The sequence below is a fragment of the Marinococcus sp. PL1-022 genome (assembly GCF_033845285.1).
Taxonomy (GTDB): domain Bacteria; phylum Bacillota; class Bacilli; order Bacillales; family Marinococcaceae; genus Marinococcus.
Window position 1 is genome coordinate 228,916 of the sequence record NZ_JAWXCX010000001.1, and the last position, 230,686, is coordinate 459,601.

General features: G+C 50.0%; 232 protein-coding genes, 1 tRNA gene, 1 other RNA gene, 1 pseudogene and 3 riboswitches (2 of these 238 running past the window's edge). Of the genes and pseudogenes, 184 read left to right on the forward strand and 51 right to left on the reverse strand.

The window, feature by feature from the left end; all coding sequences use genetic code 11:
* Window positions 1-766, reverse strand: the 5' portion of a protein-coding gene (locus SIC45_RS01240) for an ABC transporter permease (RefSeq protein ID WP_298784848.1). 59 nt of this gene lie to the left of the window's left edge; the window shows 766 of its 825 coding nt (coding positions 1-766); the start codon lies at window positions 764-766; its stop codon lies beyond the left edge, outside the window.
* Between the two features lie 17 nt (window positions 767-783).
* On the reverse strand, window positions 784-1,716 hold the full coding sequence (locus tag SIC45_RS01245) for an ATP-binding cassette domain-containing protein (RefSeq protein WP_298784851.1): 933 nt from the start codon (window positions 1,714-1,716) through the stop codon (window positions 784-786).
* 155 nt (window positions 1,717-1,871) lie between these two features.
* On the opposite strand from SIC45_RS01245, the gene SIC45_RS01250 reads away from it, so the two are divergent.
* Window positions 1,872-2,810 carry an alpha/beta hydrolase gene (locus SIC45_RS01250; RefSeq protein WP_319630778.1) on the forward strand — a complete coding sequence of 313 codons (939 nt, stop codon included), beginning with the start codon at window positions 1,872-1,874 and terminating at the stop codon, window positions 2,808-2,810.
* 51 nt (window positions 2,811-2,861) lie between these two features.
* Here the strand turns inward: SIC45_RS01250 and SIC45_RS01255 are convergent, their stop codons facing one another.
* The 3 genes from SIC45_RS01255 to SIC45_RS01265 all read right to left on the reverse strand — a co-directional run bounded on the left by SIC45_RS01255 (window position 2,862) and on the right by SIC45_RS01265 (window position 5,544).
* Complete coding sequence (locus SIC45_RS01255; RefSeq protein WP_319630779.1) at window positions 2,862-3,929, reverse strand: SDR family oxidoreductase; 1,068 nt, start codon at window positions 3,927-3,929, stop codon at window positions 2,862-2,864.
* 113 nt (window positions 3,930-4,042) lie between these two features.
* Window positions 4,043-4,585: a M15 family metallopeptidase gene (locus SIC45_RS01260; protein WP_319630780.1), complete on the reverse strand. Its 543-nt coding sequence runs from the start codon at window positions 4,583-4,585 to the stop codon at window positions 4,043-4,045.
* A 77-nt stretch (window positions 4,586-4,662) separates the two neighbouring features.
* A complete protein-coding gene (locus SIC45_RS01265) occupies window positions 4,663-5,544 on the reverse strand; it encodes an ROK family protein (protein WP_319630781.1) in 882 nt (293 codons plus the stop codon).
* Window positions 5,545-5,706: 162 nt separating this feature from the next.
* Between SIC45_RS01265 and SIC45_RS01270 the strand changes: the two genes are divergently transcribed.
* The 5 genes from SIC45_RS01270 to SIC45_RS01290 all read left to right on the forward strand — a co-directional run bounded on the left by SIC45_RS01270 (window position 5,707) and on the right by SIC45_RS01290 (window position 11,262).
* On the forward strand, window positions 5,707-6,390 hold the full coding sequence (locus SIC45_RS01270) for a spermine/spermidine synthase (RefSeq protein ID WP_319630782.1): 684 nt from the start codon (window positions 5,707-5,709) through the stop codon (window positions 6,388-6,390).
* Window positions 6,391-6,493: 103 nt separating this feature from the next.
* Entirely contained in the window at window positions 6,494-7,429 is a 936-nt protein-coding gene (locus SIC45_RS01275; RefSeq protein WP_319630783.1) for a glycosyltransferase family 2 protein, read from the forward strand.
* Complete coding sequence (locus SIC45_RS01280) at window positions 7,426-7,800, forward strand: GtrA family protein (RefSeq protein WP_298784865.1); 375 nt, start codon at window positions 7,426-7,428, stop codon at window positions 7,798-7,800. Before SIC45_RS01275 ends, SIC45_RS01280 begins: the two co-directional genes overlap by 4 nt.
* Window positions 7,801-7,815: 15 nt before the next feature.
* Window positions 7,816-10,410, forward strand: a complete 2,595-nt coding sequence (locus SIC45_RS01285) for a YfhO family protein (protein WP_319630784.1) — start codon at window positions 7,816-7,818, stop codon at window positions 10,408-10,410.
* Between the two features lie 96 nt (window positions 10,411-10,506).
* Window positions 10,507-11,262, forward strand: coding sequence for a hypothetical protein (locus tag SIC45_RS01290; protein WP_319630785.1), 756 nt, complete (start codon window positions 10,507-10,509; stop codon window positions 11,260-11,262).
* Between the two features lie 54 nt (window positions 11,263-11,316).
* Here the strand turns inward: SIC45_RS01290 and SIC45_RS01295 are convergent, their stop codons facing one another.
* A complete protein-coding gene (locus SIC45_RS01295; protein ID WP_298784871.1) occupies window positions 11,317-11,607 on the reverse strand; it encodes a hypothetical protein in 291 nt (96 codons plus the stop codon).
* Between the two features lie 172 nt (window positions 11,608-11,779).
* Here SIC45_RS01295 and SIC45_RS01300 point away from each other — a divergent pair, with 172 nt between their 5' ends.
* Window positions 11,780-12,466, forward strand: coding sequence for a DUF2071 domain-containing protein (locus tag SIC45_RS01300; protein WP_319630786.1), 687 nt, complete (start codon window positions 11,780-11,782; stop codon window positions 12,464-12,466).
* A 47-nt stretch (window positions 12,467-12,513) separates the two neighbouring features.
* Here SIC45_RS01300 and SIC45_RS01305 read toward each other — a convergent pair whose 3' ends face one another.
* Together SIC45_RS01305 and SIC45_RS01310 are read right to left on the reverse strand one after the other, a co-directional pair.
* Window positions 12,514-13,254, reverse strand: coding sequence for an SDR family oxidoreductase (locus SIC45_RS01305; RefSeq protein ID WP_022793291.1), 741 nt, complete (start codon window positions 13,252-13,254; stop codon window positions 12,514-12,516).
* Window positions 13,255-13,494: 240 nt separating this feature from the next.
* Window positions 13,495-13,878: a hypothetical protein gene (locus tag SIC45_RS01310; RefSeq protein ID WP_319630787.1), complete on the reverse strand. Its 384-nt coding sequence runs from the start codon at window positions 13,876-13,878 to the stop codon at window positions 13,495-13,497.
* A gap of 115 nt (window positions 13,879-13,993) precedes the next feature.
* Between SIC45_RS01310 and SIC45_RS01315 the strand changes: the two genes are divergently transcribed.
* Window positions 13,994-14,323 carry a tRNA-binding protein gene (locus SIC45_RS01315; RefSeq protein WP_319630788.1) on the forward strand — a complete coding sequence of 110 codons (330 nt, stop codon included), beginning with the start codon at window positions 13,994-13,996 and terminating at the stop codon, window positions 14,321-14,323.
* Between the two features lie 12 nt (window positions 14,324-14,335).
* Window positions 14,336-15,190, forward strand: a complete 855-nt coding sequence (locus tag SIC45_RS01320) for an NmrA family NAD(P)-binding protein (RefSeq protein ID WP_319630789.1) — start codon at window positions 14,336-14,338, stop codon at window positions 15,188-15,190.
* A gap of 39 nt (window positions 15,191-15,229) precedes the next feature.
* Here SIC45_RS01320 and SIC45_RS01325 read toward each other — a convergent pair whose 3' ends face one another.
* Window positions 15,230-16,039: an alpha/beta hydrolase gene (locus SIC45_RS01325; RefSeq protein ID WP_319630790.1), complete on the reverse strand. Its 810-nt coding sequence runs from the start codon at window positions 16,037-16,039 to the stop codon at window positions 15,230-15,232.
* 193 nt (window positions 16,040-16,232) lie between these two features.
* Between SIC45_RS01325 and SIC45_RS01330 the strand changes: the two genes are divergently transcribed.
* The 4 genes from SIC45_RS01330 to SIC45_RS01345 all read left to right on the forward strand — a co-directional run bounded on the left by SIC45_RS01330 (window position 16,233) and on the right by SIC45_RS01345 (window position 20,396).
* The gene (locus SIC45_RS01330) at window positions 16,233-16,973 is read left to right on the forward strand and encodes an alpha/beta hydrolase (RefSeq protein ID WP_319630791.1); all 741 of its coding nucleotides are present in this window, start codon (window positions 16,233-16,235) and stop codon (window positions 16,971-16,973) included.
* 320 nt (window positions 16,974-17,293) lie between these two features.
* On the forward strand, window positions 17,294-17,614 hold the full coding sequence (locus SIC45_RS01335) for a YrhK family protein (RefSeq protein ID WP_298784887.1): 321 nt from the start codon (window positions 17,294-17,296) through the stop codon (window positions 17,612-17,614).
* Between the two features lie 69 nt (window positions 17,615-17,683).
* Window positions 17,684-19,666: a penicillin-binding transpeptidase domain-containing protein gene (locus SIC45_RS01340; RefSeq protein ID WP_413645493.1), complete on the forward strand. Its 1,983-nt coding sequence runs from the start codon at window positions 17,684-17,686 to the stop codon at window positions 19,664-19,666.
* A gap of 121 nt (window positions 19,667-19,787) precedes the next feature.
* The gene (locus tag SIC45_RS01345; RefSeq protein ID WP_298784891.1) at window positions 19,788-20,396 is read left to right on the forward strand and encodes a VanZ family protein; all 609 of its coding nucleotides are present in this window, start codon (window positions 19,788-19,790) and stop codon (window positions 20,394-20,396) included.
* Between the two features lie 50 nt (window positions 20,397-20,446).
* Here the strand turns inward: SIC45_RS01345 and SIC45_RS01350 are convergent, their stop codons facing one another.
* Together SIC45_RS01350 and SIC45_RS01355 are read right to left on the reverse strand one after the other, a co-directional pair.
* Window positions 20,447-20,809 carry a hypothetical protein gene (locus SIC45_RS01350; RefSeq protein WP_319630792.1) on the reverse strand — a complete coding sequence of 121 codons (363 nt, stop codon included), beginning with the start codon at window positions 20,807-20,809 and terminating at the stop codon, window positions 20,447-20,449.
* A 23-nt stretch (window positions 20,810-20,832) separates the two neighbouring features.
* The gene (locus SIC45_RS01355; RefSeq protein ID WP_298784895.1) at window positions 20,833-21,114 is read right to left on the reverse strand and encodes a hypothetical protein; all 282 of its coding nucleotides are present in this window, start codon (window positions 21,112-21,114) and stop codon (window positions 20,833-20,835) included.
* An 80-nt stretch (window positions 21,115-21,194) separates the two neighbouring features.
* Window positions 21,195-21,259, forward strand: a riboswitch (Fluoride riboswitch).
* Window positions 21,260-21,310: 51 nt separating this feature from the next.
* Here SIC45_RS01355 and crcB point away from each other — a divergent pair.
* Together crcB and SIC45_RS01365 are read left to right on the forward strand one after the other, a co-directional pair.
* Entirely contained in the window at window positions 21,311-21,685 is a 375-nt protein-coding gene (gene crcB / locus SIC45_RS01360; protein ID WP_319630793.1) for a fluoride efflux transporter CrcB, read from the forward strand.
* Window positions 21,685-22,035: a fluoride efflux transporter FluC gene (locus SIC45_RS01365; RefSeq protein ID WP_298784899.1), complete on the forward strand. Its 351-nt coding sequence runs from the start codon at window positions 21,685-21,687 to the stop codon at window positions 22,033-22,035. The genes crcB and SIC45_RS01365 overlap by 1 nt, the downstream gene beginning before the upstream one ends.
* 39 nt (window positions 22,036-22,074) lie before the next feature.
* On the opposite strand, the gene SIC45_RS01370 is transcribed toward SIC45_RS01365, so the two are convergent.
* Window positions 22,075-23,262, reverse strand: coding sequence for an MFS transporter (locus SIC45_RS01370; RefSeq protein WP_319630794.1), 1,188 nt, complete (start codon window positions 23,260-23,262; stop codon window positions 22,075-22,077).
* Between the two features lie 255 nt (window positions 23,263-23,517).
* Here SIC45_RS01370 and SIC45_RS01375 point away from each other — a divergent pair, with 255 nt between their 5' ends.
* From SIC45_RS01375 to SIC45_RS01460, 18 genes are all read left to right on the forward strand, one after another.
* A complete protein-coding gene (locus SIC45_RS01375; RefSeq protein WP_319630795.1) occupies window positions 23,518-24,414 on the forward strand; it encodes an ABC transporter ATP-binding protein in 897 nt (298 codons plus the stop codon).
* Window positions 24,407-25,633: an ABC transporter permease gene (locus SIC45_RS01380; RefSeq protein ID WP_319632907.1), complete on the forward strand. Its 1,227-nt coding sequence runs from the start codon at window positions 24,407-24,409 to the stop codon at window positions 25,631-25,633. The genes SIC45_RS01375 and SIC45_RS01380 overlap by 8 nt, the downstream gene beginning before the upstream one ends.
* 59 nt (window positions 25,634-25,692) lie before the next feature.
* A complete protein-coding gene (locus SIC45_RS01385; protein WP_319630796.1) occupies window positions 25,693-26,067 on the forward strand; it encodes a PH domain-containing protein in 375 nt (124 codons plus the stop codon).
* A gap of 131 nt (window positions 26,068-26,198) precedes the next feature.
* Window positions 26,199-27,020: an AraC family transcriptional regulator gene (locus SIC45_RS01390; RefSeq protein ID WP_319630797.1), complete on the forward strand. Its 822-nt coding sequence runs from the start codon at window positions 26,199-26,201 to the stop codon at window positions 27,018-27,020.
* A 109-nt stretch (window positions 27,021-27,129) separates the two neighbouring features.
* A complete protein-coding gene (locus SIC45_RS01395) occupies window positions 27,130-28,281 on the forward strand; it encodes a Gfo/Idh/MocA family oxidoreductase (protein ID WP_319630798.1) in 1,152 nt (383 codons plus the stop codon).
* Window positions 28,282-28,294: 13 nt separating this feature from the next.
* Entirely contained in the window at window positions 28,295-29,479 is a 1,185-nt protein-coding gene (locus SIC45_RS01400) for a dihydrodipicolinate synthase family protein (RefSeq protein WP_319630799.1), read from the forward strand.
* Window positions 29,479-30,297 carry a sugar phosphate isomerase/epimerase family protein gene (locus SIC45_RS01405; RefSeq protein WP_319630800.1) on the forward strand — a complete coding sequence of 273 codons (819 nt, stop codon included), beginning with the start codon at window positions 29,479-29,481 and terminating at the stop codon, window positions 30,295-30,297. Before SIC45_RS01400 ends, SIC45_RS01405 begins: the two co-directional genes overlap by 1 nt.
* A 71-nt stretch (window positions 30,298-30,368) precedes the next feature.
* Window positions 30,369-31,448: a Gfo/Idh/MocA family oxidoreductase gene (locus SIC45_RS01410; RefSeq protein ID WP_319630801.1), complete on the forward strand. Its 1,080-nt coding sequence runs from the start codon at window positions 30,369-30,371 to the stop codon at window positions 31,446-31,448.
* A gap of 16 nt (window positions 31,449-31,464) precedes the next feature.
* Entirely contained in the window at window positions 31,465-32,655 is a 1,191-nt protein-coding gene (locus tag SIC45_RS01415; protein WP_319630802.1) for a Gfo/Idh/MocA family oxidoreductase, read from the forward strand.
* Window positions 32,656-32,683: 28 nt separating this feature from the next.
* Window positions 32,684-33,715 (forward strand): aldose epimerase family protein, encoded by a 1,032-nt coding sequence (locus SIC45_RS01420; protein WP_319630803.1) that lies wholly within the window; start codon window positions 32,684-32,686, stop codon window positions 33,713-33,715.
* Between the two features lie 177 nt (window positions 33,716-33,892).
* Window positions 33,893-34,933: a TRAP transporter substrate-binding protein gene (locus SIC45_RS01425; RefSeq protein ID WP_298784925.1), complete on the forward strand. Its 1,041-nt coding sequence runs from the start codon at window positions 33,893-33,895 to the stop codon at window positions 34,931-34,933.
* Between the two features lie 24 nt (window positions 34,934-34,957).
* Complete coding sequence (locus SIC45_RS01430) at window positions 34,958-35,464, forward strand: TRAP transporter small permease (RefSeq protein WP_319630804.1); 507 nt, start codon at window positions 34,958-34,960, stop codon at window positions 35,462-35,464.
* Window positions 35,455-36,762, forward strand: a complete 1,308-nt coding sequence (locus SIC45_RS01435; protein ID WP_319630805.1) for a TRAP transporter large permease — start codon at window positions 35,455-35,457, stop codon at window positions 36,760-36,762. Before SIC45_RS01430 ends, SIC45_RS01435 begins: the two co-directional genes overlap by 10 nt.
* 186 nt (window positions 36,763-36,948) lie before the next feature.
* A complete protein-coding gene (locus SIC45_RS01440) occupies window positions 36,949-39,036 on the forward strand; it encodes a bifunctional aldolase/short-chain dehydrogenase (RefSeq protein ID WP_319630806.1) in 2,088 nt (695 codons plus the stop codon).
* A gap of 119 nt (window positions 39,037-39,155) precedes the next feature.
* Window positions 39,156-40,376 (forward strand): L-rhamnose isomerase, encoded by a 1,221-nt coding sequence (gene rhaI, locus SIC45_RS01445; RefSeq protein WP_319630807.1) that lies wholly within the window; start codon window positions 39,156-39,158, stop codon window positions 40,374-40,376.
* Entirely contained in the window at window positions 40,373-41,863 is a 1,491-nt protein-coding gene (locus SIC45_RS01450) for a rhamnulokinase family protein (protein ID WP_319630808.1), read from the forward strand. The genes rhaI and SIC45_RS01450 overlap by 4 nt, the downstream gene beginning before the upstream one ends.
* 99 nt (window positions 41,864-41,962) lie before the next feature.
* Window positions 41,963-42,712, forward strand: coding sequence for a sugar phosphate isomerase/epimerase (locus SIC45_RS01455; protein ID WP_319630809.1), 750 nt, complete (start codon window positions 41,963-41,965; stop codon window positions 42,710-42,712).
* Between the two features lie 45 nt (window positions 42,713-42,757).
* Window positions 42,758-43,330 carry a thioredoxin family protein gene (locus SIC45_RS01460; protein ID WP_298784939.1) on the forward strand — a complete coding sequence of 191 codons (573 nt, stop codon included), beginning with the start codon at window positions 42,758-42,760 and terminating at the stop codon, window positions 43,328-43,330.
* A gap of 28 nt (window positions 43,331-43,358) precedes the next feature.
* Here SIC45_RS01460 and SIC45_RS01465 read toward each other — a convergent pair whose 3' ends face one another.
* Window positions 43,359-43,820: an OsmC family protein gene (locus SIC45_RS01465; RefSeq protein WP_319630810.1), complete on the reverse strand. Its 462-nt coding sequence runs from the start codon at window positions 43,818-43,820 to the stop codon at window positions 43,359-43,361.
* 140 nt (window positions 43,821-43,960) lie between these two features.
* Here SIC45_RS01465 and SIC45_RS01470 point away from each other — a divergent pair, with 140 nt between their 5' ends.
* The 8 genes from SIC45_RS01470 to SIC45_RS01505 all read left to right on the forward strand — a co-directional run bounded on the left by SIC45_RS01470 (window position 43,961) and on the right by SIC45_RS01505 (window position 50,842).
* Complete coding sequence (locus SIC45_RS01470; protein ID WP_319630811.1) at window positions 43,961-44,734, forward strand: NAD(P)-dependent oxidoreductase; 774 nt, start codon at window positions 43,961-43,963, stop codon at window positions 44,732-44,734.
* Window positions 44,735-44,739: 5 nt separating this feature from the next.
* Window positions 44,740-45,252 carry a GNAT family N-acetyltransferase gene (locus tag SIC45_RS01475; protein WP_319632908.1) on the forward strand — a complete coding sequence of 171 codons (513 nt, stop codon included), beginning with the start codon at window positions 44,740-44,742 and terminating at the stop codon, window positions 45,250-45,252.
* Between the two features lie 65 nt (window positions 45,253-45,317).
* Window positions 45,318-46,409 (forward strand): NAD(P)-dependent alcohol dehydrogenase, encoded by a 1,092-nt coding sequence (locus tag SIC45_RS01480; RefSeq protein ID WP_319630812.1) that lies wholly within the window; start codon window positions 45,318-45,320, stop codon window positions 46,407-46,409.
* 59 nt (window positions 46,410-46,468) lie between these two features.
* Window positions 46,469-46,993, forward strand: coding sequence for a 5' nucleotidase, NT5C type (locus SIC45_RS01485; protein WP_319630813.1), 525 nt, complete (start codon window positions 46,469-46,471; stop codon window positions 46,991-46,993).
* Between the two features lie 125 nt (window positions 46,994-47,118).
* A complete protein-coding gene (locus tag SIC45_RS01490) occupies window positions 47,119-48,351 on the forward strand; it encodes an MFS transporter (RefSeq protein WP_319630814.1) in 1,233 nt (410 codons plus the stop codon).
* Window positions 48,352-48,461: 110 nt separating this feature from the next.
* Entirely contained in the window at window positions 48,462-49,106 is a 645-nt protein-coding gene (locus SIC45_RS01495) for a DUF4396 domain-containing protein (RefSeq protein WP_319630815.1), read from the forward strand.
* Between the two features lie 122 nt (window positions 49,107-49,228).
* A complete protein-coding gene (locus SIC45_RS01500) occupies window positions 49,229-50,149 on the forward strand; it encodes a DMT family transporter (protein WP_319630816.1) in 921 nt (306 codons plus the stop codon).
* A 36-nt stretch (window positions 50,150-50,185) separates the two neighbouring features.
* Window positions 50,186-50,842 carry an MOSC domain-containing protein gene (locus tag SIC45_RS01505; RefSeq protein WP_319630817.1) on the forward strand — a complete coding sequence of 219 codons (657 nt, stop codon included), beginning with the start codon at window positions 50,186-50,188 and terminating at the stop codon, window positions 50,840-50,842.
* A 17-nt stretch (window positions 50,843-50,859) separates the two neighbouring features.
* Here SIC45_RS01505 and fdhD read toward each other — a convergent pair whose 3' ends face one another.
* The 3 genes from fdhD to SIC45_RS01520 all read right to left on the reverse strand — a co-directional run bounded on the left by fdhD (window position 50,860) and on the right by SIC45_RS01520 (window position 53,881).
* Window positions 50,860-51,672, reverse strand: a complete 813-nt coding sequence (gene fdhD / locus SIC45_RS01510; protein WP_319630818.1) for a formate dehydrogenase accessory sulfurtransferase FdhD — start codon at window positions 51,670-51,672, stop codon at window positions 50,860-50,862.
* Window positions 51,673-51,819: 147 nt separating this feature from the next.
* Window positions 51,820-53,259 (reverse strand): alanine/glycine:cation symporter family protein, encoded by a 1,440-nt coding sequence (locus tag SIC45_RS01515; protein WP_319630819.1) that lies wholly within the window; start codon window positions 53,257-53,259, stop codon window positions 51,820-51,822.
* A 112-nt stretch (window positions 53,260-53,371) separates the two neighbouring features.
* Complete coding sequence (locus SIC45_RS01520) at window positions 53,372-53,881, reverse strand: sigma factor-like helix-turn-helix DNA-binding protein (protein ID WP_319630820.1); 510 nt, start codon at window positions 53,879-53,881, stop codon at window positions 53,372-53,374.
* Between the two features lie 155 nt (window positions 53,882-54,036).
* Between SIC45_RS01520 and SIC45_RS01525 the strand changes: the two genes are divergently transcribed.
* The 5 genes from SIC45_RS01525 to SIC45_RS01545 all read left to right on the forward strand — a co-directional run bounded on the left by SIC45_RS01525 (window position 54,037) and on the right by SIC45_RS01545 (window position 59,914).
* Window positions 54,037-55,155: a glycerol dehydrogenase gene (locus SIC45_RS01525; protein WP_319630821.1), complete on the forward strand. Its 1,119-nt coding sequence runs from the start codon at window positions 54,037-54,039 to the stop codon at window positions 55,153-55,155.
* A 142-nt stretch (window positions 55,156-55,297) separates the two neighbouring features.
* Window positions 55,298-56,134: a PRD domain-containing protein gene (locus SIC45_RS01530; protein WP_319630822.1), complete on the forward strand. Its 837-nt coding sequence runs from the start codon at window positions 55,298-55,300 to the stop codon at window positions 56,132-56,134.
* 208 nt (window positions 56,135-56,342) lie between these two features.
* Window positions 56,343-57,782, forward strand: a complete 1,440-nt coding sequence (locus tag SIC45_RS01535; RefSeq protein ID WP_319630823.1) for a sucrose-specific PTS transporter subunit IIBC — start codon at window positions 56,343-56,345, stop codon at window positions 57,780-57,782.
* 10 nt (window positions 57,783-57,792) lie between these two features.
* Entirely contained in the window at window positions 57,793-59,232 is a 1,440-nt protein-coding gene (locus tag SIC45_RS01540) for a sucrose-6-phosphate hydrolase (RefSeq protein ID WP_319630824.1), read from the forward strand.
* Window positions 59,233-59,314: 82 nt separating this feature from the next.
* Complete coding sequence (locus SIC45_RS01545; RefSeq protein WP_319630825.1) at window positions 59,315-59,914, forward strand: short chain dehydrogenase; 600 nt, start codon at window positions 59,315-59,317, stop codon at window positions 59,912-59,914.
* Window positions 59,915-59,959: 45 nt separating this feature from the next.
* Here the strand turns inward: SIC45_RS01545 and SIC45_RS01550 are convergent, their stop codons facing one another.
* Window positions 59,960-60,586, reverse strand: coding sequence for a uracil-DNA glycosylase (locus SIC45_RS01550; protein WP_319630826.1), 627 nt, complete (start codon window positions 60,584-60,586; stop codon window positions 59,960-59,962).
* Window positions 60,587-60,688: 102 nt separating this feature from the next.
* Between SIC45_RS01550 and SIC45_RS01555 the strand changes: the two genes are divergently transcribed.
* The 6 genes from SIC45_RS01555 (at window position 60,689) to SIC45_RS01580 (ending at window position 67,697) form a co-directional block, all read left to right on the forward strand.
* Entirely contained in the window at window positions 60,689-61,201 is a 513-nt protein-coding gene (locus SIC45_RS01555) for a DUF2817 domain-containing protein (protein ID WP_319630827.1), read from the forward strand.
* Window positions 61,140-61,823 carry a DUF2817 domain-containing protein gene (locus tag SIC45_RS01560; protein ID WP_319630828.1) on the forward strand — a complete coding sequence of 228 codons (684 nt, stop codon included), beginning with the start codon at window positions 61,140-61,142 and terminating at the stop codon, window positions 61,821-61,823. The genes SIC45_RS01555 and SIC45_RS01560 overlap by 62 nt, the downstream gene beginning before the upstream one ends.
* 236 nt (window positions 61,824-62,059) lie before the next feature.
* The gene (gene licT / locus SIC45_RS01565; protein ID WP_319630829.1) at window positions 62,060-62,926 is read left to right on the forward strand and encodes a BglG family transcription antiterminator LicT; all 867 of its coding nucleotides are present in this window, start codon (window positions 62,060-62,062) and stop codon (window positions 62,924-62,926) included.
* A gap of 129 nt (window positions 62,927-63,055) precedes the next feature.
* On the forward strand, window positions 63,056-64,957 hold the full coding sequence (locus SIC45_RS01570; protein ID WP_319630830.1) for a beta-glucoside-specific PTS transporter subunit IIABC: 1,902 nt from the start codon (window positions 63,056-63,058) through the stop codon (window positions 64,955-64,957).
* 17 nt (window positions 64,958-64,974) lie between these two features.
* On the forward strand, window positions 64,975-66,441 hold the full coding sequence (locus SIC45_RS01575) for a glycoside hydrolase family 1 protein (RefSeq protein WP_413645915.1): 1,467 nt from the start codon (window positions 64,975-64,977) through the stop codon (window positions 66,439-66,441).
* A 146-nt stretch (window positions 66,442-66,587) separates the two neighbouring features.
* Window positions 66,588-67,697, forward strand: coding sequence for a pyridoxal-phosphate dependent enzyme (locus tag SIC45_RS01580; protein WP_319630832.1), 1,110 nt, complete (start codon window positions 66,588-66,590; stop codon window positions 67,695-67,697).
* A gap of 164 nt (window positions 67,698-67,861) precedes the next feature.
* Here SIC45_RS01580 and SIC45_RS01585 read toward each other — a convergent pair whose 3' ends face one another.
* The 5 genes from SIC45_RS01585 to SIC45_RS01605 all read right to left on the reverse strand — a co-directional run bounded on the left by SIC45_RS01585 (window position 67,862) and on the right by SIC45_RS01605 (window position 73,233).
* The gene (locus SIC45_RS01585; protein ID WP_319632909.1) at window positions 67,862-68,509 is read right to left on the reverse strand and encodes an acetamidase/formamidase family protein; all 648 of its coding nucleotides are present in this window, start codon (window positions 68,507-68,509) and stop codon (window positions 67,862-67,864) included.
* Window positions 68,493-69,245 carry an acetamidase/formamidase family protein gene (locus SIC45_RS01590; protein ID WP_319630833.1) on the reverse strand — a complete coding sequence of 251 codons (753 nt, stop codon included), beginning with the start codon at window positions 69,243-69,245 and terminating at the stop codon, window positions 68,493-68,495. Before SIC45_RS01590 ends, SIC45_RS01585 begins: the two co-directional genes overlap by 17 nt.
* Window positions 69,246-69,441: 196 nt before the next feature.
* Window positions 69,442-70,686, reverse strand: a complete 1,245-nt coding sequence (locus SIC45_RS01595; RefSeq protein WP_319630834.1) for an amidohydrolase family protein — start codon at window positions 70,684-70,686, stop codon at window positions 69,442-69,444.
* Between the two features lie 18 nt (window positions 70,687-70,704).
* Window positions 70,705-71,871 carry a hypothetical protein gene (locus tag SIC45_RS01600; protein ID WP_319630835.1) on the reverse strand — a complete coding sequence of 389 codons (1,167 nt, stop codon included), beginning with the start codon at window positions 71,869-71,871 and terminating at the stop codon, window positions 70,705-70,707.
* A 237-nt stretch (window positions 71,872-72,108) separates the two neighbouring features.
* A complete protein-coding gene (locus tag SIC45_RS01605; RefSeq protein ID WP_319630836.1) occupies window positions 72,109-73,233 on the reverse strand; it encodes an NADH-dependent flavin oxidoreductase in 1,125 nt (374 codons plus the stop codon).
* Window positions 73,234-73,428: 195 nt separating this feature from the next.
* Here SIC45_RS01605 and SIC45_RS01610 point away from each other — a divergent pair, with 195 nt between their 5' ends.
* From SIC45_RS01610 to SIC45_RS01640, 7 genes are all read left to right on the forward strand, one after another.
* Complete coding sequence (locus tag SIC45_RS01610) at window positions 73,429-73,944, forward strand: DoxX family protein (RefSeq protein ID WP_319630837.1); 516 nt, start codon at window positions 73,429-73,431, stop codon at window positions 73,942-73,944.
* A gap of 183 nt (window positions 73,945-74,127) precedes the next feature.
* The gene (locus tag SIC45_RS01615) at window positions 74,128-74,274 is read left to right on the forward strand and encodes a hypothetical protein (RefSeq protein ID WP_298784986.1); all 147 of its coding nucleotides are present in this window, start codon (window positions 74,128-74,130) and stop codon (window positions 74,272-74,274) included.
* A gap of 298 nt (window positions 74,275-74,572) precedes the next feature.
* Window positions 74,573-74,679: riboswitch (guanidine-I (ykkC/yxkD leader) on the forward strand.
* 63 nt (window positions 74,680-74,742) lie between these two features.
* Window positions 74,743-75,447, forward strand: coding sequence for an urea amidolyase associated protein UAAP1 (locus SIC45_RS01620; RefSeq protein WP_319630838.1), 705 nt, complete (start codon window positions 74,743-74,745; stop codon window positions 75,445-75,447).
* A gap of 19 nt (window positions 75,448-75,466) precedes the next feature.
* Window positions 75,467-76,111, forward strand: coding sequence for an urea amidolyase associated protein UAAP2 (locus SIC45_RS01625; RefSeq protein WP_413645917.1), 645 nt, complete (start codon window positions 75,467-75,469; stop codon window positions 76,109-76,111).
* Between the two features lie 27 nt (window positions 76,112-76,138).
* On the forward strand, window positions 76,139-79,771 hold the full coding sequence (gene uca / locus SIC45_RS01630) for an urea carboxylase (RefSeq protein WP_319630840.1): 3,633 nt from the start codon (window positions 76,139-76,141) through the stop codon (window positions 79,769-79,771).
* Window positions 79,768-81,507, forward strand: a complete 1,740-nt coding sequence (atzF, locus tag SIC45_RS01635) for an allophanate hydrolase (RefSeq protein WP_319630841.1) — start codon at window positions 79,768-79,770, stop codon at window positions 81,505-81,507. Before uca ends, atzF begins: the two co-directional genes overlap by 4 nt.
* Before the next feature lie 42 nt (window positions 81,508-81,549).
* Window positions 81,550-83,016, forward strand: a complete 1,467-nt coding sequence (locus tag SIC45_RS01640; RefSeq protein ID WP_319630842.1) for a YjiH family protein — start codon at window positions 81,550-81,552, stop codon at window positions 83,014-83,016.
* Window positions 83,017-83,062: 46 nt separating this feature from the next.
* On the opposite strand, the gene SIC45_RS01645 is transcribed toward SIC45_RS01640, so the two are convergent.
* Both SIC45_RS01645 and SIC45_RS01650 read right to left on the reverse strand, forming a co-directional pair.
* Window positions 83,063-83,812 (reverse strand): GNAT family N-acetyltransferase, encoded by a 750-nt coding sequence (locus tag SIC45_RS01645; protein WP_319630843.1) that lies wholly within the window; start codon window positions 83,810-83,812, stop codon window positions 83,063-83,065.
* Window positions 83,813-83,850: 38 nt separating this feature from the next.
* Window positions 83,851-84,558 (reverse strand): Na-translocating system protein MpsC family protein, encoded by a 708-nt coding sequence (locus tag SIC45_RS01650; protein ID WP_319630844.1) that lies wholly within the window; start codon window positions 84,556-84,558, stop codon window positions 83,851-83,853.
* Between the two features lie 279 nt (window positions 84,559-84,837).
* On the opposite strand from SIC45_RS01650, the gene SIC45_RS01655 reads away from it, so the two are divergent.
* Window positions 84,838-85,083 carry a hypothetical protein gene (locus SIC45_RS01655; protein ID WP_319630845.1) on the forward strand — a complete coding sequence of 82 codons (246 nt, stop codon included), beginning with the start codon at window positions 84,838-84,840 and terminating at the stop codon, window positions 85,081-85,083.
* 58 nt (window positions 85,084-85,141) lie between these two features.
* Here the strand turns inward: SIC45_RS01655 and SIC45_RS01660 are convergent, their stop codons facing one another.
* Complete coding sequence (locus tag SIC45_RS01660) at window positions 85,142-85,765, reverse strand: uracil-DNA glycosylase (RefSeq protein ID WP_319630846.1); 624 nt, start codon at window positions 85,763-85,765, stop codon at window positions 85,142-85,144.
* A gap of 92 nt (window positions 85,766-85,857) precedes the next feature.
* Between SIC45_RS01660 and SIC45_RS01665 the strand changes: the two genes are divergently transcribed.
* The 3 genes from SIC45_RS01665 (at window position 85,858) to SIC45_RS01675 (ending at window position 88,506) form a co-directional block, all read left to right on the forward strand.
* Window positions 85,858-86,586: a VC0807 family protein gene (locus SIC45_RS01665; RefSeq protein ID WP_319630847.1), complete on the forward strand. Its 729-nt coding sequence runs from the start codon at window positions 85,858-85,860 to the stop codon at window positions 86,584-86,586.
* A 137-nt stretch (window positions 86,587-86,723) separates the two neighbouring features.
* Complete coding sequence (locus SIC45_RS01670) at window positions 86,724-87,488, forward strand: sulfite exporter TauE/SafE family protein (protein WP_298784999.1); 765 nt, start codon at window positions 86,724-86,726, stop codon at window positions 87,486-87,488.
* A 382-nt stretch (window positions 87,489-87,870) separates the two neighbouring features.
* A complete protein-coding gene (locus SIC45_RS01675) occupies window positions 87,871-88,506 on the forward strand; it encodes an NAD(P)-dependent oxidoreductase (RefSeq protein WP_319630848.1) in 636 nt (211 codons plus the stop codon).
* Between the two features lie 54 nt (window positions 88,507-88,560).
* Here SIC45_RS01675 and SIC45_RS01680 read toward each other — a convergent pair whose 3' ends face one another.
* The 4 genes from SIC45_RS01680 to trhA form a co-directional block, all read right to left on the reverse strand.
* Window positions 88,561-89,679 (reverse strand): 5-methyltetrahydropteroyltriglutamate--homocysteine S-methyltransferase, encoded by a 1,119-nt coding sequence (locus tag SIC45_RS01680; protein ID WP_298785003.1) that lies wholly within the window; start codon window positions 89,677-89,679, stop codon window positions 88,561-88,563.
* Between the two features lie 73 nt (window positions 89,680-89,752).
* Complete coding sequence (locus tag SIC45_RS01685) at window positions 89,753-90,049, reverse strand: hypothetical protein (protein ID WP_319630849.1); 297 nt, start codon at window positions 90,047-90,049, stop codon at window positions 89,753-89,755.
* Between the two features lie 178 nt (window positions 90,050-90,227).
* Window positions 90,228-91,232, reverse strand: coding sequence for an aldo/keto reductase (locus tag SIC45_RS01690; RefSeq protein WP_319630850.1), 1,005 nt, complete (start codon window positions 91,230-91,232; stop codon window positions 90,228-90,230).
* A gap of 143 nt (window positions 91,233-91,375) precedes the next feature.
* Window positions 91,376-92,023 (reverse strand): PAQR family membrane homeostasis protein TrhA, encoded by a 648-nt coding sequence (gene trhA, locus SIC45_RS01695; protein ID WP_298785009.1) that lies wholly within the window; start codon window positions 92,021-92,023, stop codon window positions 91,376-91,378.
* Between the two features lie 155 nt (window positions 92,024-92,178).
* Between trhA and SIC45_RS01700 the strand changes: the two genes are divergently transcribed.
* Window positions 92,179-93,195, forward strand: coding sequence for a zinc-binding alcohol dehydrogenase family protein (locus tag SIC45_RS01700; protein ID WP_319630851.1), 1,017 nt, complete (start codon window positions 92,179-92,181; stop codon window positions 93,193-93,195).
* A gap of 49 nt (window positions 93,196-93,244) precedes the next feature.
* Here the strand turns inward: SIC45_RS01700 and SIC45_RS01705 are convergent, their stop codons facing one another.
* Window positions 93,245-94,831: a solute:sodium symporter family transporter gene (locus tag SIC45_RS01705; RefSeq protein WP_319630852.1), complete on the reverse strand. Its 1,587-nt coding sequence runs from the start codon at window positions 94,829-94,831 to the stop codon at window positions 93,245-93,247.
* A gap of 342 nt (window positions 94,832-95,173) precedes the next feature.
* Between SIC45_RS01705 and SIC45_RS01710 the strand changes: the two genes are divergently transcribed.
* Window positions 95,174-96,391 carry an MFS transporter gene (locus tag SIC45_RS01710; protein WP_298785013.1) on the forward strand — a complete coding sequence of 406 codons (1,218 nt, stop codon included), beginning with the start codon at window positions 95,174-95,176 and terminating at the stop codon, window positions 96,389-96,391.
* Between the two features lie 50 nt (window positions 96,392-96,441).
* Here SIC45_RS01710 and SIC45_RS01715 read toward each other — a convergent pair whose 3' ends face one another.
* Complete coding sequence (locus SIC45_RS01715; protein WP_319630853.1) at window positions 96,442-97,440, reverse strand: LLM class flavin-dependent oxidoreductase; 999 nt, start codon at window positions 97,438-97,440, stop codon at window positions 96,442-96,444.
* A 94-nt stretch (window positions 97,441-97,534) separates the two neighbouring features.
* Between SIC45_RS01715 and SIC45_RS01720 the strand changes: the two genes are divergently transcribed.
* Window positions 97,535-98,434, forward strand: a complete 900-nt coding sequence (locus SIC45_RS01720; protein ID WP_319630854.1) for a hypothetical protein — start codon at window positions 97,535-97,537, stop codon at window positions 98,432-98,434.
* Between the two features lie 8 nt (window positions 98,435-98,442).
* Here the strand turns inward: SIC45_RS01720 and SIC45_RS01725 are convergent, their stop codons facing one another.
* A complete protein-coding gene (locus SIC45_RS01725) occupies window positions 98,443-98,985 on the reverse strand; it encodes a GbsR/MarR family transcriptional regulator (protein WP_319630855.1) in 543 nt (180 codons plus the stop codon).
* A gap of 257 nt (window positions 98,986-99,242) precedes the next feature.
* Between SIC45_RS01725 and SIC45_RS01730 the strand changes: the two genes are divergently transcribed.
* Genes SIC45_RS01730 through SIC45_RS01740 form a run of 3 tightly spaced genes read left to right on the forward strand, consistent with a single transcriptional unit; the run spans window position 99,243 to window position 102,278 of the window.
* Window positions 99,243-100,439, forward strand: a complete 1,197-nt coding sequence (locus SIC45_RS01730) for a glycine betaine/L-proline ABC transporter ATP-binding protein (RefSeq protein ID WP_319630856.1) — start codon at window positions 99,243-99,245, stop codon at window positions 100,437-100,439.
* Entirely contained in the window at window positions 100,432-101,271 is an 840-nt protein-coding gene (locus SIC45_RS01735; protein WP_319630857.1) for a proline/glycine betaine ABC transporter permease, read from the forward strand. Before SIC45_RS01730 ends, SIC45_RS01735 begins: the two co-directional genes overlap by 8 nt.
* Before the next feature lie 59 nt (window positions 101,272-101,330).
* Window positions 101,331-102,278 carry a glycine betaine ABC transporter substrate-binding protein gene (locus SIC45_RS01740; RefSeq protein ID WP_319630858.1) on the forward strand — a complete coding sequence of 316 codons (948 nt, stop codon included), beginning with the start codon at window positions 101,331-101,333 and terminating at the stop codon, window positions 102,276-102,278.
* Between the two features lie 256 nt (window positions 102,279-102,534).
* Here the strand turns inward: SIC45_RS01740 and SIC45_RS01745 are convergent, their stop codons facing one another.
* Window positions 102,535-102,774 (reverse strand): DUF362 domain-containing protein, encoded by a 240-nt coding sequence (locus SIC45_RS01745; RefSeq protein WP_079475396.1) that lies wholly within the window; start codon window positions 102,772-102,774, stop codon window positions 102,535-102,537.
* A 227-nt stretch (window positions 102,775-103,001) separates the two neighbouring features.
* Here SIC45_RS01745 and SIC45_RS01750 point away from each other — a divergent pair, with 227 nt between their 5' ends.
* Complete coding sequence (locus SIC45_RS01750) at window positions 103,002-104,780, forward strand: SLC13 family permease (protein ID WP_319630859.1); 1,779 nt, start codon at window positions 103,002-103,004, stop codon at window positions 104,778-104,780.
* Window positions 104,781-104,842: 62 nt separating this feature from the next.
* Entirely contained in the window at window positions 104,843-105,358 is a 516-nt protein-coding gene (locus SIC45_RS01755) for a VanZ family protein (protein ID WP_319630860.1), read from the forward strand.
* An 82-nt stretch (window positions 105,359-105,440) separates the two neighbouring features.
* Here the strand turns inward: SIC45_RS01755 and SIC45_RS01760 are convergent, their stop codons facing one another.
* A complete protein-coding gene (locus SIC45_RS01760; protein WP_319630861.1) occupies window positions 105,441-105,827 on the reverse strand; it encodes a single-stranded DNA-binding protein in 387 nt (128 codons plus the stop codon).
* 18 nt (window positions 105,828-105,845) lie between these two features.
* Complete coding sequence (locus SIC45_RS01765; RefSeq protein ID WP_319630862.1) at window positions 105,846-106,412, reverse strand: transposase; 567 nt, start codon at window positions 106,410-106,412, stop codon at window positions 105,846-105,848.
* Between the two features lie 347 nt (window positions 106,413-106,759).
* On the opposite strand from SIC45_RS01765, the gene galU reads away from it, so the two are divergent.
* Window positions 106,760-107,647, forward strand: a complete 888-nt coding sequence (gene galU / locus SIC45_RS01770; RefSeq protein ID WP_298785041.1) for a UTP--glucose-1-phosphate uridylyltransferase GalU — start codon at window positions 106,760-106,762, stop codon at window positions 107,645-107,647.
* 81 nt (window positions 107,648-107,728) lie between these two features.
* Here galU and SIC45_RS01775 read toward each other — a convergent pair whose 3' ends face one another.
* Complete coding sequence (locus tag SIC45_RS01775; protein WP_319630863.1) at window positions 107,729-108,664, reverse strand: accessory Sec system S-layer assembly protein; 936 nt, start codon at window positions 108,662-108,664, stop codon at window positions 107,729-107,731.
* A gap of 220 nt (window positions 108,665-108,884) precedes the next feature.
* On the opposite strand from SIC45_RS01775, the gene SIC45_RS01780 reads away from it, so the two are divergent.
* The 3 genes from SIC45_RS01780 (at window position 108,885) to SIC45_RS01790 (ending at window position 112,325) form a co-directional block, all read left to right on the forward strand.
* Entirely contained in the window at window positions 108,885-110,000 is a 1,116-nt protein-coding gene (locus SIC45_RS01780; RefSeq protein WP_319630864.1) for a CAP-associated domain-containing protein, read from the forward strand.
* A gap of 7 nt (window positions 110,001-110,007) precedes the next feature.
* Entirely contained in the window at window positions 110,008-110,886 is an 879-nt protein-coding gene (rbsK, locus tag SIC45_RS01785) for a ribokinase (protein ID WP_319630865.1), read from the forward strand.
* Between the two features lie 137 nt (window positions 110,887-111,023).
* On the forward strand, window positions 111,024-112,325 hold the full coding sequence (locus SIC45_RS01790; RefSeq protein ID WP_298785049.1) for a UDP-glucose dehydrogenase family protein: 1,302 nt from the start codon (window positions 111,024-111,026) through the stop codon (window positions 112,323-112,325).
* 65 nt (window positions 112,326-112,390) lie between these two features.
* Here the strand turns inward: SIC45_RS01790 and SIC45_RS01795 are convergent, their stop codons facing one another.
* Window positions 112,391-113,710, reverse strand: coding sequence for an LCP family protein (locus tag SIC45_RS01795; RefSeq protein ID WP_319630866.1), 1,320 nt, complete (start codon window positions 113,708-113,710; stop codon window positions 112,391-112,393).
* 243 nt (window positions 113,711-113,953) lie between these two features.
* A complete protein-coding gene (locus SIC45_RS01800; RefSeq protein WP_319630867.1) occupies window positions 113,954-114,592 on the reverse strand; it encodes a YigZ family protein in 639 nt (212 codons plus the stop codon).
* A 230-nt stretch (window positions 114,593-114,822) separates the two neighbouring features.
* On the opposite strand from SIC45_RS01800, the gene SIC45_RS01805 reads away from it, so the two are divergent.
* The 14 genes from SIC45_RS01805 to SIC45_RS01870 all read left to right on the forward strand — a co-directional run bounded on the left by SIC45_RS01805 (window position 114,823) and on the right by SIC45_RS01870 (window position 125,875).
* Window positions 114,823-115,956 (forward strand): sensor histidine kinase, encoded by a 1,134-nt coding sequence (locus SIC45_RS01805; protein WP_413645494.1) that lies wholly within the window; start codon window positions 114,823-114,825, stop codon window positions 115,954-115,956.
* 59 nt (window positions 115,957-116,015) lie between these two features.
* A complete protein-coding gene (locus SIC45_RS01810) occupies window positions 116,016-116,732 on the forward strand; it encodes a response regulator (RefSeq protein WP_298785057.1) in 717 nt (238 codons plus the stop codon).
* A 135-nt stretch (window positions 116,733-116,867) separates the two neighbouring features.
* Complete coding sequence (locus tag SIC45_RS01815) at window positions 116,868-117,725, forward strand: DegV family protein (RefSeq protein WP_319630868.1); 858 nt, start codon at window positions 116,868-116,870, stop codon at window positions 117,723-117,725.
* 61 nt (window positions 117,726-117,786) lie between these two features.
* Window positions 117,787-119,244, forward strand: coding sequence for a DEAD/DEAH box helicase (locus SIC45_RS01820; RefSeq protein ID WP_319630869.1), 1,458 nt, complete (start codon window positions 117,787-117,789; stop codon window positions 119,242-119,244).
* Window positions 119,237-119,950 (forward strand): ComF family protein, encoded by a 714-nt coding sequence (locus SIC45_RS01825; RefSeq protein ID WP_319630870.1) that lies wholly within the window; start codon window positions 119,237-119,239, stop codon window positions 119,948-119,950. Before SIC45_RS01820 ends, SIC45_RS01825 begins: the two co-directional genes overlap by 8 nt.
* A gap of 59 nt (window positions 119,951-120,009) precedes the next feature.
* Window positions 120,010-120,414, forward strand: a complete 405-nt coding sequence (locus SIC45_RS01830) for a TIGR03826 family flagellar region protein (protein ID WP_319630871.1) — start codon at window positions 120,010-120,012, stop codon at window positions 120,412-120,414.
* A 133-nt stretch (window positions 120,415-120,547) separates the two neighbouring features.
* Window positions 120,548-120,814 (forward strand): flagellar biosynthesis anti-sigma factor FlgM, encoded by a 267-nt coding sequence (flgM, locus tag SIC45_RS01835; RefSeq protein WP_319630872.1) that lies wholly within the window; start codon window positions 120,548-120,550, stop codon window positions 120,812-120,814.
* A gap of 48 nt (window positions 120,815-120,862) precedes the next feature.
* Complete coding sequence (locus SIC45_RS01840) at window positions 120,863-121,348, forward strand: flagellar protein FlgN (RefSeq protein ID WP_319630873.1); 486 nt, start codon at window positions 120,863-120,865, stop codon at window positions 121,346-121,348.
* Window positions 121,349-121,381: 33 nt separating this feature from the next.
* Window positions 121,382-122,983: a flagellar hook-associated protein FlgK gene (gene flgK / locus SIC45_RS01845; RefSeq protein ID WP_298785071.1), complete on the forward strand. Its 1,602-nt coding sequence runs from the start codon at window positions 121,382-121,384 to the stop codon at window positions 122,981-122,983.
* Between the two features lie 18 nt (window positions 122,984-123,001).
* Entirely contained in the window at window positions 123,002-123,901 is a 900-nt protein-coding gene (flgL, locus tag SIC45_RS01850) for a flagellar hook-associated protein FlgL (protein WP_319630874.1), read from the forward strand.
* A 114-nt stretch (window positions 123,902-124,015) separates the two neighbouring features.
* Entirely contained in the window at window positions 124,016-124,468 is a 453-nt protein-coding gene (gene fliW, locus SIC45_RS01855; protein ID WP_319630875.1) for a flagellar assembly protein FliW, read from the forward strand.
* Complete coding sequence (gene csrA, locus SIC45_RS01860; protein ID WP_022793397.1) at window positions 124,462-124,689, forward strand: carbon storage regulator CsrA; 228 nt, start codon at window positions 124,462-124,464, stop codon at window positions 124,687-124,689. Before fliW ends, csrA begins: the two co-directional genes overlap by 7 nt.
* Before the next feature lie 350 nt (window positions 124,690-125,039).
* Window positions 125,040-125,744 carry a response regulator transcription factor gene (locus tag SIC45_RS01865; protein WP_319630876.1) on the forward strand — a complete coding sequence of 235 codons (705 nt, stop codon included), beginning with the start codon at window positions 125,040-125,042 and terminating at the stop codon, window positions 125,742-125,744.
* The gene (locus SIC45_RS01870; protein WP_319630877.1) at window positions 125,741-125,875 is read left to right on the forward strand and encodes a hypothetical protein; all 135 of its coding nucleotides are present in this window, start codon (window positions 125,741-125,743) and stop codon (window positions 125,873-125,875) included. Before SIC45_RS01865 ends, SIC45_RS01870 begins: the two co-directional genes overlap by 4 nt.
* 391 nt (window positions 125,876-126,266) lie before the next feature.
* Here SIC45_RS01870 and SIC45_RS01875 read toward each other — a convergent pair whose 3' ends face one another.
* Window positions 126,267-126,734, reverse strand: coding sequence for a competence protein ComK (locus tag SIC45_RS01875; RefSeq protein WP_319630878.1), 468 nt, complete (start codon window positions 126,732-126,734; stop codon window positions 126,267-126,269).
* Between the two features lie 280 nt (window positions 126,735-127,014).
* On the opposite strand from SIC45_RS01875, the gene SIC45_RS01880 reads away from it, so the two are divergent.
* The 4 genes from SIC45_RS01880 (at window position 127,015) to SIC45_RS01895 (ending at window position 130,222) form a co-directional block, all read left to right on the forward strand.
* Window positions 127,015-128,394, forward strand: coding sequence for a flagellin (locus tag SIC45_RS01880; protein ID WP_319630879.1), 1,380 nt, complete (start codon window positions 127,015-127,017; stop codon window positions 128,392-128,394).
* Between the two features lie 355 nt (window positions 128,395-128,749).
* Window positions 128,750-128,926: a putative motility protein gene (locus SIC45_RS01885; RefSeq protein WP_319632910.1), complete on the forward strand. Its 177-nt coding sequence runs from the start codon at window positions 128,750-128,752 to the stop codon at window positions 128,924-128,926.
* Between the two features lie 29 nt (window positions 128,927-128,955).
* The gene (locus SIC45_RS01890; RefSeq protein WP_319630880.1) at window positions 128,956-129,309 is read left to right on the forward strand and encodes a flagellar protein FlaG; all 354 of its coding nucleotides are present in this window, start codon (window positions 128,956-128,958) and stop codon (window positions 129,307-129,309) included.
* A 142-nt stretch (window positions 129,310-129,451) separates the two neighbouring features.
* Window positions 129,452-130,222: an acetoin reductase gene (locus SIC45_RS01895; protein ID WP_319630881.1), complete on the forward strand. Its 771-nt coding sequence runs from the start codon at window positions 129,452-129,454 to the stop codon at window positions 130,220-130,222.
* Window positions 130,223-130,425: 203 nt separating this feature from the next.
* Here the strand turns inward: SIC45_RS01895 and SIC45_RS01900 are convergent, their stop codons facing one another.
* The gene (locus SIC45_RS01900) at window positions 130,426-130,641 is read right to left on the reverse strand and encodes a hypothetical protein (protein WP_319630882.1); all 216 of its coding nucleotides are present in this window, start codon (window positions 130,639-130,641) and stop codon (window positions 130,426-130,428) included.
* A 102-nt stretch (window positions 130,642-130,743) separates the two neighbouring features.
* On the opposite strand from SIC45_RS01900, the gene SIC45_RS01905 reads away from it, so the two are divergent.
* The 4 genes from SIC45_RS01905 (at window position 130,744) to dgoD (ending at window position 134,357) form a co-directional block, all read left to right on the forward strand.
* Window positions 130,744-131,502 (forward strand): IclR family transcriptional regulator, encoded by a 759-nt coding sequence (locus tag SIC45_RS01905; RefSeq protein ID WP_319630883.1) that lies wholly within the window; start codon window positions 130,744-130,746, stop codon window positions 131,500-131,502.
* Between the two features lie 127 nt (window positions 131,503-131,629).
* Window positions 131,630-132,268, forward strand: a complete 639-nt coding sequence (locus SIC45_RS01910) for a bifunctional 4-hydroxy-2-oxoglutarate aldolase/2-dehydro-3-deoxy-phosphogluconate aldolase (RefSeq protein WP_319630884.1) — start codon at window positions 131,630-131,632, stop codon at window positions 132,266-132,268.
* On the forward strand, window positions 132,265-133,212 hold the full coding sequence (locus tag SIC45_RS01915) for a 2-dehydro-3-deoxygalactonokinase (protein WP_319630885.1): 948 nt from the start codon (window positions 132,265-132,267) through the stop codon (window positions 133,210-133,212). Before SIC45_RS01910 ends, SIC45_RS01915 begins: the two co-directional genes overlap by 4 nt.
* Complete coding sequence (gene dgoD / locus SIC45_RS01920; protein WP_319630886.1) at window positions 133,209-134,357, forward strand: galactonate dehydratase; 1,149 nt, start codon at window positions 133,209-133,211, stop codon at window positions 134,355-134,357. The genes SIC45_RS01915 and dgoD overlap by 4 nt, the downstream gene beginning before the upstream one ends.
* A gap of 37 nt (window positions 134,358-134,394) precedes the next feature.
* Here the strand turns inward: dgoD and SIC45_RS01925 are convergent, their stop codons facing one another.
* Genes SIC45_RS01925 through SIC45_RS01935 form a run of 3 tightly spaced genes read right to left on the reverse strand, consistent with a single transcriptional unit; the run spans window position 134,395 to window position 136,234 of the window.
* On the reverse strand, window positions 134,395-135,219 hold the full coding sequence (locus SIC45_RS01925; protein WP_319630887.1) for an alpha/beta hydrolase: 825 nt from the start codon (window positions 135,217-135,219) through the stop codon (window positions 134,395-134,397).
* A gap of 6 nt (window positions 135,220-135,225) precedes the next feature.
* Complete coding sequence (locus tag SIC45_RS01930; RefSeq protein WP_319630888.1) at window positions 135,226-135,522, reverse strand: hypothetical protein; 297 nt, start codon at window positions 135,520-135,522, stop codon at window positions 135,226-135,228.
* 19 nt (window positions 135,523-135,541) lie between these two features.
* Window positions 135,542-136,234, reverse strand: a complete 693-nt coding sequence (locus SIC45_RS01935) for an aspartate/glutamate racemase family protein (protein ID WP_319630889.1) — start codon at window positions 136,232-136,234, stop codon at window positions 135,542-135,544.
* A 556-nt stretch (window positions 136,235-136,790) separates the two neighbouring features.
* On the opposite strand from SIC45_RS01935, the gene SIC45_RS01940 reads away from it, so the two are divergent.
* The 9 genes from SIC45_RS01940 (at window position 136,791) to SIC45_RS01980 (ending at window position 144,946) form a co-directional block, all read left to right on the forward strand.
* Window positions 136,791-137,054 carry a hypothetical protein gene (locus SIC45_RS01940; protein WP_319630890.1) on the forward strand — a complete coding sequence of 88 codons (264 nt, stop codon included), beginning with the start codon at window positions 136,791-136,793 and terminating at the stop codon, window positions 137,052-137,054.
* A gap of 169 nt (window positions 137,055-137,223) precedes the next feature.
* On the forward strand, window positions 137,224-138,276 hold the full coding sequence (locus SIC45_RS01945) for an ABC transporter substrate-binding protein (protein ID WP_319630891.1): 1,053 nt from the start codon (window positions 137,224-137,226) through the stop codon (window positions 138,274-138,276).
* Window positions 138,269-139,306, forward strand: a complete 1,038-nt coding sequence (locus tag SIC45_RS01950; protein WP_319630892.1) for an iron ABC transporter permease — start codon at window positions 138,269-138,271, stop codon at window positions 139,304-139,306. The genes SIC45_RS01945 and SIC45_RS01950 overlap by 8 nt, the downstream gene beginning before the upstream one ends.
* Complete coding sequence (locus SIC45_RS01955) at window positions 139,303-140,331, forward strand: FecCD family ABC transporter permease (RefSeq protein ID WP_319630893.1); 1,029 nt, start codon at window positions 139,303-139,305, stop codon at window positions 140,329-140,331. The genes SIC45_RS01950 and SIC45_RS01955 overlap by 4 nt, the downstream gene beginning before the upstream one ends.
* Window positions 140,331-141,140 (forward strand): ABC transporter ATP-binding protein, encoded by an 810-nt coding sequence (locus SIC45_RS01960; RefSeq protein WP_319630894.1) that lies wholly within the window; start codon window positions 140,331-140,333, stop codon window positions 141,138-141,140. The genes SIC45_RS01955 and SIC45_RS01960 overlap by 1 nt, the downstream gene beginning before the upstream one ends.
* Window positions 141,141-141,558: 418 nt before the next feature.
* On the forward strand, window positions 141,559-142,656 hold the full coding sequence (locus tag SIC45_RS01965; RefSeq protein WP_319630895.1) for a diguanylate cyclase domain-containing protein: 1,098 nt from the start codon (window positions 141,559-141,561) through the stop codon (window positions 142,654-142,656).
* Window positions 142,657-142,689: 33 nt separating this feature from the next.
* Window positions 142,690-142,938 (forward strand): hypothetical protein, encoded by a 249-nt coding sequence (locus SIC45_RS01970; protein ID WP_319630896.1) that lies wholly within the window; start codon window positions 142,690-142,692, stop codon window positions 142,936-142,938.
* Between the two features lie 24 nt (window positions 142,939-142,962).
* Window positions 142,963-143,811, forward strand: a complete 849-nt coding sequence (locus SIC45_RS01975) for a GNAT family N-acetyltransferase (RefSeq protein WP_319630897.1) — start codon at window positions 142,963-142,965, stop codon at window positions 143,809-143,811.
* Window positions 143,812-144,286: 475 nt separating this feature from the next.
* Window positions 144,287-144,946 (forward strand): SOS response-associated peptidase, encoded by a 660-nt coding sequence (locus tag SIC45_RS01980; RefSeq protein WP_319630898.1) that lies wholly within the window; start codon window positions 144,287-144,289, stop codon window positions 144,944-144,946.
* A 498-nt stretch (window positions 144,947-145,444) separates the two neighbouring features.
* Here SIC45_RS01980 and SIC45_RS01985 read toward each other — a convergent pair whose 3' ends face one another.
* The gene (locus tag SIC45_RS01985; protein ID WP_319630899.1) at window positions 145,445-146,299 is read right to left on the reverse strand and encodes a MurR/RpiR family transcriptional regulator; all 855 of its coding nucleotides are present in this window, start codon (window positions 146,297-146,299) and stop codon (window positions 145,445-145,447) included.
* Between the two features lie 186 nt (window positions 146,300-146,485).
* On the opposite strand from SIC45_RS01985, the gene SIC45_RS01990 reads away from it, so the two are divergent.
* The 7 genes and pseudogenes from SIC45_RS01990 to SIC45_RS02020 all read left to right on the forward strand — a co-directional run bounded on the left by SIC45_RS01990 (window position 146,486) and on the right by SIC45_RS02020 (window position 153,869).
* Window positions 146,486-148,063, forward strand: coding sequence for a gluconokinase (locus tag SIC45_RS01990; protein ID WP_319630900.1), 1,578 nt, complete (start codon window positions 146,486-146,488; stop codon window positions 148,061-148,063).
* Entirely contained in the window at window positions 148,060-149,412 is a 1,353-nt protein-coding gene (locus SIC45_RS01995; RefSeq protein WP_298785127.1) for a GntP family permease, read from the forward strand. The genes SIC45_RS01990 and SIC45_RS01995 overlap by 4 nt, the downstream gene beginning before the upstream one ends.
* Before the next feature lie 22 nt (window positions 149,413-149,434).
* Complete coding sequence (gnd, locus tag SIC45_RS02000) at window positions 149,435-150,334, forward strand: phosphogluconate dehydrogenase (NAD(+)-dependent, decarboxylating) (protein WP_319630901.1); 900 nt, start codon at window positions 149,435-149,437, stop codon at window positions 150,332-150,334.
* A gap of 136 nt (window positions 150,335-150,470) precedes the next feature.
* The gene (gene fliD, locus SIC45_RS02005) at window positions 150,471-152,486 is read left to right on the forward strand and encodes a flagellar filament capping protein FliD (RefSeq protein ID WP_319630902.1); all 2,016 of its coding nucleotides are present in this window, start codon (window positions 150,471-150,473) and stop codon (window positions 152,484-152,486) included.
* A gap of 172 nt (window positions 152,487-152,658) precedes the next feature.
* Window positions 152,659-153,033 (forward strand): annotated as a pseudogene (gene fliS / locus SIC45_RS02010) (flagellar export chaperone FliS); the annotation flags it as partial.
* On the forward strand, window positions 153,033-153,389 hold the full coding sequence (locus tag SIC45_RS02015; RefSeq protein WP_319630903.1) for a hypothetical protein: 357 nt from the start codon (window positions 153,033-153,035) through the stop codon (window positions 153,387-153,389). The pseudogene fliS and the gene SIC45_RS02015, both read left to right, overlap by 1 nt.
* Window positions 153,390-153,488: 99 nt before the next feature.
* Window positions 153,489-153,869 carry a hypothetical protein gene (locus SIC45_RS02020; protein ID WP_319630904.1) on the forward strand — a complete coding sequence of 127 codons (381 nt, stop codon included), beginning with the start codon at window positions 153,489-153,491 and terminating at the stop codon, window positions 153,867-153,869.
* Window positions 153,870-153,899: 30 nt separating this feature from the next.
* Here SIC45_RS02020 and SIC45_RS02025 read toward each other — a convergent pair whose 3' ends face one another.
* Window positions 153,900-154,922 carry a DUF6612 family protein gene (locus tag SIC45_RS02025; protein WP_319630905.1) on the reverse strand — a complete coding sequence of 341 codons (1,023 nt, stop codon included), beginning with the start codon at window positions 154,920-154,922 and terminating at the stop codon, window positions 153,900-153,902.
* A gap of 524 nt (window positions 154,923-155,446) precedes the next feature.
* Here SIC45_RS02025 and SIC45_RS02030 point away from each other — a divergent pair.
* From SIC45_RS02030 to SIC45_RS02180, 31 genes are all read left to right on the forward strand, one after another.
* Window positions 155,447-156,874 carry an NAD-dependent succinate-semialdehyde dehydrogenase gene (locus SIC45_RS02030; protein ID WP_319630906.1) on the forward strand — a complete coding sequence of 476 codons (1,428 nt, stop codon included), beginning with the start codon at window positions 155,447-155,449 and terminating at the stop codon, window positions 156,872-156,874.
* 226 nt (window positions 156,875-157,100) lie between these two features.
* Entirely contained in the window at window positions 157,101-157,697 is a 597-nt protein-coding gene (hpf, locus tag SIC45_RS02035; RefSeq protein ID WP_298785142.1) for a ribosome hibernation-promoting factor, HPF/YfiA family, read from the forward strand.
* 254 nt (window positions 157,698-157,951) lie between these two features.
* Entirely contained in the window at window positions 157,952-160,444 is a 2,493-nt protein-coding gene (secA, locus tag SIC45_RS02040) for a preprotein translocase subunit SecA (protein ID WP_298785144.1), read from the forward strand.
* Between the two features lie 90 nt (window positions 160,445-160,534).
* A protein-coding gene (gene prfB, locus SIC45_RS02045) for a peptide chain release factor 2 (RefSeq protein ID WP_298785146.1) occupies window positions 160,535-161,639 on the forward strand; the annotation gives its coding sequence in 2 pieces (ribosomal slippage) (window positions 160,535-160,606 and window positions 160,608-161,639; 1,104 coding nt in all).
* Between the two features lie 69 nt (window positions 161,640-161,708).
* A complete protein-coding gene (locus SIC45_RS02050; protein WP_319630907.1) occupies window positions 161,709-162,587 on the forward strand; it encodes a YitT family protein in 879 nt (292 codons plus the stop codon).
* Window positions 162,588-162,966: 379 nt separating this feature from the next.
* Window positions 162,967-164,427: a S41 family peptidase gene (locus tag SIC45_RS02055; protein ID WP_319630908.1), complete on the forward strand. Its 1,461-nt coding sequence runs from the start codon at window positions 162,967-162,969 to the stop codon at window positions 164,425-164,427.
* A 64-nt stretch (window positions 164,428-164,491) separates the two neighbouring features.
* Window positions 164,492-165,685, forward strand: a complete 1,194-nt coding sequence (locus SIC45_RS02060) for a PDZ domain-containing protein (RefSeq protein WP_319630909.1) — start codon at window positions 164,492-164,494, stop codon at window positions 165,683-165,685.
* A gap of 192 nt (window positions 165,686-165,877) precedes the next feature.
* Window positions 165,878-167,854 (forward strand): excinuclease ABC subunit UvrB, encoded by a 1,977-nt coding sequence (uvrB, locus tag SIC45_RS02065; protein ID WP_298785154.1) that lies wholly within the window; start codon window positions 165,878-165,880, stop codon window positions 167,852-167,854.
* Between the two features lie 7 nt (window positions 167,855-167,861).
* Window positions 167,862-170,747: an excinuclease ABC subunit UvrA gene (uvrA, locus tag SIC45_RS02070; RefSeq protein WP_319630910.1), complete on the forward strand. Its 2,886-nt coding sequence runs from the start codon at window positions 167,862-167,864 to the stop codon at window positions 170,745-170,747.
* Between the two features lie 105 nt (window positions 170,748-170,852).
* On the forward strand, window positions 170,853-171,983 hold the full coding sequence (locus SIC45_RS02075; protein ID WP_319630911.1) for a DUF4097 family beta strand repeat-containing protein: 1,131 nt from the start codon (window positions 170,853-170,855) through the stop codon (window positions 171,981-171,983).
* Between the two features lie 21 nt (window positions 171,984-172,004).
* Window positions 172,005-172,211, forward strand: a complete 207-nt coding sequence (locus SIC45_RS02080; RefSeq protein WP_022793861.1) for a PspC domain-containing protein — start codon at window positions 172,005-172,007, stop codon at window positions 172,209-172,211.
* Entirely contained in the window at window positions 172,211-172,573 is a 363-nt protein-coding gene (locus tag SIC45_RS02085; protein ID WP_298785165.1) for a phage holin family protein, read from the forward strand. The genes SIC45_RS02080 and SIC45_RS02085 overlap by 1 nt, the downstream gene beginning before the upstream one ends.
* Window positions 172,574-172,775: 202 nt before the next feature.
* A complete protein-coding gene (gene hprK / locus SIC45_RS02090; protein WP_091613440.1) occupies window positions 172,776-173,711 on the forward strand; it encodes an HPr(Ser) kinase/phosphatase in 936 nt (311 codons plus the stop codon).
* A gap of 36 nt (window positions 173,712-173,747) precedes the next feature.
* Window positions 173,748-174,578, forward strand: coding sequence for a prolipoprotein diacylglyceryl transferase (lgt, locus tag SIC45_RS02095; RefSeq protein ID WP_413645495.1), 831 nt, complete (start codon window positions 173,748-173,750; stop codon window positions 174,576-174,578).
* 25 nt (window positions 174,579-174,603) lie between these two features.
* A complete protein-coding gene (gene ppaX, locus SIC45_RS02100; RefSeq protein WP_319630912.1) occupies window positions 174,604-175,260 on the forward strand; it encodes a pyrophosphatase PpaX in 657 nt (218 codons plus the stop codon).
* The gene (locus SIC45_RS02105; RefSeq protein WP_298785173.1) at window positions 175,257-175,736 is read left to right on the forward strand and encodes an acyltransferase; all 480 of its coding nucleotides are present in this window, start codon (window positions 175,257-175,259) and stop codon (window positions 175,734-175,736) included. Before ppaX ends, SIC45_RS02105 begins: the two co-directional genes overlap by 4 nt.
* A gap of 198 nt (window positions 175,737-175,934) precedes the next feature.
* Entirely contained in the window at window positions 175,935-177,122 is a 1,188-nt protein-coding gene (locus SIC45_RS02110; RefSeq protein ID WP_319630913.1) for an ATP phosphoribosyltransferase regulatory subunit, read from the forward strand.
* Complete coding sequence (gene hisG / locus SIC45_RS02115; RefSeq protein WP_298785177.1) at window positions 177,115-177,756, forward strand: ATP phosphoribosyltransferase; 642 nt, start codon at window positions 177,115-177,117, stop codon at window positions 177,754-177,756. The genes SIC45_RS02110 and hisG overlap by 8 nt, the downstream gene beginning before the upstream one ends.
* Window positions 177,756-179,027: a histidinol dehydrogenase gene (gene hisD, locus SIC45_RS02120; RefSeq protein WP_319632912.1), complete on the forward strand. Its 1,272-nt coding sequence runs from the start codon at window positions 177,756-177,758 to the stop codon at window positions 179,025-179,027. The genes hisG and hisD overlap by 1 nt, the downstream gene beginning before the upstream one ends.
* A gap of 1 nt (window position 179,028) precedes the next feature.
* Window positions 179,029-179,619, forward strand: coding sequence for an imidazoleglycerol-phosphate dehydratase HisB (gene hisB / locus SIC45_RS02125; RefSeq protein ID WP_298785179.1), 591 nt, complete (start codon window positions 179,029-179,031; stop codon window positions 179,617-179,619).
* Window positions 179,620-179,639: 20 nt separating this feature from the next.
* A complete protein-coding gene (hisH, locus tag SIC45_RS02130) occupies window positions 179,640-180,284 on the forward strand; it encodes an imidazole glycerol phosphate synthase subunit HisH (RefSeq protein WP_319630914.1) in 645 nt (214 codons plus the stop codon).
* Window positions 180,277-181,008, forward strand: coding sequence for a 1-(5-phosphoribosyl)-5-[(5-phosphoribosylamino)methylideneamino]imidazole-4-carboxamide isomerase (gene hisA, locus SIC45_RS02135; protein ID WP_319630915.1), 732 nt, complete (start codon window positions 180,277-180,279; stop codon window positions 181,006-181,008). Before hisH ends, hisA begins: the two co-directional genes overlap by 8 nt.
* Entirely contained in the window at window positions 181,008-181,766 is a 759-nt protein-coding gene (gene hisF, locus SIC45_RS02140; RefSeq protein ID WP_298785182.1) for an imidazole glycerol phosphate synthase subunit HisF, read from the forward strand. Before hisA ends, hisF begins: the two co-directional genes overlap by 1 nt.
* Window positions 181,763-182,392, forward strand: coding sequence for a bifunctional phosphoribosyl-AMP cyclohydrolase/phosphoribosyl-ATP diphosphatase HisIE (gene hisIE, locus SIC45_RS02145; RefSeq protein ID WP_298785183.1), 630 nt, complete (start codon window positions 181,763-181,765; stop codon window positions 182,390-182,392). Before hisF ends, hisIE begins: the two co-directional genes overlap by 4 nt.
* 193 nt (window positions 182,393-182,585) lie before the next feature.
* Window positions 182,586-183,617 (forward strand): tetratricopeptide repeat protein, encoded by a 1,032-nt coding sequence (locus SIC45_RS02150; protein WP_319630916.1) that lies wholly within the window; start codon window positions 182,586-182,588, stop codon window positions 183,615-183,617.
* A gap of 89 nt (window positions 183,618-183,706) precedes the next feature.
* A complete protein-coding gene (trxB, locus tag SIC45_RS02155) occupies window positions 183,707-184,651 on the forward strand; it encodes a thioredoxin-disulfide reductase (protein WP_319630917.1) in 945 nt (314 codons plus the stop codon).
* 157 nt (window positions 184,652-184,808) lie between these two features.
* The gene (locus tag SIC45_RS02160) at window positions 184,809-185,282 is read left to right on the forward strand and encodes an NUDIX hydrolase (protein WP_298785186.1); all 474 of its coding nucleotides are present in this window, start codon (window positions 184,809-184,811) and stop codon (window positions 185,280-185,282) included.
* A 16-nt stretch (window positions 185,283-185,298) separates the two neighbouring features.
* Complete coding sequence (rapZ, locus tag SIC45_RS02165; protein WP_319630918.1) at window positions 185,299-186,183, forward strand: RNase adapter RapZ; 885 nt, start codon at window positions 185,299-185,301, stop codon at window positions 186,181-186,183.
* A gap of 2 nt (window positions 186,184-186,185) precedes the next feature.
* A complete protein-coding gene (locus SIC45_RS02170; RefSeq protein WP_298785188.1) occupies window positions 186,186-187,130 on the forward strand; it encodes a gluconeogenesis factor YvcK family protein in 945 nt (314 codons plus the stop codon).
* 20 nt (window positions 187,131-187,150) lie between these two features.
* Window positions 187,151-188,113, forward strand: a complete 963-nt coding sequence (whiA, locus tag SIC45_RS02175) for a DNA-binding protein WhiA (protein WP_022793880.1) — start codon at window positions 187,151-187,153, stop codon at window positions 188,111-188,113.
* Between the two features lie 171 nt (window positions 188,114-188,284).
* The gene (locus SIC45_RS02180) at window positions 188,285-188,542 is read left to right on the forward strand and encodes an HPr family phosphocarrier protein (protein ID WP_298785191.1); all 258 of its coding nucleotides are present in this window, start codon (window positions 188,285-188,287) and stop codon (window positions 188,540-188,542) included.
* A gap of 49 nt (window positions 188,543-188,591) precedes the next feature.
* On the opposite strand, the gene clpP is transcribed toward SIC45_RS02180, so the two are convergent.
* Window positions 188,592-189,170: an ATP-dependent Clp endopeptidase proteolytic subunit ClpP gene (clpP, locus tag SIC45_RS02185; protein ID WP_298785192.1), complete on the reverse strand. Its 579-nt coding sequence runs from the start codon at window positions 189,168-189,170 to the stop codon at window positions 188,592-188,594.
* Window positions 189,171-189,502: 332 nt separating this feature from the next.
* On the opposite strand from clpP, the gene rpoN reads away from it, so the two are divergent.
* From rpoN to SIC45_RS02320, 27 genes are all read left to right on the forward strand, one after another.
* Complete coding sequence (gene rpoN, locus SIC45_RS02190) at window positions 189,503-190,873, forward strand: RNA polymerase factor sigma-54 (protein WP_319630919.1); 1,371 nt, start codon at window positions 189,503-189,505, stop codon at window positions 190,871-190,873.
* 287 nt (window positions 190,874-191,160) lie between these two features.
* Entirely contained in the window at window positions 191,161-192,207 is a 1,047-nt protein-coding gene (locus SIC45_RS02195; RefSeq protein ID WP_319630920.1) for a sugar-binding transcriptional regulator, read from the forward strand.
* A gap of 73 nt (window positions 192,208-192,280) precedes the next feature.
* The gene (gap, locus tag SIC45_RS02200; RefSeq protein WP_319630921.1) at window positions 192,281-193,288 is read left to right on the forward strand and encodes a type I glyceraldehyde-3-phosphate dehydrogenase; all 1,008 of its coding nucleotides are present in this window, start codon (window positions 192,281-192,283) and stop codon (window positions 193,286-193,288) included.
* Between the two features lie 223 nt (window positions 193,289-193,511).
* Entirely contained in the window at window positions 193,512-194,702 is a 1,191-nt protein-coding gene (locus tag SIC45_RS02205) for a phosphoglycerate kinase (RefSeq protein WP_319630922.1), read from the forward strand.
* Window positions 194,703-194,746: 44 nt separating this feature from the next.
* Complete coding sequence (tpiA, locus tag SIC45_RS02210; RefSeq protein ID WP_319630923.1) at window positions 194,747-195,505, forward strand: triose-phosphate isomerase; 759 nt, start codon at window positions 194,747-194,749, stop codon at window positions 195,503-195,505.
* Window positions 195,502-197,034: a 2,3-bisphosphoglycerate-independent phosphoglycerate mutase gene (gene gpmI, locus SIC45_RS02215; protein ID WP_319630924.1), complete on the forward strand. Its 1,533-nt coding sequence runs from the start codon at window positions 195,502-195,504 to the stop codon at window positions 197,032-197,034. The genes tpiA and gpmI overlap by 4 nt, the downstream gene beginning before the upstream one ends.
* Before the next feature lie 23 nt (window positions 197,035-197,057).
* Complete coding sequence (gene eno / locus SIC45_RS02220) at window positions 197,058-198,341, forward strand: phosphopyruvate hydratase (protein WP_319630925.1); 1,284 nt, start codon at window positions 197,058-197,060, stop codon at window positions 198,339-198,341.
* A gap of 163 nt (window positions 198,342-198,504) precedes the next feature.
* Window positions 198,505-198,735 carry a preprotein translocase subunit SecG gene (secG, locus tag SIC45_RS02225; RefSeq protein ID WP_319632913.1) on the forward strand — a complete coding sequence of 77 codons (231 nt, stop codon included), beginning with the start codon at window positions 198,505-198,507 and terminating at the stop codon, window positions 198,733-198,735.
* Between the two features lie 169 nt (window positions 198,736-198,904).
* A complete protein-coding gene (locus SIC45_RS02230) occupies window positions 198,905-199,651 on the forward strand; it encodes an alpha/beta hydrolase (protein ID WP_319630926.1) in 747 nt (248 codons plus the stop codon).
* A gap of 30 nt (window positions 199,652-199,681) precedes the next feature.
* Entirely contained in the window at window positions 199,682-200,434 is a 753-nt protein-coding gene (locus tag SIC45_RS02235; RefSeq protein ID WP_319632914.1) for an alpha/beta hydrolase, read from the forward strand.
* Between the two features lie 46 nt (window positions 200,435-200,480).
* The gene (gene rnr / locus SIC45_RS02240) at window positions 200,481-202,811 is read left to right on the forward strand and encodes a ribonuclease R (RefSeq protein ID WP_319630927.1); all 2,331 of its coding nucleotides are present in this window, start codon (window positions 200,481-200,483) and stop codon (window positions 202,809-202,811) included.
* An 80-nt stretch (window positions 202,812-202,891) separates the two neighbouring features.
* Window positions 202,892-203,371 (forward strand): SsrA-binding protein SmpB, encoded by a 480-nt coding sequence (smpB, locus tag SIC45_RS02245; protein ID WP_091616658.1) that lies wholly within the window; start codon window positions 202,892-202,894, stop codon window positions 203,369-203,371.
* Window positions 203,372-203,448: 77 nt separating this feature from the next.
* Window positions 203,449-203,811: a transfer-messenger RNA gene (ssrA, locus tag SIC45_RS02250) on the forward strand.
* Between the two features lie 191 nt (window positions 203,812-204,002).
* Window positions 204,003-204,812, forward strand: coding sequence for a zinc transporter ZupT (gene zupT / locus SIC45_RS02255; RefSeq protein WP_298785202.1), 810 nt, complete (start codon window positions 204,003-204,005; stop codon window positions 204,810-204,812).
* Window positions 204,813-204,902: 90 nt separating this feature from the next.
* Window positions 204,903-204,978, forward strand: a tRNA-Thr gene (locus SIC45_RS02260).
* Between the two features lie 170 nt (window positions 204,979-205,148).
* Window positions 205,149-205,358 carry a hypothetical protein gene (locus tag SIC45_RS02265; protein ID WP_298785203.1) on the forward strand — a complete coding sequence of 70 codons (210 nt, stop codon included), beginning with the start codon at window positions 205,149-205,151 and terminating at the stop codon, window positions 205,356-205,358.
* Window positions 205,355-205,546: a hypothetical protein gene (locus SIC45_RS02270; protein WP_298785204.1), complete on the forward strand. Its 192-nt coding sequence runs from the start codon at window positions 205,355-205,357 to the stop codon at window positions 205,544-205,546. Before SIC45_RS02265 ends, SIC45_RS02270 begins: the two co-directional genes overlap by 4 nt.
* A gap of 34 nt (window positions 205,547-205,580) precedes the next feature.
* Window positions 205,581-206,078: a DUF1648 domain-containing protein gene (locus SIC45_RS02275; RefSeq protein ID WP_319630928.1), complete on the forward strand. Its 498-nt coding sequence runs from the start codon at window positions 205,581-205,583 to the stop codon at window positions 206,076-206,078.
* 36 nt (window positions 206,079-206,114) lie between these two features.
* Window positions 206,115-206,819: a response regulator transcription factor gene (locus SIC45_RS02280; RefSeq protein WP_319630929.1), complete on the forward strand. Its 705-nt coding sequence runs from the start codon at window positions 206,115-206,117 to the stop codon at window positions 206,817-206,819.
* Window positions 206,816-208,165: a HAMP domain-containing sensor histidine kinase gene (locus SIC45_RS02285; RefSeq protein WP_319630930.1), complete on the forward strand. Its 1,350-nt coding sequence runs from the start codon at window positions 206,816-206,818 to the stop codon at window positions 208,163-208,165. Before SIC45_RS02280 ends, SIC45_RS02285 begins: the two co-directional genes overlap by 4 nt.
* A 68-nt stretch (window positions 208,166-208,233) precedes the next feature.
* On the forward strand, window positions 208,234-208,923 hold the full coding sequence (locus tag SIC45_RS02290) for a PepSY domain-containing protein (RefSeq protein ID WP_319630931.1): 690 nt from the start codon (window positions 208,234-208,236) through the stop codon (window positions 208,921-208,923).
* Window positions 208,924-209,086: 163 nt separating this feature from the next.
* Complete coding sequence (locus tag SIC45_RS02295; protein WP_319630932.1) at window positions 209,087-209,704, forward strand: PepSY domain-containing protein; 618 nt, start codon at window positions 209,087-209,089, stop codon at window positions 209,702-209,704.
* Window positions 209,705-209,751: 47 nt separating this feature from the next.
* Window positions 209,752-210,369, forward strand: coding sequence for a redoxin domain-containing protein (locus SIC45_RS02300; RefSeq protein ID WP_319630933.1), 618 nt, complete (start codon window positions 209,752-209,754; stop codon window positions 210,367-210,369).
* 439 nt (window positions 210,370-210,808) lie between these two features.
* Window positions 210,809-211,204 carry a class Ib ribonucleoside-diphosphate reductase assembly flavoprotein NrdI gene (gene nrdI / locus SIC45_RS02305; protein WP_079475518.1) on the forward strand — a complete coding sequence of 132 codons (396 nt, stop codon included), beginning with the start codon at window positions 210,809-210,811 and terminating at the stop codon, window positions 211,202-211,204.
* Between the two features lie 4 nt (window positions 211,205-211,208).
* The gene (gene nrdE / locus SIC45_RS02310) at window positions 211,209-213,263 is read left to right on the forward strand and encodes a class 1b ribonucleoside-diphosphate reductase subunit alpha (protein WP_298785392.1); all 2,055 of its coding nucleotides are present in this window, start codon (window positions 211,209-211,211) and stop codon (window positions 213,261-213,263) included.
* 18 nt (window positions 213,264-213,281) lie between these two features.
* Window positions 213,282-214,253, forward strand: coding sequence for a class 1b ribonucleoside-diphosphate reductase subunit beta (nrdF, locus tag SIC45_RS02315; protein ID WP_022793907.1), 972 nt, complete (start codon window positions 213,282-213,284; stop codon window positions 214,251-214,253).
* A 96-nt stretch (window positions 214,254-214,349) separates the two neighbouring features.
* Window positions 214,350-214,973 (forward strand): hypothetical protein, encoded by a 624-nt coding sequence (locus tag SIC45_RS02320; protein ID WP_298785212.1) that lies wholly within the window; start codon window positions 214,350-214,352, stop codon window positions 214,971-214,973.
* A gap of 48 nt (window positions 214,974-215,021) precedes the next feature.
* On the opposite strand, the gene SIC45_RS02325 is transcribed toward SIC45_RS02320, so the two are convergent.
* The gene (locus SIC45_RS02325; RefSeq protein ID WP_298785214.1) at window positions 215,022-215,348 is read right to left on the reverse strand and encodes a thioredoxin family protein; all 327 of its coding nucleotides are present in this window, start codon (window positions 215,346-215,348) and stop codon (window positions 215,022-215,024) included.
* A gap of 161 nt (window positions 215,349-215,509) precedes the next feature.
* On the opposite strand from SIC45_RS02325, the gene SIC45_RS02330 reads away from it, so the two are divergent.
* The 5 genes from SIC45_RS02330 (at window position 215,510) to SIC45_RS02350 (ending at window position 219,884) form a co-directional block, all read left to right on the forward strand.
* Window positions 215,510-215,920, forward strand: a complete 411-nt coding sequence (locus SIC45_RS02330) for a hypothetical protein (RefSeq protein WP_298785215.1) — start codon at window positions 215,510-215,512, stop codon at window positions 215,918-215,920.
* A gap of 194 nt (window positions 215,921-216,114) precedes the next feature.
* A complete protein-coding gene (locus SIC45_RS02335) occupies window positions 216,115-217,068 on the forward strand; it encodes an ABC transporter permease (protein ID WP_319630934.1) in 954 nt (317 codons plus the stop codon).
* Window positions 217,058-218,014, forward strand: a complete 957-nt coding sequence (locus SIC45_RS02340) for an iron chelate uptake ABC transporter family permease subunit (RefSeq protein ID WP_319630935.1) — start codon at window positions 217,058-217,060, stop codon at window positions 218,012-218,014. Before SIC45_RS02335 ends, SIC45_RS02340 begins: the two co-directional genes overlap by 11 nt.
* The gene (locus tag SIC45_RS02345) at window positions 218,002-218,760 is read left to right on the forward strand and encodes an ABC transporter ATP-binding protein (protein WP_319630936.1); all 759 of its coding nucleotides are present in this window, start codon (window positions 218,002-218,004) and stop codon (window positions 218,758-218,760) included. Before SIC45_RS02340 ends, SIC45_RS02345 begins: the two co-directional genes overlap by 13 nt.
* Window positions 218,761-218,864: 104 nt before the next feature.
* Window positions 218,865-219,884, forward strand: a complete 1,020-nt coding sequence (locus tag SIC45_RS02350; RefSeq protein WP_319630937.1) for a siderophore ABC transporter substrate-binding protein — start codon at window positions 218,865-218,867, stop codon at window positions 219,882-219,884.
* A 32-nt stretch (window positions 219,885-219,916) separates the two neighbouring features.
* On the opposite strand, the gene SIC45_RS02355 is transcribed toward SIC45_RS02350, so the two are convergent.
* The 3 genes from SIC45_RS02355 to ilvD form a co-directional block, all read right to left on the reverse strand.
* Window positions 219,917-220,321 carry a disulfide oxidoreductase gene (locus tag SIC45_RS02355; RefSeq protein ID WP_319630938.1) on the reverse strand — a complete coding sequence of 135 codons (405 nt, stop codon included), beginning with the start codon at window positions 220,319-220,321 and terminating at the stop codon, window positions 219,917-219,919.
* A 5-nt stretch (window positions 220,322-220,326) separates the two neighbouring features.
* Window positions 220,327-221,013, reverse strand: a complete 687-nt coding sequence (locus SIC45_RS02360) for a DsbA family protein (protein ID WP_319630939.1) — start codon at window positions 221,011-221,013, stop codon at window positions 220,327-220,329.
* A 150-nt stretch (window positions 221,014-221,163) separates the two neighbouring features.
* Window positions 221,164-222,858 carry a dihydroxy-acid dehydratase gene (ilvD, locus tag SIC45_RS02365; protein ID WP_319630940.1) on the reverse strand — a complete coding sequence of 565 codons (1,695 nt, stop codon included), beginning with the start codon at window positions 222,856-222,858 and terminating at the stop codon, window positions 221,164-221,166.
* 302 nt (window positions 222,859-223,160) lie between these two features.
* Between ilvD and SIC45_RS02370 the strand changes: the two genes are divergently transcribed.
* Complete coding sequence (locus SIC45_RS02370) at window positions 223,161-223,361, forward strand: hypothetical protein (RefSeq protein ID WP_022793919.1); 201 nt, start codon at window positions 223,161-223,163, stop codon at window positions 223,359-223,361.
* A gap of 66 nt (window positions 223,362-223,427) precedes the next feature.
* Here SIC45_RS02370 and thpD read toward each other — a convergent pair whose 3' ends face one another.
* Window positions 223,428-224,366, reverse strand: coding sequence for an ectoine hydroxylase (thpD, locus tag SIC45_RS02375; protein WP_319630941.1), 939 nt, complete (start codon window positions 224,364-224,366; stop codon window positions 223,428-223,430).
* 460 nt (window positions 224,367-224,826) lie between these two features.
* On the opposite strand from thpD, the gene SIC45_RS02380 reads away from it, so the two are divergent.
* The 7 genes from SIC45_RS02380 to sufD all read left to right on the forward strand — a co-directional run.
* Window positions 224,827-225,186: an arsenate reductase family protein gene (locus tag SIC45_RS02380; RefSeq protein WP_319630942.1), complete on the forward strand. Its 360-nt coding sequence runs from the start codon at window positions 224,827-224,829 to the stop codon at window positions 225,184-225,186.
* 30 nt (window positions 225,187-225,216) lie between these two features.
* Window positions 225,217-225,600, forward strand: a complete 384-nt coding sequence (gcvH, locus tag SIC45_RS02385) for a glycine cleavage system protein GcvH (protein ID WP_298785225.1) — start codon at window positions 225,217-225,219, stop codon at window positions 225,598-225,600.
* 166 nt (window positions 225,601-225,766) lie between these two features.
* Window positions 225,767-225,874, forward strand: a riboswitch (SAM riboswitch).
* Between the two features lie 158 nt (window positions 225,875-226,032).
* On the forward strand, window positions 226,033-227,052 hold the full coding sequence (locus tag SIC45_RS02390) for a methionine ABC transporter ATP-binding protein (RefSeq protein WP_319630943.1): 1,020 nt from the start codon (window positions 226,033-226,035) through the stop codon (window positions 227,050-227,052).
* Window positions 227,045-227,713 carry a methionine ABC transporter permease gene (locus SIC45_RS02395; protein WP_319630944.1) on the forward strand — a complete coding sequence of 223 codons (669 nt, stop codon included), beginning with the start codon at window positions 227,045-227,047 and terminating at the stop codon, window positions 227,711-227,713. Before SIC45_RS02390 ends, SIC45_RS02395 begins: the two co-directional genes overlap by 8 nt.
* Window positions 227,714-227,738: 25 nt before the next feature.
* Window positions 227,739-228,575 carry a MetQ/NlpA family ABC transporter substrate-binding protein gene (locus SIC45_RS02400; RefSeq protein WP_319630945.1) on the forward strand — a complete coding sequence of 279 codons (837 nt, stop codon included), beginning with the start codon at window positions 227,739-227,741 and terminating at the stop codon, window positions 228,573-228,575.
* A gap of 400 nt (window positions 228,576-228,975) precedes the next feature.
* Window positions 228,976-229,764: a Fe-S cluster assembly ATPase SufC gene (gene sufC / locus SIC45_RS02405; protein WP_298785228.1), complete on the forward strand. Its 789-nt coding sequence runs from the start codon at window positions 228,976-228,978 to the stop codon at window positions 229,762-229,764.
* Between the two features lie 25 nt (window positions 229,765-229,789).
* Window positions 229,790-230,686, forward strand: partial view of a Fe-S cluster assembly protein SufD gene (gene sufD, locus SIC45_RS02410; protein WP_319630946.1) — the 5' portion only. It continues 414 nt past the right edge of the window; the window shows 897 of its 1,311 coding nt (coding positions 1-897); it begins with the start codon at window positions 229,790-229,792; the stop codon falls past the right edge of the window.

Consider the following 230,686-nt stretch of genomic DNA (forward strand, 5'->3'; position numbering starts at 1 on the left):
CAATTAAAAAGAGGAGCTCCTCAGCGATTGTCACTGTACGTCCGAACAGCTGCAGGTTCAGCCCGAGTGCGTCCTGGGCAGCAACCGGAAGATCTCCGGCGCCGGTCATCACCTTCTTCATAGCGTCTACGCCGTAGGTAACAGGATTGACTTTAACAAGAATATCCATCCAGGCCGGCATGTTCGTTACCGGAAACAACGCTCCGGAAAGAAAAACCATTGGAAATACAAGCACTTGGACAATCAGCTGGAATCCCTGCGTTGATCGAAGCAGGCTTGCTATCAGCAGGCCGAGGGAAGCGAGTGTACAGGAAAGCAGAAACATAATTGGCAGTACAGCCAGGACATTGCTCCAATCGTAGGTTACGCCGAGAACGGGGATCAAAATAAACATCAGCACTCCCTGCATAAAAGCAACCGTAGAGGCCCCGAGCATTTTGCCGATGGCAATGTTCACCCGGGAAACCGGGGAGACGAGAATTTCTTTCATATAACCAAATTCTTTATCCTGGATAACTGATAAAGAAGAGAAAATCGAAGTCATTAAAAGGGTCATGGCGACAATTCCCGGAAAAATGAACGTAAGGTAATTAAAATCTTCGATTTCAGAGGTTTGATTCATCACTAAATTTTCCATTGTTCCGCTGAAGCCGCCGCCAAATATAATTAAAAATAAAATAGGCATCGCAAAAGAGCCGAGCAGACGGGGACGGTCCCGGACGAATTTCATTAAATCCCGCTGCCAGATGGCAAAAATACCTTCCATATGTTTGATCTCCTTTCTTAGGCGGGGCCGGCTTTAATATCGCGTCCAGTATAGGACAAAAACACGTCGTTGAGCGTGGGCCGGCGTATGTTCAGGCTCGTAATAGGAACGTGAATCTGCTGCAGAAAAGTAGAAATAAACTGGTCACTGCTGGGCACCTGGATACGCAGAATGCCTGCTTCCTGTTTTATTTCTGCTTCCGGCATCGCTGACTGCAGCTGAGCGGCAACGGTGTCATTATCCTCGGTTCCGAGTTCAATGACGTCCCCGCCAACCTGCTGTTTTAAGCGCTCAGGTGTATCGAGAGCGATGATAGTGCCTTTGTCCATAATAGCGATGCGGTGGCTGATTTCTGCCTCATCGAGGTAGTGGGTGGTAAGAAATATCGTGATATTTTCTTTTTCCTTCAGGCGGAGAATGTACTCCCAAATATGGGCCCGCGTCTGAGGATCCAGGCCCACCGTCGGTTCATCCAAAAAGAGGACCTTCGGGTAGTGAAGCAGGCCACGGGCAATTTCAAGCCTTCGTTTCATCCCGCCGGAGAACTCCTCCACTTTTTTCTTTTGATTGTCGATCAGGTCTACAATTTCAAGTACTTCCTGAATACGTTCTGCCCGTTTATGTTTAGGGACACGGTAAAACCGGCAGTGAAGCTTTAAGTTTTCGAGGGCGCTTAATTTTTCATCGAGCGTATTTTCCTGAAAAATGATGCCGATGCTTTCGCGGACTTTTGCTTTCTGCTTAAAAGCGTCGTACCCATTAATGGTAACGCTTCCTGAAGTGGGAGCGAGCATCGTGCAGATCATGTTGATGGTCGTGCTTTTTCCTGCACCGTTAGGGCCCAGAAAGCCAAATATCTCTCCCTGTGCAACGTCGAAATGAATACCTTTGACCGCTTCCATATCTTTGAATGATTTTCGCAGTTCGTGCACTTGAATGATAGGTTCCATACATTACCCCTACTTTAGCCATAGTCATTATGTTAGCGTAACTATATAACTTCAGGCAGCCATCGTCAATGGATACGAAAACAAAGACGCGGTTTGATGGGTAGGCAGACGAAATTCAGGGTATGGGCTATTATAGAAAGAAGGGGGCGGAAATAATGGAACTTCGAGACCATGTAAAGCAGTATCTGAACCAAAACAGTTCCTTCGAAGTGGAAACAGTGGAGGAAGTAGTCGATGAACGCAGGCGAAGAAATGAAATGACACCCGCAACGTCGGAACGACCAGCCGTGGCTGAAGTGTGGGATAAAGATATTGGTTCAGAGGGACGGACCTTAACCGTGCGCAGATACAAGCCGGTTTCTGAAGAGCCGCTTCCTGTAGTGATTTTTTTCCACGGCGGCGGATTTGCTGTGGGGAGCCTTGAAACTCATGATACCTTTTGCCGGGTGCTGGCCAATGAACTGGGGGCGTATGTCGTAGCAGTGGATTACCGGCTCGCACCGAAGTACCCATTTCCGTCAGGAGTATACGACTGCCTGGACGCTGTACGCTGGGTGCTTTCGGAGTACCGGGACTGGTCGAACACGGAGGACCGGTTTTATCTTTGTGGTGACAGCGCTGGGGCAAATATTGTATACGCAGCGTCTACGCTGCTCCGAAAAGAAGAAACATACCTTGAAGGACAGATGCTTCTGTATCCTGTCGCTGATTTTTACAACCGGGAGGAAGAGCCTGCTTATGTATCATATCACCGTTTCAGTGAAGGCTACGGCCTGACGGCTAAAAATATGGGCGACTTTTGGGCGCATTACCTATCAGCCTGGGATGAACGCAGGGATCCGCTGGCTGTACCAATGCGGGATGAAGAAAAACGCGGGAATCCTCCTACACTTATCATAACAGCAGAGTATGATGTGCTTCGGGATGAGGGTGAAGAATTGGCCCGTCAGCTGAAAGAGGCAAACGCAGATGTGCATCATCACCGGGTGGACGGGACGATTCACGGATTTATCAGCCATTTTCCGCTTGAGGAGGACGGACAGGAAGCGATGAACTATATGCGGGCGTTTGTACAAAAGCATATCGGGAAATGATGAAACACCCATCCGGAAGCAGGCGGATGGGTGTTTCAGGCGTATCAGAGTTCAGTCTGAAAAGTCCGGGATCAGCCGCTGCTCCTGAAATTCACGAAGCAGATGCCGGAACATATCATCGCTGTTCACTACTTCAGTAAACCCAAACTGTTTCACCTTATTAGTATCAGACATCACATCGTATTCTACATTGAAAATGAAATCACCGAACGGCCAGGCGGCCAGTTTATCAAACGGAATATTCTGCAGGCTGTATTTTTCCTGCATATCCTCCCACAGCTCCTGCTGCAGCGGCATAAAATCAGAGAGTGTAATTGTTTGCACAGGCCCGGTGTTCATTTGAAACTCTTCGGCAATAACCGGCCACATGTGTTCCCAGCGGAAGAAGTCTCCGTTGGTGATATTAAATGTCTCAAATGCACACGGCTCGTGCAGTGCAGCCCAGACGGAGCAGCGGGCGAGCAGGCCGGCATCGGTAACCTGGGCGAGTGACCGGTAGGTAACATCTTTTCCCGGAAAACGAAGGGGAAGGCCAAGCTCTTTAGAAATAGAGGCGTACACAGCAATAACCATGCTTAAATTCATGGGAGTTCCTACCGAATAGCCGCATACGACGTCGGGACGCAAAATTGTCCATGACCAGCTTTTCCCACTCTGGTGGTGCCGCAGGTAGTCCTCCTGGTTGTAATAAAAGTTCGGCGGCATATGACGCGGATCGCTTTCCCGTGCCGGTGTTTTAAAGGCGCTGAGATGGGCACCGTACACTTTGGCTCCCTGCATCAATACGACACGCTGAAGCTGAGTGGACGTCGTTTCCACGGCCTGAACGGCACTTCGGAGCATATCGGTATTAACTGTGATCTGTTCTTTGGAGAGAGGATCATAGTCCTGGTAGGCTGCGTAAAAAATATGGGTGACAGCAGGCACGTCCTGAAGTGCCTGTGTGATTTCTTCTTCTTTTAAGAGATCGGCCTCCACGTAATAATCGGCACCGTGAGTATCCTCCGGCTGATGACGGGAAATACCCACAGCGGTCCAGTCTTCGAGCGATGAAATATGTTTTAGGATACTGCTGCCTATTATGCCGGTGGCTCCTACGACCAGGGCGGTTTTAGTCATTGAAGAGGACTCCTTTCAGAATATAGGGTAATACAGCTGTATACCACAAATCGGCAGAGGCCTAACCTGGACAACGGGAAAAAACGCCCGGGCGCCTGGCCGGGCGATGATAATTACGTATTCTGCTGTTCAGCGGCACGAAGCTCCTCGAGACTCAGGCCGAAGGTCATCTCGAGGTGGGGATAGTCTTTAAATCCGGGCCAGTCCCCGCCCCAGCTGAAGCCGAGTTCCTTAGCGATCTCCACGGCCTCCGTCCAGTCTGCTTCTCCGTTGCCGTTATCATCTCGTTCCATATCCCAGACAAGCTCTCCGTCTGGTGTACGTAACGCAAAATCCACGGCGAGCCCGTAATTATGGTATGATTCTCCGCCCCGGGCCCGCGTAACAATTTCTCCCTGTGTCGTCCGGCCCTGGGCGTATAGGGCATCCTGTTCTTCCACCGAACGGTATTCATCCGTTACTACAACGTCGATCCCCTGCTGCTCTGCACGCTGAATCCATTCATTTTTTCGTTCCTCCACGACAGGGTGAAGGCTGTTCTGTTCAACGACTTCGCTTGCTTCCACCTCGGGAAGAGGATTCTGCCTGCTGTTCCACCCGAGTACGACCAGAATGAGAAGCAGCCCGGTTATAAGTAGCAAGACATGTCTTTTCACTCAGCTGATTTCCTTTCTTTTTTCAACCTGCGTACAGGAAGTATAAACGAGTATTTGGGTTCCGGAGCCGTCTGCCTTTAGCCGTGAGTGTCTTCGAGGGCCTGGGCAGCAAGCGCAAATCCACCGGTGATGCCCGCATCATCGTGGAGGTCCGGGGTAACAATATATTGATCGATATTGTGAGTGATCATTGGATCCTGAACGTATCCCTGCAGAAGCTGCTGCGTTTTTTCGTGTACTTTTGCAAGCAGGGACGGCTGTTTGCTTACGCCGCCGCCGATAATAATCCGCTCGGGGGTAAGAATCAGAATGTAATTCATCATTGCCTGGGCGATATAATAAGATTCAAGGTCCCATACCTCCGGGCGGGAGGTCAGTTCGCTGCCTTTTTCTCCCCATCGCTGTTCCACCGCAGGTCCTGAAGCGAGCCCTTCAAGGCAGTCGCTGTGGTAGGGACACGTGCCGGTGAATTGGTCCCCGGGATGCCGGCGGACCATGATGTGCCCGGCTTCCGGATGGTTCAGGCCTTCAAGAATATTGTTGTTAATTACAGCACCAACACCGATACCGGTGCCGATTGTCATATACAGGCAGCTTGTTTTTCCGGCACCGGCGCCGTGCTTCCATTCTCCGAGCGCCGCTGCATTGACATCGGTGGTGAAGCCTGCCGGGACAGCAAGGTGTTTTTGTACGTCTCCGAGAATGTTAAAGTTTTGCCATGCTGTTTTTGGTGTTGTAGTGATATAGCCGTATGTATCATTTTTTGTATTAATATCAATCGGACCAAAAGAACCAATGCCAACAGCTTCGATAGAAAAAGCACGGAAAAAATCGTACACCTGCTGCATAGTTTCATCAGGCGTCGTAGTTGGAATAGAAATACGTTCTTTTATGTCACGGCCGTCTTCACTGACCGCGCAGACAAATTTAGTCCCTCCTGCTTCAATGGCGCCGAGCATATAAACAACCTCCTGGTCTTTTTCTAAAATAATAAAAAAGATCATTCAAAATAAATGAAAATTCCATATGGATAAAATTCTGTATACCTTTTAATCGTACCTTTTTTTTCTTGTTTTGCAAATATGAAATATACTTGCCGGGCGGGAAAGGAGTAAGCTTGAATGAGCAGTAACAGAGAAATAATAGCAAATGTTCAGGGGCAAAGCGGAGAATTGCAGCTGCAGCGCCGGGACTCTCACTATGAAGTCATCAGCAACGGCACATTTTTGATGGCTACCCACAACGGAGAGTCGGAGCGGCGCATGGTGCAGGAAGCGCTGAATCATGCTTTTTCAGCAGAATCGGTGCTGATCGGAGGCCTGGGCGTTGGTTTTTCGCTCGACGAGGCAGTGCGGCATGCAGATACAGTTTATGTAACCGTCGTGGAATTGGAAAAGCACATAATTGAGTGGAACCATTCCTATTTTCAGGAATGGAACAAAAGGGCACCAGAAAACAGCAAAACGAAAATCGTAGAGGGTGATCTCCAGGTGTTTCTGGAAAAAGAAACAAACGCCTGTTGGGACGTTATATGTATGGATACAGATAACGGCCCTGACTGGCTTGTCCGGGAAGGCAACCACTATATGTATGAACCTGGCGGTCTACAGACGATTTTCGGCGTCCTCCGGGGAGGAGGAGTGGCAGCGTTTTGGAGCGCTTCTTATTCCAGTGCCTTTGAAAACAGTCTGGAAGCATTGTTTGATAATGTATGGGTAGAGGAGGTGGAGGCCGGACGCGGCGGTCCGGATGTTATTTTTTACGCCAGGAAAGCAGAACATATCCATCCATCACACAATTTTTGAGATTTTTTTAGCCCTCTACAGTGATACAAAAGATACAGAGAAGGGTACGATATGAAAGTACTGTGAAAACAGTGGGAGATGAAGGGGCCAGGGAGGAAATGGAATGAAAAAGATATCAATCGTAATTCCTTCGTTTAATGAAGAGGACAACATTGTGTCTGTATATGAATCACTGCAGAACCATTTAGGGCATCTGCCCTATGAAATAGAGGCACTGTATATCGATGACGGAAGCTCGGACCGGACGCTGACGAAGATGAGAGAGCTTGCCGGGCTGCATGAAAATGTAAGCTACGTTTCGTTTACCCGCAACTTTGGAAAAGAAGCAGCGTTAATTGCCGGGCTGCATCATGCGGATGGGGATGCGGTAGTAATCATTGACGCTGACCTGCAGCATCCGTCCGAGGTGATTTTAGAACTGATTGAAGGCTACGAAGAAGGCTATGATCAGGTAATCGCAAAACGGAACCGGGAAGGAGATTCAAAATTCCGTTCCGGCATGGCTGCAATGTATTATAAATTTATTAACAGAATGGTGGATGTGAAGCTTGAAGACGGTGTCGGTGATTTCCGTCTGTTAAGCCGCCGGGCGCTGGACGCTCTGCTGTCCCTGAGTGAAGCCAATCGTTTTTCGAAGGGGCTTTTTTCATGGATCGGCTTTCCAGCCAAAACGGTTTATTATGAAAATGTCCAGCGCCAGGAAGGCGAAACCAAATGGTCGTTTTCAAGCCTCCTGAATTACGGCGTGGACGGCATGATTTCCTTTAATAACCGTCCGCTGCGTCTCTGTTTGTATACCGGGCTGATCGTGATGCTGCTTGCGCTGGTTTATATCGGTATCACGTTTGTCCAGATTGTGCGGATGGGAATTGAAGTGCCGGGTTATTTTACGACAATTTCCGCTATACTGTTTTTAGGGGGCGTGCAGCTGTTAAGTCTTGGCGTGCTCGGGGAGTATATCGGACGCATTTACTACGAAACGAAAAGACGCCCGCATTATTTAGTGCAGGAATCTAATACGAAAAGGCGAGATGCATGAAACAGTTGGATAATGAGTTTACCAGATTTGTTTTAGTGGGCGGTATGAATACATTAAACTACTACGCCGCCTACTTACTGCTTCACGTGGTGCTTTCGGTGCCATATATGATCGCCCATATTACCGGGTTTTTTATCAGCTTTGTCATTTCTTTCTTTTTAAATACATACTTTACTTACAAGGTCCGGCCGACATGGAAAAAGTTTTTTCAGTTTCCGCTGACCCAGGTAGTAAACGTAGGGGCTTCATCCGTTTTTGCTTATATATTCGTGGAATGGCTGAGTATTAACAGTACTATCGCGCCGCTCGGAGCGGTGATTTTTACTATACCGGTCACGTTCATTGTCACAGGGAAAATACTAAAAAGATAGCGTGGGGAGAGAATGTTGAAACACAAGCATATATGGGGGATTGCAGCAGCAGTCATTCTGACAGTCATCGCAGCGCACGCATTTTTCTTATATCAATGGACCAATGATACGTATATGGCCGGTCCTAATGACGGGTTGAATCAGATGGGGCCGTTTAAGCAGCTGCTGTATGATCATTACACGAGCGGTGAATTTTTTTATTCCTTTCAGCTTGGGCTTGGCGGCAGTATGTTTACCCAGCTCGGGTACTATTATTCGACGAACCTGTTCTTTTATTTCCAGATAGCAGCAGTGTATACGCTGGAGCTTTTGGGGCTGATCCGTGAGCCGGACGCAGCTTTTTGGACCGAGGCTGTCATTTTTATCAGCATGGTCCGGATGACACTCGTTTCCTTTTTAACGTACGCCTGCTTTCGCTATATGAAGCTAGGCCGCGTGCCTGCCCTGACAGGGGCCCTGTTGTACGCCACATGTGTAATGTATTTCCGCCACGCGGCGTTTTGGGAGTTTTTTGCGGATGCCTTCATTTGGCTCCCGCTGCTCGTACACGGGGTGGAAAAAATAATTCGGGAGAAAAAACCGCTGCTGTTTATTTTTGCACTCGCAGCAACCGTCTTTTCGAATTTCTACTTTTCCTATATCGTTCTTATTTTTATCGGTATTTATATTTTAGCCAGGTGGCTGATCCGTCTTGGGCCTGGAGAAACAAAGATTGGAAAGCAGATACTTTATTTCGGGGGCAGCTCTCTGCTCGGATTCGGCATCGGACTGACCGGCTTTTTCGCCGGCGTGTACGGGTACTTTAACAATTACCGGCCGGATTTTGAACAGGAGATCGTATTGTTTGATAACACAAGCAACATTCTGCTCGACAGCCGTTTTCTTATTGTGCCGACTATCTTTTTAGTGTTTGCAGCCTGGAAACAGCTGTATAAGGATCCACGCTTTGTGTTGTTTACCATCCTAGCGCTGTTATTTATCGTATTTCATTACAGTCCACTGATGGGAAGCGTGTTTAACGGCTTATCCGCGCCGCGGAACCGGTTCGAGTATATCGCTGCGTTTTTACTTGCCGGCGCAGTGGCAGCAGGCGTCCAGCATATCCGGAAGCTCGACTGGCGGGAGCTGGTGCCTTCGCTTATTTTTGCGACAGGCATGTACGTTCTGTTTTATCTATGGGATGACGATTTTTCCATCGACCATTGGAGCGGGTGGCTGACACCCGGAATGATCATCATTTCGCTCGCGGCATTTATTGTGACAACCCTTACGGACGTGCGCGGCAAAAGGATCATCACTGCCGTTTTTGCCATTATGACGAGCGTGGTGGTCGCCAATCAGTACCAGTATGAAAAGCTGTTTGAACGTGGGAGTATGAACGAAACGACGCAGGAATTTCTAATGAGCGAGGATTACATGGATGCAGATCAGATCGAATTGCTTGATGAAGCCGCGCAGGAGGATCCGGACGCGCTGTCCCGCACTACTTGGATCAAAGACCCTCAGCGTACGAATACGCCACTGTATTTGGATTTTTACGGGGCAGGGGCATACTCAAGTATTTTGAATGAAGAAATACTCATGTTTTATTACAATGACCTTCAGATCGATCTCGGAAGGGAGAGTATCAGCCGGTATTCCGATTTCGGGCGAAGGGCAAACATTTACAGCCTGCTGCGCGGGGAATACGCCATGTTTGAAAAAGACGGGGATGAAAACGTGCCGTACGGATTTACTCCATTTGTTGAAAATGATGATTATATTATTTATCAGAATGAAAATGTACTTCCATTTGTACGGACGACGGATCAGGTATATGCCTATGAAGATGCAAAAGAAGCGGCACCGCTTGCGAAGGAGCATGCTATGCTAAACGGCGTGATTCTCGAGAACCCGGACGCAGCGGCCGACTTCCCCCAGGAAGAGTCGGTTATCACCCGTGAAAATGTCGAGGCGGTAAATGGCACTTACGAGAATGAAATGCTTACGGTTACCGGGGAAGAGGGCGGACTTAATATTACAGTGCCGGAGAGTGAAGACGTGGAGGAGTATTACGTGGACTTCCTCCTCCGCCAGGAGCCCGGCGTTGGCTTTTTCCGGATGAATGTCAACGAATTTGAGACTTCCCGTAAGGCGAGGGATTCGCTGTACCGTACCGATGAAAATGATTTAACGATCCGCGTGGAGAATCCGGAGGATAACGTGATAGAGGTACGGATGCCTGAAGGAGAATATCATCTTGAAGATCTGGCTGTGTACGAAGAAACGTATGAACAATTAAATGAAGCCAGTGCGCAGGCAGAGGATATCACCCGGAACGTAGAAGTGGATGGCAATGAAGTTGATACTGTCATTGAAAATGACGGAGGAGACGCATACGCTGTAATGCCGATTCCATATGAAAAGGGGTGGAGAGCCAAGTTGAACGGTGAACGTGTACCAGTCGAAAAAGCAAATGGGGCGTTTACCGCTGTACCGCTTGAGGAAGGGAAAAACAATCTTTCTCTTACGTACTATCCTCCTTACTTCTGGTGGATGACTGCAGTGTCGGTTGTTTCTTTGATATTGGCAGTATTATGGGGAGTGAAAAGAAGAAGAAAACAATACTGAAGTAAAGCCTGTTCCGCCTGGCGGGGCGGGCTTTTTTATGTGTATTGACAGTGAATACAGGTTGGTGGAAAAATAAGGATATGAAAAGGAGGGCTTATGTCTTTATCCAAACAAGCTGAAGAGTATTTTCGGGAGGTCGGGGATTATCTTTATTTATACGGAAGAAAAACGGAGGACATAGAACTTTCCATTCAGCCGGACAAAGAAGCGGTCGAGGTGCAGGAAGAAGCTGGAGGTTCCATGTATGAAATAGTGTCGAAGGAACCGAGAGTCTACAGTCAGGCAATTAAAAAGCAGGTATCTCCTTCCACAGGCGAACATATCTCATTTTTAATACTGGTTGCATGGATTCTTTTTTCAGCTTTATGGTCGTGGGATCTGCTGCGGGGCATGACAGTTTTTTCTATCTGGTATTTTGGTATTTTAGGTCCAGGGGCCTTAATAATCAGTTTTTTAATGATTTACGGCAGGTCCATTCAGGCATTTCATTCAAATCGGATGAAACAGGTCTTAAATTATCTTCCTCAGGCGGCAATGCTTGTACTGGTGATTCCCGTGCGTGACCTTATAACAAATGTACCTGAGGGTGGTCTAGTTCTTCCAGCAGCATTTAAATGGTGGTTCGTGCCAGCTGCAATCATGGCTACTGCCCTGGCGGTCCGGATTCTCCAGAAGAGCTTTCTGCCAGTGTACGCCGTAATTATGGCCTCACTGATTATGGTATGGCTCGTGATCTCTGCGGTAGATCTTTTACCATTTCCTCATAATCTAATTACCTATATTGTACTTGTCGGAGCTGCATTTGCTTATGGTGTCATTATGAATTTAAAGCCGGAGCGTGAGAAAAGTTAGTTTCACGCATATTTCCCGGGAAATAAAAAAAGGCCGTCCGCGCGGCCTTTTTTATTATGAAAATTCTACCGCCGGCCCGGTTAAAATACCGCTGAACAAGTTGATCAACAGAAGCACCGTTAAAATAAAAAAGATAAGAAAGCTTATCCGGCTCTGGGCTTTAAAATGAGCCGCCAGGCCAACGCCCCACAGAGCGGTAATAACAAGGCCGGCGTATACGTATAACGAAATGCCTCCGCCTACCACAATGGCAGTAACAATTAGAAGAATGTCGGTGGTGATGACGAGTAACAGAGAGATGGCTAAAAGCATGCTGCTGAACATTTTCATTCTGGCGTCTTCCATATATATGAGCTCCTTTGCGAAGAATAAACTTCCTTCAATGTATCACAAACCCTATTGGAGAGGAAAATAAGAAGCAGGAAAAAAATAGTATAGCTGAAGCCATTTAAGTTTAAAGCAGCGGCAAACCGTAGTATATTGGGTAAAATAAAACGAAAAGGAAGAGGGAGCACAGATGAAAGAGGCGCAGCTGATACGTATGAAATGGAGAGACGCATTATTTGCACATTGGGAAAAAGATCCCGTCGAAGTGGCCCGCAGCCTGCCGGATCATATGGATGTAGATACGTTTCAGGGAAAAGCGTATGTAGGCGTGGTTTCGTTTTCAATGCATGATATCCGTCCTTTTTTTCTCCCGGGAGGGACAGGGCTGAACTTCCCGGAATTGAATCTGCGCACGTATGTACGTGTGGACGGGGTGCCGGGCATTTACTTTTATAATTTGGATGCTTCTTCTCCGCTTGGCGTCTGGATCGCGCGACGGAATTTTTCTATTCCGTATTACCAGGCACGCTTTTCGATCCGCCGTCATCAAAGCTGGACGTACTGGAATCACCACCGGAGATCCGGGAACGTACGCTTTCGCGCAAAATACCGGGCGACTGGAGAACAGCTGCCGGCTGCTGCCGGCTCGCTCGAGAACTGGCTTGCTGAAAGATACCGTTTTTATACAGCGAAAGACGGACAGATTTGGTACGGGGACGTCGTACACGAGCCGTGGGAGCTGTACCGCGGTGAGTATAAAGAGGAAGAAAACGGGCTCCTCACAGCCGGCGGATTCAGGCAGTCAGACGGCCGTCCCGATCATGTTATGGTCAGCCCCGGCGTGAGTGTGGGTGCTGCGAGACTGCGAAAAAAATAAGCCTCTGCTGCCGAATACGGAGCAGAGGCTTAAATACGTTCATGATTTTACGGCTGGTCCACCGGACGAACAACAATTTCATTGACGTCCACGTGAGCTGGCTGGGTGAGGGCATAGTATACTGCTTCTGCAATATCCTCTGAATTCAGCTGCTGCACGTTCAGTACCGAATCGAACTGTTCCATTACTTCTTTATCCGTAATGGTTTCAGTAAGCTCTGTATTAACCACTCCTGGAGAGATGGCAGTCGTACGGATGTTAGTCTGGGCTACTTCCTGTTCTAAGCCCATCATAATTGCCTTCACGGCAAACTTCGTACCACTGTATACGGAGCTGCCAGGGAAGATTTGGTGGGCAGCCACAGAGGATGTGGAAATAATATGGCCGTCGTTGTTTTCAATCATGTGTGGAAGGATGGCGTTAATGCCGTAAAGAACACCTTTGATGTTTACATCGACCATCTGGTCCCACTCATCGACCTTCTGGTTTTTCAATAAAGACAGCGGCATTAAGCCGGCGTTGTTAAAGAGGCCGTATACTTTGCCGAAGTGATTTACTGCTTCGCGTCCGAGTTCTTCCATCTGTTCACGGGAAGTAACGTCGGTTTCCTTGACGATGATTTCACCAGGCTGATCGGAAAGCTCTTCTTTAATTTCGTTCAGGCGCTCGAGGCGGCGGGCAGCAAGTGCTACATTGGCGCCGTTTTCGACGAGTTTTTTAGCAGTTGCTCTACCGATGCCGCTGCTTGCTCCTGTAATAATAAATGTTTTACCTTGAAGTTCTGTCATGACGTGTATCGCTCCTTTTTCTTATAAGCTGTTTCTGCCATAACGTAGTTACTTTAAAATGATAAGTGGCATCGGAATATATGATACCCGCTGTGAGTTGATTCAATCATCCAATTTTTTCTAATGAGGAAAAAATAAAATGAAAGGCGTATGTGACGGGGGACTTCAGGGGATCTGCGAGGCAAATTTTTTTGTTTTTCTGTTTGAAGGCTAAAAAACTCCCGGCTCTTCGCCGGAAGCTCAAGACTTCACATGTGGGGGTCTTTTCTTTGGAGTGAAAATAATTTGTACCAAAAGACAGAGGGAAGCGGCCATGATGACCCCTATTTCTATGTAATACCAAAACAGTTCACCACTGTTCAGCTGAAACATAGTGACTACACCGATTATCAGCAGGCCGATGCCGACACGGTTCATCCATCTCCAGCGCACAGCAAAAGCGGCAAACCATTGAATGAATGGAAGGTTAAATACAAGCCAAAGGACAACCGATGCCCCAATGCCGATCAGCCAGTACCCCTGCCCGATAAACAACTCAGCAGAAAAACGGGCAATGCTGATAATAGGTATATTCATGGCGGCACCTAAAATAATTCCGAGCAAAAATGTTAGAAAACGCCGCACGTCGATTCACCTCGAATGAGTTTCCCGGCCGGAAATATGCCAGGATATTACAAATAATATAACCGCTTATGATACGATGATACATAATCAAAGTGAAGAAAGGAAGGGTATTTCGATGGCTTCTATTGAAAATTTTCATGACCTGGATATCAGAGTAGGAAGAATTTTACAAATAAAAGAATTTCCAGAAGCGAAAAAGCCGGCGTATAAGGCGTGGGTCGACTTTGGAGAAGGGGTGGGAGTAAAGCAGTCCAGTGCTCAAATTACAGATCTATATGAAATAAATGAACTCGAAGGGAAAACAGTGATTGGTATTGTGAATCTTCCACCAATGAAAATTGCTTCATTTACTTCAGAGTGCTTAATTTTGGGCGTCTATACGGATGAAGGCGTAACTCTTCTGCAAACAGACCATGAAACGAAGATCGGGGAAAAAATCGGCTGAGAGGGTGAAGATATGAAGTATGTTATTACGGGAGCCACAGGTCATCTCGGGGAAAAAGTAACGGAAGAGCTGCTTGAACTTGTCCCAAAGGAACAGGTGGTCCTGGGCGTGCGCGATCCTGAAAAAGCAGCGGTGTTCAGAGAGCAGAACGTGAGCACGGCAAAAATGGATTATTATTCGTTTGATGAGCAGGTGAGCACCTTTCAGGGAGCAGACGTTGTGCTTTACATCCCGAGCATTACGCATCCGTCCGAACAGCGGATCAAAGAATTTCAGACTTCTGTTGAAGCAGCGGAGCAGGCTGGGGTAAAGCAGTTTATGTTTATCGGATTCACGGCGGACCATTGGAACAATCCCTTTCATATGAGTCCGTTTTTCGGCTATGCAGTGCGTCGTATTGCGATGAGCCCGATGGCTGGAACCATTATCCGCAACGGAGTGTATGCGGATCCGCTGATTTCTTATACGGAGGAGCTGGTCCGCACCAAAAGGCTCCCTTATCCGGCAGGGAGAGGGGCTATTTCCTTTATTTCTAGAAGAGATCTGGCCAGGGCAATAGCTGCCGCAGCCGCAGCGCCCGAAAGACACGGGGGTGTTTACACGCTGACCGGGATACAGGCGTATACGATGGATGAATTGTGTGAACTGCTTTCCAACATTACGGGAGAACGCATTCGTTATGAACCAATGGGGGTGCAGGAATTTGCCCGCACATATGATGACGGATCCGGCTTTGGCAGCGTGAATGCTTCGCTTTATGAAGCGGCCTCCATGGGGCTGATGGGAGAGGTTACTTCGGATGTGGAGAGACTTACCGGAAAGCCGCCGGAAATGCTGCGGTCATATCTCGAGCGGCATTTATTATAGAAAAAGGACACGCAGGCAGCGTGTCCTTTGATCGTTATGCTACTCTTTTAGAAAGCGGAGAAGCTCCTGATTGAACTTTTCTTTTTCATCGACAAATAGTCCGTGACCGCTGTTTTCGAAAGGAACGACCTTCAGGTCATTGATTCCCTTTTGAAGCTCTCCGGAAAATTCAAACGGGCAGATCTGGTCGTTTTTCCCGTGAAAGCTTTCGGCCGGAACTGTGATAGAGGAAAGGTCTTCAAAGGAATCTTCATCCCGCAATGCTTTTGCTGAATGGATTGTTGAATAGCTTCCGGCTTCCATGCCAAGACCATGGAACCATGTTTTAAATACATCAGAAATGTTTTCGCTGCCAAAGAACATGCCGCCGAAATCCTCAAGCATTTTCGGACGGTCAGTGTTCAGGTTATCGATAATGCCGTCGACGTCTTTTTTCTCCATGCCGTACGGGAAGTTTTCGCGCTGCGTGAAGCTTGGAGCCGCCGGCGCGAGCAGAAGTAATTTAGAAACTCCCTGCTGTTTATGGCGGGCCATGTAACGAAGAGCAATCGGGCCTCCCATGGAAAAGCCGGCGAGGACGAAATTCTCCAGTTCCATGGCATCAACGACTCCTTTAACGTCGTCTGCCATTTGATTGTAATCATATCCGCTCCATGGCTTGTCGGACTGTCCGTAGCCGCGGAGGTCGATGCCGATAAACCGGTATCCGTGCTTTGGCAGCTCATTGATCTGATATTCGTACATTTTGTGATTAACCGGCCAGCCGTGGATAAAAACGACCGGCTGCCCTTCACCGATATCCTCAACATAGATATGCACATCTTCTTCTACAGCGACATAATGTCCCATTTAAGCAAATCCTCCTTCACTGGTAAAAAGATAATAATCAAGATAACTTAAAATACCCTTGTTTCCCGTGTGATAAACTTTGGGCGCTTCATTTGACAATGATAATCTTTTTCAATTAATCTGTTGCTAATAAGACAAAAGGTGCTAATAAAGAAGAACTAATTGGAGGATTGGCTCAAAAAGGGGGCAGGTCATGAGAGGAACAGTCATTTACCATCAGATTATGGACCGCGATGTATATGTATACCTGCCTCCGGATTACAGCAGGAACAAACAGAAGCGTTATCCTGTTATTTATGTCCAGGACGGGGCCTATTTATTCCGGGATTCGGGCAGTGTGTGGGAAGCGCTGATGGAATCCGGATATATGCAGCCGGTAGTAATGGTCGGGGTGGAGCCGAAAAGCCGTATTCATGAGTATACGCCGTGGCCGGCAAAAGCGCTTTCTTTGCACCTTCCGGATTTCAAGGGGCTGGGTACAGAGTACGCATATATCCTGACTAACGGGATCCGCCCGTATATTAACGAAAAATACCGGGTAAAAACAGAAGCTGCCCATACCGGGTTGATTGGTGCTTCACTTGGAGGACTTGTTTCAATTTATATTGCCGATTTGTATCCTCACGTATTTCATAAGATTGGACTGCTCTCTGCTTCTTTGTGGTATGAAGGGATGGGAGCTTTTATTAATGAGAGACTCTCTCTTACCCTGCGCCATTACGTATATCTGTATGTGGGGGAATGGGAAGGGAGCGGGCAGCCCCTCATTGAGCCCTACATGGTGCCGAGAACGCAGATGATGTATGCACTGCTCCGAAAGCAGCTTGAAAACCAGGTGGCGCTCCATATAAAACCGAAAGCAATGCACGAAAGAAAGTATTTTATTTCCCAGTTTCCTGCAGCCTGCACATGGTTGTTTCCGCCTATGCATTAGCGGTATAGTAAGAGAAACGGCACATGTGGAGGAGCTGGAAATGGTAGCAGAGTTTTTCTTTCGATCCATACTTATGCCGGCGGTTGTTATTTTCTGTCTGATCTTTTACTTGACGCTTTTCTGGGTGCATCGAAGAGGAAGGCTCAGCCGGAGTAAAAATAAAAACGCCCGGCAGGCAAAAATTATTCGGAACGGGTTTGTGCTGACAGGTTTTCTTGCTTTTATATGGTTTCTTTCGTTCTATATTTAATCACCTGCGCTGCTGCGGGTGATTTTTATGTTATGTCAGCAGACAAAATGAAGCAAAGGGGAGAAAAACATTGGGAAAAAATATTGATCTCGTATTTGGCGGCTACGAACTGCGTATCACAAAAGTATATCAACTGATTTACCATATCAATGACCTGATGCTTGCTCTTGTTTTTTTAGTTGGGAGCTTTTTATTTTTCTCAGAGACGACCACCTTTTACGGTACCTGGCTGTTTGTGCTCGGAAGCCTGCAGATGTTTATCCGTCCGGTAATAGCTTTGGCTCACCAGGTCCATGTGAACAAAGTAAGAAAACAGAGAAAAGAGTATGCCGGGCAGCAGGGCACGCGGGCTGTCCGTGTCCGGAAAGGGAGCCGGACCTATAAGCTGTAGCCAGAGAGGGCGTCTGGAACTGACTTATGTTAAAATATGGCTGTAGAAATGGAGAACGGAGGGGAAAACATGAAAAAAACGGCTGCAGCTGCGGGCGCCATAATGCTCATTGGAGGGCTGAGTGCCTGCAGTAACCGCGAGAGTGCGGAAGACAAAATGCAGGAATTTACGGACGCATGGAACAATCAAAATTTCGAAGAAATGTACGGGTATTTAAGCTCAGATGCGCGCGAACAGATCAATAAGGAAACGTTTATTAACCGGCATGAAACGATTTATGAGGATACAAACGCTGAAGAACTGAATGTTCAAACCAGTGAGACCGACGAGGAAGCTGAAGGAGAAGAAACAGCGCTTCCTTTCTCTGTGAGCATGACAACGAGCGCGGGGGATGTTTCCTTTGAGCAGGAAGCCTCCTGGGTACTTGAAGAGACAGAAGACGGGGAGGAGTGGCAGCTGGACTGGTCGCCTTCGTACATATTTGAAGAATTGGGATGGGAAGAGACGGTAAATGTCGAACGGACGGAGCCGGTACGCGGGGAAATTCTGGCGGAAGGCGGTGATCCGCTTGCGACAAACGTGGAAACGACCAGAGTCAGTCTGGTGCCCGGCAGCATGGGGGAAGAGCAGGATGAGACAATTTCCGCGCTCGCAGACGACCTGGATATGTCAGAAGAAGATATTAGCGGAGCACTCGATCAGGACTGGGTGACAGATGAAAGCGCGGTTCCGGTGAAGACGCTTTCTCCTGACAATCAGGAAGCAGCATCAGACGTGGAGGATCTGCCTGGAGTGCAGCTTTCTGACGTTGGAAGCCAGCGGTATTATCCGGAACAGGAAGCCGCAGCTCATTTAACAGGATACATCGGAAGCATTTCCGGAGAAGAGCTTGAAGAACGGGGCGGGACGTATACACAGTCATCCCAAATCGGCAAAGCCGGACTTGAATACGTTTATGAAGAGCGCCTTCGAGGGGAGCCCGGTATGCTTATCTCTACTTCGGAAGACGATGTGATCGCAGAGGAAGAAACGGTCGCCGGAGAGGACGTGCAGACGACCATCGATACCTCCCTGCAGGAGCGTGCTTATGAGCAGATAGAGGAAGATGTAGGAGCCACAGTAGCGCTGGATCCCCGGAACGGCGATACGCGGGCGCTGGTCAGCGCCCCTTCCTACAACCCGAACAACTATATTTACGGCTGGCCGGAGGACGAATTGGAGGAGTTTAATGACAGCGAAAATCGTCCGCGTGCTGCTAAATTTAACAGCACCTATGCGCCAGGTTCAACAGTGAAGCCTATCACTGCTTCGGTCGGCCTGAGCAACGAAGCGATTACGCCGGATGAGGAAATGACGATCGAAGGCCTTGAGTGGCAGCCGGACAGCTCCTGGGGCGGTTATTCGGTGACCCGGGTGGATGATGAACTTAGCGAAGTGAACCTGCGCGAGGCATTAATTACGTCAGATAATATTTATTTTGCCCGCACAGCGCTTAATACCGGAGCAGAAGATTTCACTGCCGGTCTGGAAGGCTTCGGCTTTAATCAGGAGATTCCATATGATTTTCCAATAGGAGAGTCGACGATTGCTTCTGAGGGTCTTGATTCTGAAGTGCTGCTTGCTGATACCGGCTATGGCCAGGGACAGATGCAGATGTCTCCAGTTCATCTGGCTTCAGCTTTTACGGCGTTCGTAAATGAGGGAGATATGCTGGCTCCGCAGCTTCTCGCTTCTTCTGACCGAAAAGTGTGGGAGGAAAACGTGGTGCCTGAAAGCGGCATTTCGACGATTCAGGAGGGCCTTGAAGGAGTCGTAGAGGATGACCGCGGCTCTGCCTATGAGCCTGTAAATGAAAGCATTTCAGTTTCAGGCAAGACCGGCACGGCGGAACTGAAGCAGGCCGGAGAAGAAGAGGGGACGGAAAACGGCTGGTTTGTGGCGTATGATAATGAAGAAGAAGATTTATTGATTGCGTCGATGATCAAGAACGTCGAAGACCGGGGCGGAAGCAGCTACGTAGTGGAGCAGACCAAGCCATTGTTTGAAGAATAACCCTTTCACTAAATTGTCATTGAGGTACAAAGAAAAAATTTAGTTGTTTTCTCATACATCAGACGAATTACGGGTATGGGGAGAAAAGGAATCTTTGTATGTCAGACGAGGGGGTGAAAGAATGACAGGACTGTTTATTGATCCGTTTTTATGGATCACCATTGGCTTGATTTTGATTGTAATAACGTTTTTGTTTTTCTGGTTCCGTCGCAGCTATGACCCAATAGGGCGAAAAATTCTGGCTGCAGTATTTATGATTTACCTGGCGACAATCGTACGTTTTACGCTGATCCCGGCACCGTATGAAGGGTCGCTCGGGCCAGGCCTTCAGCTGGGGGAATATTATCAGTTTCTACCGTTCTATACGATTGTAGAGTCGTTTCAGGAAGGTACATGGCTAGGTGTAATAGGAGGGCAGATTTTACTGTACCTGCTGCTGCCGATATTTTTTGGCATACTGATCAGTGATGACATTCACTTCATCTGGGCCTTTGCTATTGGTACACTTTTATCCTTCTCCATACAGCTGATGGAGTTTGGCATTAACTTAATTATTGGCTATCCGACGAGAGTGGCCGACATTGATTCAATTATTTTGAATACGCTCGGCGCGATGATCGGCTATGCGATCTTTAAGTATTACCGGCGGTCACGGCGCAAGCAGAACAAACCGGTACTGCCGGATGCTATTGCTCCGCGGGACCGTTCAGCAACAGCAGCAAAATTGTAAATGAAAAGCCGCTATCTTCTTGTGGGAGACGGCGGCTTTTTCTGTATGTCTCAGCGTTTATCTCTGCTGCATTCAAGCGCCCATTGGATGAGCGGCAGCTGCAAAGGGAGGCGCAACCAGTATAAAAGCGGGTAGGACCTGCCGTTTGGACGTAAAGGAATCCTTTTAACAGCCATATATACGTTGGCCGGGAAAATAAGTATAAAAAAGACGGCAGCCGGCTTGCCGGCGTATTTACTCCATTTCTGCATCGTAAAAGCAGTGCCTAAAACCAGCTCTGCTGCTCCGGATACGTATACCGCAGCTCTTCTCCCGTGGATCTTTAGCGGCAGAATACGCTCGAATTTTTCAGGTGAAGTGAAATGCAGAATGCCGGCAGGAAAAAGGATTGCTGCGAGAAGCCATCGTTTCATGATAAGTGACTGTCCTTTCTGTATTAAAATAAAATAAGATATATACACGCCGCACAAAGAATAGCGAGTAGAAGAAAAACGAGGCGGCGAAGGATATTCTGCCATAGAGGAGACAGAGTGCCTGTCCACTGGTGCACCTGTTTTTCAAGCTTGTGAAAGACAAACATGATGCCGGAGGTGTCTTCTGCTGCCTGCTGCCTGGTAAAGGTTAGCGTATGAACGTCTTCCTTCAGACCGATCATTAATGCTACAAACAAAAGCAGCAGAAAAGGAAAAACTAAAATGAGCTGAAAAACAATAAACATAGCCACCACGCTCCTCGTTCCTGTTTTCCCTGTTCATAAAAAAATCAATCCTGAGTGTGAGATTATGGTATACTGGGCAAAGAATAGCTGGCGATGGAGTTCGCCGGAACCGCTCTAAAATAGAGCTGATGACTCCTGTCTGTTCACGGGATACGTGTGCAGACAGGATTTTTGCGTTTAATAAGGAGGAAACGAAATGAGACTGTATGTATGGATGGCTGCCGGCGGAGCTCTTGGCAGTCTGCTGCGTTATCTTGTAGACCGGTTGTTTGCGGCGGCTCCCGGCGTATTTCCATGGGGAACAATGGCGGCAAACATTGCCGGATGTTTTTTACTTGGATGGTTTACCTCGAGGATTATACAGCGAAAAGCGTGGCCGTCTATGTGGGAGGCTGTAGTAGGCACGGGAGTTATTGGGGCGTTCACGACCTTTTCGACATTCAGTGTGGAAACAATTCAATTAATTGAAAACGGGGCTCTGGTTGCGGCCGGGGTATACGTTTTAGTCAGTGCTGCCGGAGGGCTTATAACTGCGGGTATTGGTTACCGTGCAGGAAGGAGAAAAAGCTGATGACATGGCTGCTTGTCGCTCTTGGAGGAGCTGTTGGGGCTGCTGCCCGCGCAGCGTTGGTATCATGGTCCAAAGAAAACGGATGGCACCGGGTGCTGCCGTTTGGCACGATGTTTGTAAATGTATCGGGATCGTTTTTTCTCGGACTGGTCGTGGCGCGGGAAGCCGGTATTACAGAAACAGCGGGCATTGGCATCGGTTTTTTAGGTGCGTTCACGACCTTTTCGACCTTTAATATGGAAATCATTCAAAAAATTGAAGCTGGTGAAGGGAGAAGTGCTTTGCTGTACGGAGTCGCAAGCTATGCCCTGGGGCTTTTGGCGGCGGCAGCCGGATATTTCTTTGGATGACAAAAGCCGTTTCCCCAGACAAAGGAAACGGCTTTTCATTCATTTCGGGGAATTCTCCCCGGCTGTCTGAACATGAAAACGGATAAGCCAGGTAATCAAAATTCCGGCGAGTGCAAGCAGTGCGCCGAAATAAAAGACGCTGGAAAGGGAAAGCTGCTCTGCGACAGATCCGGCGACGACCGGGCCAAGCAGAATCCCTGCGGCGTAAAACGACTGGTAAAAGCCCATTGCACTCGCCTTCAGCGGCCCTGGGCTCACCTGGACAACCATTCCCAAAAGCAGCGGCAGCACAATTCCCAGGGCGAGCCCGAGCACCACCTGGTTCAGGCTCAGCTCCCATAAAGAAGCAGTTGACGGCATCCACGCAAGCGCTGCCGCCCCGGTAAGAAAGGAACCGTAAAGAAGTGGTTTGTGCAGCCGGAGCGGTATGGTATAAAACGATAAAAACAAGGATGCCAAAAGGTGCGGAATAAAAAAGGCAATGAAAATAACGACTAATGTCCGCTCCGTAGCCCCTATCGAAGACGCGTACAGCGGGGTGAAGCCGAAAATCGTCATGAAAATAATAGAATGACCGATAAAGCTCGCGCACGTAAGCCAGCGCAGGTCATGCAGCCGGAGAGTCCGGCTGATTAAAGAACGAATTTTCAACGGCTCTGTCCTGGTCTGAACCGGTATTTCTTTTGTGAAAAGCGTAAATCCAATGCCGATCAGTGAAAAGGCCGCGGCAATCCAGAACAGCGCTGTAAACCCGAACAGATCAGCCAGATAGCCACTGAACATCATGCTGATAAACTGGGTGAAAACTGTTAAGAGCTGCAGAATGCCCATCGCTCTTGAGGACTGATCGGCAGAAAAGTACCGGGAGTACATAATCGTCGCCATCACCCACATGGAGGCGGTCACCCCGGCAAGCAGCCGGGCGGTAAAAACCGCCGCAAAGGAATCAGATAAGACGAGCAGCACGCCGCTGATGAATCCACTGACAAATCCCACAATCAGCAGTTTTTTCAACAGCCCCTTCAAAGCATCGGAAAGAATGCCGAGCGGATAGCGCAACAGTACCTGCGTCGCCCCGTACGCACCGAGAATAACGCCGATTGCGGTGTAGGTGAAGCTGCTGTTTTCCAAATACAGACTAAATACCGGGACATACACATAGGTTGCGAACCAAAAGCAAAAAACAGCGGTTAAAAACAGGGCGTGATCACGTTTTGTAATAGTCATGGCTATCATCCTTATGTAAAAAATCAATCATTTGCGTAAAAAGCAGCTGCTCCCATCATAAACCAATTAAGTCTGAAAGATAAGCGCTTACCTTTAATTTCAATAAATAAGGAGAAAGGGAACAAGCTATTGCTTGTCGAACATTTTAAGGTCAGGGTCTGTTTTCGAAAGAATTACTCTGTAATTTATGGTATAAAATGGATGCTATATTGTTTATTATAGAAGGGAAGTTTTCATCCCTGGAGGAGGGCGTATATGCTTGAAGTAAGTCGTTTATCGAAGCGTTTTTTAGAAAAGCAGGCTGTCGATGAGCTTTCTTTTTCAATTCAGCCGGGAGAAAGTCTCGGTTTGATTGGCCAGAACGGAGCTGGAAAAACAACTACGTTTCGCATGCTTCTCGGTCTGATGGAGCGTACAGACGGAGCAATAGAATGGCAGGGCAAAAAAGTGCATCACCTGCCGCTTGAGCAGGTCGGCTATCTGCCGGAAGAACGGGGGCTGTTTGCGGAAGAACAGGTGGAGCAGCAGCTGCTGTTTCTGGCTGGCCTGAAAAACATGAACAAGAAAGAAGCAAAAACTTCAATGGCCTACTGGCTCGAAGTGTTCGGGCTTGAGAAGGAAAAGAAGCAGAAATTAAACACGCTCTCCAAGGGCAATCAGCAAAAAATTCAATTGATCGCTGCCCTTGTCCACCGCCCTGATTTTCTTATTCTTGATGAACCGTTCAGCGGACTTGATCCAGTGAACACGGATATTTTGAAGGAAGCCATTCAAAACCTGCGCCGGGACGGCGTGACTATCATTTTTTCAAGCCACCGCATGGAGCACGTGGAAGAAATCTGTGACAAGCTCGTTATGCTTAAAAGCGGAAGGGATATTTTGAGCGGGCGCCTCGGGGAGATCAAGGAGCGCATGGATCGCAACCGGATTGTCGCTGAAGCTCCCTGCCCGCTGGAAGATGTAAGGACGTGGGAAGGGGTACAGGAGGTACGTGGATCCGGAGAAAAAATGCACATCTATACAGATACAAAATCAAGATCCCAGGACATTCTGCAGCAGCTTTTTACATATGGAGACGTCCGTGTCTTCCGGATGGAGCCCCCGTCGCTGGAGGAGATTTTTAAAGAGAAAATAGGTGAAAACGATGCGTAATATGTGGAGAATTTTTGCTCATACGTTTCGGGTACGGGCAGGTGCAAAATCATTTATTGTGTCGACGGCGGTTATGCTTGTGGTCGTGCTTATCGCTCTGAGCCTGCCCAGAATTATCGACTTTTTCGGGGACGGGGAAGCAGAGATCAGCAGCCTGGCTGTTGTCAATGAAAGTGACTCCCTTCAGCTTCCCGGAGAAGCTGCCGGTATAGAGCTTGTGCCGTACGGGCAGGAAGCACAGGCAGAAAACGCCTGGGAGAACGGAGAAACAGACGGCTACCTGCTCTTTGAAAGCAGCGAAAACGGATATGATGGAAATTTATATACCGATGAAGATACGGGGGACGCGGCTCGCGCCCTTTCCGCCGGCATCCAGCAGGCACATGTCTCGCAATACGCACAAGAGCTCGGTATTACGGGTGAAGAGGTCCAGAATATTACCTCACCTGTGCAGATTGCAGAAAGTACAAAGGGCAGTGGAGGGAGCGGAGGCTCCTCCTCCGAAGAGGGGTTTAATCTTCTTTCCTACGCGGTTGTCTTTATAATTTACATTTATTCACTGATGTGCGGAATCATGATTGCCATGCAGATTGCCAAGGATAAGGAGCAGCGGGTGATGGAAATTCTTATTTCAAGTGCCTCCCCTGTTCAGCACTTGTTCGGCCGGGCATTCGGAGTATCGGCCATCTGGCTTTTCCAAATGGCCCTGGTGGCGGTAACGGCAGTGATATACGTAAACGCCGCCGGTCTCGATGACATCACCTCGCTTATCAGCTCGGCAGGAGGAGCCGCAGTTTCCACCTGGATATATGCCGTGGTGTTCCTGCTTCTTGGGATTGTTCTTTATGGAACGCTGTACGCCATGGTCGGATCGATGGCAGCCAAAACGGAAGAGGTCCAGAACTTCAGCCAGCCGCTGACATTTCTGCTCGTGGGTGCATTTGTCCTGTCGAACTTCGGGCTCGCGGCTCCGGGGAATATTTTCGTGACTGCAAGCTCCTTCATTCCTTTTTTCACCCCGTTTACAATGTTTGTGAGAACGAATGCATTAGACGTTCCGTGGTGGCAGATGGGTCTTAGCATCGGACTCAGCCTTGCTCTGGTGGCAGCGGCAGCCTGGTTCAGCGTCCGTCTGTACCGGGGCAGCGTCCTCGTTTACAGCAGTGATTCATTTAGCAGAAGGGTCAAGCAGGCACGGGAACTTGCCCGCAAAAAGTGATACACTAAAGCTGTACCCTCTATTCTCTTATGCTCACAGGAAAAAGGAGATGATCGTATATGGGATTGTTTGATGCCCTGATGGGAAATGCCTCTGACGCGGATTCGAAAAAAGTGGAAGAAGAGCTGCGGGAGTGGTTAACGGCAGGCGAGCAGGTCGAAAGTGCTTTTAAACTGTACCGGGATTTAATGGTATTTACAAACAAGCGCCTGATTATGATCGACAAGCAGGGAGTCACTGGTAAAAAGGTGGAATACCACACTATTCCGTACCGGAGCATTTCCCACTACAGAGTAGAAACCGCCGGCACATTTGATTTGGACAGCGAATTGAAAATATGGGTAGGCAGTAGTGCGGAGCCTATATCCAAGACCTTCCGAAATGATGATAATATTTTTGACGTCCAGCGTGCGCTGAGTAAGTACGTGCTGTAATAGAATTTTCCGGGTGCCCTTCAGGCATCCGGATTCTTTTTAAGGCAGGAAAGTACATATGATATGATGAACAAAAGAGAATCCACATGAATCAAACGATATCAAAATTTTCACAAAGATGGAGGAGCATCATGCAGAACAAGGAACAGTCGGCAGTTATCTCGTTGTATGAAAGCAAGCATAAAGAAAAAGACACAGTAGCTACGCACACGCATGACACCCATCAGCTGCTGTATGTTCTTGATGGGGACGGAGCCTGCGAGCTGGATGAACACGTGTATGATATTACGGCGGATTCTTTTCTTATTGTGCCTCCCAAAACGAGGCATTCAATCCGTGCGGATTCACATATGACAGTGTTGGTGCTGGAATTGGACGCCGGGAAGCTCAGCCGGGATGTGCGTACACAGCTGATTCCAAACGTTTTTGGCACGGCCCGTGTACAGTCCTTCAGCGCTATTGACAGCAGTGAGCTCCGGCAGATTATGCGGAAAATGCTTTATGAGCAGTCCCACGGCGACCAGCTCTGGCAGATGGCGCTTAAAATTCATATTGCTGAGCTCCTTTGCACACTTGCCCGCTCCAATCAGGACGCCGGACCGGGAGATACGAATAAACTGCGGGTGGAACGCCTCCGGCAGTACATTGATACGCGTTATTATGATATTGAAAGCGCAGAGGATATCGCCGGCCGGATGGGGATGAGTAAGCGGTATATGCAGACTATTTTTAAAGAATACTACGAACGGACGCCGATGCAGTATCTGACTGAGGTCCGTCTCGGACTCGTCAAGCAGCTGCTTTTGGAAAGCGATAAAGATATTGTATCCATATGCTTTGAGGTAGGGTTCGAATCGTTATCCACGTTCTATCGTTTATTTAAAAAACACGTCGGAGTTCCACCGAACATGTACCGGACGACCCAGAGAAGCAGGGAAGGGAAGCAGGACTGAGCGTTAAATCATTTCCGAATCTGAGAATAAACGTCTGCAACTAATAAGACAGCGCATACATTTCTCTCTAGACTGAGAAGTAATCAGTTTAGAGAGGAGCAGGATTAAAATGGCCGAACATACTATTGGCATTATTATGAACGGAGTAACAGGGAGAATGGGGACGAGACAGCACCTGATCCGCTCGATTGCAGCTATCCGCGAGCAGGGAGGCGTCGAGATTGATAAGGGTGAATACATCATGCCGGATCCTGTTTTAGTAGGCAGAAACGAAGAAAAATTGAAAGCGCTTGCCAAGGAGCATGATATTGCACGCTGGACGACCAGCCTGGACGAAGCCCTCGCAGATGAACATAATGTGGTTTATTTTGATTCCCAGACGACATCAAGACGTGCTGAAGGCATTAAACGGGCAATTGAAGCCGGTAAACACATTTACTGTGAAAAGCCGACAGCCACCTCGATGGAAGGAGCGCTTGAATTAGCCCGTCTGGCTAAAGAGGCTGGAGTTAAAAACGGAGTCGTGCAGGACAAGCTGTTTCTGCCTGGTGTATTGAAGCTGAAAAGGCTGATCGATGCCGGATTTTTCGGGGAAATACTGTCGGTCCGCATGGAGTTCGGCTACTGGGTATTTGAAGGCGGGTGGCAGGAATCCCAGCGCCCGTCCTGGAACTACAAAAAAGAAGAAGACGGCGGTATTGTGGTGGACATGTTCCCGCACTGGCGCTATGTGCTTGATGAATTATTCGGCTCGGTCCAATCGGTCTCCGCTTCGGTGAAAACGCATATTCCGGAGCGTGTGGACGAGGCGGGAAATACGTATAAAGCAACGGCGGATGACGCCGCCTACGCCACGATGGAGCTTGAAGGCGGTATTACGGCGCAGATTAACTCCTCCTGGGTGGTACGGGTGGACCGCGATGACCTGCTGACGATTCAGGTGGACGGAACCGAAGGCAGTGCTGTAGCCGGTCTTAGAAACTGCAAGACCCAGCACCGGGTGAATACGCCAAAGCCTGTGTGGAACCCAGACCTCGAAAACACGATTGACTTTCAGAACCAGTGGGAGGAAGTGCCGGACAATCAGCTGTTTGAAAATGCATTCAAAATCCAGTGGGAAATGTTTTTAAAGCACGTGCATCAGGATGAAGCTTTTCCGTGGGATCTGCTCGAAGGGGCAAAAGGCATGCAGCTGGCTGATCTTGGGCTGCAGTCATCTAAAGAACGCCGCTGGCTCGACGTGCCGGAACTGAATATATAAGGAGGGGCAGCTGATGACAAACTATATTTATTTGCCGAAGGCAGACGGAAGCACGTACCGGTATGAATTGACGCAGACAGAACCTCTGCCGGCTCCTTCGAAAAGCGAGTTCACCTCGAGGACAGCATATTCTGCCGTTCATGTGACAGCAGACCCGTTTGGCAGCAGTGACCCGGTCCGCCGTCCGGCTATTGACTGGGACAAAACGATGGAGTACCGCCATTACCTGTGGTCTCTCGGCCTGTCGGTGGCAGAGGCGATGGATACTGCCCAGAGAGGCATGGGGCTGGTCTGGGAGGATGCGAAGGAGCTGATCACCCGCTCAGTGCGGGAAGCAAAGAGCGTGGGCGGCAATATTGCCAGCGGCGCCGGTACGGATCATCTGGTGCCCGGGCCGGACGTGACCATTGACGACGTGGTGCAGGCGTACGAAGAGCAGTGCTCCTTCGTGGAGCAGGCCGGAAGTAAAATCATTATGATGGCAAGCCGGGCCCTTGCCAAAGCGGCCTCATCTGCGGAGGATTACGAATACGTATACGGTAAAATTCTAAACCAGGTGAAGGAGCCGGTCATTCTGCACTGGCTTGGAGATATGTTTGATCCGAACCTTGCCGGCTACTGGGGCTCAGACGACGTCGATGAGGCGATGGAGGTCTGTCTGCGCGTGCTTCATACGCATGCAGATAAAATTGAAGGCATCAAAATTTCGCTTCTGGATGATCAGAAAGAAATCGACATGCGGCGGAGACTGCCGGAAAGCGTTAGAATGTATACTGGTGATGACTTTAATTATCCGAGTCTGATTGAAGGAGATGAGCAGGGGTACAGCCACGCGCTGCTTGGCATTTTTGATGCGATCGCCCCGGCAGCTGCCGCTGGCTTAAAAGAACTGGATGCGGGTAATATGCAGAAATACCATGAGATTATGGATCCGACCGTTCCGCTCGCCCGTCATATTTTTCAGCAGCCGACGTTTGCGTATAAAACCGGTGTGGTGTTTTTAGCTTATTTGAACGGCCATCAGCCGCATTTCCGTATGGTTGCCGGGGCAGAAAGCGCCCGGTCCGTGCTGCATTTCAGCGAATTATTCCGGCTGGCCGACGAAGCCAGCGTGTTCCGGGATCCGGAGCTTGCTGCAGCGCGCATGAAGCCGATGCTTGAGCTTGCCGGTCTGCAGGCAAAGGAGGTTTATAAATAATGGGTTCTCCTGATATGAATCGTCTGAGCCTGAATCAGATCACTACGGAAAACTTGTCTCTGAAGGAGGCTGCCGAAGGGTGCGCGGAACAGCAGATCCCCTGGATATCTGTATGGCGGCACAAAATAGAGGAAATCGGTTTAAAGGAAAGTAAAAAAATCATCGACGCCAACGGGCTGAAGGTCTCAAGCGTGTGCCGGGGCGGGATGTTCCCGGCCGCCGATAAAGAAGAACGCCTCCGGCGCATCGATGACAATAAACGAGCGGTGGAAGAGGCTGCAGAGCTGGGCACGGACGTGCTGGTGCTCGTATGCGGCCCGTCGCCTGATAAGGATCTTATCCGGAGCAGGGAATGGGTGCGCGAAGGCATTGAAGCAGTACTCCCCTTTGCGGAGCAGTACGGGGTGAAGCTTGGTATTGAACCGCTCCATCCTATGTATGCGGCAGACCGTTCGGTGATCACCACCCTTGGAGAAGCTAATCAGCTGCAGCAGCAGGTGGGCAGCAGCCATCTTGGCGTCGTCGTGGATGTGTTCCACGTCTGGTGGGATCCATTTTTGTACAGGGAAATTGAACACGCCGGAGACACCATTCTGGGCTTTCACGTATCGGACTGGAGTGTGCCGCTGCCGGACATATTTAAAGGCCGCAGCATGATGGGAGAAGGCGTGATTGATATTCCGCGTATCCGCGGTGCGGTCGAGAAGCAGGGCTACCATGGTCCGATTGAGGTCGAGATTATCAATCAGGCCATCTGGGACCAGCCTGGGGAGCAGACCTTAAAGCAGATGAAAGACGCTTATCATATACACGTTTAAACAGATAATAGCGGGGCCTGAAGGCTTGCCGCTATTGTCGTATGTTACAAAGCAAAAGGAGAGATGTTTTAATGCCGAAGCCGTCCGAACATACAAATTTTGAACCGGTGCACCACGAAGAGTCTGCCGTAGAAGAAGGGACACTCACAATGGCAGCCGCAGGCCTTGAGCATGGCCATATTTACGGCATGTGCCACGGAATGAAAAGCGCCGGAGCGACAGTCAAATGGGTCTGGGACAAAGATCCGGAAAAAGTACGAGCGTTTCAGCAGAGCTTTCCGGAAGCCAAAGAGGCAGAATCACTTTCGCAGGTTCTGCAGGACAAAGGGGTACAGCTGGTGGCAAGCGCTGCTATTCCTGCGGAAAGAGGCCCGCTTGGCCTCAAAGTGATGGACCACGGCAAACACTACTTTTCCGCTAAGGCACCGTTTACCACTCTCGAACAGCTGCAGCAGGCGGAAGAGAAAACAAAAGCCACCGGGCTGAACTGGGCCGTTTTTTACAGTGAACGGCTGCAGGTGGAATGCGCAGGCTTTGCCGAGCAGCTGATCAACGAGGGAGCGATTGGAGAAGTCATTCAGGTGCTTGGTACCGGACCGCACCGGTTGAATATAGCGTCGCGTCCGGAATGGTTTTTCCAAAAAGAGCCCACCGGGGGTATTGTATGCGACATCGGAAGCCACCAGATTGAACAGTTCCTCTGGTTCAGCGGCGCCCGGGATGCCGAGGTGCTCAGCAGTACAGCAGCGAATATGGCGCACCCGGAGCATCCCGAATTTGAGGATTACGGTGACGCCCACCTCCGGGGAGATAACGGAGCGGTACACTATTTTCGCGTGGACTGGTTTACGCCGGACGGCCTGAGCAATTGGGGGGATGGCCGGACAATAATTCTGGGCACGGAAGGGTATATAGAACTCAGAAAATACGTGGATCTTACAGACAGTGCACGTGGCGAGCGGCTGTATCTGGTTAACCAGGGCGGCGAAAGAAAATATGATGTAGAAGGGAAAGTAGGATTCCCTTATTTTTTCCGCCTGGCAAAGGACGTGGTGCACGGCACAGTGACAGCCATGCCGCAGGAGCATGCGTTTAAAGCGGCAGAGCTCAGCCTGAAGGCACAAAAGCAGGCAATAAAGATTAAACGGTAGCAGGAGGTTAAAAGAAATGGAACAGTCATGCCGGATCGTCCTGGCGGGCACAGCAGGATACGGGGAATTATATTTGCAGACATTAATAGAACAAAACCGCCTTTCCTGGGTGGTGGGCGTGGTCGACATTTTCCCGGAAAACAGCTCTTTTTATCAGGATATTCAGGCGGCAGGCATTCCGGTATACGAATCACTGGAGACTTTTTACGCCGAAAAGGAAGCGGAATTGGCAGTGATCGCGACACCTATTCATCTTCATGCCGCTCAGGCAGTTACAGCGATGAGGGCGGGGAGCCACGTACTCTGCGAAAAGCCAGCGTCGGCCTCGTGGGAGGAAGCAGAAGAAATGCGCCGGGTGCGTGATGAAACCGGAAAATTTTTAGCGGTCGGCTTTAACTGGTCGTTTAGTAATGCCGTACTCGAGTTCAAGGAAGACATTCAGGCAGGTAAATTTGGAAGGCCGCTTCACGGCAGTGCCCTGGTGCTCTGGCCGCGCAATGAAGCGTATTACGGGCGCTCCAGCTGGGCAGGCAAAAAGCTTGGCGCAGGCGGTGCCCCGATTTTTGACAGTGTGGCAAATAACGCGACAGCCCACTTTATGCATAATTTGTTTTATGTGCTCGGAGACACCAAAAACGAAAGCACAAAAATAAATACTCTGGAGATGGAAGTGTACCGTGCCAACCCGATTGAGACATTTGATACATGTGCACTCCGGGCGGTAACTGATAAAGATGTGGATCTGACATTTTTTGCTTCACATGCGGTTGAAAAAGAAGTGAATCCTTCCTTTTATATGGAGTTTGAAGATGCGGTAGTTTCCTACGAATGGGGGAGCCCGGTGAAAGCGTTGTGGCACAGCGGGGCAGAAAAAAGCTATAATGATCCTGAGAGTGAACATATGCATAAACTAGATGTATGTATCGATGCGGTGCTCGGGCATTCCCAGGATATCCGCTGCGGTCTGGAGGCGTCTTACTCTCATCTGCTGACCATTGAAAGCGTGCATCAGGCATTTCCCGAAAGCTATGCCTTTGCGGAGGAGGTGAAACAGGTGGACGCCTCCCTCGGTTTGACGTATATTCCGGGACTCGCAGAGGTGCTTGAAGCCTGTTACACAGAGCGAAAGCTTCCGGGGGAAACTACAGCAGCCTGGGCACGGGAAAAGAAAATGCTAAGCATTAACGGCGCCCGCTATCCGTATTGAATATGCATTATCTAAGGGGGACAAAAGCATGCTTCAGGAAGAAAAGCTAAAGCACCAGACAATGCGAAAATGGATAATCCAAAAAGGAAAAAGCCCCCGGGTGGAACTGTTAAACCTTGGGGCAAGAGTTCAGCGGATATGGGCGAAGGACCGAAATGGAGTTGAAGAAAATATTTTGCTCAGCTACGCAGGGCTGGAGCAGTACGAGCGGGACAACATCTTTCTCGGCGCAGTCGTCGGCCCGGTGGCTGGTCGTATTCCCGAGGGACGGATGACAGCAGCCGACGTAGAGCATCCCTTAACTACAAATGAAGGCAGGCATCATTTGCATGGAGGAGACGGCGGCTTTGGCAATGTCTACTGGGAAGCCGACGCCGGTGAAGATGACCAGCAGGCATGGGTACGTTTTTCGATTCACAGAACGGACGGCACTGACGGCTATCCTGGGAATGTGAAGGCATCTGTTACTTACATTGTGGAGGCCGGCGGCGATTTTACCGTCGAATATGATGGAGAGTCAGATACTGATACCTGGTTCAGCCCGACCCAGCATATGTACATAAACCTGAGCGGAAATAACAAGCGCCCGGTCACAGAACAGCATGCTGAGATTCAAGCCTCGGAGGTCCTGGAGCTTGATAGAGAGCTGATTCCTACAGGAAAGCTTCTTTCAACAGCGGGAACGCCCTTTGAACTAAACGGAGATAAACCGCTCGGCGAACATATTAACAGCTCCCATGAGCAGGTGCGTGACGTGGCTGGCGGCATCGATCATTTTTTTATCCTCGAAGAAGGGAAAGAACCACAGGCAAGTGTATGGGATGAGTCTTCAGGACGGCAGCTTGATATTATCACAAGCGCTCCGGGGGCTGTGGTGTATACATCAAACAATGGGCCTGAACAGGATTTTGAAGCGGGACCCAGAGAAAAGCACCGCGGTATCTGCATTGAAACCCAGCAGCTGCCGGTGGATTTTGCTCATTTAGGAAAGCCAACTGCATATCTGAGTGCAAAAAACCATTTCCAGAGTTCTACGACCCTTCGAATGAACACAAGATAACCAAGAAAAAACAACTCTTCCGGAGTTGTTTTTTTATAGAATTCTTCTGTTTTCTTCTGAAATTGAGAGTGAAATTCTTAATTTAATAAGACGTAGTTTTTGAAAGCGCTTAAAATAATAACAAAGCAGTAGAGAACAGATATTTCCTTGCTGAAAAAATAGAAAGGGGTTTCTTATATGAAAAAGTGGAAATGGGCGCGGGCCGGAACGATAGCATTAACTTCTTCGGCACTGCTGACACTGGCCGGCTGTGGAGGGAGCGGAAGTGCTTCATCAGAATCAGCAGAGGCGAATGCAGAAGAAACACAGACGTTAACACTTGCACATATTCACAACGATGCAAGTCCTGTGTATCAAAGTCTTGAAGACTTTGCTGATAAAGTGGAAGAAAAAACTGATGGAAGCGTACAGGTGGATATTTACGCAGAGGGGGTACTCGGTGGAGAAACGAAGGTAATGGAGCTGGTGCAGAACGGGGTGATTGATTTTGCCAAGGTAAACGGCGGAGTCGTGGAAAGCTTCGATGAGCAGTTCTCTGTCTTCAGTCTGCCGTATATATTTTCGAGTAACGAACAATTCCGCTCATTTATGGAAACGGATACAATTGATGAAATGTACAACGATTTATCAGAGGCCCAGCTTCGCGGCATTACTTATTACGATGCAGGGGCCCGGAGTTTCTATACACAGGATACAAAAATAGAAAGCCCGGAGGATCTCCAGGGGCTCAAAATTCGGACAATGACCAATGTTACTTCAATCGAAACGATGGAAATGCTCGGTGCTTCGCCAACGCCGCTTTCAGCAACCGAAGTTTATACATCATTGCAGCAGGGGGTCATTGACGGAGCGGAGAGCAGCCCAATTGCCTTGACGGATGCCAACCACGGTGAAGTGGCAAAGCAGTTTTCCTTTGACGAGCATACGCGCATACCGGATTTTCTTATTATGAGTGATGAGACGTGGCAGGATTTAAGTGAAAAAGAGCAGGCTGCGGTTCAGGAGGCCGGAGAGGAAACAACAGAAACGCACAACGAACGCTGGGACGAGATGATTGAAGAAAGCATGCAGCAGGCAGAAGAGGAAATGGGTGTTGAATTCTCTTATCCTGATCAGGAACCATTCCGGAAAAAGGTGGAGCCTCTCATTGAAGAACGGCGGGCGGAAAATCCGGATGTAGATAACGTAATCAGCGAGATTGAAGCAATGGAAGAATAAGTGGACAGGTAAGGGGTGAGGAACATGCAGGCAGTAAAAAAGAGTATTGACCTGGTGCTTTTAGTTATTACGAGTGCTCTGGTTATATTTCTGACAGTAGCAGCAATATGGCAGGTATTTACGAGATTTGTGCTTGGAGATCCGAGTATTATTACAGAAGAAGTACTTCGTTTTTCATTAATCTGGATTGCTTTTTTAGGCGGCGCGTACGCGTTTGGCCAGGACGAGCATTTAGCCATTTCCTTTTTAAGGGACAAGATTACCGGAAAAGCCCATCTGGGGCTTCGCTGGCTGATTGACCTGATTGTCATTGGTTTTGCACTGTTTGTTCTGGTGATTGGCGGCTATACGATTGCAAGTGCAACGATGGCAGAGCTTTCACCTATTTTAAGAATTCCAATGGGATGGATTTACGGCATTCTTCCGGTCAGTGGGGTCATCGTTATTTTCTATCAGGTTTACAACATGATGAACCGGCAGGAAGTGGAAGTGCCCCGTCCTGAAGAAAAGGGGGATCATAAATGGATGTAGCTGTTTGGACCGGCATTATACTATTTGGATTGTTTTTCCTATTCTTATTTATTGGTGTGCCAATCGCGGTAAGCATTGCAGCAGCAACATTTGCCGCTGCGCTGCTGATTTTATCCGTGGATGCATCGCTTCTGGCGGTGTCCCAGCAGCTAATTACCGGGGTGGACAGCACCGTGCTTCTCGCTCTTGTATTCTTTATGCTTGCGGGAAGCATTATGAACAACGGTGGGATTGCTCTTCGGCTGATTAACCTGGCAAAGCTGATTGGCGGGCGGATGGCCGGCTCGCTTGCTCATACAAACATTATCGGTAACACCCTGTTTGGCGCCATTTCCGGATCGGCGATTGCCGCTGCGGCTTCAATGGGAAGAATCATGCATCCCCAGCAGGAAAAAGAAGGCTATTCTTCTTCCTATTCTGCGGCCGTTAATATTGCTTCAGCACCGACCGGGCTGATCATCCCGCCAAGCGGTATGCCTATTATCTATTCACTGTTAACTGGCGGAACTTCGATTGGCGCTTTGTTTATAGCCGGATATCTGCCGGGACTTCTAATGGTCGGACTTTTAATAATCGTTGCGTATATTCTTGCCAAGCGGGCGAAGTATCCTGTGGCTGATAAGACAGGAGGCGGGGAAGCGGTAAAAATTATCTGGCAGGCCGTACCAAGCTTATTTTTGATTGTAATTGTCATCGGCGGTATAGCCGGCGGAATATTTACAGCAACCGAAGGGGCTGCAGTGGCAGTATTTTATGCACTTCTGCTTTGCTTAATTTACCGCAGTCTTTCACTTTCTGATTTCCCAAAGATTTTGAAGGAGACTGTTTCCTATTCGGGCATTATCCTGCTTTTAATCGGCGCATCGACAGCGATGAGCTGGGTGCTTGCGTATGCGGAAATCCCGCAGTCAATTACTAATGCGATGCTCTCAGCTACCGATAATACTATAATTTTATTACTTATAATGCTTTTGATTTTGTTAGTCGTCGGCACGTTTATGGACGTAGCACCGGCCCTGCTGATTTTCACACCAATTATGTTCCCGGTGGCCACAGAGATGGGCCTGCATCCGGTACACTTTGGAATGATCATGGCAATGGCACTTGCAATCGGGGTTACGACGCCTCCAATCGGAACTGTGCTGTTTATCGGCAGCAGTGTCAGTAAAGTACCAATCGAAAAAATTATACCAAAGCTGATGATGTTTTATGTGCCGCTTGTCGCAGCGCTTGTCTTAGTGGCATTCATTCCAGAAATCAGCTTGTTCCTGCCTAGGCTGTTCGGCCTGGTGGAATAACAGCGTGCAAAGCAGTTCTGCGTAAAGCAGGGCTGCTTTGGTAATAAAATAAGCATTAAAAATGATAACAACAAAAATGTATAGTTAATTTTATTTGTTTTATTTGGTTTTATGTTTGTTTTTGATGTGGTTTATGATAGGATAAATGTATGAAAACGCTTAAAGAAGATTGATGGAGGGTGAAGAATGATTACAAACGTTAAAAAGGTAAAAAACCTCTGGAATGAGAACGAAGCATCCAGATTTAAGACCGGCGTAGAGCAGCTTCGCTATCGTTCCAACCTGCTGGGGCAGGACCGTTCGGTATGCAACTGGGGCGGTGGGAACACGTCACTGAAAACCACGGAAAAAGACTTTCGCGGCAGAGATATCGAAGTAATGTGGGTGAAGGGGAGTGGCTCGGACCTTGCGACCATGGAAGAAAAACACTTTACTGCTTTGAGCATGGAGGATATCCGCCCGTTAATGGAGCGCGAAGAAATGCCGGACGAGGAAATGGTAGCGTACCTGCGTCACTGCATGATCGACCCGGGTCATCCTCGTTCATCCATCGAAACGCTTCTCCACGCTTTTCTGCCTTTTAAACACGTGGATCATACGCATCCGGATGCCATTATTAGTATTTGCTGCGCAGACAACGGCAAGGATATTGCCCGGGAAATATTCGGGGACCGTTTTGTCTGGGTGCCATACGTACGTCCGGGATTCACGCTGTCCAAAATGATCGCCGAAGGCGTGCAGAACAATCCGAATGCAGAAATGGTGCTGATGGAAAAGCACGGCCTGGTGACATGGGGAGAAACCTCGAAGGAAAGCTATGACCAGACGATCGAAGTGATTCAGGAAGCAGAAGACTACATTGTAAAAACGCAGGAAAGTCAACAGACTGTGTTTGGAGGCGAACATACGAAGGCGCTGCCGGAGGAAGAACGAAAAGCACTGCTTGCCGGAGTCATGCCGGTTATTCGAGGAGCAGTAAGTGACCATAAAAAAATGATTCTTTCGTACTCGGATGACGAAGCGGTGCTTGAATTTGTGAACAGTAAAGATGCACCTGAGCTTTCTCAGGTGGGGGCAGCCTGCCCGGACCACCTTGTGCACACGAAACGAACACCCCTGTTTGTTGACTGGAAGCCATCAGAGGGCCAGGACGCTCTGGCTGAAAAAGTAAAAGCAGGAATCGAGACATACAAGCAGGAATACACCAAGTACTTTGAAAGAAATAAAAATGAAGGCGACACAATGTTTGAGCCGGCACCGCGCGTCATTTTAATTCCAGGCGTGGGCATGGTCAATACCGGCAAGGACAAACGGATGGCCAACGTTAGCGGAGCACTCTATCACCGGGCGATTGCTGTCATGAAAGGAAGCACGGCTCTCGGATCGTTCGTTTCCCTGTCGGAAAATGAATCCTATAACGTGGAGTACTGGCCGCTCGAGCTGTATAAGCTTTCACTTGCTCCGCCGGAAGCAGAGTTCTCGAGACAGGTGGCATTTATTACTGGAGGAGCCGGGGGAATCGGATCGGCAGCCTGCCGGGAATTGCTTGGAGACGGTGCTCATGTGGTGATTGCCGACTTGAACGCTGACGGAGCTAAGGAAAAAGCCGACGAATATACGCGGGCCTACGGAGAAGAACGAGCATATGATGTGGCAATGGATGTCACCTCTGAAGAAGCTGTCGCGACTGCTTTCAAGGAAGCGGCTCTGCAGTACGGAGGAGTTGATATCATCGTCAACAATGCGGGCCTTGCTTCTTCCAGCCCGCTTGATGAAACAACACTGAAGCAGTGGCAGCTGAATATGGACGTGCTCGGCACCGGCTACTTTTTGGTGGCCCGTGAAGCGTTCACTCAGATGAAGGCCCAGGGGACTGGAGGAAACATGGTATTTGTCGGATCTAAAAACTCAGTATACGCCGGGAAAAACGTGGCAGCCTACAGCTCGGCCAAAGCGCTCGAAGCCCATCTTGCCCGCTGCATCGCAGCCGAAGGCGGGGAGTACGGTATCCGTGTGAACTCTGTTCTGCCGGACGCCGTGCTGCAGGGATCGAAAATCTGGTCCTCTTCATGGAAGGAAGAACGGGCGGCGGCCTACGGTATTGATCCAGACGAGCTGGATGAACACTACCGTAAACGCACAACGCTTCTCGTTAATATTTATCCGGAGGATATTGCAGAAGCGATTGCTTTCTTTGCTTCAACGAAATCAGAAAAAACGACCGGGTGCATGCTGACCGTAGACGGCGGTGTGCCGGCGGCCTTTACACGCTAAACAAAGCAGGGAGCTGCCTTCCGGAGAACCCGGTGGCTTGCCCCTTTTGAAAAAAGAAGAGAGACAGCGGAACGGCACTGGTGCGGTCCGCTTTTGAAATAGAGATAGGAGGATAACACATGAGTGATCGTCATTATACATTATTTGAAGAACAGCAGCAGGCAAGGGGCATTGATCTCGAAGCGGTGAAAAAGAAGCTGCAGAAGCTGCAGGTTGAAACCCCTTCCTGGGGTTTTGGAGATTCCGGGACCCGTTTTAAAGTATTCCAGCAGGAAGGCATACCCCGCGATCCTTTTGAAAAATTAGAGGACGCCGCCCAGGTGCACAAGCACACCGGTTCAAGCCCTTCAGTGGCGATTCATATTCCGTGGGATAAAGTAGATAATTACAAAGACTTGAAAACGCATGCAGAAAGTCTTGGTGTAAGTATTGGAGCAGTGAACCCGAACCTGTTTCAGGATGACGATTATAAATTCGGGAGCCTGACCAATACGGATCCGTCGATCCGCCGGAAGGCGCTCGATCATCTGCTTGAATGCATTGACATCGCCCGGAAAGTAGACTCTAATGTGTTAAGCCTCTGGTTTGCCGACGGCACCAATTATCCGGGACAGGCGGACTTTCGTAAGCGGAAAAACTGGATGCTTGAAGGGCTGAAAAGCATGTATAGCGAACTGGATGATTCGATGCGCATGCTGATTGAATACAAGTTTTTCGAACCAGGATTTTATCATACTGATTTTGCAGATTGGGGTATGGCATTTAACGCAGCCAACAAACTTGGCAGCAAAGCGGAAGTGCTGGTGGATACCGGACACCATCCGCAGGCGACTAATATTGAGCACATTGTGGCATACCTTCTCGATGAGCAGAAGCTGGGCGGTTTTCACTTTAACAGCCGCAAATATGCAGATGACGACCTTATTGTCGGTGCCCATGATCCGTATGAAGTATTTTTGATTCTTCAGCAGATTGTGCAGGCTGAGGAGGATCCGGATCCGGCAGTTCGTCAAAACGCCGAAAGCATCGCGTATATGCTTGACCAGTGCCACAACCTGGAGCCGAAAATCCCGGCCATGATCCGTTCAATTGAAAACGTTCAGACAATGTATGCCAAGGCGTGCCTGGTGAATTTGGAGGAGCTGAGAAACGCTCAGGAAAAACAGGACGTTCTCGGTGCCGAACGCGCGATCCGGTCTGCCTTTGAAGCCGACGTTACACCGCTGCTCGAAGCTTTTCGCGAAGAAGCAGGAGCTTCGGTGAAGCCGATGGACGCTTATCACGCCAGCGGCTATGGGGAAAAAATTCTCTCCCGCGGCAAGGGTGGTGCCAGCTGGTGAGTGTACTCGCGTTCGATTTAGGGGCAGGCAGCGGAAGAGCCGTGCTTGGCTGGATCGAAGCCGGGCGGCTTGAAACCATGGATGTGCACCGCTTTAAAAATGAACCGGTACGGGTAAACGGTCGGTTTCACTGGGATATCTACCGCATTTTTCATGAATTAAAAGAAGGCATTCGTGCAGCTTACGAAGAGCGGCAGGACATTGAAAGCATCGCCATCGACAGCTGGGCGGTCGACTTCGGCTGTGTAGGGCAGGACGGAGAGCTTTTGCGCCACCCTTATCATTACCGGGATGCTCATACAGATGGAGTGATGGAGCAGGTAACGGAGCGTATCGGTAAAAAATTTATTTTTGAACGCACCGGCATTCAGTTTCTGCCGTTCAATACCATTTACCAGCTCGAAGCGATGGTAAAGGCTGATTCCCCGGCTTTGAAGGAAACACGGACGCTCTTAATGATTCCTGATCTCCTGCGCTATTTTTTAACGGGAGAAATGAAAAGCGAATTTACTAATGCGACCACTACTCAGCTGTTTAACCCCCGGACGATGGACTGGGACGAAGATCTGTTAAAGGCCATCGGCGTGCCCAGGGAATGGATGGCTGAGGTGGTGATGCCGGGCACACGGGTGGGAGAGCTGCGTGAAGATCTGCAGCAGGAGCTGCAGGTACCGGCAATTCCTGTGTATACAAGTGCCGAACATGATACTGGAGCGGCAGTAGCCGGAGTTCCGGCGGCATCTTCTTCGTTTGCCTATTTGAGCTGCGGCACCTGGTCGCTGATGGGCACAGAGATTGAAGAACCAAATACAACTCCGGAAGCGTTTGAATGGAATTTCACGAACGAAGGCGGTGTGGAACGGACCTTCCGTCTGCTGAAAAATATTATGGGGCTGTGGATTTTTGAGGAGTGCCGCCGTGCCTGGCGCGGCGATGATGCTTCCCATGAAGCGCTGCTTGCACAGATGGAGGAAGCGCCGGCCTTTCAGTCTTATATTGATCCGGATGACCTTCAGTTTCTGCACCCGGCAGACATGCCTGCCCAAATTCAGGAGTACTGCCGGGAGAGCGGCCAAAAAGTACCTGAAACCAAAGGGGAAATTGTGCGGTGCATTATGGAGAGCCTGGCCATGAAATACCGGCACGTGCTCGAGCGCACGGAGCAGCTTTCCGGCCAGTCTTTTTCAGGACTGTACATGGTGGGTGGCGGCATTAAAAATACCTATCTATCCCAGTTTACGGCAAATGCACTAGGGCGTAACGTGTGGGCCGGGCCGAAGGAAGCAAGTGCCCTCGGTAATATTACGGTGCAGCTGACCGCTGCCGGGAAAATCAAAGACCGGCACGAAGCGCGCAGCTATATTCGCAAAGCAGTAGAAGTAAACGCCTTTTCCCCGAAAGAGCACACTGCGTGGAATACGGAATACGAGTTGTTCTGTGAAAGGACAGGACTTGGAAACGGTTTGTCCAAAGCAAAAAGAGCGTAATGAGGAAGGTCTCCGGAGTTCTGGTCCGGGGGCTTTTTTGTACAGAACAGGAAAACCGTATATACTATATGTAAACGATTACCAAAAGGAGATGAAGCTATGAATATTGCGCTGCAGCTTTACACGCTTCGAAATGAGCTTGAAGAGGATTTTATTGGCACACTCCAGCAGGTGAGATCCATGGGATACAAAGCGGTGGAGCTGGCCGGCCAGAACGGCGGCTTTGGTACGGAAGAGCTTGCGGGGACGATGAAGAATATTGGCCTGCAAATAGTATCGAGCCATGTGCCGTTGGAGGAGCTTCAGGATGACCTGGATGGGGTAATAGAAAAGCATCTGGCGCTTGGATGCCGCCACATTGTCTGTCCCTACCTCGATGAAGAAAAACGTTTGAGTCTGAAGGCCTATAAGCAGACGGCGAAGGAACTAAACAGAATCGGAAAAGCGTGCCGGAAGGAAGGCATCACATTTTCGTATCATAACCATGATTTTGAACTGCTCCCGCTCGAAGGACAGCTGCCATTTGAAGTCATGCTTGAGGAAATGAAGCCGGAGCACGTGCAGGTGGAGCTTGATACATACTGGGTACAGAAGGCGGGGGAAGACCCTTTTGCCTGGATGGACCGGCTCAGGGACCGGCTTTCACTTGTGCATATTAAAGATATGACTGAAGACAGAGAGGAATTTTTTGCGGAGCTCGGCGAAGGGAAAATGGATATTGAGGCGATTATGAAAAAAGCAGAGGAGGCCGGGGCTTCCTGGCAGATCGTGGAGCAGGACGCCTCGCGGCGGAAGCCCCTGGAAAGCGTGCGTATAAGCATGGATTATATTCAGAAAACGTTTGTTTAAAGAAAAGGCAGCTGAGGAAGAGAACTATCAAGGAGGACGATAATTATGCCATCCGCTTTTGATATTTCAGATAAAACAGGCCAGGGTCTGGCCGTAGATGATTTTGTTGAACGCATGCGCCCAACGTACCGGGAAAAAATGGAGCCGTGGCAGGCCGCTTTCTCCTGGAATCATCACCCGGAGGACAAGCTGCTCGCCCTGCAGTCCAGGGATGATCTGCACTGCTCTATCCTTGCATCAGACTGGTGCGGGGACGTGCACCGGAACTTCCCGGTTATCGTAGAAGTAATGCGAAAAGCCGGTATCCCGGTGGAAGTGTTTATTCAGGAGGACCATCCGGATTTTATCGATCAATTCCGTACCCTTGGTGGCACCTCGGTGCCAAAAGTGATTGTTTCTGATGAACATGGAAAGGTTTATTTCAGCTGGGGGCCGAGACCCGCTTTTGTGCAGGAGCCAATGAAGTATTTTAAAAGCCTGGGGCTCACAGAAAATGATGAATCGTATGCAGATGAACGCTCGGCAGCATATGAAAGCATTTTTTCGAGATACGGAGACGATGCAGACTATCAGCGGCTGGTTGTTTATGAACTGACCAACCTGCTGGAGCAGAGCTGACGACCCTCATAAAAAAGCCCGTGCCTTTTCAGGTACGGGCTTTCTCTGTGCGGCGGAGTGTTGGTTCCAGCGTGAGCTCCACGTTTCCCTGGATGGCCCGGGAAATCATGCATGCCGTTTCCGCTTTTTCAATCAGCTTCTGTGCTTTTTCCATCTGCTTGTTGGAAGCTTCGGCATCAAGGGTGATCACTGGGCGGTGGATAATTTCTTTATACGTAAACACGCCGTTGGTGACATCCACGCGGCCTTCGCTCGTATGCGCCATGGAGGCAATCGGAAGCTCCGCGCGCTCAAGCATGGCACCGAGCGTGATGATATAGCATGTGGCTGCGGCGCCCAGGAGCATTTCATCAGGATTTGTGCCAATGCCCGGGCCGTCCATTTCTTCAGGAATGGAGATATCCGTTTTCAGCTGTCCGGCATCAATAGAGCCGACGGCGTTACGGCCGCCGGGCCAGTCTGCCGTTAAATGAAAGTGTTCAATTGCCATAACTTATCCCTTCTTTACATAAAGTCTTTCCTTGAGGATAAAAAATAAAAAAAGGAAAAGCAAAAAAAGTGCCTGCAACAGGTTTCAAATAACAGGAAAAGGTTTATGGAAGAGTATGCTGAAAAACGGGAGGCTTATACATGCAGAAGGTATTACTTACAGGAGCAGCAGGTACAATCGGTACCGTACTCAGAAGCTATCTATCGAAGCGTTTTGACCTATTACTGACAGATGCGAAAGCTCCGGAGGATTTAACAAGCGAAGAAACATTCATGGAGGCGGATATCACCGACAAATCGGAGGTCCGTGAGCTGATGCAAGGGGTGGATGCAGTTATTCATCTGGGAGGTATCCCGGTTGAGGTGGACTTTGAATCAATTGAGCAGGTGAACATAAAAGGAACGTTTCACGTGATGGAGGCAGCAGCCGAGGCAGGCGTGGAACGATTGATTTTTGCCAGCAGTATCCATGCGGTCGGCTTTTATCCGGCGGACGAATGGGTGGACGAAGCCTCACCAGTGCGACCCGACACGCTGTATGGCGTCAGTAAGGCATACGGGGAGGCACTCGGACGTTATTATCACGAGAAATTTGGGTTGAAGGGCATTGGGGTGCGTATCTGTAATTTTCAGGACCGGCCGGCATCCGGATACGATTTGGAAAACTGGTTCAGCCCCCGCGATGCTGAGCGCTTATTTGAAGCGGCACTCACATGCGCATTGCCGGAGTATCTGATTGTTTACGGCATTTCAAACAACACCCGGGCGAAATTTAAAAATACCCGGGCAAAAGAAATAGGCTACGAGCCACAGGAGAATGCCGAAGACTACGCCGGTGAAGTGGAGGCAGGGAGCCATCCGAAAAAGGGAGGAGACTTTACGGCGAAGGACTTCGGAAAAGAGAATGGACGGTGAGACGGATGCAGGAAGCAGAGCTGAAGATTTTAGGGGTCGAAGACGCTGAAGCCTACGCAGAGCTTAGAATGCAGGCCCTGGAGGAGAATCCGGAGGCCTTTGCTTCCACCCTCGAGGAGGAAAGACAGCATCCGGATCTGGTCCGGAAATATAAAGAAAGGCTAAAGGGAAGTCAGTCTTTTACATGGGGCATCAAAGCCGGAAACGAGCTTGCGGGTGTCATCACCCTGCTCCCGATGCAGATGAAGAAGCTTCAGCACAAAGCGACGATTCTGGCTATGTATGTAAAGCCTGCATTCAGGGGGTGCGGGTTTGGAGGCAGACTCGTAGAAGCTGCATTGAAGCAGGCAGATAAAGACGGGGTCGAACAGGTGCAGTTAACCGTCGTGAGTGGAAATGAGCATGCGCTTCGCCTGTACGAAGCCTGCGGCTTCTCTGTTTTTTCGACAGAAAAAGAAGCGATGAAAACAGCAGACGGCTACGAGGATGAGCACTGGATGGTCTGTTTTTTAAAATAGCTCAAGCCGCCAGGCTTTGTTTCTATTTTCGCAATCATGGGAAGAACGAAGCAGGAGGGATTACAATGAAAATTCAGGCAGCTGTCGTCAGTGAAGAAGCTGGCGCCATTCAGCATAAAGAAGCAGAACTCGATGAACCGAAAACAGGAGAAGTGAGAGTGAAAATTGCTGCAGCCGGTATTTGTCATACCGATCTCGGCGTGCAGCAGCAGGAGATTCCGACACCGCTTCCGATTGCTTTAGGGCATGAAGGAGCGGGCGTGGTGGAAAAGGTCGGTGACGGAGTCCAGGACGTAGCACCCGGCGACCACGTGGTTATCACATTTTCACACTGCGGCACGTGCCGTAACTGCCGGGAAGGACATCCCGGGGCATGTGAAAATTTTAATGCCTTAAACTTCGGCGGCACCATGAACGACGGCACCCGCCGTCTTCACAGTGGAGACAGTGAAGTGTCTTCTTTGTTCGGGCAGGGATCGCTTGCCACCTACGCTGTGACACCCGTCAATAATGTGGTAAAAGTCAGCCGTGACGTAGATATCCGTCTGCTTGGACCCTTAGCCTGCGGTGTCCAGACTGGTGCAGGCACGGTGCTCAGCCGCCTGAACGTAGGCGTTGGCGATACGATAGTCATTTTTGGCTGCGGAGGAGTCGGTATGAGTGCCGTTATGGCCGCACATCTCGCCGGTGCTCTGCAGGTCATTGCCGTAGACGTCAATGAAGAACGTCTGGAGATGGCGAAAGAGCTCGGAGCAACGCACACCATCAATGGGAAAAACGAAGACGTCGTTGAAAAAGTGAAGGAGTGGACCAATGGCGGGGCAGATTATGCGCTTGAATCCACCGGAGTGGCTGCCCTGGCAAAACAGGCGATGGATGTGCTCCGCTATAAAGGGGAGTCGGCCGTCGTCGGAGCTGGCGCAGACACTGAATTTCATGTGCACCAGAACTTCATCGTGCCAAACGCCACCATGTCAGGTGTCGTAGAGGGAGATGTCGTGCCGAAGCTGTTCATTCCGATGCTTGTCGAATATTATAAACAGGGTAAATTTCCTTTCGATAAATTGATCACCATGTACCCATTTGAAGAGCTCGAGCAGGCCCTTGAAGATATGAAAGCAGGTAAAACGATCAAGCCAGTAATCACATTTGAATAGCAGATGGAAGCTGCGCAGATATGCGCGGCTTCTTCTTAATGTAAAAAAGGAGGTTTCACATGGAACGGATAGCGATTGATATGGATGAAGTAACGGTAAATACGCTGCCAACGCTGCTACATAGGTTTAATAAGGATTACGGGCACAGTGTTACTGTTGAAGACCTCAAAGGCATGAAGCTTGAAGCGCTGCATCCGGAGCTTCATGATGAGATAAAAGCTTATTTCTACGAGCCGTCTTTTTTTCGTCATCTGCAGGTCATGGACGGGGCCCCGGACGTAATCGAACAGCTTGCCAGACAATATGAAGTGTTTATTACGACAGCAGCGATGGAATTTCCACCATCATTTGCGGCAAAATATGAGTGGCTGAAACATAATCTTTCTTTTTTGGGAGACATGAATTTTGTATTCTGCGGCGACAAAAGCATCATTCATGCAGATTATTTAATAGATGATAATGCCAGACACTTCGAACGTTTTGCCGGCAAAGGGATTTTGTACACTGCTCCGCATAATGTTTATGACACGGCTTATACAAGAGTAGATCACTGGGAAGACATTCGGCGCTATTTTTTAACATAAAGGCCCTGATGTTCCGAAATTGAGAACTCAGGCACTGGCAGGAAGAAAAGCAGAGAAAGGTTGTTGTACAATAAAAAAAGATGTAGAGTAAACCAGTATGAAAAGCGTTCGTAGGAGAGAGAAGCATGCAGAATAAACAAACAGGAGAAAGACTGCGGCAGCGGGGACAGCATTTATCAACAGCACAGCTTGTCCTGCTGTTTGCCGGAATCATTATGCTCGCGGTCAATCTCCGGCCGGCGTTAACAGGCGTCGGACCGTTAATCCCGTTAATCCGGGAGGATATTTCCCTGACAAGAGGAACAGCTGGTTTGATTACGACCCTGTCGCTTCTGACATTTGCGGCAGTCTCGCCGATGGCCCCAAAAATCGGATCAAAAATTGGGCACCAGCGGGCTTTGATGGTTGGTGTTCTCGTACTTATTGCGGGTATTGTCATGCGCTACGTGCCCGAAGCTGTTTTTTTATTTGCCGGGAGTCTGCTTGTAGGAGCGGGCATTGCAATGCTCAATGTGCTCCTTCCCGGTGTCATTAAGGAGTCATTTCCACATAATGTCGGTGTAATGACCAGTATTTATACGACTACGATGGTGTTAATGGCCGCCGTCGGATCAGGAGTGTCGGTGCCGCTTGCGTCCAGCGCCGGGCTGGGGTGGCAGTGGTCGCTTCTGTTCTGGGTCGTCCCTGCGGCAGCAGCGGTGCTGTGCTGGGGAATGGTGCTGAAGAACAGGCAGCTTCAGATGCCGGGCCGAGTGAGAGTCGTAGAGCGAAGCAATTCTGAAGGATCAATTTGGAAGTCTCCGCTTGCCTGGCAGGTGACATTGTTTATGGGCCTGCAGTCCATCGGCTTTTATGTGACCATCACCTGGCTTCCGGATATTTTAAATAATCTTGGAAACATGCCTCTTGCAGCTGCGGGCTGGCTTGTGGCCCTCATGCAGATCGCAAGTCTTCCAGCTACATTTTTAACGCCGATTCTTGCCGGAAGATTCCGTAATCAGCAGGGCATTATTGCCGTGATCGGTGTGATTGCGGTGCTCGGCCTGGTGCTGCTTATGACAAACACATCACCGTTCATGCTCACGATCGCGGTGCTGTTTATCGGCCTCGCGCAGGGCGGAAGCATCAGCCTGGCGCTTGCTTTGTTGAGCATCCGCGCTTCGACGCCGCAGCGGGCTGCAGATTTATCCGGAATGGCCCAGTCGGTAGGTTATTTTATGGCTGCGCTCGGGCCGATCCTCGTAGGAGCTTCCTTTGATGCCTGGGAAACCTGGATGCCCGCCCTGCTTATTTTAATGGTTGTTTCGGTTCTGCAGATAGGCGCCGGCATGGGCGCCGGCCGCAACAAAGAAGTATAAACAGCCAAGGCTTTCCGGCAAGGAAAGTCTTTTTTATGTATCACAGATGTGTAAAATATACGGTTACGGGGTATCGCTATCAATGGAATAAAAAGAAAGGGGGAAACACGATGGACACGATTTCCATTATTGCGGTCGTTTCACTGGCGGCTGCCTTCATTTCTACTGTGATTGTCATTGCAGATCTCCGGAAAAACCCGCAGCCGATGATGGTGATGAATATTGTCTGGCCGCTCACCGTCCTGTATTCCGGGCCGCTCGGCCTGTTCTTCTATTACTATATCGGCCGGAAGGGCCACGGCGACAAGCCGATGTGGCAGTCCACGGTAGCCTCCACCAGCCACTGCGGTGCCGGTTGTGCACTCGGGGACATCGTCGGCATTCCGATTGTCGTCGCCCTGGGCTGGACCATCGCAGGCACCCGGCTCTTTGCCGACTATATCGTGGAATTTATCCTCGCCTATACGTTCGGGATTTTCTTTCAGCTGGCGTCTATTCTGCCGATGCATGACAACATGAGCAAAAGCCATGGCATCAAACAGGCTGCCAAGGCGGACACGCTGTCGCTTGTCGCGTACCAGATCGGCATGTTTGGTTTTATGGCGCTCGTTCATTTTGTGTTCTTTGCCACCCCGCCGAGCCCGGCCGGCCCGACCTTCTGGTTTATGATGCAGATCGCGATGGTGATCGGATTTTTAACCAGCTATCCGGTGAACTGGTGGCTCGTCGACAAAGGCATCAAGCACGCGATGTAAACAAAGGCAGAAGGCCGCATGGTCTTCTGTTTTTTTATGCAGATTTTGTCAGACTGGTCTGGGGATATGATAAGCTTATTTCATATAAGTAATGCAGTGAAGCATATAAAGGAGAGAGGATCATGCCGGCACGGTTAGCTTATCTGCTCGTCCTGGCTGGGGCGGCATTGTGGGGAACAACGGGGCTGTTTGTGCAAAACCTGTATACATATGGATTCACGCCGTGGGAGGTCGTAGGCATCCGCCTGATTTTTTCAGCGGTTATTATTACCCTGTTTTTAAGTGTTGTGGAGAGAAGCCTGCTGCGCATCCGCTGGCAGGATCTGCCGCTGTTTGTCGGCACGGGGATTATCAGCATTGCTTTTTTTAACTTTTTCTTTTTCTCCGTGATGGAGGTGTCCGGCATCTCTCTTGCAGTGGTGATGCTGTACACGGGACCATTGTTCGTGGCCGTTATTGCCAAGTTCGTTTTTAAGGAAGCGCTGACAGCCGGAAAAATAGCGTCGCTTGTGATAATGATTACCGGGTGCATGTACGCCGTGGGGCTGATCCCACTTGGCTCGGACAGCATCGCCGCAGCTGCTGTTCTGTTCGGAATTGCTTCTGGCTTCTTTTACGCCCTTTACAGCATTTTTGGGAAATTTTTAAGCGCCCGGTATCATCCGCTTACAATCACGACCTATTCCATGATCCTTGGCGGCCTGTTTTTACTTCCTGCAAGCCGTTTGTGGGAAAAGGCGGAAGTTTTTACGGAGCCCGGGGTATGGTGGAACGGCATCGGGCTTGCGGTGGCGGCAACAACGGTCGCTTATGTGGCATACACAGCCGGTCTTACTCACGTGGAATCTTCACGGGCCTCCATTCTTTCCATTATTGAGCCGGTAGTAGCGATTATAATTGGCGTAGCTGTTTTTGGGGATTCCTTTACGCTCTGGCAGACCATTGGCATTGTGCTCGTTTTTGTGGCGATTATTGCTACGGTTTATGGTGATACGCTGCTTGGAAAAATGCTGGGGAAAGCTTCTTTAAACCGGGAGTCTTAAATAAAAAATTTGCACTGCACGAGGAGGAGGCAGCATATGAACATACGCGTAATGGAATGGTTTACGGGAAAACCGGAAAACATCTCAGCCGAAGAAGAAAAGCCGGTATTCTCGGCTATTAATAAAATAAAGCGTTCCGAAGAGTCCCTGTATTTATCGGAGACTGGTCTGGAGGGAGACGAACAGGCAGATAAAAAGAGCCATGGCGGCCCGGAGAAAGCAGTTTGTGTATATCCATGGGAGCATTACGCCTACTGGAGCAGAACGCTCGAGGATGCACTGCCGCACGGAGGATTTGGGGAAAATATTACGGTACAGAACGGAGTAGAGGAGGATGTGATGATCGGCGATGTTTTCCGTTGGGGAGAAGCAGTCGTGGAAATCAGCCAGCCCCGGGAGCCCTGCTATAAAATTGCGAAGCGCCACGGCATTAAAAAACTGCCCCTTTACGTTCGGGAAACAAGCTATTCCGGCTATTATCTGCGGGTGCGCCAGGCGGGCACCGTAGAAAAACATCAGCCGCTGCGTCTGGAAACGAGAACGACCTCGTTAAGCGTCGCTGGCGTGAACCGGATCACCTATCATTCAGAAGATCCTGCAGAGGTTGAAGAAGCACTGGAATGTGCTTCTCTTTCAGAGGAATGGAAAAAGTCCCTGCACAAAAAGCTGAATAAGCTAAAAAATAAGCACTGACCCATAAGGGCCGGTGCTTATTTTGTCGCAGAAGGGACGTCGGCGCTGATTCGTTCGGCATGCGCATAAACATTAAAGGTAGAGCCCCGGATAAATCCGACGGCTGTAATGTTCAAATCATCTGCAAGACGGATCGCAAGGTTCGTCGGGGCAGATTTGGATAAAATAATACCCATGCCCATTTTGGCCGCCTTTGTCAGCACCTCGGAGCTTAAACGCCCGCTGAAAACAAGTATCTTATCGCGTACCTGAATGCCGTTCATCAAGCAGTGCCCGTACAGCTTATCGAGGGCATTATGCCGGCCGATGTCGGAACGGTCGACAATGATACCGTCTGTATCGCAGATGGCAGCGTTATGGACGCCGCCGGTATTTTTAAACACGACGCTGTTGTCCTGCATTTCCTTCATAAATCCGAGACACTGCTCCGGTGTCAGTGTACGTTTGGTCACAGCTGTTTTTGCGGTCTGGACATCGCTTTGAAAATAAAACTGGCGGCTTTTTCCGCAGCAGGAACCAATCACGCGCTTGGAGTAAAAGGAGGCTTCCTTAACCCGGTTGGAGTTGATGGAGACGTAGGCAAAGCCCAGGTCATCGTCGACAGAAATCGATTCAATCTCCCGGTAGAATAAGACGACTCCTTCGGATGCGAGAAATCCGACGATGAGCTCCTCCACGTGGGTGGGAGTGCATACAAGCGTTGCGAACTCTTCGTCATTTACGACAATTGTCATCGGCTTTTCCAGAGCGACCTGGTCTTCTGCTGCGTAAAGCCCCTCTTCCGGCGAGTAGGAGACGATAGGCTGGATGGCGGTGGAGCGGTCTGGCATAGGCGTACTCCTTTCAAAACCCGTGCCCGGCACGGAGGATAATTGTGTGATTATATTTTCATCGTACCATGAGAGACAAATTATACAGAAAAAAATGCACAAAAAGCCTGCATCCTATTGAAAGGAGGCAGGCTGAATGATGCAGAATTATCGTTTTTTGCCCCAGGCTTTTAAATTTTTCAGCCATGGGATGCTGTCATTGTAAAAGACCGGATCGATTCCCTGTTTGCGCTGGTCTGTGTAGTTTTTGAGTGCAGCAGCAACGATATGGCCGAGCAGTGCAATGGCTATAAGGTTAACGACTGCCATTAAGCCCATAAACAGATCTGCCATCGCCCATACAAGCTCGAGGCCGCTTGCTGCGCCTAAAAGAACGAACAGAAGGAAGCAGACACGGAAGATTTGAACGTATCTGCGTTTTGGAGAAATAAATTCCACGTTCACTTCCCCGTAGTAATAGTTCCCGAGCAGGGAGCTGAAGGCAAAGAAGAAAATCGCAAGAGAAACGAATGTCTGTGCCCAGCCTCCCAGGTGGAAGGCGAGTGCCTGCTGGGTCAGCTGAATGCCTTCAATATTTGCCCCGGCATCTGCGTACGTGCCGGAAAGCAGAATGATGAACGCTGTCGCGCTGCATATAATGAGCGTGTCCGTCAGAACACCAAGAGACTGAACGAGTCCCTGCTTGACCGGGTGACTGACATAGGCCGTGGCTGCTGCGTTCGGCGCACTACCCATACCGGCCTCATTGGAAAAGAGACCACGCTGGATGCCGAGCATAAGAGCGCCCCCGACTGTCCCGCCGGCAACCTCGCGAATCCCGAAGGCCTGGCCGAAAATCAGACCGAATACCTGAGGCACATCGGCAATGTTAAGAATCATAATAATGATAGCTACAATAACGTAAAGCGAAGCGAAGATTGGAACAATAATTTCAGCTACTACAGCGATGCGCCGGATACCGCCGTAAATAATGACGCCAATCAAAAGCATAATAGCAAGCCCAACGTAAACTGGTGGGATGTTATAAGCCCCGTTGAACGCCTGGGCGATCGTGTTGGTCTGCACGCCGTTGAAAATAAAGCCGAAACAAAGCGTAATCAAGACAGCAAAGATAATTCCGAGCCAGCGGGCGTTCAGCGCCTGCTCCATGTAATAGGCTGGTCCCCCGCGGAAGCCGTCCTTATCCTTTACTTTATACATTTGTGCAAGGGTACTTTCCACAAACCCGGTAGCGGCACCGATAATAGCGATGACCCACATCCAGAAAATGGCGCCAGGTCCGCCGGCGCTGATGGCAAGGGCCACCCCGGCAAGGTTCCCGGTGCCGACACGGGCAGCGGTACTGATCGCAAATGCCTGGAAGGCGCTCGTGCCTTTTCTGTCTTTAAACCCGGAACGGTCGGTCCCTTCCTTGAATAACAGAACAAACATCTCTTTGAGCATCCGGAACTGCACGAAGCCGGTACGGATGGTGAAATAAACGCCTAAGATAAGTAAAAGTGCGATTAACAAGTAGCTCCAGATCACGTCACTGAGAGATCCTACAAGGTTATAAAACCAAGTATCAGCTGTTAACCAATTTCCCATATGTATCCTCCTTCAATTAAGGTTGCACCTATTATACATTTTTCAAAGGCTCTCCGACACTGTTTTCAAGGAATTCCTGTAAATGATGACAGGAAAAAACTTAAATTACTTATCAATGACAGTTTTCCAAATGAGTTTTTAAGATGCGAAGGGATTTTTGCTTCATTTTAGATACGGCCTGCGGGGAAACGTTCATTGCCCGGGCTGTCTCCGTCATGGTCGATCCTTCAACAAACAGGGCGTACAGTACAGCTTGTTCCTTTTCCGGCTGCTGCTGAATAATACCGTAAAGCTCCGGATTTTCAATATGTCCGGCGAGTTCACGGGAAAAATTCCGGATCTGTTCTGTAAAAGCAGCGGCCGGAAGAAGCTTCTCAGACGTCTCCTCCTCAGTATCGACAGCAAGTGGAAAGCGGTCCCGGTGCTTTCTCTCCCGCTTATCATAGTGAACCGCTGCCCAGTAAATTGTCTTCTGCATGAACACCCGCTTTTTCACATCGAGGAAAAAGGCACGAAAGGCCTCGTCGAGCTTATCTGTATATCCATGCTCCAAAAAGTATTGGTGGTCTGAGGATTCAAAGAAGTGTTGAATGAGCTTTTGCTGATGAAAAAATGTGGTCAATATGGATTCCTCCTTTTTGGTTGTATGTATAAAAGACATCTTCTGTAAAAAATGACAACCTTTATACGAACATTTGTTCTTATTATTTGTTGAATAAAAATTAAACAGTGGGGAATAGGAACAAAGGATATAAAATTGAAGCGGGAGGAATGGAAATGGGAAACAAAGTATTTATCAGTCCGAGTAAATATGTGCAGGGTGTTGACGTGGTGGATGAAGTAGGTTCCTACGTTAAAGAGATGGGCAGTAAAGCAATTGTGATTGCAGACGAATTTGTATGGAATCTGGCCGGTAACAGAGTGGTCGACAGCCTCAAGCAGCAGAGCATCGATGCTGTGAACATTACTTTTAATGGTGAAGCCTCCACGGGGGAAATTAACCGGATTATCGAAGAAGCCAAATCGGCCGGCGCAGAAATGATTGTTGCTGTAGGCGGCGGCAAGACGCTTGATACAGCAAAAGGGGTACGTGATCAGATTCCGGATGCCTACTGCGTCATCGTTCCGACGACGGCGTCCACAGATGCTCCGACGAGCGCTCTTTCCGTCATTTATTCAGATGAAGGGGTGTTCGAATCGTACCGGTTCTATTCGAAAAACCCGGATTTGATCGTGATGGATTCCAAAATTATCGCCGGCGCCCCGCCTCGTTTTCTCGCTTCCGGCATTGCGGATGCGATGGCCACATGGGTGGAAGCGCGCATGGCCATTCAGGCGAACGCCAACGCCATGTCCGGAGGGCTTTCCACGATAGCCGGAGCTGCGATCGCGGAAAAATGTGAAGAAACGCTGTTTCAGTATGGCCTCCTCGCCTATGAGTCCAACAAAAGACAGATTGTCACTCATGCCCTTGAGCAGATTGTCGAAGCCAACACGCTTTTGAGCGGTCTTGGGTTTGAAAGCGGCGGTCTTGCGCTTGCACATGCGATTCACAACGGATTTACTGTTCTCGACGGAGAGGTGCACCACATGACGCACGGGGAAAAAGTAGCCTTTGGCACCCTGAGTCAGCTGACGCTTGAGAACCGTTCGAAAGAGGAATTTGAAAAATATGTGGATCTGTATTACCGCCTGGAGCTGCCGATTACGCTTGAGGACCTTCATCTTGGAGACGCGTCGGAGGATGAATTAATGAAAGTGGCGGAAGCGGCCTTAACCGAAGGAGAAAGCAGCCACAATATGCCGTTTGAACTGACGCCTTATGACGTGGTAAGCGCCATGCAGGCAGCCGATCAGTACGCGAAAGCGTACAAAAAAGAGCACGGCCTGAAATAGCATTCAACTGTTCGTTCACGAAAGCCGCCAGGTTATACGCCCGGCGGCTTTTTGTGTTATCTTTTCCAGGAAAGACGAATATAATTCCGCGTGAATTATCGGCTGGAGGGTGATATAGTATCGAAGGAAAGGAGGCCGGTGCATGAAGATCCTGCGTGTACTGAACAACAATGCGGTAGTCGTCCATCACAGTGACCGGGAAAAGATCATTTTCGGTCCGGGAATCGGGTTTCAAAAAGGCAAAAATGATCCCGTTAATCAAAAGAAGATAGAAAAGATTTTCAGCATGGAGGAAGAGACGCCAAAATTTGAACAGCTTTTGAAGACTCTTCCAATTGAAGTTATTGAAGTTGGGGAAGAAATTATCAGCTACGCGGAAGGGGAAATGCATCTGCCGCTCAGCGATCACATTCATATTTCCATCATCGATCACCTGGCGTTTGCACTCGAACGTATTCAGCAGGGGTTTACCATAGAAAATAAGCTGCTTCATGAAATTAAGGCTCTTTATCAGGAGGAGTACAGCATCGGCGTCTGGGCCATTCAAAAGATAAAAAAAGATCTGGGGGTCGAGCTGCCGGAGGATGAAGCAGGGCATATTGCGCTGCATCTGCATACGGCAAAGCTGCAGACCGGATCAATGGAGGAAACGATGCACAGAACCTCACTGATCCAGGAGCTGATTCAAATTGTAGAAGATCGTGCCGGTCTCGAGCTTGCGGACCGAGGTATGTCGTATCACCGGCTCGTCGTTCATTTAAACTTTGCACTTTCAAGAGCAGAGGACGGAAAAGTGTTTGATGACATGGACACCGAGATGCTCGAACTGATCCAGACGAAATATGAAAAGGCCTATGCTGTTGCATACGAGCTGGCTGATTATGTTAAACAGGAGGCGGGACTGCCGTTTCCTCTGCCGGAAATCGGCTATATTGCGCTTCATATTCAGCGCATTTTATCGAACCAGTCGATTTCATAGAAATGAAAAGAAAGCGTTGACATGAATCTTTTCTTTTTGTATACTTTTCGTACATTACACATATCGGGAGTTGTTACTGCTTTGAGCAGGCAAGACCCAAAATGAGGACAGGACACGTGTATCCTAGGCACACGTTTACTCTTCTCGTTTTGGGTCTTTTTTATGTCTAAAAACAGCTTCCGTTAGTTTAGGGGGAGGGAGTTTCCTGATGGATCATAAACAAATAGCAAAAGAACTGGTGCCGCTCCTTGGCGGCAAAGATAACATTATCAGCGCCAGCCACTGCGCCACAAGGCTCCGGCTGGTTATTGACGATGAGAGCCAAATCGATAAGCAGGAAATTGAAGACTTGGAAGGAGTAAAAGGAGCTTTTTCAAGCTCCGGCCAGTTTCAGATTATTTTTGGTACCGGCACGGTTAATAAAGTGTTTCAGCCGTTTGCCGAGGAAATTGGTCTCGATGACGAGTCCGCAGAGCATAAACAAAAGCAGATGGATCATAACGAAGCAATAAAAAAGAAAATGAATCCGGTATCACGGTTTGCGAAAGTGCTTTCCAATATTTTCGTGCCAATTATTCCGGCCATTGTCGCCGCCGGTATGCTGATGGGGCTGCTGAATTTATTAAACCGTTTTGGATTGGCGAATAGTGAAAGCTCGCTGTACATTCTGTTGGATATGTTCTCCTCGGCCGCCTTCATTATTCTCCCGATTTTGATTGGCTACAGCGCAGCTCGTGAGTTTGGCGGGAATACTTACTTAGGGGCTGTGGTCGGCGGGATTATGACCCACCCGACTCTTTTGAATCCGTGGGGCCTTCAGGAGGGCGGCGTCGAGCCGGAGATGCTCAATTTTGCCGGCATGAATATTGAGCTGCTCGGCTATCAGGGCACGGTTATACCAGTACTGCTGACGGTGTATGTCATGTGCTGGCTTGAAAAGCTGTTCCGTAAAGTTGTTCCGAATATGGTGGACCTTCTTGTGACACCATTTTTAACGATCATGACCACCGGCTTTGTAGCACTGATGGTTGTAGGTCCGCTTGGCCGTCTGCTCGGTGAAGGTGTAACCACATCGCTGTCGTTTTTGTATGATTCCGGTGCCGGTTTTGCCGGTCTCGTTTTTGGCGGTTTGTATTCGCTGATCGTTCTAACCGGTGTACACCACAGCTTTCACGCGATTGAGGCAGAAATTCTCGGCCAGATCGGCTTTAACTACCTGCTCCCTATTTGGGCGATGGCCAACGTAGCCCAGGGCGGCGCCGGGCTCGCGGTCTGGGTAAAAACGAAAAGTAAAAAAATGAAAGAAATCGCTGGTCCTTCAGCCTTCGCTGCTTTTCTCGGCATTACAGAGCCAGTCATTTTCGGGGTGAACCTCCGCTGCCGCCGTCCGTTCATCGGTGCTGCTATTGGCGGAGCTCTCGGCGGGGCGTACGTAACAATTACCAATGTTACAGCGAACGGTATCGGGGTGACCGGGCTCCCGATGTTTGCAATTGCCAATGACCCGATTAATTATGCCATTGGTATACTGGTCGCTGTGGGCGGCGCGTTTACGGCAGCGTGGCTGCTGGGCTGGCAGGAAGAAGAACAGCAGCCGAAGAAAGAAGAAACAAAAACAGAAAATGACAGCGAAGAAAAAGCTGTATAAGGAGGAAGCGATGAAAGAGGAGCAGGCTCTTCGAAAAGAAGCAGAAAAAATAGTACAAACAGTCGAAGCGGCAGGCCCCTTTCGACAGCAGTTTCATTTGATGCCTCCTTCAGGGTTGATGAATGATCCGAACGGGCTTGTGCAGTGGCAGGGAATGAATCATGTGTTTTACCAGTGGATGCCGTTTCATACCGGTCACGGCAGCAAATGGTGGGGACATGCGGCAACCCGGGACTGGGTCCAGTGGGAGCTTCTGCCCCCGGCAATCGCACCGGTGCATAATTTTGAGAAAAACGGCTGCTACTCCGGCAGCGCAGTAGCACATGAGGGCCAATTGTATTTGTTTTATACCGGCAACGTTAAGGATGAAGACGGGAACCGGACAAGCTATCAGTGCCTTGCGGTTTCAAACGACGGAGTAAAGTTTGAAAAGCACGGCCCGGTGATTTATCAACCGGAAGGCTATACCGCTCACGTCCGCGATCCAAAAGTATGGTTTGAAGCCGGGTTGTGGTGGCTCGTGATTGGTGCCCAGCGCCGTGATCTGGAAGGACAGGTGCTCTTGTACCGCTCGCCGGATCTATGGGAATGGGAGTTTCTCGGACCACTCGCCGGGAAGGACGTTACGCTTAGCGCTTCCTTTGGCTACATGTGGGAATGCCCGGACTTTTTCGAGCTGGGCGGATCACGGGTGCTGCTCGTGTCTCCACAGGGACTTGAAGCAGAAGCGTACCGGTATCAGAACCAATATCAGACCGGCATTTTTACCGGCGAATTCTCCCCGGAAACGGGCACATTTTCCCACGGAGAGTTTCGTGAAATTGACCTGGGCTTTGAATTTTACGCCCCGCAAACGTTTCTGGATGAGCAGGGCCGGCGTCTGCTGATTGGCTGGATGGGAGTCCCGGACCAGCAGGAACAGGCGCAACCGACGATTGCCAATGGCTGGGTTCATTGTCTGACGGTCCCCCGGGAGCTGACGATGCAAAACGGACATCTGCATCAGCAGCCGATTGAAGAGTACCGGCAGCTTCGCGGGGAGCACGCCTCGGCGGTTTTTGCTGTAAATGATGAGGCGTTGGTATGGCAGTCGTGGGACGCCTCATTGGCAGAAATTTATCTGGAGGTGGAGAAAGATAAAAGCTGGACCGTCTCCTGGCGCCGTTATTTTCATATTTCCTATGACGCCGGCGGTCAGACGCTTACCTTTGAACGGCCGGATCTGGTCACCGGCGAGCCGGTGCGCCGAACCAGCCGGATAGACGGTGTGCGTTCGCTTCGATGCCTGTTTGACTGTTCTTCTGCAGAGGTTTTCGTTAACGACGGGGAATACGTCTCAACCTCCCGCCTGTTTCCGGAGCAGGAAGAAGGAGAGCTCCAATTTTCAGCAGAGCAGCCAGTCGTTTTTCATGTCGACGCGTGGGAGCTCCGTCCTCTGCAGTGGGTATGATGGAACGTGCTGGTGTTTGTAAGGCGGAAAAAAGTGGAATAATACAGCGTAGAGAATTTTGGAGAAAGAAAGGAAGATTTTCATGCGCATATTGTTAGTCGGGGCTTCAGGCACGATCGGAAGTGCAGTATACGAACGCTTAAAGGATAACCACGACATTCTTTGTGCCGGACGTAACGGCCGGGACGTGCAGGTGGACATTACGGATGAAGACAGTATCCGTCAGATGTATGAATCCACCGGCCGTGTGGATGCAGTTATTACAGCCTCCGGGAGTGCCGGCTTTGCTCCGCTCACCGAGCTGACTCCGGAAAAGAACCAGACGGCCATCAACAGTAAAATGAAGGGCCAGATCAACCTGGTGCTGCTCGGTATTCCGTACGTAAATGACGGTGGCAGCTTCACGCTTACATCCGGCGTCATGATGGATGATCCGATTCCCCAGGGCACATCCGCTGCAATGGCAAATGGCGCCGTGAAAGGCTTCGTCACCTCCGCGGCCATTGAACTGCCAAGAGGGATCCGGATTAATAACATCAGTCCGAATCTGCTGGTCGAATCGGCAGAAAAGCTTGGCGGCTTTTTCCGCGGCTTTGACCCTGTGTCGGGAGATAAAGTTGCCCTTGCATACCAAAAGAGCGTCGAAGGCCAGCAGACCGGCCAGACGTACGAAGTTTACTAATACAAAGCTCCGGAACGCAGATGAAAGTCTGTGTTCCGGAGTTTTTTAGGTATGAAGCGCGTGAGCGGCAAGTGTACTCAGGTAGTCCTTCATCGTCTGTTCGAGGCTCCGATTATATAAAATAGCGGCCGGATGATAGATCGGAAAAATATTGTAATTTTCCTTCGTCCAGATGTACGAATTAGCTTCTTCCTCCCACTGCTGTACCGGAGATGTCTGAATCCTGCCGGTCACATCTCCGAGTCTGGGGTTTTTCCCGAGCAGCCGCTGATAGGCGATTTTCCCCATCGGCACGAGCCACTGCGGCTGTACATGTGAGATTTCGTAATCAAGCACGGGTGCATGAGCCTGAATTTCTTTCTGATTCGGCGTGCGGTTGTATTTCCGGCGCACCCCGGCTCTGGTCTGGCCCCATTTGAACGGCCGGCTGCGCACGGCGCTTGTAACATAAATATCATCCCGCTTAATGTTCAAGTCGTCGAGGTACGAGTCAAAAATGACTCCTGCCCTGCCGCTGAAGGGGATGCCGTTATGAATTTCCGTTTCGCCCGGAGCTTCCCCGACAAACATGATCGTGGCTTCCTCCGGGCCGGCGCCTGGCAGAAATCCTTCACAATCAAATGGTTCAATACGTTCGTTGGCGAGTTGTACTAAAGTATCAGGCAGCTGCATAGTTATCATCCTTTTTGTAGTTTCTTTGTCCCTAATAGGTTTGTACCCGAAATGGCGAGGAATAATGAGTGTAAGACCAATTTTGAGCAGGGAGGCAGCAGCATGAAACCGTCCGATCAATATTTTTTCCCGACGTATGAAGAAGCAAGAAGAGCTTTCCGAAAGAGAAGCACCGACGTGGCGGTGGTCTGGCCGGAGACTTCGCTGACCCAGTATGCTGCCGGAAAGCCGGAAAATAATAACACGACCGATATTATTGCAGCGGACGCCAAATACCACTCAAGCACGCTGATTGTAGTCACCACCGGTGTACACGGAATTGAAGGATATGCCGGATCGGCGCTTCTGCAGCTGTTTATCGATGAGTATATAACGCAGCTGAATCCGAACACCACCGGGATACGCCTTGTGCATGCCGTCAATCCATGGGGGATGAAAAACCGGCGGCGGGTGAGTGAAAACAACGTGGACCTGAACCGTAACTTTATTAAAGACTGGAGCAGCGTGCCCGCTTCACTGAACGAGCGTTTCGAAAAAGAAAAGAAGCGGGCCAATGAAAAGCTGGAAAAAACAGCGCAGCGACCTGCTGGGCGCTCTCGGGGCAAAGGTGTTTAAGCGCGGTGTCTCCGGGCTGGAAAAAGCGGCAACGACGGGGCAGTACCAGTACCCCACCGGTATTTTTTACGGCGGCGCAGCTTATGAAGAGCCGGTGGAAAAGCTGTTGTCACGCATGGATGAATGGGTAAAGGAGTATGAAACGGTCGTCCATATTGATATTCATACCGGGCTCGGTCCTGCGGAACAGCTGTGGCTGCAGGTGCCGCATTCAGACCCGCGTAAGGAAAAAGAGCTTCAAAAACAGTTCGCGCACCCTGAGGTAAACGATGTGCAAAAAACGAACGTGCGGGAAATCAAAGGTGAGGATGCGGAATATGTGAAGGACGTCTACAGCCGGAGGTATCCGGATAAGTATATCTTCTCCTGCCTGCTGGAGTTTGGCACGATCGGCAACCGGCTGCCTGACCAGATGAGAGCGCTCGATATTGTCGTGCATGAAAACCAGTACTACTGGTACGGAGCGAAAAAAGAAGCAGACGCCCGTGAACTGCAGAAGGAATTTCATCAGCTGTTCGACCCGCCGAAGGAAAGCTGGAGACAGGCCGTGCTGAAGAAGGGCAAAGCAGGCTTTGATCTCGTGCTTGAAAAGGAAGCTGGGGTGCAGCTTGTTAAAAAATAGCCAAGAGCTGCGACGAAAATCTAAAGTCCTGGTTAGTTTTTAGGAAATAAGTATTGACCCTGTCTCCGGCCTGTGGTAAAAATAGATATATAGAAAGCGTTTACAAAAGAATATTCCCTTAAATTAGGATTGTTACTGAGAAAGCAGGCAAAACCTAAACTTCGCGCCGTTCGTGGTAGAATGGTGTGTGAGTTTAGGTTTTTTTATTGGACTATTCAGGCAAAGGGCGAGGAGATATGCAAATAAAAAAAGTCTTTAACAACAACGTAGTATTGACGGAAAACCGCCACGGAAAAGAAATGGTAGTGATGGGAAAAGGACTTGCCTTTCAGCGGAAGGCAGGAGAAGCGGTTGATCAGGAGCAGGTAGAGAAAACGTTCGTGCTTGAAAACGAAAATGTTTCCGATCAGCTGGCGGAGCTGCTCGCAGACGTGCCCGAAACCTACCTGGCAATTGCAGAGCAGATTATTTCGCTGGCTAAAGAGGAGCTTGGCGTGAAGCTTGATGATTACTTATATGTTGCATTGACTGATCATTTAAGCTTTGCCATCCGCCGCTATGAACAGGGTATGTCACTGCAGAATACGCTGGCCTGGGAAATCAAAAAGTATTACCGTAAAGAATTTGCTGTCGCCTTAAAAGCACTGAACATCATTGAAGCAGAAACCGGACACCGACTTGATGAGCATGAAGCAGCTTCGATTACGCTGCATCTTGTGAACAGTCAAATGTCCGGGGAAGGCCTGGAAGAGGTTGTAGAAACCGTAGGCATCGTAAACGATATGCTAAACATCGTGAAATACCATTTTCAGATGGAGCTTGATGAAGATACGCTGAACTATGAACGCTTTTTAACGCATCTGCGCTTTTTTGCCTGGCGCCTGGTCCGGAAGGAACGGCTGCAGTATGATGCCGATGACGATTTTTTATATCAGCAGGTGAAAAAGCAGTATAAAGAAGCATTTCTATGCAGCGAAAAAATTAAAAAATACGTTGAAAATAAGTATGAGTGGAATGTTTCCAACGACGAACTGATTTACTTAACGGTTCATATTCACCGGGTAGCGTCCCGGCATCAACTGAATAAAAATCACTCAGATTAGGATTGTTACTGATGAATCAGGCAAAACCTAAGCTGAGCAGAGTGTGGAAGGGATTTTTTGCCTTTCTGTCATCTGTTCAGTTTAGGTTTTTTCTTTGCCTAAAATATTAATGAAAGAAGGGGTGTAGACATGAAAAAAGATTATCAGGAGCTTGGAAGAAGCGTTGTGGCCGGGGTCGGCGGTGAAGAAAACGTACAATCACTCGTTCACTGTGCCACCCGGCTTCGATTCCGGTTAAAAGACCGCAGCCAGGCGGACAAGGAGAAGGTAGAGGCGCTTGAAGGAGTTATTCAGGTGGTGGAAAGCGGAGGACAGTTTCAGGTCGTAATCGGCAATGAAGTGTCAGACGTCTACAAAGCAATCGCGAAGGATACAAAGCTTGGCGATGATGATGCAAATGCGAACGCTTCAGAAAACAAAGGAAACGAGGGCAGTTTGTTTAACCGGGCAATCGATATTATTTCCGCTATTTTCACTCCAATATTGGGAGCGCTTGCAGGAGCTGGTATTTTAAAAGGACTGGTAGCGGTGCTGCTGGCCACAGGCGTATTAACAGAAACAAGCGGAACATACCAGGTACTAAATGCAGCGTCAGACAGTTTATTCTACTTCCTGCCGGTGTTGCTTGCCATCACGTCTGCCCGTAAATTTGGCGCGGATCCGTATGTAGCTGTGCTTATCGCCGGTGCTCTTTTGTATCCGGATTTAATCGCGTTTGGGGAAGAGCAGGGCGGAAGCTTTGGCTTTCTCGGCATTCCGGTGTTGATGGGCAACTACGCGTCTTCGGTTATTCCAATCATCTTAGCGGTATATGTGATGTCGAAGCTGCAGGCGCTGCTGAACGGCTGGCTGCATGCAAGCATCCGGATGTTTTTCACGCCGCTTCTTATTCTAGTCATTATGGTTCCTTTAACATTGATTGTTTTCGGTCCTGTCGGCACGGTAATCAGTGGCTGGCTGGCTGACGGCTACACCTCGATTTATGACGCAAGCCCAATGATTGCCGGCGCATTCATGGGTGTGTTCTGGCAGGTATTTGTTATTTTCGGTCTTCACTGGGGATTTGTGCCGATTGGTATCAACAACTTAAGCGTGTACGGGGAAGACACGTTTTCTGCGCTGCTTGCGCCAGCTGTATTTGCACAGGCCGGAGCAGCACTTGGTGTTTATTTAAAATCGCGCCAGCGTAAAGTAAAAGCGATCGCTGGCCCAGCTGCGATTTCCGGTTTGTTTGGCATTACCGAACCAGCGATTTACGGGGTGACGCTTCGTTATAAACGCCCGTTTATTTTAGGGGCAGCTGCCGGTGGTGTCGGTGGTGCAATTGCAGGTATTGCGAACGCATCTGCGCTTGCGGTGGCGCTGCCAAGTCTGGCAGCCCTTCCGGTATACTTTGGGGAAGGCTTTGGCTTGTTCGTGGTATCCATTATTGTTGCGTTTTCCCTTGGGGCTATTCTGACCTATTTGTTTGGCTACAAGGATGAGCTTGAAGAAAAAGCACCGGATCAGCCGGAGGAAACGAACAAAGATACTCAGGCAGCAAGGGAAGTGGCGGCGACATCAACTGTTTCCAAAGAAAACCAGGCGATTGCCAGTCCGCTTAAGGGAGCCGTGATTCCACTTGAAGAAGTAAATGATGCTGCATTTTCGTCCGGAGCCATGGGCAAAGGTATTGCGGTTATTCCAGTGGAAGGAAAGCTGTATGCCCCGGCAGACGGGGAAATGACTACCGTATTTCCGAGCAGACATGCTTTTGGTCTTAAGATGGATTCAGGTGCAGAGCTGCTTATGCATATCGGGCTTGATACGGTACAATTGGATGGGAAACACTTCCAATCGCATGTGCAGCAGGGCGATAAGGTGACTAGGGGACAGCTGCTCGCAGAATTTGATATTAAAGCGATCCGCGAAGCAGGATATGATTTATCCACGCCGATTATTGTTACTAACACAGGTGATTATTTAGATGTGATTGGAGATAATGACGGAAACGTAGAACCAGGCGATACAATGCTTTCGATCATTCAGTAAATAGAGAAGGAGTGGACATAATGACATTTAAACCATCATTTCCAGAAGGATTCCTGTGGGGCGGGGCTATCTCCGCCAACCAGGCTGAAGGGGCTTACAACCGAGGAGGAAAAGGACTTTCCACCGCAGACATTATCGAGCTGATTGAGCCCGAGGACCGGACATCAATGAAGCTCCCGTTTCCAGGAAGACAGGAAATTGAGCACGTTCTGGACACCGAAGAGGGGCGGACATTTCCGAAACGGTTCGGTATCGATTTCTATGACACTTACAGGGAAGACATTGCGCTTTTAAAGGAGCTCGGCTTTAAAACGTTCCGCATCTCGATTGGCTGGGCACGCATTTTCCCGACCGGTACAGAAACGGAGCCGAACGAAGAGGGACTGGCATTTTATGATAATGTGTTTGATGAAATGCACAAGCACGGCATCGAACCGCTTGTCACCCTGTCCCACTATGAAATTCCGCTTCACTTAGCGACGGAATACGGCGGCTTTTATGAAAGAGAAACGGTGGATCATTTTGCCCGTTATGCTGAAACCGTGTTTGAACGCTACAAAGGAAAGGTGAAATACTGGATTACATTTAACGAAATCAATTCGTTAACGATGGCCCCTTACGTTGGCGGCGGGCTGATCCCGGACGTTGTACCGGAAGGCCGGATGCTTGAAGCAACGTACCAGACCGCCCACCATCAGCTCGTGGCAAACGCAAAAGCGATTGAAGCTTGCCGGAGAATCAGTCCGGACGCCCGTATCGGCTGCATGGTGATCGGCATGATCAACTATCCGAACAGCCCGCATCCCGAGGACGTGCTCGCGGCTCATCAGGACATGCGTAATACGCTTTTCTTTACCGACGTCTTTACGAAGGGCGGCTACCCGAGCTACATGAACCGGGTGTTTGCAGAAAACGACATTCAGTTGAAAACGGAGCCCGGGGATGAAGAGCTGCTGCGAAACAATACAATCGATTTTCTGCCGTTCAGCTATTACATGTCTGCGGTATCCGCGCGTGAAGAGACTACAGGGGAGAAAGCGGGAGGCAATCTGCTGACGAACTTGAAGAACCCGTATCTTGAAGCATCGGACTGGGGCTGGCAAATTGATCCGGTCGGCCTCCGGACGCTGCTGAATCAGCTGTATGAGCGCTACGATACGCCAATGTTCATTGTGGAAAACGGTCTCGGAGCCTATGATAAGATGGAAAAGGACGGCTCCGTGCATGATCCGTACCGTATTGATTATTTAAAAAGCCACATCGAACAGATGAAGGAGGCCATTGGAGACGGCGTGGAGCTGATCGGCTACACCACCTGGGGGCCGATTGACCTTGTGAGCTTCTCTACGTCCGAAATGTCCAAGCGATACGGCTTTGTATATGTGGATCGGGACGATTACGGCCAGGGCTCCAACAAGCGCAGCAAAAAAGACAGCTTCTACTGGTACCAGAACGTGATTCAGACGAACGGGGAGGAGCTTTAAAAATAAGATATCATTCATTTGGCTAAAGCCGGGGCGGGCGCTCCGGCTTTAGTTTTTGCTGCTGGCATTGGCATTTTCGTTTAAGTGTGGGAAAGTAATGAAAAGTGGTTTGAAGCACCATTAAAACGTTCGGAAGGAGTGGAAAAGTGAAGACCCAATATATTTGCAGCGAGTGCGGAACGATTCACCCGATCACCCTGACTATTTGGAAATGTCCCTCATGCGGAGGCGTGCTGGATCTTTTAAAAGAAACGCCCTCCGTGAATCCGGAGGTGTGGAAGGGCTATCCGTTTTCCATCTGGCGGTATGCGGAATCGATGGCTTTTCCGGCGGAGACACGGCCATGGGAGGCCGTGTCCATGGGAGAAGGCCAAACTCCGTTGGTTCCGTTATTTCCGGGGAGTTCTGAGGTCTACGTTAAAGTGGATTACATGATGCCGACGTTATCGTTTAAAGACCGCGGCGCGGCGGCATTGATAACAAAAGCAAACGAGCTGGGCGCAGAGAAAGTAATCGCGGACAGCAGCGGCAACGCCGGCACCGCTATAGCCGCCTTTGCCGCCCGGGCAAATATCGAATGCGACGTATACGTCAGCGCGAAGACGTCACCGAAAAAGGTAGATCAAATTCAGGCCCACGGAGCCGGAATTCAAAAAATCCTTGGGACCCGGGAAGAGGTAGCTGCAGCCGCCCAGCGCGCAGTCGAACAGGAGCAGGTGTTTTATGCAAGTCATGTGTATAACCCGTATTTTTTTGAAGGTACCAAATCATATGCGTATGAAATATATGAACAGCTCGGGCGTGCGCCTGAAACCGTGATTGTCCCAGTAGGAAACGGTACACTTCTGCTAGGAGTTTACTACGGTTTTCAGGAGCTGCTCGTTAATAATCTGATCAGCCATATGCCGAAAATCGCAGCAGTGCAGGCTGCCAACTGTGCCCCGCTCGCCCAGGCATATGAAATGGGAGCTGAAATAGCAGAAGCAGCGCCTGCGGAACCAACACTTGCAGAAGGAAGCGCGATCGCCGCTCCGGCGCGCTCAGCCCAAATTCTAAAGGCTGTTCGTCAAACCAACGGCACGTTTATCCGGATTGCGGAAGAAGAAATATTGAGCGCGAGGGAGGCCCTGGCCGGCAGAGGATTTTATGTAGAAATTACTTCAGCCATTAACTACGCAGGCTGGCTGCAATACCACCGCAAAGAAAACGAAACCGTGGTTATTCCTCTCTGCGGAGCAGGGATTAAATCTTCGTAGCAGGATTCAGAGTTTATGCTGAATATTTCTGTAGACAGAAAACTTCATGGAAGATAAACAAACGAGTGTTACCCAATGGGGAGTCTGGGGTTATCTACTTCAGAATATAAAGCATCGAGAACCTAAAGAACCAGCAGAAGATTAATTTCTGCTGGTTCTTGTCTTTAAATAGATCGTTTCTTTTGGAATAGCCATAAACCACTTCCAAAGGCAAGTAACGTTCCTAAAAATATATATAGAATAGTATTTGTGGAAGTATCAGGAAGTTCACCTCCACCTTCTTCTTCCGATTCAGTATGTTCTTTTTCTTCTGCCGGCATTTCATCCTGATTTATTTTTTCATCAAAGTGGGCTTTTTGGATAAGCGCATGAATGCCTTTTGTCTTGTCTACTACTTGAGAAACTTCATAATCTGTTGCAGCACTTAAATAAGCGTAAGCCTTTGCTCTATCCATTCCAAGTTCTTCAGATAGAAAATCGATAGACTCTCTTGTGGATTCTTTCATGGCTTCATCCAAATCTTCATCCAGTCCAATAGGAATCCAATAATCATCTGTTTCTCCAAATGGTTGGTCAAATGCGTCATTTTCTCCAGGAATGCTCTCTTCGCCATCTTCTAACACAGTTAATCGAAAGGTGCCTCTAAGGGACCCTTCAAGCGCAGTTAAAGCTACTTCTCCGTCTCCTTGGGCAAAGTGAGGGTCTCCAGTATAAAACATAGCTCCCGCCACTTCTACAGGGAGATAAAGGGTGGAGCCGACCCCGAGTTCATTGATATCGATATTACCACCCGTTTCACTTGGGGGGAACAGAGTTTACATACTCATCGGTATCTGAAGCAACTCCCATTAAGCCCATAAATGGGTCGATAGGAAAATATACGTCTTCGCCTGGACTCTCTGCCATCCACTCGCCATTTCTTTGTTCTATTGGGGTGAATGTTGATACGTTATTATACAGTTCAGGGTTTTCCGCGCTGGCTCCTTCCTGTGGGCCTTCATTCTCCGGAAACTCGTCTGGGAACGCTCCTTTATAATGACGATTGGAAATGACTCCGTAAGGCACTCTAGGTGTTAATGACATAACTTCTACTTTTAATACGTCGCCCGGTTGGGCTCCTTCTACTTCGACTGGTCCGGTCACCACGTGAGGTACATGATCTTCAAAGTCGTGTTCGATATTTGAACCGGTTATCTCCTTGGCTTCTTCGAGCACCTGATCTTCCTCAATACCATGCTGGCTGAAATATTCTACTGGGTCTCTTCCCTGGTCTTCGAGCAGCCCTTCATGAGAAACAGTATCAAAAGTGACAGTTTCGCCTGATTGAATACTTTCGACTGCCTGGCTTTCACGGTTAGGCAAATCTCCCCATTGAATATTGTCTACTGAAGAAGGCACATAATATTCACCTTCTGCTTCTTCAGCGTCAATTTCATTTAATGGGAAGTCTGGTGTCTCCTCAGCATGTGCAGTTGTTCCAAAGGCAGGCATGGCAGCTAAAATTCCTGTGGTAGTCAAAACCCCTAGTTTTCTTTTTACATTCCCCAACTAATTTCCCCCCCTAAAGCAATATAGCCATTACTTTATAAAAAAATAATAGTGAAGGGATTTTTTGTAAGATAATGTACGCAAGATTTTACGTATTTGGTAACTTATTATGTAGAATATTATTAAAAAATTGAGTATTAACATTGCTTTGAATCTAAATAAAAAGGCGCCCACAGTGGTGGACGCTATTAACAAATTATAAGTTTGATTTATAAACGTTTCCTTCTTTCATAACGAATATAATATTTTTTTCGTTTTCTAATGAGCGAATGTCTTCCAAAGGATTTTTATCAACAATTACGAGGTCAGCCCATTTCCCTTCTTCCACTGTGCCGGTATATGCTCCCCAGCCAAGACACTCAGCGGCGGTTTTTGTTGTAGCAATAATGGCATCCATAGGAGACATGCCAATATCACACATTAATCCTAATTCGCGCAAATTCGTCCCGTGCTTCATAACGCCTGCATCTGTGCCCATGGCTATGGTTACTCCAGCTTCATAAGCTCTTTTAATACTTTCTCTGTGATGTTCAATAACTTCTCGTGATTTTTCCATCGCATATTCACTCATATTACCTTCATTTTCCCCATCCTCTAAAACAGCTACCGGTGCCAGCAGTGTCGGGACCAGGTAGGTGCCATTCTTAATCATTAGTTCGATGGCTTCGTCATCTAAGAAAATTCCATGCTCTATGGAATGAATACCTGCTCTAATAGCATTTTTAATTCCCTCACTTCCTTGCGCATGAGCCATAACCTTTTTACCTTTACGGAATCCGGCTTCTTCCACCATTACTTCCAGTTCTTCCTGGGTGAATTGAGTGAATTCCGGGTGATCAGTAGGACTGGTTACACCCCCGGTAGCATGTACTTTAATAATGTCTGCTCCAGTCCGCAGCATTTTCCGTACCGTTTTTCTTACTTCTTCTTTTCCGTCACAAATACCATTTGGCATGCCTGGATGATCAACTCCGGTGAGATAGGCATCCACCCCTGATCTCATCCAATGATCGCCGTGGCCGCCGGTAATCGTAAGTGGATTAATGCTAATTTGCATTCTTGGCCCCTTAACGAGTTCATCGTTAACAGCCTGCTTTAATCCTGCGTCTGCAAAACCCGCATCCCTTACCGAGGTGATGCCTGTTTGAATGGTTCTCTCTAAATAATGTACACTTTCATAAAAGCGATATGAGAAAGGGGTGGTGAGCGTTTTTTGCATGCTTTTCATTTCAAGCATCATATGTACGTGAGTGTCTATAAACCCGGGCAGTACATACTTTCCTTCTGCATCAATTATTGAAGCATTATCCGCTGCTTTTAATTCTGCGTCTGGACCAATAGCACGAATTTTGTCATCCTGTATTAACACTGAGGTATTTGTACTCGGCTCATTACTTTTTCCATCAATTAATGTGCCATTTTTGATTAACGTATTTTCCATTTTCATTCATCCTTTCGATTAATTGAGTGTTCCTACTAAAATGCTTGCGATAATAATAGAGCCAATGCTGACTGAGGTGAAACCGCCTATCAGCATAGGAGCCACAAGCTCATCCATGATTCTTTTTCGTTCATTTTCCGTGCGTCCAACACTCCTGCTTACTTCTTCTACGATCAAGTAGTCTCCAGGAAATCCATACATTGCAGTTAGTGCTACTGGAATTGATTTAGTTGGATGCCATCCGAGCCACTTACCGCCAAGCCAACCCCCTAATGTAAGTCCCGCTGTACCTAGGATCATAATTACTAATGCAGGGACCAAAGATGCGATAATTTGTTCAAAAGTAATACCTACTAAGCTTCCAATAACGACAAATATTAATGCGATCATAGTAATACCTGAACTATTAGCTTTATCCAGGGCATGATCCGGATAAATTCGGAGGGCCGCTCCAGCAATACCAATCAAAAGACCCCAAATGCTACTATTGATGAACCCTGTGATACTGCCAAGAAAAGTGGCGAGAGAACCACCGATTAGTAAAAGAAATAATAGAAAAAAACTGCTTTGCATTAATCTGTCGGGGAAGAGTAATGACGATGCGGTTTGTTCTTCGTGCTGAACGGTAGCTGCTGTTTCCGTATCTGTTGGGTTTTCACCTCGAATCAATAAAGCATATTTTCTTAATAAGATAGCCGTCAAAGGCATGCCTACAAGGTTTTGGAGGGCAAAAATAACGACAGGTATAGCTGCTAAAGAGGTCAGTCCTGCCTCAGAAAGCCCGTCGCGAGTAATAATATAAGCAAAAATACCTCCAGAAATCGGTCCAGCGCCTGCTACTGCACTATTATAGTCAAATAGGAAAGAGACGATCAGCAAAATGATACTGACTGAAATAGCCACTCCTACTAAAGCAGTCAATACCGCTTTATACTGCTTAAACAGGACTTTTAGAGGGATCATTGTGCCTAAATGCACTAAAAGTACTGGAACCAGCATGCTTCCAAAAGCAGTGAAAACGGAAGATTCCACTAAGCTCTCAGGAATAATACCAGTTTGAAATAATACGAGCATACCGAAGACCACGACCAAAAGCGTTGGAACTTTTGCTCTAGTGGAAATCGAGCACAACTCTCCCAATGCTATGATAGCAACGATGATAAGTGCGGCGTAAATTGGTTCCACTCATTTCCCTCCTTATTTCAGCCCAACAAAATTTTCTCAGTATTTTTAGAGAATTGAAACTAGAATAGCAAAAAATTCATATTAAAAGAAGGAAAAAGCAAAATATTCAAATATCTTTATTGGTAAAAAGGGTTTTAGGAAATAGAAACTCACCTCCGGCTAGAACGCTATAACTTCGCACAGGAGGTGAGTTTTCTTATCCTTTATCTAATTCTCATTGCAAGCCGGATAAATATATCAGCCGTCATTCCTTGGGAGCGGATAAAATCCGTTGTAGAGCTGCTGCCATAGCGGCTCTGGAACGTGGTATTTCGTCGGCTCGTTTGGATCAAAGGTGGCATTGATCTCGTGCTCGCGCCCCTCCTGGATTTTTCGCACAAATTGATAATCGAGCAGCAATTCCCGTCCGAGGCAGACCAATTCCGTGCCCGTCTCCAGAGCACTCAGGGCATCATCTGCCGTAAAAATGGAGCCGATACCGACTAATGGAGCACGACCGTCAATCCAGTCATGGATCAGTTGGATCCGTTTCTTCCCATAATATGGGCCTTCCCGGGTTTCGGAATGAATGTCCATCAGGGACACATGGAAATAATCCAGCGGCTGATCGGCCAGCTGATCAATCAATTCTTTCGTTAATTCCATCGTAATTCCCGGAGATTCGGCTTCTTCCGGGGAGAAGCGGTATCCTACAATAAAATTGTCGCCGCCGTGTTCTCTGGCTGAGGCGGTTACCTCGTCCACAACGGCTAGTGGAAACTTGAATGGATCGGCCCATTCGTCGTCCCGGCGATTATAATACGGGGAGACAAACTGCTGAATGAGATAGTGGTTGGCACCGTGGATTTCCACGCCGTCAAAGCCTGCCTGGGCTGCACGTCTCGTCGCTTCGCCGAACGCCTGAATCGTTTCTTCGATCTCTTCTTTTGTGATTGGGCGGGCCTGATGCTTTTGAGGCTCGCCAAAGCTTGCCAGCTCAATTGTACTTGGCGCCGCCACATCGCCGTCGGGAGTCAATTTAGGCAGAGACTGGGCCCCGCCGTGATGAATCTGGGCGACGGCTTTTGCACCGTTCTTTTTCATGACAGCAGCTTGCTGGCGCAGGCCTTCGATATCCGAGTCTCTGGCGATCGACGGCTGTCCGGGGAATGCTTTCCCTAAAGCTGTTACATTGCTTGCTGCTGTAATAGCAAGGCCGACATCCTCCGACCGTTTTTCAATATAAGGAAGCTCGCGGTCGGAAATGGTGCCATCCTCGTTGGAGGACACGTGGGTTAACGGCGCTAATACAAAGCGGTTTCTTAGTGTAATTCCATTCGGTAATGTTAATGGTTGAAATAATGGGGTATATTTTTCGTTCATTGCTTAAGCCCTCCTTCTGCCAAAATACTATAGCACGAGCCAAAAGAAGTTCGCGAAAAAGTTGCTTATCATGTTCATCATCTTTCACATATGAACACTTTGTGTCCATTCATGTGAATATATTCACAAAAGCAATAAATGTGATATATTAAAGATAAGAAATATGTGAATACATTCACAAGAGGAGGGTTCACAATGATTATTCGTTTTTTGAAGGAATCGACGATTGCGACGGTACTGTTTCTGATGGCTCGCCTGTACTTAGGCTGGACGTGGCTCACTTCGGGGTTTGGTAAAATAACAGAGGGCTTTAATCCAGGCGGGTTCCTGCAGGGGGCGGTTGCTGAACCGGTCATGCAGGGCGGAGGAACAATGCCAGCTTACCCCTGGTACATTGCCTTCCTGGAAAATGTCGCTATTCCGAACGCCGGACTGTTTGGCTTTCTCGTCATGTGGGGTGAAGTACTGGTAGGTGCCGGCTTAATCGTTGGCTTGTTTACAACCACTGCCGCCTTCTTCGGCGGTACGATGAACATGGCATTTCTGCTGGCGGGTACAGTGTCGACTAACCCGGTCATGCTTATTCTTGCCATCCTTATCCTGGTTGGAAAAGGTAATGCCGGTAAAATCGGTCTCGACCGCTTTGCTCCAGCTTTGAAAGAAAAAATTGGACGCAGGCCCAAAGAGCAACAAACGCCAAAAGCCGCATAGCAGTAAATAAAAAGCCCCTGCCGGGGGGCTTTTTTTCCTGTGCGAATATGTAATAATATCGAAATAATACGGAGAAACGTTTATGAAACAGCAGCAGTGGAATGATAGGTGTTAGCAGTGTTAAAGCAAAAATTATTTAATGATGTTTGATAGATAGCTGTGTTTGGAAGGGAGGCTGCATTCATGGAATTTATTATAGGTATTCTGCTGCTCGTCGTATTCGTTTTCCTGGCTATTCGTATGGCGGGATGTTTCTTTAAGTTTATCCTGCCGGTGGCCATTGTACTTTTGATCGCTTACTTTATTTACAACGCCATACAGGGCGGATGACATTAAGTAAACGAAAATCCCGCTTTTCAGTACCTACTGAAAAGCGGGATTTTTTTATGCTTCGTTTTCGTCTTTGTTCACTTGGCCACTCAGATAATTGTTAATAGCGTGGACAGGTCACAAGAGAGAAAAAAGAAACCAAAAGGTCTGGGCAAAACAGGTGAAAAACAGAATTAAAAAATAAATCAGAAAATTATTGTGTTAGATAAGCTTACATAAAAGTTGTTTTCTGCCCGAATGTTGCTTAGACTACAAATCAACAGCAAAAACAGTATATAGGTTTCCGCCAGCTGGAAACGCCAATGCTTTCTAGGGTTCCGCTTCTTGAAAAAGAAGGGCAGGTCCGAGAGAAAGCGGTACAGGCATTATTGTCTGTATACACGGAGGGACAAAAGCCCGGGAGAGTGAAAACTCTTCCGGGCTTTTTATTTATTTTCAGGTGCTTATATTACTAAGGGAGGCTTCATGATGGAAAAGATAATTGAAGCAGGAAGCAAATGGTCGAATGTGGTGGCAAAGGGAAAAGCAGTCCGGTTTACCGCGCTCGAGGATGGGGCCAATATTTCACTTCTGCTGTACAACGCTAAAAATACGACAGACCGTTATAATATGCCCGATTCATTAAAAGCGCAGCACACATCGAAATTTACGAAGGGAAACATTCTGATGACCGACAATGGCCGTGCCATGGCAAGCATCATTGAAGACAGCTTAGGATGGCATGATCCTATCGGCGGCTATTCGACCAGAGCAGGAACCGACAGCCGGTACGGTGAAACAACATTTCAAAAGCTGTTGAACGAGTACTACCGGAGCGGTGAAGAAAACTTCGTCAAGGAGCTGATGCGCCACGGCTTAACGAAAAGAGACCTGGTGCCAAACATCAATTTGTTTTCAAAGATCTATGCCGATGAAGCCGGCAGCATGCATTTTGACCCGGAGCATGCCAAAGCGGGAGACACGGTGACGCTCCGTCTGGAAATGGACAGCTTAATGATCCTCTCCAATACGCCAAATCCACAGGATCCGGCAGCAGACTTTCCATCAGTGCCGGTGAAAATGGAAGTATTTGATGTAAAGGAAGCAGACGAGAACGACTATTGTGTTAACTATCATCCGGAAAACAGACGGGCGTTCGAAAATACATGGGAATATCATTCATTATTAGTATGAAGGGGAGTTTAACATGAATATGCTCGCAAAGGTACAAAGTGAAAGAACCGCGGAAACGGCCGTATATGAACAGCTGATTCCGGCAGGTGAAGGATGGATCAGGGAGCTGCAGCCCGGCCAGGTGTTCCGGATTGAAGATGTGGAGGGAAACGAAGCAGCTGACACGCTCTTTTTTGATACGGAGCACCCGGAGGATCATTACAGTGCGATTAACACCATCAACGCACAGAACAATATTTATTTAACTACTGGTTCAGTGCTGAAAGCCGAATCCGGAAAGGATCTGCTTGAAATCACGGCCGATACGGTCGGGCGGCACGACACGCTCGGAGGAGCCTGCTCATCTCAAAGCAATACGGTCCGCTACGCCCATGACCGGGAGCCGATGCACAATTGCCGTGACACATTTATGTATCAGCTGGCCAAATATGGTCATGATTACAGCAAGCGTGACATTGCGCCGAATATTAACTTTTTCATGAATGTGCCGGTCACGCCGGAGGGCGGCCTGGATTTTGATGACGGAATTTCGGGACCCGGTTATTACGTGGAAATGACCGCCAAATGTGCAGTCACCGCGCTCATAAGCAACTGCCCGCAGCTGAATAATCCGTGCAGCGGTTTTAATCCAACGCCGCTTCGTGTACTCATCTGGGATAAATAAATAGACCATTAAAAGGAGAGAGACTGAATGTTTCAAAAGGTACTCATTGCAAACCGTGGAGCGATTGCTGTCAGAATTGAAAGAACATTAAAAAAATTAAATATTCCGTCTGTAGCTGTGTACACGAAGGCGGATCGCGACAGTCTGCACGTGGCACACGCCGATGAAGCAGTAAACATCGGTGAAGGGGCTCCGCAGGAAAGCTACCTGAATGAAAAAAAGATTCTGGAAACAGCGATTGAAACAGGAGCGGACGCGATTCATCCCGGGTACGGCTTTCTGAGTGAAAATGCTGATTTTGCACGCGAATGTGCGAAGCAGAACATTACGTTTATCGGACCGGAGCCGGAGCAGATGGAGCTGTTCGGGCTGAAGCACACAGCCCGTGCCGCTGCGAAAGAAGCGGGTGTTCCTCTGCTTCCGGGCACAGATCTTTTGGATAGCCGGGAAGAAGCGGCGGCGCAGGCAGCGGACATCGGCTATCCGGTCATTTTAAAAAGTACGGCTGGCGGAGGCGGCATCGGCATGCGGATCTGTGAAAATGAAGCGTCGCTGCTCGATTCGTATGAAGGCGTCAAGCACCTGGCGGAGGCAAACTTTAACGATGGCGGCATGTTTCTGGAAAAATACATTCCAAGCGCCCGTCACATTGAAGTTCAGATCTTTGGCAATCAAAGCGGGGAAGTTGTCGCTTTAGGGGAGCGGGACTGCTCGCTGCAGCGGAGAAATCAAAAAGTGGTGGAAGAAACCCCTGCACCGAATATTACAGAAGAAACAAGAAAAGCGATGTGGCAGGCCGCCGAGCGTCTGGCGGAAACGTCAGGGTACAGAAGCGCCGGCACGGTCGAATTCTTATACGATCCAGACGAACGCGAATTTTACTTTTTGGAAGTGAACACGCGGCTTCAGGTAGAGCACGGAGTGACAGAGGAAGTGCTCGGCATTGACCTGGTGGAATGGATGGTAAAAGAAGCAGCCGGCAGCTGGGATAATCTTGCGGCGAAGGTGCCTGCATCATCAGGGCACAGTATTCAGGCCCGGGTGTACGCCGAGGACTGCGGCCGTGATTTCCGCCCGAGCGCAGGCCATATCGACCACGTGCTGCTGTCGGAGCAGGCGAGAAATGAAACGTGGATCCAAAACGGTGTAGAGACAACGACGCTGTACGACCCGATGCTGGCCAAGATCATCGTTCATGCCGAAAGCCGGGAGACTGCGCTTGATAAGCTGTATGAGGCGCTTGAAGAAACCCGTTTTTACGGAGTCACCACAAACCGTCAGTACGTCCGCGGGCTCCTGCAGGAGCCCCGTGTACGGGAAGGGCGAGTGTTCACCCGCCTGCTGAATGATTTCGACCCGGCGGAAAAAGCACTGGAGGTGCTGGACGGGGGGGTTCAGACGACTGTGCAGGACGTTCCGGGAAGAACCGGTCACTGGGATGTCGGCGTTCCGCCCTGCGGACCAATGGACCCTTTCGCTTTCAGGCTTGGCAATGCACTGTTGAATAATTCGGAAGACGCGAGCGGCCTGGAGCTGACCCTGCAGGGAGGGTCCTATGTTTTCCGGGATGATCTCACGTTCTGTGTTACCGGCGGTGACATGGGCGCCACTCTTGAAGGTGAAGCCGTTGCCTTATATGAAACGGTGGAGGCGAAAAAAGGCCAGACACTGACGTTTGGAAAAACAACCGAAGGCATGAGAACCTACCTGCTGGTTGAAGGGGGATTTGATAAACCGAAGGTGCTTGGAAGTTCCTCTACGTTCACCCTTGGGGAGTTTGGCGGACATGCTGGACGAGCCCTGCGCCCGGGAGATGTCCTTGGCGTCCGGGGCAGTACGGACAGCCAGAAGCAGCAGTCGCTTGCTGCGGACGCGCGTCCGGAATTAAAAAGGGAGTGGACGATCGGTATGATCCCCGGCCCGCACTGCACGCAGGAATTTCTGCAGCCGGAATATTTGCAGCAGCTGGCAGAAGCAGAATGGGAAGTGCACTTTAACAGCTCCCGGACCGGGGTGCGCCTGATTGGCCCTGCACCGGTCTGGACCCGCGAAGACGGGGGAGAAGCGGGCCTGCACCCGTCCAATATTCATGATAATGCCTACGCGGTTGGAACGCTTGATTTAACAGGAGACATGCCAATTCTGCTCGGTCCGGACGGCCCAAGCCTGGGAGGCTTCGTCTGCCCGGTGACAACTGCTTCTGCGGAGTTTTGGAAAATCGGCCAGCTGCAGCCTGGAGACAAGGTGCATTTTCAGCTGCTGACGATTGAGGAAGCTAATGATCTCCGTCAAACGCAGGAGCGGCTGATCGAATACGTAAGAGCAGGACGGACGGCAGAAGCAGTTACGCTGCCAAAGGAAAATGACGTTCTGGATCCAGAATACCCGTTGCTCGTCAATGAACGGGAGGGCCGCCGGTTTCCTATCACCGTCCGCATGAGCGGGGATGAGTATCTGCTGGTGGAATACGGCGAAATGGAGCTGGATTTGAAGCTTCGTTTTCAGGTACAGGTGCTTATGGAGGCGATCGAAAAAGAAGGTGTGCTTCCGGTTATTGAAATGACGCCGGGTGTACGCTCCCTGCAGATTCACATTGATCCGCTGCAGATGACAGTCCAGAAGGCCTCCGAGCATGTGCTTCGCATTGACGAGGATCTTCCGCCGCTGGAGTCGATACAGGTGCCTTCACGGATTGTAAAGCTTCCGCTCTCATGGAATGACCCGTCTGTACAGCTTGCCACAGAACGCTATCAGCAGAATGTGCGGCCGGATGCTCCGTGGTGTCCGGATAATCTGGAATTTATCCGGCGCATTAACGGTCTCGAAAGCATTGAAGACGTAAAGCAGATAGTATTCGACGCAAATTATCTGGTGCTTGGCCTTGGCGATGTGTACCTCGGAGCGCCGCTTGCCACACCGACAGATCCAAGACACCGGCTCGTTACGACCAAATACAACCCGGCACGGACATGGACGCCGGAGAACGCTGTGGGCATAGGCGGAGCATATATGTGCGTGTACGGCATGGAAGGGCCGGGCGGCTATCAGTTTGTCGGCCGGACGATCCAGATGTGGAACCGGCTGCAGGCAACGGAAAGCTTTGAGCCCGGAAAACCGTGGCTGCTCCGCTTTTTCGACCAGATTCAGTATTACCCGGTTTCGCATGAAGAACTGACGGACCTGCGGGAAGACTTCCTGCGCGGCCGGTTTGAAGCAGATATTACAGAGACCACCTTCGATCTGGGCGAATACCTGGCATTTCAGGAGTCGATTCAGGAAAGTGCTGCAGCGTTTAAAGAAAATCAGCAGGCAGCCTTTCAGGCAGAGCGTGAACGCTGGAAAGAGCAGGGCATTGCAGAGCATGTAGAGGATGACAGCGGAAATGCAGAAGCACCTGAAGAAGAGCTGCCAGCAGATGAGACAGCGGTCCGCTGCTCAATGCCGGGAAGTGTATGGAAGGTCGAAGTGACGGAAGGACAATACGTGAACAAAGGCGACGTGCTGGTCATTGAGGAAAGCATGAAAATGGAATTTCCGCAGCAGTCTCCCGAAGCGGGATATGTGGCTTCCATACATGTAGAGCCCGGAGATGAGGTGCAGGCAGGTCAGTTAATCGTCGGCCTGCGTGCAGAAAAAGAAAGCGGGGTGTCGGTTACATGACAGAGCATTTGACGGTGCAGGAGCTGTTAGCGGCTTATCGAAGCAAAAGTGCAGACCCCGGGGAAGTGGTGGACAGCATTCTCGAAAGGGCCGGGAAATATAAGCACAAAAACATTTGGATTCTCCCTCCTTCCAGGGAGCGGATCCAGCCGTATATTGACCGGCTGGCCGCATTTTCGCCGGAGGAGCTGCCGCTGTGGGGCATACCATTTGCTGTGAAGGATAATATCGACGTAGCGGGATGGCCGACGACGGCTGGGTGCGAAGCCTACACCTATACTCCGGACAAGCACGCCTCCGTAGTGGAGCGTCTCGTCGACGCCGGCGCCATTCCGGTTGGGAAAACGAATCTGGATCAGTTTGCGACAGGGCTCGTCGGCACACGGAGTCCCTACGGAGAAACGCATAACGGCCAGAAGGATGAATTGATCAGCGGCGGGTCAAGTGCAGGCTCTGCCGTAGCGGTAGCGTGCGGTCTGGCTGCCTTTTCCCTAGGTACAGATACGGCAGGCTCCGGGCGGGTTCCGGCTGCGCTGCATGGGATGATCGGGTGGAAATCATCCCTTGGCGCCTGGCCGATCGCCGGCGTCGTGCCGGCATGTGAAAGCCTGGACTGTGTGACGGTATTCGCCTGGGAGATAAATGATATTCCCCTTGTGGATCAGGCTGCCCGGGGTGTCGACCTGAATGATCCCTGGTCGAAGCCGTTTGGGGGTTTAAAGAAGCAAAAACCGAAAAAATGGCTGCTGCCGGAAGAAGAACCGGAATTTTACGGGCCATATGAAGAGGACTACCGGCAGGCATGGAAAAAAACAGTCAAGCAGCTTGAAGAAGGGCCGGAGGAGGTGTCCTATGTGGATACCTCCATACTAAGTGAAGCAGCAGTAGTACTGTACGATGGCCCCTGGATTGCTGAACGATGGGCGGCACTTGGCACATTTGTAGAAAAGCACCGCGGCGACGTATTCCCGGTAACCGAAAAAGTACTTTCCAAAGGAGAGGGCAGGGCATATGGGGCAGCAGAGCTGTTCGAGGCGAGGCACCGGCTGCAGGAAATTAAGCACCACACCGGGCAGTGGCTTGAAAATAATGTGCTTGTACTTCCGACATGTGGAGGAACGTGGACAAGAGAACAGGTCCAAAAAGACCCGGTACAGACAAACAGCGACATGGGCAAATATACGAATCACTGCAATCTGCTTGATATGAGCGCGATCGCCCTGCCTGCCGGAGAAGCAGCACCGGAAATCCCATTTGGCGTAACGCTGTTCAGTCGTTCAGATGCAGAAAATCTGCTGATGGGGGCGGCGGAAAGCTGGCAGCAGACAGAGCTTTCTCTGCCGGAAGAACCAGCCGAAAAGCTGATTGCCGTATGCGGGCTTCACATGAGAGGTTTTCCACTTGAAAAACAGATGACCGAACGCCGTGCTGAATTCGTGGAAGAAGCGTCCACGGCCCCGGAATATAAACTGATACGCCTGAACAGCGAACCGGCCAAGCCCGGCTTAATAAGGGAAGAGGCGGGAGAAGAAATTGACGTTGAACTGTGGCGGATGCCAATCGAAGAGATAGGGAAATTTGCTGCAAAGATTCCTGCTCCGTTAGGCATCGGCACGGTCAGGCTGAACGATGGACGCGACGTTATGGGCTTTATTTGCGAAAGCAGTGCCAAAGGAGAAGACATCAGCTCCTTCAAAGGATGGAAAAACGCAGAGGCGGCCAAATCATCGATGTAAAAAGCCAATTAGGTAAAATGTTTCGCAGGGAGGAGCATGAAAATGAAGAACATAGCTGACGAGGATTTGGACCATATGGAAAAGAATCCTGGAGACACAGCACCGCTCGAGGGAAAGGAACTGGATAAACAGAAAATCAGCCGGGGGCAGCTGAGAAAAGGATTGATCAAATCATTTCTGCTGACCTCCATTGCTGTAATTGTTTTCTTTGTTCCGGTAGTAGTGGACGGGGAGACTGATGTCGTATTCGGCTACTTGTATAACTTTCTTTTGAACCTTTCTGTGCCTTTCAGCTTGTGGCTGTTCACGGTTATGGTACTCGCCAATGCCGTAACGAGCATTTACGTGAAGCTCTTTCCAGAGCGCAGCGGACGGCTGTTGGATTACTACGGGGGCGACACAGGTGTGCATATTTTCTTCTACGTACTGGGAGCAGTCTTTATGTCAGTGTACGCTCTTCACGACAGCTTTGCCGGATTCACCGGCCCGGAATGGATGGTGGGACCGGATACAGGCGGAACAATTATCCCTTCGATTGTGCTTACCGTTGGCTGGATCATTCCACTGGCGGCTGTGTTTATGCCGCTGCTGTTAAATTACGGAGCGCTTGATTTTATCGGCTCGATACTGGAGCCGGTCATGCGTCCGCTGTTTAAGGTGCCTGGTAAAAGCACGATAGACGCTATTTCTTCTTTTGTCAGTTCGTCTTCTGTGGCTATTTTAATTACAAGCAGTCTGTACCGGATGAATGTTTATACAAAGCGCGAGGCAATAGCGATTGCTACAAGCTTCAGTGCAGTCAGTGTCGGATTTGCAGTGCTTGTCATTAACACAGCAGAGTTAAGCCAGGATTTTCTGCAGGTATACTTTTCCGGTATGCTGATTGCGTTTATTATTTCCTTCTTTATGATCCGGATTCCGCCCCTGTCGAAGCAGCCCGACGTTTATTTTGACGGACGGGAGCAGACAGAGGAAGAGAGACAGGGCGAGGCGAAGTTTGAGTTTGGCATTATTCCGCGCGGCTTTCAGCGTGCGGCCAAAAGAGCTGAAGCAGCCAGACCGCTTGGCTCGGAAATGAAGGCGAGTGTGGCGGGAGCACTTGGTGTGCTTCCGCGGGTGGTGGCAATGCTTGCTTCCATCGGCATTACCGGTTTGATTGTCGCTCAGTATACTCCCTTGTTTAACTGGCTGGGCATGCCGTTTATCCCGCTTTTAAATATTCTCGGTGTGCCTAACGCGGCGATGATCGCACCATCGATCCCCGTAGGTATTGCCGAAATGTTTCTGCCGGTACTATTAATCGCAGGAGATTTAGCGGCACTTGAAACGGGAGCAATTTATTTTGTAACGACGCTCTCATTGGTACAGATCGTATTCTTCTCTGAATCGATTGTCGTCATTAAAGCAACGAGGATGCCGGTAAAGCTCTGGGAACTGGTGGTCTGCTTTTTTCAGCGCACCTTAATCGCCATTCCCATTATTGCTTTGTTTATGCATATGATGTACTGATTATAAAAAAGACGCCTTTAGCGGGCGTCTTTTTTATGCACCTATATTATTGAAAAATAGCGGTGTACTGAAAGTTGAGCCGTTCGTAATTCTGCATGCGGTACATGTCGCGGGGAGTGTCCTCCTGATCCGCCACAAGAAAGATTGCTTTACCTGGGAATAGATTCATGGCAAACTGCTGCAGGGCGTGGCCAATGCCTTTTCGTTGCAGCTCATCGTGCACAAACAGGTTATCCATTTCGACGGCATGGTCGCCGGCAATCAGTTCCACGAAGCCGGCCGGACGGCCGTGGTAGTAGGCGATCAGCTGGATAAACGAAGCATCATGAAACTGCTGCTCGAGCATGTGTTGCTTTTGGGCGGCGTACGCTTCGCCGAGAGGGAGATCCTGCTCAAGCTGCATAGCGAGAAATGCGGGCAGGTTTTCAACATCGACAAGCTGGATATCGCATCCTTCAGGGGCAGCTTTTCGCGGAAAGTCCTCAGGCCGGATGGCATACAGCTCCATAATGCTTACATCATAGAGGGCGCTGTGCAGATACTGATTTAACGCCTGCGATAACTCTGTATTTGGAGGGAAATGGAATTTTAAATGCTTTAAGCCCCGGGTACTGTGAAAGTCGCGCAGGTAGGCTTCGATCTCCTGAAAGTAATCAGGCGCCGGTATCTGTTTAAATGAAATAAAATTGCTGTCGAAGTGATCCTTCCATTTTTCGGAATGGTAGTGACGGTAATTGCGGTGGTCTTCGATGAGCGTCCCAGGGGTATGCACGTGGTGAAACGTAATAGGAAGCACGGGTATCAGGCCTTTCAATCTTATAATAAAGACAAATATTATTTTGAGGGAGTTGTCACGATAATAATTGTACTTTTGTCTTTTTCAAAATTCCAGTCGATAAAGATGTCCTCCACCTTTGCCCCTAACAGCTCGGTGAAGAGATCTTCTTCCATAAATAATTCTTTTTCGAGCTCGCGCTTGGCAATTTTTAAGACATTATCGTAACCAAGAGCAATCAGCCGCTTCTCGATAGGGACAAGGATACCGGTCCGGACAATCAGCGTCGTCCGGTTGTTCACCTGGACTGAGGAAACGTCGTCGGGCACGCGTTCAGCTTTGTTGCTTGTTTCCCTGATCACCTGCTCAAGCTTTTGTTTGTTTGGATATTCTTTTTCGATTGGTTCGGAGTTCTCACCAGCTTTTTGATAGGATTCGGGCTTTAACCCGATAATGACACCGGAGCGGCGTTCCATGTTCCAGTCGTAAAACAGCTCGTTTAATTCGATGCCGGTCGTGCTCTCCACATAGCGCTTCACTTCGGGAATAATTGTTTTCATCATGCTTTCCCGGAGTTCATGCACGGCTTCGGGGCCCTTGTCTTCAAGCAGATGCTCTTCGATCGAAGACATGAATTCGCGCAGGAAAATGATGGCGTGTGTCTCTCCGAGAGTCACATAGGCGGCCTGAGGCCCTCTGCCGAAAGAGTCCCGGAGCAGCCGGCCGACGTAGCTTGCGATGTCCTTTTGTTTTGTTTGAATATCCATCACTGGAATTCTCCTTTATTGTTAAATTTTTATAATATATATCATAAAAAAGGTGGATATTTCATTATTTATATGATAATTTTAATATATTAATAATATGACTGTTGGAAGCACAGCCAACGGTTTGTGACGTTTCCCGTAAACGAAAGCAGTAATGTAAAAATATCTGTACCAACGGCCGCATGAGAAAAGACGGAGCGCTTTTTCTTCACAGCCAGTATCAAGAGCTTTCTTGGTGCTGGCTTTTTATTTCACTAACTTCTGGAGGAGAGGGAAAATATGGAGCTTCGGTACGCGTATTGGTGCAATAGAAAATTAAGTGAAGTCATTGTCGGGTGGGAAACAGACCTGGATTATTTAAAGAAAAAAGGATACATGATTTATCTCTGCTGTGACAATGCCGAACTGTACAATGCCGTGAAAAGCTACTGGATGCAGGAGTGGATCATTACCGTAGTATCTGAATTACCCGAATTTTCCGAACTTCTCCATCATGAATACGCACGGGAAAATATGCGTGTGTAATGCATTATTGCACCCAGTCACTATAACATAGAAAGGGGAAAGAAAATATGCGGGGCTGTCAGAGCTTGGAAAGGAGGCGGTTGAGGCTGCAGAAATGCTTTCGGATCACGGCTTCGAGCGAGCGGTTATACAGGCTCGCTGCCGGATGATACAGAGGGAAAATCAGATAATGCTCCCGGCTCCATATGTACCCTTCCCCTGAAGCGCTCACCTGCCTGACAGATGAAGTAAATTGTTTGCCGGCAACATCCGGCATAGGTGGAAAATAGCCCAAAAGCCGCCAGTAAGGGGTGCGCCCCATGGGACAGATAATTTTAGGCGCAGCCGAGCGGATCTCCCAATCCAGAAGCGGTGCATGAGCCATAATTTCCTTTTGGTTCGGTGTCCGGTTGTATTTGCGCGGGACACCTGATGGCGTGTGGCTCCAGCGGTACGGACGACTTTTGACCGTTCGGGTAACGTAGATGTCTTCCACCGGATATGGAAGAAGCTCCAGATAGGAAAGAAACTGCCTGCCGGCACGTCCGTCGTACGGGCCGCCGCCTGTAATTTCTGTTTCCCCCGGCGCTTCGCCGATCATCATAATCAAAGGATCGGGCGGATTTGGCCCGTCGAGAAAGCTCTCACACTGATGGCCTTCCATTCTTTTTTTCGCCTCTTTCACTGCGGTTTTTGGAAGCACATGTATCCTCTCCTGCGTATGTCCTGACTTTTCTATACCCGGGCGCGAAATATTCTATACTTGTGATAGGATAGATAAAGGAGGTGGGGCGTGTGCAGCAGAAGCACATTATGTGGTTTGACATTATTTTTTACGTCGTCTTTCCAATCTTCATCTGGAACATGGCGCGGGACTATACAGGTGATTATATAGCGATGCTTATATCCTCGGTACCGGGGATAATATATACAGTATATCGCTTCGTACTGCTGAAAAAGGTAAATACGTTCGGGATTTATATGATTGCTACCCTGATCATCGGCACTGTTCTCGATCTTATTGCCGGCGGCGGATTACAGCTTTTGTGGAATAATATTTACTACGATTTTGTTATGGGTGCCTTTTTTATTTTAACCGTCATTTTTATGCGGCCGATCTGGCTCTTTTTCACCGTCGATTTTATGGAGCTGCAGGGCGGAGACCGTAAGCAGCTGAAAAAGCAGTTTTACGTACGCAAATACTTATGGGTATTTCAGGCGATTACGCTTTTTTTCGCTCTCCGGGAATTTATTCTCGCGTTCGTTAAAATCTGGCTTGTGCAGAGCTACGGTGTGGAAGCCTTCGATGAAGGGATTATTCTGCGGCAGGTGCTTTCGTGGACCATGAGCTTTATTGCCGTTGTCGGGTTTATCTTTATTGCCAAGTGGCTGCATGAAGACGGCATCGATGCCGGGGAAATCACAAACACCGGCCAGAATCGCGAAAACGAAGAGAAGGACAACGAAGCAAAGGACGAAGCGCCGGAAAACGAGCGGGAAAAAACATCTGATCAAAGAACGTAAAAGCAGCCGCGAATGGCTGCTTTTTTAGTTTGTCAGGCGTGAAGCACCGACGGATGGAAACGGGTGGAAATGATCGCCGGAAATCGGTAAAATAGCAGGGAGATCTTTGGTTATTACAGAAAGCGGGCTGCATACATATGGATGAGTTTTCATTATCGATTTTATTGTTTTTGATTGTGATCGGTTTTCTCGCTGCGTTTGTCGATGCGGTAGTTGGCGGGGGCGGGCTGATTGCCATGCCGGCGCTTCTTTTTACCGGCATGTCACCGCAGACGGCGCTTGGTACGAATAAGCTCGCGGGCACCATGGGCTCCGGCACGAGCATGATTTCCTTTCTCCGGCACGGGCAGATTAATAAACGTCTTGTGTTTACGCTTTTTCCCCTGGCGTTTGTGGGGTCGGTCCTCGGCGTCATCGTCGTGCAGCGGATCCCGCCGGATATTCTGGAGCCGATCATTTTAATTTTGCTTGTCGTCGTAACAATTTATACGCTTGCGAACAAAAATCTGGGCACCCTGTCCACCTTTCAGAGCATAACCCGGAAGGTGTGGCTCGTCGGCGCACTTATCGCTGTAGTCCTCGGATTTTACGACGGCTTTCTTGGGCCTGGGACGGGCTCATTTTTGCTGTTTGCCTTTATTTTTCTCGGTTTTAACTTTGTCGAAGCTGCCGGAAACGCCAAAGTGCTGAATTTTGCAAGTAACATTGGCGGACTGCTTGCGTTTATCTGGTTTGATTCGATACATTACGCGTACGGTCTGCCAATGGGGATCGCTATGATTGCTGGCGCATACGTCGGGGCAAATGTTGCCATTAAAAAAGGCTCGGCCTACGTGAAGATGCTGTTTATCATCGTGACTATTGCTTTAATTGCCAAAAATGCCTGGGATTATTTAATGTAAAAAGTCTTCAAACGAAGGCTTTTTTATTTTCTTTTAAATTTTTTTTTAAAAAGTGATCCATTTGAAAGCTTTGTGCGTAAACTAAGTAGCTTCTAAACAAGAGCATCATAGCTGTGCTCTTTATCGCTCTCTGATTCTGAGAAATTATCTGTTCCATCCATCGGAACTTTGGCTTTTTGGAGCGGGAGGCAATGCTGTCATAAAAGCTGGATGAATGATTTTGGCAGCAGATTAAGACATCGATGGATATAAAGGAGAGCGATTGAGCAACCGGGGCCTCAATCGCTCTCCTTTTATTTATGGTTGCCCGACTACGGTTGGGTTTGCCCTGCATCTCCGGTACAATGGAAGATGCAGTGTGAACAAGTAGGAGGGAACCAATATGAAAATAGTTGTATTTGGTGCGACGGGCAATACCGGAAAACGTTTTGTTCGAAAAGCATTAAAAGAGGGCAGCGAGGTAGTGGTTTATGCCCGCCAGCCGGAAAAATTATTAATTGATAACGAAAATTTAACTGTTCATGAAGGAAAAATTACGAATTACCAGAACGTTTATGACTCCCTAAAGGGCGCTGACGCAGTGGTCAGCCTGCTCGGACGCAAGGAAGCGGCGAAGGGAACGCCTCTCAGTACAGGCATGTCCCACATCGTGAATGCGATGCAGGAGCGAAACATCAGCCGTCTCGTGGCAGTCACGAGCTCGGATGTAAAAATCCCGAAGGACGGCGCGTCCAAGCGATTCAGTCTGCTCACCGCGGGATGGAAAGTGGCGAAGTTTAAAGGCTCAAATGAAAATGCGAATGCCGCTGATATTATCCGACAGTCAAATCTGGACTGGACCCTGGTGCGGGTGCCAGTGCTTTCCGATAAGCCTTCCGGCGAAAACGCGCCCACCGTAGGCTATCCCGGCCGGCATGATCTGAAAAACACTCTCTACCGCCAGACGCTGGTGGATTTTCTGTACGAACAGCTTGAAACGAGTGACTTTTCCAGGGAAGCTCCTGTATTAAGCAACTAAATACGCTAAAAAGCAGGGCCGAAGTTTTTTCGGTCCTGCTTTTTTTATTCTGTATTATCCCTGCCATACATCTTTTGCGATGGCTACGACGTGCTCGAGCTTTTTCCACTGTTCGTCTTCAGTAAGAACGTTGCCTTCCTCTGTCGATGCGAATCCGCACTGCGGGCTCAGGCACAGCTGCTCAAGCGGAACATACTCAGAGGCTTCCATGATTCTTGCTTTCACGTCCTCCGCGTTTTCAAGCTCTCCGCTTTTGGAGGTGATCAGGCCGAGCACGACCTGCACGTCCTCGCGGTTAATGAAGCGGAGCGGCTGGAAATCACCGGCACGGTCGCTGTCATACTCGAGGAAAAAGCCGTCCACGTTGACGCTGCCAAACAAAATATCAGCTACCGGCTCATAGCCGCCGGAAGAGATCCACGTGGAACGGAAATTGCCCCGGCAGATGTGCATTGTAATCGTCATATCCTCCGGCTTGTAAGCAATGGCTTCATTGACCGCGCGTGCATGGCGTTCGACCAGGGAACGATGGTCGGTGCCCTCCTGGTTCATCCGCTCCACCTGTTCCTCGGAGCACAGGTATGCCCAAGATGTGTCGTCGAGCTGCAGGTAGCGGCATCCAGCATCATAAAACGCCTGAATTGCTTTTTGATACGCCTTCGCCAGGTCTTCGATCATGTCCCCCGGGCCGCTGTAAAGGTCGGTTTCAATCTCGCTTCGAAGGTGCAGCATATTCGGACTTGGGATCGTAAATTTTGCCTCGGTGCTCCCGGTGATCTGATGAAGGTACCGGAAATCCTCGAGCATCGGGTGCTTATCGCTGAAATCAATTTTCCCGGTCACTTTAATACCGCGGGCCTTCGTCTGCACGCCTTCAAACTGTATACCCGAGTCTTTATCGTAGGCCTCCACGCCAATTAAATCTTCAAGAAAGTCAAAGTGCCACCAGGCGCGGCGGAACTCTCCATCTGTGACAGCCTGAAGCCCTGTTTCTTTTTGCTTCTGAACGATGCGCTCGATTTCTTTATCCTCTACACGGCGCAGCTCGTCTGCGGAAATGGATTCATTCGCATAGTTTTCCCGTGCTTCTTTAATAGCGGCAGTACGCAAAAGGCTTCCTACCTGGTCTGCCCGGTAGGGAGCTTTTGTCCGCCAGGATGCTGATTGTGCCATACTCTCTCTCCTTTAAAAACCATTGATGAAATATCTTGAAGCTTATCAAAATTTTGAATAGAAGTAAATTGCTTCAGAGAGAAACGAGCCGTGAAATAATATATAAAAACAATAAAAATAAAAGAAACAGAGCGATGCTTCCAGCGATCAGCGAATAGAGGTAGCGTTTTTTATTTTTCTCTTCGGTGTAAACAATGAAATACCTCAGCCCTGCCACTGTGAGGCTGACAGGAAGAATTAGGACAAGAGGGTGGGTAATGTAGGCAAGAAGCTCGCTGGAGGTGAAAAAAAGCCGGATCATAAGCAGCACGGCGTAGACAGCCAGAACAGCGAGAGCATAATTAATATAGGTGTGGGCGCGTGTTGGCAAGCAAAAACATCCCTTTGACGTAATTTGTATCTATTATAACAAATTAATATTCGGCCAGGCATGAGGTTTTACTGCGCTTAGTCCGGAAAATAGCTGCAGCATTATGTAATGTAAAAAGAACCCGCCCAATTTTAGGCGGATTCGTTTGCGGTAGATTGTTTTTGTTTGCAAATGAAAGCTATACGTCTGAACGTTCAGGCGGAGCATAAATATTTAATTGATTGTCCTGAAGCGAAGGAACGTGTTTAGCGAGAATATCTTCAATATGCTCCATTTCCTCCTGATCAAGTATCCAGCCGTCGACGCCCTCGGCTTCCTTAATCTGTTCCGGAGTCCTTGCTCCCCAGAGGCACATGCTGATGCCGGGATTTTCAAGCGTCCATCGTGCTGCAAGCTGGGCGATCGTTTTGTTTCGCTCGTGAGCAAACTCCTGCAGCTCTCTGACGGCTGCCAAATAGTAGTTTCTGCTGTTGTTCTGGTACAAAGGCAGACTCGCGCGAATGTCTTCATTTGTAAACGTGCTTTGGGCATCCACCTTGCCGGTCAGAAGGCTGTGGGCGAACGTGCCCCAGGTAATGCCGGCAATATGATTGCGCTCTGCATATTCAAACCATGGCTTTAGTTCCCGCTGGAACATATTGTACTGATTCTGCGTGGTATGCAGCGGCACGTACCGGCGTAATTCTTCCATCTCGTCCGGAGTGAAATTGCTTACACCAACAGCGCGTATTTTTCCTTTTTCATAAAGCCTGTTCATTACTTCTCCCATTTGTTCCATACCGGTTTCATGATCGGGCCAGTGAATTTGATATAAATCTAAATAATCCGTGTTCAAACGACGCAGTGTGTTATCTATTTCCGTTTCTACTTTATCCGGGCGCATGTCCCGGAAAAGCTCTTTATTTTCGTTCCAGTTAACGCCGGGCTTTCCAAACAGCTGTACCTGATCCCTTGCGATACCGGCCTGGCTTAATGCTTTGCCGATAAACGCTTCGGAGTTTCCGAGCCCGTAATCCGGTGCTGTATCAATCGTCGTAATCCCTGAATCGATCGCCTGCCGGACCGTTTTCACTGCGGCATCCCCGTCCGGCTCATTCTGCCACATTACGCCCCCCATTGCCCATGTGCCTAAGCCTACGCGGGACACTTCTATATCTGTTTCTCCTAATAAAATTCGTTCCATTAATTATTTCCTCCACTCGGGTTGTATTTAATATTAGCTTTTACCCATGCAGAAGAATGATTCAAACAAAGAATAATGCTATAAGGGAATGCTGGTAAAAAAGTCTCCCACCGGCCAGGCCGGGGGAGACAAGGGAATGGTAATTACAAAGGAATGACGTAAAAAAACACGGCAAAGAAATGTGCGGAGGAGCCGGCGAGAACAAAAAAGTGCCAGACGGCGTGATGGTAGGGAAAGCTCCGCCACATATAGAAGACGGTGCCGGCGGTGTACAATACGCCTCCAATAACAAGCAGCAGCAGGCCGCCGGTGGGCAGAGCGCTCACGAGCGCCGGCCAGGCAATAATAATGATCCAGCCCATGCCGATGTAAAACACAGTAGACAGAATACGAAACCGTTTAGTGAAGAATGCTTTAAAAATAATGCCGATGATGGCAATGCCCCAGACAATGCTGAATAACACCCAGCTCAGAGTGCCGTGGAGCGCATGAAACAGAAACGGAGTGTACGTGCCGGCGATAAACAGATAGATGGCAGAGTGGTCAAAGACTTCAAATAAATCCTTCAGTCTGCCCGGTGAAAAGCTGTGAAGCAGGGTGGAGCATACGTAGGAGAGAAGCATGGACGTGCCGAAAATAGAAACGCTGACCACATGAAGGGCTGAAGCGTTGAGGGAAGCGAAAACAATCATAATAATAAGCGCAGCAGCACTCAGCAGAGCGCCGATGCCGTGCGTGACTGCGTTAGCGAATTCCTCCCGTCTGGTAAATGTATGGGTTTGATCCTGCATACGCCGCCTTCTTTCGTTAAGAATAGTTTCTTCATTATAACTTATTTTCCTCAGGGTTTCGAACAGGCATAAATGGCCGCGGATTTGTTTGCCGGATGGAATGGGGCGGGTATGAGAATCCAGAGCGACTTTAACCAAGGAAGGAAGGGATCGTAATGAAAGCAATAGGATTTAAAAAGCATCTTCCAATTGAAGAGGATACAAGCTTTGAGATGTTTGATATTGCCAAATCCGAACCAAAGGGCCGGGACCTGCTTGTGCGTGTGCAGGCGGTATCCGTGAACCCGGTGGATACAAAAATCCGCGGAGGAAATGAAGGAACGGAAGAAGCAGAACCGCAGATTCTCGGCTTTGACGCAGCCGGTATAGTGGAATCAGTAGGTGAAGAGGCGTCGTTGTTTCAGCCTGGTGATGAAGTATATTATGCAGGAAGCAATCTGCGGCCCGGCTCCAATCAGGAATATCAGCTGGTGGATGAGCGGATAGTGGGAAGGCGGCCTGTCCAGCTTTCAATGGCCGAAAGTGCCGCGATGCCTTTAACCGCTATTACTGCGTACGAAGCGTTGTTTGACCGGATTGGAATTGTACCGGAGCGGGACCGCGGGGCGTCCGTACTCGTGTTAAACGGCGCTGGTGGCGTCGGATCCATTGCGATTCAGCTCGCCAAATGGGCCGGTCTTGACGTAGTTGCAACGGCTTCACGTGAAGAAACGACTGCCTGGTGCGAACAGATGGGGGCAGATAAAGTGATTAATCACCATCAGCCTTTGCTCAAGCAGCTCCAGGATGCAGGGTATGACGGGGTCGACTATATTCTCTGCTTCACCGATACGGCCCAGCACTGGTCAGGAATGGCTGAGTGTATTCGTCCGCAGGGAACCATCTGTTCTATTGTAGAGACAGAGGAGCCACTTCCGCTGACCGACCTGCAGGCAAAGAGCGCCGCCTTTATGTGGGAGTTTATGTTCACACGGTCGATCTATCAGACGGAGGATATGATCCGCCAGCACGTCATTTTGGGTGAACTGGCTGATCTGTTTGACCAGTCGACCATCAAGCCAACGGTGACGGATACGCTGACACCGTTGAATGCCGAACAGATGAAAGAGGCACACCGGCGGGTGGAATCAGGTAAAACGATCGGGAAAATTGTTCTTGAACACTGGGAGTAAATGAAAAACGCACCGCAGCCGAAGCCGGCTGCGGTGCGTTTTTTTGAGATCAGGAAGCGACGCCGAGAGGGGAAAAGATTACATAAAGAATACCGATACCGATAACGAGGCCGGCTGCCGCCGGCTTGGCGTATTTCCACGGCACCATATCCACAGGCGCTTCATTTTTGAATTCGAAGGGCTCCTCCATCGGTTTAAATTTCCCGACAACAAGCATGACAATAACGCTGAGGGGAAACAGTACACTCAGTACATAAAGGAAATTGAGTTCTCCAATAAAGACCTTGCTTGCACCATAAAAAATGATGTGCACCGGTACAGCCACCTTTGCGGCAAACGGCGACACTTTTTTGGTATAAAAGCCGACGACCATAATGGCAAGCACGGGGGTGTTAAAGAAGCCAAACATCTCCTGCAGATAATTGTATAACCCGGAAGGGGCAAACAAAATAAAAGGCGAAATAAAGATGGAGACAATGGCGACAATCATGGCAAACCGCTGCCCGGAACGGACGAGGGCTGCTTCATCGGCATCCGGATGAAACAACGGTTTATACAAGTCAAGCGTAAACAGCGTAATAACGCTGTTGATGCCTCCGTTAAACGAGCTCAGGACAGCCCCAAACAAAATAGCTGCGAACACGCCGGTCAGTACCGGCGGCAGAAGATCGGTGACGAGCGTCGGGTAGGCGGCGTCGCCATTGGCGAGACTGCTGCCGTACAGGTGATAGGCAATCACGCCCGGAAGCACAATATAGAAGGCGCCAAACAGCTTAAATAAAGCAGTAATCATGACACCCTTCTGTCCTTCCTTCAAATTACGTGCTGCAAGCGGGCGCTGAACAATGGCCTGATTGATACAAAAATAAAACAGGTTGTTAAACAATAGCCCCATAAATATCGTCGGCCAGGGTACCTGGGCATCATTGCTGCCATCAATGGCGTTTAACTTGTCTGTATGCTCTGAGGTGAGCGTCCCCACTCCGTTAAACATATTGCCATTACCGAGCGCCATGAGCCCGAGCACGAGAATAAGAATCCCGCCGGCAATTAATCCGACTCCGTACAGTGAATCAGCAGAGGCAATAGCCTTCAGACCGCCAAATACTATATAAAGCATGCCGACAAGCCCGATGCCGGCAGAAACAATTAAAACAGTAAAAAACTGGCTCGTGCCGAGCACACTCGAAATATCAAATATCTGGTCGAGCACAAGCGAGCCGGAATACAGAACTGTCGGCAGAAATGATGACGCAAACCCAAGCAGCATGAGCAGCGAAACGATCTGCCTCGTCCGCTGATCATAGCGTTTTTCAAGAAACTCGGTAACGGTAGTTACTCCCGCCCGTAAGTATTTAGGTAAAAACATAAATGCCATAAAAATGAGCGCAACCGGCGTGGTAACCTCCCAGGCCATCGAAGCCATTGAGCCGGTGTAGGTCTGGCCGCTCAGGCCGACAAGCTGCTCAGTGGAGAGATTGGCAAGCAGGGTGGATGAGCCGATGGTGAGCGCCAGCAGGCTGCGGCCACCGAGAAAATATCCCTCCTGGCTCTGCATATTAATGTTTTTCGTCCGGTAGGCAGCGTAGCCGGCAATAGCGATAGTAATGAGTATGAATGTAAAAAGTGAAAACATGATGTCCCTTCTTTCCTGCTGTAAAAGTATGTCGAAACGTTTTGAATAACGTGCACGAAAAAAGGTTTACCCCTGGCGATTTCCGAGCAAACCCCTGATAAAAGCGAATTGTATAAAAAACATCATAAAGATGGTTTTATAATATAAATACAAAAGTTGATAAATAGGAAATGATAACCCTTACATGATGAAAATAAAAAAATCAATAGAAAAAATGTGACGATTTTGTGTCGTAAGCGTTTTACAGTCTAGACGTATGAAAGGCCAGCCTATAGAATAAGAACTCGTTGTGGAATAAAAAAGTGAAAAATTAATTAACCAATATATCAAGGAGGGATAACAATGATCGTACGCAATGGCCAAACGTTCCGTCCAATGGTGATGATTGCCATGTTTATGATTTCTACGTTCGCTATCGGTACTACTGAATACGTCGCCATGGGGATTTTATCGAATGTCTCTGACTCCTTTGGCATCACGATTTCCGCTGCAGGTCTGATTGTCAGCATGTACGCACTAGGCGTCGCCGTGCTCTCGCCAATTGCCATATCTCTTTTGGTGAAATTTCCAAGGAAGTATGTATTAATTGGATTGATGCTGTTGTTTATCGGCTCAAGCGTGGCCAGCGCCCTGGCGCCAAATTACACAGTACTGCTGTGGGCACGCGTCTTCTCTGCATTGATGCACGGTCCGTTCTTTGCCATTGCGATGGTTATGGCGAGCGAAGTTGTCCCTCCATCGAAAAAATCGGGGGCGGTGGCTGCCATTAACGGCGGACTGACGATTTCCTTAATGATCGGCGTGCCGTTCGGTGCATATATCGGAGACTTGTTTGACTGGCGCATGGTGTTTGCCGGTATTGCCGGACTTGGCATTATCAGCCTGCTTGGAATCATCCTTTATGTACCAAACATGAATGCTGAAGAACCAACATCCATGAGAAAAGAGCTTGGCGTTTTCAAAAGAAAACAGGTATTGTTTGCACTAGCTATTACGGTGTTCGGCTATTCAGGCGTTTTCACCGCCTACACGTATATTGAGCCTCTTCTTCAGGATATAACAGGCTTTGGTCCGGCAGGTATAACGCTTTCCCTCTTTTTATTCGGCGTTGGTGGCGTACTTGGAAACATGCTTTCCGGGCGTTTAAACGCCGAGTCCCTGCTGAAGCCGCTGATGGTCGTGATGGCTTCACTGACCGTGATTCTGTCAACGCTCACCTTAACGAGCACTATCCCATGGCTCGCCCCGGTTTCAGTGCTTCTGCTTGGTATGGGCGCCTTTGGTACAGTGCCAATTCTGCAGACAACGGTCATCCGGGCAGCAGAGGGTGCGCCTTCGATCGCAAGTGCTTCCGCGGTCTCTGCCTTTAACCTGGCGAACGCCTTTGGCGCCTGGGTTGGCGGTATGGTGATCAGTCTTGGATTGAGCCTGCCGCTGATTGGTATGGCCGGTGCTGTTATTACGCTCTTAGGTCTCATGCTTTCGTGGCTGTCGTTTCGCTCCAGCGAAAAAGAAGTACAGGAAAGCAGACAGGGAGTACCGGCAACAGATTCCTACTAGAAAAACACAAAAATCCGCACGCTCGAGGAGGAGCGTGCGGATTTTTTCATTTAAAGGTTGTCAGCAATACCGGCGGCATATTGGAAAGACTTCTTTTTTGCTTCAAAATCATAAATGTTGGTAATGCCCATCAGTTCATCGAGCCCAAGCTTATCCCGCAGTTCACGCAGCTGTTTCTGCACGGCAGCCGGGGAGCCAATAACAGCTCGCCGCCGATTCTCCTGTACCTTTTCCCTCTCCTCCTGTGTCCAGGAGTCGGGATTTACGCTATCCGGGGCAGGCACTTTCGTATTAGTGCCCTTTTCGACATTCAGCAGCCATTGATCCTGGCTGAGCGCCAGAAAATCAGCCTCTTCGTCAGTAGCCGCGCAGACAATAAATACACAGGCAGCAGTCACTGGCTGTGGCTGCCGGCTGCTTGGCACAAAGGAGGAGTGGTATTTACGGACCGCCCAGGCGCCCTGGTCCGGACTGATAAACTGGCCGAACATGAATCCGGCACTTTGCCTGCCGGCATCCCGCGCGCCGCGCTCGGACAAACCGAGTACCCAGGTTTCGGGCAGGGAGCTGCTCATCGGAGATGCTTTAATGGAGGCATAGGGATGATCACTGGGAAGGGATCGGTCAATAAATCCCTGAACCTCCTGAAGAAGGCGGGGGAAGGCGGACATGCTTTTTTTATTACCGTCTGTCAAGGCTTCCCGGATCGTGTTGCCCCCGCCGGGAGATCTTCCAATGCCCAGGTCGATCCGGCCGGGAAATAAAGCTTCAAGCACTTTAAAGTTTTCGGCTACCTTGTATGGGCTGTACTGTGGGAGCAGGACGCCTCCCGAGCCGATACGGATGCTTGTGGTGACGCTTGCGAGGTGTGACATCAGAATTTCCGGCGAGGAGCCGGCCAGGCCGCTGGTGCTGTGATGCTCGGCCACCCAAAAGCGGTGAAATCCCCATTTCTCCGCCATTTGAACGAGTTCACGGGTATGTTCGAAGGCTTTTTCGGGGGTATCGCCTTCTGCAATCGGTGACTGATCAAGAATACTGATATTCATGCGCGTTCCTCCAAATAAACAGAATGCTTTTCTATGCTAGTCCAGTGTAAAAGAAAAACGAAAAAATCTACAGTAAATGAAATGGGGGCAACAAATGAACACCGAATCAATACGTAATTGGATTTACCAGATGTATGACATAGAAGCAGCTTCGCTTGGACAATGCCGAGCCAGGGGCTGGTGCATAAGGGACAGTAAAGGATCGGAGTGGGTGCTTGTGACCGGGGAGGCTGTGCTGCCGGAGGAAGAGACGGTCCAGTGGCTTGAAGCTGAGAGTGATATCAGTATAAAAAAGACAGTAGAGGGAGATAAACTGGCGGACACCGGGGAGAGAGGCCTGGCCTATATGTATGAGAAGAAGCCGAAAAACCATGGGAGCGTCCGAATGGAAGAATCAGATTACCAGCAGCTTGGCGCCTCCCTGGCAGTAAAGCACCGCAGCTGGCATGAGAAATTACCGATGAACGACAAAAAAAGCATCTCCCTGTCGGAGCAGACCATAAAGGCAGAACACCAGCAGATGGACATGCTGCTTCCGAAAGGCCAGACGATTATCCGGCAAAGTATTGATGCACTTTTTCCTGTAATGCAGCGTGCGGCCCTCCACTCGGATGGCACAGGTTTTGTTTTCAGGGAAATGAATTGGAAGCATGGGGGTCCTGGGAAGGGATTTCTTTTTCCGGGAGCGATGCCTGGGGTTCATGTGAGTTTATACGATCTTGCGGCGCTGCTTCGGGGTCTTCTGCTTTCCTTTTCCGGCACAGAAGACTATCAGCCCTTTGCCCGAATGGTTTTTAATGAACTGCTTGCCGGCTATGACAGCGTAAGGAGCATACCGCTGCCTTCGCTGCAGCAGTTTGCGAATATTTTAGAGTGGCACGACCTGTATCAATATGCTCTCCTCTGGCAAAAACCTGTTGCGGGGACAGAGAGGCCACTCAGAATGAGGGAGCAGCACCGGCTTGAGCACCGGGTTCCGCTGCTTGAAATTTAAAACAGCACTTACTTTGGGGGGATCATCGAAAAAATTTCACCGCTTTCAAAAATGCTTATTACTTCATCAAGCCATTCATAATAGTGCAGTGCGTAATCGATTTTTTCAAGATCGTGCTTAAGTACGTCAATAAGATAGGGATCCTCCGCTTCCTCTAAAAATGCTTCGAATTCCTCTTTGGCACGGCGGGCGGCTTTCTGATTATTGTCTGCCGCCTCTCTCCACCGGTTCACAAAAACGGAGGTGAACGATTGATACCAGTCGTCGTGGGACTGGTACAAATCCTTCCGTACCCCTTTTTCCCATACCCGTTCGACCATATCTGCATCCATGAGGGCCCGTATTCCTGTACTCATACTCATTTTACTCATGCCGAGTGCTTCGCTCATGTCATCGAGTGTCATGGGACGCTTGGAAAACAACACGGTGCCGTAAAGACGTCCGTTCGTATCGGAAACGCCGTATAAGCCCATGTTCTGGGCAATTGTGGCAATGAACTGGTGTCTCGCTTCGTCCAGCTTGTCCTGAATGTTTTTTTGTTCCCTTTCCATACGGGGCCCCCTTTTTGCATGTATGTTTAAAGTTTAGCAAACTGCTGAACAATAAAAAAATTGAATATTCGGTCGTTAGGTCTTCTAATCAGCAGATATCGATAGATATAAGTATATAATGTATGTACAGTATATACTTTACGGCTAAAACAGCCTCAAATGGCATGATAAAAGTTTTGTATCTTTTATCCTAATACTATATAGTAAAAGAGTGATAATAAATACAGACACAGACATAGTAAACGAGGTGTGAAACGTTGGCGAAGATAGAAGTGGAGAACTTAACCAAGGTCTTCGGCAAACGCCCAAGCCGTGCGATTAAGCTGCTGGAACAGGGGAAATCAAAGGATGAAATCCTGGAAGAGACCGGCTGCACGGTCGGTGTGAACCGAACCAATTTTTCGGTGGAGGCCGGAGAAATATTTGTCATCATGGGACTTTCCGGGAGCGGAAAATCTACTCTTGTGCGACTTCTGAACCGGTTAATTGATCCGACCGAAGGAAGCGTCTGGGTGGACGGCGATGATCTGGCCCGTATGGACGATAAAGGGCTGAGAGCGGTACGCCGGGAAAAAATGAGCATGGTTTTCCAACAATTCGGACTATTTCCCTTCCGTACGATTCTCGATAACGTAGCGTACGGTCTGGAAATACAGGGTCTCGAGGAGCAGGAAAAAAAGAAAAAAGCAGATGAAGCCCTGCAGCTGGTCGGCCTTGGCGGCTACGGCAACATGTATCCGGATGAACTTTCCGGCGGGATGCAGCAGCGTGTCGGCCTGGCAAGGGCACTGGCGGCAGATACGGATATTCTGCTGATGGATGAGGCCTTCTCGGCACTCGACCCGCTGATCCGGAAGGAAATGCAGGATGAACTGCTCGAGCTTCAGGGCCGGATGAAAAAGACGATCGTGTTTATTACCCACGACCTGGACGAAGCGCTCCGGCTCGGCGACCGCATTACGATCATGAAGGACGGACGGGTTGTCCAGATCGGCACGCCGGAGGATATTCTTCAGCACCCGGCTGATGACTACGTCGCCAAATTCGTGGAAGACGTGGATCGCTCCAAGGTATTTACCGCGGAAGCTGTCATGAAACGGCCGGAAGTGCTGACGATCGATAAAGACGGGCCGCGGGTGGCACTTCAGCGCATGAAAAAGGAAGGCATTTCGAGCCTGTATGTAACCAATAAAGACCGCACGCTGCTTGGTATTGTCCATGCCGATGAAGTATCGGAATTGGCAGAGCAGGGATCCGAAGATATTCGGAGCATACTTCATGAAGACGTGCCGACAGTTCAAAAGGATACCGTGGTCAAGGAAATGATCGAGCTGCTTACATACAAAAACACACCAGTAGCCGTCGTAGATGAAGAAAACAAAATTGTCGGCATTGTTGTAAGAGGCTCCGTTATGGCACTGCTTTCCGGCAAGGAGGTGTCGGCCGTTGAGTAACATCACCCCGCTGCCACTTGCTGCCTGGATTGATGCGTTTGTCGAATGGCTGACCCAGGCGGAATTTATTTTTGGCCCCCTTACGAACTTTATTGGCTATATTATCAGCGGCTTTGAATGGTTTTTCGGCATTTTTCCGCCGTGGCTGCTGCTCATTATTATTGTCGGGTTAACGTTCTGGTTTGCCGGACGGAAAATCGGGCTCACGGTGTTTGTCCTGCTCGGGCTGCTGCTCATCTGGAACCTGGGCTACTGGGAAGACATGGTGCTGACGCTTGCAATCGTTCTGACTGCCGGGGTGATTTCCATTGTTATCGGGGTGCCGGTCGGCATCTGGATGTCCCGGAGCCCGGTGGTTGAGGGCACGATTAAGCCGGTGCTCGACTTTATGCAGACAATGCCTGCCTTTGTGTACCTGATCCCGGCCGTTGCCTTTTTTGGCATCGGGATGGTACCGGGTGTCGTCGCCTCGGTCATCTTTGCGATGCCGCCGACGATCCGTTTTACGAACCTCGGCATCCGCCAGGTGCCGACCGAAATCATCGAAGCCTCGGAGGCCTTCGGGTCCACGGGCAATCAGAAGCTTTTCAAGGTACAGCTGCCGATGGCGAAAACGACCATTATGGCCGGGATTAACCAGACAATCATGCTGGCGCTGTCGATGGTCGTGATCGCCTCGATGATCGGGGCGGACGGCCTCGGGACGGCCGTATACTTTGCAGTCGGCAGAAACGATGTCGGCGGCGGCTTTGAAGCCGGTCTTGCGATCGTAATTGTGGCGATTATTCTCGACCGGCTGACGCAGGGCATTGGAGCAAGTAATCGAAAATAGGTATACCTCCCGGAACAGGGAGTATCCATACAATTAAGAACAAAAGGGGAGTAATTCACATGGAAAAATTATGGAAAAAAGCTGGTTTAGGCGCAGCCGGAATATCAATGGCAGCGGTGATGACTGCCTGCGGCGGCGGAGGCGGAGATTCAGAAGAATCCGGCGGCTCTGACGATTCCGGATCGAGTGAAGAATCCTCTTCCGGTGGAGCATTTGGCGAAGAAGTGGACTACACAATTACCGGTATTGATGCCGGTGCTGGTATTATGTCTCAAACGCAGACAGCGATAGAAGACTACGGTCTCAGTAACTGGAACCTGCAACAGAGCTCGGGCGCAGCAATGACAAGCGCACTGGGCGATGCGGTTGAAAACGAAGAGCCAATCATTGTTACCGGCTGGACCCCGCACTGGATGTTCTCAGAATATGACCTGAAGTATTTGGAGGATCCGGAGGGTTCCTACGGCGATGGTGACGATATTCATACTGTTGTACGTCAGGGACTTGAAGAAGACATGCCGGGGGCGTATCAGTTCCTCGATCAGTTCCAGTGGGAAGCTTCTAACATGGAAGAAATTATGGTAGAAATTCAGAATGGTACTGAGCCGGCTGAAGCCGCTGCTACCTGGGTGGATGAAAACGAAGATATGGTGTCTGAATGGACCGATGGCGTGGAAGAGGTTGACGGCGAAGCGATTGAACTCGTATATGTAGCCTGGGATTCTGAGATTGCCTCCACCAACGTGGTCGGGGAAGTACTCACCGATCTTGGGTATGACGTAACTTTAACCCAGCTTGAAGCTGGCCCAATGTTTGCGGCTGTTGCTGACGGCGAAGCAGACGGCATGGTTGCCGGCTGGTTCCCGAATACACACGCAAGCCAGATGGAAGAGTACGGCGATGACTATGAAGATCTTGGTGCGAACCTCGAAGGCGCGATTACCGGCCTGGTCGTTCCAGAATACATGGACATCGAATCAATTGAAGACCTTGAAGCAGAGGAATAAGTATAACGATAAGCCGGAGCTCTCAGGAGCTTCGGTTTTATTTGTGTCTTTATAAGCACCAAATGCCCGCAGGCATCAGCCTGCGGACATTAGGAAGTGGCACAATTATGAACCGGGCCAGCAGATAATGCTGGTTTCAAATGGTCCAATAATCGAGGTATGGGGTGGGGTAGTAATGATATACCCGTTTTCCCCCGATTTAATCTGCCTAATTGTAAAAATATAAAAATCCCGCTGATGGAAAGCGGGATTCGATTTATTCTGTACCGAAATATTGTTTTGCTTTTTCCAGGTATGGTTCTGTTTCCGGTGTCAGTTCAGTATCCTCCACGATAGCTTCTACTGGACAAACAACTACACAGGCACCACAGTCGATACAGACGTCGGGATCAATATAAAATTGCTCTTTTCCTTCTTCAATACAGTCTACAGGACAAACATCCACGCATTCCCCTGCTTTTTCCTCTATACATGGCGATGTAATGACGAATGCCATTTTGGTTCACCTCTTTTCAAAGTATTTCAAGAGATTTATGATTACGCGCCGAAAAACTGTCTCTCCATTGAAGAAAGCCAGCGCCTAGTAAGAAACCTCTCTTTCTCTAGTGTAAAACATATAGTGCTCCTTTACAATTACCTGGCGATAAGTATAATAGGTTGTGAGTCTAAAATTGATTAAACATATTAAAATACTATGAATTATAAAAAAAGGGAGGTGACGGCGTGTCCTGGGAGATTGCGTGGGTGCTGATTATCGTATTGGCGATGATTGGTGCTTTGATGAAAGAAATAGCGCGGCCGGGTATTATTTTTTTATTCGTCCTTTCTCTGCTGCTTATCACAGGGATCATTACACCACAACAAGGGCTGAAGGGGTTTGCCAACCAGGGCATGCTGACTGTAGGCCTTCTTTGTATTGTTGCAGGCGCGGTCCAGCAGACCGGCATCGTGGACCGGTTCGTTGAAGGGGTGCTGAGTAAAGGCCGTACCCCTAGAGGGTCGCTAATGAAAATGCTCGTTCCTTCGGCGCTCATGAGTGGTTTTCTGAATAATACGCCGATTGTAGCAACGTTCTCGCCGCTGGTGAAACGGTGGTGCGAGAAATATGATCTGGCGCCGTCCAAATTTCTGCTTCCCTTGTCCTATGCCACGATTATCGGCGGTACGATTACACTGATAGGAACGTCCACCAATCTCGTCGTACATGGACTCCTGCTGGAGAGGGGCTATGCGGGGTTTCATTTTTTTCAGCTCGCGCTGATCGGCATACCGGCAACAATTGCTGTCACGATCTTCATTTTAACGGTCGGCATAAAGATTCTGCCGGACCGGAAGCCGCCGCTGTTTTATCAGAAGGAAGGCCGGCGGAAATACATGCTCAAGCTCGAAATCACCCCGGATTATAAACATCTCGGGGATACGCTGAAGCGGGCAGGCTTTATTAATGACCCGTCTCTGCAGCTGCTGGCTGTGCTGCCAAACGGCGAATCAGAAGGCAGGGAGGTCGGTGAACACCACATTCTTGAGCCGGGAGACTGTCTGGTAGTATACGGAGACCTCACCCAGATCGCGATGCTCGAAAATACGGATGGTCTCGATATTAGAACGGAAAAGAGTGAGAAAAAAACGGCTGAAGAGCCGAATGAACGCAAGCTGATGGAAGTAATGGTAACCCACTACTCCAATATTTTATTTACGAAGCTAAAGGATATTTTCTTTGACCAGCGATTTGATGCTGCGATTATCGGCATTCATCGCTATGATGAGAGCTATTCCTCCGAAATGAAAGAAATGGTGGTAAAGCCCGGGGATACGCTCCTGCTTTTGGCCGGACCGGAGTTTGAACAAAGGACGAGTGCCCATAATGACTTTCACGTGCTGAAAAACAGCGTAAATCCTTTTTTGAAGGGACCAAGGTGGAAAAGCTGGCTGCCGCTCGTCATGATGATGCTCATGGTCAGCCTGGCTGCTCTGCAGGTTGTTCCTATTTTCTATGCAGCGCTGTTCGCCGTCGCCGGACTGCTTTTGACACGTTCACTTTCGCTTAAGGATGCTCACCGGTATCTTCCATATGAAGTGCTGATCGTCATTGCCGCTGCCTTCGGGCTTGGGGAAGCGATGACGAGTACGGGAGCTGCCCCGCTTCTTGCGGAGCGGATGATTGACTGGTTTATGCCGTTCGGAGTGCTGGGGGTGTTTACAGCCCTGTACGTGCTGACAAATGTGTTTACAGAAGTGGTAACCAACAATGCGGCGGCTATCGTTATGCTCCCGGTGGCGCTGGAAACAGCGGATATTTTGTCTGTTTCTCCACTGGCGGCTGCGGTAATTGTCGCGATTGCAGCTTCTGCAAGCTTTATTACGCCAATCGGCTACCAGACGAATCTGTTTGTGTATACGCAGGGCGGCTACCGGTTTACGGATTTTATGAAAATCGGCATTCCGGTGAGTCTGATTGTTATGGTTATTACGATCAGTATTACATGGACGGTATGGGGGTAAAAGCTGGAAAAGGCCCGGCGGGTTTTTTATACTGAAAATAAAGAAGAAAGAAGGTAAGCACCTTGGATATACGTGCAGAAGGTCTGTCCACGCATAAATGGCTGTTTGCACTGCCGCTTGCGGGTGCTGTGCTGACCATTCTCATTTCAACCTCCATGCCGTATCAGCAGCAGGACATTCGCCCTTGGCTTGAGCATATCCCGTTTGAGTGGCTGCAGCCGTATGTGTCCGTGCCCTCCTTTTCCTATGGCGGGGATCCGGTAAGTGTAGCTGCCTCCGGCGTGGAAGGCTATGTGGAATTTTTTATCCGAAAGGCAAGCCACGTGTTTATGTTCACCGTTATATTTCTGGCGGCGCTGCTCGCGGCATATCCGTACCGAATTCCGGTTTGGGGGAAGCTTGCAGGGGCTTACGGGTTTGTGTTTATGTTTGCCGTGCTTGATGAGTTCCGGCAGCATTTCAGCCCGGACAGGCATGGCATGTGGCAGGACGTTCTCCTCGACATGACCGGGGTGTCCGCTGCGGCGGTGATTGTTGTTTTATGCTGGCTGTGGAGATACGGATCACGGTTTATGTAAAAAGACCCCTGCAGAGGATTGCGGGGGTCCCTGTTGTTATAGAGGGAATAAAGCGGAGAAGGTAATACGGGGGAAAAGACTGCTACATGCCGGCAGGGAAAGGCTCCGTGTTTAAGCCGATGCTTTCCGGTGGCGCGTCAGAAGAACCGGTTTGCAGCTTCAAAAAACGGACGTCTTCAGCGTTTACTTCAACCACCTGCACACGCTTGTTATCCTTGTTGTCATAAAGACGGGTATTGATTCTTCCTTTCACACCGACCATAGCGCCTTTGTGGCAGTATTCGCACGTGGTTTCCGCCTGGCGCCGCCATACGGTCACGGGAACGAAATCGGCATCGTATTCCCCTTCCTGGTTGCGAAAGGACCGCTGGACAGCAAGGGTGAAGTTGCATACCGGGGTCCCGTCTTTTGTATAGGTTAATTCGGGATCTCGGGTGAATCTGCCGACAAGCGTCACCTGGTTAAACATGTAATCACTCCTGAATAGTTAGTGGGTCTGGGTTACAGACGTGTGGTATAAAAATCGGTGAAAGTATTCATGTCTGGGAGAAGGAAAAAAGGCAAGGGTGCGTTCGAGGGATAAAAAGGGATGTCTCGGGGCGTATTCGGGCTGCGGCGCAAGATAGTCACGTGCGCTGCACCACCGGTACGTGCCGGGATAGGGATGATCCAGCTTCTCAGAAGGAAGCAGATGTATCCGGCGGCTCTGCTCAAAAAAAGACGTTTCGTCGGGAAGAAGCTCGGAATGGTAGCGGGCCTGAAAAACGGAGCCGCCGGTTTCGTAATGGCGTCGGTAGTGCATGGCATAGGATGCATGCAGCTCCCGCATAATAGTGGAGATAGAGACGTAGGTGGACTCGGCCAGCAGGTGAATGCTGTCCGGAAGAAGACAGTAGGCGTGAAGATCGAGCTTCGTGGTATTGATTACTTTGGCTAATAAGTATACGTATTGTTTATAGTCTTTTTCGTCGGGAAATAACGTACGGCCGGAAGCTCCAGCTGCAGTAATGGAATAGACGGTGCCTGGAAACCAAAGGCGTTCGTCCCGGGGCAAGGGCATACACCTCTTTCGGTAAAAGTTTGTAGGGAATATTTCACCAAGAGGAGGGGGGTTGGTGAAAATCAGGCCGCAGACAGGGCCTGGGGAGCAGAAAAAAACGCGGTTGCGCCTCCTTTCGTGTTAGAATATAACTACTATACCATATATCCCAACAAAAGGAAGAAGCAGAATGTGACAACATTTTGGGAGCCCTGTCCCTGCTTTTGGAAAATTTAAGCAGAGTGATTTTGTTCCATGTATTTGTAATTCCTATTCATTATGGTATGTTGAATACAGCTTGATTTGTCTTGTATTTGACATGCGTGCGAGGCACGCAGCACAGTTATCAAGGAGGAAAAAAGATGAAAGTACGTAAAGCTATTATTCCGGCCGCAGGGCTTGGAACGCGTTTTCTGCCGGCGACAAAGGCACAGCCGAAGGAAATGCTTCCGATTGTGGATAAACCCACTATTCAATACATAGTAGAAGAAGCGATTGCTGCCGGCATTGAAGACATTATCATTGTAAGCGGGCGCGGCAAGCGTGCAATTGAGGATCATTTCGATGTTTCGTATGAGCTCGAACAGACGCTCGAAAAGAAAAACAAAACGAAGCAGCTTGAGGAAGTCCAGCAGATTTCCAATATGGCAAATATCCACTACATCCGCCAGAAGGAGCCAAAGGGTCTTGGACACGCCATCTGGTGTGCCCACCGTTTTATCGGGGACGAGCCGTTTGCTGTTCTGCTTGGTGACGATATTGTGCATTCGGACGAGCCGTGCATGAAGCAGCTCACAGACGTCTTTGATAAGTACCAGAGCTCGGTGGTCGGTGTCCAGCAGGTGCCGGATCAGGACGTTTCCAAGTACGGCATCATTGATCCGAAAAGCGAAGAAGAACCGGGCGTTCATAAAGTCCAGGGCTTAAAGGAAAAGCCGGATCTTGCGGATGCGCCGTCCAACTACGCAGTGATGGGTCGCTACGTTCTGACACCGGAAATCTTCGACATTCTCGAAACGCTGCCACCAGGCTCGGGCAATGAGATTCAGCTGACGGATGCGATTACGAAGCTGAATGAAAGCCAGGACGTGCTGGCGTATGAATTTGACGGCGTGCGTTACGATGTCGGCGATAAATTCGGCTTTGTCAAAGCGACAATCGATTTCGCGCTCGACCGGGAGGATCTGCGCGGTCCGCTTGAGGATTACCTGCAGAACAATATTCTGCAAAAAGAAACGGATAAAAACTAGACATATCAGATGAAAAGGCCGCCGGGCACTGGTCCGGCGGCCTTTTTTGCGTCAAAAAAGAGCCCGCACGGGGCTCTTTCGTTACGCGTTTTCTTCGTTTTTCTTCTTTTTAATCGGATATGCTCTCCATTTGGAAAGATCGATTTCTTCTTTTTTAAGCAGACGATGTGGAAAGACAAACGTCCATGGCCGGCTTGAGAAAGGCTGTACAGCGAAGTTGTCGAGCTTAAATCCGCCCCGGGCGATGACTTCTCCGTGCGCATCCTCCACCTGCAGCGGCACGTTGTCGAGCCGGAGCTCATTGTTGCCACCATTGCGGATAAGAAGCGTCACATGCAGGTCGCCGTTTTCCGACTGCACGGCGCGCATCCCCATAAAGTTAACCTCACCGGCACGCGGCGGCTTCATATCGCGGATCATGTCCTTCAGCTTGTCCACCTGCTGCTCGCTAAGCGCATTTTTCCAGCTGTCGGCAAGGTCGAGGTGGTGTTCGCGCTTTGGTTTTTCCACATGAAAGCCGATTTTCCATCCGTCTTTTGGAAATTCCTGCTGAAGCTGTTCCTTGGGCGCGAAATAAAAGTTCCACGGCCGGGCACTTCTAGGCGGAATATCGCCGACACCGCTTAAATCCACTTTCTTTTTCGCAATCACCTGGTTGTCATTACTCATCAAAAGCACTGTGGAGTGCTTCAAACGGATGGCTTTTTCTGCGCCGTTGCGGATAAAGGCAGTGACAAGCATCAATCCGTTTTCATCCCGCTGGGCGCTTATGCCCGATAAAGCCACCTGTCCGGGCTTCAGCCGGGGCGCTTCGCCGTTTAAAAAGCGCAGGTAATATTCATCCTCCTCCGGAATTTCAGCTTCCGGATGCAGGCTTAGTGTCGTCTCTACGGTCCGGCCGCTGTCATCGTGTGCTTCGTCGATAGCTTCCTCATCGGCCGGGGTTTGTTCAGCCAACTCGTCTGGTTTGGCAGCATCGCCCTGGGACGATTGCTTTTTTTTACCGAATAAAGCCATACTTTTTCACCCTTTTATAAATGTCATAGTTATAAAGTTTGTTATATAGATGTACCAGCGTTGAAGATAGTCTGTACGTCCTTATAGTATATCACTCTGCCGGAGGACTTTTAAGGGAAATCTCCAAATGCAAGTTAATATTCCCCCGGGCCTTTTTCCTGTACAATTACTATATACAAGTAAAACAAATAATAAATGAACAAATAGAGGAGTTATGCACATGAAGGGTCTGGTTGGCACGGCGGTGTTAGTGGCTCTGTTGGCAGCGCTTATAGTTTACAGCCCGGCGGATTCTCCCTGGAGCGGGGTTAAAGACCGTATCGAAGAAGCAGGCGGCACGACATATGAAGGCACGGACACGCAGGGTGAAAGAATGGCGCTTTTTTTATCCAATCTGCTCGGTGAAAACCTGCAGGCGGATGAAAGCAGCAGGGGCGCTCCGGAGGCAGGCACCGTGGAAACGGAAGTGCCTGAAGGCACAGGGGACTGGGAAGTTGCAGGTGTAAGCCTCGGGGACAGCCTTGAAGAGGTGGAGGCGGCACGCGGGGAAGCGAAGGACGTACAGCCCGGAAGCTATTCGTTCGACTGGCATATTTATTACGAAGACGATTACGGGCAGTACGCCCAGTACGGGATTGAGGACGGACGTGTGGTGGCGCTTTATTCCAATCAGCAGACGTGGCAGGACGATGAAGGAAACGGCTGGGGCACCGGACGCAGTGCTATCCGGGATACGTACGGAGACTCTATGGAAACGGTAACCCGCGGAAGCATCCGCACGGAAACGAATGAACAGCAGCAGGGCGTTTACGAGGTGGAGGAAGGCTTTGCGACCTTTTTCTACGATGTTCATGAAGAAAACAGGGTGAATGCTCTGCTGCTGGTGGATAAAGAGGTGGAAAGGACTTCTTCCTTTTATGCCGAAGGGTCTGAAGAAGTGCGGAATTCGTATGAACGGCTCGTATGGCACTTAACCAACGCCCAGCGTGTACAGCTCGGCCGGGACACGCTCGCCTACAATGAGCCAGTGGCAGGTGTCGCAAGAGCGCACAGTGAAAACATGGCTGAAAACCAGTTTTTCGATCACGTGAATCCGGAGGGGCAGTCCCCGTTTGACCGCCTGGAACAGGGCGGCATACGGTACGTACAGGCTGCCGAAAACATTGCTTCCGGCCAGCGGTCGCCGCTGTACGCCACGGCCGGATGGATGAATTCATATGAAGGGCACCGCGAAGCGATGCTCGGCAATTACGACGGTCTCGGTATCGGGGTGGCATTTGACGACGAAAACCGTCCGTTTTATACGCAGAATTTTGTTAGTCCAAGCAGGGAGTGATGGATGAATGCCAGCAAATATAGTGGTTGTGGGAAGTATTAACATGGATCTGGTCACAACAGCAGAACGGATGCCCTCCCGGGGAGAAACAATCCTCGGGGAAGGCTTTCATACATATTTTGGCGGAAAAGGGGCCAATCAGGCGGTGGCCGCTGCCCGCCTCGGTGCCCGCGTATCGATGATTGGGGCTGTTGGAAGCGATGCTTTTGGAACAGAATATTTGGAGCACCTGCGAACCGAAGGCATCAATACAGAGCACGTTCGCATGCGCCCAGGTCCGGCGACTGGTGTTGCCACAATTATTGTATCCGGGGGAGACAATTGCATTATTGTGACGCCGGGGGCGAACGCCACTGTCAGTCCCGACGATATCGAAAAAAGCCGTTCGCTCCTGAGAGAGGCAGACGCAGTGCTCGTACAGCTTGAAATTCCAGGGCCGGCGGTGGAAAAGGTGCTTCAGACCGCCGAAGAGGAGCAGACGCCGGTTATTTTAAACCCGGCACCGATGCAGCCGCTGTCACCGGTGTATTGGGATAAAGCGGCCTACCTGACACCGAATGAGCAGGAATTTGAACAGCTGCGGAGCGAGTACCCGGCGGTTGCCGGCAGCCGTGAAAATGTGGTGGTGACGAAAGGAGCGGCGGGAGTATCCATTCTCCGTGCAGACGGCAGAGAAGAAGTAATTCCTGTGCGTACGGCGGACGTGCGCGATACGACAGGGGCTGGTGATACGTTTAACGGAGCGTTAGCCACAGCAGTGGCTGAAGGGATGTCTCTTGAAGATGCCTGCCGGTTTGCCAATGCTGCTTCAGCGGCCTCAGTTGAAAAAGAAGGAGCCCAGAACGGAATGCCGGTACGTTCGCAGATCGAAGGCCGGGGCCTTTAACATGTATGCAGAAGTGAATGTAGAATAATTGGTAAAATATGATACAATAAAATCTGATAATCACGCTTAAACGCTAAGCGCTCATTCACGCGTATATTAAAGTACGAAAATACATAAATTAAAGGTTGGGAAGACGTATGAAGCTAACAGTAGTAGGTACCGGCTATGTGGGCCTTGTATCAGGAACAAGCTTTGCAGAGCTTGGCAATGACGTAATCTGTGTGGATAAACTTCCGGAGAAGGTGGACCGGCTGAATAACGGAGAGATCCCGATTTATGAGCCGGGTCTGAAGGAATTAGTGGACTCCAACCGGGCAGCCGGACGTCTGCAGTTTACAACAGAGCTGCAGCCCGCTGTCCAGGCGTCAGACGTGGTGGTTATTGCCGTCGGTACGCCGGAATCGGAAACAGGAGCTGCCAACATGTCCTATGTGTACGGCGTAGCGGACGAAATCGGGGAAGCGGTGAATGACGACAAATTTCGTGTCGTGGTAAATAAATCGACTGTGCCCGTGGGAACCGCGGACCGCGTACGCTCGCTGATCGCGGACAAAAATCCGGATGCCCAGGTCGAAGTATGCTCCGTGCCGGAATTTCTCCGGGAGGGGTCAGCTGTTAAGGATACATTTAATCCGGACCGCGTGATTATCGGCACAAATTCCGACAAAGCAGCGGAGATTTTAACAGAGCTGCATCAGCCGCTCACAGAAAACATTGTCGTGACAGACCCGCGCAGCTCTGAAATGATCAAATACGCCTCCAACGCCTTTCTCGCCACGAAGATCTCTTTCGTGAACGAGGTGGCGAACATCTGTGATTATTACGGTGCAGATATCAATGCGGTTACACGCGGAATGGGAATGGACAACCGGATCGGGCCGAAGTTTTTGAACGCAGGCATCGGCTACGGGGGCTCCTGCTTCCCGAAGGACGTAAAAGCAATCAAACACCTGGCGGAGGTTAAAGGCTACTATCCGCAGCTGCTGCAGGCCGTAAACGATGTGAACGAAAAGCAGAGCCTGCGCATGGTGGACCACCTGAATGTGATTTTTAACGAAGATATCCGCAATATTACAGTGGCGCTCCTCGGCCTCGCGTTTAAGCCGAACACAGACGATATGCGGGAAGCCCCTTCGCTGAAAATTATCCGTTCGCTCCAGGAATACGGCGTGAAGGTGCGTGCCTTTGACCCGGTAGCAGAGGACAATGCCAAACAGCTGCTCGGGGGAGACATCTACTTTGCGGAAAACGCGCTGGATGCCTGCGAAGGTGCAGATGCGGCGATGCTTGTGACAGAGTGGGACGAATGCCTGCAGGTGACACCGGAGAAATTAAAAAGCATCATGAACAAGCCGGTGATGATTGACGGCAGAAATGCATTTGAAGCAAAAGAATTTAAGGAAGCCGGCTTTATTTATCACGGTATCGGCCGGAAATAGTTATAGAAAAGCCCGAAAGGAGTAGGCTCTCCTTCCGGGCTCTTTTTATGCGGTTAAGCTTTAGTTTACGGTGTCGTTTCCTCGTAGCCTTCTTCCTCGGCGGGAGCTTCTTCGTACGATTCCTCTTCAGCCGGCGCTTCTTCTTCCGTAGCAGGCTCTTCGTAGGATTCCTCAGCCGGGGCTTCTTCTGTCGCAGGCGCCTCGTAGGACTCTTCCACCGGAGCTTCTTCCTCTGTCGCTGGAGATTCCTCATACGATTCTTCCTCTGCAGGCACTTCTTCCTCAGCAGCCGGTGCTTCATAGGATTCCTCGGTCGGTGCCTCTTCCTCGGCAGCCGGCTCCTCGTAGGATTCTTCAGCCGGCGCTTCTTCCTCCGTCACAGGCGCTTCATTGTTTGCCTGTGTACCCGGGAGGGTCAGTGGCTCCTCTGAAGCCGGGAGATCGAGCTGTTTACGCAGGCTGTTGGAGGTTTCAAGTGTCGCCTCCGGGTTCAGCTGGTAGTAATAGATGCCGTTGATCGTAGCATCCGAACCCTGCAGTTGATTGGAATCGATTTTGTCTAATGAATCGGCATACTGCTGCAGGGCAATCATGTTGCCAAACGTGAAGTTGGTGCTCACATTTTCACTGACGCTGTCAAATACGTCATCGTAATTATCGATGGATTCGATGGACCCGGCTTTTTTGATCAGGCTCTCAAGCACTTCCTGCTGGCGTTCACCTCGTCCAAGGTCACCCCGGGGGTCCTGTTTTCTCATCCGTACGTATTTGAGCGCTTCTTCACCGTTTAGTGTTGCCGGTCCTTCTGTAAATTCTGTTCCTTCTTCCGTGAAATCAAACGGCACGTTGACGTCGACGCCGTCAAGATCGTTAATAATGTCGGTAAAGGCGGCAAAATCAGATTTTACGTAATAGTCAATCGGGATGTTCAGCGTATTTTCAACAGTCTGGACCGCTAAATCCGTTCCGCCATAGGCATGGGCGTGTGCGATTTTGTCTTCCCCGTGGCCTTCAATGTTTACGAGCGAGTCTCTCGGGATACTCACCAGCTTCACTTTTTTGGAGTCCTTGTTGAATGTACCGACGACCATCGCATCGGAGCGTCCGTCCATGGATCCTTCTTCGCGGTCATCCACACCCAGGAATAAAACCGAGAAGCTGTCCTCTGACGGGTCAACGGCCTGGTCCCGGAGATCCGATTTTTCCCCGCGTTCAAGCTCTTCCTCTGTATCAGCGGACACGCTGTTGAGCTGCTGGAGAAAGTAAGCGGAAGCTCCCCCGGCAAGCAGGAGAAAAAGTAAAGCAGTGATGGCTGTGGTTTTCCAGATGAAGGATTTCTTTCTTCTTTTACGAAGGCTTCTCCGTTGAGACGTTGAGCTTGGCATGTCGGCACTTCTCCTTTGGATTGTATAATGATCGTGGCATAGAAAACGGCAAAAGCGTCTGTAGACACGCTGTTATATGAAAATCAGCTAAAATGGAAGCATTTTGAAAAATATTGTATTCTTTCATTGTAGCCGAGGCAGAAACGATAGTAAACAAAATAAACATCCGGCACAAAACTATTTCCGTGCGGAAACGCAGCTAATAGCGGCTGCTTTGTATTACCGGGGAAATAAATGAAAGGACTATGAAGGCTCATCGGCTTCCACGAAGGCCTGTTTTCCTTCTTCAATGCCGGCCTGGCCGCTGCTTATGTTCACAAGCCACTCCTGGCAGGCCTCCACCTCTTCAACCGGTGTATAAAGATGAAGCTTCACCTGCTCTTCGTAGTCAATCGTATCAAGAATATAAGCGGATTTCCGGGCTTCGTATTCCAGTTTGCCGAGCAGGCTGTAGTCGGCGGAAACCACGAGCTCCTGCATCAGCGTACGGCGCACGATTCCGATATGGTTCAACGCCTCGGAAACTGAGGAGCCGTAGGCCCGTATCAGGCCGCCGGCGCCAAGCTTGATTCCGCCGAAATAGCGGGTGACAACGACTGCGGTATCTTTCAGCTCGCGTTTTTTCAGCACCTCGAGCATCGGTACGCCTGCGGTGCCGTTCGGTTCGCCGTCATCATTGGCTTTTTGAATATGGTCCTGCTCACCGATCAAATACGCTGAACAGTTGTGGGCAGCGTTCCAGTGCTCCTTTTTTATTTGCTCAATGAATGAATGAGCGGTTACTTCGTCTGCTGCGCGGGTAATGTGGGTAATGAAGCGTGATTTATTTATGGTGAATTCATGATGGCCGCTTTGTTTAATGGTACGATATGAAGTAAGCATACGGTAACATTCCTCCTAGGTAATGTCATTACCGTATAATATGATTGTAATGGTTGCAACATTTTGGCCAGTATATAACAGGAAATGGGCGAAAATGCAACGAAATTAGAGTTAAATATGTAAATTTGTGATTTTTCATTACATAGCGGAATAGGTCCAAAAGAATATGCTAAACTATTCATGAACCGTTCCAAACGGTATTGAAGATTCGCAGGCAAGTATAGAGGGTGATGGTAGCCTTGCGAAACGCAGCAGACTTAGATCAAATTATTGAGCAAATGCTTCAGACAGTAGAGAAAAGCAAAGAAGAAATTTTTGAAATCAGTGAAACCTCCAGAAAAGAACTTCACACACTCCAGGAAGAGTTAAAGGAAATACAGGAACACATTTCTGAAACGATTGAACGCTCCGATCAGCTGGAGGTTGAAGCCAGGGTGGCAAGAAATCAACTGGCAGAGGTAAGCAAACGGTTTCGGCAGTTCAGCGATGAAGAAGTGCAGAAGGTGTATGAGAAAGCCAACGAGTCACAGGTAAATCTTGCCGTAGTGCGGCAGGAGGAAAAACGCCTCCGCGACCGAAGGGACAATATCGAACGCCGCCTGATTCAACTGGATGAAACCATTGAACGGGCTGAAACGCTTGTATCCCAGGTAGGCATCGTTTATAACTTTCTTGCCGGCGACCTTCAGGATGTCGGGGAGTTCGTCGAAAATGCCCGGGAAAAGCATGAGTTCGGCCTGCAGATCATTGAAGCGCAGGAGGACGAGCGCAAGCGGGTGGCCCGTGAAATTCACGACGGTCCGGCGCAGACGCTCGCGCACGTGCTGCTCCGCTCGGAGCTTGTCGAGAAAATCTCCCGTGAAAAAAGCGCGGAGGAAGCGATCCAGGAGTTCCGGGAGCTGCGTGTTCTGATCCGCTCAAGCCTCGGGGAAGTCCGCAGGATTATTTATGACCTGCGGCCGATGGCGATTGATGATCTCGGTCTCGTGCCGACGCTTCAGAAGTATCTGCGTCACCTTGAAGACAACACAGGCATGGTGACGGAGTTTACCACGAAGGGGAAGGAAGCAAGAGTCGCCCCGAACCTTGAGATCGGACTGTTCCGCATTGTACAGGAGGCGGCCCAGAACGCCTATAAGCATGCAAAGCCGGATCTTCTCCGGGTGCAGCTCGAACAGAGACCGACGAGCATTACGATTTTAATCAAGGATGACGGCAAAGGATTCGACGTGAATAAAGAACGGGACAAATCATTCGGCCTTCTCGGCATGAGAGAGCGTGTGAACGCACTTGGCGGGGAGCTGACGATTGATTCCGTGGTCGGGCAGGGCACGAGAGTGAAGGTGTTCGTGCCGGTTCATTAAAAATAATAACAGCAATAAACAACCAAATGATAAGTGAAGCGAAGAAAGGATGAGAACGTATGCAAGAACGTATCGATGAAAAAATCAAATTGTTGTTGGTTGACGATCATCAGCTTTTCCGTGAAGGCGTCAAACGCATTCTGGATATGGAAGAAAACTTTGAAATTGTTGCAGAAGGCAGTGACGGAGAAGAAGCGTTTACTCTTGTCGACGATTATCATCCGGACGTGGTGCTGATGGATATCAACATGCCCGGGGTCAACGGCGTCGAAGCGACCAAAACGCTGATCGAACGCCACCCGGATTTGAAGGTGCTGATCCTGAGCATTCACGATGATGAATCGTACGTGACGCACGTGCTGAAAACTGGAGCTTCCGGTTACCTGCTGAAGGAAATGGATGCGGACGCCCTGATTGAAGCAGTGAAGGTTGTCGGCTCCGGCGGCGCCTACATTCATCCAAAGGTAACGCAGAACCTGATTAACGAATACCGCCGCCTCGCTCATGAAGGCGACGACCACGGTGCAGACGATACCGAAATTGGCTACAAAGAGGTTGAATACCGCAAGCCGCTTCATATTCTGACGCGCCGCGAGTGCGAGGTGCTTCAGCTGATGACAGACGGCTACAGCAACCGGATGATCGGGGAATCGCTCTACATCAGTGAAAAAACGGTGAAAAACCATGTGAGTAACATTCTGCAGAAAATGAATGTAAATGACCGGACGCAGGCGGTTGTCGAATCAATCAAAAAGGGCTGGGTTAAAGTCCGCTAAATGAGCAAGGGCTGCCGGTTTGATATCGGCAGCCTTTTTGCGCTTTGGCATTGACTTCCACCGGGAAGTCCGTAAAATGAAAACGAACTCATACATATACGCCTGCTGTAGACAGAACGAAAGGAGAGGGCCAGATTGCCAAAAATCGCCATAGTAACCGACAGCACCTCGTACCTGAATCCTGAAGAACTCAGACAGTGGAGCATTCATGAAATCCCGCTCAATGTGGTGGTGAATGAAGAAACGATGCCGGAGACCGACTGGGACGTTGCCACGTATTATCAGGCGATGAGAAATTCGGAAACGCTTCCGACCACGTCGCAGCCGTCACCGGGAAAAATGGAGGACCTGTACCGGGAGCTTGCCCGGGAGGCCGATGAAATTATTTCCATTCATTTAAGCAGCGGTATCAGTGGCACGCACCAGACAGCTGTCGCCGTCGCTGACGATATTAAGGATACGGTCCACGTGCACTGCTATGACTCGGAAATCAGTGCCCGGGCCCAGGGCTATTTTGTATTAACCGCCGCCCGGATGGCCTCGGAAGGATATGATATGGCAGCTATTTTCGCCAAGCTCGATAAAATTAAAGAAACGATGCGGGCGTACTTTATCGTCGAGGACCTGCGCCACCTGCAGCGGGGCGGCCGGCTGAGCGGGGCGCAGGCCATGGTTGGCAGCATGCTGCGTATCAAGCCGGTGCTCGAATTTACTGACAAAAAGATTATACCGTATGAAAAGGTACGCACCTCCAAAAAAGCACTAGCCCGTATTCAGTCCCTCTTTTTGGAGGAAGCCGCCAAGGGGCCGCTTGAAGCGAGCGTCCTGCACGCAAACGCTGAAGAGGCCGGGGAGGCATTTCGCAGGCAGCTGCAGGAAGCCTCGCCGGAGTCCCGGATCTCCCTCGAACACCTTGGTCCGGTGATTGGCACCCATCTCGGGGAAAACGCCATAGGGCTCGCCTGGTACCGCCCCGAAACCCTCTCTGAGTAACACCGGCGGCCGGCAGGCCGCCTCCTCTTTTTAAACCCTCCCACGAAAGGAACCACCTCCCATGAATAAGCTATCCAACTGGTTTGCCGGCAGCAAGCGGCCGGATTCCCCCTTTTCTTCCTTATCCTCTGATGCAGAGATCCCCGCTATACCCTTACCAGATTATAAACAGATGCAGTTCCACTGCAGCGGCCGGGCCCTTCTGGCTCAGGAGCTGCCGTACGATCAAAAAATTATTCAAGACTATGTGCAGGCGGGAATGCTGCAGGAGGTGCCTGCCATCATGAAGCAGGGCGCTTTTTGGCGGTGCCTGCGCTGCAGCAGCCAGAGCCCCGGCTTGTTCGGTGCCCACGCATGTGCGTGCGGGCGTGAGCGGTGCGTCTATTGCCGCGAGTGTCTGGAAATGGGGCGGGTGTCGGCCTGCACGCCGCTCTATTATTGGGCCGGGCCCGAATCCCGCGAAGTGTTTACCGATCCGCTCATATGGAGCGGCCGGCTGTCTTCAGGACAGGAACGTGCCTCCCGTGCCGCTGCCGGGGCCGGTCTGCGGAAGCAGGAGCTGTATATCTGGGCGGTGTGCGGCGCCGGGAAAACCGAAATGATGTTTCAGGCAGTGGCCGGGGCACTCGCCAGAGGCGAGCGGGTGCTGTGGACGACGCCGCGGACGGATGTCGTGCGCGAGCTGTACCCGCGTCTTTTGGGCGTGTTTCCCGGGGTGCCGGCTGCAGCCTGGTATGCAGGCAGCCCCGATGCCCGGCCGGAGGCACGTCTTGTGCTCGCAACGGCCCATCAGGTGCGCCGGTTCAAAGGGGCCTTCGATGTAGTGATAATTGATGAGGTGGACGCGTTTCCGTACGTGTTTGATCCAGGCCTCCAGCGGGCCGTGCGGGAAGCATGCCGACGGGAAACGGCAGTTATCTACTTAAGTGCGACGCCCGGAAAGGACGAACAGCGGCGGATGAAGAGCGGGGGTCTGTCGTACGTGAAGGTGCCGCGCCGCTTTCACGGCCAGCCGCTTCCGGTGCCGGAGTGCCGGTGGGCCGGTAACTGGAGGCTGCACCTCTCCCGCGGGCGTCTGCCGCATACGCTGCTGCAGTGGTGCCAGTCGCGGGACACCGCTTATCCGCTGTTTGTGTTCGTCCCATCGGTAGCGGCTGTTCGCCCGGTGGTGGAAGCGCTCCGGGCGGAGGACTTTCGCTGCGAGGGCGTGCACGCAGAAGACGAAAAGCGCGAGGGAAAAATTACGGCCTTCCGCGAGGGGCATATCGATATTCTGGTGACAACGACAATTCTGGAGCGGGGCGTCACGATACCCAAAGCGGACGTGGCGGTGATTGGCGCCGACGATGATATTTTCAGCGAAAGTGCCCTCGTGCAAATCGCCGGCAGAGCCGGACGGAATCCGGAGCGGCCGGAGGGGGACGTGGTTTTCTTTCACTACGGCCGTACAAAAGCGATGCAGCAGACGATCCGCCATATCCAAACAATGAACCGGGAGGAGGCGGCGCCCGTTGAATGAAACTTCTCTTTTATCGTTTGCACGTGGATACTGCCTGTCCTGCCGCGAGCGCCTGCAGACGTCCTGGACGTACCATAACCTGTTTGCGTGGAGAGAAGCAAAGCTCTGCGACACCTGCGCCGGCCAGCTGCCTGCGATCACCGGACCGGTGTGTCCGGAGTGCTCGTCCCCGGGGCACGTGGACGTCTGTTCCGACTGCCTGAGCTGGCGCCGGCGTACCGGGGACAAGGGATGGATAAAAAACGTATCGCTGTTTCACTACGACGACTGGATGCAGGCGTGGACGGCCCGCTGGAAATTCCGCGGCGACGCAGTAATGGCCGCCGCATTTTATCACGACCTTCGCCGGGTGTACCGGCAGCATTTTCGCGGTTTTGTACCGGTTCCGGTGCCGCTTGCGCCTGTGCGGATGCAGGAACGCCGGTTTAATCAGGCGGAGGTGCTTGCAGCCGCCCTCAAAGTGCCGTATGTTCTGGCACTCGAACGCCCGGACGGGGAGGCCGGCAAACAAAGCAAGCAGACAAAACGGGAGCGGCTGCAGACGGTGCGCGGATTTACCGTCGCTGCTCCGGATCAGATTTCCGGCCGGAACGTTCTGCTCATTGACGATATTTACACGACTGGTGCAACGGTCCGCGAAGCAGCGCAAGTGCTTGAGGCGGCAGGAGCTTCTTTGACGGCTTCGCTCACATTGATTCGTGCTTAAACTCTCCGTTGGTTGTGCCGATATAATAGGCAAAGTAAACGAGAAGGAGAAGACGAGCTATGGCCGAATTAAAAAACTGTCCGTCATGCGGCAATTTATTTGTACAGGCTCTCCGTGCCGTCTGTCTGGAATGCCACCGGGCGGAGGAGGCGCGGTTCCAGAAGGTGTACACGCACGTAAGAAAGAGTAAGCACCGGCAGTCAACGATTACGGATGTTACCGAGGCGACCGGGGTCAGCGAGGAAGATATTTTCCGCTATATTCGCGAGGGACGCCTGAGCCTGGCAAATCTGCCGAACTTCAGCTATCCGTGTGAGGGATGCGGTGAACCAATCCGGGAGTACCGGCTCTGCCGGTCGTGTACCAGCCGTATTTCTTCAGGGCTGAAGGCGGAAGAAAAACAGAGGGAGTGGGAAGCCCGGCAGATTAAGAACAAACGGTCAACGTACCGGGCGCGGGAATAACGAATGAGTCAAAAAGCATGTATGTATGTTAAAATTTAAGTCTTAAGTACCAAGGAAATCATCGGCGGAATGACCGATATAAACAGTAACAAAACAGCCGGAGCAGAACGTCCGGATGGGAGGGACCATACAGATGAAAATTCATTCCGCGCATTCCGCTAATGCCATATACCGCAGCCAGGCCGCCCAGCAGCAGAAGCTGCCGCAGGGAGAGCAGGCGGGGAAAAAAGATTCTGTCGAAATTTCAAGCGCAGCCAAGGAGCTGCAGCAGTCGGAAGCGATCGACCCGGCCCGCAGGGAAAAGGTCGAACAGCTGAAAGCCCAGATTGAAAACGGCACGTACGAAGTACGGGCGGAGCAGACAGCAAAGAAAATGCAGGACTACTGGAACAATCAGTAACGGGCCACCAGCCGGCCTGTTGATACATATACCTAAAGGAGCGGTTGCATGAGCGTACAGATAGTAGTAGAGCAGCTTGGCGCCCTGATCGAGGAACACCGGTTACTGCTTGATATGTCCGAACGAAAAACGCAGGTGCTGAAAAAAAATGACGCAGAAGCCCTGCAGCAGCTCGTCCGCGACGAACGCCGCCAGGTGCAGCGCATTACACGGATCGAGCGGGAGCGCCACCAGCAGGCCGCAGCACTTGCAGGGTCCAACCCCGAGGACGCCGTATCCATCGATGCGTTAAAGCTGCTTGCCGATGATAAGGAGCGCGCACGTCTCGAAGCGCTGCAGTACGAGCTGATTCAGTTGATGACCGCTCTGCAGCACCAGGAGGAGCTGAACCGGGCGATTCTCGAGGACGCGATGAAATACACGCAGGTGATGCTTGGCGCCATGCAGCCGCAGGAGTCGGCGCAGTACGGCCGGCAGGGTCTGGCCCCGCAGCGCACGAAGCGGGAGTACTCGGTCTTTGATTCACGGGCGTAAGCAGAAGGTACATAGAAACGGGGAGGAAAATGCATGAGTTCAACATTCATGGGGCTTGAAACAGCGAAACGGGCACTCACTGCCCAGCAGCACGCGCTGCAGACGACAGGACATAACATTGCCAATGCCAATACGCCGGGGTTCACGCGGCAGCGGGTCGACCTGCAGCAGAGTGATGCTTTTTCAAAAGCCGGCATGAACCAGCCGAGCACACCGGGCCAGATGGGCACCGGGGTGGACTCGAACACGGTCGCGCGAATCCGGGACCAGTATCTTGATGTGCAGTACCGGGGCGAAAACGCGAAGCTCGGCTACTGGGAAACGAAAAACGAAAACCTTTCCCGCATGGAGGACCTGATGAACGAGCCAACTGATGAAGGCGTCGCCAATGCGATGGACGAATTCTGGAAGTCGCTGCAGGACCTGTCGGCCAATCCGGAGGACTCCGGGGCGCGCTCAGTCGTTCGCCAGCGCGGGGAAGCAATGGTGGACACCTTTTCCTACATATCTAATTCGCTGCAGGCGAATAAAACTGACCTCGACGCCCAGATTGATAACGAAACCGGGCAGTTTAATTCGCTTCTCAGCCAGATCAGCAGCGTGAACGAACAGATCGCGGGCGTGGAGCCGCACGGCAAGGTGCCAAACGACCTGTATGATGAACGGGACCGGCTGATTGACGAGCTTTCGTCCATGGCCACCGTGGAAGTGAAGCGCAATCCGAGCGGCGGGAACGCAAACAGCAACGCTGAAGGCACCGTCGATATTTTCATGACGAGCGATACCGGCGAGCGGCTGCAGAAGCTGGTGGACGGCAATGCTCTTGCGTACCAGGAAGTGAACGTGGAGAAATCCGCCGGCCGTGACGGGCACGTGGAAACGGCCAGCTTTGAATGGGCGAACGGCAAAGCAGGCACAAATATTACCAATCCATCGGACAGTGCCAATGCGTTTATGCAGTCGAGCGGCAGCATGCAGGGCCTGCATGAGGCCTACGGCTACATGGATGAAGCCTCCGGGGAGGTAGAGGGTCTGTACACGGACATGCTCGACAGCATTGACACAATGGTTACCACCTTTGCGAACGCGCTCAATGAGACCCACCGGGAAGGGTGGACGATGAACGATGTTGAAGCGGGCACCAAGGGCGCCGGCGTTGACTTTTTCAGCTTCGATCCGGCCGTTCTCGAAAATAAAGGAGCAGCGAGTGCACTTCGTGTGAGCGAAGATGTCAAAGCTGACTTAAACAATATCGCTGCCGCCACGGAATCGGAAAACGGGACCGGCTACGCCGGCAATGGCAGTAATGCGCTGAACCTGGCCAATGTGAAGGACGCGGACCTGAACTTCGGGGAAAACGGCGAAAACTCGACAAGCGTGCAGCGGTTCTACCAGGGCGTGATCGGCCAGATGGCGGTTGATGCAAGCGAAGCGAACCAGAAAACAAACATTACCCAGTCGCTCACCTCAAGCGCCGACGAGCGCCGCATGTCAGTGAGCGGGGTAAGCATGGATGAGGAAATGGCCAACATGATTCAGTTCCAGCACGCCTACAATGCGGCGTCGCGGAGCGTAACGACGTTTGACGAAATGCTCGACCGCATCATCAACAACATGGGTCTGGTCGGCCGTTAAGAAAAGGAGGAAGCCAATATGCGAGTCACCCAGCAGATGATGACCCAGCGCTCCACCGGGCATATCAGCCAGAGCTATGATCAGATGATGAATCTGCAGGACCAGCTGTCCACCGGTAAAAAAATCACCCGGGCCTCCCAGGACCCGGTCGTTGCGATGAACGGCATGCGCTACCGCTCCCAGGTCGGTGAGGTGGAGCAGTTTGAACGGAACGTCGGCGAAGCGCACAACTGGCTCGACACCAGCGACGCCGCGCTCGGGGAAGCAACCCAGGTGATGCAGCGGGTGCGCGAGCTTGTTACCCAGGCGTCGAACGACACCTACGAAGGTGAACAGCGCGGTAACATCGCCAAAGAGATCAGTGAGCTGAAGGAGCAGCTGATCAGCTCCGCCAACTCCAAGATCGGGGACAAATACATTTTTAACGGCTCCAACACCACGAACCCGCCAATTGATACTGACGCGACCGCGGACGGTGTGACGGCAGACAGCTTCACCGGCCACGGCGATGCGGTAGAAATGGAGCTCATGAAGGGCATCAAGATCGATGTCAGCTCCACTCCGGGCGAAGTGTTTTCCGAGCAGCTGTTTTCCGAGCTTGAACAGCTGCAGGCCGATCTGGAAAACCTGGACACCACCGGTGAAGACCTGCAGAAATATCTGGGCACGCTTGACGAACAGATGAACAGCATCGTAAACGAGAGGGCCGAGCTCGGCGCCCGATCCAACCGGATCGAAATGATCGAAAGCCGGCTCGCCGACCAGAAGGTCATCTCCAACAAAATCATGTCCAACAATGAAAACGCCGATCTCGAAGAAGTGATTACCAATTTAACGAACCAGCAGACCGTGCACCAGGCGGCGCTCGCCTCGGCTGGGCGGATTATGCAGACGACGCTTCTGGACTTTTTAAGGTAAAAAATTTATAAAATGTGGTAAAATCTGTTTTATTATGAAGAGCGATTCAGTATACTGGTTTTTGTGACTGTTTATCTGTTTCGTGTACGTATTCAATGATAAGGGGGCAAAGGTGTGGAAATCGAAACGAAGCATTTAGGTGCTGTCACGGTTGAAGAAAAAGATATTACCCGTTTTTCGCAGGGGATTCCGGCGTTTGAAGAGGAACGTGACTTCGTGTTTCTTCCGTTCGATGACAGCGGCAGCCTGTTTATTATGCAGTCGGTGCAGCATGCACATATTGCCTTTATTACAGCTGATCCGTTTGTGTTTTTTCCGGACTACGAGCTTGAAGTCCCGGATGCTGTCACGGAGCAGCTGCATATCGAAAACCCGGAGCAGGTACTTGTGTATGTCACCCTGACGCTTGCGAACACGCTTGAAGACAGTACGGCGAACCTGCAGGCACCGCTGATTATCAATGTCGAACAAAAGCTCGGCAAGCAGTGGCCCATGGCGCAGTCACCGTATGAAACGAAGCATCTGCTGTTTCAGCGGACACAGAAAGAAGGCACAGGATCATGTTAGTACTCACACGAAAGAAAAAAGAATCGATTCGTGTCGGGGATGATATTGCGATCACTGTACTCGGAATTGAAGGGGACCAGGTGAAGCTGGGTATCGATGCCCCGGAGCATATTGATATACACCGCCAGGAAGTATATGTCTCTATCCAGCAGGAAAACCGACAGTCGCTCGCAGGCGACATTACGCTTTTGCAGAAATTATCGGAAAATATCAAAAAATAATTAAATGACTATTCATTCACTACATACAACTTATGCACTAATAAAAATACTAAAAAATATGTAAATGTATCTAAAAAATGAACAATAAGGAAAAATAATAGTTCTTTATTCATATTTATGATATAATTAATTTACGATAAGTGGAAAATGCCTAGGGTCATAGGGCTTCTTGTCGGAACCTGTGAAGAAAAGGTAGAATTTGTATACGGTCGTTCGAGTTCAGGGGATTGGTTGTCCTGCTGCAGTTTACAGAGAGAAATCAACAGACAAAAACGCAGAGGGCATGCTTGGGGAAAGTGTGTTCAACAAAAATAACATCACTTTCGGTGAGGTCTCAGGAGGAATACATAATGGCCAGGACTTACAGTCGTAACATCCCGGGAAGCAGGGTGCCGATTTTATTTATCGACCTGCAGGGCTCAGAAGTACTGCCGCAGGCAGCAGAATCAATGGGGAAGCTGGCTGTGCGCACGAATGGGGAAGAGTGGACCACGCTTATGCAGCGCGGTCTGCAGAAGGACACGCTTTATTACACAGCGTGCAGTGATTTGGATGCGTTTGTGCGGCTTCAGGAAGCAAAACGGGTCGGCTCCGCCTGCAGGATTGGTGTGAACCTGCCGGAGCGTCTCAGGCACCTGGTGGATGAATTTATCTGCCAGGAGGTAACGATGCTTTTAGCCGCCGAGCGCGAAGAAGACGACTGGCGCAAGCATTTTATGCGTGCCACGCAGTTTCAAACGTACATCGACCCGGTGTTTCAACCGCAGGTCGTTGAACGGTACCGCCGCATGAATCAGCTGCAGGAAGAACCCCCCGAACAGCAGCTCGAACTCGACGTGCATAAAGCACGCGGCACGCTGTCCGAAGCAGAAATCCGGATTTTGGAAAAAATCCTCGAAGGCAAAAGCAACCGCAAAATTGCCGAAGAATGCTTTCTGGCCGTCGCCACCGTGAACAACCACGTCAGCCACCTGACGAAAAAGATGCAGGCCAACGACCGCACGCACACCATAAAGCGCGCGATCGAAGAAAACTGGGTCGAGTTTATCACGTGATCGAAAGGCGTAGGTCCGCCGCTCAGGAGCCTCGTACGGCTGGCCACGCCCTGCTTGGACTTGTTGTCAAACAAGGCAGGCAGGGCAAGGTCAACGGAACGAGCGACTGCGGACCGAAGCTGGACAGCTAGAAAAGCGAAGAGCGTTTGTTTACCACCCGGGACGGCTCGCGGCTTTCGGTCGGCTTGAGACGAAGTCGCAAACGATCCGAAACAGCGAATGGACCCGGGTGGTAACGCTCGGAGCTGGACAACGAAAACTTGCCGTTCGAGTCTATGTTAAATAACCCGAGGGTTCGAGCGGCAAAATTTGTGCACCAAAAAATGCCATGCTCTATATTTCAGCACGGCATTATTTTTAGTATTATTAGCGAACATGCTGACGCAGCCTTGAAACTACTTCTTAGAATTATAGCATCGTAGCTAGACAGCAACGTCGCTGAACTTTTCAGGCATTATACTTTTCTAACCAAGCATAAACAGAGCGGGAGCCCTTGTACTCCATGCTCTGTTTTTTTGCTTTTTAGGCGGTAAACATGCTTTGGCAGTGGCCGGTACGGAACAGCTGCTGTTGGATCATAAAAGTACTCGCTTTTGTCGGAAGCGAAGCGCCGTCTGTAAATCGGATCATTGTTCCATCATCGGAAGTGACAAACTGGCCGGGCTGCACATGATTATAAAAGATCCAAATGTTTTCCGGATCGCGCAGTGACGAAATTGGAAATGCATAAATACCTTCCGACGGATTTACTGGCACCGGCAGCTTCTTGCGGATATGTAAGTAATGCTTTACCGCTTTGCTTCGTCCTTCAAAAGAAGATCCTCCCCGCAGGCATCCTCGTTTAATAATAGCCGTCGGCGTACATGAAGCGGGTATGCGAGCTCCGTCCTTTTCCCATATAATACTTTTTGCCTCTCCTTCAAAATTTGGCACAATCGCCATTGTGTTTTCATTTACTTCGTACTCTTCTAATACCATTGTCTTCTGCATAACCCAACACCTCTGTTTGAATATTTTCCCAACTGCTCTGACACATAAGTAAGTATACGAATGCTATGTGAAAATAACTAGTACTTTTTGCATAATATAACTAAAAGAATATTTTTAAGAGAATTACAGAAAATACTAAATACATAAAACAAGCAGCCGATATAAAGAGTGTAAGCAGGAAATGCCAAAACGCAGCGTACGGGCGTGAAAGCAAATTCTGTGACATAGGCTTACCACAAGGACGTGGAAAGTACTTACACATTCAGGGAGGAATTTTATAATGATTATTAACCACAACCTCGGTGCGATGAACGCACAGCGTCAAATGAGCACAAACCAGAACAACATGAGTGACTCGATGGAAAAACTGTCTTCTGGCCTTCGCATTAACCGCGCGGGTGACGATGCAGCTGGTCTTGCGATCAGTGAAAAAATGCGTGGGCAGATTCGTGGTTTGGAACAGGCAGACCGTAATGCTCAAGATGGTATTTCACTAATTCAAACAGCAGAAGGCGCTTTGAATGAATCTCATAGTATTTTGCAACGCATGCGTGAACTTTCAGTTCAATCATCGAACGATACGAATACTTCTGAGGATAGAGCAGAAATTCAAAAAGAAGTAGACCAGTTAACCTCTGAAATAGACCGTATTGCTAACTCCACAGAATTCAATACTAAAAAATTGTTGAACGGCGATTCAGGAGCGAAAGTTAACTTTTCTAGTAATGCTAACGTGGATGTTGCATCAGCTACCGAAAAAACGGCCGCTGGTACTTACAGTTTAGAAGTGACTACAATAGCAGAACAAGCTGCAGTTGATTCTACAGGTTTTGCTAATACGGATCTCGTTCAAAGCGATGGTGCGAAAACAGTAGAAATTAATGGTAGGAGTATCTCTTTTGACTATGATGCTGATGATGCGGCAGCTACAGCTGATAATTTTAAAAATGCGGTCAATAACGCTAGTATTGGAGTTTCAGTGACAGGTGATAATACGAATCTTTCCATTAAAAGTGACAATTATGGCTCAGATGCTAATGTAACTGTTACAGCTAATACAATTACTGAAGAATTTGGTTTAACTAGTGATACTACCACAGATGCCTCGGACAATGGTGTAGACGTTGGAGGAGAAATCGATGGGGTAGCAGCGGGGGGCAAAGGTCTTACTTTAACAGGCACAGGAGATACGACAGGTTTAACTGTTAAGTTATCCGCAGCAGCAGCTACTTCTGCAACTGCCAAAGGTAATATCGATGTTAGTCAAAATGCATTAACTGCTCAAATTGGGGCAAACGAAGGTCAAGAAATGTCAATTAATTTAAAGAGTATGGGCTCAGCAGATTTGAATGTAAATAGCATTGATGTAACTTCTCAAGATGGAGCTAGTGCGGCTATTACCACTCTAGATGATGCGATTAAATCAGTTTCTGCTGAACGTTCTAAGCTAGGTGCTTATCAAAATCGTCTTGAACACACAATCAATAATCTCGGTACTTCTGCAGAAAATTTAACTGCTGCGGAATCCCGTATCCGTGATGTAGATATGGCGAAAGAAATGATGAACATGACGAAAAACAACATTCTTTCCCAAGCTTCACAGTCAATGCTTGCTCAAGCTAACCAACAGCCGCAATCGGTTCTTCAGTTACTTCAATAAAATTTATTTTTATCAAAGAGGTTCCAGTTATAATGTCGGAACCTCTTTCTTTACATAATTGCATTATTCTCAGACGTAACTTATGTGAAAAATTACTTCTACGCCAAACTCAAGAAATTTTCCAGTCTACTTTAATCCCCAACGTAAAAAAACTGCAGCGCGAGCTGGAACAGCATTTTCAGCCGTATGTATTATCTTAAAGACTACACTCCTGCGAATTTCTGCCGATACTATAAACAACTGAGGCACTCTTACACCACATGATCATACATCCAGAGGTTCCGGCGCCCCGGGGCCTTTTTTATACTATTTTAGGAAAGGAGGTGATGGTATCGATGTCGGCAGTGTTTCAATCATAAGCAGTCAATTGCAGGCGCAGCAGCAGGCGAACATATCGCTCATGCGCCAGTCGATGGAAACGGCATCGAAGCAGAGCGCAGAGCTGCTCGATGACATGACTGGCGGTAACCAGGCTGGAACAATTCAGAGCGTGGCATCCGGCAAAGGCCAGTCGATCGACGTAAAGGGATAGGGATCATCCCAGGAGGAGGTAGGTGGGAGATGGATGTTTCTATTCGATCAGCCGGGGGCGAGGGAGCTTCGCCCAAGCGGGAAGCGGGCGTTATAGACGCGTCGAAAGTAACGCCGAACGAATTGGTGGCAGCAGAGACCAATTCCGCGCTTCACGTGACGAAGAAGGAAGTGGAAAAATCAGTCGAAACGTTGAGTGCGATGCTCGATCCGCATTTAACACGTCTGAAGTTCAACGTTCACGAAGACACCGACCGGGTGTATGTGCAGGTGATCGACCGCGAAACGGAGGAAGTCGTACGGGAAATCCCGCCCGAGTCGCTTCTCGATTTTAACGCTTCGATTCTTCGCCAGGCCGGGCTGTTAGTAAACGAGAAAGGGTAAGTGAAAAGCGTCTTCCTTCGGGGGGAGGCGTTTTTTGTTTTCGTGATAAAAGTTTTGATTCTTAAGTCATAATAAAGTTTATAAATGAGATTGAAAAGGAAAGGTTTATTAGTTCGAAAATAATGAATGGAGGGTGAAATTCATGAGTAAAACAGCAGTCGTTACCGGGTCGGGCCAGGGGATTGGGAAAGGCATTGCGACGCGCCTTGCGAAGGATGGATTCAACCTTGTGATCAGTGATATTGATAAAGAAAAAATGGAGGAAACGGTGCGGGCCATCAAAGACAGTGGCAGTGAAGCCCTGGCTGTGGAAGCCAATGTAACGAGCAGGCAGGACGTTAACGACCTAGTGAAAAAAGCCGCGGATCATTTCGGAAGCGTCGATGTGTTTGTAAACAATGCCGGTATTGATCACGTGGCCCCGCTTTTAAAAGTAGAGGAAGAGGATATCGAGAAAATTTTCGCGGTGAATGTGAACGGCGTTATTTTTGGCATTCAGGCAGCGGCCGAGCAGATGAAAAAGCAGGGCGGCGGCAAAATTATTAACGCCTGCAGCATCGCCGGCCATAAAGGCTTCCCAATGCTCGGTATTTATTCGGCGACAAAGTTTGCGGTTAAAGGTTTAACGCAGGCCTCAGCCCAGGAACTGGCCCCGGACAAGATTACCGTTAATGCCTACTGCCCGGGCGTGGTCGGAACGAGCATGTGGGAGCGCATTGATGCCCGGATGGTCGAAGAAATGGGGCTCGAAAAGCCGGGGGACGCATTCGAGAAATTTACTGCAGGTATCGCCCTGGGGCGCCCGCAGACACCGGAGGATGTAGCGAATTTCGTTTCGTATCTGGCTTCGCCGGACTCGGATTACATGACCGGCCAGGCAGTACTGATTGATGGCGGTATTGTTTATAACTAAGAATAATTGAATTGAATATGGTTCAAAGAAGCGTCTTCCTTATAGGGAGGCGTCTTCTTTATACAAAATGATCTACTTAGCGAATGTGTAAAAAGCATATTAAGCGATTCGTACATATGTAGATGAAAGTACTGGTATTAAAAATAGCGGTGTAATTCATATGTTCAAATCATCTGCGCCTATCCTTCGGGAGAGACGCTTTTTTATTTCTCGAACAGATACTTCCGGTACTTCCGCACGGAACTAACACAGAGAAGCATGGCAATAGCTACCGCTACGCTTACCTTGCTTGCCATACCCGGAGGCTCACCGGCAGAAAGACTGTCAATACCGATCAGCATCGCAAACATCACGGCAAAATTTCCGATAATACTCGCAATCAGATTCCAATGCTCATCCACAAACACGCGGGAATACATACAAATCTCCTTTCCGTACTTTTCCAATTGCTGTGTAGTTTTATACTAACATACAGGGAAAATGTGCTACGATGACAACAGTACCGAAAGGAGGAAGGCTGCATGAATACCAACGGAGTTCAGTCCGTCGACCGAGCCCTCCGAATTATTGACCTGCTCGCCGAAGCGCCGGAAGGGTTGGGAGTCACGGAGCTTGCGAACCGCCTGGACGTTGCCAAGAGTACAGTGCACCGGCTGCTGGCATCACTTCTGCAGAAGGGATACGTGAAGCAGGGAAGCGAGCGCGATGTGTATACGCTCGGGTTCACATTCATGGAAATGGGCGAGCGGGTGGCGGAATCCATTGACGTGCGAAAGGCGTCGGGAGAAATCATTCATGACCTCGCGAAAGCCACGGCAAGCACTGTGCACCTCGTGCAGCTTGAAGGCGCCCAGGTCGTCTACATCGATAAAGTGGAGACGTATGCGCGGCTGCGGCTGTTTTCCCGCGTCGGACGTAAAGCCCCGCTCTACTGCACCGGCGTCGGCAAAGCGCTGCTGGCGTTTCATTCCCCGTATATGCAGGAAAAGCTCCTCGACGAGCAGGAGATGATCCGCCATACACCGCATACGATTACATCCAAAGAAGCAATGATGCCGGAGCTGGATAAAATAGCTCAGGAAGGCGTGGCCTATGACCGGGAGGAGCACGAGCTCGGAGTGACCTGCGTAGCGGCCCCCATTTTTGATTTCCACCGGCGCGCAGTGGCAGCGGTCAGTGTGACGATGCCGCACATGAACGCGGAAACGATCGACTGGGAAAAAACGGTGCAGCAGGTGCAGCGGGCGGCGGCAGCCATATCACGGGAGCTTGGCCATTAAAAGAACGCTTTCAATCTTCCGTTCGGTCTGCTACACTATAAGCGACATTTCCCGCAGAGGAATTTTGTTTTCATTCATAATACGGAACATTGTTCCTTAATAAGGAACAAAAGGAGGCCGCAGGCTGATGAGTATTATTCAGACGATTGAACAGGAGAAAATAGTGCCGATCATCCGCAGCAGCGACAAAACGCAGCTGCAGCAGGTGATTGAGTCGTTGTACGCCGGCGGGGCCCGGGTGCTTGAAGTGACGATGAACACGCCGGGGGCGCTCGCGGCGATTGAATGGGCGAAGGCGACCCACAGTGATCTGCATATCGGCGCCGGCACAGTACTGGACGCCGAATCTGCTCGCACTGCGATTTTGTCCGGCGCAGAGTTTCTGCTTGCTCCGACGCTTGACGCGAAGACCATTGAAACCGGCAGCCGCTACGGTGTACCGGTCATTCCGGGTGTGCTCACGCCGACCGAGATTCTGCAGGCGACCGAGGCCGGAGCGGAAATGGTGAAAATTTTCCCAATCCGCGCGTTCGGAGCGTCGTACTTAAAAGACGTACACGGTCCGCTTCCGCACGTGCGTGCGATGGCGGTGGGCGGGGTGTCGCTCGACAACATGCAGGAATACCTGCAGCACGGCTGGCATGCGGTCGGCCTCGGCAGCCAGGTGGTGGATCCGAAGGCAATGGAGCGCGGAGACATGAAGCAGCTGACCCGCAACATGGAGCAGGCCCGCGCCGTGCTCCGTGAAGGCGGTGGAACCCGATGAACGTCATTGTTATTGACGGCGGTACGACCAATACGCGTCTCCGGGTCGTAGATGCCGAGACACTCGATGTGAAAAAACGCGTCTCGCTTGATCAGGGCGTGCGCAACCAGGCGATGGAGCAGGACTTTTCATTGCTCGAGCGGCTGATCGATAACGAGCTCGATAAGCTGGCCGCTCAGTTTAAGTTCCGTGACGTGATCGGCTACGGGATGCTGACGGCGAACATCGGCATGCGCGAAGTGCCCCACGCGCCGTCGCCGCTTACGATGGAGGAGCTTGCTGCGCAAACAGTGCACGAGCGCTACAACGCCCGGCGCTGGCACTGGATTACGGGCATGAAAAACGGCGGGGAGCCGGTTGATGTGATGCGCGGCGAGGAAGTCGAAGCGTTCGGCATGCTGCGCCATACGCCGGCTGAAGGAAGCGGCCTGATTATTCTGCCGGGCTCGCATACCAAATACATCCGGGTCGAGGACGGCTCGCGGCTGCTCAGCTGCACATCCACCCTGGCCGGCGAAACGCTCTCCGCACTTCGGACGTCCACGATTTTATCCGATTCGGTCGGGCCGAAGCTCGTAGAAGCGCTCGAGCCGGAGGTGCTGATGGAGGGCTGGGAGCTGGCGGAAGCAGAAGGGTTCACGCGGGCGGCGTATTACGTGCGTCTGCGCCATCTGTTTGCTGATTACACGGAAAATGCCCGGGCGAATCTGTTGCTCGGTGCGGTATTATATGAGGATATGAAAGCATTTGAACACGCTGCTGACGGTGCCGGCTGGCTGTATCTTGGCGGCCACGGGGAGATGCAGGAGGCGTACCGGCACGTGCTGGAACAGAAGCAGGAGCGTCCGGTCCACGTCTTTACGAAGCATGATCTTGAAAAAGCGTCGCTGCAGGGAGCCCTGCAGCTGGCCAATCTGGAACAAACGAAAGGGGAACCCCGATGAAAATCCGATCCTACGAACTATTTCAGGTGCCGCCGCGGTGGCTGTTTCTAAAAATTACGACTGATGAAGGCCTCGAAGGCTGGGGCGAGCCGATCGTGGAAGGGCGCGCTGCTTCGGTCAAGGCGGCCGTTGATGAATTGATGGAATACATGATTGGGGAGGATCCGATGCGGATCGAGGACCACTGGAACAAGCTGTACCGCTCCGGGTTCTACCGCGGCGGACCGATTCACATGAGTGCGCTCGCCGGCATTGATCAGGCGCTCTGGGACATTAAAGGCAAATACTACAATGCGCCGATTTATGACCTGATGGGCGGCGCCTGTCGCGACAACATTAACATCTACTCCTGGATCGGCGGCGACCGTCCGAGCGACGTCGGCGCAGCGGCGAAGGAAACCGTGGATTCCGGCTTCCGGGCAATTAAAATGAACGGCACGGAGGAGATGCAGTACATTGATTCGTTCGATAAAGTCGAAGAAGCGGTCGCGCGCGTAGCGGCCGTACGGGAAGCGGTCGGCACAGGCGTTGGCATTGGCATCGATTTTCACGGGCGGGTGCACCGGCCGATGGCAAAGGTAATTGCCAAAGAGCTCGAGCCATATCATCCGATGTTTATCGAAGAGCCGGTACTGACTGAAAACATGGAGGCGCTGCAGGAGCTTCGCCAGCATACGCATATCCCGATTGCGACCGGAGAGCGTATGTATTCGCGCTGGGAGTTTAAGCATATGCTCGCGAACGGCTGGGTCGATATTATTCAGCCGGACCTCTCGCACGCCGGCGGCATTACCGAGGGCAAAAAAATTGCCACAATGGCGGAAGCGTATGACGTAGCCCTGGCGCCGCACTGCCCGCTCGGCCCAATTGCACTTGCGGCCTGCCTACAGGTGGACGCCACAAGCCACAACGCCTTCATTCAGGAGCAGAGCCTCGGCATCCACTACAACCAGAGCAACGACCTGCTCGACTATATTGAAGACAAAAGCGTGTTTGCCTATGAAGACGGCGCGGTGAAAATGCCGCAGGGGCCGGGTCTTGGCATTACGATCAATGAAGACTACGTGCGTGAGCGCGCCAGGGAAAGCCACAACTGGAAAAACCCGGTATGGCGGCATAAGGACGGCACGATTGCCGAATGGTAACAAGAAATCCAGCATGCGCGAGGCGTGCTGGATATTTTTATTTCTCCGATAAAAAGTCGGTGATACAGGCGAGCAGGTGCGTCGGCGCATCCTCCTGCACAAGGTGGCCGGCACCGGGAATAAGCTCCAGGCAGGACCCAGGGATAGCTTTATGCAGCGTATGGGCGCGGTCGACCGGAATCCAGGCATCCTTTTCGCCCCACACAATCAAGGCAGGGGCAGATACCTCCCCGTAGCGGGGTTCGATTGCGTCGGTATATTTTTGGTCGGCCTGGGCCATCTGCCGGTAAAAGGCGTGCTGTCCCTCCGTGCCGAGCCATGGCGCTTTAATGCCCGCAAGCGTTTCCGCCGTCATCGGCTTATAGGTCGCGCCCTGCACGTAGGCCTCGACCATCGCTTCATGAATAAAGTCCGGAACGCCCTGAAATGCGTCCATATGATGGGACACGTGGGTAAAAAACGAAGAGCCCCACGGGGCGACGGCCACCGGGTCGATCAGAATCATCTGTTGGAAGGAGCGTTCGTTTAACAAATGAGTAAGGAGCGCGGTGGTACCACCAAAGTCATGGCCGATAATGATAGGAGCTTCGAGGCTCCAGACGTCCAACAGCTCATCTAAAACCTGGTTTTGTACGCCGAGCGAGACGTCCTGGCTGTCTCGTTTCTCCGACTGCCCGTATCCCAGCAGGTCATAGTAGTAAATGGTATACGAGCGCCCGAGGGCCGGAAGCAGGTGGCGCCAGTTAAACGACGACCACGGCGTGCCGTGTATGAGCACGAGCGGCGGGCCGCTTCCTTGAACATCATAGCGGATGCTTCCGTACGTGGTTCGGATTTCCTTGGTTAAATTCCAGTGCTGCATGAACGTTCACCCCTTTGAAGTTTTTAACGCTTTCCGGATGCCGAGGAGGCATACGCCGGCTCCGGCACCGAGCCACACCATTGCAGCGAGAAACGCGAAGCTGAGGGCAGTCACGGCATCCGATGATTCCCACCATCCGTACACAGCTGCACCTGCCGCACCCAACAGCAGAAGTATACAGAAAACAGTCACGGTACGTCTCGGCCGCCGGCGGTTACGGGCGAGCAGCCGGCTGAACACGACAAGAAGCGCCGCTGTGAAAAAGACAGCGGCCATCACGCCGTAATGCTGAAACCATTCCATCGTAATCCCTCCATAGTGATTAGTGACTGAGCGCCTCGTTCACGGCTTCGAGCGCGTGGATGCGGGTCGTATCGATCACCGGAAGGTCGGTGTCCTCCGGGGTGACCAGCATGCCAAGCTCCGTGCAGCCTAAAATAACGCCTTCCGCTCCGGCTTTCTTAAGCTGGTCCATAACCCTGAGCAGATAGCTTTTGGATTCCGGCCGGATTGTACCGTGGCAGAGCTCGTCAAAGATGATACGGTTGATCTCCGTACGTGCTTCTGGATCAGGCAGCGTCACCTCCAGGCCGCCTGCCTGGAGCCCTTCAGTATAAAACATTTCCTCCATCGTATATTTGGTGCCGAGCAGGCCGACACGTGAAAGGTGCTGCCGGTGGATCTCACGAATGGTGGCTTCGGCGATATGCAGCACCGGAATATTTATGTAGCTTTCGATCGTCCCGGCGACCTTGTGCATCGTGTTCGTGCAGAGCACAATAAAATCTGCGCCCCCGCGTTCAAGGGCCGCGGCCGCTTCGCCGAGCCGTTCTCCGGCTTTCTTCCAGCTGCCGGAGGCCTGAATCTGTTCAATCTCTTCAAAGTCAACGCTGTACAGGAGGCAGCGGGCCGAATGCAGCCGCCCGAGCCGGCGGTTTACCTCTTCATTAATCAGCTGGTAGTACAGCGCGGACGACTCCCAACTCATCCCTCCCAGTAATCCAATCGTCTGCATTTTTTCTGTCCCCTTTCTGTCAGATAGCTCACATTTGGCGTTATATGCTTATATTACCATTTTTATCATACTTTATTGGCGTGACGTAGTTACTGTGTTATGCTTGGAATACTAGAAAATAGTTTTAGTATACATTTGGTAACTGCAGCTTAAGCCAAGGGCGATAAACATTCTGGACAAAAGCGCCGGTAATGTACTGCCGTTGAAGAGAAATACTGGTTATATGGATGAGCATATACGATTAACGAAATCTTGAAAAGCCTGCGCCAATATTTTGCGGCCGGAGCTTTGTGGAATAAGGAAAAGCATTTAAGTAAAAACAGGCGGGAATCTTCAGACAATCAGCGCTGACAGATAAGCTGCAGAGAGCCATACCTCTCTGTGGTTTTTTATATTTATACGTATTAAAAAGCCAGGCCGATGGCCAGAGTACAAGATAATACACCGGCAGTAGTTGAAAAGAAAAAAGCTTTTCTTCGCAGCCAGTACTAAGGAGGCTTCTTAGTGCTGGCTTTTTATCTGCCGGGCCATATCCTACAGAAAAGAGGCTGAAACGATGAGTTCTCCCGCATTTATTTACTGCTACAGCTCGAAGGAACGCGAAGTAATTGTAGGCCGGTGCCAGGACATGGATACTGAAGGATGGAAGCAAAAAGAGTATACGGTCGTGGAATGCAGCGATGAGGAGGAGCTGTATGAAGGAGTGAAAGGCTTCCGAATGAACGAGTGGATTGTGACGATTATGTCGAATCTCTCGCTGTTTGAAAAATTTCTGCATGAATCCTCCACTGTCACAGAAAGCAGGCAAAAAAACAGGTAATGTTTTCATCGATACTGAGAAAGCGGGCTGTGCTAACCATTGGCGCAGCCCTTTTTTATAAGCAGAAATATGAATTTGACATTCTCACAAAATTCCTCTATATTTATCGATATTGATAATCATTATCAATATTGTTTTTTATTACATAAACATATGTGGGGGAGAAAATATGGGCATTGTTCAACATCCAAAGCGTTTACTGGGAATGACAGCTGCTTCTATCGGAATCATGGGGGCTCTTGCCGGCTGCTCCGGGCAAAATGATTCCAGCGGCCAGGAATCATCGGGATCGGAAGAAAGCAAGGGGGAAGAGGAGATTGTGATTGAGCACGCCTTTGGGGAAACGGTCATTGAAGGAGAGCCGGAGCGGGTAGCGACGGTACAGTGGGGGAATCAGGACACGGTGCTTGCGTTGGATGAGGTGCCTGTCGGGTTTTCTGCCGCCAATTTCGGCGTGACGAATGACCAGGGGCTTCTGCCATGGACGGAGGAAAAGCTGGATGAGCTCGGTGCTGAAGATCCGAATGTCTTCCAGGACACGGATGGCCTGGATTTCGAAGCCGTATCGGACAGCAATCCCGACGTCATTTTGGCTGCGTATTCCGGTATTACCCAGGAGGATTACGATCTGTTGAGCGAAATTGCCCCGGTCGTGGCCTATCCGGAATCGCCGTGGACGACATCGTGGCGGGACCAGATTCGTCTGAATTCTAAAGGCATGGCGATGGAAGAGGAAGGCGAAGAGCTTATCACCGAAACGGAAAACCTGATCGAAGAGAAGGCCTCCGAATATCCGGAAATCGAAGGCAAAACCGTCGCATGGGTGAATTTTTCCGCCAACGATCTCTCTGAGCTGCATTTCTACACGCCAGCAGATCCACGAGTGTCCTTTTTAAATGAATTAGGGTTTGAAAACCCGGACAGCGTCACAGAATTAGTGGAGGACGAATCGGCATTTTCGGTAACGATGAGTGCTGAAAATGCGGATGCGCTTAACGATGTGGATCTTATCATGGGCTACGGGGATGAGGAGCTGTATGAAGCCGTCCGCGCCGATCCTCAGCTGGGACAGATCTCGGCCATTAAAGAGGGCAACGTAGCATTTGTGGAAGACGGCTCTGAACTGGGAGCGTCGGGCACGCCAACGGCGCTGTCGATTCCTTATACGATTGATGACTATATGGAATTGATCGGAGAAGCGCTCAACGAATCCGATGAGTAGTATCGTAAAGAAAAGAAGCGCTGCGAATGTTCATGTGCCGAGGCACCTGACGAAGGTGCTTGCTTTCTTTTCTGTTGCCCTTACTGCCTGTGTGCTGGCGTCGCTCGTGTTTGGTGCGCGGACGCTCACGTGGGAGGAAATAACAGCTGGATTATCCTATTCCAGTACGGAGTCGTATGCCGTGAGCGTCGTGCAGGAGAGGGTCCCCCGGACCGTGTTCAGCCTGTGCTGCGGCGCGGCGCTTGGCATCTCAGGAGCGTTGATGCAGGCCGTGACCAGAAATCCGATTGCTGACCCGAGCATCCTGGGGGTGAATACCGGGGCGGCACTGTTTGTGGTGGCCGGTCTTGCATTTTGGAATATAAGCACGGCCGGTCAGTACATAGGGTTTGCGATTGTAGGAGCCATTTTGACGGCCATTTTCGTGTACGGAATAGGGACGATGGGCCCGGCCGGCGCGACCCCGTTGAAGCTTGTACTCGCCGGAGCTGCGACAAGCGCTGCTTTGTCTTCGGTCATCAGCATGATTATTCTGCCGCGGTCGAACATTCTGGACCAGTTCCGGTTCTGGCAGGTGGGAAGCGTCGGTTCGGGCAGCTGGAGCAGCATATTAGCGTTTTCCCCCTTTTTAGTGGTTGGGGTAATCCTCGCTGTGCTGTCAGCTTCGGCATTGAATGCGCTCGCCCTTGGGGATGAGGTGGCTACCGGGCAGGGCGTCCGGACCGGGGTGCTGAGAATTATCGCCGCCTTTGCGGGGGTCATCCTGTGCGGTGCGGTCACGGCGCTTGCCGGGCCGATAGGCTTTATCGGGCTTATGGCCACTCATTTTATCCGCCTGCTGCTCGGGCCTGATTTGCGCTTGATTATCCCCATATCAGCGATGGTCGGAGCCATTATCCTTACGACAGCGGACGTTTTGGGACGGGTCATCGTCAGCCCCGGGGAGCTCGAAGCGGGTGTGGTGACGGCATTTATCGGCGCCCCGCTGTTAATCTTTTTAGCTATGCGAATGAAAGTGCGGTCGTTATGAATAATGTAATCAATGTAATCATTGCCGAACGGCGGCAGCGGCGCCGGAAATGGCTTATCGTTAATGCGCTTCTGGTAGTTCTGTGTCTCGCTCTCTGCGGTGCCATGCTGCTGCTCGGCAATACCATCTATTCCGTCCCGGAGGTGTTTCGGGCGCTGACGGGCGAGGCGGCAGGCAGTGCTTCTTTTGCGGTTAACACGATCCGGCTGCCGCGAATGCTTGCGGGGCTGCTGGCGGGCTTTGCGTTTGGTATCGCCGGTAACGTCTTTCAGACCATGCTGGGCAACCCTCTGGCCAACCCGGAAATACTGGGCATCACCGCTGGTTCGAGTGCGGCGGCGCTTTTTTGCATTCTGATTCTGCATACGAGCGATGCGATCGTTTCGGCTGCTGCGCTGGTAGCGGGGCTCGTTACCGTTATTATTATCTATGGTTTCTCGAAGGCGGGCTCGTTTTCCACGGGACGGTTGATTTTAATCGGTATCGGCGTGCAGGCGATGCTCACTGCCTTTATTTCGTATCTCCAGCTGATTGGGCGGCAGGAGGATTTGTCGAAGGCGCTGCAGTGGCTCAGCGGCAGCCTGAATGGTGTGCAGCTCGATTCCATGCTGCCGCTGATGATCGGTATCGTTCTCGGTGCGCCTGTCGTCATTGGACTCGGGAGGCATTTAAGCATCCTCGAGCTCGGAGAACAGTCGGCCGTCTCTCTCGGGTTGAATACGGATATAACAAGAATCCTGCTTATTCTAAGCTCAGTCTGCATGCTCGCTCTTGCAACATCGGTGACCGGTCCAATCGCTTTTGTGGCTTTCCTGTCCGGCCCCATTGCCAAACGGCTGACAGGAAGCGGCTTTACAAGCGTAGTCCCTGCCGGTCTGATCGGGACCAATCTGGTGCTGGCTGCGGATCTGCTCGGCCAGTTCGCTTTCGATACAAGATTTCCGGTCGGCATTATTACCGGTGTCCTTGGCGCCCCGTTTCTGCTGTATCTGCTTATTCGAATGAACCGAAAGGGAAGTTTATGATGAAATCAAGCCATCAGTTCCAAACAGAAGATATTGTTGCCGGCTATGAACAGAAAATGGTTCTTGATCACATTAATGTCGAGCTTAGAAGCAACCAGATCAATACGATCATCGGTGCAAATGCGTGCGGAAAGTCTACGCTGCTAAAAGCGATGGCCCGTCTGCTTAAGCCCCGTGAAGGGAAAATCACTCTCGACGGCAAAGCCATACATAAAATTCCATCGAAACAGCTGGCGCGGACGCTGGGGCTGCTGCCGCAGTCCCCCATTGTGCCGGAGGGCATCACAGTTGCGGACCTGGTCGGAAGAGGAAGATTCCCGCACCAGTCTCTTCTGAAGGGGTGGAGCCTGAAGGATTATCAGGCGGTGGCGGAGGCGATGGAGACCATGAATATCACTGAACTCGCGGAGCAAAATATTGATGAACTTTCCGGCGGCCAGCGTCAGCGCGTGTGGATTGCGATGGCCCTGACCCAGCAGACCGATATTTTATTTCTGGACGAGCCTACGACGTTTTTGGATATTACCTACCAGCTTGAAATCCTCGACCTGCTTACCGATTTGAACCGCAGGCATGGAACGACTATTGTAATGGTGCTTCATGACGTAAACTTATCCGCCCGCTACGCTGACCATATTTTTGCCCTCCGCGAAGGCCGGCTTACGGCAAGCGGAGCACCGTCCGAAGTGATCACGGCAGATATGATGAAGGAGATTTACGGGCTCGACTGTACGGTGATTGAGGATCCTGTATCGCTTTCTCCTATGGTCGTGCCAAAGGGGCGTTATCATAATGAAAGCGAAGGATAATAGCATTAACCACGTTTTTAAATACCATGAAGGCATGTCTGAGATCATTTCCTCCGGAAAAGCTGTCGCGATAATCTTTTTTAATTGAGACTGTTCCTTTAAAACGGGCAGTCTTTTTTGCTTTCACCAATATAGGAAAATTATCACGATGGTGGATAGGTTTATGCATAGAGAAAATTGGTTATAAAGGGTTTTATTAACGCAATAAACAGGAATATATAAGAGTTAAGCGCTTCGGGATGATATTATTTGTTACAAATAGTGAGTACAGATGAAGAAAAATAATTTCTATTATTGATTACATATACCTAAAACTTAAGGCATGTGGTAAAATGAGTCAATACTACGGCCACTATCGTTTGTTTACATAAATGCTCCAGAAAATATACTAGCGTTCATGAGCAGAACGGGGGATAAAATGAAGCATAAGGAAATAACGCAGATTAAGACCCAGGAAGTGGTGAAGCGTGTCAGTCTGGCAATGCTTGTTTTAATTCCGGTATTTATGCTGGTGAATTTTTATGATGTATTCTTTATGGGCGCACCGCTTGAAAGAGACGGGCTGATTACAAGACTGCTGACGGGCATAGTTCTCCTGGGGCTCGTTCTCTGGATAATATTTAAGCGCAGCGTGGAGCAGCAGGTGCAGCGAAACTACTACCATGCTTTATTTGACCAGCCGCTTTCCCCGGTATTTCTGCTGAATGACCGTGGCAAGGTGATTGAAGTAAACGAAAAGCTGCTTGAAATGCTGAATAAAGAACGTGATACAGTGATCGGCCTTTCGATGAAGGAATTAAATTTTACAGACCAGGCTCTGGTCGAAAAGTATACAGACCGGGTCATGAAGGGAAATTCCCAGCATTTCGAAGTAAACCTGCGGCGGCAGAACGATTCGGTCATGGAGCTTGAAGTAATGGCCAGTCCGGTTTTTATGTATAAACGCATTATTGGAATGATCGGCATTATCCGGGATCGTTCCAAGCATAATTCGAATGTTCGTAAGCTTGAGCGTCTCGCGAATGTGGACGGCTTAACGGGCCTGTCCAACCGGAGGGCATTTGATGACGCCTTTGACCGGTACTGGGCTGAAGGGATGGAACGCCAGTCTCCGCTTGCGGTGATGATGATCGATCTGGACGAATTTAAAAATTTCAATGACACCTACGGACACCTCGAAGGGGATGAATGCCTGAAGCAGATTGCCGGGGCTGTCCACGAGGTGTGCATGCGTTCCGGGGGCATGGCCTCCCGCTTTGGCGGAGAAGAATTTGCCCTGCTGCTTCCAAAAACAAACAACAAAGAAGCCCGGGCGATTGCCCACACGATCAGCGAGGAAGTAAGCAGACTGAATATTCGTCATGAAACGTCAAGAGTGAGCTCGAAGGTGACAGTCAGTATTGGCGTGAATGTCGTTGTGCCTGCCCTGCACCGCCACAGGGAGGACATGGTGCTCAAAGCGGACCAGGCCCTGTATGATGCGAAAAGCAGTGGGAAAAACATGGTGAAAATATAATAGAAGGCTGGACTGGATAAAGAGGTGACAGAGATGGACACCAGACAGCAAAAAGCTGTAAATAAAAAATCAATCTATGCAGGGCGCTTAAAGAAGGATCTCTTCGGCAGCGTCCTGCTTCTTTTAGTGACCATTATTCATTGGCTGTCAGCTGATTTCACAGCGGGGACCTATTTGTTTTACGGAGTGGTTTATATGGTCATGGCCCTGGAGGACGTATACATTTACCGGAAAATGAAGGCAGAGCAGAAATGGATAGAAAAGAGTATGCGGCATAAATGATAAACGAAGGGAGGGAAATGTCAGATGGTACTTACGATACACCGGTTAAATGAAAATGATATTCCGTCACTTGTAGAGCTCCCCCGGCAGGCCGGATGGGACTATGATGAAGCGGAAATGAAAGCGGTACTAGCTTCCGGGATAGTATACGGACATAAAACCCTGGAGGGCACGGTGGTCTCCAGCTCGGCTGTAGTTTCATACAAGGAAACGGCGGCGCTCGGACTCGTTATTGTCCGGAAGGATTACCGCCGGCGGGGCCTGGCCAGGGAAGCAGTGCAGGCGTGTCTGGATATTTTACCGGCAGATACCGGTGTTATGCTGTTTGCTACTGACGAAGGGAAGCCGTTATACCGCGAACTCGGGTTTGAAGAAGCAGGCAGGGTGTACAAATATATCGCTCAGGGGCAAGAGATGAAGAAAAACAGCACTGCTCTGCCGAATAACATAGAGGGGTATAAGGTTTCCGACTGGGAGAGCGTGAAGCACCTGGACCGCGAGGCGTTTGGGGAAGGACGGGATGTCTTTTTGCACCACCGGCTTCATCAGGCGCATCAGTGTCTTGTATTAAAGGATGACCAAAATCATCCGGCTGGCTTTGGTTTGTCGATCTGGAATGAAGATCAGCTGCTGATTGGTCCGGTCACGGCTCCAGATGAACGAGAGGCAGCTGCGTTAATCGAGCAGCTGATAGAGGCGCATTCGGTAAAGGTTCGGATCGATCTTACCGCAGAAAGCAGAATTATTACGTCCATGCTTGAGCAGTACGGCTTTGAAAAGCATAGCGAGCCGCCTATGATGAAGCGTGGCCCCTGGAATGCAGACACCCGGAACAGGGGTCTCTACGCTATCGCATCACAGATCTTCGGGTAAGGAGAAGGTCTTTCTTAAAAATAAATTTTCACAGGTGTTGCTGCCTGAAACAGGATTTATGGTGCCAGATTATGTTATTTTATTAGGAGAGAAGTGCGGGGCCATGAACATTTGACCGCCTTTTATTAATGGTGGGAACCGTGGGAGAGATATCATGATCAGTGGACCATTCACAACATCTATACTTCCAGGAATCATAGCCTTCCTTTTCACGCTGTTGTTTGTGCTGAAAGGATGGGCGCTCTGGGTCAAATTGCTGCCGGGCATTATACTTATGGCTTCAGCCATTTCCCTTTTTTATTACGGCTATATGCACGTTCGGGGGTTTGAGGGAGCATCGTATGGCATTCTCGGAGGATTTTTAAGCCTCTTTGCTATTGTATGCTTTGTAATGGCCGGATGGGATTTGCGTAATAGTAATTTTTTTAAGTAGCAGACGTTAGGGTACATAAGCTGTAAAAGGAGGTCTCTCGTAATGTGCGGAAGATACACCCTTGTTCATTCTAAAGAGGCGTTGGAACAGGCCTTTGGCGCAGCATTTCCGGAAGGGCAGGAAAGCTACAACATAGCCCCGTCCCAGAAAGTGCTGGCGGTAGCTTCCTCCACTGAACAGACGAAAGCCGGCTGGCTGCAGTGGGGGCTGATCCCGTCCTGGGCAGACGATAAGAAAATAGGCCATAAAATGATCAATGCCCGGGCAGAAAGTGTCGACACCAAACCGGCATTCCGCCGCCTGCTTGAGCGCCGGCGCTGCCTCGTGATTGCCGATGGCTTCTATGAATGGGACCGCGAAGGCGGGACAAAGCAGCCGTACCGGATAACGGTCGACAACGAAGCACTGTTCGCGTTCGCCGGGCTGTGGGACAGATGGGAAGGCGAGGAAGAAACGATTACGTCGTGCACGATCATTACGACTGAAGCAAACGATTTAATGCAGAGCATTCACCACCGGATGCCGGTCATCCTGGATGAAGAAGCACGACAAACCTGGCTCGACCCGCATGAAACCGATAAACAAGTGTTGAAATCGCTGCTGCAGCCATTCGACGATTCCCGGGTGACAATGTATCCTGTAAGCAATGAAGTAAACAGTCCAAAGCATAATCATGCCGCTTTAATAGAACGTGTGAAATAAAAGAAACAGCCCGGCTTTTCCTATTTTATAAGGAGAAGCCGGGCTGCTTTTGTATGGGCTCTGCGAAGCAGATCAGTTCGATGGTGTCACGATAGTGACGTCTTTCATCGAACTTCCTTTTTTTACCGAACGCTCTCCGCTTTTCCTGGTGTCCAGCTTCGCCACCCAGCCGTCCAGTCCATTGGCTGCATCCTGACTTCACCGTCTTACGACGCTTCCAGCCAGGATTACGCCAGCCGTCTGAGGCCTGCGGAGCAGGTCAGTTCGGTGGTGAAATGTAACTTTCACCACCGAACTTCCTTAAAGCAGGGTGGCTCCGCTTTTCCTAATGTCCAGCTTCGGTCCGCAGTCGCTCGTTCCGTTGACCCTGCCCTGCCTTAGGCCCACATGATGTGGGTCAGTTCGACGTTGCCACAGGACGTGGCGAGGTTAGTCGAACTTCCTTCGCAGGGCGTGGTCAGCCGTACGAGACTCCTGAACAGCGGACCTCCGCTTTTCTTATAGCTTTTTCCGGGCGACGGCTTTGCGTATTTTGGCCACGGCTTCCTGGGCCTGGTCTTTCTTTTTGATGCAGTAATTTACATACAGGCCGTCGAGGAGCGAAAGCTCGGCTAGTCTGGAGGCGAGCGCTTCGGAGCGGTATTCGGTTTCGCGCGAAATAGTTTGCAGCGTCAGGTCGGCCTTTTGGCTGATGGGCGTTTTGGCGTAGCTTGTGATTGCGATAATGCGGGCCCCCTGTTCTTTGGCTACATCCATCGCTTCGAGTACGTCTTCGTTGGCTCCGGAGTGTGAAATCACAATCGTGACGTCGTTTGGCTTTAGCTGGGACGCAGCCATCACCTGCCAGTGGGAATCGGTATAGGCATGGCTCGGAAGTCCGGTGCGCATAAATTTATGCTGGCCGTCCTGGGCAGTGACGCCGGAGCCGCCGCTTCCATAAAAATGAAGCTCTGACGCTTCAAGCAGGTACTGAACCGCCTGGCGGACCGTGCTTTCATCAAGCACCTCCTGGGTGTAGGTGAGTGCATTTTTATTACTTTGAAATACCTTGGACATAACCTCTGCTTCGGTGTCGTTTTCCTGGATCGTTTCATGAATGTCTTCGATCGGTTCTATAATGTCGGAAGCGAGCGCGATTTTCATCGCCTGATAGCCCTTAAAGCCGAGCCGCTTACAGAAACGGAAGACGGTGGCGTCTGCCAGGGAAAGCTGGTCGGCTACCTGATTGATGGTCGAGTGGACGATGGTTTCGGGATTTTGCAGCATATAATCGGCAATTTGCTTTTCTTTGTCGCTAAAAGTGTTGTACAGCGACTGGATGCGCTGACGGACGTGAGTCGTTTCGGTAGCCATGAGCATTCCTCCGGTGAAAAAAGTCTTACCTTCATCATAAAGGAATAAATTTCACTTAGCTAATGAAATGTACGAAAAAAATTTTCTTAAAACGCTTGCATAGAATTTTATTTCACGTATAATAACGAATTGAGAAAAATATTTTCATCAATTGAAAGCGTTACCGAAAGCGAGGGAGTAAATGTTATGGCTGAATCACTTACAGCCGGCGTGGACATAGGCACCACGAGCACAAAAACGCTGGCGTACGATATAGACGGAAAGATCTGGGCGGAACGGGAGCTTGAATATCCAATTTATTCTCCGGACCCGGCCTGGAAGGAGCAGGACCCTTACGAAATTCTTCGCGCCGTTGAACAGACGCTGAAAAACGTCGTTGAAGACGTCGCGAAAGAAGGAAAACATATTGGCACAATTGGCTTCAGTGCAGCGATGCACAGCATACTCGCTGTGGATGAAAACGGCGAGCCGCTTACACAGGCACTCACATGGGCAGATCAGCGGTCGGTGCATGAAACCGAAACAGTAAAAGCCGAAAACGGGCAGGACATTTTTGAACGCACGGGCACGCCGATCCATCCGATGGCGCCGCTGACCAAGATTATGTGGTTTCAGAAGCACCGGGAAGAAATTGCCGCACAGGCGGCGAAGTGGATTTCGGTGAAGGAGTTTCTGTTCCATAAATGGTTCGGGGAATACATCGTTGATTACTCCATCGCTTCTGCCTCCGGCCTTTTCAATATTCATAAAAAGCAGTGGGACGATAGAGCGCTTGGGCTCGCCGGTATCACGGAAAACCATTTATCCTCTCCGGTAAGCACGACCTATCAGCGCAGCGACTTACGCAAAGAGGTCTGTAAGCGTCTGGATCTGCAGGAAACGACAACAGTCGTGATCGGGGCAAGCGACGGTGTGCTTGCAAACGTCGGATCCGGAGCACTCGAGGAAGGCGTGGTTGCCTGCTCGATCGGTACAAGCGGAGCGATACGAACCGTCATCGACCGGCCGTACACGGATCCGAAGGGACGGATATTCTGCTACGCGCTGACCGATGAGCTGTGGGTGATTGGCGGCCCAATCAACAACGGCGGTATTGCGCTGCGCTGGATGCGGGATAAAATCATGCCGGACCTAAAGGAAGAGTGCCGGAAAAACGGTACAGACCCGTACGACGTTCTGACGGAAATGGCGGAAAGCGTGATGCCTGGCTCCGACGGTCTGCTGTTTCTGCCGTATATGACCGGCGAACGTGCTCCGTTCTGGAACAGCGACACAAAGGGAGTATTCTTCGGACTGACGCTGCACCATGGGCGTGAACAGATGGTCCGGAGCGTCATGGAGGGCGTCATGATGCAGATGTACGCTGTCGTCGTAGCGCTGATTGAGGCCGGCATCAACATTAAGGAATTCCGTGCCAACGGCGGGTTCGCCCGCTCGGAGCTCTGGAAGCAGATGATGGCGGACATATTCGAAAGCGACATTGTTGTTCCGGACAGCCACCAGAGTGCCTGCTTCGGTGCTGCCTGGCTCGCCATGACTGCAACCGGGCAGAAGGAAAGCCTGGACACGATTCACGAGCTGATTCCAATCGAAATACGGCAGTCACCGATCATGGACAATGTGACGGCGTACCGGGATTTAAAGCCGATCTTCCTCCGGCTTGCACGCAATCTTCAATCGGAATTTTCCGCGATTGCCGACGTGCAGCGTGCACACGCAGAAGGCAAACGCACACTATCAACTGAAAAAGGAGAAATACTATGACGACTTCAGCACCGTGGCTCATTATTGTAGCCGTTTTAGCAATTGTTGCACTGTTATTTTTAGTGATGAGGACGAAGCTTCAGGCCTTTATCGCCTTGCTCGTCGTCAGTTTCCTCGTCGGTATTGCCGTTGGCATGCCGCCAGGCGAAATTATAACGACCATTGAAGAAGGGATGGGCGGCACCCTTGGATTTATTGCCGTCGTTATCGGCCTTGGGGCCATGTTTGGGGAAATGCTCCGGGTGTCCGGCGGCGCCGAGCGCCTGGCGCTGACACTCGTTGATAAATTTGGAGAAAAGAACGTCAGCTGGGCGCTTGCGCTTACAGGCTTTATCGTATCTATTCCCGTCTTTTTGGACGTTGCACTTGTTATCTTAATTCCAATTGTATACAGCCTTGTCCGTAAAACGAAAAAATCACTCGTGTACTACGGCATTCCGCTTGTAGCGGGTCTTGCCGTAACGCACAGCTTTATTCCGCCAACGCCGGGACCGATTTCGGTTGCTTCGATTATCGGCGCTGACCTTGGCTGGGTTATTCTGTTTGGTACACTTGCCGGTCTTCCGGCAGTAGCGATTGCCGGCCCGATGTTCGGGAAATACATGGCGAAAAAAATCGACATCGGTGTTCCGGAATACATGATGGAGCAGATGAGAAACGTCGAGTATGACCGTGAGCTGCCGAGCTTCCGCAGCGTAATTGCAATCATTCTGCTTCCGCTAGTGTTGATTCTGCTTAATACAGGATCCGGAGTTTTCCTCTCGGAGGAAAGCACAGCGTATGCCGTCCTTTCCTTTATCGGGGATCCGTTCTTTGCCCTGACTGTGGCGGCGCTTTTAACCTTTTATGTATTCGGTATCCGCCGGGGTTATTCGAAGGAAGAAGTTCAGCAGATTACGACGAAAGCCCTCGAGCCTGCCGGGATTATTATTCTTGTTACCGGTGCCGGTGGTGTATTCGGTGAAATGCTGATCCAGTCCGGTGTCGGCGACGTGCTCGCAAACGCAATGGAAAATGCGAACATGCCAATTCTTGTCTTTGCCTTTATCACAGCTGTTCTTGTCCGTGTAGCCCAGGGCTCTGCGACCGTGGCAATGGTAACTGCCGCCGGACTTGTAGCACCGCTGCTTGAAACATATGACGTCAGCGAGCCGATGCTCGGGCTGCTCGTTATTACAATTGCTTCCGGTGCGACAGCCTTCTCCCACGTAAACGACTCCGGGTTCTGGCTGGTCAGCAGGTACTTCGGCCTGAACGAAAAACAAACGCTGCAGACATGGACCGTCATGGAAACAATTATCGGATTTGTCGGCTTTGGTGTAGCACTGATTTTAAGTATCTTCGTATAAATAGAAAAGAGGAGTGGAGAACATGAAAGCAGGAATTATTGGGTTAGGAAAAATGGGGTATAATATCGGCCTGCAGATGCTTGATAAACATCACGACGTTGTTGCCTATGATCTGTCCGAAGAGTTTCGCGAAAGCTTTAAAGGTGATGGAGGCAACACGGCGTCGTCCCTGCAGGAGCTCGTAGATCAGCTGCCGAAGCCGCGTATCATCTGGGTGATGGTGCCGGCGGGAGACGCTACGGACCAGGTGCTTACCGAAACGGCATCGTACCTTGATGAAGGAGACATTTTAATTGATGCCGGTAACTCCCACTACAAGCGGACGCTTGCTCATTATGAAGCGCTTGAAGCAAGAGGCGTCCACTTCTTTGACGTCGGTACAAGCGGCGGCATTTCCGGTGCCAGAAACGGTGCCTGTCTGATGATCGGTGGACGCAAGGACGTCTTTCCGGTGCTTGAGCCTCTGATGGAGGACCTGTCGGTGGAAAATGGCTATCACTACACCGGGGAAGGCGGCAGTGCCCACTATTTGAAAATGGTGCATAACGGCATCGAGTACGGCATGATGGCTGCGATGGGCGAAGGCTTTGAACTGCTTGAAAAAGGGCCGTTTGACTATGACTACGAGCAGGTCGCCCGTGTCTGGAACAACGGATCGGTCATCCGCGGCTGGCTGATGGAGCTGATGGAGGAAGCCTTCCGCGGCGATGCCAGGCTCGATGATATCCGCGGCGTCATGCACTCTTCCGGCGAAGGCAAGTGGAGCGTAGAATCCGCACTCGAATACGAGGCAACGACTCCGGTCATTGCGCTCTCGCTCATGATGCGCTACCGTTCGCAGGAAACCGACACCTTTAACGGCAAAGTGGTGGCAGCCCTTCGTAAAGGGTTCGGCGGCCACGCCGTGGAAAAAAGTGAATAGCAATGTCTCAGAGGCCCGGATGGTATCCGGGTCTTTTTTCGTATTTTAGAAAAAATGCGGCAAATGCTTCAACTGGCTCAAGGTATTTCCGATAGTAAGAGTAACGAAGAAAACGGCAGAAGGGAGCCTATCATTCATGCGAGTATCCGGGTTTGCTTCAGGAATGGATATTGACCAGACGGTGAAGGATTTAATGCGGGCGGAACGCCAGCCGATCAACAAGCTGAATCAGCAGAAACAGACGCTCGAGTGGCAGACGGAAATGTACCAGGACGTCAACAAACAGTTTTTTGATTTCCGGAACACAATTTTTGATTCGATTATGAAAAAGTCATCGATGACAGACCGCTCGGCCACCTCCACCAACGACAGCCGGGTGAGCGCCACGGCGTCAGCGGACGCCGGCAATGCCACCTATTCGATCAGCGAGGTCAAGCAGCTGGCCAAATCAGCGTCGCAGAGCAGCTCCGAACGGGCGACCGGAACTGATTTTTCCGCCTCAGAAGCCATCGGCAGCCAGGAATTTGCGACCGGGAAATCTCCGCAGTGGAGTGAAGGCGTGATTCAAAGCAAAACGATTAACGCTGATGGAGGCACGTCCTACAGCGTGGAAGGCAGCAATCTTAAAACAAACACTGATGATATGATTGTGAAGGTAAGCGGCAAGCAGTATGAGGTGGTGACCGGCGAAGGCCCGCTGGAGGCCGGTCAGGTGCGTGCCAGCTTCAGCGACGGCCAGATTGATTTAGAATTTGGTTCGGCGGTGACTAGCGGCAAAAGCATCAACGTGCAGTATGCAGCGGAAAATGAAACTAAAACAATTAACGCGGCCGCTCCGACTTCTACTTTTTCACTCGGCAAAGGGGCGATTAATCCGGACACCCTGGATATCAGCGTAAACGGAGGCGCCAAGCTGACAATTGTGACAGATCCCGAGAAGGAGCTTGAAGCGGACGAAGCCTACGTGGATACGAAAACCGGCAGGGTCACGCTCGGCGAAGCGGCGAGCGGAACCATTGCAGCGACATTCACCCAGCAGTATTCCACTAACTCGATTACCACCTTTGATAAAGACGGCAACGAGCAGAAAAATAAATTCACGTTCACAAGCGCGCAGTCGATGAATAACATTATGAGCACGATCAGCTCCTCCGGAGCGGGCGTGAGCGCATTTTACGATGAGTATTCCGGCAAAGCGGCACTCACCCGGTCGGAGACCGGCGACTTTAACAAAGACGGCGATGAGATGCTTTTTTCAGGTGACTTTTTCAATAATACCCTGGGGCTGAACAATGCGGGCGGGTCCAGCCAGGGCGAACAGAATGCCGTGTTTACGATGAACGGGCTCGAAACCGAGCGCGCGAAAAATACGTTTGATGTCAATGGAATGAGTATTACGCTTAAAGAAACGTTCACTGAAGCGGACGGTGCGGTAACGCTCGGGTCGGAGACAAATACCGACGGCGTCATGGATACGATTAAAGGCTTCGTTGAAGAATACAATAAAATTGTTGAAGAGGTGAACGGGAAGCTCAATGAAAAGGTGAACCGGGACTTTAAGCCGCTCAGCGATGAACAAAAAGAAGAAATGAGTGAAAAAGAAATTGAGCTGTGGGAGGAAAAAGCCCGAAGCGGCCTGCTCCGCAGTGACAGCTCCATATCGAACGTCATGAACAATATGCGCTCCCTTTTATACGAACAGGTGGATGGCACCGATTCCGCGTACAATACTCTCTATTCGATCGGCATTACGACAAGCTCGAGCTACACGGACAACGGTAAGCTTGAAATCGATGAAGACCAGCTGCGCCAAGCGATTGAAGATGATAGCGAAGGCGTGTACCAGCTGTTTGCAGCGAGCGGATCGACAACCGAAACCCAGGGTCTTGCGCGACGGATGAGAGAGACGCTCGACAATGGGGTGTCCGCTCTTGCCGAACGGGCCGGTGGCTACAAAGGCAAGCTGCTGCCGCATCAGTTTACGCTCGGGCGCAACATGGAAAACATTGAGGACCGTATCGCTCAGTTTGAGGACCGGATGGTATCAGTGGAAAACCGGTATTACCGTCAGTTTACAGCGATGGAGCAGGCGATGAGCCGCGCGAATTCACAGTCCAACTACTTGATGCAGTTTATGAACAACGGTCAGTAAGACAGCACCTTCTTGAGGAGGAAGAAAACATATGAGTTTTAACCAGGCACAGGCAATGTACCAGCAGGCAATGAAGCAGACGGCCGCACCGGATAAAGAGAAGCAGCAGAAAACATTCAGCCCAAAACAGGCAGCACCTGCTCCGAAGCCGGCGCCGGTCAAAGCTAACCCTTACCAGCAGCAGGCGATGCAGACCGCCTCGCCGGGAGAGCTCACGCTTCTTTTATACAACGGCTGTTTGAAGTTTCTTCAAAAAGCGGAAAAAGCGATGATCGAAGGGAAGGTTGAAGAAAAAAATAAGCTGATGATCCGGGCGCAGAATATTATCGGTGAGCTGATGATTACGCTGAAAACGGACAGCGAGCTTGGCAGCAGCATGATGCGGATGTATGACTACATGTACCGCCGGCTGATCGAAGCCAATGTCAGTAATGACACCGGCGCTCTGCAGGAAGTGTACGGCCTTGTCGAAGAGTTTCGCGACACATGGAAGCAGGCGATGCAAAAGGACCGGGAGAGCCGATTCCGTGAAGGCGGCCGGGCGTAATGAGTGTAGTCCGTGAACTGTATGTCACCACCCGAAAACTATACGAAAAAGTGGCGCAGCCCATGCCGGATAATGAACAGCCGAGGGATGAGTACATTGAGAGCGTGGATCTTTTTCTGCAGGCAAGGGACCGGCAGCTGAAAGACCTGCAGCCTGTGGAGGAATGGTCAGAGGCCGAACGGCAGCTCGGGGAAGAAACGGTTAAAATGAACCGTTTTATTGACGTCCAGCTTGGCAATTGGAAACAGGTGATCCAGGAAGAGCTGCAGGGGACTCGTCACAAACGCCGTCATATGGGGAAGTATGAACAAAAGAGTGCGACAGCGTCCGCTTATTTTTTCGACAGCAAAAACTAGCATACAAAACCTTCAGGCCCAGTCCTGAAGGTTTTTATGTGTATGAGTGCCTGGATTATGTTATAAACGGCTTAAAGGATAAAAAAGGGGCAGGTAACGATGAGCGAGCATCTCCGCCGGGCGGAAGCAACGTTTCTCCAGCAGTACAGTGACTGGCTGGAGATGGTGCAGGAAAGCATGGTACAGGTGACGGGCTTTTACCGGGAAGGGTTTGAAGAAAACGGGGACCGGCTGCTCGACAGCACGACCAGAGAATCCTCGCTGTTTTCCTCGCAGACAGTGACGATGGCGTATCTGTTTGGACAGGAGGAAGAATGGAAGCAGGATCTGGAAGCCTTCGAACAGGCGACCGAAGAAGTGCGGAGCCTGATAGAATCAGAAACGATGGGCAGTGCCGAGAAGATGCGATACGTCGCCTCGGTATATATGCCGGTGCTTGAACGCTGGAAGCTCCGTGTGACATCGCTCACACGCAAATAAACAGGCAGGGATACGGCTCCCTGCCTGTTTTTATTCGTCACTGCCCTGTTCGGAAAGAGGAGGCAGCCCAAGCCTCTGTTCAAGTGTCGGCAGAGACCCGTGCTCAATAATCCAATTCGAAGGCTGACGGTCAGGATACATGAGCTCGGAAATACTCTGCCCTTCAATCTGGCTGAACCGCTCACCTTCCTCCCACTCCTGCAGGTTTTCAAAGTTCAGCTCCTCCGCCGTAGCGACGACATTGGAGGGTGCGCTGATCGTCTGCTCATTGTTTATCTCATTATAGGCAAACGTGAGGGACTGGGTGGAGGAAGTAGTCTGTGGGCTCTGACTGTTATTCATGGCAATTTGAAAATCTGCCTGAATGCTTTTTGTCTGCATCGAGTCTTTATCAATAGTAATAGTGTAGAGCGTATCCTCCAGGCTTCCGGTAAACAGCATATCGTCAATTAAGCTGTCAAAGTCTTCGTTAGTGAAGCCGACCGTGCTTTTAACGAGCTCACGCATTTGATCGGAACGGCCACGTGCCTCAATCACATATTCCGATTCCTTTTCCTCCAGCTGAAAATCTGCAGCATAGGCCTCGATCAGCTCCAGCACAGCTGCTGGTTCACCGATGGACTGGCTTGAAGCACTCAAATCGCCGGTGAATTCATCCGGATACTTGATCCACTTTTCTTCTGCAGAATCATAGGTGAAGAAGCCTTCGGCCGTCAGGTAGCGCTCGATTTCCTTTGGCTCCTGGGCGGTCGTCTGCAGCGTCGAAGACTCATGGTAGGCAAATGGATCGGTACCAACCTCCACGTGGGAGGTGAGTTCATTGGTGACCGGGTCTTTCTGGGTCAAGCCAATTGTCTGGTCCATGTTTATATCTATAGAATAACGGTTTAATTCGTGCATATAGTCAATACTTTCAGAAAGAACCTCATCAGAAGCCGGTTCCTCATCTGAAGCTTGGTTTTCCGTTGGATCTGGTTCATTGTCAATGGATGAACATCCTATCGGAAGGACGAGAATTAAAGAAACGAGAAGTACGCCAAATGACTTCCTCATGGAACCTCCGACCTCCATCTAAAATTCGTTTTACATATTTTCTAAGAATACCACACTTTTACACAAAAAAGAATAAGACCTGGTTCATGGTTGTCTTCCACCGCTTTCCAGAGAGGGGAAGTGGCGAAGGCTGCCTGAAGGAAAGATCTGTAAAAAGTAAGAGATCATAAGAAAGAAACCCGGCGGATGCCGGGCTTCTGGTGCCCGGGGCGGCCGCTTAGACAAGGGGAGCGGCCGCCCGGGCGGACAGAACAGTGTGGGAGGTTGCTGCTGTCAGAGGTATAAGGGGAAATATGTAGAAGAGTGGGCAGCCGAAGTGCTGCTGCCTGGTACTATCATATGTCCCGGCACACCGGAATACAAGGGGGCACGCCCGTTTAGGCTTTATTTTAAAATAGGAATGCTCTCACGTGTCCTATTCTAAAATAGGCTGCGGCCGATTTATGAATGAGCAGAATAATAATTGGAAATTGCGGGTATAGAACGAACGATGCATATTCCGTATGAAAGGGAGTAATGATTGTATGTTTGGAAAAATATATATTAATGGCGAATGGAAACAGGCAGACGAAGGCACCATTGACGTTGTGAATCCGGCAAACGGGGAAGTCGTGGGGGAAACCGCCAACGCAGGCGAAGCGGAAACGAAGGAAGCAATCAATGCTGCCCATGAAGCATTTGATTCCTGGTCGAAGACGACGGCGTACGAGCGCGCAGACATTCTCCGCAAGATTCACGGCCTCATGATGGAGCGCCAGGATGAACTCGGGGAGCTGCTCACAAAGGAAATGGGCAAACCACTGGCGGAGGCCAAAGGGGAAGTGGCCTATGCGGCTTCTTTCATTGAATGGTATGCGGACGAAGCGAAACGGGTTTACGGCGAGACCATTCCATCCGGCTCGGAAAACAAGCGGCTGATGGTCATTCACCAGCCGGTCGGCGTTGTCGGCGCGATTACGCCGTGGAACTTCCCGCAGGCGATGATCACACGTAAAGTAGGACCGGCCCTTGCCGCAGGCTGCACGATCGTACTGAAGCCGGCAAAGAATACGCCGCTGTCCGCCGTGCGTTTCGTGGAGATCTGCGAAGAAGCGGGCGTGCCAAAAGGCGTGATCAACCTGGTGACCGGCCAAAGCTCGTCAGCGATCGGCAATGAATTGATGTCGAACGAAAAAGTCCGCAAGGTCACCTTTACCGGCTCCACCGAAGTCGGAAGCAGCTTAATGGAGCAGGGTGCGCAGGATATTAAAAAGCTGTCGCTTGAACTCGGCGGCCATGCGCCGGCACTCGTCCTGGACGATGCGGACATCGACAAAGCGGTCAAAGGTGTCGTAGCGTCGAAATTCCGTGCGTCGGGACAGACGTGCATCTGCGTCAACCGTGTGTATGCCGATGAAAAGGTGTATGAAGAGTTTGTCGAAAAATTTGCGGATGCCTGCAAGGATCTGAAGGTCGGCGACGGCATGGACGAAAACGTAAAGGTCGGCCCGCTGATTGATAAAGACGCTTACGACAAAGTCGAGCGCCACGTGCAGGATGCCGTCGATAAAGGCGCGAAGGTTGTAACCGGCGGCAGTGGTTTTGAAAAGGACGGCGGCTACTACTTTGAACCGACCGTGCTCCGCGACGTGAACCATGACATGATCATCATGCACGAAGAAACGTTCGGACCGGTTGCGCCGGTGCAGAAAATCACGAGTGATGAAGAGGGTGTCAAGCTCGCGAATACCACGCCGTTTGGTCTTGCTTCCTATTTCTTTACTGAAAACATGTCCCGGGGCATGAAAGTGGCTGAAGGACTCGAATACGGTATTGTTGGCTGGAACGATGGCGGACCATCGGCTGCCCAGGCGCCGTTTGGCGGCTGGAAGCAGAGCGGGGTCGGACGCGAAGGCGGCCGTCAGGGCATCATGCCGTTTCTCGAAACCAAATATATTTCAATGGGATTATAATAGAAACAGAGGCTGCGCCGGACCGTTCCGGCGCAGCTTTTTTTATACTGAGTTCCAGATTAAGCTACCGGTTACATTTAAAAGGGTTTTATCTGTTTCATAAGTCCTGAGACCCTGTTGTTATGGCATGTTCTTTTCACTTTTAAAAAAAATTTTGTTGTTTGAAAAGGATTCCGCAAAAGGAATATAGAAAGTAGACACATAACGATAAGGAGGGGTTCACTTGATGAACTTTAACATTCGCGGGGAAAACTTAGAGGTGACTCCAGCTCTTCGAGGTTACGTAGAAAAGAAAGTGAGCAAGCTTGAACGTTACTTTGATACAACCCCTGTGGCGGACGTCCATGTGAATATGGAAGTTCAAAACAGCGAGAAAATTTTAGAAGTGACCATCCCTATGCCGCAGCTGCTGCTCCGGGCAGAAGAAACGCATACGGATATGTATGCGGCGATCGATCTTGCGACGGACAAGCTCGAACGGCAGATTCGAAAATATAAAACAAAAGTAAACCGCAAGTTCCGCCAAAATGGCAAAACATCGGAAGTATTTAAAGCTAATATTGAAGAATTGAACGAAGAAATTGCCAATGGCGGGGTAAAAGAAGCTCCGTTAACTGATGAAGTGACTGAAGAGGACGACTCCCTTGAAATCGTCCGGACCAAACGGTTTAATTTAAAGCCGATGGATACGGAAGAAGCTATCCTTCAGATGGATATGCTGGGCCACAACTTTTTCGTCTTCGCTAATTCTGTCAGCGGTGACACCTCAGTCGTGTACAAACGTCGGGACGGGCGCTACGGGCTGATTGAGCCGGAAGAATAATTATATGAATCAACAGGCCCTGCGCGGGTAATGCGCAGGGCTTGTTTTGATTTTGCCGGGAGCACGGGAACTCGTTGTAACAATAACGGAATACTGTTAAAATATACGGTGATGCTTAGAAATACAACGATTCATTTATATATGTAAAACTACAGATAAATAAGGCCCCGGGCCCCCTATTAACATTTAAAACAACTATGCGCGTCAATCGTATTTCGGCTAGATGGTACGAAAGAGAGGACGATGATTAAACCATGAGAGGTTTATTGAAGAAAGTTATTGGAGATACAAATCAAAAATATGTAAAAAAACTGGAGAAGAAAGCGGAAAAAATTGAGGTTTTTTATGAAGATATCCAGGCTTTGAGCGATGAAGACCTTGCCCGTAAAACCGAAGAGTTTAAAGAACGCTATCAGCAGGGTGAAAAGCTTGAACAGCTGCTTCCGGAAGCCTATGCAGTTGTTGCAGAAGCGTCGACACGCGTAATGGGAATGACTCCCTTCCGCGTACAGCTGATGGGTGCCATCGTGTTAAACGACGGCGATATTGCGGAAATGAAAACCGGGGAAGGGAAAACCCTGGTCGCAACCATGCCGGTCTACTTAAACGCCATTACCGGCAAAGGCGTGCACGTTGTGACCGTCAACGACTATCTGGCCAAGCGTGACAGCGAAACGTTAGGGGAGCTTTACCAGTTCCTCGGATTAACCGTCGGCCTGAATTTAAAGGATATGAGCAAGGAAGCGAAGCGGGAAGCCTATCTGGCTGACATTACGTACGGAACCAATAATGAGTTTGGCTTTGACTACCTGCGGGACAATATGGTTCTGTACAAGGAACAAATGGTGCAGCGTCCTCTTCATTTTGCCCTCGTCGACGAAGTCGACTCGATATTGATCGACGAAGCGAGAACGCCGCTGATTATTTCGGGCTCAGTGGAACAGTCGACCAAGCTTTACGCAGCGGCTAACGTATTTGTGAGCCGTCTGAAGGAAGAACGGGATTACACGATCGATGAAAAAACCAAAACGGTTCTTCTGACTGATGAGGGTGTTACCCGGGCGGAAAAGGCGTTTCAAATAGAGAATTTGTATGACCAGCAGCATGTGCAGCTGCTGCACCATATCAATCAGGGGTTAAAAGCCCATGTGACGATGCACCGCGACGAGGACTATGTGGTGCAGGACGGCAAAGTGGTCATCGTGGACCAGTTTACCGGACGTTTGATGGCCGGCCGCCGGTACAGTGAAGGCCTCCACCAGGCCATTGAAGCGAAGGAAGGCATGCGGGTGCAGAAGGAAAGCATGACGCTCGCATCAATTACGTTCCAGAACTACTTCCGGATGTATCAGAAGCTCGCCGGGATGACCGGTACTGCGATAACGGAAGAAGAAGAATTCCGCAATATTTACGGCACAGACGTTATTTCGATCCCAACGAACAAGCCGGTTGTCCGCGAAGACAAATCCGATTTGATCTTTAAGACCCGGGAAGCAAAATACCGGGCGGCAGCCGAAAAAATCGCTGAATTGTATGAAACCGGCCAGCCTGTTCTAGTCGGCACGGTAAATGTGGACACATCAGAGCTGATATCACGGTATCTCAAAAAGAAAAACGTACCGCACAACATTCTTAATGCGAAAAACCACGAAAACGAAGCGAAAATCATCGAAAACGCCGGCCAGCGCGGTGCTGTCACTATTGCGACCAACATGGCCGGGCGCGGTACCGATATCAAGCTCGGGGACGGAGTAGCCGACCTCGGCGGACTGTTTGTCATCGGCACCGAACGGCACGAAAGCCGCCGGATCGACAATCAGCTCCGTGGTCGTGCCGGACGTCAGGGGGATCCGGGTGCTTCCCAGTTTTATCTGTCCATGGAGGATGAACTGATGCGCCGGTTCGGATCTGATAACATGCGCGGCATGATGGAGCGCCTTGGCATGGATGAGGATCAGCCGATCGAAAGCAAGCTGGTCACCCGCGCAGTGGAACAGTCGCAAAAGCGGGTGGAAGGATCTAACTACGACTCACGGAAGCAGATTCTGCAATACGATGACGTTATGCGCGAACAGCGTGATATCATTTATGCCCAGCGGATGGAAGTGCTCGAGTCGGATAATCTGCGTGACATTGTGCTGCGTATGCTTGAATCCACGGTGAAAAACATCGTTGCAGCCTACACCCCGGTGGAACAGGTGCCGGAGGACTGGGACCTTGAGGGCATGCTTCACTACCTGAACACGACCGTACTGAATGAAGGCGATTTGACAGAACAGGACGTTAAAGGTCTTGAACAGGAAGAAGTTATCGAAAAGGTATGGGAAACAGCAAAAGGTAACTACGAAGCAAAAGAGCAGGAATTTGACGAAGAATCCATGCGTGAATTCGAAAAAGTACTGCTCCTCCGGTCGGTGGACCGGAAATGGATGAACCATATCGATCAGATGGACCAGCTCCGACAGGGTATTCACCTGCGGGCCTACGGCCAGAATGATCCGCTTCGGGAGTACAAATTCGAAGGCTTTAACATGTTCGAGGATATGGTGGCGTCAATTGAAGAAGAAGTCGCTACGTACGTAGTCAAATCGGAAGTAAACGAAGAGAACCTGCAGCGCCAGGAAGTCGCTAAAGGAAAAGCAGTGCGCCAGGACGAGCAGGAAGCAGAAGAAGAGCAGCCGAAAAACAAAAAGAAATCAGCGCCGGCAAACGGCAACCGGAAAATGCCGGTGCCGAACAAACGGTAATAAGAAACGAAAAACGGGAGGGACAGGCCCCGAAGTGCTCAGCTTCGGGCTTTTTCCTTGCCACCTACATTCAGAAAGGGGATTTCTTACATGGATATGGCAGAAATTCGAAACGAACTTGAAAATATGGCTAAGCGATTAGCGGACTTCAGGGGGTCTCTTTGACTTCGATGCCAAGAAGGAGCGCATCAGCGAACTCGAAGAAAAGATGACCCACCCCGGCTTCTGGGATGACCAGGACGCCTCCAAAAAAGTTATTGATGAAAATAATGCGTTAAAGAATATTACTGAAGGCTATCGTGTGCTTGAAGAGCAGCATGAAAATCTCGAGGTTTCCTATGAGCTTGTGAAGGAAGAAGACGATGAAGATTTAAAGGAAGAGCTCGAATCAGGCACGAAGCAGCTGAAAAAAGATATTAACGATTTTGAACTGCAGATGCTTCTCAGCGAGCCGTATGATAAAAACAACGCCATCCTGGAGCTGCACCCCGGCGCCGGCGGCACGGAATCCCAGGACTGGGCGTCGATGCTGCTTCGGATGTACACCCGCTGGGCGGAAAAGAAAAACTATACGGTGGAAACCCTGGATTATCTTCCCGGGGACGAAGCCGGCCTGAAAAGCGTCACCATGATGATAAAGGGCTACAATGCCTACGGCTTTCTGAAAGCGGAAAAAGGGGTGCACCGGCTCGTGCGGATTTCCCCGTTTGACTCCTCCGGGCGCCGGCACACCTCATTTGTCTCCTGCGAAGTTATGCCTGAAATGGAAGATTCCGTGGAGGTAGAAGTGCGGACGGAGGATTTGAGAATCGATACGTACCGTGCGAGCGGTGCCGGCGGTCAGCACGTAAACACGACGGACTCCGCCGTGCGGATCACCCACCTGCCGACAAACATCATCGTTACCTGTCAAAACGAACGGTCCCAGCTGAAAAACCGGGACCAGGCGATGAAAATGCTTCGGGCGAAGCTGTATCAGCGCCAGATTGAAGAGCGTCAGCAGGAAATGGATGAGATCCGCGGAGAACAGAAAGAAATCGGCTGGGGAAGCCAGATCCGTTCCTACGTTTTCCATCCGTACAACATGGTAAAAGACCACCGGACGAATGTGGAGATGGGAAACACGCAGTCAGTGATGGACGGCAATCTTGACCCATTCATCGATGAGTACCTGCGTGCAAGCATGAAAGTATAACAGAGGGCACAATCAGCAGCCTGCGTTCGCGCAGGCTCTTTTTACGTCAAACCAAAAGGAGGAAGTGTAATGGTAAACCGAAGAAGAAAACCAATGTCAAAAACGGCGCTGAAATGGGTCAACGGGTTCCAGATCTTTATCGGAACGGCTGTGGTGGCTATTTCATATAACGCTTTTTTACTGCCGAACTCGATCGCCTCCGGAGGGGTAAGCGGTTTTGCGACCCTGCTGGAGGCCTCACTGAATGTAGAACCGGCTATAACGATAGGAATCACCAACGTCCTCCTTTTCATCCTCGGTCTCCTGCTTCTTGGAGGTCTCCAATACGGGGCAAAAACGATAATTGGAACGCTGTTTTTGCCGTTTATTGTTTATTTTACGAGGAACTGGGATATCGGTATTGATGATCCGCTGCTTGGCGCGTTGTTTGGTGGAATCGGAGTGGGCTTTGGGCTCGGACTGGTGTTTCGGGCCAGTGCTTCGACTGGAGGCACGGATCTTTTAGCTCAAATCATTCATAAATACGCTGGTGGGACGCTTGGTACATCGGTTTTTATTATGGACGGACTGATTGTTACGGGCTCGGCATTCATCTTTGGCCTGGAATTCGCGCTGTATGCCCTTATTTCGTTATTTGTTACGGGAAGAACCATTGATGTTGTGCAGACCGGCCTGGGCTATGCCAAGGTGGCGTTTGTGATTACAAAGCATGAAGAAACGGTGCGTAAATCTATTTTAAAAGAAGTGGACCGAGGGGTAACCAAACTCGAAGGACGCGGAGGCTTTACCAATGATGCGCGTCCAGTGCTGATGTGCGTTGTCAACCGTGGTGAAGTTACCCGGCTGAAGCGTGTGATCCAGCTGCAGGATCCCGAAGCCTTTGTGGTTGTGAGCAACGCTTCAGAAGTGCTTGGCCAGGGATTTGAGAATCAGGGTAACTCTGTGTAAAAAAGCGGAAGCGCCAACATTGTGTTTCAGAAACACAGAAGTTCATGCTACACTAAAGAAAAGCGCAGAGCGTTCGTTTATCACCCGGGACGGCTCGCTGTTTTCAGTCGGCTTGAGACGAAGTCGCAAACGATCTGAAAATGCGAATGGACCCGGGTGGTAACGCTCGAAGCTGGACAAAAAGAAAAGCGCAGAGCGTTCGTTTAAAAAAGGAAGTTCGATGAAGGGCGTCACGGTTGTGACACCATCGAACTGACCTGCTTCGCAGGCCCCGGGACGGCTCGCTGTTTTGATTCGGGGAAAGCAGCCTGTGCAGCTGATTCCTCTTTCGTATAGTCTGTGGTTTGATTATGACTTTAATAAAGCTGGAGTGAAATAGATGAAGAAAAACATCAAAGTGACGGCAGCAATTCTGGTCACAGCAGCGGCAGCCGGGACCGGGGGTGCAGCCGTAGGTGCTTCTGTCTGGGGAGGAGATTCGGGAGCGTCCTCCTCCGCCTTGTCCGAATCCGGTTCGGACAGTGGAGCGCAAAACGTGTCAGAAGAGGACTTAAACAAAATCAGTTCAGTGTATGATCTGATTGACTCCGAATACATGAGAGAAGTGGACGATGATGCGTTGGTGCAGGGGGCAATCGAAGGAATGATCGGAGAACTCGATGACCCTCACTCCAGCTACATGAGCGAAAGCACAGCACAGGAATTCACGCAGTCGCTGGATTCGTCCTTTGAAGGCATCGGAGCTGAAGTAAATAAATCCGGGAACGCAGTAACGATCGTTTCTCCAATTGACGATTCCCCGGCAGAAGCCGCCGGCCTGCAGCCGAATGATGATATTTTGGAAATTAACGGAGAAAGCACAGAAAACCTTGAACTTAATGAGGCAGTTCTGAAAATCCGGGGAGAAAAAGGAACGAATGTAAATCTCACTGTCCAGCGTGGAAGCAGCGAGCCCTTTAATGTTGAAGTGGAGCGCGATGAAATTCCGATCGAAACCGTAGAGGGTGAAGTGATCGAGCAGGATGGCGAAAGCATCGGTTATCTGAATATATCGTCATTTTCTGAAAATACAGCCAATGAGTTCGAAACCCAGCTCGAGCAGGTGGAGAGTGAAAACATTGACGGACTGGTGATTGATGTCCGGGGAAATCCGGGCGGTTATTTGAATGCGGTGGAGGATATCGGCAGCATGATTATTCCTGGCGGAGAGCCGATAGTTGAAATTGAAGACCATGAAGGTACGATTTCAGAAGTGACTTCTTCTTTAGAGGAGAACAAGGATTATCCGGTAGTTGGCGTGGTTGATCAGGGAAGTGTATCTGCTTCTGAAATTCTGGCAGCTGCAATGAAGGAGGCCGGAAACTTTGAGCTGGTAGGGCAGACAACCTATGGCAAAGGAACGGTTCAGCAGGTGATGGAGCTAGATGATGGAAGTGACGTGAAGCTCTCTGTCTCTAAATGGCTGACGCCGGAAGAAAACTGGATTAATGAAGAAGGCGTGGAACCGACCATTGAGCAGGAGCAGCCCGATTATTTCCAGGCATCTATTTTATCCATTGATGAAGCCCTGGAGCCGGATACGACGGGTGAAAATATTGCCACTGCACAGACGCTCTTAAAAGGAGCCGGATTCGATCCGGGACGTGAGGACGGGTACTACAGCGAAGAAACAGAAGCGGCAGTACAGGATTTCCAGGAGGAACAGAAGGATCTGGAAGCCACTGGGACGCTGACGCCGGAAACAGCAGACGCGCTGAATGATTTAGTGCTTGAAAAAGTCCAGAACAGAGACAATGACAAGCAGCTGCAGCGCGCGCTTGATACAGTCACAGAACAATAATTGAAAGCTGAATGATGCTGGTGGCCGGGGCATGCCCGGTCCGAAGAAAAGGAGGAAATAGTGGATGCAGGGAATAATCGGTGAAATTGGTCCTGCGTTAGCGTGGTTTTTTCTGAACCCGCTGACTTACATAATGATAGCAGCCATGCTTATGATTGGTTATCTTCGGGTGAAAAGAGAACGAAAAATGTTTCATGCAAAAATGTATCCAATGCTGATGGAATTAACAATGAGTGTTATTCCGGCGATAGTAATCGCTGCTTTTGTCTCGGTCATCACCATTGTTACGGGCATTTCACTGCCTCTTGGAGCAGTCCTGCTTGCGATGGTGATCAGTGCCCTGCTGGCAGTGTCAGGCCTGCACCGCTGGCTGACCGCTCTGCACGTATGGGGTACGGCATTTTTAGCCGCTCTGGCACTTGATGCTGCCGGGATCACAGTACCGTTTTTCTCTGCCGGAGCCTGGCTCGGAAACGGCTTTGATGCTTTTTCTCTGATGGTCTGGCTCGCAGTGCTCACGCTCGCGGAAGGAATACTGATTGTCTGGAACGGTACAAGGTTTTTTTCTCCCCTTCGGACGGTCAGCCGCCGCGGCAAGCCAATTGGCGGCCAGATTACGCACCGTATCTGGATGCTCCCGGTATTTCTGTTTATCCCGGGAAGTGCTGTTGAAGCGGGAGGCTGGTGGCCGCTCCTTCCGGGCGGAGCTGCTTTTTCCCTTCTTTTGCTTCCGGCAGTGATCGGCATACGTATGAAAACCTTCGACCGTCTGGCGTCTGTACAGGTGCGGTTGGCCGGCTGGTGGGTCGTGCGGATCGCTATTCTTGCCGGCGCTGGTGCAGCACTTGCCTATTTTTACAGTGGATGGATTATTCCAGTAATTGCGGCTGTCCTGATTTTGCTGCGGGAATGGGTAACCATTGCGGCCGGCAGTTCAGCTAAAAGCAATTTTCTTTATACGCTCCGCGGCGACGGAATATCCGTACTCGCTGTTCTGCCGGAGTCGCCGGCAGACCGGATGCATATTAAAGCAGGTGAAGTCATCCGGCGGGTGAACAGCGAAAAGGTATATGATGAAGCGAGCCTCTACCGGGCAGTGCAGAAAAATTCCGCCTACTGCCGGCTGGACGTGGAGGATATTAACGGAGAGCTCCGCCAGGCGCAGGCAGCGCTTTACAGCAATCAGCACCATCAGCTTGGAATATTAATGATCAATAAAGAACGAACGGCCCCGGAAAGCATCCATACGGCCCAGTAAAACAGAACCCTCTGCCGGGTTCTGTTTTTTGTATAGGTCGGGGAAAATGTCATTTTCTTTGCATTTACAGGGGAGTGGAGTACAATAATAATAGCGAATATACGTTCGTTTTTGTGTTGTTTCTTTCCAATCTTCATGTGGTATAGTAAATAGACATATGACCGGAACGCAGACAGGAAGTGAGGGACTAATATGAACGAAACATTTGAACTGGCGAGTAGATATAATCCGGCCGGCGACCAGCCGCAGGCGATTGAAAAGCTGGTTCAAGGGTTAAAGGACGGAAAAAGATACCAGACGCTGCTTGGGGCGACAGGGACCGGGAAAACGTTTACAGTATCCAATGTGTTAACAGAAGTAAACCGGCCGACGCTTGTTATGGCGCACAATAAGACGCTTGCCGGGCAGTTATATAATGAATTTAAAGAAATGTTTCCAAATAATGCAGTAGAATATTTTGTGAGCTATTACGACTACTATCAGCCGGAGGCCTACGTACCGCAGACAGACCAGTTTATCGAAAAAGACGCGAGCATTAATGATGAAATTGACAAACTAAGGCACTCGGCGACGAGCGCCTTATTTGAGCGGGAAGACGTTATTATCGTGGCCAGCGTTTCCTGCATTTATGGTCTCGGCTCGCCGGAGGATTACAGGGATCTGATGCTGTCACTCCGGACGGGTATGGAGATCGAACGGGATCAGATTCTCCGGAAGCTCGTGGACATTCAATACGAGCGCAACGACATTAATTTCGTGCGCGGAACGTTTCGCGTGCGCGGTGACGTGGTCGAAATTTTCCCGGCATCAAGAGAAGAGCACTGCATTCGTGTTGAAATGTTTGGCGATGAAATCGACCGGATCACCGAGGTGGACGCTCTGACCGGCGAAGTTATCGGTGAACGTTCACATGCTGCCATTTTCCCGGCATCCCACTTTGTGACGAGGGAAGAAAAAATGGAGCGGGCCATTAAAAATATTCAGCAGGAGCTTCAGGAGCAGCTTGAAAAGTTCCGGGCAAACGGCCGGGAGCTTGAAGCGCAGCGGCTTGAGCAGCGAACCAATTACGACCTCGAAATGATGCAGGAGATGGGCTTTTGCTCCGGGATTGAAAACTATTCGAGGCATCTGACCTTCCGGAATCCCGGAGATGCGCCGTATACATTGATTGACTATTTTCCGGATGATTTTTTACTCGTGGTGGATGAGTCCCACGTTACGCTTCCGCAGGTGCGCGGCATGTACAACGGGGACCAGGCCAGAAAGCAGGTGCTCGTGGACCACGGCTTCCGGCTTCCGTCCGCGATGGACAACCGTCCGTTGAAATTTGATGAATTTGAAGGGCGGATCAACCAGGCGATGTTTATTTCCGCAACGCCGGGTCCGTATGAGCTCGAGCACGCTCCGGAAGTCATTGAACAGATTATCCGGCCGACCGGGCTGCTCGACCCGACAGTGGAAGTGAAGCCGATTGAAGGACAAATCGATGACTTGATTGGGGAAATCCATGAGCGGCGGGAGCAAAATGAGCGGGTGCTCGTGACGACGCTCACGAAGAAAATGGCAGAGGATTTGACCAACTATTTAAAAGAGCTCGGTATCCGGGTAAAGTATCTGCACTCGGACATTAAAACGCTCGAGAGGATCGACATCATCCGCCAGCTCCGCCTAGGCCAGTTTGACGTTCTGGTCGGCATCAATCTTCTCCGGGAAGGGCTGGATATTCCGGAAGTGTCACTGATTGGCATTCTGGATGCAGATAAGGAAGGCTTTCTGCGCGCGGAGCGCTCCCTTATCCAGACAATGGGGCGTGCTGCCCGGAACGACCGCGGGCATGTTATTATGTACGCAGACAAAATGACGCGTTCGATGGACGTGGCTATCAGTGAAACGAACCGCCGCCGCGAGATCCAAATAGCGCATAACGAAAAATACGGCATTACACCGAAAACGATCCAAAAAGAAATCCCTGCCCTCATTCAGGCAACGGTCAGCTCAGAGGATTCATCCGATATTGATAAACCAGCTCTTGATAAAATGAGCAAGACGGAGCGGAAAAAAGTAATTGACCAAATGGAAGACGAAATGAAACAGGCAGCCAAAGACCTGCAGTTTGAACGCGCAGCGGAACTGCGCGATATGGTATTAGAACTTAAAGCGGAAGGATGACCAACGAATGGCAGCAGATAATATTAAGATTCAGGGGGCGAGGTCCCACAATTTAAAAAATATTGATGTGACAATTCCGAGGGACCAGCTGGTCGTCATGACTGGATTATCCGGCTCCGGGAAATCTTCGCTTGCCTTCGACACAATTTATGCTGAAGGGCAGCGCCGGTATGTCGAATCATTGTCGGCTTACGCCCGTCAGTTTTTGGGACAGATGGAAAAGCCGGACGTCGATTCCATTGAAGGGCTCTCCCCGGCGATATCAATTGACCAGAAAACAACAAGCAAGAACCCGCGCTCGACGGTCGGCACCGTGACGGAAATTTATGACTACCTGCGCCTTTTATTTGCACGGGTCGGTACGCCTTACTGCCCGTACCATCATGTGCCGATTACCTCCCAGACTATTTCCCAGATGGTCGACCAGATGATGGCTTATGCTGAACGGACGAAAATGCAGATTCTCGCTCCGGTCATTGCCGGCAGAAAGGGAGAGCATGTGAAGGTGATGGATCAGCTGAAGCAAAAAGGGCTGGTGCGTATTCGCGTGGACGGGGAAATGCGTGATATTGGAGAAGAAATCAAGCTCGAAAAAAATAAAAAGCACGATATTGAAGCAGTCGTGGATCGTATCGTCATTAAAGACGGTGTGGAGACCCGGCTGGCGGACTCCCTGGAGACGGCCCTCGAGCTCGGGGAAGGGAAGGTGCTGATTGACGTTGTCGGTGAGAAGGAAATGCGGTTCAACCAGCATCACTCCTGTCCGGAATGCGGCTTTTCAATTGGGGAGCTCGAGCCGAGAATGTTTTCCTTTAACAGTCCGTACGGTGCCTGCCCGACCTGTGACGGTCTTGGCAGCAAGCTCGAAGTGGACAGCGACCTTGTCGTTCCCGATCCGGACCGGACACTCCGGGAGCATGCCATCGCCGTGTGGGAGCCGATCAGCTCCCAGTATTACCCGCAGCTGCTCCGTTCGGCCTGCGATCACTTTAATATTGATATGGATAAGCCGTTTAAAGACCTTCCGGCAGAGCATAAGGAAATACTGCTCGAAGGCAACGGCCAGCAGAAAATAACCTTCCGCCACAAGAACGAACGCGGTCAGGTCCGGGAACGCCAGATTTATTTTGAAGGCGTGCTGAACAACGTTTCCCGCCGCTACCGTGAAAGCGGGTCGGATTTCACCCGTGAACAGATGCAGCAGTACATGAGCAACAAGCAGTGCCCAACGTGTAAAGGTCACCGCCTGAGCCTCGAGGCGCGTTCTGTGCTGGTTGGAAATATTCACGTCGGGGAGCTGACGGATCTTTCGATTCAACAGGCGTATACGTACGTGGAAAATATCGATTTAACGGAAAAGGAAATGGAGATCGCCCGCCTGATTCTGCGTGAAATTAATGAACGCCTCGGCTTTCTCATTAATGTCGGTCTCGATTATTTAACCCTGAGCCGCTCCGCTGGCACACTGTCAGGCGGGGAAGCGCAGCGCATCCGGCTGGCGACCCAGATCGGTTCGGCACTGATGGGCGTCCTTTATGTCCTTGACGAGCCGTCGATCGGCCTTCACCAACGGGACAACAACCGGCTGATACAGACGCTGCAGAACATGCGTGACCTTGGAAATACGCTGATTGTTGTTGAACATGACGAGGACACCATGCTTGCTGCCGACCATATCATTGACATCGGTCCCGGGGCCGGCCGCCACGGCGGCAATATTATCGCTGAAGGCACCCCGGAGGAATTGAAGGAAAATGATGCCTCCCTGACCGGTCAGTATTTAGCGGGAAAAAGATTTATTCCGCTCCCGGGGGAACGGCGTAAGCCTTCCGACCGCTGGCTGAAGGTGAAAGGTGCTGTGGAAAACAATTTGAAGCGAACGAACGCGGAGATTCCGCTTGGCCTGCTGAGCGCGATCACCGGTGTTTCGGGATCTGGAAAAAGTACACTGATCAACGATATTTTATACAAGGTGCTTTCACAGAAGCTTCACCGCGGTAAGCAGAAGCCGGGCGCGCACAAAAGCGTGGAAGGCATCGACCAGCTCGAAAAAGTAATTGATATCGATCAGTCGCCGATCGGCCGGACGCCGCGTTCGAATCCGGCGACCTACACCGGAGTATTTGATAATATCCGCGAGGTATTTGCGATGACCAACGAAGCGAAAATCCGGGGCTACCAGAAGGGACGCTTCAGCTTCAACGTCCGGGGCGGACGCTGTGAGGCGTGTAAAGGCGACGGTATTATCAAAATAGAAATGCATTTTCTTCCGGATATTTACGTCACATGTGAAGAGTGCGGTGGCCAGCGGTACAACCGTGAAACGCTCGAAATCAAATATAAAGGCAAAAATATTGCCGATGTCCTGGAAATGACTGTGGAAGAAGCAGTGGACTTCTTTGAAAATATTCCAAAAATCCGCCGGAAAATCCAAACGTTATACGACGTTGGTTTAGGGTATATAAAACTAGGGCAGCAGGCAACGACACTTTCGGGCGGGGAAGCCCAGCGGGTGAAGCTGGCTTCCCAGCTGCATCGCCGTTCCACAGGCAAATCCCTGTATATCCTCGACGAGCCGACAACCGGCCTGCATGTGGATGATATCGACCGGCTGCTGAAGGTGCTCCAGCGGCTTGTGGATAATGGAGATACTGTGTTAATCATCGAGCACAATCTCGACGTCATTAAAACGGTAGACCATATCATCGATCTCGGTCCGGAAGGCGGAGCAGGCGGCGGTAAGATTGTGGCCACCGGCACGCCGGAAAAAGTAGCGGAATCACAGGCTTCCTATACCGGCTATTATTTAAAACCGGTGCTTGAAAGAGAACGGGAGCGCATGGCCAGGCAATGGGAAGCATCGGAGCAGGCCGCTCATACCCCTTCATCATAGAAGAATCGACTGAAACGGATACCACTGTTCTTCGTATGTAATAGGAAGCAGAAGGCTGAGATTCCACGTACCGGTTCTGATATATTACCGAAGGAGGAACATGAAATGGATGAAGAACGTCAGCGAATACTGAAAATGATGGAAGACGGTATTATTTCTCTGGAAGAAGGGGAACGTCTTCTCCGGGCCAAAGGCTCTGCTGCTTCTTCCGGTCCCCAGGCAGACAGCAAGGAACAAGGGGAAGGCAGCTCCTCCGAATCCCGGAGAAGCGGCGCCTACCGGACAGATAAGAAAGCAGCCGGCAGCGGTCAGAAGAGAAAAAACAAGGAGGATCCGTTTGCGATGCTCTCCGGCTTTTTTGACCATGCGCTTGACCGCGTCAAACGGTTCGACCTCGACTTTAATTTCGGCCCGTCCGTGGACTTCCAGCATACGTTTGAACATGATGAAAGCGACATTCGTTCGCTCGATATGTTTATCCAAAATGGAAGCCTTATCTGTCAGAAGTGGGAAGGGAACACCATCCGTGTTGCCTGCCAGGTAAAAGCTTACACAGAAGAAAGTGAAGATGCAGCCCGGCGAGAGTTTATCGAAGGCACTGAGTTTGACTCCCGGAGCGGAAAGCTCCGCTTTGCTTCAAGATCCGGCAATTATAAAGTTCAGGCGGTCGTTTATGTGCCGGAAAAATCCATGGATAAGATGGATGTATCCACGTTTAACGGAGACGTCAGAATTGACGGAGTTCAAACAGACAATCTGTACGTTAAAGCAAGCAACGGGGCAATCACAGTACTGCATGCTTCCGCCGGCTATCTGGCAGTGGAAACGGCCAACGGGGCCGTGGAGCTGAAGGAAGGCAGAATCGGCAGCGCCGACGTCAAAACGTGGAATGGCTCGATTCATTACGATGGATCGCTCTCAGATATTGAGGCAGAGGCGCTGAACGGAGCGATTACAGCCCGGTATACGTCACTGAGTGAGAGGAGCCGGGCACTTCTTTCCACTACGACGGGGAGCATCAAGGTGATTACACCTCGGGATATCCGAACGGAGGGCGTGCTCCGGACAAACGTCGGGAATTACAAGTGTCTGCTCGACAACATTGAAGTAAAAGAAGAAAAAAGCGAATTCATGCAAAAATATTATCAGTTTGTATCCAATGCCGACGCGACTCCAACGCTGAGGCTTGAGGCTTCGGCAAAGACAGGTACGATAACTGTCCAGAATCACGAATAAAAAACTGAAAGGGTGATCAGGTTGGCAAAGAAGAAGTTGTATAAATCCCGTGAAGACCGGAAATTAACAGGCGTGTGTGGCGGATTGGCAGATTATCTCGGCTGGGATTCATCCTTAATACGGATTATCAGTGTGGTGCTTGTTATCCTTCCCGTTACCTCCTGGGTACTGCTGATTTATCTCGTATTAGCCGTGCTTCTCCCTAATGAAGAGGACGCCGTCTCCTGATGGGCTGTTTAGTACCGTTTATTGTTAACACCATTGCATTAATGGTAGTAGCCGGGTTTTTCCCCGGCTTTACTATTGACGGCTTTGGGGCAGCTATAGTGGCCGGTTTGGTGTTGACGCTGATTAATCTTGTGATCCGCCCGCTATTAATTTTTTTCACCCTCCCGCTTTCTGTCGTAACATTCGGCTTGTTTATTTTTGTGATCAATGCGCTGATGCTGATGCTTACGTCGGCGGTGATGGGAGAAGCTTTTAACATGTCCGGCTTCGGCATGGCTTTTCTTGCCGCTGTAGTGATCGCTGTTTTAAATATGCTGATGTACAATCTTTTCGTAAACCCGCTGAGTGGAAGAAAAACGTGAGGTTCTTCCGGAGGCCGGGGAAAATAATAAGAGGTAAAAATTGGCCCGCCTGCCGGCGGGTCTTTTTCGTGCAGCAGGGAAACTGAAATCCTCTGGAGCAGGTTCCATCTTCTTTTGAAAACGTGCTACAATAACAACGTACGAAAAGAGAAAGCAAACGCATTCAAAAAACGACAGAGCGATTTTTGAGGGAGGCAGCACGATGGCAAAAGTGACGGCAACGGATTTAAAGGAGCGGTTTCAATTAGAGCTTCTCGCCGGGGAAGAAGGGCTGTACCGGGCGATAACCACGAGCGATATTTCCCGTCCGGGAATAGAAATGGCCGGTTTTTTTACATATTATCCTGCCCGGCGGCTGCAGCTGCTTGGGCGGACAGAGCTTTCTTTTTTTCAACAGCTCCAGGACGAAGAAAAGCAGGAACGCATGGAAAAGCTGTGTACATACGACACTCCGGGCATTGTCATCTCGCGTGGGCTGGTAGCTCCGCCGGAGCTGATTGAGAATGCGGAAAAGACCGGTGTTCCGATCATGCGCTCGCATCTGGCAAGCACGCAGCTGATCAGCCAGCTGACGAACTATCTCGATACGAAGCTGGCCAAATCGACAGCGATGCACGGCGTGCTGGTGGATATTTACGGCATCGGTGTGCTGATTACCGGGGCGAGCGGCGTAGGGAAAAGTGAAACGGCGCTTGATATCGTACGCCGGGGCCACCGGCTTGTAGCGGATGATTCTGTCGAAATCCGTCAGCAGAACGGTGACACCCTTGTTGGCACGGCACCGGAGCTGATTCAGAACCTGCTTGAAATCCGGGGTCTCGGCATTATTGATGTCATGACGCTGTTTGGGGCAGGGGCTGTCCGACCATATAAACGCATCTCGCTGACCATTCACCTTGAGCTCTGGGATGAACAAAAAGCGTACGACCGCCTCGGTCTTGATGAAGAGACGCTCCAGGTGCTCGACACGGAGATTCAGAAGCTGACCGTTCCGGTGCGGCCGGGACGAAACCTTGCCGTTATTATTGAAGTGGCGGCGATGAACTTCCGGCTGAAACGGATGGGCGTGAACACAGCTCAGCAGTTTTCGGACCGGTTAAAACAGATGATTGACGACGGTGATAAAGAAGAATTTTAATTATTATACATTTAGCAGTCAGGAGTGGCAGGGGATATGATTTATTCATCGATGCAGCCGATCGACCGGGTCGCCTTTGAAGTCGGGTCTGTGCCTATTTACTGGTACGGGATTCTCATTGGCCTCGGCGCTCTGCTTGGGTACATTTTAGCTTCCTATGAAGCAAAAAAACGCGGGCTCCCGGAGGATATTTTCGCGGATCTGCTCATTTTTGCCATACCGATTTCGATTATCTGCGCCCGGTTGTATTACGTGATTTTTGAGTGGGGCTATTACGCCCAGAATCCGGGAAGTATTCTGGCGGTATGGGAAGGCGGTCTTGCCATACACGGCGGATTGATTGGTGCCGTGCTTACGGGCATTGTCTTTTCGAAAATCAAACGGGTTTCCTTTTGGAAGCTGGCTGACATTGCCGCACCGAGCATTATTTTAGGGCAGGCGATTGGACGCTGGGGCAATTTTATCAACCAGGAAGCCCACGGCGGCGAAGTGAACCGTTCGTTTTTAGAGGGGCTGCAGCTGCCGGAATTCATTATTAATCAGATGTATATTGAGGGAGCCTACTATAATCCCACGTTTTTGTACGAATCGCTTTGGAATATTGCGGGATTTTTACTGCTTTTAGGACTGCGCCGGGTTAATCTCCGCCGCGGGGAGCTGTTTTTAACGTATGTTATCTGGTATTCCTTCGGACGCTTTTTCATCGAAGGAATGCGGACCGACAGCTTAATGCTGTTTGATACGATCCGGGTGGCACAGCTGATTTCAGTGCTTTTGATCATCGCAGCCGTGAGTCTGATTTTATACCGCAGACAGGCAGGCCTTGCCAAAGCAAGATACTTAAGTAAAGACGGTCCCGGCATATAAGGATAAAAGCGAAAGGGGAAGCCTCATGACCAGATGGAATACACTGCTGTTTGATTTAGACGGCACGCTGATTGATACCAATGATTTGATCATTTCTTCTTATGAGCACGTGCTGACGTATTATGCTCCGGACCAATACAGCAGGGATGACATCATCAGCTGGATCGGGGTGCCGCTGGCGGATAACTTTTCAAGCATCAGCAGCAACCCGAGCCAGGTGGAACAGATGATTGACACGTACCAATCCCACAACCTGGCAAACCATGAAACGCTCGTCCGGGAATACGACGGCGTGTATGACACTATTAAAAAGCTGTACGAGCGGGGCTATTCCCTCGGTATTGTAACGACAAAGAGAAGGGAGGCGGCGGTCAAAGGAGCCGATATGCTCGGGCTGCTTCCTTTTTTCTCGGCGTTCGTTACAGTGGATGATGTTGAAAACCCGAAGCCGCATCCGGAGCCGCTGCAAATAGCCATGACACAGCTGAATGCCCGTCCGGAGGAAACCATTATGATTGGCGACAGCCAGTTTGATATTATGGCAGGAAAAAATGCCGGTGTTCACACAGCGGGAGTGGAATGGACCATCAAGGGTGCATCGTTTCTGAAAAATTATGAACCGGACTGGATGCTCACCCGGATGAGCGATCTGCTCGATATTGTCGGGGAACCAGAGGAATGAGAAAAACAGACCGTTATTTCCCGGGTAATAATACCAATGCTCTGTGGCAGATGTACCGTACGGTCCCGTTTTTGAAGGCCTTCAAAAATACAGCGGTTATTGAAGCTTCGCGGGTCGTGCCGTTTGTGTCGGTGAAGCGGTGGATGTACCGGCAGCTGCTTGGAATGGAAATAGGTGAAAAAACGGCGCTTGCGTATAAGGTCATGCCGGATCTCATGTTTCCGGAGAAAATTCATATTGGCAGCAATTCTATTATTGGTTATCAATCGACGCTTTTGACCCACGAGCATTTAATTGATGAATACCGGCTCGGCGATATTGTAATCGGAAACGAGGTTATGGTCGGTGCCAACGTGACTATTCTGCCCGGGGTGACGATTGGCGACCGGGCGGTGGTGGCAGCAGGAACGGTCGTGCATAAAGACGTGCCTCCGCGGGCCTTTGCCGGAGGCAGTCCGATGCGGATAAGAACATAGGCTTCAAGCCGGCTTTTTGGAGGCCGGCTTTTCGCTTTTCTGGAAGCGTAAAAGACTGATAGGGCAGTGAATATTGTTATAATGAAAGCAGAAAAGGAAAATTGACGGTGTAAAAAAAGATGTGTAAACTATGATTATTCTTTATTTTGTTAGTACATTAGCGAACTAAAGCATCGTGAAGAGAAAAGGAGAGAGAGTATGAGTAAGCTTTTTATGTTTGAAAAGCCGCTTGGGATGCGCGATGCGCTTCCGGGATATTTTCAGACAAAACGGAACGTACAACGGGTCATTAACGATGAATGGGAAAGCTGGGGGTACCTGCCTGTCGAAACGCCGACACTGGAGTATTACGATACAGTGGGGAGCGCGTCGGCGATTCTTGATCATCAGCTGTTTAAACTCCTCGATCAGCAGGGACGGACGCTGGTGCTGCGTCCGGACATGACAGCACCAATTGCCCGGGTGACGGCATCCGGGCTGCAAAAGCAGCATTTTCCCATCCGTTTGGCTTATCATACTAATGTCTTCCGCGCGCAGCAGCTTGAGGCCGGACGTCCGGCAGAATTTGAACAGCTCGGGGTGGAATTGATTGGAGACGGCACTTCAAGTGCGAACGGGGAAGTCGTCTCTCTTATGATTGAAGCTCTGCGAAAAACCGGGCTGACCACGTTTCAAATTACGGTCGGGCACGTCGGGTACGTGAACGCGCTGCTTGAAGAGGTGCTCGGAAATGATGAACGTGCTGATGATCTGCGCCGGTTTTTATACGAAAAAAACTATGTCGGCTATCGCCAGCACGTGGAAAATCTCCCGCTTTCCTCTCTTGATAAGAAAAAGCTGAACAGCCTGCTGCGTCTGCGGGGCGACTGGCGGACCCTGGACGAAGCATTGAATCTGGTTCAGACACCGGCAGCAAAGGAAGCGCTCGAGGAGCTGCAGGAGCTGAAAACGGTGCTTGAACACTATGAGCTGTCCGATTACATTAAGCTCGACTTTAACTTATTTATGCATATGAGCTACTACACCGGCATCGTATTTGAAAGCTACGGCAACAACCTGGGCGTCCCGCTTGGAAGCGGCGGCCGCTATGATGAACTGCTGCAGCAGTTTAACCGTCCGGCCCAGGCTGTCGGATTCGGTCTCCGGCTTGATCTGCTGGTCGAAGCTCTTGGCCTTACGGGAGCGGTACCTTCCCAGACGTGTATTTTATTCAGCCCGGAGCGCCGCCCGGAAGCGGTGGAGCGCGCGCGTAAGCTCCGCGAAACCGGAAAACGGGTCGTGCTGCAGGATATCCGCGGCGTAGAGGACGTGGATCAGCTGAGCGTGTCCTATGAGGATGTTGTATCCATGATCGGAAAAAAGAAGGAGGGAGCTTCGCATGAATGAATGGCTGACAATCGCGATGCCAAAGGGACGGATTTTCGAAGAAGCGGTGCAGCTTCTACGTAAAGCCGGGTTTCCCATTCCTCCGGAATTTGAAGAATCCAGAAAGCTGATCGTCGACGCCCCGGAAGCAAATATGCGTTTTATCCTGGCGAAGCCGATGGATGTGCCAACCTATGTTGAACACGGGGTGGCAGACATTGGGGTCGCCGGCAAGGATACAATGATTGAAGAAGAGCGTGACGTGTATGAAGTGCTGGATTTGAAAATCAGTGCCTGCTACCTGGCAGTAGCCGGTCTTCCAGAGTATGAAAAGTCCGATGTAAATCCAAAGGTGGCGTCAAAGTATCCGAATCTGGCGACGCAGTACTTTAAGCAGCAGGGCGAACAGGTGGAAATTATTAAATTAAACGGATCGATTGAACTGGCACCGCTTGTCGGTCTGGCAGACCGTATTGTAGACATTGTTTCCAGCGGCCAGACGCTGAAGGAGAATGGTTTAATAGAGCTTGAAACGATTGTGCCGATTACCTCCCGGCTGATCGTCAATCCGGTAAGCTATCGTTTGAAGGATACCGTTATTGATGATCTCGTGGAGCGTGTCGCCCAGGTGATAGGAGTGGAAGAACAGGTATGATGAACGTGACCCCTTTGGATAAATCAGTAACGCTTGAACGCACCATTGAAGGAGGAACCGAAAAGCAGCGGGAATCGGTCTCCTCCATTATTGAAAAGGTGCGGGAAAACGGAGATAAAGGACTCATGGAGCTGACCGAGATATTTGACCGCGTGACCCTCGATGAGCTGTTTGTCCAGCAGGAAGAAATAGATGAGGCGTATAAGCAGGTGGACGATAAAGAGCTCGAGGCGATCCGCAAAGCGATTGAAAACATCCGTGATTTTCATCAGCGCCAGCTCCGGCAGTCGTGGATGGTAACAAAAGAAGACGGGACGATGCTCGGCCAGCGGATTATTCCGTTTGACCGCGTCGGTATTTATGTGCCGGGAGGCAAAGCAGCCTACCCGTCGACTATTATGATGGATGCCATCCCGGCAATCGCTGCAGGCGTGAAAAGCATTACGATGTGTTCGCCTCCCGGAGAGGACCAGCGCCTTCATCCGATGGTGCTCGTCACTGCCAGTGAGCTTGGCATTAAACGTATCGCGAAAATTGGGGGAGCGCAGGCGGTAGCTGCGCTTGCCTATGGCACGGAGAGCATCCAGAAGGTGGATAAAATCGTCGGGCCCGGCAATATTTATGTCGCGCTGGCTAAACGCGAAGTGTTCGGTCAGGTGGCGATCGACAGTATCGCCGGACCAAGCGAGATCGTCGTGCTTGCTGATGAAACAGCCCGGGCGGATTATATTGCAGCCGACATGCTTTCCCAGGCGGAGCACGATGAGCTCGCCTCGGCTGTACTTGTAACCACCTCGGAGGAGCTCGGCAAAAAAGTGGCGGAAGAGCTTGAGCGTCAGCTGGAGGACCTTCCACGCAAAAAGATTGCGGAAGAGTCTCTTGATAAGCACGGAGCCATTTACTTAACCGAAACGATGGCGGAGGCAGTGGAGGCTGTAAACCGGCTTGCGCCGGAGCATCTGGAGATCATGACCGCCCAGCCGGATAATCTGCTCGGCTCCATCCGTCACGCCGGTGCTGTCTTTTTAGGGCCATACAGTGCCGAAGCGGTCGGTGATTACTTTGCCGGCCCGAACCACGTGCTTCCGACGAGCGGCACGGCCCGGTTCTCGAGCCCGCTCGGTGTCGATGATTTTGTGAAACGCTCCAGCGTGATTTCCTACAGCAAAGAAGCACTCGAGGAAAACGGGGAATACATCTCTGCGATCGCCCGGATCGAGGGCCTTGAAGCACATGCGCGCGCAGTGGATATCCGGAAGGGGGAGAAGTAGAATGGCAGAACGCAGAGGAAGCGTTGAACGCAAGACGGGAGAAACATCCATCCGCCTGCAGTTTGGCATTGACGGCGAAGGGGACGGGGTCATACAGACGAACGTTCCGTTTATGAGCCATATGCTCGACCTGTTTAAAAAGCACGGCCATTTCTCTCTCGACGTGCAGGCCGAAGGCGATGTGGAAGTGGATGATCACCATACGACCGAGGACATCGGTATCTGCCTTGGCGAAGCCTTCGGACAGGCGCTCGGCGATAAAAAAGGCATTCGCCGCTACGGCCAGGCCAAAATTCCGATGGACGATGCGCTCGCAGAGGTCATTGTGGATTTAAGCAACCGTCCGCATCTTGAATTCCGGGCAGAGCTGCCGGCAGCCAAGGTAGGAACATTTGATACCGAGCTCGTCCATGAGTTTTTGTGGAAATTCGCGGTGGAGGCCCGGATGAACCTTCACGTAGTCGTCCATTACGGACATAACACTCATCATATTATTGAAGCGGTATTTAAAGCGATGGCACGGGCTCTTGACGAAGCAACCCAGCTGGACCCGAGAGTGAAGGGCGTTCCTTCAACCAAAGGAATGCTGTAAAGAAAAGGAGTGGAGCGCTTGTGATAGGAATAATCGATTACGGCATGGGTAACCTGTACAGCGTGAAAAAGGCACTGGAACGACTGGATATTCCTTATTTTGTCTCTGAGCATACGAAGAAGCTTGCGGAAGCGGATGGCTTGATTCTCCCGGGAGTCGGTGCTTTTCGGGACGCGATGAATTTAATCCGGGAAAACGGGCAGTTTGAGTTTATTGAACACTGGGCGGCTGCCGGCAAACCGCTGCTTGGCATCTGTCTTGGCATGCAGCTGTTGTTTGAAGGCAGCGACGAACACGGGGAAACAGAAGGGTTCGGCTTTCTGCCCGGGCATGCCCGCCGGTTTTCCGGAAAAGACAGCCAGGGAAGAAGGCTGAAGGTGCCTCACATGGGCTGGAACTCGCTTACGTTTCATCAGCCGGACCACCCGCTATTGAAAAACGTAGAGGAAGGCCATGCATATTTTGTGCATTCCTACGTGATTGAAACTGCCGATCCGGACGTTTTGATTGCGACAAGCGATTACGGCGAAACCGTACCGGCGGTGGTTGGCCGTGGCGAAATCATGGGCACGCAGTTTCATCCTGAAAAAAGCAGCAGAATCGGCATTGGTATGCTTGAAAATTTCGGGGCGATTGTCCGTGAAAGGAGCGGAGCCCATGAGTGATTTTATTGTATACCCGGCCATCGATATTCGGGACGGTAACTGTGTCCGTCTTTTTCAGGGCGACTATAATCAGGAGACTGTCTACGGCGATTCGCCGTTTGAGATGGCTGCTTCATTTGCCAAGGCGGGAGCAGCCTGGATTCATATGGTTGATCTTGACGGGGCAAAAGAAAAACGGCGCATCAATCATGCCCACGTTGTCCGTGCTGCACGGGAGCTTGATGTCCGTATCCAGGTCGGCGGAGGGATCCGGACTGAAGAGGATGTGGACTATTACTTATCCAACGGCGTGGACCGGGTGATACTCGGCAGTGTTGCCCTCCAGTATCCGGAGTTTGCACGGGATATGCTTGAAAAATACGGCGGGCTTATCGCTATCGGTCTTGATGCAAGAGATGGGTACGTGGCCGTGAACGGCTGGCTCGACACCTCGGAAGTAACCGCCGTCGAGCTTGGACAGGAAATGGCTGCCCACGGGGCGGAGACATTTATATTCACCGATATATCCACCGATGGGACGATGACCGGACCAAACGTAGAGGCAACGAGGCAGCTCGCAGAAGCGACCGGCGTAAACGTCATTGCTTCCGGTGGCATCGGCACGATGGAGGATGTCCGGAATCTTGCGGAGAAGCGCAACAAAGGGATAGCCGGTGTCATTGTCGGAAAAGCGATATATACCGGCAAAGTGGATGTGGCAGAAGCCGTGAAGGAGGTACAGTAATGCTTACGAAACGGATTATTCCATGTCTGGATGTGAAAGAAGGACGGGTCGTGAAGGGCACACAGTTTGTGGAACTGAGGGACGCCGGCGACCCGGTGGAACTCGCTGCGTTTTATGATGAGCAGTGGGCGGATGAGCTTGTATTTCTCGATATTTCCGCCTCGCATGAAGGACGGAAAACGATGATAGACGTCGTGGAGCAGGTGGCTGCAAGCATTGCCATTCCCTTCACGGTCGGTGGCGGCATCAGCTCGGTCGATGATATGCGCAACATGCTCCGCGCCGGTGCGGATAAAGTGTCGCTTAATACGGCCGCGGTCAAAAACCCAGAACTGATTACTCAGGGATCCACCTATTTCGGCTCGCAATGTATTGTCGTAGCGGTGGATGCCAAGTACGATGAGTCGATCGGATCCTGGAGAATCTATACCCACGGCGGCCGCACGCCCACCGACTGGGAAGTCGTCGACTGGGTCAAAGAAGTCGCCGCCCGCGGAGCCGGCGAAATTCTTCTGACGAGCATGGATCAGGACGGGGCGAAGACCGGCTTTGACGAGGCGTTGACACGAACGGTCAGCGAAGCAGTGGACGTGCCTGTTATTGCCTCCGGAGGCGCTGGCGCCAAAGAGCATTTTGTAGATGTATTTGAAAAATCAGGTGCGGATGCGGCACTAGCTGCTTCAATCTTTCACTATAAAGAAACATCGATTGAAGAAGTTAAGGCTTTTATCCGGGAGAGAGGAGTCTTAGTACGATGAACGTCGACGAACTAACTTTTGATGAAGCAGGTCTGATTCCGGCCGTAGTGCAGGACGCCGTCAGCAAAGAGGTACTGACGCTTGCCTATATGAACAAAGAATCGCTGCAGAAAACAATCGATACGAAGGAAACCTGGTTTTACAGCCGCTCCCGCCAGGAGCTCTGGCATAAAGGGGAAACCTCGGGAAACAGGCAGCAGGTGACAGACATCCGGTACGACTGCGACAGCGACGCGTTAAACGTGCTTGTGGAACCGGCAGGTCCTGCATGCCATAAAGGAGACTACAGCTGTTTTTCCCGTTCCCTGCTGTCGGATGAAAAGCAGTCAGCCGACGGCCGGCGGTTTGCGATTATTAATGAACTCGAGCAGGTCATTGCCACCCGCGAGGCGGAAATGCCGGAGGGCGCCTACACGACGTACTTGTTTACCGAGGGCGTGGATAAGATTTTGAAAAAAGTCGGCGAGGAAGCCGGAGAAGTGATTATTGCTTCGAAAAACCGGGATCACGAAGAATTGAGCTGGGAGACAGCTGATCTTCTTTACCATCTGCTCGTGCTTTTGCGGGAACAGAAGCTTCCCCTTGATGAGGTGCTGCGGGTGCTTGAAGAAAGACATCGTTCGTAATAAAGGCTGATCACAGAAAAGACCGTCCTTCCGGGCGGTTTTTTCTTTGGTCATTCTCCTCCGTTGTTTTTGGATGCTGAAAAAACATGCGGGCTGCTGAGAGTTTTCATGAAGCAGAGGGCGTGTTATAATGTCACAATTGATGTGGAACGTGAAGGAACAAAGAAAACAAACGAAGGAAGGATGAAAGGAATTGGGCTCAAAACAAAAAAACGAAGACGCAATTATTCCTTTCTTGCAGTCAGGTGAATACTTCTTTCAACGGGGCGTGGTGGCTTATCAGAAAAATCACCTGAAGCGTGCCGTTCTCTTTTTGGAAAGAGCTGTCGAGCTCGAACCTTCCAAGGGATTGTTTCAATGCCAGCTTGCCGCAATATATACAGACATGGAATGGTTTGATCGCTCCAACAACATTCTCGACCGGGTGCTTAAAGAGGTGGAGCCGGAACGCTCCGAATGTTATTTCTTTCTGGCTAACAATTACGCCTTCCAGGGTAATTTTGAAAAAGCAGCGGAAACGGCCGGGTATTATATGAAAATCGCCCCGGAAGGCGACTTTGCAGAAGAAACGAAGGAACTGCTCGAAATGATTAAAGAAAATGAACCAGGTCTTCTGGAGCACCCAGGGGATATGACTATTTATGAACAGGCAGTGGAGCAGGCAGATAAAGGCCGGGTCCAGGAAGCCCGGGAATTGTTTGAAAAACTGCTGAAGCAGGAGCCTGATTACTGGGCGGCTTATCATCAGCTGGCAAAGCTGCACCAGCACAGCGGAGATACCGAGCAGGCGGTTAAGCTGCTCGAAACGGTGCACCAGGAGGGCGCTTACGTGCCGGCGAGCTGCCAGCTCGCCGCATTGTATGAAAGCAAGGGGGAGCATGAGCGTTCGAAGGAAGTAATGAGTGTGCTTACAGCGATCCTTCCGGTCGACCGGGAGTCCCTTCACTGGATCAGTGCTGTCTGTACGTACCTTGGCTATTACGAAGATGCCTGCCGTTACGCCCGTCTTTATCATAAACGGTTCGTGATTGAACGCGGATCGGTTGCGTTTTATCATGGAGCGGCGTTATATTTACTCGGTGAAACGGAGCAGGCGGCCAAATGGTGGAAACAGAACCGTCAGCTCGATCATCCGGAAGTGAAAGAGCTTTACCGGGAATATGAACAGAATATATTAACCGGTCAGAGGGTAAGAGAAATGGTACAGGACGATTTTCAGCAGTAAGCAGACTACTGGACGCCAAAAAGCGGCTGCCATACAATAAGTACAGATGCCATAAGAAAGCGATATTTAAAGTAAGGGGAGTGTCCTTTATGACGGAAGAACGGATTTATGATGTGATTATCGCGGGCGCCGGCCCGGCCGGCATGACCGCGGCGGTGTACGCCTCCCGGGCGGAAATGGACACGCTCATGCTCGAGCGCGGCGTGCCCGGCGGCCAGATGGCCAACACCGAGGACGTGGAAAACTACCCGGGCTTTGACCATATTCTCGGGCCCGACCTGTCGACGAAAATGTTCCAGCACGCCCAGAAGTTCGGCGCGGCGTACGCCTACGGCGACGTCTCCCGCGTCGAGGACGGCAGGGAATACAAAACGGTCTACGCCGGGAACAAGGTTTATAAAACACGCGCGCTGATCATCGCGACCGGCGCGGAGTACAAGCAGCTCGGCGTCGAGGGCGAAAAAGAGCTCGGCGGCCGCGGCGTGTCCTACTGCGCGGTCTGCGACGGCGCCTTCTTCCGCAACAAGGAAATCGTCGTGGTCGGCGGCGGGGATTCCGCTGTCGAGGAGGCGGTGTATCTGACCCGGTTTGCCGATAAGGTGACCGTCATTCACCGCCGCGACGAGCTGCGGGCACAGAAGATCCTGCAGCAGCGCGCGTTTGTGAACGACAAGATCGACTTCAAATGGAGCACGGTCGTGAAAACCATCAACGGCGAGGGCGGCAAGGTCGGAAGCGTCACGCTGACGGACCTGAAAACCGGCGAGGACTACGACTTCGAAACGAGCGGCGCGTTCATCTACATCGGGCTGCTGCCGCTGAACGGGGCGTTTCTCGACCTCGGCATCACGAACGACGAGGGCTATATCGAAACGAACGAGGAAATGGAAACGAAGATTCCGGGCGTGTTCGCCGCCGGCGACATCCGGGACAAGTTCCTGCGCCAGATCGTGACGGCGACCGGCGACGGGTCGCTTGCGGCCCAGACGGCGCAGCAGTACGTGGAAGAACTGAAAAACGCGGTCGAAGCATAGGCCCTCCGGCTGAAACGGCGACGCCCAGGCGCAGAAAATCATTTCTGCGCCGTTTTTTTAGTGCAAAGAGCAGAAAACGCGGAATACTTTCTTTTGTAAATTGTCTGAACCATCGAAGGATAGTATACTGGAGAAAGGTATATGTGAGGTGGTACACATGCAACGGGTGACAAATTGTTTTTTACAGCAGAACGATCAACTGCTTATGCTCAAGAAACCAAGCTACGATTGGTGGAATGCCCCGGGCGGAAAAATGGAGCCGGGGGAGTCGGTGTATGATTCCGTCCGGCGGGAGTTCCGTGAAGAAACGGGCCTTTCGCTTGAACGTCCGCACCTGCGGGGTATTTTCACCTTTATTACGATGGAGAACGGACTTACAGCGAATGAGTGGATGATGTTTACATTTGAAGCTTTTGGCGCCGGGGGCAGGCTGCTTAATGAGTCTCCGGAGGGCATCCTTGAATGGAAAGAAAAGCAGAAAGTGACGTCTCTTCCCATGGCCGAAGGCGATAAAGCCATTGTCGAGCATATTTTGAATAATAAAGGAACGGTGTATGGTACGTTCCGCTATACGAAGGACCGCCGGCTTTTGGAGAGCCGGTTTGAGCAGTCAACGCCATACTTTATGTAAAAGAGGGATGCGGATTATGGAACAAGAGCGCAAATCGATTCAGGTTGAAATCATTACAGGGATGTCGGGGGCCGGGAAGACGGTGGCCATCCAGTGCTTTGAGGATCTGGGCTATTACTGTGTAGACAATCTGCCTCCTTCGTTGATCCCGACATTTATTGATTTAATTGAAACGACTGAAAACAAAACCGATAAAGTAGCTTTTGTAGTGGATCTTCGGACAAGGGAGTTTTTTGACCATCTGTTTGCTTCCATAGACCAGCTTGATCAGCGCAGAGAGCTCTCAACACATATTTTATTTTTGGACGCAAAGGATCAGGTGCTTGTCAGCCGCTATAAAGAAACAAGGCGGTCGCATCCACTTGCAAGTGAGGAGGCACCGCTTGAAGGTATTCAGCTTGAGCGGGAGATGCTGCAGGAGCTAAAGGGCCGGGCGCGTCATATTATTGATACGAGCAGCCTGAAACCGAGAGAGCTGAGAGAGCGTATATTAACTGATTATGCTGAAAAAAATCAGTCGGTTTTTAATGTGAATGTCATGTCCTTCGGATTTAAGTACGGAATGCCGATCGATGCGGATTTGGTTTTTGACGTTCGTTTTCTGCCGAACCCTCACTACGTGGAACATTTGGAGCCTAAAACCGGTCTCGAAGAAGAAGTGTCTTCGTACGTGTTAAAATGGACGGATACAAAGGAATTTATTAATAAGCTGGTGGATATGCTTGAATTCATGCTTCCGCTGTATAAGCAGGAGGGCAAGTCACAGCTTGTGGTTGCGATTGGATGTACAGGAGGCAAACACCGTTCCGTAACGCTGGCTGAATATATTGCTTCTTACTTTTCAGGGAAATATGAGACGAATGCCAATCACCGGGACATTGAGGAAGGAAGGAAAAAATAGACGTGGAGGACCCGAAGGTTGTAGTGATGGGCGGTGGCACAGGTATAGGCGTTCTGCTCCGGGGGCTGAAGCAGTTCCCGGCAGACATTACGGCGATTGTGACTGTCGCAGACGACGGAGGAAGCTCCGGGCGCTTACGGAAAGAGTTTAATATTCCACCGCCCGGGGACGTAAGAAACGTACTGGTGGCGCTTGCGGAAGTCGAGCCTTTAATTGAAGAACTGTTCCAGCACCGCTTCACGAGCGGGGAGGGGCTGACCGGTCATTCCCTCGGGAATTTGCTGGTAGCGGGTATGACCTCCATTACCGGAGACTTTGCCAAAGGAATTACAGAGCTCAGTACCGTGTTAAACGTACGCGGCAAGGTTCTGCCGGCCTCCAATCGGAGTATTGAACTGTTTGCAAAAATGAAGGACGGATCCACAGTCTACGGAGAGTCCCTGATCCCTAAAGCCGGCAAGCAGATTGACCAGGTATTTATTCATCCGCCGGATGCTGAAGCACTGCCGGAAACCATTCGCGCCATTGAACAGGCGGATGTCATTGTCATTGGTCCCGGGAGCTTGTTTACAAGCATCATGCCAAATCTGATCGTTCCTGGTATCCGGGATGCCCTTAATCGTTCAGAGGCGCGCAAGGTATATATTTGCAATGTAATGACGCAGCCGGGGGAAACGGACGGCTTTTCGGCAGCCGATCATCTGCATGCCATTGAAAAGCATACAGGAAGCGCTTTTGTGGATACTGTCCTTGTGCATAACGGAGAGATCCCTGCTCCGGTGCTTGCAAACTACGAAAAACAGCAGGCGTTTCCCGTGGAGTGTGATTATGAAAGATTAGAACAGATTGGGTGCCGGGTAGTAACAGATACATTTATGCACTATGACGGCCTTGTTCTTCGTCATAATGCCAAAAAAGTATCTGAAGCCCTGCTTGCCCGTGATTGACAGAAAGGCGGTGAAGATGGATGTCTTCATTTGCGGCTATAACGAAAAAAGAATTAACCCAGATTGAAGTGGAAGATACGAGCGCCAAAGCGGAGCTTGCAGCATTAATCAGGATGAACGGCTCCATTTCATTTGGAAATGGCCAGCTGATTTTAGACGTTTCCACTGAAAATGCTGCCATCGCACGACGGATCTATTCGTTAATCAAGCGTATCTATAAGGATATGGTGATTGAGCTGCTTGTTCGAAAAAAGATGCGTTTAAAAAAGAATAATGTCTATGTAGTCCGGATGGCCGAAGAAACGAAGGAAATGCTGAGTGACCTTGCCATTATGGAAAACGGCTACCAGTTTAACCGTTCGATTGCGAAGGATGTGATTCCGGACACGGACAGCCGCCGGGCGTATTTACGCGGAGCTTTTTTAGCCGGCGGATCGGTTAATCATCCGGAAACGTCCTCGTATCATCTGGAAATTTATTCGATGTATGAAGAGCACAACCGGGCGCTCCGGGAGCTGATGGAAACATTCGGGCTCACATCGAAAAGCCTTGAACGGAAAAAGGGTTACATTCTTTATATTAAAGAAAGTGAAAAAATTACCGAGTTTTTAAATATCATCGGTGCCCACCAGGCTCTGCTGTATTTTGAAGATGTACGGATTATGAAAGATATGCGCAACTCGGTGAACCGCCTGGTGAACTGCGAAACAGCGAACTTAAACAAAACCGTAGGAGCTGCGCTGAGGCAGGTGGAAAACATTCAGCTTGTCCAGGCAGAGGTCGGGCTCGAAAACCTTCCCGAAAAAATCAGGGAAATGGCCATTCTGCGTGTCCAGCACCAGGACGTCACGCTGAAGGAGCTCGGGGAAATGGTGCCGAGCGGCAAGGTAAGTAAATCCGGGGTGAACCACCGGCTGCGCAAGATTGATCAGATCGCCGAGCGCATCCAGGCTGGAAAGCCGCCAATTCCGGAAAAAATTTAATTGCTAAAGGCAGGCGCCTGTGGCAGCAGAGGGTTCTTCTGTTCCTGCAGGCGCCGTATTACACCAGTCATTAAAGCGCTTGCTTGAAAAACGTTCCAAATTGAATTACGTTATGTGTACATGAAAAGCGGGTACCGGTTGAAGACAGATAGAGAAAGGAAGATAATAACTATGGTCGAAAAAACAGTGGAAGTAAATTTGCGTACAGGGCTTCAGGCCCGGCCGGCAGCATTATTCGTACAGGAGGCAAACCGGTTTCATTCCAATATTTTTCTTGAAAAGGATGATAAAAAGGTAAATGCTAAAAGCATTATGGGCGTTATGAGCCTCGCTGTACGTACCGGCGCCTCCGTAAAGCTTTTAGCTGAAGGAGCCGATGAAGAGGAAGCCGCCGAATCGCTGACGGAATTTATGAAAAAAGAAATGTGAACATAAAAAAAGTCAGGATGGCATGACGCCGTCCTGACTTTTTTGTATCCTATTGTCCCATAACCTGATCAACAAGACCGTATTCTTTTGCCTGTTCTGCGCTCATGAAATTATCACGGTCCGTGTCGCGCTCGATGACTTCAAGCGGCTGGCCGCTGCGGTCTGCAAGGATTTGATTGAGTTTTTCACGCATTTTGATGATGCGGCGGGCGTGAATTTCAATGTCCGTAGCCTGTCCCTGTGTGCCGCCGAGCGGCTGGTGGATCATTACTTCACTGTTTGGAAGGGCATAACGTTTGCCTTCCTGGCCGGCAGTGAGAAGAAAAGCACCCATCGATGCTGCCATGCCGACGCAGATCGTAGAAACCTGGGGTTTAATGTGCTGCATTGTGTCATAAATAGCCATGCCGGCTGTAATGGAGCCGCCCGGACTGTTGATATAAAGAGAAATATCCTTCTCCGGATCGTCGGCTTCAAGGAAAAGAAGCTGGGCTACGATCGAGTTGGCTACGTTGTCATCGATGCCTGAGCCAAGCATAATAATGCGGTCCTTCAGCAAACGCGAATAAATATCGTATGCACGTTCGCCCCGGTTGGTTTGTTCAATAACTGTTGGTATCAAGTTCATGAAAAGCGTCCTCCTTTAATGAAATGTATGCCTACATTCATGGTAGTTGTATGGAAAATAGTTTTTCCTTCCGCGTTGCTGTTATTATCATAACGCTTTGGTCAATTAAGGTCAAATAAAAAGTCTGACCCAATTCCATATGGCTGCACGCCAACTTCCATTCCCTTTATTTTCACAAACATAAACGTCTCGTGCAAATGTTTCACTTCGTTATAAATCGTAATTTAGATGAAAAATCATCTGACAAACAAATAGAATGCCCAAGTCTATTTTTATATAATGACAGTAAGTGAACAAGAAAAAGGGATCGATTCACGGAAGAAAAATATGATATGATGAAAGAAAGCGTTTTCAAAATGGAGGTGGAGATGATGGGTTTAGGGCTTGAATTGCAGCAGAAGCAGGAAATGAGTTTGGTGATGACGCAGGAGTTAAAGCAGGCAATTGCTCTGTTGAAGCTCTCCTCGCAGGAATTATCCGACTATCTGCAGGACGAGGCACTGGAAAACCCTCTAATGGAGTTAACGCTCCCTTCTATAACTGATGGGTCCTCGCTTTCTGCATCCTCCCGGCCCGATGCTCCGGTCCATAATCCGGCATCTGCCGGGGAACAGCTGGACTGGCGAGAGCCGGCGGGAGAAACCCTCGAGGAGGCACTCAGGGAGCAGGTTGCCTGCGGCTCTTATAGTGGAACTGAACGGGAAATACTTTTGTTTTTAGCCGGAAGTGTGGACGAGCGCGGGTACTTAGAGGAAGTTGAATGGGAGATGGAACAAAAATTCGGCGTGGAAAGAGAAGAAAGCAATCAGTATATTTCGGTGCTTCAGCAGCTCGAGCCGGCAGGGGTTGGGGCCAGAAATTTAAAAGAATGTCTTCTGCTGCAGCTTGAACGCTGCCTGGATACAGATCCGTATATTGATCAGGTCGTGGCCGAAGACCTCGAAGCGCTGGGAGCGAAAAAATGGCGCTACCTGCAGCAAAAGTATCAGCTCACTAAAGAGCAGCTCCAGGAAATCTATACATGCCTGCAGAAGCTTTCCCCGTATCCGGGGGAGGCTTACCGGCAGGAGAAAATAATTTCCGTATCTCCGGATGTGCGCGTGGAGGAAATTGACGGAGAATGGGCTGTTACCATTCTGAACGACCGGCTTCCAGAGCTCCAGATGAATGAGAAATACTGGCGCCTTTTAAATCAGGATACCGATGAAGAAGCCAGGCAGTACGCTATGGAAAAATATAAGCAGTTTCTATGGATTGTTAAAAGTGTGGAACAACGCCAGCAGACGCTTCAAAAAGTATCAGAGGTGATCGTCGAAGCGCAGAGCGAGTACCTAAAATACGGCGAAGAAAAGCTTCGTCCTTTGACGCTGCGGGAGGTGGCTGAACAGGCGGATGTGCACGAATCCACCGTTTCAAGGACGACGAGTGGGAAATATATGCAGACGCCTCACGGTCTCATAGAACTGAAGCATTTCTTTTCTTCAAAAATCACCCGCCCGGATGAAGATGCTTCAAGCACTGGAGTAAAAGCTATGATGAAAAAACTGATTAAAGACGAAAATAAAGAAAAGCCTCTTTCAGACCAGAAGCTTGCGGATCTGCTCCAGCGAGAGCAGCAGTGTACGATCTCAAGGCGGGCGGTGGCAAAATACAGAACAGAGCTTCGTATTCCGTCCTCTTCCCAGCGGAAACAGCCGGTATAGCCAAAATCCTCTCTTCGGAAAAGGGAGGATTTTTATGCATATAATAAGTGGAATCCGGGTAATAGAAAAGTATAAGTCAGCATAAAAAACGTGGAGAACATTTGCGTTGATTTTCCAAATATAGATTGCTACAATGAAATTGTGAACAAAGCGTTCATTTTTTTATAAAATGAGCGGGACAGAAAATGTCTCTGCGGGACCTGTATCGTCCCGCATGGAACAATAAACATCAATGATGAGGAGTGGCTTGAAATAAGCTGCTGCCGCAGGTTCGGTGGTGTAGCAGTATGTTACGTGACGTATTGGAGATGCAGAGGAAGCTGCAGCCTGATGTACTCGAAACATTAGGGAAAAGGTACCGCATTTTGCAATACATCCGCCTGATGCAGCCGATTGGAAGAAGAACCCTTGCCACTCAGCTATCCACCTCAGAGCGGGTTCTGCGCAGTGAAACTGATTTTTTAAAGCAGCAGGGACTTATCCTGATTCAAAGCGCAGGGATGCTTTTAACAGAAGAAGGAAATAAACTGCTTGAAGGACTCGAGCATACAGTCAAATATGCTTTTGGGCTCGAGGAGCTGGAGCGGAAGCTGGCAGGCTACTTGTCCGTTTCGAAGGTTATCGTCGTCTCAGGGGACAGCGATGAGCTTCCGGTAGTGAAAAAAGAACTCGGCCGGGCCACGGTACAGCAGATGAAAAACCGTGTCAGCCCCGGGGACGTGATAGCAGTAGCCGGAGGCACTACGCTAGCTTCAGCAGCTGATATGATGGTACCTGACGCAAAGTGGAACAATACCATCTTTGTACCGGCCCGCGGTGGTCTCGGGGAGAAGGTGGAGATCCAGGCCAACACCATCAGCTCTGCGATGGCAATGAAAGCCGAGGCCTCGTACCGGCTGCTTCATGTACCTGATCAGCTGAGCGAGGATACGAGGCGGTCGCTGATGCAGGAGCCCGGAGTGCAGGAAGTGCTTGAGCTGTTAAAGTCAGCATCGCTTGTCGTTCACGGCATTGGGGAAGCAAAAACGATGGCCGGGCGGCGGACAACGAGCGCCTCTTTGCGCAGCAGGCTCGAGGAAGAGTCGGCGGTCGCGGAGTCGTTTGGCTATTATGTTAATCAGGACGGAAAAGTGGTGCACCGGGAAAATACGGTGGGCCTGCAGTGGGACGAGCTCCGGCCGGATCAGACAGTGATCACAGTAGCCGGAGGCTCAAGCAAGGCAAAGGCGATTGACGCTTATATGCGCTATCGCCCGAGCAGCATTTTGATCACCGATGAGGGTGCAGCCAAAGCTATGCTGAATCAAAGCAATGCACCGGAGGCAACTGAGTAACAGGCAGAATACCTGCCGCATTATGCTGCAGTAGCTTTCACAATTATTTATATTCCAAGGAGGAAAAATTATTATGGCAACAAAAATTGGTATTAACGGTTTTGGACGTATTGGACGTAACGTTTATCGTGCAGCTTTGAACAACCCGGATGTTGAAGTAGTAGCAGTAAACGACCTGACAGACACTGATACACTTGCACATCTTTTGAAATACGACTCGGTTCACGGCACGCTTGATGCAGAAATCCAGGCAAGCGGCGATAACCTTACCATCAATGGCCAAAAGCTGACTGTTTTCTCTGAAAAAGATCCTGCAAAGATTGACTGGAAAGGCGTAGAAGCTGAAATCGTTGTTGAATCCACAGGTATCTTTACGCAGCGCGACCAGGCAGCAAAACACCTTGAGGGCGGCGCGAAAAACGTTATCATTTCCGCACCTGCTAAAGGCGTAGACGCAACATTTGTTGTCGGTGTTAACGAAGGCGAATTCAAGCCGGACGAGCACAAAGTCGTTTCCAACGCATCCTGCACAACCAACTGCCTGGCTCCGGTAGCCAAAGTGCTGGACGAAAAATTCGGCATCAAACGCGGTCTGATGAACACAGTCCACTCCTACACGAGTGACCAGCAGATCCAGGACGGCCCGCACAAGGACCTTCGCCGTGCCCGCGCTGGTGCTGAAAATATCATCCCGACAACTACAGGTGCCGCTCAGGCAGTAGCCCTTGTGCTTCCACAGCTCGACGGCAAGCTTACCGGCGGTGCGATGCGTGTTCCTACTCCAAACGTTTCCCTTGTGGACTTCGTGGCAGAGCTCGACAAAGACGTAACAGTAGACGAATTGAACAACGCATTGAAAGAAGCTTCTGAATCTGACGAACTCAAAGGCATTCTTGGATACAGCGAAGAGCCGCTCGTATCGAAGGACTACAACGGAAGCGCCTATTCTTCCACAGTAGACGCTCTTTCGACACTCGTTATGCAGGACAACATGGTTAAGGTAATCTCCTGGTACGACAACGAATTCGGTTATTCCAGCCGTGTTGTGGACCTCGCAGCAAGCTTTGGCAAAAAACTGTAAATCATTCGTTTAATACTTGAGAAAGGGAGGAGAATATTATTTCTTCCTCCCTTTTTTGGGTGTAGAGGGGGCCAGCACCCGGCCCGTCAAAAATCCGGTATTTCCGTTCAGGCCGCCGCAATAATAAAAATAGACGTTCCAGTTTTTTCTGCGGCGGGTAAAGAACGGAAGTGCAGATTTTTGTTATGATAGATGAGGAAGATAATTTAAGGGAGGTTTGGCAATGGCGTTAAATAAGAAATCCATCCGCGATTTAGATTTGAAGGGCAAAACCGTTTTCTGCCGCGTTGATTTCAACGTACCAATGAAAGGCGGAAGCATTACGGATGACGCACGGATTCGTGCAGCTGTACCAACAATTCAATACTTATCCGAACAGGGAGCACGCGTCATTCTCGGAAGCCACCTCGGACGTCCAAAAGGGGAAGCAGTGGAAGAGCTTCGACTCGGACCGGCCGCCAATCGTCTTGGCGAAATTATGAATGTTGACGTGAAAAAGGTCGACGAAGTATACGGCGAACAGGCGAAGCAGACAGCGGCATCCCTAGAGGACGGAGAAATCATGCTTCTGGAAAACCTTCGATTTGAAGCAGGCGAAGAAAAAAATGATGAAACTCTGGCGAAAAACATAGCATCCCTTGCAGACATTTACGTAAACGATGCATTCGGGGCAGCGCACCGGGCCCACGCGTCCACCGAAGGAGTGGCGCACCATCTCCCTTCCGCAGCCGGACTGCTGATGGAAAAGGAACTCGATGTGCTCGGCCAGGCGCTTGAGGATCCGGATCGTCCGTTTACAGCAATTGTCGGAGGAGCAAAAGTAAAAGATAAAATCGGCGTGATCGATAATCTCCTCGATATCGTGGACAACCTTATTATCGGCGGCGGACTTGCATACACGTTTGTCAAAGCGCAGGGATATGAAATCGGCCAGTCCATGCTTGAAGAAGATAAGCTTGAAATGGCGAGAGAATTCATGCAGAAGGCTAAAGACAAAGGCGTCAACTTTTATATGCCAAAGGATGTTATTGTTTCCGATGACTTCAGCGAAGATGCGAACACGCAGACAGTAAAAATCGACAGCATTCCATCCGATTGGGAAGCGCTGGATATTGGACCGGAAACGAGAAAGGAATACGCGAACGTCATTAAGGATTCGAAGCTTGTGATCTGGAACGGACCGGTCGGCGTATTTGAATTCACTACGTTTGAAAAAGGGACGCGCGCAATTGCTGAAGCTATGGCTGAAGCTTCCGGCACGTACACGGTCATTGGCGGCGGCGACTCCGCAGCAGCGGTGGAAAAATTCGGACTTGCAGACAAAATGAGCCATATGTCCACCGGCGGCGGAGCATCGCTTGAATTTATCGAAGGAAAAGTTCTGCCGGGTGTGGCAGCACTGGATGATAAATAGGCAGCCGGGACGTATATTTACTATAATCTTAGCGGGGTGAAACAATGAGAAAACCAATCATAGCAGGCAACTGGAAGATGAATAAGCTTCACGGCGAAGCGGTGGATTTTATCGAGCAGGTAGCAAGCAAAGTACCGAATGCAGAAGACGTGGAAACGGTAGTGTGTGCACCGGCTCTGTTTCTGAAGGATATGAATGAGGCGGCAGCATCGAGCGACGTGAAGATCGGCGCACAGAATATGCACCAGGAGGACAGCGGCGCGTTCACCGGAGAAATCAGTCCGGCAGCGCTCGCAGACCTAAACATTCCTTACGTCATTATCGGCCACTCCGAACGCCGCGAAATGTTTAACGAAACTGACGAAACGGTCAATCAAAAAGTAAAAGCAGCCCTGAACCACGGGTTAACACCGATCATGTGCTGCGGAGAATCCCTCGAGCAGAAAGAAAACGGCTCCACGGAAGCAGTCGTGCGCGAGCAGATTGAAAAAGGCTTTGCCGGACTGAGTGCAGAAGACGCAGCAAAAGTGGTTGTCGCTTACGAGCCGATCTGGGCAATTGGTACAGGCAAATCCTCCACCGCAGAGGATGCAGATGAAACATGCGGTTCAGTAAGAAAAGCACTTGCCGATCAGTACGATCAGGACACGGCAGACAAAGTACGCATCCAATACGGCGGAAGTGTAAAGCCGGAAAACATTGAAACGTACATGGCGAAAGAGCACATTGACGGTGCACTTGTCGGCGGCGCCAGCCTGAAGCCGGATGCCTTCCTGGAGCTTGCAGAGGCGGGGAAAAAATGAGCAGCCAGCCAGTAGCACTGATCATCCTGGACGGGTACGCCTGCCGGGAAGAAACCAAAGGGAACGCAGTAGCAAAGGCAAGCACGCCAAACTTTGACCGCTATTGGAATCAGTATCCACATGAAACACTGACGGCTTTCGGTGAAGCAGTCGGCCTGCCTGAAGGACAGATGGGCAACTCGGAAGTCGGCCATATGAACATCGGTGCCGGCCGGGTCGTCTATCAGAGCCTTTCCTTAATTAATAAAGGCATCAAAGAAGGAACGTTCAAAAACAACCAGGCGTTTGAGCATGCTGTGGATCATGTAAAAGAAAACGACAGCGCCCTCCATTTATTCGGCCTGCTGTCTGACGGCGGAGTCCACAGCCATATAGACCACTTAAAAGCACTGCTCGATATGGCCAGCGAAAAAGAAATCGAGCGTGTATATGTTCATGCCTTTTTGGATGGCCGTGACGTTGGCCAGCGTTCCGCTAAACAGTATGTCTCCGAAGTGGAAGACTACATGAAAGAAATCGGTACCGGTGATATTGCCACGGTACAGGGCCGGTACTACGCCATGGACCGTGATAACCGCTGGGAACGTGTGGATAAATCCTACCGGGCTATTACGTACGGGGAAGGACCTTCCTACGAGACAGCTGAAGAAGTAGTAGACGCTTCGTACGAAGAAGAGGTATGGGATGAATTTGTGCTCCCTTCGGTTATCACAAAAGACGGAGAAGCGGTTGGCCGTCTTGAGGACAACGATGCGGTGATCTTCTTCAATTTCCGTCCGGACCGGGCTATTCAGCTTTCGCAGGTATTTACGCAGGATGGCTTCAACGGTTTGGACCGCGGAGACAAATTCCCATCCAATCTGAAATTTGTGAGCATGACGCATTACAGCGATTCGGTGAACGCTGAAATTGCCTACCCTCCGCAGGACCTGGTCAATACCATGGGAGAAATCGTTTCAGATGCCGGACTGCACCAGCTTCGCATTGCAGAAACGGAAAAGTACCCGCACGTGACCTTTTTCTTCAGCGGTGGACGCGAGAAAGAGTTTAAGGGAGAAACACGGGTGCTGATCGATTCGCCGAAGGTGGCCACGTATGATCTGCAGCCTGAAATGAGCGTATATGAAGTGACCGAGGCGCTTGAAAGCGAGATTCAGTCTGACAAGCATGATTTCATTGTACTGAACTTTGCGAATCCGGACATGGTGGGACACTCCGGTGACCTTGATGCCACGGTTAAAGCAATTGAAGCAGTGGATGAATGTCTCGGGCGGGTGGTGGACCTGCTGCACGATAAAGGCGGACGCGCCATTATTACGGCAGACCACGGAAACTCCGATGAAGTAACAACACCGGATGATAAACCAATGACAGCTCATACGACCAACCCGGTGCCGGTCATTGTTACAGGCGATGAGAATGCGAAGCTCCGCAAGGGCGGCGTGCTCGCAGACCTGTGTCCAACAGCCGTAGAACTGCTTCAGATAGAAAAACCAAAAGAAATGACGGGTCAGTCCCTCATTCAATAACCATTCAGAGGAGTGAATCATCAATGAGTTTAATTGCAGATATTTACGCACGCGAAGTACTCGATTCCCGCGGTAATCCAACAGTAGAAGTAGAAGTATTTACAGAAACAGGCGCCTTCGGACGCGCACTTGTGCCAAGCGGCGCTTCCACCGGTGAATACGAAGCGGTGGAGCTTCGTGACGGCGGCGACCGCTTCATGGGCAAGGGTGTCACTAAAGCAGTCGACAACGTGAATGAAACCATCGCTGAGGAAATCATCGGATTCGATGTAACAGATCAGACAGGCATCGACCAGGCGATGATCGAACTCGACGGCTCAGACAACAAAGGCAGCTTCGGTGCCAATGCCATTCTCGGTGTTTCAATGGCGGTAGCGCGTGCAGCAGCTGATGAACTTGGCGTTACGCTGTATGAATACCTCGGAGGCTTTAACGCGAAAACTCTGCCGGTTCCAATGATGAACATCCTGAACGGCGGCGAGCACGCAGACAACAATGTCGACTTCCAGGAGTTCATGATTATGCCGGTCGGCGCGAGCAACTTCCTTGAAGCTGTGCGTATGGGTGCAGAAATCTTCCACAACCTGAAAAAGGTACTTGGAAGCAAGGGCTATAACACTGGTGTCGGCGACGAAGGCGGCTTTGCCCCGAACCTCGGCTCAAATGAAGAAGCACTTCAAACAATCATCGAAGCTATCGAAAAAGCGGGCTATAAGCCAGGCGAAGAAATTATGCTCGCCATGGACTCTGCTGCTTCTGAAATGTACGAAGACGGAAAATACCACCTTAAAGGTGAAGGCGTTGTGAAAACAGCAGACGAAATGATCGAATTTTATCAGGATATGGTGTCGAAATATCCAATCATCTCCATTGAAGATGGTCTGGACGAAAACGACTGGGAAGGCTTCAAAAAGCTTACGGATGCTCTTGGCGACAAGGTTCAGCTCGTGGGCGACGACCTGTTTGTGACCAACACCAACAAGCTCAAAGAAGGTATTGAAAAAGGTATCGGCAACTCCATTCTGATCAAGGTGAACCAGATCGGTACACTGACTGAAACCTTCGATGCTATTGAAATGGCGAAGCGCGCTGGTTACACAGCCGTTATTTCCCACCGTTCCGGTGAAACAGAGGACACAACTATTGCAGATATTGCAGTAGCGACCAACGCCGGACAGATTAAAACAGGCGCTCCGTCCCGTACGGATCGTGTGGCTAAATACAACCAGCTTCTGCGCATCAATGATGAGCTGGCGGAAACCGCTGTTTATCTGGGCAAAGATGCTTTTTACAACCTGAACAAATAAGTGCTTTTCGACCGTGGCCCAGCATGTGGGCTGCGGTTTTTACAATTGAATAAAACGCTGTTATCAAAGGGCCTGTGCCCTGCGCTGCCGCATGTGCTTGCACTGCACGTTTTGGTGTGTTACATTAATACAAGCGTAATTGGAACGTGGAGGTGTACGGGTGATGATAACGGTGTTGTACGTTGCATTAATAGTCGTTGCGGTCATGCTTATTGCAATTATTTTATTGCAGTCGGGCCGAAGCAGCGGTTTGGCAGGAGCAATATCTGGCGGAGCCGAACAAATGGTTGGCAAACAGAAAGCTAGAGGCATCGAAGCCTTTCTGATTCAGTTTACAGTAGTTCTGGCTGTGTTATTTTTTGTTCTTACCATACTCATCGCCTATTTTGTCTGACAGACAGTATAGGAAGCTATCTCAGCAGCGGACGGTTCCATCGTTCGCTGTTTTTTCTGTTACCGGCCCATGTTTGCTTTTCCTGTATTTAGTGAATCAAAGAAGCAGGCGGAAATTTAACGTTTTAGCGGCCAGGGCAGAGATAAATTAAGAATAGGGGAGCAGGAGCATGACGACAGCAGCTGAAAACCAGGCGATTGGATGTTTATGTCTGCATGGATTTACAGGCTCTCCGTGGGAGGTCGAACCGATTGCTGCGGAGCTCCGTGCGTGTACAGACTGGATAGTGAAAACGCCGGTGCTGCCAGGGCATGCTGATGGAAGCTTCAGCATTCAAAGCCGTGTTTCCTATGTCACATGGATTCATGCTGCCGACCGGGCGGCTAAGAAATTGGCGGCTGCATGCAGCACCCTGTACGTGATTGGATTTTCGATGGGCGGCCTGCTTGCCTGTTATGTGGCAGCCCGTTATCAGGTGGACCGGCTCGTGCTTATTGGTATGCCGATGGAATATATTAATCCCGGCCAGTTTTTGAAGGACACACTGCTTGTTGCGGGCGGACGAGTCAGGGGGTCTCTGCACCCCTGGTACGGCCTGGCCGCAGAAAAATTAAAAACCCCCGGCTGGGCGCTTCGGGAGTTTCGGCAGGCAGCGCATGTGCTGCGCCCGTTTGTCGGAAAAGTATCCTGTCCAGTGTTTATCGGCCAGGGTGAAAAAGACGGCCTGGTACCGGTCCGGAGCGCTGTGCGTATATATAAAACAGTAAGAAGCCCGGTGAAGCAGTTTGTGCTTTACAAAAATGGCAAGCACTTTCTTTTTCACGGTCCGCACCGGCACGAAATGGTGAACGATGTGCGATTATTTTTAACCTCAACACAAATAAATTCTGAGAACCTTATGCGAACGATCGATTAAACAGAAAAAAGTATAGATAGGAGACGATGAATCATGCGTGTAGTACCCCCTAAGTCATTTACCTTTGAAGGAGGAAATCGTGCAGTTCTGCTGCTGCACGGATTCACGGGATCATCTGCGGATGTCCGGATGATGGGACGTTTTTTGGAAAAGAAAGGTTATACTGTACATGCTCCGGTATATAAAGGCCACGGCGTGCCCCCGGAAGAACTGATGGAAACGGATTACCACGACTGGTGGGAGGACGTAAAAGCAGGAATTGAGGAATTAAAGGAAAGAGGCTTTGACCAGATTGCCGTCGGGGGCCTCTCTCTCGGAGGGCTGATGGCTCTTAGGGTGGCTTCTCATTACGACGTTCTTGGTGTTATTCCGATGAGTGCCCCGATGTCGACGTTCAACAACGCAGACAAATTGTATGGCGACGTCATCAATTACGCGAAAGAATTTAAACGCCTGGAAGGAAAAGACCAGGAGCAGATTGATAAAGAAATTATGGAATTCCGTCAGCTCCCGACGGACACATTGCACTCGGTCAACCGGCTGATCCGGGAAGTGGCAGACGGCCTGGACATGGTTCACGTCCCGGCGATGATCGTGCAGGGAGAAAAAGATGATATGATTGCAGAAGACAGCGCAAATATCATTTATGAAGAAATTTCTTCGGAGGATAAACAGATTAAATGGTATCCGGATTCCCCGCACGTTATCACCCTTGGGAATGACCGCGATGAACTGAACGAAGATGTTTATCAGTTTTTAGACAGATTAAATTGGTCGAAATAAAAGAGCGTAAAGCTCAAAACGTTTATCAAAACAAAATTGAAAGGAGATGAAAACGTTGGACCAGGAAATAAAACAGACACTGCTGGATTACCTGAAAAACGATTCTGCGGGCCCTGCAACCATTGAGGAGATCCAGGAAACGCTTCAGGCGGATTCGGCGGAAGATATTAAGCGTCTCATGAAGACGCTAAACGAAATGGAGGACAGCGGAGACGTTGTCCGGACGAGAAGCAACCGCTACGGCATACCGGAGAAAATGAACCTGATGCGCGGACGCGTTCAGAGTCACGCCAAAGGCTTTGCCTTTATTATTCCGGAGGAAAAGGAACGCGATGACATCTTTGTGCCGGCCGGGGAAATTAACGGGGCCATGAACAAGGACACCGTGCTTGTTCGCATCTCGGACTCGAGCCAGGGCAGTAAAACCGAAGGCACGATTATCCGAATCATCGAGCGTGGTATTGAAAAGGTCGTGGGCACTTACCAGCGCTACGGTAATTACGGATTTGTGGCGGCAGATGATAAGCACATCCGCGATGACATTTATATCCCACAGGACGCAGAAAACGGCGCAGTGGACGGTCATAAGGTTGTCGTAGAGCTTACTAAATATCCCGATGCGGCTTCAGGGGCTGAAGGGAAAGTCGTCAACATCATCGGGCATAAAAATGACCCGGGCGTGGATATTCTGTCGATCATTCATAAGCACGGCCTCCCGGGAGATTTTCCGGAGGAAGCTGTGGAACAGGCCCAGAAGACACCGGATGTGATTGACGAAAGTGAAATTAAACAGCGCCGGGATCTCCGCGATGAAACTATTGTGACTATCGATGGGGCAGACGCAAAGGATCTCGATGACGCCGTTACGGTGACGAAATATAATAACGGCAACTATAAGCTCGGCGTTCATATTGCAGACGTCAGCTATTACGTGGACGAAGGGACACCTATCGACGTGGAGGCCGGAGAACGGGCTACAAGCGTATATTTGGTGGACCGGGTAATCCCGATGATTCCGCACCGTTTGTCAAACGGCATCTGCAGCCTGAATCCGCAGGTGGACCGGCTGACGCTCTCGTGTGAAATGGAAGTGACGCCGCAGGGCGAAATCGTCAATCATGAAATCTTTGAAAGCGTGATCCGCACAGCTGCCCGTATGACGTACAACGACGTCCGCCTGATTCTTGAAGAAAACAACGAGGCAAAACGGGAGGAATACAGCGAACTCGTGCCAATGTTTGAACGCATGGAAGAGCTGGCAGCCATTCTGCGCGAAAAGCGGTTTGGAAGAGGCGCGATCGATTTTGATTTCAAGGAAGCACAGGTGCTCGTGGATGAAACGACTGCTCCGACAGACGTGGTGCTGCGTGAGCGCTCGGTCGCTGAAAAGCTGATTGAAGAGTTTATGCTGGCCGCCAATGAAACGGTAGCCGAGCATTTTCACTGGATGAAGGTGCCGTTTGTCTACCGGATTCACGAAGACCCGGCCGAAGACAAGCTGCAGTCATTTGTGGAGTTTGTTACGAACTTTGGCTATGCTGTCAAAGGAACGGCAAATACGGTTCATCCCCGCGCCCTTCAGGAGGTGCTTGACGCTGTCAAGGGAGAACCGGAACAGGCTGTGATCAGTACAGTGATGCTGCGCTCGATGCAGCAGGCGAAGTATGATCCTGAAAACGCCGGCCACTTTGGCCTGGCTGCAGACTTCTACACCCACTTTACGTCGCCAATCCGCCGGTATCCGGACCTAATTGTTCACCGTCTGATCCGGACGTACCTGGTAAATAAACGGATGGACGACAAAACACAGCAGAAATGGAAAAATGAACTGCCGGAAATCACCCAGCATTCTTCGGAGATGGAACGCCGGGCCATTGATGCTGAGCGGGAAGTTGACAGCATGAAGAAGGCTCAGTACATGAAGGATAAAATCGGGGAAGAGTTTACCGGCTTTGTAAGCGGAGCTGCGAACTTCGGACTCTTTGTGGAGCTTGAAAACACCATTGAAGGTATGGTTCATATCAGCTACCTGACGGATGATTATTACCATTATGCTCCGAAGCAGTATGCACTGATAGGCGAGCGTACCGCCAACATGTACCGTATCGGTGATCAGGTGGAGGTACGTGTTCTGAATGTAAATCTTGACGAAGCGGCGATCGACTTTGAAATTGTCGGCATGAAACGTCCGGCGAAAGCAAGGCGCAAAGAGTCTGCAAAGGTTGTTCAGGGCGACAAGGGCAAGCGTCCTGGCAAAAAAGAAGGCCAGGGAGAAAAGAAGGACGGCAATAAAAAAGACGGTGGACGTAAAAAAGGTAAGTCCGGTAACAAAAAGCCGTTCTACTCGAAAGTCTCAAAAAACAATAAAAAAAAATAATGTGAGCTCAGAAAGCCCGGGGCAATAGGACGCGCCCGGGCTCCCATGGTAAAATAAAGACAGAAGGCAGGTGAATGGAGATGGCAGTAAAAACGGAAAACCGTGTGCTGGCGCAAAACCGGAAGGCCCGTCATGACTATACCATCGAGGACACCTTTGAAGCCGGTATTGAACTGCGGGGCACAGAAATAAAGTCGATCCGGGCCGGCAGGATGAATCTGAAGGACAGCTTCGGAAAAATAGATAATAACGAGCTGTTTCTGCATAATGCCCACATCAGCCCATATGAACAGGGAAACCAGTTCAACCACGAGCCCCTGCGTACGAGAAAGCTTCTGCTGCACCGCCGGGAGATCAATAAGCTTATTGGTAAAAGCATGCAGTCCGGGTACTCCATTATTCCATTGAAGGTTTATATTAAAAACGGTAAAGCGAAGGTGCTGATCGGCCTTGCCAAGGGTAAGAAAAAATACGACAAACGCCAGGCGCTCAAGGAACAGGATGCCAAGCGTGAAATGGACAAAGCAATCAACCGCAGCATGAAAGGCATGAGCGACTAGATTGACACGCTCCGGGCCTCCCGTTATAATATGGTATGTCGCTCATAAACCTATGGGCACATGCTTATCCTTCACATGGGGACGTTACGGCTTCGACAGGGATAGGTTGAGCTTTAGCTGCGAGCCGAGAGGCAGCTCGTAAAAATGCCACGCCAATAATAACTGGCAAAAACAACGAAAACCTCGCAGTAGCAGCGTAACAACTGCTTTTTGCGGATCCCGCATTCCATCGCCCGCGTGGAATGATTTGGGGTCTCACTCTTAGTGGGCTACGCAGTTCGCCCTCCGTCTGAGGGCGGCTGAAGAGACTAATCAGACTAGCCGTACAAAAGCCTGTTGCTAGGCTGATGTACTGGCGAATGATAATATAGCGACTACGCTCGTAGATGCTAAAGTGGCAATATCTCTGGACGTGGGTTCGAATCCCACCGTCTCCACCATACATACAGGAGACAACAGGTGCTTACGGCTTACCAGCCGTGAGCACCTTTTTTTGTTTGCGAAGCAGGAAAAACTGTGCAGCTTCTCCACCGGAAGAAGGTTTTGCATTGACACAACAATTGAAGAATGGTTAAAATGTTGCATAAGGGAAAAAATCGTGAAGGTAATCAGATTACGAAGGGGGCAGTGTATGGAACCAAACGTCATTTACGCATTTCTGTTAACACTTGGAGCCGGGCTTGCCACAGGAATCGGAAGTATACTGGCTTTTTTCACTTCGACGACAAATACCCGGTTTTTGGCTTTTTCGCTCGGCTTCTCCGGAGGCGTGATGATTTATGTTTCCATGGTGGAAATATTTTTTAAGGCACAGGAGTCGCTGGTTGGGGCGCTCGGAGAAGTCGGCGGCCAGTGGGTGACCGTCGGGGGATTTTTTGGAGGGATGATTTTTATTGCCGCCATTGACCGGCTTGTTCCCAAAAAAGGAAATCCGCATGAAGTGAAGCGGGTGGAGGATATGCATATGTCAAAGGAAGAGCTTGAACGCCAGGGTCTTATGAAAATGGGGACCTTCACAGCTCTTGCGATTGCTATACATAACTTCCCTGAGGGAATCGCTACGTTCACCTCTGCCCTGAATGACCCGGGCCTTGGACTTGCCATTGCTCTTGCTATCGCGATACACAACATTCCTGAAGGGGTAGCTGTTTCGGTGCCGATTTATTTTGCGACGGGAAGCAAACGTAAAGCCTTCCGGCTTTCATTTTTATCAGGGCTGTCAGAGCCGGCAGGTGCCATTTTAGCGTTTCTTATACTGATGCCGTTTTTGACGGATACGCTCTTTGGTATTATTTTCGCCGGTGTGGCTGGTATTATGGTCTTTATTTCGCTGGATGAACTGCTTCCGGCGGCAAAAAAATACGACGAGACCCATGTATCCATTTACGGTGTAGTGAGTGGAATGGCCGTAATGGCGCTCAGTCTGCTGCTGTTTATTTAAACATCCCAGAAGGCAGCCACCGCTGCCTTCTGCTTTTTTGATTGACACATATTTTTTCTTTTTGTATATTATTATTTGTCGTAAACGTTCGCTAGTGTAGCTCAGCTGGTAGAGCAGTTGCCTCGTAAGCATCAGGTCGCAGGTTCAAATCCTGTCACTAGCACCATTCATATCATTACAGCGCCCATACAGATGGGTGCTTTTTTTGTTTTAAACCTTCCTGAAAAGAGAAAAGACCAGGGAGAAAATATTTTGGCCTCTTTTTGATGAAAAGATGGGCAACTGGAAAAGAAAATGATACGTTGATAGAAGATAAAGTCGAAAGGGAGGGGTAGTTTGAGATCCCCGGTGCTGTTTACGTTTAATTTAATATTTTTGTTTTTAGCTGCGGCGACAGCCGGTTTTTTTCTATGGCTCGGCGATACATTTTACGTCATAGTTGCAGCAATCGGCATGCTGAGTGCTCTGCTTGGCGTCTACCAGACGGGAAGAAAAAAGCCAGGCAATAAAAAGAAATCAAAAGAAAAATCAGGAGGAGAGTCATGAACACAAATGCAGCCGTAAAATTCTTTTATTGGTTTGAAGGGTTTATTGTAGTGCTCAGTCTTATTCTTGGTGTTTTTTTCATCATTTCCGGAGAATGGCTGTGGAGTATGGTCATGGTCATTATTGCGATGTCCTGTGTCGTTACGCTCATAATGATATCAAAAGCGTTAAAAAAACAGCAGTGGTGAAGCTGGAAAAAAGAATAGTAGGAGGCAGACCGTTATGCCGACGTTTGCAAGAACAGCATTAATTGTAGGAGGCGTGGCTTCAATAGGAATGCTTGCAATTGTGCTTTTCTATTGGCCCCGTCTTCCCTACATTGTGCCCCAGTTTTTCGACGCCACCGGAGACCCAAACGAATATGCTGCAAAGTATTATTTATTTGTGCCGCCGCTGGCACTTGTCGCTATATGGATCGGGGCATATTTTTCTCTCCGCTATCCGGGGTGGTTCCGCCTGCCGGTGCGAATGAATGAGTATCAAATAGAAGTGTTTAAGCGTGAAGGCCAGATCCTTATTTCCGTACTCCTCGTGGAGCTGTCGCTCGGATTTGTTTATGTGCAGTGGCAGACCGTTCGCACAGCCCTGAATGAAAGCGAAGGACTCGGGTGGTTTTTCCCTTCGTTTTTCCTTATTTGTTTAATTGGAACCGCTGTTTATTTTACATGGAGAACAATCATTTTGTGGGGCAAAGCTTCAAACCAACGTTCTTCATCATAATAGACTGCCATCCGGCAGCTTACTGAGGGATGCCTAATGGAACAAGCACGTATACTGATTGTTGAGGATGAAGAAAAAATTGCGCGGGTGCTTGAGCTTGAGCTCACCTATGAAAATTATTATGTTCAGAAGGCCTCTGACGGTCTCGAAGGGTTAGCTGTGTATCAGGCAGAGACGTGGGATTTAATTATTCTGGATATTATGCTTCCCGGGATCAGCGGGATTGAGCTGCTGCGGCGGATACGGAGCCAGAACACAAAAACGGCGGTTCTGCTTGTGACTGCTAAAGATTCCGTAGAGGATAAAGTTTCCGGACTCGATCTCGGGGCCAATGATTATATTACAAAGCCATTCCAGATCGAAGAACTGCTTGCCCGCGTACGTTCGTCGCTCCGCTTTCAGGCGGAATCGGCTTTAAAAGGTGAAGCAGAAGAGGAGCAGTGGCTCTCGGCAGGCGAGGTACGGCTGAATGAGTCGGCCCGGGAAGTATACGCCGGGGGGAAACCAGTGGAGTTGACCCGCAGAGAGTTTGACCTGCTTTACTATCTGTTGAAAAACAAAAAGCAGGTTCTGTCCCGGGACCAGATTTTAGAGCAGGTGTGGGGCTTTGATTACATCGGGGAAACCAACGTGGTTGATGTCTACATTCGTTATTTGCGCAACAAGATTGATAAACCGTTTGGTACCACACATATTCAGACTGTCCGCGGCGTCGGCTATGTTGTGAAGGATTCGCCATGAAGCTTGGAAACAAGATTCATTTATATACATCGGTGCTTGTGTTTATCATCGTCGTTCTTTTAGTATTTGCCATTTATTTTTCCTTTTCCCGGATGATGATCGGAAGTGAAGTGGAACAGACGGTAGAAGAAGCAAGACAGACAGCATCTACGTTCAATGAATCCGCAGACAATTTTTCGGCTGAACAGCTGCTGAGGGCCTATACCCCGACGGAGGGGATGGTCAGTATTGTGCTGCAGGACGATTCCCGGGCTGCAACGGTGACCTCTCCGGCTGAAGGAAGCTTAACGGAGGAGTCCGTGCAGTACTATTCGGAAGAGTACGTTCAGGTGGCCCAATACCACGGCGAACGGTACGCCTTTGTGTCAGTGCCGGTGATATGGACAAACGGGCAGGTGGCAAATATTCAGATTACTGACAGTCTTCGTCCGACAGAAGAAACGCTGGCAGTGCTCCGCGTCATCCTGATTATTGCCACCATCGCAGCTGTTATCCCGGTATTTCTCTCGGCCCGTCTATTAAGAAGAGTGATTCTGCGGCCAATTGCAGCACTTTCAGCAACAATGCAGGATATTCAAACAAGCGGCAGATTCAAACGGATTCCTACGTCGTCGAAGTCAAAGGATGAAATTGAACAGCTCGGGGATACATTTAATGAAATGATTGAACGGCTCGAAGATAACTACCACAAGCAGGAACAGTTTGTATCAAATGCGTCGCATGAATTGAAAACGCCGTTGACGGTCATTGAATCATACGCCAGTCTTCTTCAGCGAAGAGGCGCTTCCAGGCCCGAGATTATCGAAGAATCGGTAGAGGCGATTCATTCTGAAGCAATACGGATGAGGGAATTAACTCAACAGCTTCTGCTGCTCGCCCGCCATAGTGAAAAAGCAAACATGCACATGACAGAGGTGGATTTAAAAGCGGTAACAGCAGACGCTGTCCAAAACTATCGCAGCAGCTACCACCGGGAAATTAATTTTTCCGGAAAGACGGCAATCGTTCAGACTGACGCTGATAAAGTGAAGCAGCTCTTGTACATTCTGCTCGATAACGCCAGAAAGTACAGCAGTGACGTTATAGATGTGAAAATCGAAACGGAAGGTGCCCCGGTTATCGCTGTAATTGACCGTGGTATCGGGATTCCGGAGAAAGACACTGAACGCGTCTTTGAACGTTTTTACCGGGTCGACGAGTCAAGAACACGGTCCAGCGGAGGCTACGGGCTTGGTTTATCGCTTGCCAAGGATATCACGGAAGCGCTCGGAGCAGGTATTACGATAGAAAGTACTTATGGCCAGGGTACGGAAGTGCGGCTCATTTTTCCAGAGAATGCCGGTTAAACTCTCTGTTCTCATCGTTTTCTCAGAATGAGCGGTTACAATGGTGATAACAGAGAGGGGGGGCAGCTGTGAATAAAGCTATCGTTTTTTTCGTGCTGCTGGCCGGCCTCGGAGCGGCCGCTTTTGGAATCTGGTGGTTTTCGTCTTATTTCACCCCGGAAATGTCGCCGGAGGAAATTGAACAGGCTGTGCAGGAGCAGTATCAGGGGGAGATCACCAATATTGAAAAACAAGACGGCGCCTATGAGGTAACGGCTGAGCTTGACCGGGGGACGTACCAGCTGGGGGTGGACGCTGAAGACGGTGCGGTCACAAGCGTCACCCGGGTAGCCGAAAACAGCACAAATAATACAGAAGTACTGACAGAAGAAGAAGTGCGGGTCCGAACACAGGAGGAAACTGATTTAGCTATTGAGGAAATCGGACGGGACACACGAAAAGGCACGGCTGTGTATGTAGTGGAATTTCCAGAAGGTGAAGCATTGGAAGAACTGATCATTGATGCCAGGTCAGGAGATGTTTTAGAAGAAAAGGAACAGGGAGACCGCGAAGACCCCCCTGAGACAGTGTTAAGTGAACAGGAGGCTGCAGATGTAGCCGTGGAAGAGATAGACGGCGAGGTTGATGATGTTGATTTTGAAACCTCTGACGCTGGAGAACCGTTTTACTACGTGGAGATCGAGCAGGAGGACGAAGAAGCTACGGTGCAGGTACACGGTATTACCGGGGAAATATTATCAGTCACCTGGGATGATTAAAATGGCAGAGGCTGCCTGGATTATTCCGGGTGGCTTTTTTTATTTATATGCTTTTTATAAGCTATTTATGTATTTCTCATCAATTTCTCATTTTCCTATAGGGAGATTCTCATATCAGAGCTTTATAGTAAGGGTGTAACAACAAATAAAGGGGGAAATGACCATGAAGGGAAAAATGATTGCTGGCAGTCTGGCGGGGGTCACAGCACTTGGAGCCGTAATTGGCGCAGGAATTTATGCTTCTGGAGGCGTGGAGGCGGAAACGTCCTCCGTTCCATCTTCTGAGGAAACAGCCGCAGGAAGCAAGGAAAGTAACAGCGCCGGAAACGACAAGGAAAGAATCACCGCTGATGAAGCTGTAATGATTGCTGAAAAGGAAACAAATGGTAAAGCGGTGGAGCTGCAGCTGGATATGGAAGACCAGAAGTATGACATAGAGGTTGAAGGAGAGCAGGAATATGATGTTGAAGTAGCTGCATTCTCCGGCGACGTGATTCAAAAAGAAAATGAAGGCGACAAGGAAAATGAAGAGCCGCTGGTTCAGGACGGGGACAGTGTTAGTTTAGAGGATATTGTGGCTTCGGGGATGGGTGAAGTGTCCGGAGAACTAAACGAATGGGAGCTCGACCGTGAAAAAAGTGGTTATGAGCTCTCGATAGAAACGAATGAACAGGAAGGCGATTTCTTCATAAATGATGCAGACGGTACGATCGCTTCCAAAGATATTGAAGACGAACATGACGACAACGATGATGATAGAGACGACAACGATGATGATTAAAAACTAAGAAAAGCAGACGATTGGGATCCGAAAGGAGTCTTGCAGGAATGGCACTACTGAGGGAAAAGGTGCTGAATTCGCAGCTGCACCGGGCAAAACACATCCTATGGAATGAATGGCATCAGGAAAAGCGGCCGGGAGCCTGCCCAGGACTTAGAATAGGAGCGCGCGCGCCGGGGTTCTCGCTGCCCGGCATGAACGGAGAAAACGTTACGTTAAACCAGCTCCTCCTCCAGGGGCCTGTAGTGCTTCTGTTCTGCTTTGGCGGGTGGATACATGCAGAAACAGAACGGCTGCGGAGCTACCAGGAAGCTTCCCCCTTGCTGAGGCAGATGGGTGCCCAGGTCGTAGTCGCTGCTGGTGAGCAGGTATCCGCGCTGCAGGAGGAGCTGAAGCATATATCTTTTACGGGAAAAATGCTTGCAGATACAAATGCTGTGGCAGCCTCCTGGTATAATGCGTGCATTTCCTGCCGGGATTATCTGCTTCAGGACGTTCCGGAGGTTAAAGCAGCTCTGCGAAAGACCGGCTACTATTCGTATTGTCCTGCAGATATAACCTATGTCATTGATCAGGATGGCACGGTGGCAGCCTCTGTCTGGGAAGCGGCCCGTCCGGATCCCTACTGGATCGTTAACGAGCTTGTGCAATTGAAGGAACGGTAAAACACCCCTGAAAAGGTGATGAAATATGGAAAGGCAGTCCGCGCAGGTGCGGGCTGCTTTTGTTTGCACTCTGTGCGCTGCCGCTTTTGCTGTAAGCTGAAAGTATCAAGAATTTACCGAAAATTATTCTGCCGCAAACAATTGCCGGGGAAATTTTATATCTGTATGTAGTATTGCAGTCCTTCTATGGTTTTTATAAACGACTAGATATAGAAGCAGGTCTTACTTACTGAAATTTTTTCTGTCAGAAAATGTGCACAATTATAAGGGTAGAATCGCGGAGTATAAGGAAGTATGGCAGAGATTTTAATTGTCAAGAGGATAAAACGAAAAATATCTATATCATGTATGTTGAAAAAGAAGATTACACCATATATAGTAGTGGTATAAGAATGATGTACACACGTTCGTACATTTTAGAAATAAAGGAGGGGATTCGGTGATACCGATCATTTTTGATTCTATGACGGGCAACGTGAAGCGTTTTGCAGAAAAAATCCCGTTTGACCGGGTGTACAGTCTGAATGAAGCGGAGCAAATCGATGAACCGTTTATCCTTATCACCTATACGAAGGGATTTGGAAATATCCCGGAATCCACAGAAGCGTTTCTTGAAGACCATGCAGAGCAGCTTCTTGCGGTGGCTTCGAGTGGAAACAAAGTATGGGGAGACAATTTTGCCAAAAGCGCCAACCAGATTGCAGTTAACTACAACGTTCCTATACTTCATAAATTTGAACTGAGCGGAACCAAAAACGATGTGTCCATTTTCGCAGAGGAGGCGATGAAAGTTGCAACAAACACAAACCACCGACTGGATCCAGTTAAACAATGAAATCATGTTCCAAAAGGATGGGTCCTTTCAATTTGAAAAAGACAAAGAAGCCGTTTATCAATACTTCATTCAATACGTCAACCAGCACACTGTTTTCTTTCACGATCTGAAAGAAAAGCTCGACTATCTGCTTGAAAATGACTTTTATGAAAAAGAATTCCTCGAGGCGTATTCATTTGAAGAAATTGAGCGCGTCTACAATCTTTGCTATGAAAAGAAATTCCGTTTTCCGTCATTCATGAGCGCGTTTAAATTTTACAATGATTATGCGCTGAAAACCAATGATCAGAAAATGATCCTTGAGCGCTTTGAAGACCGGGTGGCTGTCGTGGCCCTTTATTTCGGCAATGGAAATGCAGAGAAAGCTGAGCACTTTGCAGAAATGATGATGAGCCAGGATTACCAGCCAAGCACCCCGACGTTCCTGAATGCCGGCAGAAAACGGCGCGGAGAATTAGTCAGCTGCTTCCTGCTTGAGGTGAACGACTCTTTAAATGACATCTCCCGGGCTGTTGATATTTCCATGCAGCTGTCCAAGGTAGGCGGCGGTGTATCGCTGAACCTATCGAAGCTCCGGGCGAAGGGCGAAGCCATTAAAGATGTGGAAAACGCAACAAAAGGCGTCGTCGGCGTAATGAAGCTGCTCGACAATGCTTTTCGTTACGCAGACCAGATGGGACAGCGCCAGGGCTCCGGCGCGGCATATTTAAACATTTTTCACCGGGATATTCACGACTTCCTGGATTCCAAGAAAATTTCGGCTGATGAGGATGTGCGTGTTAAAACATTGTCGATCGGGGTCGTGATTCCGGACAAGTTCGTTGAACTGGCCCGCCAGGATAAAGACATGTACCTGTTCTATCCGCATACCGTTTACCGGGCGTACGGCGAACATCTTGACGAGATGGATATGAGCGAAATGTACGATAAGCTCGTCGAGGACGAGCGCGTGAAAAAGGACAAGGTCAACGCCCGCCGCATGCTTGAAAAGCTGGCGATTCTCCGTTCGGAATCCGGATATCCGTATCTGATGTTCCAGGATAACGTGAACCGCGCGCATGCGTTGAACAACGTGTCCAAAGTGAAATTTTCCAACCTTTGCTCTGAAGTTCTTCAGGCATCTGAGGTATCAAGCTATACAGATTACGGCGAGGAAGACGAAGTTGGACTCGATATTTCCTGTAACCTTGGCTCGCTAAACATTGCCAATGTCATGAAGCACAAAACAATCAAGGATACAGTGAAGCTCGCCACCGATTCGCTGACTCACGTAGCGACGCACACCAACATTACGAATGCTCCGGCTGTGCGCCGCGGCAACCAGATGATGAAATCCATCGGTCTCGGGGCGATGAACCTGCACGGCTTCCTGGCGCAGAACCATATCGCCTACGAAAGCGAGGAAGCACGGGAATTCGCTGATTTCTTCTTTATGGCTGTGAACTTCTATTCCATCCAGCGTTCGATGGAGCTTGCCAAAGAGACAGGGGAAACGTTCTACGGCTTCGAAGGCTCCAGCTATGCAGACGGCTCCTACTTTGATAAGTACCTGAACCGTTCCTACCTTCCGTCCTCGGCTAAAATTGCCGGCCTGTTTGAAGGCATGGCCATGCCGGACGCGGAAGACTGGAAAGAGCTGATGGAGCAGGTTCAGACGCACGGATTGTTCCACAGCTACCGCCTGGCGATCGCACCGACCGGCTCCATTTCCTATGTCCAGTCGGCCACAGCTTCTGTTATGCCGATCATGGAGCGCATTGAAGAACGGACGTACGGCAACTCGAAAACGTATTACCCAATGCCGGGTCTCGCTCCGGATAACTGGTTCTTCTACAAAGCAGCGTATGACATGGATATGTTCAACGTGGTGGATATGATCGCAGCTATTCAGGAACACATCGATCAGGGCATCAGCTTTACTCTCTTTGTACGTGACACCATCACTACAAGAGATCTGAACCGTATTGATCTTTACGCCCACTATAAAGGCATCAAGACGATTTACTACGCACGGACAAAAGACACAGGACAGGACGACTGCCTTTCCTGCGTCGTGTAAAGAAAGGAGCACCACCCCATGAATCAAATATTTGACGCAGCCGACTGGTCAAAACAAGACGACGACTTTACGCAGATGTTTTACAGCCAGAACGTAAAACAATTCTGGCTTCCAGAGGAAATATCACTCAACGGGGATCTGCTCACCTGGAAGTATTTATCCGATGAAGAAAAAGACACGTATATGAAGGTGCTCGCCGGTTTGACCCTGCTTGATACAGAGCAGGGAAATGTCGGTATGCCAAAGGTTGCTGAGCAGGTGGAAGGCCACCAGCGCAAAGCAGTATTAAACTTTATGGCAATGATGGAAAACGCGGTGCACGCGAAATCCTATTCGAACATTTTCATGACGCTTGCTTCTACAGAAGTAATTAATGAACTGTTTGAATGGGTGAAGGAAAATCCGCACCTGCAGAAAAAAGCTACCCGTATTGTGGAGCAGTACAATAAAATCGAGGACGGGGACGAAATTTCTCTGTACAAAGCCATGGTGGCTTCCGTTTACCTTGAAAGCTTTCTGTTCTACAGCGGCTTTTATTATCCGCTTTATTTCTACGGCCAGGGCAAGCTCATGCAGAGCGGGGAGATCATTAACCTGATTATCCGCGACGAAGCGATTCACGGCGTGTACGTTGGTCTTCTGGCACAGGAAATTTACAAGCGCCAGACACCGGAAAAGCAGGAAGAGCTGCGGGAATTCGCTCACGACCTGCTCATGGAGCTGTATGATAATGAACTGCTTTATACGGAGCAGCTTTATGACCCGGTAGGACTGACCTCCGACGTGAAAAAGTTCCTTCGGTACAATGCGAACAAAGCATTGATGAACCTGGGTCTGGATGCGTATTTTGAAGAGGAAGAAATTAACCCGATTGTATTAAACGGCATGGATACGAAAACAAAATCCCATGATTTCTTCTCGATGAAAGGAAACGGCTACAAAAAAGCAACGGTGGAGCCGGTCCGGGACGAAGATTTCATTTTTGATTAACAAAAAAGCCGGGCATCTGCCTGGCTTTTTTAATGTGTATTAAAAAAAGTTCCGCTATAATAAAACACAGATGAACATCACAAAGAGGTGAACAATATGGGAAAAATGGATGAAATGATTGTAGTGGCACCAAGAGAGCAGGTATTTGCACGCGAAGCCCGCACGTTTCACGGGGTGCAGGATGAGCAGGGGCAGATTCAGGAAATACTTGGAACGATTGCAGATACATATACGGAAAAAAGAAGAGGGGACGCCGAAGAAGATCCGTCCTGGAAACAGCCGATCCCCTACGTGGTGATCCGCAGGGGGGAAGAGTTATTTGCGTATGAACGGCTGGCCGGCGGAGGAGAAGGAAGGCTGCATAACAAATTGTCCCTCGGGTTCGGAGGGCATATGAATGCTGAAGCAGGCGTCTCGACATTTCAGGAGCTGCTGCATACAAATGCCGATCGTGAACTTGAAGAAGAGCTGCATATTTCTTCTCTGGAAGGAGCGGAAATGCAGGCACTTGGATTGATTAATGATGACAATAACGCTGTCGGTGAAGTACATCTCGGCATTTTGTACACGTTTGTTCTTCCGGAGCACGTGGACGTGAAGGTGAAGGAAACAGAGCAGATCCGCGGCTTCTGGACGAGCGTGGATGAGCTTTCCCAGCCGGAGACCTATGAACGGCTCGAGACATGGTCGCAATTTGTTGTAGATATCCTGGATAAATAAATGAGAAGCTGTTTCCGGGAAAGGGAAACAGCTTCTTGTTTATTTGCTTTAGTAATATTTGGAGAAAAAGTCACTAACCTGACCCGGGGTTTTAGCGTCTGCGCTGTGCAGATGGCCGATTTTTTCCCCGTTTTGGAATACAAGAATACTCGGTATGCCCATTACTTCCTGTTCGCTTGTAATGTCTGGCAGCTGTTCGGTATCAATTTTATGAAACGGGACGCCGTCAAAACGGTTCAGTACATCGTCCATGAACATATCGAGCCTCCGGCAGTCCGGACACCAACCAGCTGAAAATTCTACTGCTACCGGTGTTTCTGTTTGTATAGTCTCCTCAAAAGAGTCTTTGGATTCAATGCGATTATTCGCGGTCATTATTCATTCGCTCCTTTCATGCTGCTCTCTATTGTAACAAAGGCATAAAAATGTGCAAAAAAATAATGGGAATAATGTTTCAACTGGAAAACCCTGTTAGAATAAACATATACATACTTAACGTCAACTGTATTAAGCTTTTGATGGGAGGAGGATCTGTGATGCGTCTATTCCAAAGGATGGCAGCAGTGGCAGCAGCTGGCATGCTGCTGTTTGCATCTGCCTGTGGAAACGAGGCAGAGGGAGCAGAACAATGGATCACGGAGCTTGAAAGCAACGGGCTTTCCATGCAGAAGACAGACGAAAATCCTGCAGCCCCGGTATCAATGAACCAGGAAAGCAGGGTGTGGGTGGAAGACAGCACGGAAACGAAAGTAGCGGTTTATGAATTCGATTCCCAGGAAGCGGCTGCAGAGGCAGAAGAACAATTTCAGCAGGAAGTGACTGAAAATGGGGGATGGGAAAACATTTCCTACCGGACGGCCGTTTCAGGATCTATGTTTTTATACACCTACAATGAAGATTCCTATGCTTTCTCGGCCTTCATGGATAAAGTATCACTTCCATCCTAAAAGCATGTAAAAAGCCGGTCTGCCTGAAAAGGCGGCCCGGTTTTTTGTCATTCATTAAAAATTTAGGAGAGAAGAAAAAGATGAATTGACATTTAAAAAGGTAATGATAAAATAAAAAGTGTAATTGATAATGAATATCATTAACAATTAGAAGCGATCCAGTGTATTAATCCGCGGAAATGAAGTGTTTACAGATGAAATGGTGGTACTTACTTGTACTTCTCGTTCTTCTTTCGGCGACCTCCCTGTTTATTGGCGTCCAGACAGTGTCGTTTCAGGGACTGATGGCAGGAAATGAAGACGAGTGGCGCACATTGACAGCGAGCCGGATACCACGGCTCCTCAGTATTATTATGGCCGGCATGGGGATGGCCATCTGCGGATTAATCATGCAGCAGCTGAGCCGGAACCGGTTTGTTTCCCCTACCACAGCCGGCACGATGGATTCGGCCCGGTTTGGTATTTTAGTGGCCATGATCTGGTTCGGAGGAGCTTCACCGCTGCTCCGGACCGGTGTAGCTTTTTTATTTGCACTTCTCGGTACGTTTGTTTTTATGACTATTTTGGAGCGTGTGAAATTTAAAGATCCCATCTTTATACCATTGGTGGGGCTGATGTTTGGAAATATTGTAGGCTCGGTGACGACGTTTTTTGCCTTGAGATATGATGTCGTGCAAAATATGTCAGCCTGGCTGCAGGGGGATTTTTCACTAATTGTAAATGGCCAGTATGAGCTTCTGTACGTCAGTCTGCCACTGATTCTAATATCTTACATATTTGCTGGCCGGTTTACGATCGCCGGCATGGGACAAGAATTTGCGGTGAATCTTGGGTTGAATTACCGTACAGTCGTCAATTTGGGCATCACCATCGTTGCCGCTGTGACCGCAGTCGTTATATTAACAGTGGGAACCATCCCGTTTTTAGGCCTGGTAGTACCAAATATTGTGGCAATCTACCTGGGAGACAACCTCCAGAAAACGCTGATTCATACCGCGCTGCTTGGAGCTGTGTTTGTGCTGGTTTGTGATATTTTTGGCCGCCTGATTGTTTTTCCGTATGAGGTGCCTATAGGCTTAACCGTAGGCGTGCTTGGCAGTTTCTTATTCCTCTATATGCTGATGAGGAGGAAGAAATATGCGTTTTAATTGGAAGATTATAGGACTGGCTGTTTTTTCGCTGATCCTCGCCGTTATCTTTATGTTTACAGATGCAGGAGGCAACTGGGACTATGTTTTGCAGCACCGGGCAGAGAAGCTTCTTGCGATGGTAATGACCGGCGGTGCGATTGCCTTTTCCACTGTCATTTTTCAAACGATTACGAATAACCGGATTTTAACACCTAGTATTATCGGTCTTGATTCGTTGTATATTTTGCTGCAGACAGCGCTTGTATTCTTTTTCGGTTCTACGTCCGCAATTGTAATTAACGGACCACTGAACTTTTTTGTCTCACTTGCCCTGATGCTCGGGTTTGCCGTTATTCTTTACTACTTTTTGTTTCAGGGGGAGCAGCAGGATATTTTCTTTCTGCTTCTCGTCGGAATTGTATGTGGAACGTTGTTTAGCAGTATTTCTACGTTTTTACAGGTCCTCATATCACCAGATGAGTTTTTGACGATTCAGGATAATATGTTTGCAAGCTTTAATAATGTGAACTCAAGCATTCTCGGCATTTCTGTAGTGGTGTTTGTGCTGCTGTTTATTTACTCCTTGTCTTTTATGAAATATTTGAACGTTCTTTCCCTCGGAAAGGACCAGGCGGTGAACCTGGGAGTGCCATATAAGTATGCGGTGAAGCGGCTGCTTGTCATTGTGGTTTTGTTTATTTCCATTGCCACCGCGCTTGTCGGGCCGATTACGTTTTTAGGCCTGCTTGTAGCTAACGTCGCTTATGAAATGATGAAGGATTACCGGCACAGCGTGCTGCTTGCAGCCGCTGCACTTGCAGCTGCAGCGTTTTTAATCGGCGGCCAGCTGCTTGTTGAGCGGGTGCTTGGTTTTAACACAGCAATCAGCGTCATTGTGAACTTTATCGGAGGCATTTACTTTATCTATCTGTTATTAAGGGGGAACAAAGCATGGTCCAAGTAATGAATGTCACAAAAAAGTATGATGAAACACCGGTCGTAAACGATGTATCCGTGACAATTAAACAGGGGCAGATTACCTCATTCATCGGGCCAAACGGTGCTGGTAAAAGTACGTTGCTTGCTATGATCAGTCGTTTAATCGCCAAGGACGCGGGCGAAGTGAGAATCGGGGATAAAGACATTACGAAAACAAAAAGCCGGGAGCTCGCGAAGAAACTGGCGATCTTAAAACAGTCCAACGAAATGAATGCCCGGCTGACCGTCCGTGAATTAATCTCTTTTGGCCGGTTTCCCTATTCTCAGGGACGCCTGAGCGCGGAAGACTGGGAGCATGTGGATCAGGCTATTGATTATATGGAGCTTAAAAGCATGCAGGATTCTTTTATTCACCAGCTGAGCGGCGGCCAGCGGCAGCGGGCCTTTATTGCAATGGTGATTGCTCAGGACACCGATTATATTCTGCTCGATGAGCCGCTGAACAATCTGGATATGAAGCACTCCGTGCAGATTATGAAAGTGCTCCGGCGTTTAGTGAAAGACATGGGCAAAACTGTTCTCCTGGTTATTCATGACATCAATTTCGCTTCCTGTTACTCCGATGACATTGTCGCTTTGAAAAATGGGCACATCGTGGCCCAGGGCACAACCGAAGAGATGATGGCATCAGAAGTGCTCACAGATATCTACGAAATGGATATGCCGATCTGTCGTATTAACGACCAGAAAATCTGTGTTTACTTTACGTAAACAAAGCCGCCAGCCCGTTGATACGGCGAAAGAGTAACAAAAGGAGGAAGCAAAGCACATCAGGCTGGGAATAAAAAAACAACTTATTCAGGGGGAATAGAAAAATGAAAAAGAACAAATGGATGCTTGCGTCAACCGCAGTACTGGGAACAGCTTTTATTGCTGCATGCGGAGCCGATAATTCAGAATCATCAACTGCGGAGGGCGAAAACAGCGGCAGCTCCAGCGAAGAAAAAACCAGTGAAGATAAGGGAGAGAAAAGTAGTGGTGAAGTGACCGTAGAGCATGAACTGGGGGAAACAACGGTGCCTGAAGATCCGGAAAATGTTGTCGTATTTAATTACGAAATGCTCGAAACGCTGGATGAGCTTAATGTAGGTGTAAATGGTGTAGCCCAGGAATCGCTTCCTTCGTACCTGGATGATTACAGCAGCGATGAATACGAAAACATTGGAAGCTTAAAAGAACCCGATTTTGAAGCAATTAATGCAATGGAGCCCGATGTGATTATCATTTCAGGGCGTCAGAGCGAGGCCTACGAAGAATTGAGTGAGATTGCCCCAACTGTTTATACAGCAGTGGATACAGAAAATTACATGGAGTCGTTTGACAGCAATATGGAAATGGTGGGGGAGATTTTCCAAAAAGAAGAGCAGGTACAGGAGAAGGTAGACGAGCTTCATACCCGCATTGACGATTTAAAGGAAACGACTGAAGATGTAGGACCGTCTCTGGTGACGCTTGTAAATGACGGTTCCTTGAGTGTTTACGGTGAAGGCTCCCGCTTCGGGCTTATTCATGATGTGTTCGGTGTACCGGCAGCGGATGAAAATATCGAAGCATCCACACACGGACAGAGTGCTTCCTTTGAATACTTAGCCGAAGAAGATCCAGAGCACCTCTTCGTAGTGGATCGCAGTGCGGTAGTCAGTCAGGGCGGAGAAGAGCAGACAGCTGCTGAAACGCTTGACAACGATATTGTAAACAAAACACAGGCAGCTCAGAATGATAATATTCATTATTTGGATCCGGAATACTGGTACCTATCCGGCGGTGGTCTGCAGTCGATGGATGAGATGATTACAGAAATTGAAGAAGCAGTGGCTTCGTCCGAAGAACAATAAAAAATAGTCACGTGCCTGATGATGGCATGTGACTATTTTTTGCTTACAGCGATAACCAAAAGAGCGATGGAAATAATTAAAAATGCCGTAAATGAAAGAAAAGGGATAGTAATGAACCCGAGCCACTGCGCGGATTGATCGGAGCAGGAAACCGTCCCGGTGCATTCCGTTGCATGCTGCAGCACCGGAAGCTTCTGATACAGGTAATGGTAACCAGCAAGCAGCATGCCGGGGACTGCAAGAGGAAGCGCATACCATATGACCTGCCGCTCCCCGCGAAATACAGCAATGCCTAAAATAACAGCGAGCGGGTACATAAGAATGCGCTGGTACCAGCAAAGCTCGCATGGGGTGTACCCTAAAATTTCGCTGAACGATAAGCTGCCGAGCGTCGCGATAATGGCCACCAGCCAGGCCGCACTTAACCAACGTTCCATAGACGCTATTCCCCTGCCTCTTCTTCAATCATGTCGAGCAGCTCCTGGTAGCTGTCACCTTCAAACAATTCTCCGTTCACAAATACGGAAGGTGTGCTGTTTACACCAAGGTCTTCGGCCATGGAACGGTCATTTTCCACGTTTTCTTCATAGGTGCCGTTTTCAAAAGCCTCGACCACTGTTGTTACTTCTTCTTCGGAAGCAGTCTGCTGGAGCAGCTCCGTCAGACGCTCCTGGTCAAAGTAGTTGCCGCTTTCGTTCTGCGGCTGATTGGCAAACAACGTATCATGGAAATTCCAGAAGGCTTCATCCCCGAGTTCACCGTAGACGGCTTCACTGAATTCTGCAGCTGTCGTGGAATCTTCACTTAGAAATGGGTAATGCACGTAATGGAAAGTGGCATCGCCGGAATCGATAAACTGGGATTCGATTTCAGGAGCAACAGATTCATGAAAATTTTTACACGCTGGGCATTTATAGTCCCCGAATTCAACGACCGTTACCGGGGCCTCCTCGTCCCCTTTAAGCGGCTGGCCGCTTGTATCAAGATTTTCTCCGCTGCCCCCGCCGGAATTATTACTGCTGCCGCCGCTGAAATTCCCGACAAGAATAATAGCTAGCAAAATCACAGCTATAACGGCTACAATGGCTGCAAATGTACGGCCCGAACTCGGCCTTGGTTTTTTGGACATAGGTTCCTCCTTTCGTGCCTGTGCTGTATATGTATCAAACGTAGAATTCAGTACCTTCATAATTTACCATAAATTGTTGGAAACTCAAGAGTCCGTAAAAAAACTACTAAAAAGAAAGAGAACTGCCTGAAGAGGCAGCTCCCGTAAAATTTATAAATCTGCGTCTGTAACTGCACCTTTAGCACTGGAAGAAACGAGTTTGGCGTATTTGGCAAGAGCTCCGCGTTTTTCCGGAAGGTCCGGCGCCTGCCAGGCGTTCCGGCGTCTTTCAAACTCTTCGTCGGAAATGTGGAGGTTGATCTCCTGCGTGTCACTGTCAATGGAGATAGTGTCGCCGTTCTCAAGCAGGCCGATTGGTCCACCAACGCTTGCTTCAGGCGCTACGTGCCCAATAACGAAGCCGTGCGATCCGCCGGAAAAGCGACCGTCTGTCATAAGAGCTACCTTACCGCCGAGGCCGCGGCCGACGATCATGGAAGTAACAGAAAGCATCTCCGGCATGCCCGGGCCGCCCTGTGGGCCGACGTAACGGATAACGAGTACGTCGCCCTCAACAATGTCCCCGTCCATGATGGCCTTTGTGGCCGATTCTTCGCTGTTAAATACTTTTACTGTACCCTCGAACCGGCTGATCTTCTGGCCGGACAGCTTGATCACAGAGCCTTCCGGTGCGACGTTTCCTTTTAAAACGACAAGCGGGCCGGTTTTTTTGAACGGTTCAGCCAGAGGGCGGATAACTTCCTGCCCCTCCTTCAGGGAAGGTACAGCGTCAAGGTTTTCTGCAAGCGTCTTGCTCGTTACCGTAAGGCAGTCACCGTGCAGCAGTCCTTCCTCATGGAGAAGCTTCATGACTGCCGGTACCCCGCCAATTTCATAAAGGTCCTGCATGACATACTTGCCGCTCGGTTTCAGGTCGGCAATATGCGGCACGTTCTGGCGGACGCGCTCAAAATCGTCATAGGACAGATCCACGTCTGCCGAATGAGCAATCGCGAGAAGGTGTAAAAATGCGTTAGTGGAGCCGCCAAGGGCCATAACAACCGTAATGGCATTTTCGAACGCCTTTTTCGTCATAATATCCTTTGGAAGGATATTATTTTCAAGCAGCTCGATGGTTAATTCCCCGGCCTGCCTGCACTCGGTTTCCTTGTATTCGTAAATCGCAGGCGTGGAGGAAGAACCGGGAATGCTCATGCCAAGCGCTTCTACCGCAGCAGCCATCGTGTTGGCTGTATACATGCCGCCGCAGGCACCGGCGCCCGGGCAGGCGTTGCATTCCACCTGATGAAGTTCTTCGTCGCTGATCTGGCCGGTCTGGTGCTGGCCGACAGCCTCGAAGGAGGACACAATATCAATGTCTTTGCCGTTTAGTTTGCCAGGCTGAATAGTTCCACCATAAACATACACGGAAGGGATATTCATACGGGCCAGAGAAATCACACAGCCCGGTGTCGTTTTATCGCAGCCGCCGATCGCGACGACCCCGTCGAGACGCTCTGCATTGGTGACAGTTTCGATTGAGTCAGCAATAATTTCACGGCTTGGAAGAGAGTAATGCATGCCTTCATGTCCCATTGCGATTCCGTCAGAGACGGTGATCGTGTTGAAAATGAGCGGCGCACCTCCGTTGGTGGATGCTCCCTGCTTTGCGTGGCGTGCAAGATTGTCGATATGTACGTTACACGGAGTAACCTCGCTCCACGTACTTGCAATGCCAATCATCGGTTTTTTAAAGTCGTCGTCCGTAAAGCCGACGGCACGAAGCATCGCCCGGTTTGGAGCCCGGTTTGCTCCTTCGCTGATGGCTTTACTGCGGTTTCGTAAATCTTTTTCTGTTTTTCCCATCGCTATGACCCTCTCTCATGAAGTTTCGTCGCAGACAATGTGCATGACGGTTCGCGTGCTCCATACGCAGCACGGGTATTTTTCTCTACATATACAAATGTCTATCTAACAAGGACTATCCACTATCATACTAGGAATAGTGGATTGTTTCAATGTAACAGCGATGGCGAATAAAAGTTATTTCTGACAAATGAAAAAATTAGTGTGGGAGATAACTTTACAGATGGATGGGAAAAGGAGGGGAAGTTTATTATGATATAGATAACCTATCTCCACTTAGGGGAGAAAATGGAGGGATAACGATGAAGGAGCCAATTATATGGGCTGTGGCAATGTTGGTTGCGTTTCTCGCTCTGTTTTTAACGGGGACTCTGCAGCTGCAGGGATTCGAAAGTGTTATTATTCAAATGATTGGCTTCAGCGGCATGGTGTTTGCGATTTTGTACAGTGTACTGCTGACACAGAAATCAAACGACGAAAAGGACCAGGCATTCAAACGGTGAGTGAAGACCGACATAATAATGAAAAGCATGAAAAAGCATCCGGAAAAACCGGATGCTTTTTGCGTCTTATTTTGCAGAAGTGGAAGTTCTGTGCGAAAGACGATCCGAGCTTGGCTGGATTGCGGAAGTGTCCTGGCGGTTGGCCAGAAATTCCGGCCGCGGCTCCTGGCCGCTGAACGGATCCACGAGCTTGTTTTCCACCGAGTTGAACACGAAGAAGACGTTGCTGCGCGGATACGGCGAGATGTTGCCGGCCGAGCCGTGCATCGTGTTGCAGTCAAAGAAGAGCACCGAGCCCGCCGGGCCGGTCGCGCGGTCAATCTGGCCGCCGGCCTGCTCCGTGAGCCATTCCATGCTTTCGTTGTCCGGCACGCCGGTCTCCTGCTTTTTCAGCGACTGCTTGAAGTTGTCCTCCGGCGTGATGCCCGGGCAGGACACGTACCATTTCTGCGAGCCGGGGATCAGCATGAGCGGGCCGTTGAACTCGTAGTTGTCCGTCAGGATGATCGAGCAGCTGAGCGCACGCATGTCCGGCATGCCGTCCTCCATGTGCCAGGTTTCAAAATCCGAATGCCAGTAGAACTCCTTACCTTTAAAGCCTGGCTTAAAGTTTATCCGGGACTGCATCATGTACACCTGGCTGCCGAGGATCTGCTCGGCGGCTTTGACAATGCGTTCGTTTTTGGCGAGCATCTCAAAGAACCCGCTGTCCTTGTGGATTTCAAACACGGAGCGGACTTCGTTGCTGTTCGGCTCCTTGATCACGTCGGGCGCGTCGCGCTGTTCGTTGCGCTCCATCGTTTCGCGTAGTTCCTTTTTCATCATCTCGACTTCCTCATCGGTAAACAGCTTCTGGAGCATGAGGTAGCCGTTCTCGTCGTAAAAGTCCAGTTCCTTCTGCTGCAACGGGCCATCATAGCCGGCGTTTCCGTGGACTACCGGATCCTTCCGGTTCATGATTTCCTTATGGTCGCCTTGTCTGGATGGATATTTATCGACTGCCATTGTTCCAAATACCTCCTTTATATTTTAACCAAGGATTAAATCCTCAGTCAGTCAGACACATTCCCGGCTTAAAAAGGAATAAACATTAGAAACGGAAAATTTTTAATAATTAAATAAGAAGGAAAACTTCTAAGCCGGATATGATGCGTATTGGACTCATATTAAAAAAATTCATTTTTTTTTAGCGTTAACATCTCCTCTGGATCATCCAGTATATATTCGTATACTTGCTGTTGTGCCGGGAGATTCGGGATGGAATTCATCCTTTCGGAAAGGGCCGGTTTTGAATATTGGATCATTAATATAAACATGAACAGCTCCCTTTGCTTTTAAATTCATCCGTTTGTCTGAGCAGGTATTAGCGGTTTTTTCCGGCAGTAAAAAGCAAAATGAAACTTTCCAATCAGGAGGGTTTCCGCTACAATAAGAGGGAAGAACGCGTGTGGAGGAGGCTTGGCAATTGGCACTTACTTTTTACGGGTATCCCCCGTGCGGTACATGCCGCAAAGCAAAAAAGTGGCTGGAAGCAGAGGATATTTCTTTTGAAGAGTATCATATTGTGGAACATCCCCCTTCGAAGGAAGAATTAAAAGTATGGAAAGAACAGGAAGGGCTTGAGTGGAAGCATTTCTTTAACACAAGCGGAAAGAAGTACCGGGAAATGGATCTGAAAACCCGGCTTCCGAAAGCATCTGAAAAAGAGGTTCTGGAATGGCTGACTTCTGACGGGATGCTTTTGAAAAGGCCTATTGTGACAGACGGCGAGAGTGTCACCCTTGGGTTTAAGGAACCAGCTTTTGAGGAAAAGTGGAAATCGTAATAGTATTTATTTGAAGGAGGATGATTATGTATGAGTGTACCAGACGAACTTTTGTATTCAGAAGAACACGAATGGGTTAAAAAGGAAGACGGCCGTCTCCGTGTCGGTGTCACAGATTTCGCCCAGTCCGAGCTTGGCGACATTGTATTCGTAGAGCTTCCGGAAGTGGGAGATGAACTTGAAGCAGGAGAGCCGTTTGGAAGTGTAGAATCCGTTAAAACGGTATCAGAGCTTTACGCCCCGGTTACAGGAAAGGTCGTAGAAATTAACGAAAATCTGGATGATTCTCCTGAATTCGTCAACGAATCTCCATATGAAAAAGCCTGGATGATCGTTGTAGAACCCTCCAATGAAAGTGAATTGGACGACCTGATGTCACCAGCCCAGTATTCAGACATGGTAAGTGATGATTAATACTGATTTACATAGAAGCCGTCCTTTTGAAGGGCGGCTTCTTTTTATGGGCGTTTTCCGTATGGCTGCTTTGCAGTTTTTTAGAAATGGAAACTAAAGGTTGACGCTTATAGGCAAAGGTGCTATTATCAATAGCATCGTCAAATATGAACGGATAATCATCGTTCACTTATCAAGAGAGGTGGAGGGGCTGGCCCTGTGAAACCCGGCAACCAGTCTGCATAAGCAGACATGGTGCCAATTCCTGCAGGCATATGTGTCTGCAAGATGAGTGGAAAGGATCCTTTAAAACCTTTCTGCTCGTGTGCAGAAGGGTTTTTTCTTTATGGTCCGGTATGGAAAAAGAATAACTACCGGAATCATGACGATTTAAAACATACTATTTACATCGTTTTAATAAAGATAAAGAAAAGCGATGAAGGAGAGAGCGGTATGATCCAATTAAAAGGTTTATCTAAAGCCTTTCAGACAAAAACACAGACTGTTACCGCCGTAGATAACGTCAGCCTTTCTATTGATGAAGGAGAAATTTTCGGAATTATCGGCTACAGCGGTGCGGGCAAAAGTACGCTTGTGAGGCTGTTAAATAAGCTCGAAACGGCTACCAGTGGTGAAGTAACCATTGAAGGAGAAAGCATTACTTCTCTGAAAGGGCAGTCCCTGCGCAGTGCACGCCAGGAAATAGGCATGGTATTCCAGCACTTTAACCTGCTGTGGTCCCGCACGGTGGCAGAAAACATTGCCTTTCCGCTCGAAATAGCAAAACAGTCAAAGCAGGAACGAAGCAGACGGGTTCAGGAGCTGGTTGACCTCGTCGGTCTTGAAGGCCGTGAGGATGCCTATCCCTCCCAGCTGAGCGGTGGTCAGAAGCAGCGGGTTGGTATTGCGAGAGCCCTGGCTAATAATCCAAAGGTGCTGCTGTGCGACGAAGCGACATCGGCACTGGATCCGAAAACAACGGATTCCATTTTGGCGCTGCTCACAGATATTAATAAAAAGCTCGGACTGACCATAGTTCTGATCACGCACGAAATGCATGTGATCCGTAAAATCTGTCACCGGGTGGCGGTAATGGAGAGCGGCAGAGTTGTTGAAGAAGGACCCGTACTTCAGGTGTTCCGGAAACCGAAGGAGCATATGACGAAAGAATTTGTCCGCCAGATTACAGAGCCGGAGGAAGATGCTTCGGAAATTGTATTTAACGAAGAAGAGAGCGGCACGGTGGTCCAGCTGAAGTTTTTGGAAAACAAAGCCGAACAGCCCTTTATTTCCAAGGTCATCCGCCAGTTTGATGTGGATGTAAACATTATTCAGGGAAAAATTTCCCAGACGCAGCGCGGCAGCTACGGTTCCCTTTTCATCCGCATCAAAGGCAGCAGCGAAGAAATCGATAAGGCGCTGGCCTACCTCCGCGAAGAAGAGATAGAAGCAGAGGTGATGGAGCGTGCTTAATAATTTGACAGCAGAAATAAACTGGGAAAACATGTGGATTGCTACGTGGGAAACCGTCTATATGAGCCTGATTGCCGTGGCAGCCACATTTTTACTCGGTACGATACTCGGGGTACTGCTGTATTTAACAGATAAAGGAAACATGTGGGAAAACAAGCCGGTGCATACGGTGACAGCAGCGATCGTTAATATTTTCCGCTCTATTCCATTTATTATCCTGATCATTCTGCTTATTCCGTTTACAACCTTTTTGATTGGCACGATGCTCGGACCGAGCGCGGCACTGCCGGCACTGATTATCGGTGCCGCCCCGTTTTACGCCCGCCTGGTGGAGATTGGTCTGAGAGAGGTGGACAAGGGCGTTATTGAAGCCTCACAGGCGATGGGAGCGAGCCAGTGGCAGATTATTCAGAAGGTGCTTCTGCCTGAAGCCCTGCCGTCCTTGATTTCCGGTATCACCGTAACAGGCATCACACTGGTCAGCTATACTGCCATGGCCGGTGTTGTAGGCGGCGGTGGTCTCGGGAACCTTGCGTACCAGGAAGGGTTCCAGCGCAACAACAATGAAGTGGTATTTGTTGCTACAGTGCTGATTCTTGTTATTGTCTTCATCCTGCAATGGATTGGCGATATTTGGACGAGACAGATAGATAAACGATAAATATTATATTATGGGGGAATTTTTCATGAAAAAAACACTACTTGGCGTTTCATTACTTTCCACGGCCGTGCTTGCGGCCTGCGGATCTGATTCAGAGTCAGGCAGCGGCTCCGGCGAGGAAACAGAGACACTTACTGTGGGTGCCACAAGTGTGCCGCACGCAGAAATTCTGGAGTTTGCCGAAGATCAGCTCGCAGAAGAAAATGTGGAGCTTGAAATCGAAACGTTCAACGACTACATTGTTCCAAACGAAGCGCTGGCTTCGGGAGAAATTGATGCAAACTATTTTCAGCACATTCCTTACCTTGAAGATCAAATGGAGGAAAATGAAAACTTTAACTTCGTCAACATGGGCGGCATTCACATCGAGCCAATCGGTGTTTATTCCCAGGAGTATGACAGCCTCGATGCCCTTCCGGACGGAGCTGAAATCATCATGAGTAACTCAGTGGCAGACCACGGCCGGATTCTGCAGATGCTCGAGCAGGAAGGCGTGCTGACGCTTGAAGAGGGCGCCGGCGTTGAAGCAACAGTGGACGATATTGCCGAAAACCCGAAAAACCTGCAGTTCCAGGCGGACATTGACGCGGCTACCCTTCCGCAGGTGTACAATAACGGCGAAGGGGATGCCGTCTTCATCAACTCCAACTATGCAATTGATGCAGATCTGAATCCTCAGGAGGACGCTATTGCGCTTGAGAGTCCGGAGGATAATCCGTATGTAAATGTGGTAGCAGCCCGGGAAGAGGACGAAGATAATGAAACAATTCAGACGCTTGTAGATGTGCTGCAGTCGGATGAAACCCAGGAATTTATTGAAGAAGAATATGACGGAGCCGTAATTCCTGCAGAGCAGGAATAGCGGTCAGGCCGGACTCGTTGACTGAGTCCGGCTTTTTGTATTGAGGAAAAATAGAAGAGAATCTTCATTGAAAGAGTTTTTCCTTTTTTACTTCTCAGTGAGGTTTGGTATACTGTAAGAGTGAATGAAAAAAAGCATTGAATAGGGAGGGTCGTTCCTGCAATTGGTTTGTATAGGCACCCTCCTTTTTGTATGAACGCTTTTATTGAGAATGAAATGAGCGTATTCTCATTTATTTCCCGTGCGATTTTTTGCCATATAGTAGCAAAAAAATGAAATATATCGGGAGAGAAAGCGAGTTTGCTTGAAGTCATTTTACATTTGTTATAAAATAATAATTATAATAAATAGAGAAAAAACAGCGGTTTCCGCTTGATTCCAAAATATGGAGGTATGCAAAATGGCAACGCCGAACTTGAAAATTGAGAATTTGCATGTAGAAATTGAAGGTACTGAAATCATTAAAGGCTTCGACCTGGAAATGAACGGCGGAGAAATCCACGCAATCATGGGACCAAACGGAACAGGTAAATCCACCCTTGCTTCTGCAGTGATGGGTCACCCGAAATATGAAATCACTAAAGGAACTATCACGCTTGATGGAGAAAACGTACTCGACATGGAAGTCGACGAGCGCGCAAGAGCAGGCCTCTTCCTCGCAATGCAGTATCCTAGTGAAGTGAGCGGTGTAACGAACTCTGACTTTATGCGTTCGGCCATTAACGCTAAGCGCGGAGAAGGAAACGAAATCCAGCTGATGAAATTTATCCGCCAGATGGACGAAAAAATGAACATGCTTGAAATTGACGAATCGTTCTCCCAGCGTTACTTAAACGAAGGGTTCTCCGGCGGTGAGAAAAAGCGTAATGAAATTCTTCAGCTTCTCATGATGGAACCAAAAATCGCTATCCTGGACGAAATCGACTCCGGTCTTGATATCGATGCGCTCAAAGTCGTTTCCAAAGGCGTAAATGACATGAAAAGCCCGGACTTTGGCGCTTTAATCATTACTCACTATCAGCGTCTCTTAAACTACATTACTCCGGATAAAGTACACGTCATGATGCAGGGACGCATCGTTAAATCCGGCGGCGCCGAACTAGCTCAGCGTCTCGAAAGCGAAGGCTATGAGTGGATTAAGGAAGAACTCGGCATTGAAAACGAACGCGTTGGGGAACCACAGGAATAATTTTAACAGCAGGGGAGGCGAAATAATGTCTATAGATACTACTTGGAAATATGACGAGAAATACGTTGAAGATTTCTCGGCTAAACAGAACGAACCAAAGTGGCTGAAGGACCAGCGGTTAAGCGCCAGCCGTTTAGCAGAAAAGCTGGAAATGCCGAAGCCGGAAAAAACAAATATTAAAACATGGAACTTTACCGAATTTGAACACGAAGGCACTCCGAAGGAAACTTTTTCTTCGTCTGAGGAACTGCACGAACAGGTGCAGGGACTTATCGATAAAAACGCTGCACAGCAGAATCTTCTCGTGCAAAGAGACGGCCAGACCGTTTTTTATGAAACAAACAGCACGCTTGAAGAACAGGGCGTTATTTTTACAGATATCGCAACGGCAGCCATTGAGCATGGCGATCTGCTTGAACGTTATTTCATGGGAAATGCCGTGCAGGTGGATGAGCACCGCTTTACAGCGCTTAACGTAGCGCTCATGAACGGAGGCACATTCATCTACGTGCCGAAAAACGTAAAGGTCGAAGCTCCGCTTCAAACAATCTACTGGCTCGAACAGGCTGATATGGGACTGTTCAACCACGTGGTCATTGTAGCCGAAGCGAACAGTGAAGTGACGTACGTTGAAAACTACGTTTCTTATGATACAGAGACTCCTTCCGTTGTTAACGCGATTGCAGAAGTTTATGCAGAAGAAGGCGCGAACGTTTCCTTCGGCGGCGTGGATCACTTAGAGAAAGCAACCACGGTTTACACCAACCGCCGCGGCTACGCGCTCAAAGATGCAAGCATCGACTGGGCACTCGGCCAGATGAACGAAGGCAATACAGTGTCGGACAATACGACTGCACTTGTAGGCGATGGTTCGACTTCTGACAAAAAATCTGTGGCTATCGGACGCGGAGAGCAGAGCCAG

Coding starts and splice junctions, on each gene's coding strand:
- SIC45_RS01245 (WP_298784851.1), bottom strand. CDS start 1,716: ATGGAACCTATCATTCAAGTGCACGAACTGCGAAAATCATTCAAAGAT.
- SIC45_RS01250 (WP_319630778.1), top strand. CDS start 1,872: ATGGAACTTCGAGACCATGTAAAGCAGTATCTGAACCAAAACAGTTCC.
- SIC45_RS01255 (WP_319630779.1), bottom strand. CDS start 3,929: ATGACTAAAACCGCCCTGGTCGTAGGAGCCACCGGCATAATAGGCAGC.
- SIC45_RS01265 (WP_319630781.1), bottom strand. CDS start 5,544: ATGCTCGGCGCCATTGAAGCAGGAGGGACTAAATTTGTCTGCGCGGTC.
- SIC45_RS01270 (WP_319630782.1), top strand. CDS start 5,707: ATGAGCAGTAACAGAGAAATAATAGCAAATGTTCAGGGGCAAAGCGGA.
- SIC45_RS01275 (WP_319630783.1), top strand. CDS start 6,494: ATGAAAAAGATATCAATCGTAATTCCTTCGTTTAATGAAGAGGACAAC.
- SIC45_RS01280 (WP_298784865.1), top strand. CDS start 7,426: ATGAAACAGTTGGATAATGAGTTTACCAGATTTGTTTTAGTGGGCGGT.
- SIC45_RS01290 (WP_319630785.1), top strand. CDS start 10,507: ATGTCTTTATCCAAACAAGCTGAAGAGTATTTTCGGGAGGTCGGGGAT.
- SIC45_RS01295 (WP_298784871.1), bottom strand. CDS start 11,607: ATGGAAGACGCCAGAATGAAAATGTTCAGCAGCATGCTTTTAGCCATC.
- SIC45_RS01300 (WP_319630786.1), top strand. CDS start 11,780: ATGAAAGAGGCGCAGCTGATACGTATGAAATGGAGAGACGCATTATTT.
- SIC45_RS01305 (WP_022793291.1), bottom strand. CDS start 13,254: ATGACAGAACTTCAAGGTAAAACATTTATTATTACAGGAGCAAGCAGC.
- SIC45_RS01315 (WP_319630788.1), top strand. CDS start 13,994: ATGGCTTCTATTGAAAATTTTCATGACCTGGATATCAGAGTAGGAAGA.
- SIC45_RS01320 (WP_319630789.1), top strand. CDS start 14,336: ATGAAGTATGTTATTACGGGAGCCACAGGTCATCTCGGGGAAAAAGTA.
- SIC45_RS01325 (WP_319630790.1), bottom strand. CDS start 16,039: ATGGGACATTATGTCGCTGTAGAAGAAGATGTGCATATCTATGTTGAG.
- SIC45_RS01330 (WP_319630791.1), top strand. CDS start 16,233: ATGAGAGGAACAGTCATTTACCATCAGATTATGGACCGCGATGTATAT.
- SIC45_RS01340 (WP_413645493.1), top strand. CDS start 17,684: ATGAAAAAAACGGCTGCAGCTGCGGGCGCCATAATGCTCATTGGAGGG.
- SIC45_RS01345 (WP_298784891.1), top strand. CDS start 19,788: ATGACAGGACTGTTTATTGATCCGTTTTTATGGATCACCATTGGCTTG.
- SIC45_RS01350 (WP_319630792.1), bottom strand. CDS start 20,809: ATGAAACGATGGCTTCTCGCAGCAATCCTTTTTCCTGCCGGCATTCTG.
- SIC45_RS01355 (WP_298784895.1), bottom strand. CDS start 21,114: ATGTTTATTGTTTTTCAGCTCATTTTAGTTTTTCCTTTTCTGCTGCTT.
- crcB (WP_319630793.1), top strand. CDS start 21,311: ATGAGACTGTATGTATGGATGGCTGCCGGCGGAGCTCTTGGCAGTCTG.
- SIC45_RS01365 (WP_298784899.1), top strand. CDS start 21,685: ATGACATGGCTGCTTGTCGCTCTTGGAGGAGCTGTTGGGGCTGCTGCC.
- SIC45_RS01370 (WP_319630794.1), bottom strand. CDS start 23,262: ATGACTATTACAAAACGTGATCACGCCCTGTTTTTAACCGCTGTTTTT.
- SIC45_RS01375 (WP_319630795.1), top strand. CDS start 23,518: ATGCTTGAAGTAAGTCGTTTATCGAAGCGTTTTTTAGAAAAGCAGGCT.
- SIC45_RS01380 (WP_319632907.1), top strand. CDS start 24,407: ATGCGTAATATGTGGAGAATTTTTGCTCATACGTTTCGGGTACGGGCA.
- SIC45_RS01385 (WP_319630796.1), top strand. CDS start 25,693: ATGGGATTGTTTGATGCCCTGATGGGAAATGCCTCTGACGCGGATTCG.
- SIC45_RS01390 (WP_319630797.1), top strand. CDS start 26,199: ATGCAGAACAAGGAACAGTCGGCAGTTATCTCGTTGTATGAAAGCAAG.
- SIC45_RS01395 (WP_319630798.1), top strand. CDS start 27,130: ATGGCCGAACATACTATTGGCATTATTATGAACGGAGTAACAGGGAGA.
- SIC45_RS01400 (WP_319630799.1), top strand. CDS start 28,295: ATGACAAACTATATTTATTTGCCGAAGGCAGACGGAAGCACGTACCGG.
- SIC45_RS01405 (WP_319630800.1), top strand. CDS start 29,479: ATGGGTTCTCCTGATATGAATCGTCTGAGCCTGAATCAGATCACTACG.
- SIC45_RS01410 (WP_319630801.1), top strand. CDS start 30,369: ATGCCGAAGCCGTCCGAACATACAAATTTTGAACCGGTGCACCACGAA.
- SIC45_RS01415 (WP_319630802.1), top strand. CDS start 31,465: ATGGAACAGTCATGCCGGATCGTCCTGGCGGGCACAGCAGGATACGGG.
- SIC45_RS01420 (WP_319630803.1), top strand. CDS start 32,684: ATGCTTCAGGAAGAAAAGCTAAAGCACCAGACAATGCGAAAATGGATA.
- SIC45_RS01425 (WP_298784925.1), top strand. CDS start 33,893: ATGAAAAAGTGGAAATGGGCGCGGGCCGGAACGATAGCATTAACTTCT.
- SIC45_RS01430 (WP_319630804.1), top strand. CDS start 34,958: ATGCAGGCAGTAAAAAAGAGTATTGACCTGGTGCTTTTAGTTATTACG.
- SIC45_RS01435 (WP_319630805.1), top strand. CDS start 35,455: ATGGATGTAGCTGTTTGGACCGGCATTATACTATTTGGATTGTTTTTC.
- SIC45_RS01440 (WP_319630806.1), top strand. CDS start 36,949: ATGATTACAAACGTTAAAAAGGTAAAAAACCTCTGGAATGAGAACGAA.
- rhaI (WP_319630807.1), top strand. CDS start 39,156: ATGAGTGATCGTCATTATACATTATTTGAAGAACAGCAGCAGGCAAGG.
- SIC45_RS01455 (WP_319630809.1), top strand. CDS start 41,963: ATGAATATTGCGCTGCAGCTTTACACGCTTCGAAATGAGCTTGAAGAG.
- SIC45_RS01460 (WP_298784939.1), top strand. CDS start 42,758: ATGCCATCCGCTTTTGATATTTCAGATAAAACAGGCCAGGGTCTGGCC.
- SIC45_RS01465 (WP_319630810.1), bottom strand. CDS start 43,820: ATGGCAATTGAACACTTTCATTTAACGGCAGACTGGCCCGGCGGCCGT.
- SIC45_RS01470 (WP_319630811.1), top strand. CDS start 43,961: ATGCAGAAGGTATTACTTACAGGAGCAGCAGGTACAATCGGTACCGTA.
- SIC45_RS01475 (WP_319632908.1), top strand. CDS start 44,740: ATGCAGGAAGCAGAGCTGAAGATTTTAGGGGTCGAAGACGCTGAAGCC.
- SIC45_RS01480 (WP_319630812.1), top strand. CDS start 45,318: ATGAAAATTCAGGCAGCTGTCGTCAGTGAAGAAGCTGGCGCCATTCAG.
- SIC45_RS01485 (WP_319630813.1), top strand. CDS start 46,469: ATGGAACGGATAGCGATTGATATGGATGAAGTAACGGTAAATACGCTG.
- SIC45_RS01490 (WP_319630814.1), top strand. CDS start 47,119: ATGCAGAATAAACAAACAGGAGAAAGACTGCGGCAGCGGGGACAGCAT.
- SIC45_RS01495 (WP_319630815.1), top strand. CDS start 48,462: ATGGACACGATTTCCATTATTGCGGTCGTTTCACTGGCGGCTGCCTTC.
- SIC45_RS01500 (WP_319630816.1), top strand. CDS start 49,229: ATGCCGGCACGGTTAGCTTATCTGCTCGTCCTGGCTGGGGCGGCATTG.
- SIC45_RS01505 (WP_319630817.1), top strand. CDS start 50,186: ATGAACATACGCGTAATGGAATGGTTTACGGGAAAACCGGAAAACATC.
- fdhD (WP_319630818.1), bottom strand. CDS start 51,672: ATGCCAGACCGCTCCACCGCCATCCAGCCTATCGTCTCCTACTCGCCG.
- SIC45_RS01515 (WP_319630819.1), bottom strand. CDS start 53,259: ATGGGAAATTGGTTAACAGCTGATACTTGGTTTTATAACCTTGTAGGA.
- SIC45_RS01525 (WP_319630821.1), top strand. CDS start 54,037: ATGGGAAACAAAGTATTTATCAGTCCGAGTAAATATGTGCAGGGTGTT.
- SIC45_RS01530 (WP_319630822.1), top strand. CDS start 55,298: ATGAAGATCCTGCGTGTACTGAACAACAATGCGGTAGTCGTCCATCAC.
- SIC45_RS01535 (WP_319630823.1), top strand. CDS start 56,343: ATGGATCATAAACAAATAGCAAAAGAACTGGTGCCGCTCCTTGGCGGC.
- SIC45_RS01540 (WP_319630824.1), top strand. CDS start 57,793: ATGAAAGAGGAGCAGGCTCTTCGAAAAGAAGCAGAAAAAATAGTACAA.
- SIC45_RS01545 (WP_319630825.1), top strand. CDS start 59,315: ATGCGCATATTGTTAGTCGGGGCTTCAGGCACGATCGGAAGTGCAGTA.
- SIC45_RS01550 (WP_319630826.1), bottom strand. CDS start 60,586: ATGCAGCTGCCTGATACTTTAGTACAACTCGCCAACGAACGTATTGAA.
- SIC45_RS01555 (WP_319630827.1), top strand. CDS start 60,689: ATGAAACCGTCCGATCAATATTTTTTCCCGACGTATGAAGAAGCAAGA.
- SIC45_RS01560 (WP_319630828.1), top strand. CDS start 61,140: ATGAAAAGCTGGAAAAAACAGCGCAGCGACCTGCTGGGCGCTCTCGGG.
- licT (WP_319630829.1), top strand. CDS start 62,060: ATGCAAATAAAAAAAGTCTTTAACAACAACGTAGTATTGACGGAAAAC.
- SIC45_RS01570 (WP_319630830.1), top strand. CDS start 63,056: ATGAAAAAAGATTATCAGGAGCTTGGAAGAAGCGTTGTGGCCGGGGTC.
- SIC45_RS01595 (WP_319630834.1), bottom strand. CDS start 70,686: ATGGAAAATACGTTAATCAAAAATGGCACATTAATTGATGGAAAAAGT.
- SIC45_RS01605 (WP_319630836.1), bottom strand. CDS start 73,233: ATGAACGAAAAATATACCCCATTATTTCAACCATTAACATTACCGAAT.
- SIC45_RS01610 (WP_319630837.1), top strand. CDS start 73,429: ATGATTATTCGTTTTTTGAAGGAATCGACGATTGCGACGGTACTGTTT.
- SIC45_RS01615 (WP_298784986.1), top strand. CDS start 74,128: ATGGAATTTATTATAGGTATTCTGCTGCTCGTCGTATTCGTTTTCCTG.
- SIC45_RS01620 (WP_319630838.1), top strand. CDS start 74,743: ATGGAAAAGATAATTGAAGCAGGAAGCAAATGGTCGAATGTGGTGGCA.
- SIC45_RS01625 (WP_413645917.1), top strand. CDS start 75,467: ATGCTCGCAAAGGTACAAAGTGAAAGAACCGCGGAAACGGCCGTATAT.
- uca (WP_319630840.1), top strand. CDS start 76,139: ATGTTTCAAAAGGTACTCATTGCAAACCGTGGAGCGATTGCTGTCAGA.
- atzF (WP_319630841.1), top strand. CDS start 79,768: ATGACAGAGCATTTGACGGTGCAGGAGCTGTTAGCGGCTTATCGAAGC.
- SIC45_RS01640 (WP_319630842.1), top strand. CDS start 81,550: ATGAAGAACATAGCTGACGAGGATTTGGACCATATGGAAAAGAATCCT.
- SIC45_RS01650 (WP_319630844.1), bottom strand. CDS start 84,558: ATGGATATTCAAACAAAACAAAAGGACATCGCAAGCTACGTCGGCCGG.
- SIC45_RS01655 (WP_319630845.1), top strand. CDS start 84,838: ATGGAGCTTCGGTACGCGTATTGGTGCAATAGAAAATTAAGTGAAGTC.
- SIC45_RS01670 (WP_298784999.1), top strand. CDS start 86,724: ATGGATGAGTTTTCATTATCGATTTTATTGTTTTTGATTGTGATCGGT.
- SIC45_RS01675 (WP_319630848.1), top strand. CDS start 87,871: ATGAAAATAGTTGTATTTGGTGCGACGGGCAATACCGGAAAACGTTTT.
- SIC45_RS01680 (WP_298785003.1), bottom strand. CDS start 89,679: ATGGCACAATCAGCATCCTGGCGGACAAAAGCTCCCTACCGGGCAGAC.
- SIC45_RS01690 (WP_319630850.1), bottom strand. CDS start 91,232: ATGGAACGAATTTTATTAGGAGAAACAGATATAGAAGTGTCCCGCGTA.
- trhA (WP_298785009.1), bottom strand. CDS start 92,023: ATGCAGGATCAAACCCATACATTTACCAGACGGGAGGAATTCGCTAAC.
- SIC45_RS01700 (WP_319630851.1), top strand. CDS start 92,179: ATGAAAGCAATAGGATTTAAAAAGCATCTTCCAATTGAAGAGGATACA.
- SIC45_RS01705 (WP_319630852.1), bottom strand. CDS start 94,831: ATGTTTTCACTTTTTACATTCATACTCATTACTATCGCTATTGCCGGC.
- SIC45_RS01710 (WP_298785013.1), top strand. CDS start 95,174: ATGATCGTACGCAATGGCCAAACGTTCCGTCCAATGGTGATGATTGCC.
- SIC45_RS01715 (WP_319630853.1), bottom strand. CDS start 97,440: ATGAATATCAGTATTCTTGATCAGTCACCGATTGCAGAAGGCGATACC.
- SIC45_RS01720 (WP_319630854.1), top strand. CDS start 97,535: ATGAACACCGAATCAATACGTAATTGGATTTACCAGATGTATGACATA.
- SIC45_RS01725 (WP_319630855.1), bottom strand. CDS start 98,985: ATGGAAAGGGAACAAAAAAACATTCAGGACAAGCTGGACGAAGCGAGA.
- SIC45_RS01740 (WP_319630858.1), top strand. CDS start 101,331: ATGGAAAAATTATGGAAAAAAGCTGGTTTAGGCGCAGCCGGAATATCA.
- SIC45_RS01745 (WP_079475396.1), bottom strand. CDS start 102,774: ATGGCATTCGTCATTACATCGCCATGTATAGAGGAAAAAGCAGGGGAA.
- SIC45_RS01760 (WP_319630861.1), bottom strand. CDS start 105,827: ATGTTTAACCAGGTGACGCTTGTCGGCAGATTCACCCGAGATCCCGAA.
- galU (WP_298785041.1), top strand. CDS start 106,760: ATGAAAGTACGTAAAGCTATTATTCCGGCCGCAGGGCTTGGAACGCGT.
- SIC45_RS01775 (WP_319630863.1), bottom strand. CDS start 108,664: ATGGCTTTATTCGGTAAAAAAAAGCAATCGTCCCAGGGCGATGCTGCC.
- SIC45_RS01780 (WP_319630864.1), top strand. CDS start 108,885: ATGAAGGGTCTGGTTGGCACGGCGGTGTTAGTGGCTCTGTTGGCAGCG.
- rbsK (WP_319630865.1), top strand. CDS start 110,008: ATGCCAGCAAATATAGTGGTTGTGGGAAGTATTAACATGGATCTGGTC.
- SIC45_RS01790 (WP_298785049.1), top strand. CDS start 111,024: ATGAAGCTAACAGTAGTAGGTACCGGCTATGTGGGCCTTGTATCAGGA.
- SIC45_RS01795 (WP_319630866.1), bottom strand. CDS start 113,710: ATGCCAAGCTCAACGTCTCAACGGAGAAGCCTTCGTAAAAGAAGAAAG.
- SIC45_RS01800 (WP_319630867.1), bottom strand. CDS start 114,592: ATGCTTACTTCATATCGTACCATTAAACAAAGCGGCCATCATGAATTC.
- SIC45_RS01805 (WP_413645494.1), top strand. CDS start 114,823: ATGGTAGCCTTGCGAAACGCAGCAGACTTAGATCAAATTATTGAGCAA.
- SIC45_RS01810 (WP_298785057.1), top strand. CDS start 116,016: ATGCAAGAACGTATCGATGAAAAAATCAAATTGTTGTTGGTTGACGAT.
- SIC45_RS01820 (WP_319630869.1), top strand. CDS start 117,787: ATGAATAAGCTATCCAACTGGTTTGCCGGCAGCAAGCGGCCGGATTCC.
- SIC45_RS01830 (WP_319630871.1), top strand. CDS start 120,010: ATGGCCGAATTAAAAAACTGTCCGTCATGCGGCAATTTATTTGTACAG.
- flgM (WP_319630872.1), top strand. CDS start 120,548: ATGAAAATTCATTCCGCGCATTCCGCTAATGCCATATACCGCAGCCAG.
- SIC45_RS01840 (WP_319630873.1), top strand. CDS start 120,863: ATGAGCGTACAGATAGTAGTAGAGCAGCTTGGCGCCCTGATCGAGGAA.
- flgK (WP_298785071.1), top strand. CDS start 121,382: ATGAGTTCAACATTCATGGGGCTTGAAACAGCGAAACGGGCACTCACT.
- flgL (WP_319630874.1), top strand. CDS start 123,002: ATGCGAGTCACCCAGCAGATGATGACCCAGCGCTCCACCGGGCATATC.
- csrA (WP_022793397.1), top strand. CDS start 124,462: ATGTTAGTACTCACACGAAAGAAAAAAGAATCGATTCGTGTCGGGGAT.
- SIC45_RS01865 (WP_319630876.1), top strand. CDS start 125,040: ATGGCCAGGACTTACAGTCGTAACATCCCGGGAAGCAGGGTGCCGATT.
- SIC45_RS01875 (WP_319630878.1), bottom strand. CDS start 126,734: ATGCAGAAGACAATGGTATTAGAAGAGTACGAAGTAAATGAAAACACA.
- SIC45_RS01880 (WP_319630879.1), top strand. CDS start 127,015: ATGATTATTAACCACAACCTCGGTGCGATGAACGCACAGCGTCAAATG.
- SIC45_RS01890 (WP_319630880.1), top strand. CDS start 128,956: ATGGATGTTTCTATTCGATCAGCCGGGGGCGAGGGAGCTTCGCCCAAG.
- SIC45_RS01895 (WP_319630881.1), top strand. CDS start 129,452: ATGAGTAAAACAGCAGTCGTTACCGGGTCGGGCCAGGGGATTGGGAAA.
- SIC45_RS01900 (WP_319630882.1), bottom strand. CDS start 130,641: ATGTATTCCCGCGTGTTTGTGGATGAGCATTGGAATCTGATTGCGAGT.
- SIC45_RS01905 (WP_319630883.1), top strand. CDS start 130,744: ATGAATACCAACGGAGTTCAGTCCGTCGACCGAGCCCTCCGAATTATT.
- SIC45_RS01910 (WP_319630884.1), top strand. CDS start 131,630: ATGAGTATTATTCAGACGATTGAACAGGAGAAAATAGTGCCGATCATC.
- SIC45_RS01915 (WP_319630885.1), top strand. CDS start 132,265: ATGAACGTCATTGTTATTGACGGCGGTACGACCAATACGCGTCTCCGG.
- dgoD (WP_319630886.1), top strand. CDS start 133,209: ATGAAAATCCGATCCTACGAACTATTTCAGGTGCCGCCGCGGTGGCTG.
- SIC45_RS01925 (WP_319630887.1), bottom strand. CDS start 135,219: ATGCAGCACTGGAATTTAACCAAGGAAATCCGAACCACGTACGGAAGC.
- SIC45_RS01930 (WP_319630888.1), bottom strand. CDS start 135,522: ATGGAATGGTTTCAGCATTACGGCGTGATGGCCGCTGTCTTTTTCACA.
- SIC45_RS01935 (WP_319630889.1), bottom strand. CDS start 136,234: ATGCAGACGATTGGATTACTGGGAGGGATGAGTTGGGAGTCGTCCGCG.
- SIC45_RS01940 (WP_319630890.1), top strand. CDS start 136,791: ATGAGTTCTCCCGCATTTATTTACTGCTACAGCTCGAAGGAACGCGAA.
- SIC45_RS01945 (WP_319630891.1), top strand. CDS start 137,224: ATGGGCATTGTTCAACATCCAAAGCGTTTACTGGGAATGACAGCTGCT.
- SIC45_RS01950 (WP_319630892.1), top strand. CDS start 138,269: ATGAGTAGTATCGTAAAGAAAAGAAGCGCTGCGAATGTTCATGTGCCG.
- SIC45_RS01955 (WP_319630893.1), top strand. CDS start 139,303: ATGAATAATGTAATCAATGTAATCATTGCCGAACGGCGGCAGCGGCGC.
- SIC45_RS01960 (WP_319630894.1), top strand. CDS start 140,331: ATGAAATCAAGCCATCAGTTCCAAACAGAAGATATTGTTGCCGGCTAT.
- SIC45_RS01965 (WP_319630895.1), top strand. CDS start 141,559: ATGAAGCATAAGGAAATAACGCAGATTAAGACCCAGGAAGTGGTGAAG.
- SIC45_RS01970 (WP_319630896.1), top strand. CDS start 142,690: ATGGACACCAGACAGCAAAAAGCTGTAAATAAAAAATCAATCTATGCA.
- SIC45_RS01975 (WP_319630897.1), top strand. CDS start 142,963: ATGGTACTTACGATACACCGGTTAAATGAAAATGATATTCCGTCACTT.
- SIC45_RS01980 (WP_319630898.1), top strand. CDS start 144,287: ATGTGCGGAAGATACACCCTTGTTCATTCTAAAGAGGCGTTGGAACAG.
- SIC45_RS01985 (WP_319630899.1), bottom strand. CDS start 146,299: ATGGCTACCGAAACGACTCACGTCCGTCAGCGCATCCAGTCGCTGTAC.
- SIC45_RS01990 (WP_319630900.1), top strand. CDS start 146,486: ATGGCTGAATCACTTACAGCCGGCGTGGACATAGGCACCACGAGCACA.
- SIC45_RS01995 (WP_298785127.1), top strand. CDS start 148,060: ATGACGACTTCAGCACCGTGGCTCATTATTGTAGCCGTTTTAGCAATT.
- gnd (WP_319630901.1), top strand. CDS start 149,435: ATGAAAGCAGGAATTATTGGGTTAGGAAAAATGGGGTATAATATCGGC.
- fliD (WP_319630902.1), top strand. CDS start 150,471: ATGCGAGTATCCGGGTTTGCTTCAGGAATGGATATTGACCAGACGGTG.
- SIC45_RS02015 (WP_319630903.1), top strand. CDS start 153,033: ATGAGTGTAGTCCGTGAACTGTATGTCACCACCCGAAAACTATACGAA.
- SIC45_RS02020 (WP_319630904.1), top strand. CDS start 153,489: ATGAGCGAGCATCTCCGCCGGGCGGAAGCAACGTTTCTCCAGCAGTAC.
- SIC45_RS02025 (WP_319630905.1), bottom strand. CDS start 154,922: ATGAGGAAGTCATTTGGCGTACTTCTCGTTTCTTTAATTCTCGTCCTT.
- SIC45_RS02030 (WP_319630906.1), top strand. CDS start 155,447: ATGTTTGGAAAAATATATATTAATGGCGAATGGAAACAGGCAGACGAA.
- hpf (WP_298785142.1), top strand. CDS start 157,101: ATGAACTTTAACATTCGCGGGGAAAACTTAGAGGTGACTCCAGCTCTT.
- secA (WP_298785144.1), top strand. CDS start 157,952: ATGAGAGGTTTATTGAAGAAAGTTATTGGAGATACAAATCAAAAATAT.
- SIC45_RS02050 (WP_319630907.1), top strand. CDS start 161,709: ATGGTAAACCGAAGAAGAAAACCAATGTCAAAAACGGCGCTGAAATGG.
- SIC45_RS02055 (WP_319630908.1), top strand. CDS start 162,967: ATGAAGAAAAACATCAAAGTGACGGCAGCAATTCTGGTCACAGCAGCG.
- SIC45_RS02060 (WP_319630909.1), top strand. CDS start 164,492: ATGCAGGGAATAATCGGTGAAATTGGTCCTGCGTTAGCGTGGTTTTTT.
- uvrB (WP_298785154.1), top strand. CDS start 165,878: ATGAACGAAACATTTGAACTGGCGAGTAGATATAATCCGGCCGGCGAC.
- uvrA (WP_319630910.1), top strand. CDS start 167,862: ATGGCAGCAGATAATATTAAGATTCAGGGGGCGAGGTCCCACAATTTA.
- SIC45_RS02075 (WP_319630911.1), top strand. CDS start 170,853: ATGGATGAAGAACGTCAGCGAATACTGAAAATGATGGAAGACGGTATT.
- SIC45_RS02085 (WP_298785165.1), top strand. CDS start 172,211: ATGGGCTGTTTAGTACCGTTTATTGTTAACACCATTGCATTAATGGTA.
- hprK (WP_091613440.1), top strand. CDS start 172,776: ATGGCAAAAGTGACGGCAACGGATTTAAAGGAGCGGTTTCAATTAGAG.
- lgt (WP_413645495.1), top strand. CDS start 173,748: ATGATTTATTCATCGATGCAGCCGATCGACCGGGTCGCCTTTGAAGTC.
- ppaX (WP_319630912.1), top strand. CDS start 174,604: ATGACCAGATGGAATACACTGCTGTTTGATTTAGACGGCACGCTGATT.
- SIC45_RS02105 (WP_298785173.1), top strand. CDS start 175,257: ATGAGAAAAACAGACCGTTATTTCCCGGGTAATAATACCAATGCTCTG.
- SIC45_RS02110 (WP_319630913.1), top strand. CDS start 175,935: ATGAGTAAGCTTTTTATGTTTGAAAAGCCGCTTGGGATGCGCGATGCG.
- hisG (WP_298785177.1), top strand. CDS start 177,115: ATGAATGAATGGCTGACAATCGCGATGCCAAAGGGACGGATTTTCGAA.
- hisD (WP_319632912.1), top strand. CDS start 177,756: ATGAACGTGACCCCTTTGGATAAATCAGTAACGCTTGAACGCACCATT.
- hisB (WP_298785179.1), top strand. CDS start 179,029: ATGGCAGAACGCAGAGGAAGCGTTGAACGCAAGACGGGAGAAACATCC.
- hisA (WP_319630915.1), top strand. CDS start 180,277: ATGAGTGATTTTATTGTATACCCGGCCATCGATATTCGGGACGGTAAC.
- hisF (WP_298785182.1), top strand. CDS start 181,008: ATGCTTACGAAACGGATTATTCCATGTCTGGATGTGAAAGAAGGACGG.
- hisIE (WP_298785183.1), top strand. CDS start 181,763: ATGAACGTCGACGAACTAACTTTTGATGAAGCAGGTCTGATTCCGGCC.
- trxB (WP_319630917.1), top strand. CDS start 183,707: ATGACGGAAGAACGGATTTATGATGTGATTATCGCGGGCGCCGGCCCG.
- SIC45_RS02160 (WP_298785186.1), top strand. CDS start 184,809: ATGCAACGGGTGACAAATTGTTTTTTACAGCAGAACGATCAACTGCTT.
- rapZ (WP_319630918.1), top strand. CDS start 185,299: ATGGAACAAGAGCGCAAATCGATTCAGGTTGAAATCATTACAGGGATG.
- whiA (WP_022793880.1), top strand. CDS start 187,151: ATGTCTTCATTTGCGGCTATAACGAAAAAAGAATTAACCCAGATTGAA.
- SIC45_RS02180 (WP_298785191.1), top strand. CDS start 188,285: ATGGTCGAAAAAACAGTGGAAGTAAATTTGCGTACAGGGCTTCAGGCC.
- clpP (WP_298785192.1), bottom strand. CDS start 189,170: ATGAACTTGATACCAACAGTTATTGAACAAACCAACCGGGGCGAACGT.
- rpoN (WP_319630919.1), top strand. CDS start 189,503: ATGATGAAAGAAAGCGTTTTCAAAATGGAGGTGGAGATGATGGGTTTA.
- SIC45_RS02195 (WP_319630920.1), top strand. CDS start 191,161: ATGTTACGTGACGTATTGGAGATGCAGAGGAAGCTGCAGCCTGATGTA.
- gap (WP_319630921.1), top strand. CDS start 192,281: ATGGCAACAAAAATTGGTATTAACGGTTTTGGACGTATTGGACGTAAC.
- SIC45_RS02205 (WP_319630922.1), top strand. CDS start 193,512: ATGGCGTTAAATAAGAAATCCATCCGCGATTTAGATTTGAAGGGCAAA.
- tpiA (WP_319630923.1), top strand. CDS start 194,747: ATGAGAAAACCAATCATAGCAGGCAACTGGAAGATGAATAAGCTTCAC.
- gpmI (WP_319630924.1), top strand. CDS start 195,502: ATGAGCAGCCAGCCAGTAGCACTGATCATCCTGGACGGGTACGCCTGC.
- eno (WP_319630925.1), top strand. CDS start 197,058: ATGAGTTTAATTGCAGATATTTACGCACGCGAAGTACTCGATTCCCGC.
- secG (WP_319632913.1), top strand. CDS start 198,505: ATGATAACGGTGTTGTACGTTGCATTAATAGTCGTTGCGGTCATGCTT.
- SIC45_RS02230 (WP_319630926.1), top strand. CDS start 198,905: ATGACGACAGCAGCTGAAAACCAGGCGATTGGATGTTTATGTCTGCAT.
- rnr (WP_319630927.1), top strand. CDS start 200,481: ATGAAAACGTTGGACCAGGAAATAAAACAGACACTGCTGGATTACCTG.
- smpB (WP_091616658.1), top strand. CDS start 202,892: ATGGCAGTAAAAACGGAAAACCGTGTGCTGGCGCAAAACCGGAAGGCC.
- zupT (WP_298785202.1), top strand. CDS start 204,003: ATGGAACCAAACGTCATTTACGCATTTCTGTTAACACTTGGAGCCGGG.
- SIC45_RS02270 (WP_298785204.1), top strand. CDS start 205,355: ATGAACACAAATGCAGCCGTAAAATTCTTTTATTGGTTTGAAGGGTTT.
- SIC45_RS02275 (WP_319630928.1), top strand. CDS start 205,581: ATGCCGACGTTTGCAAGAACAGCATTAATTGTAGGAGGCGTGGCTTCA.
- SIC45_RS02280 (WP_319630929.1), top strand. CDS start 206,115: ATGGAACAAGCACGTATACTGATTGTTGAGGATGAAGAAAAAATTGCG.
- SIC45_RS02285 (WP_319630930.1), top strand. CDS start 206,816: ATGAAGCTTGGAAACAAGATTCATTTATATACATCGGTGCTTGTGTTT.
- SIC45_RS02295 (WP_319630932.1), top strand. CDS start 209,087: ATGAAGGGAAAAATGATTGCTGGCAGTCTGGCGGGGGTCACAGCACTT.
- SIC45_RS02300 (WP_319630933.1), top strand. CDS start 209,752: ATGGCACTACTGAGGGAAAAGGTGCTGAATTCGCAGCTGCACCGGGCA.
- nrdE (WP_298785392.1), top strand. CDS start 211,209: ATGTTCCAAAAGGATGGGTCCTTTCAATTTGAAAAAGACAAAGAAGCC.
- nrdF (WP_022793907.1), top strand. CDS start 213,282: ATGAATCAAATATTTGACGCAGCCGACTGGTCAAAACAAGACGACGAC.
- SIC45_RS02320 (WP_298785212.1), top strand. CDS start 214,350: ATGGGAAAAATGGATGAAATGATTGTAGTGGCACCAAGAGAGCAGGTA.
- SIC45_RS02325 (WP_298785214.1), bottom strand. CDS start 215,348: ATGACCGCGAATAATCGCATTGAATCCAAAGACTCTTTTGAGGAGACT.
- SIC45_RS02330 (WP_298785215.1), top strand. CDS start 215,510: ATGCGTCTATTCCAAAGGATGGCAGCAGTGGCAGCAGCTGGCATGCTG.
- SIC45_RS02335 (WP_319630934.1), top strand. CDS start 216,115: ATGAAATGGTGGTACTTACTTGTACTTCTCGTTCTTCTTTCGGCGACC.
- SIC45_RS02340 (WP_319630935.1), top strand. CDS start 217,058: ATGCGTTTTAATTGGAAGATTATAGGACTGGCTGTTTTTTCGCTGATC.
- SIC45_RS02345 (WP_319630936.1), top strand. CDS start 218,002: ATGGTCCAAGTAATGAATGTCACAAAAAAGTATGATGAAACACCGGTC.
- SIC45_RS02350 (WP_319630937.1), top strand. CDS start 218,865: ATGAAAAAGAACAAATGGATGCTTGCGTCAACCGCAGTACTGGGAACA.
- SIC45_RS02355 (WP_319630938.1), bottom strand. CDS start 220,321: ATGGAACGTTGGTTAAGTGCGGCCTGGCTGGTGGCCATTATCGCGACG.
- SIC45_RS02360 (WP_319630939.1), bottom strand. CDS start 221,013: ATGTCCAAAAAACCAAGGCCGAGTTCGGGCCGTACATTTGCAGCCATT.
- ilvD (WP_319630940.1), bottom strand. CDS start 222,858: ATGGGAAAAACAGAAAAAGATTTACGAAACCGCAGTAAAGCCATCAGC.
- SIC45_RS02370 (WP_022793919.1), top strand. CDS start 223,161: ATGAAGGAGCCAATTATATGGGCTGTGGCAATGTTGGTTGCGTTTCTC.
- thpD (WP_319630941.1), bottom strand. CDS start 224,366: ATGGCAGTCGATAAATATCCATCCAGACAAGGCGACCATAAGGAAATC.
- gcvH (WP_298785225.1), top strand. CDS start 225,217: ATGAGTGTACCAGACGAACTTTTGTATTCAGAAGAACACGAATGGGTT.
- SIC45_RS02390 (WP_319630943.1), top strand. CDS start 226,033: ATGATCCAATTAAAAGGTTTATCTAAAGCCTTTCAGACAAAAACACAG.
- SIC45_RS02400 (WP_319630945.1), top strand. CDS start 227,739: ATGAAAAAAACACTACTTGGCGTTTCATTACTTTCCACGGCCGTGCTT.
- sufC (WP_298785228.1), top strand. CDS start 228,976: ATGGCAACGCCGAACTTGAAAATTGAGAATTTGCATGTAGAAATTGAA.